We start from the raw sequence: 230,686 nt of genomic DNA, 5'->3' as shown, positions 1-230,686 counted from the left end.
TACCAGAGCTTCCACAGTGCGCCATCCCTCGTTGCCTCAACAAGATCGTCATGATGTCTCTGATCAAGCAGTTCCAGTCGGACACCAGGGCCGTTAAGAGTCATCGGTTCTAACCAGGTCATAAGATGGGCTTTCATTATTACGAGGCAAAGGAGGCATACAACAGGAGATTGAACAGACCAGCATACTGGCTTACTCGAATCTTCTGACATCGCTAAGAGTCGCGAGGTTCGGGTTAACATCAACAACTCATTCTTAATCACAGCATTTGATTATAACCATCTGTTGACAGCCCACCTGAGTTTGATACGATTTTTAGAACTTGCAGGGCATGAAATTCCCCTTATGTTATGATAGGATCCAGCATCATGACGAATGAAACACCACCTCATCTCGACGAAGCCCTCGTTCAAAGGCTTGCAGAACTCGCCAATGAGTTAGATGGGGCAGACGAGCATGACGCAAAGCCGTTACTAGAGGAATTTAATGAACTCGCGGGTACTTCCATTCCATTTGCAGAGTTTCAGGGAATCTATGGTGCTGAGGATCATATCGATTACGTACGCCGCGTGCTCACTGACAAATTGACAAACGCTGATTCTTCACTCACACGAGACGACTTAACAGAGATGTTCAAGCGAGTATGTGAAAACCCCACGGATGATGCGTACCTTCAATTTATGTTTTCCACCATCAAGAAAACATTTGGCGATCACCAAATATCAGATCTTGTGTTCTGGCCGGGAGAATATTTTGGTGATGGGGACAACTCACGTGAACAAACTCCAGAGGAGATGGCTGAAGCCGTGCTAGAACGTTATCGACAAAAGCAGGCTTAACATTGCTCATTGCTATCCAGACTAAGAGATAATTCTTTTTCTTTCATTCCCAAGGAATTAACTTATGAGCGCGCAGGGTCAGTGGGCGAGCGAAAAACTGAAACTTCTTGAATCCAGTCGGGAACGTCTGGCAGGTGTTATTAATCGTTTAGGAACTGAAGGCCTTGACCGACGTATCCGTGATGGCTGGACTGTGAAGGAGATGTTGGCTCATCTTGCGTTCTGGGAAGAAACAAGCCTGCCTGTCATTCAAGGTCTGTTTCGTGGCGGTCCGGAAATCCCTGTGGAAGAGTGGTATGGGGGCACCGATCTTGAGATCGCACCAGACGCCCCGTGGCCCGATGCTGATACGCATAATGAACGCGAAGCAAGATGGGCACGCAGCCATACACACACTGAGGTCCTGGATCGATTGCATCACGCCAGACAACTGTTAATGAATGTCACTGGTTCTGTGACTGATGAAGAAGGCGACGGTCAGATTGGTCAACACCTCACAGAAATGTTTCACCATACCGACAGCCATCTTGCTGAGCTGGAGTCGATTGCCGTTTCCTAATGATAGCCACCAGGAAGCATTGAAGATCAGGAAGCATTGAAGATTCAGTCTTTTTCTCAATAGCAATCCAACGGCACCTGAAGAGAACGGGATCATCGTTTCTCAAGACTTTTCGAATTCCGGACCTCAGAATGGAGGTAAATCTCTTATGGAATTCAAAGGAACTAAACCCTCTCTTTTTCCGAGCAAATGCAGATGATTACCTCCCCACACGGACATCGATTGTGTTCTATAGTTTGATACCCAGTGTCTGAACATACGGAAATCGTGAGTTGATACGCTCAACAGATGGAAAATTTCATTTGTATCGGAAGAAAGGCCATACCTCGTCATGAACGATCAAGACAAATCCACAGATCAGGAAAATCAACTCGAATGCCGAGTTCTACTAGCGGAAGATATGCCCGATAACCAAAGGCTGGTCTCATATTACTTGAAACAGGCAGGCGCTGAAGTGTTCATCGCGGAAGACGGGCAGATTGCGTACGATCTTGCTCTGGAAGCGCGGGACCACGGATTCCCCTTTGATGTCATTCTCATGGATATTCAGATGCCGTCAATCGATGGAAATGAAGCCACAAAAAAACTACGTGATGCAGGTTATACCAGTCCGATTATTGCCATCACCTCTCATACGGATCGCCATGATCGAGATACCTGTGTGGCGGCTGGCTGTGACAATTACACAACCAAACCGGTTGATCGAGATAAACTCATCGAGTTAGTGGCTCATTATGCCTCGCTACAAAAAAAGAAAAAATGTATTGACGAACAGGCCATAATTTAAGACCACCAAGCGTGGCACGAGTGAAGTGTTCGGGCGACTCAGGTTACCCGAACACTTTTCATTTCAACTCTTCGAGTCTTCTTCGAGCAATGTGACTTCGCTGGTGTACATGTCATAAACGCCGCCGACAATTTTGATCTCATATTTCGCTTCCATGTCGAGTAATACCTCGCTCTTTTTTCAAATGACCTCTGTTGTGCCGTGAACTCCGGTTATAATTCCAGGAGTAAGAAAGAAGCCGAAGTATCGCGTAATTAAAATTAGACCTGATTCATTATTAATTCGAATAGGCGTCTAATTTAATCACTAAAAAGTATTGCATATTTTAATAACATGTGGACATCATAAACTACTACGTAGAAGTGAACTATAAGTCATTCCTCAAAGAGATCTCTTCAAATGGGCTATCGTGTTCTCCTCATTGCTGTCACTGGAAAGGACGAAGAAACGATTCATTCAGAATATCGTGTCACCCCCACGGGACAATATGAAGAGATTGCGGAATCCCCTGTTACGGGCGCGTTTCTTCCGAATGGCGCGTATCTCTTGTATGTCAACGATGATATTACTCCAAATGAAAAAGTATTCGCTCGTTTGTCAGAAAATGCAGCGCTGCTCGCCTGCTACGCGAACGAGACCATAATGGACTGCTATGTTTCATCGTGGTTCAATGGTACAGAGCAATGGTCCGTCTGGCATGATGCCCAGCAGGGGCTTACTCATCTTGAAACGACGGGAGCAGTTCCCGATCAACTCACCGCAATACGCGATCGCCTGTTTGCGGAACAGAATGGCGTGACAGACACAGATTACATTTTTGATATTCCCATCGAATTGTTCGTTACACTGGGAGGGGTTCGCTATAATGAAGACATTCCAGATACTGTCCCTGAACCCTGGCAAGTTCTTAACCGCATCGGTCCAAAGCGATCCTGGTGGCCATTCTCCCGAAAAAAAGAGATACCCGGCGCGTGAAACGATGCAGTGGATCGCGCGCGGTAATCGTAAGATACTTACTAGAGATCCGTCTCATTATTATCTTGTTAAACGAAGATTAAATCGTTCCCTTCAACAAGAAGAACTTTGACAAAAAAACTGGTCAGAGTTGCGTCTTTTTCGAATTTAGTACGTCTCTATGTGTGACGGGACGAATAACTGTCCCATTTTCACGAATTCGAAAAGGAGAAAAAATGACTGACCAAACGAATGAAGACAGTTCTAAGTGTGATGAAAACAGCGCGTGTTGTACAATCCACTGTTGCTGTATTTGTTGTTGTGCTGCACAATGTTGTTGCCCAAACAAAGTGCATTCTCAATCTGATCAATCGGGTTGCTGCTAGCAATGAAAGACCAGAGCTCCCACATCACAACCGAACAAATCTGGCGCGAGCTGAGTGATCGGCTGCGCCAGTTTGTCAGGTCACGCGTGAATTCAGCAACGGATGTGGATGACATTTTACAAACGGTGTTCCTCCGCATTCATCAAAAGATCGAGGACCTCCACCAAATCGAGCGGCTGGAAGCCTGGGTCTTTCAAATCACACGTAATGCCGTGATTGATCATTTTCGCAAAAAACGAGATGTGCCAAATGATGACCTCGCGCAGAACGTAGTTGCCGAAATGAAAAGCGTCGAGAATCTGAACACAGAAGTTGCCGGTTGCCTGACCGCTTTGATTGACCATTTACCTGAAGATCAAAAGCGGGCCGTCTCGATGTATGAACTGGAAGGCATTTCACAAAAAGAGATCGCCGAGCGCGAATCGATTTCCCTTTCCGGCGCAAAATCCCGAATTCAACGTGGCCGTAAATCTCTTGAAACGATGCTGAAAGAGTGCTGTCAGTTCCAGTTCGACAAACAGGGAAACATTCTCAAATGCAAAGCAGAAGGTAACCCATCTTGTGATACCGGCGATTGCTGATATGGGGGAGACGCATTATGGAACCCAAAAGAGACCTGGTCCATTATGATCTACTCTATCATCTAGGATACTAGTCGTCGGCTGTCTTCGGCAGGAATTGTAAACGAACGGTATCAATCGATTCTAAAGGTTTGTTCAACGAAGCTACGTTAACCACACCCCAAGCTCCGCTACAGTTATAGGAACTGCGTCCGCCCTTCTTTGCTGTGCCAGACTTGAAAGTGAAGTCCAACTGGTGATTCATTTTAATGTTAGCCCAGTAATTCCACATCACTGTTGATTTGGTTTCTGGAGAGCGTTCCTCTTCCGGACGCTCTCTCAGCTCAAAGCCTCTCATTCTGCTACCACAACCAGAGAAGACATTTCCTCGCTGACTTTCGAAATTCACGAGCAACGGGCTAAACAGATCTGATGTCATGTTGCGAGCGGTGCCTCCGATGGGAAACTCGATTACAGGCAATTGTTGTTCCAAAGGGGTTTTACGAGCAGGCAACTGGATCTTTTCAAAGTAGATCGACACTGGCTTGACGTAAGGCAGCAGTTCAAAGTGGTCGATTTCATGCAGTGGCATCATGATACGAATTGGTGAGCTGCCAACACTGATAGAGAACCAACCTTCCTTTAGATTCTGCCTGCGTCCGTCCTTCGACACAACCCATAGCGAAAAACGCGACTGCTTGCTTCCCGTGATGTCAACGATCATCTCAGATGTGCTACTGAGACTCTGCGCTTCTCCATAAAACCCATCTCTTGAACTCCAGCCGCTATGGTTTCCCGCGGTCAGATGTGTGATTTTGAATGAAGCTCCTGCATGTTGCGCGGTTGCGCCGACTTTTGGCTGAATTTTGTAGCGGAAGATATTTTCGTCATAGTTATAGACTTTCAGAACAAGGTCGACAATATTGGGCAACGTATCCCAGATTGAGAATAAGTGAATGTTCGATTTGTCTGTCCAGGTAAAGCCTGCGCCGCTCTGAAACGATTGCAGAGGAATCTTTGTCTGTGAATCAAGAAATTGCACCTCTGCAATCTCAAAACGTGATGGCGCCGGTTCTGAAAGATTGACCAAGGCGTGATCCATAAATTTCGCATTTTTGATATCTGGTAATTCTGTCTGGAGCGAAGGCAGGCTTTTTCCTTTTCCGTTTTCAATTGTGAATGTGCCGTCAGCCTGACTGCGTGCGATTCCTCCCAGCTTGTACGAATTAGGCCCTGATGTGAGTTCGCGTGTGTCTGTTCCTCTCGCGTTGTTAAGCCACTTAGACTCGGCGGCCGTGCCTGTGAAATTTCGGGGTTGTGACCAGGGCCGCCAGACCATGACATCTGGTAATTCGCCATTCAGTGAGTTCGACTTAAACCAGCCGAGATTTTTGAATTCTGCATAATAACCTTCGGGATATGACTGAGTGCTGATGCGATATACGGTGTCGTAGACTGGCAGGTGGACCATGCCTTTTGAATCAGTGATCAAGCCCACAAACTTCAAATTCAGACTGGGATCCAAAGAGTGATTCTGAACTCGATTGCACTCAATTTCTATCTCAGAAATTTCGACTCCTCGAATTGGCTTACCATTGCCGAGTCTATATCTTTGTGAAAGAACAACCGGAGCATTGGCTAGCGACTCATTCAAAAGTTGGGTCGAAAGTTCGAGATCGCCGTTCAGACGGTACCAGGTTCCAAGCAGATACTGTGCGTAAAAACATTTCGGGTGCTCATCCAAAATTGCCTCTAATCTCACACGTGTTTCCAATTGAGAGAATATTCTTTTGTAACTACTCATGCTGAAGTATGTCTGGGCTATCTTTCGGCATTCGTTAATGGTCGCTTCTTCGCTGGCATCGATCTGAAACGAAAGATTCGTCCAACCGAATAGTCCTTCCAGTGTTGTTTTAGTTACAGACTGACGCTCGGGCCGCATACCGGGTAGCATGATGAGAGCCAAAAGTAGAGTCAGGATGATGGCTGGAAAACGCAAGCGATCTGCTCTGAAGAGAGAACCATCCATCAGGCGGCGAATCCGTCGGGCGATGGGATGTTCTCGGTGTACAAACCCTAGAACCAGCGGTTCCGCCAATTTGGTTGATTGTCGGCTTGCGGCATCGATCAACGTTTCACAGTAGCGATCTGGGTTGGCAAGTTGATTGGCTAGCAGGATATCATCACAGCAATCTTCGCGGGTCTCTCGCAGAGATTTTCTGAGCCACCACATCGCTGGATGAAACCACCAGAGAATATTCACCAGAGTTTCGAACCAGCCAATTAATAGATCACGCCGATGGATATGAGCCAGTTCATGTGCCATCACAATGGTAAGTTGATCCGGTTGCAATTCTTCTGCAATGAGACGCGGCATGACAATGACCGGTCGGAACGCTCCCATCGCGAATGGCGCGTCTGTTTTGTCTGAGATGCGCAATTCCGGAAGCGATTTCATTTTTAATTGTTTCGAGATTCTTTTTAGTTCAGACCACAAAACTCCGTCGCTCTGGATGTCACTTTCTCGCATAATTTGTCGTACTAATCGATAGCGATGAATTAGTAATGCTACAAAGACTGCTGTACCGAACAAGTAGATGGACATCAACAGAGTTGACCATGGGAATTCTGTCTTTGGCTTTGAGACTTCAAGCATAGTTGAACGATTTGAACCAGGTTCGGTGATTGTGATATCAGGCTTCACTGCGACCAGGGGGAATTTATTTTCGGTGTGATTGCTGTGTTGTGAAGTTGCTGAAGCATTCGTCGTTGCTGAGTCAACCAAATAGATCGTTTCAGAGCTGACTACTGTGGAACGAATGGGCGAGTAGTGCGAGATGACACCGGTGGGGAGATCCAAGAATGGTGGTGTCACGAATTTTACCAGGACTACGAGCAAAAGTGCATATCGAAGTTGTGAGCTCATGATCCGACGTGTCAAAATTAATAAAACGAACACGAATCCTGCGATGAGCGCTGCCTGCCAACTGGCGTGCAGGATGATATGGCTCAATTCATTGGCAGTTTTATTGAGAACGTTCATCACTGGTTCCCCTTCTTTTTCGACTTTTGCTTTTTGGTCCGAACATCGTCAAGGAGTTGATGCAGCTGTTCGATTTCTTCTTCTGTCGGCTTACGTGTTTCGAAGAACGAAGCCATAAACGAGAGCGTATCACCACCAAAAACGCCTTGAAACAAGTCGTTCATCAGATGCCTGTATGCTTGAGTTGACTCTGGAGTCGAGCGGAAGAGAAACGCCTTGCCTTTATCAGCCTTGCGTTTAGTGACGAGTTTTCTGGACTCCAACCGTTTCAATAACGTCATGACGGAAGAGGGTTCCATCTTCCGAACTGTCCTCAGCGCTTCACAGATCTCTTTGACAGTGGCTTCTTTCAACTGATTGAGACAGACTAGAACATCGCGTTCGGCATCCGGAATTTTTTCTTTTTGATGATTCATTCTTCCATTAATAACGACAAATGTCTTTATGTCAACACTAAAAACGACAAATGTCGTATTATCAGCTTATTGATCGAACAACAACGACAGCCGAGACACTGTCTGCATCCGTGTCGTGTAAACAAAACCCCAAAAGAGACCTGGTTCATTATTATTTTTGCTTTGCGACACCGTTCATTTTGCATCGGGATCGTCTTGGAACTCCACAAAGTAGTGGCTGGTGGTTGTAGAGACAGGAGCGACTCCTATTCCGTCAGATAATTCGTCACCGGTATTTTCGACCATTCCGCGGCGTGCCTGGGTGGCATACCAGCGTCCCTTGGGAGATTTCTTCAGTTTGTCGATCACTGTCGTATGTATCCATCCATTCTGTTCCTTGTTTGCGGTATCTTCCTGTTCTGAGCGAATGACCGTGTGACCTCGCGTCCGGTCGATCCAGTAGGCATATTCTACAGGCGTTTCATAATTTGTTTGAACTCGTACCGTAACCAAATCAGACCCATTAGTGACCGAGACTTTCCGATTCGCATTTGGTTCTCCTCCCATAGCAGGATAGCCAGCGAATTCGGGTAATATGTACTTATAAGACGCAACCAACGATTCTAAGGTTGAATCAGATGTTGGGACATCAGAAAAAGTCAGATTTGCCACCTGCTCTTTCCACCACAAGGTCAAATCGACGTCGTCGGGTGGATCGATATGTTTGGTGGAATAGACTTTCATTTGGAATGCAAGCAGTTCCTCGGGATCAACCTGCTTAATCTCAAGGTCCAATCCATTTCTAAGAACTCGATAGGCATTAACAAGTTGTCTCTGACCATTATTTCGCGTGATTGATTGCAAGACGACAGCAGAATAAGACTCCATCGGCCTCCGACGCATTTCCTCAACATTTGTGAGAATTTTGACCAGGTTCCCCGATGGTAGACGATCTACCAGTTTGGCTGTTCTGGGTACGCCCAGTGCATAGATGTCGGCAGGGCCAGTATTGGGATAATCAAATTCGATCTTCCGTATCCTGTTTTTTCCTTCGACAAAAAACTCCTCTTCCATGGAACGCGGGAGACTCGATTTCGCATCAACACGAAATGTGACGCGATATTCATTGGGAGTACGAGCAGGGTCATTGATTTCAAACCTATAATCGATCCAGCGATGGTTCCCCTCCTGAACTTCCTGCTGTGATTGTTTGACAATCTTTATCTGAGATTTGGGTTGCACAATCTGTTGATTCAAATGCGAAAATGCCTGAAACAAGGTGTTCTGAAAAGCCAAACGTTCGCGATCGTCTTTCCGGGTGCCGACAAGATAGATGAGGTTCTCTTTCGGTTTGTACTCATAGGTATGCTGTTTTCGTAAATCAGCATACCGGGCGGTCTGCCCGGATTTTAATGCGACAACATCACTGTTTGGGGAGAACCAGAGTTCGACTCGCTTCTGCCCTTGGGAATCTTTGATGATACCCCGCATCCAGGGCTTAGCTTGCACAGCTTTGACGACCTGTGCCCAGGCATCTTTATTACCCAGCGTGAAGAACAGAGAAACAATCAACAGTGAAGCGACTACGATTCCACTCACCAGAACTGGCAGACGAGACCAATTTGCAGGAATGACAGAGGGAGAAGTTACATCAGGCTGGGAACTCAATCGGCGACGAAGGACATCAAACTGTGGCCGAAGCCGAGATTCCACATGAGCCGGTACGGGGTCGTTCGATATTTGGTCAAGGATTGAATTGAGGGGGGTCGGTCTGCCATTGTCAGATGTCATGAGACTCTCCGATTCATATTTCAGTGAAATTGGGATTGAGGTGACTAAGAATTTCAGCGAGTTTCTTCTTTCCGCGAGCCACATGTTTGCGGGCGGTTGCCTCTTCACACTCAAGGGCCATAGCGATGTTCTCGTACGGTTCTACCTGGACAAATCGCATGACGAATGCGGTTGCCTGGTTTTCTGAGAGCTGAGCGACAGCCCCCATGATCTCTTTCAACGTCTCTTGTCCGATCGCTTCGTCCTGCGGAGGGATATGTGGCGATGGCAACAGATGAGATAACTCAGAGACGGATTCTCTGTTTTTAAGACGAATCTGTTTCCGAAGTTGGTCGATGGCAGCATTGGCACAAATTTTTAAGATGAAAGCACGCGGATTAGGATGTCGTTCGATTTTCGACCATTTTTGCCAGACTGTCGTGAGCACATCCTGGAGCGTATCTTCAGCATCTTGAGTCGAGCGAAGTACACGCCAAACCGTTGCCAGCATCTTGTCTTCGATAGGACGAATTAAGTTGTCGTAGCTTGTTGGTCGATCCACATGAACCTCACAGCATAATCAGACAGAGATCGAACTCTCTTTAATATAACAGCCGCTCTACTCATGAAATTTGTGGACATCCATTTTCAACTTTCAGAAGAATATATCAGAATTTTCTGATACAGTTGAGTCACAGTTTTCGATTTGGACTTTACGGAGAAACATTGAGGGGGGCCTCCCTCTTTTTACTCTCCTGGATATTGATGTTTTCTCGGTTTCAGTCTTTTAGATACCAACTGGCTAAATAAGTTAAGTGAAATTTGATGTTCAGGATGAGTTTTTCAGACACATGAGATTCAAATTCAGGTATAAAATAGGACTGAGGCAAGATCTTTGTAAATCGAAGAGTCATTTCTTTAAAATTCGCCTCTTTTTTGTCCTGTTTGTGTCTCAGCAGTCGTTCGGATCAAAGGGACCCAGATATGTTCGTACGCTTTGTCATGGTAATTGCTTTTGTCGTACTCAACCCGCTCGTTGAACGGTCATTCGCTCAACAGGAAGTTGCCGTGGATCATGCTGTGGCTCCAGGGAACAGGCAAACTGTGAAACCCGTTAAAAGTGATGTGTTCCTGAAGATTAAACATATTCGCCAAAAAGAGAAGCTTTGCGCAACGGCTTCCGCATCGATGGCATTATCACACTATGGCGTTGAGATGGATCAAGTGTTGATTAAGCAACTGGCGGCGTCTGTGAGCAAGAATCCACAATTTGTCGGGACGTATTACGTCGATTTGGTTAACGGGTTGGCAAAGAAAGGGATTCACTGGAAACGGAATCCACATCCGACAACCTCGAAGGGATTTCGAACGGGATTAAAAACGATTCGTGAAAGCTTGTTTGCAGGTTGCCCCGTCCTCATTGACACAAATCTGGCGCCGAATGGGCATACAATGCTTGTCAACGGAATCGATCCACGACGACGACTGATTTCGGTGATCGATCCGAACCGACCTGCGCCAGGGCAGCGAAAATACACATACAATCAGTTTGAGAAGATCTGGCGGTCAAAGACAGTCAATGTTCGGGGGAGTATTCTGACGTTTCCGCCAGAGAAGAAAAGTGGCCAAAACGAGAATAAGAAGTCGAGCTAGAGATGGCGAGCGATTGGAAGCACACGGAACGACAGTGGTGCGTGACTTTATTAAATCAACGTCAACTCTCGCTGCCCAATGATCCCGATCGTCAGTCTTTGCTAACTTGTCGCCCTGTCATGTCAACTTAGCTGTATTTCTGGATTCAGAAAATATGAGCGTTGTAAGATCTGCTCCCTCAATATTTTCTTGACAATCCAATCTTGATTAAACAAAATTCCACTAACCCTACTCTTACTGGGTTGTAAGAAATCATTCAGTCTCATTCAAGTTGGGCCACTAAAGATGACCATTTCTGTGCAAGACATTTTGTCCCCTCTTGATCCTTATTGGGATCGCATCATTCGTCAACCGATGTCAAGCGAAGCGGTTGACGACTTGGAACAGCAGGTTGGTCACCCGATGCCGGCCCCATTGAGAGACTACTTGATGGCGGTCGGACTCTTTCAGGATTTGACCAATTGGAATACTTCGTCCATTGAGGTCTATGACCGACCTTCGCAATTCATTAACACCTACCAGTACCTCTGCAAGATTCTTCCGCCCGAGAAACAGGATTTCTTTCCTTTCGGTGACGACGGCGCAGGAAACGTGTTTTGCCTGCCGACGGCCGCGGATGTTCCATGCCGGATCCACTTCCTGGATCACGAAACCCGCAAGCTCTCGAAACGCAAGGACTTTGGCGACTGGCTTCAATCGGTTGTCGTCAAGGTGAAGCGGGGCATCCGGCGACGTATCCCGAACGAACACAAAGTATGGTCGGTTCAGTTCTCTTTCAATGGAATTTCTTATGACGAGTTGACGCAACTGCTGGCATCGTTGGGGCAGTTTAGAGAGATCGATTCGGACTGGATGAATCCTGAGACGAGCGACGTCGGTGTGAAATCAGCAAATCGACAGGTCGAACTCAACGAAGATCGTTTCAAGATAGGGAGACTGGAGTACGAGAAATGGGACGGCCCTTCTTTCTCCTTCAACATGATGGAACCGATTGCAGACGGTTTCGAGCACTCCCGTATTCGCAAGTTCGATCGCTCGTTCAAAGAAAAGTGGCCTGGATACCGACTCGTTGACTACGGGCCACTTGATTCGCGAGAACTTGAAAAGGATTAGCAAGAGGGTACTCAAAGCTGTTCGTCACCGCGCAAATGTGGCCCAACAGGTCCATAGAGCGGAGTGGCGAATCACTAACGTCAAAAAATCAGCCAAGCCATATTTACAGAACGAATAGGCCCTGAAACATGTTCTGGTTTTCCCATCTCGGTCACTTTTGTAATTTTATCAATTCAGACGCGCCTCAGTTCAATTTAAGGGAGGCTGTCCCTTATTTCTCTTCGGAACAAAATCCCAAGTCCAACGCGGCCGCAAAACTCTTGAAACGATGCCGAAAGAGTGCTGCCAGTTCCTGTTCGACAGACAGGGAAACATACTCAAGTGCAAGGCAGAAGGCAACCCATCTTGTGATACCGGCGATTGCTGATATCGGGCCACTAATCAAAGTTCTACAAAAAACTTTGTCTCTTATTATTTCATAATTATTCTGCAGTAATTGGTGAGGATAAAGATACCTTGTAACTCGAAGTCGTTCATTTAAAAGGGCGCTACAGTTGTCAATTGACGTTGTAAATTGATGCCTCTAAAATGAGTTCTCTCTTTGCGCGTTCTGAGTAGAAGGCATGAAAATCAGTACGCCGCCAAAATCTTTACAGAGTTGGTTTTGTTTTCCCTTTCGTACAGGAGCACGACATGCCTGACACAGCGAGATTCAACAGTGCCGCGCCATGCCTGTTAGTCCGAGACATACTTCGCTCGCTTGAATTCTACAAATGTGTTCTGGGCTGTGAACCTGGCTACCTGGAAGCCGATCCCCCTGTGTATGCAACGCTTCATCGAGACGATGTCACCATCCACCTCGCTCTTGATCGTGATGGCGATAAGGCGGGGTCGAATAGATGTTGTGTATTTGTCACCAATGTGGACGCTCTGTACGAGGCCTGTATTGCTGCGAGTGCGAAGATTACACGAAAGATCGAAGACTCACCATATGGTCTGCGGGACTTTAATCTCTCTGATCCCGACGGCAACGAGATTCTATTCGGTGAACCCTTCCGAAAGTAGCCCCAATAGTGGTTCGATGCTTTGCGGATACCTAAAAGAGACCTGATCCAATAATTTTTTCTGAATTAAAGAATCCTGGTTTCTTTTTTCCATCTTAACAATAAAGAAATTGTTTTTAGGAAAAAGAGAATCGAAGTCAAGTTCTTACTTGAGGTTTCACACTTCGTTTTCTACGCTCTCGTTGACGTGTTCTACGCAACTTTATCATTCTCAGGCAGGTGCAGAATGAACGATGCCTGATTGTGTCGATCAATTATTCTTTTAGGTTCTCTAAAAAATCCCCGAGATGAAAACCATCAAGTTGCCATTGAAATCCGCACAGCGTTTGATGGTGGCTAGTCAGAAGCTGACAGGACCCGCTTTAGATCCCGTGCAAATCATTGAGCATCTGGGGTACGTTCAGATTGATACCATCTCTGTCGTGGAACGTGCTCATCACCATGTGTTCTGGAGTCGAAACCCAAAATACAGTCCAACCGACCTGGACAATCTCATTGAATCACGAGATGCGTTTGAGTATTGGAGTCATGCCGCCTCTTACCTGCCGATGAAAGACTACCGGTATTCTTTACCACTGAAGAAAGAATTTCAAAAACGCGAGGCTTCCTGGTACCCCAAAGACCTGAAAATGATGAAACAGGTTTTAACCAGGATCCGCAAAGAAGGTCCGCTGCGATCCAAAGACTTTGAGATGACAAAGAAAGGCAAATCGGGATGGTGGGATTGGAAACCAGCCAAAAAAGCGTTAGAGAGACTGTTTCTTGAAGGCAAGCTGGAAATTACCCGCCGAGAAGGGTTTCAGAAAGTATACGATCTCCCCGAGAATGTGATTCCCGGTTCTGTAGACACGACACTACCCAGCGAAACCGACTATGCCCGATTTCTGATTCAAAGAACGCTGCAGCATCATGGATTAGCCTCTGTAAGCGAAATTGCCTACATGCGCAAAGCGCAAACCAAGAAAACCGTTTTGACGACCCTCAACGAAATGGTGGCCGCGGGAGAGATATCACAAGTCGCCGTAGAAGGAGTTGACGAGCCTTATTTTGCTCTCAGACAAGCATTAGAGAACATCCCCAGAGTCGGCCCTAAAATTCACATTCTATCCCCGTTTGACAATTTGATCATTCAAAGAAATAAGCTGATCACCTTGTTTGATTTTGATTATAAGATTGAATGCTACGTTCCTGCACCCAAAAGAAAGTATGGCTATTTTTCGCTACCGGTCCTCCAGGGCAGCCGCTTTGTTGCCCGGATCGATTGCAAAGCAGATCGAAGCAAGCACAAGCTGATCGTTCAATCCATTCACTACGAAAAAAATGTAGATCAGAGTTTATTACAGAAAAAAATGAAATCAAAATTATTGGCATTCGCCAAATTCAATGGATGCAACGCAGTGGAATTCAACGTGAAATGAGATATGGAATACCAAAAAGAGACCTGGTCTATTATTAATTTGTTTTTGGTGGCATAAATAAAGCTACAGGCACAGAAACCTCAGCCCCCCCCTCGAGCATAAATACGACAGTTTGATTTACGGGAGCAGTACCAGCAACAATGTCGGAGGTCTGCGCCGTAATTACATACTTTTTGTTTGCAGATTCCGATTCATCTTCCGGCCTAACCTTCAATGAGTTCTTGCCATCCGACCACATTTTTACGACTCGAATTTCCTGTTTCGAATAGCTATGCAATTGAATAGATACGCTACCAGTACCTTCTGGATCAAGTGTAATCAATGCTACGCGCGGGACTGGGCGTACATCTTGCACAACTACACCTTCTACAAACACTTTATGTGTTTTGAGGACGCCATTAACTTCGAGAGTTATATAGACCACTCCTTGATAAGCACCTAATGGACACATCTTATTCGCTTCAAACGAAACCTGTACCTCATAATCATCAGATTTAGTATGGAATCCAGCGAGTGATGCAACACGGCCGGTGTCCTTTCCTATCAACTCGTAGGAAATCGAACAGTTCAAATGTTCTCCTACATTTGAATCAGGGTTAGGCACAAAACGAGTATCAAGTATCTTAGCACCGTTGAATCCAGGATCGGCTACGTAAAACTTTTTGGATGTATTATTTCCCCGAGGTAAATCCTCAAAACTAATTGCATCACTGGAGATTACACGGGCTCTTGGTATCCCTCCTGCCATCGTCAGCATAGATATCGGATTTCTCAATTCGTTTGTCTTTACAGTCACATATTGCTCTACATATCCTTCTTTATTCTTAGTGTCTAGTCTCACTTCGATGTGGGCAGACTCACCAGGACTAAGCTGCTTTTTACTTAGGTTATAGTCTAGGCAGCCACAACTCGTTTGAACTTCATAAACAATGAGGTCTTTATTGCCAATATTACAAAATGAAAACCGATAATTAACAACAGGAGTATCTTTTACGATTCCTTGGTCAAGAAAACACTTGTCCCAATCGATTAATGATCCTAAAGGAATCTCGTGGTCAGGAATTATTTGGGAAGAAATTACTAAAGTCTCCCCATCCCATACTCCTTCCAATTTTTCACGTGACCACCACTGTGCCGGGCGTTTAGGTTCATAAACCCGCAACCCAACACTCTTAATAATGTCGTACCGTTTCTCACGCGGGTCCACTGTTATAAAATGGTCCCCCTTTACAAATAATACTGCTACGCCGTCTAATAGGCTCAATTCATCCCAGTTAAGTCGTTGGATCCTGGCCCTAACCCGACTGTCACTATTAGCAATGCTTTCTAGCTCTGCAAAAGTTACACCTCGGTGCGTCACTTTGCATTTAGAGGCAATATCCGACTGAGAGCTACTAATACCAAGAAGTCCCAAAGCAACAAACAGGCTCACGGGACCACACATCACATCCTGATATTTGGGGTCAGATGGATTAAGCTGAGATGTTAGTTCTGTGTGTGGTAAATCTGTAACGGTAGTAAATAGTCTCAATATAATGCCAGAAGAAACACCAATGAAAACACACGCACACACGATTACCCAAAGGTGTAAGTGTTTCATATTAAGGATCCTTAATATTTGTTTGCTGACGTTTCCACAATATGTAGTAGACTAGCATGGCACCAAACACAACCAAATTCACAATAATTAGCCACCACATTCTATTAGATTTCTTTAAGGTAATTGGTGTCTGTTTGGATGGCCGGAATGGCTGAGTGACTATTGGCGGTGAAACACGATAATCATGGACTGTTAATGTTGAGATTTGGTTACCTACAACAGCTTGCTGAGTATCAGAATATAACTGCTCGTCGAAACTTTCGACCACTGGCTCAAATGTGAAATACTCTGTCTCAACATTCCCAATTGGGCCCCAATGATTAATAGTAGCTGTTTTAGGAATGCAGTAGGCTCCACTCCACACAGTTCCTTCATTTTTCATCTCTACATTGATGCGGTCGGGATATCGATCTCGATAAAACCGCGCTTTCCTAATCATCCAAGATGCGTTAGGCTCAATCTCAAACTCCCACCGGCCAACTTGCAGTTCATTTTTCTTTCCCAGTGCTGATACACGAATAAGGCCGTCTGCAGAATGTTCGACTTGAGTAACTTTATCAATATGTTTTGAAAAGAAACGGCCCAAAGACCACAAAACAGCTCGTCTCGGAGCAAGTGGTCCCTCACCTCTAGGTGCAAATAAGGATGAATTGTGCATTTTTCCCGTATCAGTCACTTTGCCGCTGGGAGTTACTGTAATAACTGTATCTTCATAGTGATTTCCTGAGAGATCATGTCCCCAATATCCCCATTGCTTGGTTCTCAGTGGAATTCGTAAAACTTCATCAGAATTCGATAGTTTCTTAGGGCGTTTAGGTCTGGATTTAGGATTTTGGTACTTTGGTTTCTCGTAATCGATCACCTCCATTAAATATCCAACACGATCACCACCAAAGGTCAGTCTCCAGCTGCGACTCACTTCAAACACTGAACGACTACGACGGTGCCGGTCTTTGCTTTGTCGAGTTCCCGAAACAGTAAAACCAGACATATAAATTGAGTCATAATTTTTAAGATTCTCCAACGTATTAGATTCATCTATTTCATATGCGTTTAACGGGACTAAAAAGAAATTTAGAATACATACACACAAGAAAAAAGATCTCATTTATAGTAACCTTAAACTCTAGAAAAATTTTGACCGACCAAATGAGTAGCAATTTCTCTAAAACAATTCCATTATGATTAACTAGTAACTACGAGGTCCCATTGGGATTTTCTTTTGAATAATAAGAGCATCATTATTGATTGCATGCTTCTAAGGGATGGGTGTCCCAGGAGTACCGCAAATAGGACGATCTAACTCCCACGCTTGATCTGCAATAAGAGTTCCTGTACAAGAACTAGTCGTACATGGAGTGTATGCAGCAGAATATGGCGATCCCTCACACACTCCAAACGTATCTGTATTCGGACCACCATCTGTGCAATCATCTTCTCTCTCTATAATCCATCGTTGCCAATCTAATGGGTCTTCTCCCCACTGACAAGCTTGGTTTCCTGAACCTGCCGGTCCTGGTGGTGGCGTACACTTTAGCAATCGTACGGTGTTTAAAAAACACTTATCTAATTCGCATTGACCGACTTCACCTTTGTAGTCTGCACACTCAATGACACTAGTTAAACCAGTATCACTGCATGGTTCTTTACAATTTTCTGCTGCTGTCAAACCAGCTCCATATAATGTCCTAATATCCAAAACACCCAAGCTCCAATAAACAGTGACTGCTATAAAGCTTGTTAACAGTAAACAAAAACCACCTATTTTAAATGTATACATAATTAAAATACCCTTTCTCTGATTTTGGTTATCAAATGCCTCAGAAAATGATCTTATGTACTTATTCAGTACAGTTATTTCAATTCCATTATGTACAAAATTCACATTATCACGAAACATTAATATACAATTAATTTAAAGTTAACTTTAGGAGGCCTGATCTATTCGTATTGGGTTTAAAGAGTGCTTTTGAAGTTGCAAATCTCAGGCGCAGGTTTCAAGGAATTGTCAAATTTATTTCCCTTATAAAAGATGAGTTAGTGTAACCACGAAATACACGAACCTCACGAAAACGAATTCTGGATCTCAATGCTTTGGGAACACTTTTGGGTCTGACCCCTTTTCTCCACCCCTCTCGTTTTTCTTCGATATCAACTGGCTTATTTTGCTCATCGAGTATTTCAGCTTCGGAATCGCCTTCTGGCTTCTCGCGGGGACACCGAACAAGCGGATGGAGAACAATGGCTGACCCCGCCCCAAACGAAAGTATGGCTATTTTTCGCTGCCTGTCCTCCAGGGCAGCCGATTTGTCGTCCGGATCGATTGCAAAGCAGATCGAAGCAATCATAGGCTGATGATTCTATCCATTCACTACGAAAAAAATGTGGACCCGAGCTTATTACAGAAAAAAATGAAATCAAAATTGTTGGCATTCGCCAAATTCAATGGGTGTAATGCGTTGGATTTCAATATGAAATGAGATATGGAATACCAAAAAAACCTAGTCTATTATTGTTTCTGTTAAAAGACTTCATTATCTAAGGATTCTTGTTTAGGCTATATGATTCATGGGCATGTTCGATTATTACATTCCTGATCCACCTCTTCATTGCCCTGCCTGCAATTCAGTTCTCGAAGGTTGGCAAGGTAAAGATGGACCTTGCATGCTTTTAATATGGCAGCAAGGGGATAAAGTTCCAGTCGCGCATAAGTTGCCAGAGGAGGATATTGACAATAATAAAGTCTTTCTTGAGTCCTTCGTTTTACCTTCTCATTTTGAGATTTACACAGATGGGTGCAAGTGTGAGAGAATGATCGATGCATATGGATTTTGTGAAAATGAAGTCTGGTGTCGTTCCGAAGTTGTGACACATTTAAACTTTCGCCCTGGATATACCACTAGCGTAAAAGACGAACACAAGATCAGAAAATATCTTAAGCAGTGGATTGAAAATGAAATCGAATGATCTTAGTTTGCAAATCGGAGCGTCAAAAAGAGACCTGGTCCATTATTGTTTTGGCATCAATTACCAAACTTTTTAATTGAGTAAGCTGGCCAATTGATTCTGGAAGCAATTCTAAATCATTTAAAGAAAGGTCTAACTCTGTTAATTGAGTAAGTTCTCCTAATGATTCAGGCAACGATGTAAGTATATTTCCACCAAGATCTAAATCTGTTAGCTGAGAAAGTTGTCCTATCGATTCTGGGAGTTCATCAATGTCCATCCCATGCAGTGAAAGAAAATCTTCCTTGTTTCCAATGGCTCCTTGAATTATCAACTCAGCTAGTTTATACGCTTTGTTTTTTGTCATATTAATTATACTTTAGCAATGTAAGAACAATTAAGGTTTATTGATTTTACAACTTAGATATTTTTTCTATTGTTTGATTATTTAAAAAATGAAATGATTTTACAACAATGCTAAAAGTGTCTGGGAAACGATGTATACCCAAACAAGTGACCGGGTAACACGTATTACCCAGACATTGTTGATCCTCTGACAACCAACTCCCTAACAAACTATTGCTCACTGATCTATGGAGCGCCATTGAATTCCGGCGTTATATATTTGAGATGAATGATAAACGGAAAGAAATGAATCAAGTCCTGAAGGAACTTGTGATTCCGAAGTTGAGAGGTATAGGATTTCGTGGGAGCATGCCACATTTTCGCCGCCTGAGAGACGAGCAAACTGACCTTCTGACGTTTCAGTTCAGTACTTCCGGTGGTAAATTCGTTGTGGAGGTTGCTTTTGCCTCCGCAGGTCCGTTCGAAACATCTTGGGGCAAAATCATTGAACGCAAGAAACTAACTGCCCACGACCTCAATAACCGACTTCGCCTTGGTCCCAAGGTCGATGGTGAGAACGATTTCTGGTTTATTTACGAGGGAGCCAATGCAAGACCAATGCATGAACTTGCTGAGCTTCTCAACACTCACATACAGACCGAAGCAGAAACATACTGGAATAGAGAGAACTGATGCGCAACTGGCAGAGAAGATCTGATAGAATGTCTGGGTAGTGCATGTTACCCAGACATCGCAGAAATTATGTCCGGGAAATTATTGTTACCCGGTCACTTTTAAACAATAAGTAGTTTGAGCATGTTTTGAATGCCTCGTAGATATCATATACAACGACATGCAGGTGAATAACAAGTTCGGGGACAATTGTGAAAGTGCTTAACCCGATATCGGTGAATGATGCGATTGATCGTTTGGCAGAACTTGCAGGGCAAGATGTGAGTCTGGTCGGCGTTCTATCATTAGACTTTGAAGGAACATCTATAAACCACATCCCAAAATCCGAATGCCGTTCTAATGTGGTAGGCACATATCAATCCAGCATTTGGGTGAACTTTGATTTCGTGGCGATCAATCAATGCGAGCAATGGTTGGATCAATTCGACGGACGCCATGTACAGGTCGACGGTATACTGGCTGCGCCAGAAAAAAGTTTTAATGGTTGTGGCCATTTTTCGCTTTGGCCCGCCGAATTGACTGTTACTGCAATCGCAAAAAAGACTGTGATGCCGACTGGCAATTGATAGTCTATCCTGAATAATTAGTCCGAAGAACAAACGCAGGCACTGCGGAACCGTAGCAATAAATGTCCGGTTAATAGGTATTTACCGGACACTTTAAACGTTAACAAGCTTATCCAAAAGAGCAGAGTCCAAGTGACAGCTATTACCCGGTCATTAGTTATCAATGCCTAAATCGAACAATGTCTTGGTAACGTGCGTTACCAGGTCACTTATTTTAAAGAGTGTCTTTTAAAAACAGTGGGTTTTTGCAATTCCAGAATAGGTATGAGTTGATGCGACCTAAGATCGGCTAACGCTTTAGCTAACCGGGCGGCGGCTAGCGACTTTGACTTCAGATTCCGCACCCAACCGCCGCTCCGGTTGAGCGATTTGTTAGCTGCACTACGGTTTTGGCGGTGGAACCTTTAGTTTCTTGCGGAACAGTGTATCGCCTTCAAGCTCATCCACGAGCGGAGGGTACAAATCGCGATCTTCTCCGACGTAGTTCTTTGGGATTTGAGCAAAACACCGACCTTTAATCATCCCGTCAGGAAATCGCCCGGGATGTTGTTTCTTTACTGCATCAATAGCCGCATATAGTTCGCTTGCGGGAACCCACGCCAACTGCTTGACCTCGTCGCGTTCGTCCGGAAAGTCACCGATCTTCTTGTATGGGACTTCTACCAGATAGATGTAGCTCTTGTGACGTGGGTGCTTTATCCGAAGTTCTGGGTTGAGTTGCCCCGGTTTTAAGAGAAAGCCCCTGCCATAGGCACCTTTACCAGTTTTGGCGTCAACCCCAGTTTCTTGGTCAAACTCACGTGAGGCAGTCTCGACTGTAGTTTCATTGCCATCACGTGTGCCGCCAATCCCTTTCCATTTCAATCCGGGGCAGAACTTGAGTTCACGCCTCCCGCGGTGTTCCTTTCCGAGCAAAACAACTAACTGCCGTGTGTCTGGGTCAACGGAGTATGCAATCACGCCAGCGTACTTGAACTCCTTCGGCTCTTCAGCGGTCACAACGTGCCGAGGAAGACTAACGAGAACCATGCAGGCCAAGGCGGCGATAAGCGATATGTTTCTCATTTGATGCTCCTATGTAATTCTGCAGCTAACTTGTTATTAACCTGCACGGCCTTGTTCTGATATGACGCTGATATGAAACAAATACGCGCAAAATAAACGGTTTTTGTTTTAATATGACGCCCCAGGGGCTTCATATCACACATAGATGCTGGATATGAAGCCAACATGCTGTATATGATACCTCAGGGAATTCGCTTTACAAGTTATAAATTCATTTACATTAGACAGTTATAGTCAGTAGCTGCTGATATGAAAAAACAGAAACGCAACAAGGTACGAAAATAACTTGAATCTCATTGAGCAACTAAAACAGATAACGTTCGATTTTCGAAAAGCTTACACCTACTCTAATTTTTACTCGAACTTGGGACTAATGTGTCTGATAAACTTATCTCGAAAATCAAAATTAGCTTAACTTATATATTCAGTCGTTTTTAATATGATTGAGATGAGTAAATGAAGAATATAAATGTCGGGGTAATAAGAGTTACCCGGTCACTAGTTTAGACGGTGTTTTTTACAAAGTGGTTTAATAAACCATTCACGAATTAATTTAAGGTGTCCGGAACCTTTTCGCAGGTGAAACGATCTTATTGGCGTTGAAAGAGCTAATAATCCGATGACAAAGCACCATTTCTTCACAACAGAAAACAAAATAGTTTTTTCGGTTCCATGTAACTCTTCCTCCCTACTCTTTTCAGTTTCATTCCCTTTATAAAAGATGAGTTAGTGCAACCACGAAATACACGAAAACGAATTCTGGAAGTCATGACTTTAACATGCTGCTCTTATAACACCTGCTTTATTTTCACGTACGATGAGTTCGTGTCTATTGGATAGAATCTGTTGGGCGGTCTTTGTGCTGCTTCAGTTGCTGTGCCTTTTTGCTGCTGCCTGGTGTGTTTGATTTGATTCCTTTCAAGGAGGATAGGCATGTCGTGTTTGGTTTTTCATTTGTTCCCTTTGCTTTTTTGTTGGTGGAAGATTCGTTGTTTGAGCTTCGACTATCATCGCGAATGGCGGGGGGTGGTCAAGTTTGATATTTGCGCAGTTTTGTCTGAGAGTTGGTTAATTCGTGACGAGTGGAAACACGATTTGGGCTCATCCAGGGTGCAAATCAGTACTCAAAGTAGTGAAGTCCGGGAACCGGTTTTGCTGGCGATTTTTGAAAGCTTGCTCAAACGAGGAGGTTTTATAGTGATAGCATCCACAGGAGCAGAAGTCTTCAGCATTCCGAATTTTTTCCCTCGCGCGCGCGAGACATAAATCAGGAGTTTCACTCTCTGCTCGACGGCGTCAAGTTCAAAATGAGCACTGAAAATCAGGAGGGTATTGACGCGGTTGTTTTTTCTGAGATCCAATCTTTCAAATGCAACTGCACATTTTCGAAACCGCGAAATTTATTGATGCTGGGAGCGAAGCTGATAGAGAACGGACCGCCGTCTTCCTGCATCTGGCTGGCCCATTCGCCTTTGCCAAAGGCGATCGCGCGGATCTTGGTTTTGTGCTGCTGGAAAACCAATGAGAGATGCCGCCCCCCTTCTCCCATCGTGCGCGGCGGCTCTGCGAGATCGACGCGGGTGGCTACAAATTGGGGCCGTGGGTTTTCCTGGCCGAATGGTCCAAGGCGGTCCAGCTCCTGCACTGACTGTTTTGTGATTTCGTTTAAACAGACTTCGGCGTCGATCCGCATCTGTAACTCTTCATCAGAGGGCTGGGGCGCAGAGGCGGCAAATTCAGCAAACGCGAGACGGAAGTCTTCGATTTTGTCTTCCGCGATTTTGAGTCCGGCGGCGGCCTGATGACCACCGTAGCGGATCAGGTGTTCGGAACAGCCGGTGAATCCGGCATGCAAATCAAATCCTGCGAACGACCGCGCCGAACCCTGGCCGGTTTGTGAATTCGCATCGAGGGCAATCATGACGGTTGGCTTTTCATAATGCTCGGCGACTCGATTGGCGACGATGCCGATCACGCCGGGATGCCAGTCTGCATGCGCTAAAACCAGTGTCGCATGGTCGGCCCAATCTTCATTCTCATCCACCATTTCTTTGGCCTGTTTGAGAATCCGCCGTTCCACGGTTCTGCGATTTTTATTCAACTCGTCGAGGTAAGCCGCTAACTGAATCGCACGATCCTGATTTGTGGTGGTTAAGAGTTCGACAGCCAGCCTTGCCTGCCCCAGTCGACCTGCGGCATTCAAGCGCGGCGCGATGGCAAAGCCGATATCTTCGGTATCGAGTTTCTGGTCGGGCTTGATTTCCGCGACTTTCAAGAGTTCCAGCAAACCTAACGGCGCTCTTTCTGTGAAGGCGCTCAATCCGTATTTGACGAGGACTCGGTTTTCCCCGAGTAGGGGAACGACGTCCGCGACGGTTCCAATCGCTGCGAGCCCGACTGCGCATTTAAGATACTCGCGCATGTGAGGCGATGCTTTCTGGCCATCGCCCAGCTTTTGACATACGGCCCAGGCTAACTTTAAAGCAACCCCTGCCCCGCAGAGATGAGGAAATGCATATGTACTGCCGGGCAAACGGGGATGAACCAGACACGCCGCCTCGGGAAGTTCATCGCTCATTTGGTGATGATCGGTGATGATCAGCTCCAGCCCCAGTTCTTTGGCGAGCGCCGCCTCTTTCACACTGGTGATTCCACAATCGACAGTAATGACGAGCCGCTGAGGATCTTCCTCGTGCAATGTTTGAATCGAGTCACAGCTTAATCCATATCCATCTTCCAGACGGTTGGGAATGTAATAGTCGCACTCTCCGTTTGCTAATGTTAAGCACTGGAGCAGAATGCTGGTGGAGGTCATGCCATCCACATCGTAGTCGCCATAAATGGTGATGCGACGTTTGTCATTTAGCGCGGCAATGATTCGCTCGGCTGCGTCTTCGATGCCCGGCATGGAACTGGGTTCCAGCAGGTCGTTCATTTTGGCGTCAATGAAGCTCCGCGCCGAAGCTGCGTCGTGAAGTCCTCTTGCAATTAAGACCTGGGCAAGAAGTGGAGAGATCCGCATTTCCCCACTGAGACGGCGGACCTGAGATTCATCGTGAGGAGCAAATCGCCAGTTTTGAGTCATCCGTGCTCTCGATCAGATATAGGAGAAAAAATCAGCGGTAAACTGATTGACCATTAAAACAGAGTCGCATTCGACTGTCAAAACCATGGTATTGGCTGAATGTACAAAATGAAAGACTCCTCCCGCCGGGAAGTCAAAACGAACCCATTTCGGCTTTCCCCTGTCCAGTCCACTGGTGAGAGAGGCACATAATCGGTCTAACCCGCCTGATCCTCAACCGAGTGCACTGAGATATCAACGTCGGGACTTGCTCGTGCTCTGGGACAAGACTAAACTAAACGCTTCGGTGATTTTCACGTTACCCCTGTTTTTGATTGAATTACACATTAAGGTTTTGGGATGAAACACGTTCTTTCTGCATTAGTCATGAACCAACCGGGTGTCTTGGCCCATATTTCAGGCATGCTCGCTTCGCGTGCGTTTAACATCGAGAGCCTGGCTGTCGGTGAAACGGAAGAACCCGAATTTTCCCGAATTACCTTTGTCGTAGGGGATTACAACAAACTGGATCAGGTCCGTAAGCAACTGGAAAAGCTGGTAACCGTAGTCAAAGTGGTCGATTTTTCCGGCCAGGACTATGTAGAGCGTGACCTGATGCTGATGAAAGTCTCGACCTCGGGAACGTCACGATCAGAAATTCGTGAATTAGTCGACATTTTCCGTGCGAAAATCGTTGACGTGAGCTCTGAAAACGTGATGATCGAAATCTCAGGTCAGGAATCCAAGATCAATGCATTCATCGATGTGATGAGGCCTTTTGGAATTCTGGAGATCGTGCGTACAGGACGAATCGCACTGTTACGTTCCGAAACAGTCAAAGCAGACTCTGGTTCAAAGGCAGTGGAAACTGTTTAATCATTCCACCAGACAAACAGCAGACTAACTATTCACGGCTGTTTTGTCCCACAACGCAGAGCGTTGCCTAAAAGAATGTTTGATGGCAGCGATTTGACTAAAGAAGTTCTAATCGAAGTGGAACCGGTTCTGCTTCTTTCAGCATTACATCAATACAAGAGATCAGGATTATGGCAGTTACAATTTATTACGATGATGACGCAGACTTGTCGCTGCTCAAAGACAAGACGATCGCGATTCTCGGCTATGGAAGCCAGGGACATGCACAAGCTCAAAACCTTCGCGACAGTGGCTGCAATGTCATTATTGGACAACGCAAAGGGAGCGAAAATTACGATTTGGCTGTCAGCCATGGCTTTGATCCCGTGCCTCTTGCTGAAGCCACCAAAGCGGGTGACTTAGTCAATATCCTCTTGCCTGATGAAGTTCAGGGCGATCTCTACAAAAGCGAAATTCTTCCTAATCTGAGCAAAGGAAATCTGCTGCTCTGCTCGCATGGGTTTAATATCCACTTTAACCAGGTCGTGCCACCTACCGGTGTTGATGCTGCTCTGGTCGCTCCGAAAGGTCCGGGGCATCTGGTTCGTAGCGAATATGTTCAAGGCGGTGGCGTTCCCTCATTGATTGCTTTGGTTGAAGGTGCCTCTGATAGTGCCCGCCAACTGGCTCTGGCTTACGCGAAGGGAATCGGCGGAACTCGTGGTGGTGTGATCGAGACCAGTTTTGCTGAAGAAACAGAAACCGACCTGTTTGGCGAGCAAGTTGTCCTCTGTGGCGGTGTCAGTGAATTGGTCAAAGCCGGTTATGACACACTGGTTGAAGCAGGCTATCAGCCTGAAATGGCATACTTTGAGTGCATGCATGAATTGAAGCTGATCGTTGACCTGTTCTACCAGGGTGGTTTGAACTACATGCGATACAGCGTTTCCAATACAGCCGAGTATGGCGACTATTCCAGTGGTCCCCGCATCGTCACTGAGGAAACCCGCAAAGAAATGAAGCAAATCCTGGCTGAGATCCAAAATGGTGAATTCGCCAAGAACTGGTTGCTGGAAAACAAAGCGAACCAGGCTTCATTCAAAGCGATTCGACGCTTGAATCGACAGCATCCCATCGAAGCGGTCGGTAAAGAGCTTCGCCGCATGATGAGCTGGATTGATTCGAAAGAAGTCTAATCCGATCTGCGATACAAATTGAAAATTTAAATGCGGTAGCGACTTAGCATGGTCGTTACCGCATTTTTTATGGTAAATTGCAGTAATATGTACAGATTGTTTGCCTCGGGTGATAACTAATCAAGTTCCACTTGTCTTTCTGAGATATCAGTCATATAAAAAGAGTAAGTCGACTACCTCGTTCTGGAAATTGAACTATGCCGTCATCATCACTTCCCCTGCATTCGCAGCATCAACGAACTTATCACGAGAATAAGTTTGTCTACCCGGTTTTATCCCGGCGGAGTAAGGGAATTTCGATCGGCGTTAATCTCAACCCCGACAAAATCTGTAATTTTGACTGTATTTACTGTCAAGTTGATCGCAGAGAAGAGTCGGAAACCCGCTTTGTCGGTTTCGAACAGCTGCTGACAGAGCTTGATCACATGCTGAAGTTCGTCATGAGTGGGGAAATTTATCAGGATCCGAAGTTTGCTACGGTGCCTGAAGCGCTGCGAAGGCTGAACGATATCGCATTTTCGGGCGATGGAGAGCCGACAACCTACAAAAACTTTGACAACATTGTCAAGGAAGTGGCCGACTTGAAAAAGAAGCATCAAGCGCATGATGTCAAAATGGTATTGATCACCAATGCGAGTATGTTCCATCGGGAAAGTACCCAAAACGCACTCAAACTATTAGATGAAAATCAAGGAGAGATCTGGGCCAAGCTTGACGCCGGCACGGAGAGCTACTTCAAAATCATCGATCGCACCAAAATTCGATTTCAACAGATTCTGGATAACATCGCACTCGTCGCGAAACAGCGACCGATTGTAATTCAGAGCTTGTTTATGCTGGTGAATCAGCAACCACCTGATGCAGCAGAAATCGCAGCGTTCTGTGATCGGCTCAACGAAGTCATTGAGTCAGGAGGCGAGATTAAGCTGGTTCAGGTTTATACGATTGCGCGTCGTACAACTGAAGATTATGTGACTTCGCTTAGTTCTGCGCAGGTTGATGAGATTGCGGAAAAGGTGAAGGAAAAAACGGGGCTCACCACTGAAGTCTATTACGGAAACGCCGACTGACAGAGAAGCGCTCTCTGTCAGTCATTTGGCGTTGCGAGCGCGATTTCCTTACTCGTCGAGCTGAACGGGCTCGAGATCTTTGGTATTGCGTTCAATCGCAAGCACAATCGTTTGTTGCTTACGTTTATTCGAAGAGGTATTAACGGCTGGGATCACCTGCCTACCATTGGGAAGGCTGAGACGCAGGGCAAACCGCCCTTCTTTGCTAACCGGGATTTTCTCTCCTAATAATGTGACCTCTGCTTGCGGGTCTGAGGTCCCATGAATGAGTAATTCTGTTTCCACATGGAACTCTCGCTTTGCTTTTTTGCTAAGGGATCCATTGGAACCACCATTCGAATCGAGCGTCAAAGGCAGTGCGAGTCTAGCGGCAGCGCTACCACCGTTCTCGTTCCGCGACGTATAACGTCTGGATCGAGTGGCTGAGTAATTACTGTCGAGTGCCCGTTTTGTTTTGCCTCCTTTTTCAGAGACTTCAGGCATCGGAGGAGTTAATTTATGAGAGTAAACTAAGCCGAAAAACTTATTTTGTGGCGTCACAAAACCAAGCTGTAGTTTATACGACCGAGCTGGTTGATCGATTTGCACGAACCATAAACCGGAGTCGATCTTGATTTCAACATCTTTGACATACGCTTTACTAGTGCGACTGTTTTCATTCGTGGTAATATCATAAATGCGAATGACGGGAACAGCTTGATACCAGTATGCCCCTAATGCTGCTTTGGCACGGTCTAAGCTTCCCTGAGTCACTGTCCATGTTGCCAGTAACCAATGGGAATCTTTCACTACCGCTGTCAGTTTGGTTTCAGAAGATTCTGAAGTCGGGAGGATTTTGTCATTATGCGAACTCTGCCCATTTGATTTGAGCAGTTTTTGTATTTTTGCCTGGTGCTCGGCAGGAGCTAAATGGCTTGAAGAAGATTGTGAGGGTAAAGCCGGTACCGCCGCAGGTTTAGGAGTAACAGAACGAGATGTTTTTTTGGTAACAGGAACGCTTTTACTTTTGGGTTTCGACTTTGATTTTGCAGTTTTGATTTTTGCGATTGCTTTCACCAACTCTTGTTTTCTCATGCCATGCCAGCCGGCAATTCCATGAGATTTAGCAGTTGCAGCAAGATCACGACGCGTTTGACACTCTAAAGCTTTTATGACTGCCGGGGACATTAGGAACGGACTCCCAAGTATCAACCAAGACACTGGTCGGTGTCTTAATATCGCCTTAGTCATCCATGACAATCAGGTTAAGTTTTAGCACATCTGCCCCGTTCCAATACATTCAGAATATCGCAGTAATATCGAATCCTTTATTTCATACGATCAGAATGTAATGAACAATATGTAAACGTCAAATCAAATTTCGACCAGGACGCTACTCTCCCCAGAACAGAAAGCCACTATTAAAAATTCTCATAATCAGGAACCGCTGTTCGCTAAAGTAAAGGCTACTAGGCTGACTCCCTTGATCAGAATTGCCACTTTAAGAGTTTTGATTCGCTCACCCAACAACCTGAAGTAGGCTAGTCAGAGGAACTTATTATCAATGACTTTTGTGTCTTCGCAAAGTTTGCGACACTCAAATCACTCTTAACAACATGAAAAACGTTTTTAACACGAAAGGTCATAAAAATCAACTATTCGACTATCCTGATTTGCATAACACAAGTCCGCTTTTAGTCATATCCCTTTACATCAATGGCACTTATAATTTTAGCCTTGTCAAAATTTCATAGAAACCTAATACAAGCAGATATCGTCCTCGCTGGTAAGCTCAATTGTAGCGACACTAAACAAATCGCTTCATCACAGGAATTTGAGATCTCTAAAAAACGAAACGCCTGAAAGCCTGTCAGAAGATTTTGAGGGTGTACCCGCACCTTGTTCCAAGACGATTGTTCTTGCTTTATAATCTATTCAGGACCTCAACATACGAAATTTCATTTTTGAGAAAATTTAGATTCAGCAATTTCGATAAGCCGATCACTTTGACTCAACAAGGCGATCTACTTAAAGTCACTCTCAAGTTTGCTTCGTATTTGATTTCGCAAGCTTAATATTGCTCTGCTTCAATATTGAAAGCATCTAAAAATGCCGCATCCTGACCCTACTCCTGATCGGCAAAAACGTTCGTCATTCGCCGAGGCCCATTTGTGGGTCAGTCGATTGACAACAATCAGTTTAGAAATGGCATTACCTGCTTTATTAGGCCATTGGCTCGATACAAAGTGGGAAACAAAACCTGTGATGACGGCCATTGGTGCCTTTTTGGGTTTTGGCTGTGGATTGACACATTTATTACGAATGACTAAAGAAGCAGAGCGTAAAGATCGAAAGAGTAAAAGTCCCTCATCGAATCAACCTGAGTCAAGCTCAGATGAAAAGATAGAAGTAGATTAACTGATCAATATATAAATAATTCGCAATTATAGAATCTCATTAAAAACGAATTTTTATCGACTAGATAGACAGCAAGAATCAACTTTAACATCATGCTCTCTTCAGCTCCTTCGCAAAGTAAAAACCCGATAAAACAGTGTGGCATTCTTGCGGGCGTTTTAATTGGCCTGTTTGTACTTCTCTGCTTACCTGCCTATTTGAGCATCGGAACAAAAGCAGTTGAAGGACTCACTTACGCTACGATACTCTGCCTGATACCCGGGATTATCGTATTACTCATCTCAGGATTGTTCTTCCGTGAAGCGGCTCCCGTTGCGGTAATGGCGATCTCGACTTTAGTTCGATTAATGATCGTTGGTATCGGAACTGTGTTGATATTGAACCTCAGATCTGATTTTGGTTTACCCGAATTTTTGATTTGGTTATTGATTTGTTACTTTGCGTCTCTATTGGTTGAAACCTTGTTGATCATTCGGTAATCTGCCGAAGTTAATTAGCCTAAACAACGTATTGAGTTAGATTTTTTTGGAATTGAGCTAAAAAAATGGCCGCCGGTCACACTGATCATTTTCATCATGTTCGCGATTTTCCGCACTTCGAGCTCCCTTGGGGAATTCACCTCGAATTGCCGAGCCTGTTTGGGTTCCAAATTACAAAGTTCATGCTGTTACAGTTAGTAGCCGTTACTTTTTTGTTCTTTGTGTTTCGTGGATTAGCCAAACAAGCTGCTGGTGGTCAAGTCGTAAGAGGTCGCTGGTGGAACTTCTGGGAATCGCTCGTCATCTATATGCGCGACGAAGTCGTTCGACCCACAATTGGCTCTGACCACCACCATGATGATGATCATGGGCACCATGAAGAACCAAAAGTTGGGCACTCTGCTGATAAATACTTGCCTTTTGTGCTCTCCTGTTTCTTTTATGTATTGATTTGTAATCTTCTGGGAGTTTTCCCATGGATGGGATCTGCTACAGGAGAATTAAATGTGACAATCGCACTGGCGTTTACGACGTTTTGTACGGTTATCATGTATGGAACGCGAGAACAGGGTTTTATTCAATTCTGGTTATCTTTAGCGCCCTCCATGGAACTGCCATTTTTCATGAAACTCACTTTATTACCCATGATCTGGGTCATTGAGTTAGCCGGCTTTTTGATTAAACATGCAGTATTGGCAATTCGTTTATTTGCCAACATTATGGCTGGTCATACTGTGATTGCAGTTTTTCTGGGATTCATCGCGATGACCGCGGATTCCGGATTATGGGCGATCGTGATGCCTTCCAGCATCATTGCCCAAATATTAGTTGGCTTGCTGGAACTCTTCGTTGCGTTCCTGCAGGCATATGTTTTTGCGTTTCTTGCAACTCTGTTTATTGGAGCCGCTGTACATCCTCACTAGAGGAGCAGAGAGCTTTATTACAGACTTGCTTAGTATATTTCGTTTGAGTGTTCCTCGTTGAGAAAGGTCAGGGGATAAAAACAATGATCCAGGCTTTACGGATTATGTACATGACATGTGTTGTTGTATTGGCCACAGCTGTTCCTGCAATGGCACAAGCAGGAGAAGGTGGTGGAATTTCACTAGGAGCCCTTGGTGCGGGAATTACCATTATCGGTGCTGGTTTCGGCATCGGTAGAATTGGTGGTTCCGCTGTAGAAGCAATTGCTCGACAACCAGAGGCTGTTGGTAAAATCCAGACAGCAATGATTATTTCTGCAGCGTTGATCGAAGGTGCAGCATTCTTCGCCCTCATCATCTGCATGATCTGATGAATTCCAATTTTTGTGTCCATGTTTTACTGAAGAAACCCGTGCTCAAGCATTTGAGAACGATTTCATAACCAATTCTTCTGATGACAATGCGAGAGTCTTTAATCATGTTGAAAAGTCTTTGTACAAGCCGTTGTTTCATTATGCTGATCATAATGGGCAGCATCATATTGGGCAGTGGACTCATTGATTCTTCAGCCTCATTATATGCGGCTGAAGATGCAGGACATGCGACAGGGGCTCCGCTGGGCTGGAAAACGGACTTGGCCATTTGGTCATTTATTGTTTTCGTCATCTTCATTTTTGTGCTCAAAAAGTTTGCCTGGGGACCGCTCATTCAAGCTTTAGATGACCGAGAATTAAGAGTTGTCAACGCAATTGATCAAGCAGAATCAAAGCAAAGAGAATCAGAAGAATTAGTTAAAGAACATGCACAAAAAATAGCAGCTGCTCAGGATGAGATTCAGGCAATGATGGTTGAAGCTCGTTCTGATGCAGATCGTATCAAACAGGACATCCTTGAACAGGCACGACAGGAAGCGGAGAAAATCAAGACTCATACACTTGATGAGATTGAGCGAGCTCGCGAACTGGCCTTGAAAGATCTGTTTGATCAATTAAATGGTCGAGTCATTGATGCAACCGAACAAGTCTTAGGACGAGCATTAAATGAATCCGATCGTGAACGGCTGATTGAAGAGGCTTTATCTCAGATTTCAGGAAGTTCTAATTAAGAGTTAAGAGACCCATTTTATTCAAATGAAGTGGGTGCAGATTGAATCAATATTCCTTTAACTGTGAGTTATGGTTCGCGTGAACGATCAGAAAGAAGTAAAAACTCATGTTCCAAGTGTAATGGAAGACCCGAGTGCTACATCGGTCGCGAAGGTTTATTCCAAAGCATTTCTTGGTTCGATTAAAGAATCGGAGAGAGATTCCGTAATCGAAGAGTTTACTGAAGTTATCGACCTCGCTATGACTCAGCAACCAGTGTTTGGAAGAATGTTGATGTCAAATGCACTCAACAAAGACGAGCGATTAAGCCTGGTGGATCGTGTCTTCGCTCCCCATGCTTCAGAACTTCTCACAAACTTCCTGAGAGTTCTGGCTCGTCATGAAAGACTGGAGCTGTTACCTCTGATCTTTACTCAAATCAAGACATTGCGCGATACAGAAGCCGGAAAAAAGGCAGTCTCTGTTCGGTCTGCATTTGAGTTATCAGAACAAAATCTGACAAACATTGAGAAATGTTTGAACGAAGCACTCGGTTTTTCCCCAGTAATAGAAACATCAATAGACCAATCTGTAATTGGTGGTCTTGTAATTCAAGTTGATGACACAGTCTATGACGGTTCACTGCGTACGCGGTTAAAACAATTACGCGGACGATTGAGCAATAGGAGCATACATGAAATTCAAAGCGGACGAGATCGCTTCAGTCATCCAGAAGGAAATTGAAGACTTTCGCGGCGAAATCGAGACGAGTGAGGTAGGACGAGTCCTTGAAGTGGGCGATGGTATCGCACGCGTTTACGGTCTTTCCTCTGCCATGTCTGGTGAAATGGTTGAGTTTTCCAATGGGGTTAGAGGACAGGTCTTCAACCTCGAAGAGAACTCTGTCGGAATTATTATCTTCGGCGACTATTTATCCATCGCTGAAGGTGATGAAGTCCGGAGTACGGGCAATCTACTTTCGATCCCTGTCGGTGACAGCTTACTGGGACGAGTTGTTGATCCTCTTGGTAATCCACTTGATGGAGAGGGCCCCATAGTCGCAACTGAATCCAGACCTTTGGAAGTGGCTGCCCCCGGTGTTGCAGCCCGACAGCCAGTGACACAACCGCTGGCAACTGGGATCAAAGCGATCGATGCCATGACCCCCGTTGGTCGAGGTCAACGTGAGTTGATTATTGGGGACCGTAAAACAGGAAAAACGGCGATTGCCATCGACACAATCCTCAACCAGAAAGGCAAAGACGTCATCTGTGTTTATGTGGGTTGTGGGCAAAGATCTGCGACCATTGCAGGTGTTGTCAATCAGCTTCAAGAACATGGTGCAATGGATTACACGGTTGTCGTCAGTGCTTCTGCCAGTGACCCTGCCCCGTTACAATATATTGCACCTTATGCTGGTGCCGCGATTGCCGAACATTATATGTACCAGGGGAAACATACTCTGGTTGTTTATGATGACCTTTCCAAACAGGCTCAAGCATATCGCCAGTTGTCATTATTGATGAGACGTCCTCCCGGACGTGAAGCTTACCCTGGGGACGTTTTTTACTGTCATAGTCGCCTTTTGGAACGTTCTGCTCGTTTGAGTGATGAACTTGGCGGCGGTTCCATGACTGCCCTACCAATCATTGAAACGCTTGAAGGTGAAGTTTCCGCATATATTCCGACGAATGTGATTTCGATTACCGACGGTCAGATTTATCTGGAACCGGACTTATTCTTTGCCGGAATTCGTCCTGCGATTAACGTAGGGATCAGTGTTTCACGTGTGGGTGGTAATGCTCAAACCAAAGCGACTAAAAGTGTATCGGGAAGTTTGCGATTAGACCTTGCCGCTTTCCGTGAATTGGAAGCCTTCGCTCAGATGGGTACCGAACTCGATAAAGCGACTCAGGCTCAGCTGGATCGTGGATATCGAATGGTTGAATTATTGAAGCAGCCACAGTTTCAGCCGATGCCGATGGCCGATCAGGTTGTGAGTTTGTATGCTGGAACCAATGGTTACTTTGATACAGTACCCATTTCCCAGGTTCAACAAGCAGAATCTGAGATGCTCCAGTTCATTCGTGATCAATACCCTGAAATTACAGATAAGATTACAGAGACAGGCAAACTGGAAGACGACACGATCGAACAGTTGAAATCAGTATTAACCACGTTCATCGAACAGTTTCAACGAAAAAATCCGTAAACCGACTCAGTGATTTAATCACTTGATATAGATCATCAAAAACAGGTTCAAAATCTAATGGCCAAAGCACGTGCCATCGTAAAACGTTTAAAAGCGGTTAAAAATATCCGTAAAATTACACGGACTATGGAATTGATCGCCACTGCGCGATTCAAGAAAGCTATGGACCGCGCTTCGGAAGCAGCCGCTTATACGCGAAAGATTTCTGAACTTGTCTCTGATTTGTCACAGGCTAATCTCGAGTTTCATCACCCCTTACTGGAAAAGCATGAAACTGAGAAAAATTCTGTGCTTTTGGTTCTCACCTCCAATCGTGGGCTTTGTGGTGGTTATAACTCAAGCGTTTTAAAAAGTGCCTTGAAACGCCATCAGGAACTGGAAGCCAAGGGTCAAAACGTCCGGCTGGAAGTCTCTGGAAAACGTGGGATCAGCTTTTTGAAATTCCAGGGAACCACTGCCTCTCATACTTATACACACTTCGAAGATCGCCCCACATTTGAAGAAGTGGATGAGCTGGCGAGCCGTTATATTACAGAATATATTGAAGGTAAGATTGACCGACTCGATGTTGCATACACCGAGTTTATTTCTTCATCCAAACAAGAGGCTGTCGTTCACTCAGTGCTTCCAATTGGTGCTTTGGAATCGTCAGACACCGAGTCTTCAGCATCGCAAAAATATGATTATGAGTTTCTCCCTTCCGCACAGGAAATACTAGAGGAAATCGTACCGACCGCATTTAAAGCACGCTTATTTAAGTGCTTCCTGGATGCAGCAGTGAGCGAGCAGATCGCACGTATGGTTGCGATGAAAGGTGCCACCGAAAACGCGAATGAAATGGTGGGAACTTTATCTGCTCAATATAATCGTGCGAGACAAACACAAATTACTTCGGAAATTCTTGAAATCATTGGCGGTGCCGCTGCCTTGGAGTAATTTCCGACCTGCCCTGAGAAGGCACTTTGTATTTTTACAAATTGATTAACATCAGAAAGTAGAGACAAATCAATGGCGACAACGGAAGCCAGTACAACAAAAACAGTTGGTAAAATCACACAGATCATTGGCTCAACATTCGATGCTGAGTTCCCCGAAGACCAATTGCCTGAAATCTACAATGCACTTATTGTAGATGAGACGATTAAAGGCGTGGAAATCAAAGTGGCTGGTGAAGTTCAACAGCACCTGGGTGGTAGCCGTGTCCGTTGTGTGGCCCTGGGGTCAACCGATGGTATGGTCCGGGGAATGAACGTCACCGACACCGGTGCACCTGTCTCAGTTCCTGTCGGTAAAGAAACATTAGGCCGCGTTTTTAACTTGCTTGGTGATCCCGTTGATGGTCGCGGTGAGGTGAAGACTGAGGAACGCTGGCCTATTCACCGTCATTCGCCTGAACTGGATAACCTGAGTGCTAAGACAGAACTGTTTGAAACTGGTATCAAGGTGGTTGACCTGCTCACTCCCTTTGTTCGTGGTGGAAAAGCGGGCTTGTTTGGTGGAGCCGGACTCGGCAAGACTGTGATTTTGACTGAGTTAATTGCTCGAATCGCCAGTGCTCACGGTGGTTATTCTGTATTCGCTGGTGTGGGGGAAAGAACCCGTGAAGGAAACGACCTCTGGTTGGAAATGCAGGAAACAAAAATTGGTCAGACAGATCGATCTGTGATTGAGCAAACCTGTATGGTCTTTGGTCAGATGAATGAGCCTCCCGGAGCACGTTTGCGAGTTGCTCTCTCTGCCTTGACTATGGCAGAATGGTTCCGTGATACCACGGGGACTGATACCCTACTGTTCGTTGACAATATCTTCCGATTTTCACAAGCAGGAAGTGAAGTATCGGCGCTGTTGGGACGTATGCCGAGTGCTGTGGGTTATCAGCCCACCCTGGGAACAGAACTGGGTGAACTCCAAGAGCGAATTACCTCAACAAAAAATGGAGCGATCACCAGTGTGCAGGCAGTTTATGTACCTGCTGACGACCCCACCGACCCTGCTCCTGCCACAGCGTTTTCTCACTTGGATGCGTTCATTTATCTGGAACGAAAGATCTCTGAAAAGGGTATTTATCCGGCGATCGATCCGCTCGCCTCTTCAAGTCGTATTCTGGACCCGCAATATGTGGGAGAACGTCACTATCAAGTGGCACGTGAAGTTCAGCAGACTCTGCAACGTTATCGTGAACTTCAAGACATCATCGCCATTTTAGGTGTTGATGAATTAAGTGAAGAAGATAAATTGGTCGTTCACCGCGCACGTCGTATCGAACGATTCTTATCACAACCCTTCCTGGTTGCTGAAGTGTTTACCGGTAAAGCAGGAAAAATTACTCCACTGGAAGATACGATTCGCAGCTTTGAAGAAATCTGCGCTGGTAAGTGGGACCATCTTCCTGAAGCCGCATTTATGTATGTTGGTTCTGTAGAAGAAGCTGAAGAACAAGCCAAGAAAATGGCAGAAGAATAAATAGACTTTAATTTAATATTGTGATCGGCCATTCCGACCACAAATTCAATTTGACGACCTGTTTCAAAATGTGGTTAGACCACCAATGGCACAAGAATTTCGATTTTTATTAGTGACTCCGGAAACAACTCTGTTGGATCTCTCGATTCAGAGCCTGCGTTGTACTTTGTTTGATGGACAAATCGGGATTCTACCAGGCCGCATGCCGATGGTCGGTCGACTCGGCCATGGTGAACTCGTCTACAAGTCTACGGAAGGAACAGAGAACAATTACTTTATTGATGGTGGCTTTTTACAAGTTCAAGGCAACGTCATTTCCGTTTTGACAGAACAAGCGCTTCCCATCAGCGAACTGGATGCTGCAGAAGCTGAGAAACTTCTGGAAGAAGCGCTAGCCAGACCGGCTATTGGCGACGATCAATGTGATGCTCGCGAACGAGATCAAGACCGTGCACGCGCCATGCTGACGCTGGCGAATCAAAAGTAGTCGGCCCTCATTTCGAATCAATGCCTCTTGATTTATTCAGCAAATTCTCGTAAATAATGTGAAACTCATTGGAGTGATTTCACTTTATTGAATTTGACTGGAGTTGATCATGACAGAGGAACGTGACTCGCATGCTCCCCAACGATCACATGTTGGTGTCCATTTCAAGTGCTGTAACGTCTATTCCCACATCTATATGAATCATGATAAGTCTGCTTATGCCGGTCATTGTCCTAAATGTGCTTCCCGGATCGAGATCCCTATTGTCAAAGAGGGTGGCTCCTCAGACAAATTCTTTACGGGTTCATAACACTCTGATTTACAATACTTTAAGGCAAGCATAAAACTCCAGTTCCTGCAAAACGGGCTTGTTTACAGCTGCCAGACTCATCTTGAGCTAAATCGTGTTATAGGCTAGTATTCGACCAAGATTATCAAACGAACCCATCATTTGGCTTAGAACGGCCTCACGAAGTTCGATTTCGGGTTTTTAGCTTCGAGTTTTTTAAATGGACTATCATTTAAAGCCATTAGGAAAATCGTGCTCGGCTACAGGAAAAGAATTTACTCCAGGTGAAACAGTCCATTCCGTGATTGTCGAGCAAAATGGACAACTAGTACGACTTGATTATTCACATGATGCGTGGGACGGACCTCCGGAAGGTGCAGTAGGTGAATGGAAGTTGCAAGTGCCGGAGCCAACATCACAAGGCCCTAAAAAAGTCGATGCCGACGCGTTAATGCAATACTTTGAACAACTATACGAAAACCCCAACCAGATTCAGGAAAAATTCCTCTACGTTCTTGCTCTATTTCTGGTGCAAAAACGCCGATTGAAATTAGATGGCTCACGAAATGAAGATCAGACATCTTATCTCCAATTATCAGGAACGCATGGAGAAGGAAACTTCGAGATTCGTGATCAGAGCCTGGAAGAATCTGAAATTGAACAACTGCAACAACAACTAAATACACAATTATTTGAAGACTGGGAATAAGGGGTTCATCCCCGATAACGGATCACGACTATGTTGAATGTTCAGGGAAGAACAGAAACAGCAACGCACCCGCAGCGGTATGCTCGACTTTTCAGTGTCGTGCACAGCACTGTCATGATCCTCTTCATTCTATTGCTTACATCCTGTTCCTCCGTAAGAACATTTCTTCCACAACAAGCCCCTGAGTGTGTCCTGCCACCCAATGCCAGCTACACACAAATCATCAACCACCTGAACTCGCAAACGAATGGCGTCTATGGTTGGCAAGCATCGAATGTCAAAATTCGTGCACGACAGCAAGGCGGCATTCCGATTAGTTTAAATGCCATGTTGGCTGTGGAACAACCAAAACGGTTCCGCTTACGTGCCAGCTCTCCCTTAGGAGCAGAAGTGGACTTTGGATCGAATAATGAACGGTTCTGGTTCTGGGTTAAGCGGAATGAACAAAAACGAGTCTTTACAATTCGGCATGACCAGTATCAATCAATGGGTTCACAATTAAATATTCCCTTTGAACCAAACTGGTTACTTGAAGCCCTGCGGGTGGTACCATTAAATGAAAAAGAACTTTCCATTCAAAAAGAAGGTCAGAACTCTCCAAACATCAAACTGATCTCAGACCGTCTGCTACCAAATGGCAAACTGGTTCAGAAAATCCTGGTTGTTAACCTTTGCACGGGAAATATTATTGAGCAATCGTTGTATGACAGTCGGGGACAACGCATCGCGACTGCGACGTTGGGTGAATACCGCGTTTGTAATAACTCAGGGGCAACACTACCGCATGTGATCAAACTGGACTGGCCCCAAGCTGGAATTGTTTTAACGATGACCATGGCGAACATTGATGTGAATCCCGTAGGTATTCCCAATGAAGTTTGGGGACTTCCACAAATTCCTGGATACCCGGTTTTAGATCTTGGATCGGGATTCCCCAATCAGCCACCCCAAAGAGAAGCCTCCCTCAGACGCCCCACACGTATTGAGTCCCGTGTTGCTGAACTCGAAGAACCAGACTGGTCGCAAGGCAATCCAGGCTTTGAACCAGAATGGAAGCCCACGCAAATCGGCTTTGAAGAACCAGAAACTATTCCAGTCAATGCTATTCAAGACCAACCATTAGAAAACCCATTTCGCTCTCCTGATTCATTCAGTGAACCAGAAGAAGCACCGGGACGCGTTCGACTTTAGCAGTCATCATATGGTGACCACATCAATCTTTTCAGTTCCCGGTGACTGAATCTTGAGTTGACTTAAGTTAGTAGTTGCTCTGATCATACCCACTCATTGTTCTCGGATGAGTATAAAATCCCATTTACATCAACACTAATTTCATGGGATTTTTACAGGGTTACCATCGTTGATCGTAAGCAAATTCCTCAATGTCTTTTGATCAATATTCTCTGAAAGAAATCTGACTGAACCATCACAGAACCCGGCAATAAAACCACCTTGATAAAAGCCACCAAAATTCGGTATTTTCTTACCATCGAATTTGATATCTTCCGGTTTTGTCCATGGAATATCTCGCTTCGCTTCGACAATGGCAATGGTGTTCGATGTACCATCGGTGATATCATAAAATCTCACTCCGCTTTTATTATTCACTCCTCTCTGGCGCCCGCCCCTTCCTGCGCCACCAAATAGGCCACCTGGACCTCCCGCACCGCCACCAGCCCCTCCTTTACCACCAACTCCTCCTGCACCGCCACCGGCTCCTGCTTTACCGCCAGCTCCTCCTTTACCACCGAATGCTCCAAAACCACCGGCAGCGCCGTCCCCTCCCGCTGCACCGAAACCAGCAACTTTCGAACTCTTTCCAAACGCTGTATTCTTACCTACGACAGCAAAATAGGCTGTATTATTTGCGTTGCCGTCTTCAGCAGGACTTCGATACACATCCGGCATTTTCGCGAGTACTTTGAGATTTTGCTCGCTGTCCCATGGTTGGTTCTTTTGATACTCATCGTACAATGCTTTTTGTCCCAGATACGGCAAGATTGCCACTCGCCAACTGTGGGGAGTTTTGCCATCCGGTCCTATGACAACTGCTGGAGGAAAGTGTTTATGAATTGCATAATAATTATGCAAACCCAGCATAATTTGTTTCAGGTTATTCATGGACTGGGTACGGCGGGCTGCTTCACGCGCCTGCAAAACTGCGGGTAAGAGGAAAGCAACCATCTGAATACCAGAATCGTCTGGCAGCGATATCGTGAAACTGACGTTTTCACCTTTTTGAGTCACCTTTGTTGACTTAACAACCTTTTCGGCAAGTTCCATCAAAGATATCAGTGACAATCGCTCTTGCACATTGTCACTACCGATATTCTGTTTCATTTGTTCAAGCATATTTGATGAAAGCGTGAGAATTGCTTCCAGAGTTTTTTTGATGCTCTCACCATTTTTTTCCTGATATAACATAGATGTCAGATCAATCTCTTTGTTTATAGTTAAGCCTAGCAATAAAACATCTGTATTTTCCCAGATCGGCGAGATAACACCTTGGATCATGGGATTGATGACGATTAGATTTGATTGTTTGTTCCAGACAATCTCACGAGCCAATCGAATGTTAAACAGTGCTGCCAGAGAATCATTTTCAACAGTCTTCCATTGCTTAGACCAGCGATTTGAACCACCATGCTGCATCGCCTGAACAATTTGTTGAAGCGATTTCTCTTTGTTGGCAATGATCACCGTTCGATCATTTACAAACAACAATGATTCACCATTGACAGCTCTGGTTTTGTGATATGATTTATCCAGGTAGATCGTTTCAACAAGTTGGCTCCGACTGAATTTCTCCATCATTTTTTTGCGATCGATTTTTTGCTTTGTTTGAATCACGGCAACTGACTCAGGTAATTTCTTATCAGCTTCTGGAGGTAGAAAAATGATTGTCGCAACGTTGATCTCTGCAAACTTCAGTCCTAACACACTAAAGTCGTTCTGCTTACGTTCTTCTGCATCAATCAAATTTCGAATTGGTTTCATCACTTCTTCTGAAAGAATCTCTGCCGGTCGTATTGCGATTACTCCCAGAGCATGATTGGGAACATAATCCATGCTCAATTTGCTCTCTTCAACCTTTTGTTTCGAAGAGATCCCCACTTTGGTAGCAGCGTCCTGTGCCTGAATAAATCGATCCCCCCGAATTCCAACAGCCACAATGCCAATTAACATAATAGATGTGATAGCTACAACACGAGTCGTGTGAGTGACGGTTCCTCTAAAAGGAGCTTTATCTCTAAGCATGTCAATTCGCCTTAAAAAAGTGGACTGTGTGGGTAAAAATGCGCGGGCAGGTCCCCGCACACTTCGATTGGATTGTGCCATTGCCATCTCAGCGAGAATCACTAAATACGAATCTGTGCCTCCTGACGAACGTGCAGCCTCCGCATCAGCGACAAGTTCCTGTTCCAGCCGTAGCCGTGCCGCCAGCCAATGCATTAATGGATGATAGAAATAGATCGACCGGCTAATCTCTGCACAAAGATTGGACAGGAAATCTCTCTGAAGAATGTGTGACAGTTCGTGTGTCAATACTGCAGTCTTTTGATCAGCAGACCATGTACGCCAAACATGGGGCAACAAGATCACCGGACGCCACCAGCCGACAACCGCTGCTGTCGCTAATCGTTGAGTCTCGCGCAAACGAATTGTTGACGAGTAATTGTGCTCCCTTAAAAGACCATCCAGGAGCTCCCGCACGTCGGTACCATCTAAATCAGTCGTATGCTTCAATTCTTGTTTTAAAAGGAAGTAGCCCACACAGAGACGAGTGAACCCCAGTGAAATCCCCCCCAGAAACAAGAACCCAATGATCGCAGGCCACGAGTACGGTTCCTCTAAATTTTCAACAGGATGTTTTCGTTCAAGACCTGCTACAAATCCACTCCAGGCGGAACCCCACACTGATTCTAACTTGACGGGCGCAACATTTGAATTATTCGAATCAGATTCAGCTACAACCGCGTTTTCTTTAGCAATTACCCTCTGATTCATTTGCGGGGCTTCACCTATCGACTGCTTTGTTCTTTCAATACTCCATTTGGGCCAGGGACTGAATGCCATCGACGCCAAAAACAGGGTTATTAACATCGATGAAGAAATCACGAGCGAACGTAACACCGGGCCTCGACTGCGCAGAATCAGATATAAGAAAGCTGAGGCAACAGCAACAATGGTGACTTGCAGACTCAACCAGACAACGCTTACACCAAGGTCATGCATTAGGACTTCTCCCGTAAAATTTCTTCCAGAGCCTTGAGTTCCTTTTTCGTCAGCCTTCGTTCCTCCATTAGCCGCACCAGTAATTTTTCGCGCGAGCCACCAAACACTTTCTGAATCATATCGCCCAGCATACTGCCGGAAACTTCATCAAATGAACGGACTGTACGGTACAGAAAAGGACGCTCCTCATTCGTCTGCTCCAGAAAATCCTTCTCCATCAGGATCCTGACCAAAGTTGCTACAGTGGTATAAGCTAAATCGCGTCCCTTCTTTTGCAGGGCGTCACGCACATCAGAGACGGTTAATTCCGTCTCGGTTTCTGACTGATTCCGATCCCAGAAAACATGCATGAGCTCTAATTCGCGTTCAGTTAGTTCTTTCGCTTTTGGTCTGGCCATAGGGCATCCTTGACTGATTTCTGATTGGTACAACAATATTTGGTTTATTAGATTTGGTTTTATAGTATTCGAAAATCTGCAACTTGTCAAACATAATTTTTATGAATTGTGTGGGTTATCACAGAAACTGAACCCAAGACCGCAGAAACTCAGCCTGCTAGAATCTTACAAATTGCGGCAACGAGTTTAATTCAACGACGGAAAAGAGTTTAAAAATCTTAAATTCAGAACCTATCCTTTAAGGTTACCAGTTATGATTTTAAGTCGTCACCATTCGTAATTTTTCATGGTTAAAAATAGAAACTACAAACACTTTGTTTGAGATATACGATACTTTCGCTTGGGATCGTTTAGAGGCTATTGATACTACTTCACTCTAATTTTAGATATATTTGCAAACCGGTCACAGTGTAGTATCGCGTTTTCTATCTCATCTGAACCTGTTGTGATATCGACGCGATGCTCGACCCCATTAACATCTTCGTACGTTAAATACTGACAAATAAGTACTAATCTGGATATTTTTTCAACCACTAATTCCTCTATTTCTTGTTCGGTATATTTTTTTTCAGAATCCCTTTTTCTAACAAGCACTGTTCCACTCTCATTACTTACATACCCTCTTACTTTAATATCTCTATTCTCGGAACATAATCGCTTAAAAAGAGTTTTATGTTTGTCTAGTTGTGCGAGATAGCTTCCATCATCGCCTGTACGTTCTTTATGATCTTCAGGGCCATAGTAAAATGTTTGAAATCTTACTTCCAGCTTTTCATTTTTTTCTTGATTTGAGAATAGAGAAATTACTTCAGCAGGTTGAATCGCTCTCGAAGTTTCATTTGGTGCGAGGCTATAGTAATACTCATGAGGTTTGAATTTTACAGAAACAGATTGCCCAGTATTTTCTCCGATTTGTTCAACCAAGTATTCAAATTTTTCTTCTTGATAATTAATTTCATTAACTTCATAGTGTTTCGGTAACAGATCCATCAAGTCTGGCGAGTAATATGTAAATCCTCCGACTGTCAACATAATTAATGCAAAATATCGCAATGCATCAGTGAGTTGACTTCCACCTAAAGCAAATTGACGAATTTTCATTTTATCTTTTCAACTAAGAATGTAGACCGATGTACTTTTTTACTGGTGACTAAAATGTGTTCAGAATACTAATATATCCTGCACCAATCTTACAACTAGCAAACCCACTTAGATGAGTAGTGACATCATTTAGAATAAGCCTACATTCGACTGACTTATGGAATTCGTCTAGCCTGACGAAAAGATTATTGTTTTGCCATTTCATGCAAGAGCGACATACCTCGTCTTGCACTTAGAATCGTAAATGCATTGATTTGCTTAGCTGCAAATTCAGAAGCACGTGAGCGAGAATATCACTGTTTTGATCAACTCTCCTTCATCGCTCCAGACTTGTGAGTGCATCATATTCTACTTTGAAAATGATCGTTGATGCAAAATCCGTTGCGTTACTACCACGAACTGCACGAAAGTTAAATACAAGCCGAAATGCTTTTCGTAGTTTAAAAACAAAAAGTACTGACGCTTAGCTTGAAAGATTCAATGCTTCTTCTTCACATGATTCATCTTCCGCAGGCGTGAATTCCAGTTGAACTAGCTCACGATCCCCTACAGTATAATGTGGGGCCGGTATATTATCAGTCGAGTAGTCTTGAATTGCTTTGTTGGAATCTTTCGCTCCAAATAACGTAAGCGAAACTACTTTCAAAAAGCCATTCCATGAGGAAAAGGTTTGATCCACTGCCGTAGGTTCATGTCCACAATGCACCATACAATCACGGCACTTCGAGTTCCCACTTTTGCGACCATACTGCTCCCACCGAGTTGAACTCATCAACTCTTCAAAGGTATCTGCATAGCCTTCCTCCAACAGATAGCAGGGTTTTTGCCAACCAAAAATGTTATAGGTCGGATTACCCCACGGCGTACATTCTAACTCCCAATTCCCTTTTAAGAACTCCAAAAATAATGGCGAATGATTAAATTTCCACTGTTTTTTCGGAACTGCCAGAATCTCTCGAAATTTTTGAATCGTCTGATTACGTTTTAAGAAATGCTCCTGGTCAGGCGCTTTCTCATATTGGTACCCGGGAGAGAGCATCATGCTTTCAATCCCTAATTCTGCTAACTCATCAAACATTTGTCGTACACGCTCTGGATCTGCATTATCGAAGAGCGTCGAGTTAGTCGTCACACGGTGCCCTGCTTTAACGGCAGCTTTGATGGCACTGATCGCTTTATCGTAGATGCCATCTCGACAAACAGCAGCATCGTGGTCTTCTCGAATCCCATCCAGATGAATCGAAAACGTAAGATACTTCGAAGGCGGATAGTTCGCTAAATGTTTTTCGAGTAAGATTGCGTTTGTACAAAGATAAACGAATTTTTTTCTCTCAATGAGCCCAGCAACTATTTCTGGCATTTGAGGATGTAATAATGGCTCGCCACCAGGAATTGAGACAATCGGAGCACCACATTCGTCAACGGCTTGAAAACATTGCTCAGGACTCAAATGCTGCTTCAAAATATGCGAGGGAAATTGAATCTTACCACAACCGGCACAAGCGAGATTGCAACGAAACAGTGGCTCCAGCATCAATACCAACGGATAACGCTTTACACCTTTTATGCGTTGTGTCAAAACATACTTTGCTACGGTCCACATTTGGGAAAGGGGAACGCCCACGATCGCCTCCATCTTGCGAAAACATCCAAATCCATTCAGAATAGGAGAGTCATAGCACTTTTACGAAACCATGTCACCCCCAATATTTCACGTATGTCTCAATAAGATATAGAGTTAAAGAAGGTCCTAAAACAAAGACTATGAGAATTGCCAAACTTTCGGCATATCAGGTACGAATCCCATTACGTCGAAAAATCAAGCACGCATCATTCAGTCGCTCGGAATCGGACTCGATTATCATTCGCTGCCAATTAGAAGATGGGACGGTCGGCTGGGGTGAGTCTGTTCCACGCGAATATGTAACGGGAGAGACTGTCGATTCTGTTTTTTCTCACTATGAAAACACCGATTTTCATTCATTATTGGGTGATGATTGGAATTCATCGGATGAATTGGTCGAGATCTGCCAGCAGATCACATTACCGAAGTTAGCAGGTGCCGATCCTGAATACACAAGAAGAGGCTGCTTTGGAAACGCTGCACGTTGTGCTCTGGAAATCAGTCTGATTGATGCAGCGACTCGAGCAAGTGGCGAATCCTTTTCGTCAATTTTCAAACATCTGCAACAGCGTCAAAACCTGTTTCAATCCGATCAGCCTGTTCGTTATAGTGCTGTGCTCACTTCCATGCGGCCTGCGAAACAATATTTACTATCAATCATGTATCGTTTCACTGGATTCAAACATTGCAAAGTGAAAGTAGGAATTCCAGAGATTGATGATCGAACGTTATTGAAACACTGTCGATTATTTCTTGGCAGCAAGATGGATTTGCGAGTCGATGCAAATGAAGCATGGACCAGAGCAATACTCGAACAAAAAGCCAAAGACTTCACATCATTTCAGATTAGCTCTCTAGAGCAACCTGTACCACATTGTGAAATCTCATCTCTGAAAAATATCGTAAATGAGATCTCGATCCCAGTCATGCTCGATGAGTCATTATGTAGCATGTCTGATGCAGAAACGGCTATTTCGAATGGCTATTGTGATTCTTTTAATCTCCGTATCTCAAAGCTGGGAGGCATCATTCCGACTCTGGATATAGCACATCTGGCTCAGCAGTCAGGACGGCAATATCAACTCGGGTGTCAGGTTGGTGAAACGGGAATTCTTTCGGCAGTTGGTCGACATTTCGCATCAGCCGTCAAAGGAATTACGTTTTTGGAGGGGAGCTATGATCGTTATCTATTAGCCGAAAACGTGATTAATGAAGATATTTCGTTTAAATGGGGAGGGTTTGCTCCCCCATTAACAGGCCCCGGACTGGGCATCACGGTCAACGAAGATCGGCTCAAGAAACTCACGTGTCGAGAACAGCATTGGAAGTTCAGTTAACGATCCAACTAAGGAATCAGGAACACCAGACCTGTGACAGTCAGACTCTCAAATAATGCTCCACGGGGACTGAAAGGAAGTTTTTCAACCTGATATGGAGGACAGTCTCCTGGACGAGCATAACCCAGAGGATATCTGCGTTCGTGTATGGGATAGGCACCGATCATATAAGGTAGAGCAGGAATTCGTCCAAAGAAGCGACCTGCTGAAATAAATGGCTGAAGTGCGCCGTAATTATATCCATATCTTTCTAGATAAGGCTCTTCAAAATAAAGCGGATTATAAACAAGCCCGGGTGCTTCCCACTCTTTTGTTGTGACCGCCCAATTTCGTGATTCTCCCATCACAACTTGACGCGCTGGAATCTTATCTAAATGTTCTGCAGCGGTATTTTGGGGCAAGTCTCCTGCCGGTTGTTTTATATTGGTCGTTAATTGAGAAAGTGGTGTCAGACCAAGCTCAACCAGTTGAGGCGATTTCGATTTCGGTAACTCTGTCTTTTTTTCTTCGGTCTCATATTTGATGTTTGTATTAAAAGTCACTTCGCTTTCACTGAGGATTTCGGGCGTCTCAGTCGGCTTGAGATCAGATAGTACAGGCTTCTGCGCTACAAGCGGAATTTCCAGTTCCATTTGAGATTCAGTTTGCGGATTGAATTCCCGTTCCGCTAATTCGATGGAATGAAAATCTTCAAACTCATCAAATTCAAGAATGGGCTCCGTTTTTTCTGAAACGTTCTGATGTCTTTGACGATTTTCTGCTTGTTTATTGAAGCCGGTAACCCTGAAATGGTCAGCTTTTGCGACATCAGACGTCTTATTTTTATGGGATTGATTTCTCAGACTGGCAGATTTGGAAATGGCTTCGATTTTGCGTTGATCTAGTTCGGGAGGGATAGAAAAATGCGCACCTTGTTTTACAGAACAACCACTTATGAAAAGGCAGCTCAGGTATGTAACGACCCATAAATGAATTGTCAGCCACCTCATCAATTTAGGTGCTCCGGTAATTTATTTTAGCTTTATAGCTGGAATCGAATGTATATGAGTACTCACTGTCCTTTATCGGCACAGTTCTACTCTGCGGGATATTTATGACACTCTAAGCAGTAAGGTCTTTGTATCATTCCCATCTATCCTCGACAAACCTGATGGATATCACACAGAACCGAAAGTATACATAACGTCACTTTTTAATAAAAATCATTGTGTTTACGAGTTATTCTCACTTTAAAAATGAATAGACAATGGTCAAAGCTCTCAATTTATCGTTAATAGAGCGTATACCAGTTAAGAAATAGGAGTTCGTGATAAAGAATATCAATCTAATTGATTAGACCGAGTGTGACGTTTGTGTAACCATGAGCTTTACATTTTTTGTAGATGGTTAAGCTGCGTTAATAATGATTGACATACCTTTTAGTGAGTAAAGATAATGGGGGGCGAGAAAGATATCAAAACCTTAAGCATATCCTTTAGTACACTTCTGGGTAACGATCAGCCAGCGCAGAAGACCTTCAGGCCAGCTTGAACTTAGATTTCTCCTTTTCTCAATCTCCTCCAAAGCTTTGCTACAAAAAGTAGTTACAAGTTTTGTGCTGTCAAAAGATAAAGCTTTCAAAGAACTCGAAGGAGAGTCTCAGAGTGGGATTATTAAAGTGGCTAAACCGATACCTCAGCAAGACCGAGGTAACACCCAATTTACGATTTGATAGCTTTCGAGAAGACAGCAATGCGAACTTGGAATTGATTCGCCTGGAAGATCGAATCGTGCTCAGTGTGAGTGCAGGTGTCACTGGCGACGTACTCGAATTGAATCTGGATACAGCCAATGATGAAGCGACGGTTTCGGTAGTCGACAGTGGGGCAACGATTCAAGTTGACGATGGACTTGGACTCCCTGACAGTATTTTGCAATTTGATGCGAGTCAGATTTCTTCAATCCTCGTGACTGGAACAGATTCATCACAAATCGTCAATTTCCTTGGTCAGGAAGATTTGGTTCTCTCTGGAACAGTTGACACTACCAGTTTTACTGGTGATGTGAATATCGGTATCGAACTTCTTGTCGGTCCTGGTGAATCCCCACAGTTCAACTCAGCCTCCACGGTAACCTATTTGGGACAGTTTGACCTCTCGGTTGACCAGCTCAATGTCATTCTGCCGAACGTATTAAATGCCGATGACGCGTTTGTTATTCAGATCAATGGTCCCAACCTGGAAATTCTTGATCCTGATCTTGCTAATCCCCTGCTCTTTTCCACTCCTGCAGGCTCTTTGAGTTCGATCAATGTCTTTGGAACTGATTTAGAAACTGATTTTCTAACTCTTGATTATAGCTCATCAGGTTTAACTGATATCACCATCTCTTTTGATGGTGGAACAGGCGGAAACGATGCGCTCGAATTTTCTAATGGTGTATTCGATACAATCACCCATAATCTGACAGGACCAGGCGCAGGATCGGTTGATTTCAGTGGGAATGGAATCACGGAAATCACTTATTCTAGCTTAGAACCGGTATTTGGTGGAACCAGCACCGCAAACGATATTGTAATCAATCTACCCAATGCCACACTGGATGCCGTTCTGGAAAATTCATTAGTTTCGGGTGAAATGCAAATCCGCAGCCTGAGTGCGGCTTTCGAATTCACCACCTTTGCTTCGCCCACAGATTCGCTCACAATCAATACAGCCGGTGGTAGCTCCGTCGTAACCTTGAATTCGTTTGATACCACCTTTGCTCCCAATGAATTGATCATATCGGGACAGTCAGGTGATACCTACCAATTGACTGGTAGTGACCTGCTGGCTGATACAGTAACGCTGACGCTTTCAGGTGGAGCAACTCTAGACTTGGGCGCGTTCGACGAAACTGTTGATGGTTTTGTGCTGGAAGAAGGAACCATCATCGCCACCAGCGGCATCCTGTCTGCCCAATCCGATCTGGATCTTCGGTCTGGAACAGTCCAGGCACAATTGAATGGAACGAATCTCATCAAAAATAGTATGGGTACCGTCGTTCTCTCTGGAACAAGTTCTGCTACAGGTTCCACAAGCGTACAAGGTGGTTTACTCAGAATCGAAGGATCGTTAACTACTTCGGAAGTCATTGTTTCAACGGGTGCAGTGCTGGGAGGAAATGGCACGGTAGACGCGCCCGTCACCGTCAACAACGGTGGTGTATTGACTCCCGGTTCCAGCCCCGGAATCATCAGTACTGGAGATTTAACACTCAGTGCTGGATCCACTTTAGACATTGAAATCGATGGCACAACGGCAGGAACAGACTATGATCAAATTCAGGTGACCGGCACCGTCGATCTCACAGGAGCAACACTTAACCTCATCAGTGCGTTTACCGCAGCAGCGGGGAATGAATTCCTGTTGATTGAGAATGACGGCGCTGATGCCATCACAGGAACCTTTGCTGGGCTGGCGGAAGGAACTCTGCTTTCCTTCAATGGAAACCAGGTTTACATCACCTATCAAGGAGGTGATGGCAATGATGTTGCCCTGACCGTGAATACTCCGCCTGTTGTCAACAATCAATTGTTTGACATTGATGAAAACACGAGCAACTCAACATCTTTGGGAACCATCGTTTCCACTGATCCGGATGTACCTCCCGACAGTCTGGAATTCAGCGTTACTGGAGGTACAGGCCAGACAGCATTTAACGTCAGTACGTCCGGTGAAATCACTGTTGCTGACGAGAGTCAACTCGACTTCGAAACCACGACCTCCTTTGATCTTGAAATCCTGGTCACCGACAGTGCTGGAGCAACCGATACCGCAACGATTACGATCGATCTCAACCCACTGAATGATAATGCTCCTGTAGTTGCTAATCAGATACGCAGTGTCGATGAAAACGCGATCAACGGCACCAACGTGGGAGCTGTCATCGTTGCCACGGACGATGATCTCCCGGGAGACACATTGACGTTTAGTGAAACCGGAGGCACGGGTGCTACGGCATTTGACATCACCTCAGATGGACAGATCATCGTTGCCGACCAGAGCCTGCTCGATTTCGAGACCAATCCCACGTTCACTCTCGACATCCTGGTCGACGACAATGCCGGTTTAACAACCCCTGCTACAATTACGATCGACCTTAATCCATTGAACGATAATGCTCCTGTTGTCGCCAATCAGATACGCAGTGTCGATGAAAATGCCATCAATGGCACCAACGTGGGAGCTGTCATCGTTGCCACGGACGATGATCTCCCGGGAGACACATTGACGTTTAGCGAAACCGGAGGTACGGGTGCTGCGGCATTTGACATTACCTCAGATGGACAGATCGTCGTTGCCGACCAGAGCTTACTCGATTTCGAAACCAATCCTACGTTCACTCTTGATATACTCGTTGACGACAACGCTGGTTTAACAACCCCTGCTACAATTACGATCGACCTTAATCCATTGAACGATAATGCTCCCGTTGTCGCCAATCAGATACGCAGTGTCGATGAAAATGCCATCAACGGGACGAATGTGGGAGCTGTCATCGTTGCCACTGACGATGATCTCCCGGGAGACACATTGACGTTTAGTGAAACCGGAGGCACGGGTGCTGCGGCATTTGACATTACCTCAGATGGACAGATCGTCGTTGCCGACCAGAGCTTACTCGATTTCGAGACCAATCCCACGTTCACTCTCGACATCCTGGTCGACGACAACGCCGGTCTAACTACCCCTGCCACGATTACGATCAATCTGAACGACCTCGTTGAAACTCTGGTCGTTGATTCTGCTGACTGGTCTGTTAACGATATCACTCTTGTAAGGGATGGCAGTCAACTGCGTGTTCTGGAAACGGGTACACTCAACGAAATCGTCCCTTCACACAATTTCACCAACGTTTCCAGTGTAGTCATTATCGGAAATGGACTCGACAATACGGTTCGACTCGATGCAAGCGGAGGTCACATCATTCCTGTAGGGGGAATCAGTTTTGATGGTAGTATCGGATCCGACACACTAGTGGCTTCAAAGCAGGTGAATGACTGGGATATTGATGGAGTCAACACCGGTAGCCTGTTGTCTGACTCAGTCACATTTATGAGTGTGGAAAATTTAACCGGCAATGACGATTCAGATACTTTCGTGATGCGGGCGGGAGGCCAAATTGATGGAACCATCAATGGTGGAGCTGGCATAGATCACATCGACCTGTCGAACGAAACAACAGATCTTTCAGTTATCTTAACGAGTCTGGGAAGTACAGATGGTTTTGATGGCAACGAATCGGCAACATCCACCACGTTCCAGAATATCGATCAAATCACCGGCAGCACCGGCACCAACTCTCTGACTGGAATCGACAGTGCTGCCAACTGGACGATCAACGGAACCAACTCCTATCAAAGCACCAACACACTCGAATTCAGTAACTTTATCAATCTCATAGGGGGTAGTGATTCCGACAGTTTCAATGTCATCCCTGACACCGAAGCGTTTAACATTGTCGGCGGCGATCCCACCAGCAATCCGCTCGGCGATCAACTCAATGTAGATACTTCTGCTGCTGGTACTGCTCTGGTTACCTCCAATAGTGATGGTTCTGGTTCCGTATCTGGCACGTTTCCCACAATTACTTATATTGAGATTGAAGACTTCGCGATTTCGGGAATCGTAGACGTTCAAATTGATGGAACAACAAACAACGATACAATTGAAATCCTGGTCGTCGGAACAGACATTGAATACCGCCTTGGTGGAATACTGATTGGCACCAGTTCTTTAACTCAAACGAACAGCATCACAGTCAATGCCGGCGACGGAGATGACAGTCTGACTGTAGATAGTGCCCTGGCAGCACAAGGCATTACCGTTGACTACGATGGTGAAGGCCAAACCTCTACAAATCCGGGAGATGTCCTGAATTTGCTGGGAACGGCGACCTCGGTGGAATACTTCTTCGCCGATATCACATCTGGCAGTATCCGCATTGATGGCGCATTGACGGACTTCATTACTTACACTGGCCTGGAGCCAATCACATCAACCATTAATGCTGCGAACGTCACACTGAATTACAGTGATGTCACTGAAACGATTACCATTTCCGATGCAGGCGGTAGTCAAACTACTGTGACTTCCACGGCCGGAGAAATGCTGACCTTTTCTGACCCCACGAATTCACTGACAATCAACACTGGTGATGGCGATGACATTATTGACATCAACTCGTTAACCGCTAGTTTCACGGCGTCACTCATCATCAACGGCAATGATGGCGCGGACACGCTCAATGCGAATGCCAGCGTGTCACTCGATACCGGCAATCATATTGAATTCAACGTTGAAACGATTAATGTGGCCAATGGTATCGCACTCACAGCAGCCGGAATTGCCTTTAACGCAAACGAAGTCAATCTGGATGGCGACCTCGTTTCCACGAACGTTTCCGGCGATGCTACAACTGTCAATGTATTGGGATCGACCGGAGGCGCCGACATGCAAGACGCCGTCGATGTAGCAGGCAATGGTGGAACCATTAATGTTGCTTCGGGCGTTTATATAACAGCTGACACACTCGATATTGACGAATCGGTCTCGATTTTGGGCGCAGGCAGTGATGTCGTTGAAATTCGAAAAGCGGGTGACCCTACAAATAATTTTGACGTTGCCGTCAACATCACAGCAGATAATGTCACGATCTCAGGGGCTCAGCTTGGTTGGGAAACGCATACGTCAGCGACTGACTACCAAGGTTATGTCGTTCTCACAACGGCCGATAATACCACACTCAACAGCCTGTTATTTGGGGACAACTACCGAAGCGCCGTCGTATTTGTAGGCGCTGATAATCTGGAAGTCTCCGATTCCATTTTCGAAGGAAAATTCGGACGTGCGGCGATTCGTGATGGAAGCGGTGGCAGCGGCGAGAACTTCCTGATCACGCGCAATGAATTTCGGGCAGACCATTTCCGTTGGGGACCGATTGCTATTGGGCCTCAGGGAACGTTTGGTAATCCTAATAACTTTGCTTTCAGTGGTGTGATCTCATTTAATTACTTCGGCAACGGCCTCGAAGCTGGTGCTTTCCAGGAAGCGGGCGATCAAAACTATACTGTCACCATCACCAATGGTGGTATGACCGCTGACGGAATTGACATTATCCATAACACCTTTGACTGGCAGGACTCCGCGACGACAAACGCCAACGGCATTTTCGCACAACCGGGTGGAATTTTCTTTGATCCTTCCCTCTCCGTCCCCGTGGGAACGGTCAATATTACGGATAACATTTTCAACGGATTCACATATTTGGGACCACAACCCACTACCGAGCCTTTATGGAATCCCACCGGTGGTGTCTTCGGCGGTGCATTGGAATTTGATGGCGTTGATGACTTTGGACTGTTCCAGGACGCTGCCTTCGATGTTGGGGAATCGGGAACACTCAGTTTCTGGGTGAATATGGATGACCAGGGGCGCCGCAATCAGTTCTTTGAAGGCTTAAATAGTGCTGGCTTTGAATTCCAGTTTCGTACCAACAGTGGTGGGCAGTTCTTTGGTAGCCCCGGCCGTGCTGGCAATGGTGGCAGTAATTTTGTCATTCAAGACGGTAGCGCTGGTGGTACAGAAGGTGTCTGGCAGAATCTCCAATACACGTGGGACTTCAATGGCGGTGTGAATCCTGAAATGCACATCTACATTGATGGTGTAGAAGTCGGGTACCTCAATACAACTTTCGATTCAGATCTCACTCAGTGGGTCGCAACCGTTAATACGGTGAATGAATTAATTACTGTCGGCCGCGATGCCAGCGGTGACAGATACTTCGATGGACTAATGGATGATGTCGGCTGGTTTGACGAAGCCCTGGATCAAACTGATCGCGACAACATCAGAAATAATGGTGTTGCTGCTCTCGCTGCGGATGCGAGACTCGTCGCTCATTGGGATTTTGATCAGGCATCAGGGGAGATCGCCCTCGATAACAAAAACGGCATTCAGATGCTGATTGCCACCAATGGCATCGTTCCTTTTGGACCTGAATTCCAGACTGCTGCAGGTCAGTTTGGTGGCGCGTTACAATTCGACGGAATCGACGATTTTGCCACGTTCCAGGATGCCAGTTTTGATGTTGGCAGACAAGGCACATTAAACTTCTGGGTCAATATGGACGATACTGGACGCCGCAACCAGTTCTTTGAAGGTCCCGATAATGGCGGCTTGGAGTTTCAGTATCGCTCTAACGGTGGCGGTCAGTTCTTCGGCCGAACACAAGACGGTGCCGACTTCACAATTCAGCAAGGTGGTCAGTCAGGCGTTCAAGGTGTCTGGACCAACGTCCAATACACGTGGGATGCCGACACCGGCGAGATGCATATTTACTTGAATGGTTCTGAAGAGCCGTATCTCTCCTCTTTTGATGAAAATCTGGCTGGATTCGACAGCACACATTTCACCGACACGATCAACGGTCTAATGAATGTCGGTCGTGATCCGGGTGACGGTGGACGTTTCTTTGAAGGACTCATGGATGACATCGGCTGGTTCAATGACGTTTTAGACCAAACAGACCGGGATGCAATCAGATTAAACGGCGTCGCAGACCTCGCGGGAGATTCACGTCTGGTCGCTCACTGGAACCTGGACGATGCCCCCGGCACGACGATTGTTTCCGGAAACAGCGGAACCAACATTGACCTTTATATTCAGGCCGAACCACCTTTACCACCGATTGAAGGCTTTGGAGTCATCGCGCCTCTCAACTCCAACGTCACTTTCAATGCATTTAACGACAACGACCTCGATTCCAATGTGACGTTAGATAACACTAATGTTTTTGGTGACCCTCTATTTGCTTACGAAAGTAATCCACAATTTTTACCAACTGACCCTGATTCCCTTGAAGAGCAATTCACAATCGGCTTTGGCTCTTCAGCTGCCTACACCTCTTCAGAATTTGCCAGTGACACGAACACGACAACACCTCACATTGGCGCGTTTCAAAATCCACCGACCCTCTTTCCCGGAGTCTTTGGCTCTGGCGATATCGTCATTTTCGGTACAGATGAAGATGATCTGCTGGAGCTGACATTCACAAGTGAAAACACAGCCACATTCGTGTTAACGCGAGATGCGGGAGGTCTCAACGAAACCGTTTTAGATCCGGTCATACTGATTGACATTACATCCATCACCTTTAACGGACTGGGCGGTGACGATGTCATGATTATCAATCAACCCGATAATCAGTTTGCTAATCCAACAGGTGGGATACTCTTCAATGGAGGATCTCAGAATAATAATGGTAATGCTCTGGGAACGGTCGGATTAGATGGTGATACACTTGTCATCAATCACAATACGCCTGTTGAAGCCGACTCCGTTTCATATGTCTTCACACCGGATGCTGTACCAGCCGAGGGAGAAGATGGAATCATCACAATCACTGATGCCAGTATGAGCGATGGTTCCACAACGATCACCTTCACGGGACTTGAGCCGATTATTGACCACCTGCTTGTTGCAGACCGTGATTTCGACTTCACCGATGCCACTGAAACGATTTCGCTCTCTGATGACGGTGTTGCCGGGGATAATTACTCTTTCATTGATTCCACACTCAGTGAATCAGTTCTCTTTTTGAATCCGACTAACTCCCTCACTGTTAGAACTGACAGCGTGGGCACACCAGTCGGAGTCGATACCGTTCAGGTTGACAGTCTCGACAGTCTCTTTGATGCCAGCCTGACGATTTTCGCCGGAAGTGATGACCCGGTTACTTTCCAGACAGCAGTCGATCTGGGCACGGGGGATTTATTCGTCACTGCAGAAAGCGTTGACATTCTGGCAGACATCAACGCAGCCTCAACCGACATCAGCTCTTCAGGTGTCACCAGCACAACCTTCAATGGCGGGACTGTCACGACAACGGGTTCTCAGCTTTACAACAACGCCGTCAATTTCGTCACTCATTCCACGCTCACCAGTACCGGTGGAAGCACTATTGAATTCAGTTCAACCGTCGACGGAAGTATCGATTTAAATATCGACACGACAGGTAATACAATTTTCAATGGAGCCATTGGAAGTAACACTGGCCTGACCAGTTTGACCACCAATGTTGGTGGTACCACAAACATCAACGGAGGCAGCGTCAACACTACCGGTAACCAGACCTTTAACGATGCCGTTGTTCTGGGTGCCAACACGATTCTCATCAGCACCGCAACCGAAGATATCACATTCAATTCCACTCTGAATGGGGCGTTCACACTCGACATCAACACGGATGGCAACACCACGTTCAACGACACGGTTGGGAACAATGCCGCGTTAACCAGTCTCACCACCGATGCCAACGGAACCACTAACATCAATGGTGGCAGTATTAATACGACTGGCAATCAAACTTTCAATGATGCGGTTCTGCTGGGAGCCGGTACTGTTCTCACCAGTACGGCAACGGGAAATATTATATTCGAGTCCACACTCAACGGCGCCTTCACACTCGACGTCAATACCAACGGTAACACCACGTTCAATGACACCGTTGGAAATAGCAATGCACTTACCAGTCTCACCACTGATGCCAATGGCACGACGAATATCAATGGTGGCAGCATCAATACCACCGGCAACCAGACGTTTCACGATGCGGTTGTCCTGGGAGCCAACACGATTCTGACCAGTACCGTGGCCGGAGATATCACTTTCAATTCGACACTGAATGGTGCTTTCACACTCGAAATCAATACCGACGGCAACACCACGTTCAACGATACGGTTGGGAACAGTGCCGCGTTAACCAGTCTCACGACTGACGTGAACGGAACGACCAATATCAATGGCGGGAGTATCAATACGACAGGCAATCAAATCTTTAATGATGCGGTTGTCCTGGGAGCCAACACGATTCTGACCAGTTCCGTGGCCGGAGATATCACTTTCAATTCGACACTGAATGGTGCCTTCACACTCGACATCAATACCGATGGGAACACCACCTTCAACGACACGGTCGGAAACAATGCTGCATTAACCAATCTCACCACCAACGCCAACGGCACCACCAACATCAACGGCGGTAGCGTGAACACGACCGGCAATCAAATCTTTAACGATGCGGTTCTGCTGGGAGCCAACACCGTTCTCACCAGTACCGCCACGGGAGACATTACATTCGAGTCCACACTCAATGGCGCCTTCACACTCGGCATCAACACGGATGGCAACACCACCTTCAACGACACGGTCGGGAACAATGCTGAGTTAGCCAGCCTCACGACCAACGTGAACGGAACGACAAACATCAATGGCGGCAGTGTCAATACGACTGGCAACCAGGTCTTTAACGATGCCGTTGTCCTGGGTGCCAACACAATTCTGACCAGTACCGCGGCCGGAGACATCATGTTCAATTCGACGCTGAATGGGGCCTTTTCACTCGATATCAATACGGATGGTAACACCACCTTCAACGACACCGTTGGCAACAGTGCTGCGTTAACCAGTCTTACGACCAACGTGAACGGAACGACGAATATCAATGGTGGGAGTGTGAATACGACCGACAATCAAATCTTTAATGATGCGGTTGTCTTAGGCGCCAACACGATTCTCACCAGCACCGCAACCGGAGACATCATATTCAATTCGACGCTGAATGGGGCCTTTTCACTCGATATCAATACGGATGGTAACACCACCTTCAACGACACCGTTGGCAACAGTGCTGCGTTAACCAGTCTTACGACCAACGTGAACGGAACGACGAATATCAATGGCGGGAGTGTGAATACGACCGACAATCAAATCTTTAATGATGCCGTTGTCCTGGGAGCCAACACGATTCTGACCAGTACGTCAACGGGAAACATTATATTCGAGTCCACACTGAATGGAGCATTCACACTCGGCATCAATACCGATGGGAACACCACCTTCAACGACACGGTCGGAAACAATGCTGCATTAACCAATCTCATCACCAACGCCAATGGCACCACCAACATCAACGGCGGCAGCGTGAATACGACCGGCAATCAAATCTTTAATGATGCGGTTGTGCTGGGAGCCAACACGGTCCTCACCAGTACCGCAACCGGCGATATCACATTCAACTCGACGCTGAATGGGGCGTTCACTCTCGACGTCAATACCGACGGCAACACGACCTTCAACGACATAGTCGGCAACAGTGCCGCGTTAACCAGCCTCACGACTGATGCCAATGGAACGACGAATATCAACGGGGGCAGTGTCAACACAACCGGCAACCAAGTCTTTAATGATGCGGTTCTGCTGGGTGCCAATACGATTCTCACCAGTACCGCAACTGGAGACATTACATTCAATTCAACGCTGAATGGCGCCTTCACTCTCGACATCAATACCGACGGTAACACCACCTTCAACGACACGGTTGGCAACAGTGCCGCGTTAACCAGCCTCACGACTGATGCCAATGGAACGACGAATATCAATGGTGGGAGTATCAATTCGACCGGCAATCAAATCTTTAATGATGCGGTTGTCCTGGGAGCCAACACCGTGCTCACCAGTACCGCCACTGGAGACATTACATTCAATTCGACGCTGAATGGGGCCTTCACACTCGACGTCAATACCGACGGTAACACCACCTTCAATGACACGGTCGGGAACAGTGCCGCGTTAACCAGCCTCACGACCAACGTGAACGGAACGACCAATTTCAACGGGGGCAGTGTCAACACAACCGGCAATCAAACTTTCAATGATGCGGTTCTGCTAGGAGCCAACACGGTCCTCACCAGCACCGCAACCGGAAACATCATATTCAATTCGACGCTGAATGGGACCTTTACACTCGACATCAATACCGACGGTAACACCACCTTCAATGACACAGTCGGGAACAGTGCCGCGTTAACCAGCCTCACGACCAACGTGAACGGAACGACGAATATCAACGGCGGCAGTATTATCACAACTGGCGCGCAAACCTATCATGATGACGTCTTACTGGGAATGTCTACGAACTTTACTTCGACGACCACCGGTGACATCACATTTAATTCCTCGGTGACTGGGGGAATCGGGATTTCCGTCGATATCAGTTCGACCGGCGATATCATTCTGAACGATTCTTTCACAACTGATGGCAATGTTACAGCAACTGCTGATTCAGACACATCAGGGACTGGTGACTTTACCATGCAGGTCGGCTCAAACCTGGATGCTGGTTCGGGAATGATTGATATTGATGGTGCCAACGTCGTCACACGCTCATTGACAACGACCAACACTTCCGCCACCTCGATCACAATAGATGCCAACAACGGAAACGTCACGACCAGAGATACTGGTGTCAATTCTCTTGGTGACATCTCAATCAATGCCACCGGCATGGTCACTCTCGAAGACGATGGAGTGAATACTGGTGAGGGAGGTGGTGTCACAATCCAGGCACAAGGTGATATCACCTCTACTGGTGCAGGTATCGATACAACCGTCGGCACATTTTCAGGAGGCTCTATTGCAGTCACTTCCAATGCGGGAATGGTCGATTTCTCAAACGGCACAGTTCTGACGGGGAATGGTGGCATCATTGACATTGATGCCAGCACCGGTTTCACAGCGCTAAATAGCAGCTTTACTACCACAGCTGGAACAGGTGGTGGTAGTGTTGACGTCAATGTTTCTGCCGGTAATATTTCGATTACCAATGGTGGGATCACCGTTAATGGTTCTGGTACCATTTTGCTGGGTGCTCAGGGAGCAACAGCCGATATTCTTATCGCATCAGAACTGTCCAGCGTGGACGGAAACATCTCTGTTCTGGCAGATAATGATATCACTCTCAGCTCGAACGCAAGAATTGTCAGTCAGGCGAGTGGCTCGATCACCTTGACGGCCGACAATGATGGCTCTAATGCGGGTAGTATTACTATGGATTCCGGTAGTACCGTGGAATCTCAGGGAGGCCTGGTTCAGCTCTCGGCCTACGATAATATCGCTGTCTCTGTGATTACTACCACAGGTGGTCGCGTTGATATCACTTCAACCAATGGGAATATCACAGACAATGATGGCACGACCGCCAAAAATGTTACCGCCAATCAACTGGTCCTGAACTCCAATACGGGCATTGGTCAATTAGCAGATGCGATTGACACGGCTATTTCGTTTCTGGAAGCAGATGCTGGTACAGGCGGCCTTTTCCTGGATAACATGGGCAACTTGACTATCGGTAACATTTCGGCACAGGTTGGGTTAGACGCCGATTCAGATATTCTGGTCAATGTCATGGGCACACTCGACATTACCGAAAATGTTCAATCCACCACAGGCTCCGTTGAATTGAACGCCACAGATACACTTACAGTTGACGTCGCAACTACCATAGCCACGTTTGGAACCGGGGCATTGTTACTCACCTCCACACGCAACATTAAACTCAACAGTGGTAGTAACCTGAGAACTGTCAACGGCGGGATCACATTACTGGCCAATGATGGGGGAGTCACTGCCGGTGATTTCAGTGGTATAGAAGCAGAAAATGCCACAATTCAAACGACCGGCGAGGGAAATATTTTACTCACCGGATTTGGTGGAGTTGGTGCTCTGACAAGTGACCATTATGGCGTTCATCTACATTCAGGAACGTCTGTAACGTCAACCGATACAGGTGCCTTAGCCGGAACGATTACTATCAACGGGACGGGCGGTACAGGAATTGACAACAACAGAGGCGTGTTCATTGAAGGGGCATCGACCAACATAACCAGTGTCGACGGAAATATTCAGATTGTTGCCAACAGCAGCAATGGCGATGGGTTTCTGCTAGCCGATCAGGCAGCAGTTGTTTCCACCGGTACGGGTGCTAACGCAGCGACCATTACCATTAATGGTACCACGACCTCTGATAATGCTGGTGTGACGCTTACCAGTAATGTGCAATCTTTGGATGGGGACATCGCAATTACAGGTAGTTCAACTGGTGGAGGAACTGCCTCGGAAGGTGTATTAATCCAAACGGTTGCGGGCCAGGTCAATTCCACCAATGGCAATATTACCATCGACGGAACATCGAATGGTGATGATGGAATTGAAATCTCAAACAGTTCCAGCATTTCCATTACTGGTACGGGGAACCTTCATTTACTGGGTGAATCAACGGGAACAGGCAGCGGTATTGAATTTAACGCAGCTGTGAACAGTAATTCGGGAACGGTTACCTTTACTTCTGAAGACGATGTGATCCTAGGCAGTGTGGCGCTGATTGATTCGACATCCGGTACTGTGACTGTCACGGCCGACAATGCCGCTGGTAATAATGGCAACCCCATTTCCATGGCCAATGGTACTCTGATCGATGCCGGCTCGGGAGACATTAACCTCACCACAGATGGCAACATTCTTTTGGGAGGTCTGCTGACTACCGGTACGGTGAACGCGGAATCATTGTCAGCAGCCATCATTGATAACGGTGACACCCACACAGATATCATCGCATCCACGGCCGTGTTGAACGCAGTCACTGGTATTGGTGATGGCAATCCACTGGAAACGTCAATCGGTATACTCTCTGCAACAGTGTCGGACATTGGTGGTCTCTTTATCGACAACAGCATTGCAGTCGAACTGCTGGACGTTTCGACTTTCGATGGAGAAATCGTAGTCAATGCGACAGACACAATTACCGCTACATCTGTGGTTTCCAATAATAATTCGGGCAGTGACAGTCACGATATCTCACTCACAGCCACAGGTACCAACAGTGATATCCTGGTGACAACAATTACCGCCATTGGTAATGCAGATGTTACCCTGACAGCCGATGACGGCATTCTCGACACCAACGGTGCCGATACAAACCGGATTACAGCCGATAATTTGATGATGACCTCCACCAGTGCTGGCGGTACACAAGATGGGATTGACGTCGACACGTCTGTGAATAGTGTCACCGCTGCTGTTAATACTAATGCCGGTGGCATCCGCATTGATGAAGTTGATGACATTATCTTAACGCAGCTTACAACAGCCGATGGCCCCATCACCGTCAATGCGGGAGGCACGATCCAAGTATTAAACGTAGTCTCTGAAAACAATTCCGCTTCCGATACGAACAACGGTATCATGCTCACTGCAACGGGAGCAACAAGTGATATCATCATCACAACATTGACTGCTCAGAATACGGCAGACATCACACTCAATTCAGACCGTGACATTCTTGACTCTGACAGTTCTGACCTCAACATTACATCAGGCGATCAATTGACAGCGGTTGCCGGTCGCAATATTGGTGGAATCACAAGTATCTTTACAGAAACGGATTTTGATCCGCTGCAAACCTCAGTAGATCATCTCGATTTGACCAGTGGCAATATTATTGCCATTCACAATACAGGTACAACACCTGAATTAATCAATCTGGATGCTGGCACAGGCACTGCCGGAACGACTTTTATCAGAGCAACCGGCGGCGCCTTGGACGCTTCTTTAACAACAGGCATCAGCAATACACAGGATCATATCGGCTTTGTGTCTGACACTTCCATCACAGTACCAACCGGATTACAGACCTCGAATCTACGTTTGGACGCTCCTGATATTATCGATGCTGGTGGTGGAAATATTGACATCAATGCGGTCAATGCTATTTTGTTTCACTCCAGTTCGGCAGAAACGGTCGAAATTACCGCTCAACAATTTGATGGCACGGCCACAGGCAGTGATTTCATTATCATCAACGACTCCCCTGCCCTGGAGCTCATTGACCTGGACTCCGATGCGACTGCCCTCACAGGTGGCGCTGACACAAATATCTCACTGACGTCAGCAGGCGGCATCACAGTTACAAATCTGATTCAGGTACTCGGGGCAGGTACTCTGAACCTGGAAACCACAAACACAGACGCCGATTTGGTCCTCAATCAGAACATTCAAAGTGGCACAGGCGGTGTGACGATTTCGACTGCCAATAACATCATCTTCAATGGTGTCACAAATCTGACGAGTACATCAGGCAGTGTGCTGTTGACCGCTGATGCAGATAGTGGTGCTGGTGGCTTATTCGGTGGCATCACGATGGCAGATGGTTCGTTCATCAACGCCGGTGATGGAATCGTCAATCTCACTGCCACTGATGACATTACGATTGGTCATATAGTAACAACCAATGCAACGGACCTTGCGATTCATCTTGAGACAGACGGAAGCCTGATTGACGCTGGTGACAGTACGGGAGAAGACCTGGTCGCGAACGAAGTGGGGGCTCGCGTTACGATCATCGCCGCTTTGGGTGCCGGTAAATTAGCAGACATCAATGGGGAAATTGAAACACAAATCGATCAAGTCAATATTACCAACCAGACGTCGGGTGAAATTCGGCTTATTGAAACAGATGCCGTCATCATACATGACATCCTGCAGACTACCGCTGGTAACATCAGCGTTGTTGCCGGTGGAAACATTCTGCTTTCCGGTTTGATTGAAACGACGACAGGTGACGTGCTGCTTGATACGCAGGGTACAATTATCGACCAAAACGACGGCTTACCAGATCCCTTAAATATCCATGCCGTCAATCTGGACCTGAACGCAATCACGGGAATTGGCGTAGGCGACACACTGGAACTCAGCGTGGATACTTTCTCGGCTGATACAACCAACGGTGACATCCTGCTTCACAACACGGCGACAAATTCTGCTACCGCTTCCAGTATTTCAACAGGTACTGGAAATATTGAGCTGGAACAAATCGGGAATGAATCACTGACGATTGATTTTGCTTCTACCCTCGATGGAAACATTACTATCTCGAATGAGGGTGATGCTCAGACGGACATTCTGACTTTAACTTCAATCACTGCCGGTGGAACGACACCAGAAATCAATATTTCCACCATTGGTTTTGGAAATATCCTGCTGGGCAGTGTCACCGGTCTGGATGGTATGATTTCGGTCATTTCCGCGGGAGAAATCAATGATGCCGTCAATGATCAAGCTGCACCTGAAATCGATCTGAATGCCGATTCCGGCTCCATTACATTACAGGCAATCAATGGCATCGGGAATAACGAACGGATTGAACTTTCAGGTAGAACGCTTTCCATCAATACAACAACAGAGAATATTGATGTATCCAACACATCCTCTCTCTCAACAGGTCCCGTTGGCGTCTCGCGTTTAACCACCGGCAATGGAACAATTGACTATCTGCAAACGGGTGGACAAGACACGACATTCGAGGAAATTACCACTACTGGTTCTGATATAACAATCGAAAACGATGGTTCGATTCTCTTTGAGAATCCGGGCGTGTTGACAGATGTCGTTTCAACGGATGGAGCAGGCACAGTTCAAGTCATTGCGACGGGTGTGAACTCTTCCATCGAGATCAATGATGGATTCCGTACGGCTGGTGGCACCATCGACCTGACCGCGCAAAACAGCCTGACCTTCGGTAGCGAAGGAGATATCAACTCCTCCAATGGAACTATCACATTACTCGCAGATTCGGCGTCACTGGGAGCCGGGGGAGGTGGCATTTCCATGTCCGATGGCACCATCTTCAATGCGGGAACCGGGACTGTTGACCTGCAGGCAGGCGATGATATCGCAATCGGTCAATTGATTACCACAACCTTGACTCGCCTTACCAGTACGGCAGGAGGCGTTGTGGATGCAGGTGACACGGGTGGCAGAGACATCATTGCAGAGGAAGTCGTCCTCCGAACCGCTACCGGCGCTGGCTCAGCAGATCCACTGGAAACAGCCGTTTCGACTCTTGCCGCTTTGAATACTGATACAGGCCATATTCAAATCCACAATGACCTGGGTGGCGCCTTATTAACTATCAGCACAGTTGATGGATTGGCAGGTGTCACAAATTCGGCGAATACACCTGGTGACATTTTCATTTCAAACGCAAGCCCACTCACTGTGAATGCTCCAGTTATAAATAGCTCCGGTGGGAATATTGGCTTGGAATCAACGGGCCCCGGAGACTTAACTTTAAACGCCTCTGTGCGAGCATTTGGCGGTAATGGCAATATTAATGTGAATGCCGATGACGGATTTTTAGCCATCAATGATACAGGAGCTGCTTCGGATCATAGTGTTGCGGGAACCGGAGTCTTTTCTGGTCATGGTACGAGTGGTGTGATCATTGATAATAACACCACTCTGAATTCGGAAACAGGCGCCATTGCAGGAGTCCCTCCTGTGTTAACAAACCTGGGAACTCCTCAAATACTGGCAACAGGAGATGCAACTGTAACAGGAGACTTTGGTCGTTTCACAGAACAAAACTTTTTCATCACCATTGACTGGGGTGATGGCACAGTCGAAACCTTCAATTTTTCTGACCCAGGTTCGTTTGTATTTAATCATACTTACACATTAAATCCCAATGTTCAAAACCCAGCCGCCGATATCCCCATTTTGGTGACCATGCAGGGAGACATGCAGTTTACGTTTACAGATGGTAATGGAAGCCTCGACTTTACCAGTGAAGCAGGTCTTCTGGAAACACCTGGGGAAGGACTGGCAAACATCGCCATCGACACGACCCCTCAGGTTCCTCAACTGCTATTTCCGCAAGCTGAAGTGATTCTAGATTCAACTTCCAATCAGCAAAGTTTATTTATTATCCAGGACACATTGACGATTGAAGGCGCACTTCAGGAAGCCAATAAAAATGCCGAGCGTCTTGTTTTCTTAAGAATTTTGGCGCCGAATGGCAATCTGATTGAAGATGTCCCCCTTCAAGAAACAGATCTTGATAATCTGCCAAAATTATTCAATTCACTGCCTGATGGACGGTACCAAATCTACTTAAAAGAGGCCGGTGAAGAACGTATCCGTCTTCTGATGGACGTAGACATTCGGGGTGGAAAAGCGACAGATGTTACGGAAGATCAACCCAATCAGCCCTCCTCAACTGGTAATCAAAATTCAGCAGAAGCTGACAGTACAACGCAAAATGAGACCATGAAGTCAACCGTTGCTTCTTCTTCAGAAAATGTTCCATTAGACATTTTTGAGGGAGTCACAACTGTCATTAACACAATCTCGGAACGAACCGAGTTCCCAAATACATTTGAGCCTACAGATGCCTATACAACCGAAGCTCTGCAAGAGACTTACGCTCCTGTAGATATTCCAGAACCTAACTCTCACTCAAACAACACACAGACGAATGCCGTAGAAAAAGCATGGAGTAGCTCTGCTCTGCTCTCAGGCTATTTCCACGGGCGTTCGGTTTTCAAAAAACCGACGAAACCGGAAGAATATGAATCTGCGATGGAAAAATATGGCCAACGTTTAATGAGTCGTCACTACAACATTTTCAGAAGAAATTAACAATCCAAGACCTTAAATGATATCATCTTTGGTATAACTTAATCATTGAGAATCGGGTCAAAACAACTTACATTATATCTCAAAGAGACTGTCGTTTTTTCTTACACAAACGAAACGGCAACATGCGGGTAACCTTATGAACGACACTCCGGACAAAAAAGAACAGAATGAGGAATCGCCGGACGAACTGAACACACACAATGCGCAGTCTGAAAGCGAATCACAATCTGATTCAGAGAATTCTGGTGAAGAAAACGACCAGACCATCATCTCGGATCAATGGGCTTCAGAGGAGTTCTCCAGCGCAGGACAGGAAACGGTCGAAGAAGTCGCTTCAGGAGATCAATATCAGACACATGATGAATCGCTTTCAGACTCAGACACTGTGGATGATCTCTCGGCGAATCAGCAAACGGTTGCCGAAATCAATCCATCAGATGATATTTACGCAACGGTCATTGATCCCGAGCTTGCCAATGCCGATGAATCGCACGTAGAAGGAAGTCAACCTAAAGGATCGGAAACAGAAACAGTCAGTGAATTTCCAACAAAGAACACAAATGCTGAGAACGATCAAACACTGGTGCTCGACGAACCAGTAGAAAATTCGGACATCAATGCCACATTAATCGAAGATGGGAATCAACCGCTCGACATCGATGCCACTCTTGTCTCTGATGATGTTCCGCCAGAACTCATGGCAACCATGAATTCTGCCTGGGGACCAGAAATGGCGACTATGGCTGAAGGTCCTGAAATGACCATCAAAGCTCAAGAATTCATTGATGAAGACCTTACCAATCAAACTTCTTTGGTCATCAAAAAACGAAATTTCAGTGATACCACAGCGGCTGAATTTTCTGAGGATGCTGAATATGAACTGATTGAAGTCCTTGGCCAGGGTGGGATGGGTGTTGTTTATACGGCACGACAAACATCAATTGACCGTCAGGTCGCTGTCAAAATGCTGAAAAGCAAAACAGCAAAAAACCAGGATCAACGACACAAATTTCTTGCGGAAGCAGTGGTTACCGGTGAACTGGACCATCCAAATATCGTTCCCATTTATGACGTCGGAAGTAACAACAGTGGTGCCCTGTTCTACTCCATGAAAAAAGTCGAAGGTCGCCCCTGGTTAAAGAGTATTCGTAAAAACTCGCTTGCAGAAAATCTGAACATCTTGATGAAAGTCGCTGATGCGGTTGCTTTTGCTCATTCAAGAAGTGTGGTGCATCGTGACTTGAAGCCCGAAAATGTGATGCTTGGTGAATTTGGCGAAGTACTGGTCATGGATTGGGGGCTGGCACAATCTACGACCGGATTTCGGAAGTCCAACAGTATTATTACAACGTCGAGTATGGGTGGAACTCCCGCTTATATGGCTCCTGAAATGGCAACAGGGCCTGTAGACAGAATTTCGCCACTATCTGATATTTACTTGTTAGGAGCCATTCTCTACGAAATCCTCACAGGACGCCCGCCACATACAGGCAAAACCGCGATGAAATGTCTGATGGCAGCCGCAAAGAATAGTATTGTACCAACTGAAAAAAAAGGAGAACTGGTTGACATCGCCATGAAAGCGATGGCAACACAACCCCAGGACCGCTATCCCAGCGTGCAGGCTTTTCAACAAGCCATCATGGAGTATCAATCACACTCCGAAAGTATTTCTTTAACAACACGAGCTGAAGAAGATTTGAATTCCGCAATCAATACGGAAAATTACGAATCGTTTTCAAGGGCATTATTTGGATTTCAGGAAGCTCTCTCACTCTGGCCTGAAAATTCATCAGCGAGAGCAGGAATTCAGAATTCCACATTAAGCTATGCCAGTACCGCATATGGAAAAGGAGATTACGATCTCGGGCTCTCACTCTTAAGTGAAGAGGACACATCACATGTGGAATTGATCACAAAGATTCGTTCGGCTCAAACAGAACGTGATGCGCGCCAGCAACGTCTCCGTGCAGCAAAGCGGGTTTTTGTCGGTATGCTGGCAACCTTCCTGTTTGTCGTCACTGGTGCCTTCTTCTGGATTCGAGCAGAAGCAAATCGTGCCCTTGAAGCAGAAAAAGTTGCTGAGAGTGAACGCGATACTGCAGTACTAGAACGTAAAAAAGCGGATGATGCACGTGCTCTGGAAGAAATTGCACGTAAAAAAGCAGAAGATGCAAAAGAACAAGAAGCGATTGCTTTAACACAGGCAAAAATTGATCGAGACAAGGCAGTTATCTCTGAAAAGAAGGCCATTTCTGAAAAAGAAAGAGCAGAAGAAGCAAAAAAGTCTGAAGAGTATGAAGCCTATATTGCCCGTATTGGTCTGGCTGCTGCGAAGATTGAAGAAAACGCGTTTGAAAGTGCCATTGAACTATTAAATGAATGCCCTGAACAATTAAGAAACTGGGAATGGGGACGCTTAATGCACCTCTGCTCTCAAAGCAGCCGTGACTTTAACGCCAAAGCACCAATCGATGCATTAGCAATTTCTAAAGACGGTTCGCAATTTGTAACCGGTGGAAAAGATGGCTTCGCTCGTCTCTGGGATCGGGTGAGCGGGAAAGTCATTGGTGAATTCGACCATAATAAACACCCTGTACTGGCAGTCGCGCTCAGCCCAGATGGAAAGTTATTGGCAACAGGGAGTGAAGACCCAAAAGGTTTTATCAAAATATGGGATCTGAATTCGCAAACACAAATCCCTAGAACATTTCAAAACTCAGAGGGGAAAAAACCGTTTGATAAAGGCCACACCGAAGGTGTGTTAAGTCTCTCATTTTCCAAAGATGGAACGCGACTGCTTTCCAGTTCGTATGATAAAACGGCACGGCTTTGGGAAGTTGAAACCGGTAAACAGCTACAACGCTTCTGGGGACATAACTGGTGGGTTTGGGATGCTAATTTTTCAACAGATGAACGCCGGATTGTCACAGCGAGTCAGGATGGAACTGCTATTATCTGGTCTGTAGAAACAGGAAAACAGGGGGCTCCCTTCACCGGCCATCAGGGCCCCGTCTATTCTGCCCACTTCTCACCTGATCCTGAAAGCAGGCATGTCACCAGCAGTGGCTATGATCGGCGTGTTTTGTTATGGAAACCGGAAGACCTCGTTCCTTATGACTATTCAAAAATCGTAGCAGGTAAGAAAAATGAACCTCCTCCATTTACCGCATTTGAGGGTCATCAGGAAAGTGTTCAATCTGCCGAATTTACAAATGATGGCACAATGATCATCAGCGCCAGCCATGACAATACTGTCAAACTCTGGGACATTGCCACCACAAAAGCATTGAAGACATTACGTGGCCATGACAGTTGGGTCCAGGCGGCTACACTATTGAGAGATGGCAAGTGGATTCTCTCTGCAAGTCACGATGCCCATCTTAAGCTCTGGAATATTGCGGGCTATGAAGAAATCCGAACTTTGAAGGGACGCGTCCTTGCCCATCACGTCGATGCGATTCTCGATGTTTCCTTCTCCAAAGATGGAAAACAACTGGTTACAGCCAGTCGTGATAAAACTGCCATTTCCTGGAATGTCTCTACAGGAAAGGTCCGAAAAGAATTTACCGAAGGTCACTCCTTCCTGGCATCAAATGCGATCTTCCTCCCTGACCGAAAACGTCTGGCAACGGCAGCCGTTGATAATTCGGTACGGATTTGGAACATTCAATCAGGAACGGAACACAAACGCTTCGAGCACACGGGACGCAGCGCTGCCATTGATGTTTCTGCTGATTCGCATTTTTTGATCACTGGTAGTGACAAAAAAACCGTTCGTATTTGGAATATCGATACTGGCGAGATGGTTAAAGAATTAAAGGGCCACAAGTCTGAGGTGTGTGCTGTCGCGTTTTCACCCGATATGCATTTTTGTGCCAGTGGAGATGTCCGAGGCCGTTGCATGCTCTGGAATGTTAAGACAGGAGAGTTAATACACAAGTTAGATGGCCACACACGTAAAATTGCCGCCCTCAAGTTCTTAAGCAACGGCAAATCACTGCTTAGTGCCAGTGGTGACAACACAGTAGGACATTGGGACATCACAACAGGTAAAGAAAATCAAAGTTTAATTCTCAAGCATCCAGATTCTGTTCTTTCAATGTCAGTCTTTAATAATGAGACACAAGCCGTCACGAGTTGTGCCGATGGATTGGTGAGAGTCTGGGATATTGTCACTCCTAAAATCATTCGAACCATTCAACCCGCAAACGGTTTGATCAACTCGGTAAGCGTTTCGCATGATAACAAACGTTTGCTCACCGCAAATGTGCAACAGAGAGTGATTCAGGTCTGGGCCTTGGATACAGGAAAAGAGCTACTCAGTCCCGGTAGTAATGGTCAACTGAATGCGTTTCTGGATTTTAGAACAAAAGGCGGTATGTTGTGGACGGCCATCTTCTCGCCTTATCATGATTCAATTTTGACTGTAGGAGGTCGTGACGCACGACTCTGGAACGGAATGACGGCAAAACAGGAAATGGCCTTTCATCCTCATGGCGTCGTTGCATCAGCCTCGTTTTCACCGGATGGCAAGTGGCTCGTGACTGGTAGTTGGGATAACTCTGCCAAGATCTGGAATACTCAAACGGGACATGCGGAAAAGAAACTGGAACAGAAACATCAGGGTTTCGTGAATACTGCTCGATATTCTCCGAATGGTAAACTGATTTTGACATCGAGCGATGACGGAACTGCAAAAGTCTGGGACGCGGTGACTGGCGATATCGTTCTTACCCTGGATCACCATGGTTCTCATGTCAAAAGTGCCATATTCTCTCCCGATGGTTCACAAATCGTTACGGCTTCAGACGACAAAACATTAGTGATGTGGGATTCAAAATCTGGCAAAAAACTGTCGACTTTTAAAGGTCATGCATGGCCAATTCGAAAAGTGGCTTATTCACATGATGGCAAACGACTGATCTCGGGCTCCGAAGACAACACCGCTATTATCTGGGACATCGTAACACAGAAAAAAAAGATCCTTGCAGGACATACAGCTCCCGTTGCCTCAGTCGTCTTCTCTCCCGATGACAGCCGTGCTTTTACCGCCAGCGATGATGGAACAGCAAAGCTCTGGGATGCAGAATCGGGGAAAGAAATTCTAACTCTCAGCAATCACTCCCAGGGAGTGACTTCCGTAGACTTCTCTCCCAATGGACGCTATGTCGCAACCGGCAGTCAGGATGGTCAGGCAATATTATGGCTTACCGTTGACTGGAAAAAGAAGGATTCAGACTCAAATCAGGTAGCAACTACATCGAGTCCTCAAAAATGAAAGTGGCCATGAATTCCTGTTCGAGGCCTGAATCGAGGCCTTGGGCGTGGAGTCACATAGACGACAGACGGTGATGTTACGACGGTCGCTGGTCTCTGTTTCACAATGACCGGCTCAGTTCCGGCAACATAATTATGTTTTTGCATAAATTCAATCAACTGATCACTAATTCCCTGTTGTTTCAGTGAGATGATTGTTTGAGGACTTAGATCGAAGGCACCTCCCCGACTCTGAATGGCGCCAATAATAACAGAATCGCTCACACCGTTGTGAGACATGTGAATCACATCGCTATTTTTTATTGCCGACCGCGCCATACGCTCATGGTTTGCCTGCGCAATGGCAACATCACGTTCTTCTCTTGCATCCTCTGCATTTCCAATCAAACTACCCGCGAGTCCACCAGTAGCTGCGCCAATTAAGGCACCAGCGCCTCCATTACCAGAATGACTGCCAATAATCGCTCCAGTCACCGCACCGATCCCTGCTCCGTTTGCTGCACCTGCCTGAGTATGATTCATGGAACTGCAGCCCACTTGCACTAAACAGAGCAACAAAAGCGAAAACATTTTCTTATATGTCAAGTAGTCCATTTGTGTGAATCCTTTCACCCAACCTTTGCACTTTTTACAATCCCGGTTGTTAGATCAGAGAAGCAGTGATTAAACAAGCACCGCCTGTAAAAGTATCGGGAAAGTGGCGATTCATTATCAGATAATTTCATTGTTGTATAGATGAAATTTCAAACCGAATTATCTCAATGATCTGAAAACAAAATAAGCGACGCTCGTAAGATTAGTAAGTGTTTTATTTTACAACGACACTCTTTTGAAATCTGCCATTTGTAATATAATGAGCCGGTAATATGAGTACATTTATATTAAAAATTTCCACTCTTCAAATTTTGTGCTGATTTTAATATTTCGAAGCACTTGAACTACTTCAGAAAGTATTCACTGTATGAATTCCATCAATACAGATCCCATCACCATGGTTGTGACAGCCCATCCTGCTGCAGGAAATGAAAAAGAATGGGAACAGACCTTAACCAGCACAATCCAGGCATCGTTAAAATTTCCAGGTCACATGGGAACGACTGTTCTCAAACAGGAATCTCGTCTGAAACCAACATATCAAATTGTGATTCGATTTGATCAATTAGAAAATTTGGAGGCATGGAAAAGCTCACCCGAACGAGAACATTGGGTCTCACGCTTACATGCACTCGAACATGTCCCGCCAGCGATTGAACATAATGCCGGTTTGGAAACATGGTTTGAATTCACTCATCATGATGAGCAACATCTTTCTCAGCATCCCCCCAAATACAAAATGGCAATTATCGTTTGGATTGCCGTATATATGACCGTGATTCCTATCGTCAATCTAATACGCCCTGTCACCAGCGAGTTGCATTTTCTCATTGGTAGTGCCATCACGACAACAATTACCGTTCCTCTCATGACCTGGGTAATGATTCCCGTATTAAGTTGGTTATTGAAAAGTTGGCTCTATCCGACAAAACCCATTGAGACCTGAATGAATCAGTTATCCCAATCAAAGATAAGCTATCTCTGAATTATATTCAGATTCAGAAAAGCAACTACTTCGGAGTGTATCGGGATGATTTCGAGTTTAAGCTGTGTATTGTTTGTTTGATTTGGCTGTCCCGCATTTGACGAGATATGCGAACAGAATAGAGGCTCCAATTCATCTTAACGCTCCAGTAACACTCACTATGTATGCTTCAGGCCAACTGCCTTTTGTTCAGCCTCTCAAATCCAGCTCACTGCTTCAAGAGCACTCAAACGGCAGGCTATGCCCAAAAGAGATCCTTCAGTGGCCTGATCGCAATTTTAACCGCCCTTACTTGCAATTAAATTGCATTTGACTTATAATTGCATTAAAAACAGACGGGGAAGGTGCTGAGCGATTGCCAGCCGATGGCGATTCAACCGAAACCCATTTCGGAATTGCTCATTTCTCAGAAGGCCCTTCTCCCGTCACGAACCGAGCGTTGGAGTTACCTATGCAGAAGAAAGAATCGCCACGATCCCACTTACCAGTTACCGTGCTGAGCGGTTTCCTCGGCGCTGGCAAGACGACACTACTGAATCACATTCTGGCGAACCGCGAAAAAATGCGTATCGCCGTGATCGTCAATGACATGAGCGAGGTCAACATCGACGCAGCCTTGGTACGCGATGGCGGTGCGGATCTCTCTCGAACGGAAGAACAACTTGTCGAGATGACAAACGGTTGTATCTGCTGCACTTTGCGAGAAGATCTGCTGCTCGAAGTGAGTCGGTTGGCCAGTGAGGGGAGGTTCGACTACCTGCTGATCGAATCGACTGGAATCAGCGAACCAATGCCGGTCGCCGAAACATTCACGTTTGAGGACGTAGAGGGAAACAGTTTGTCTCAGCTCGCCGAACTGGACACGATGGTGACCGTTGTTGATGCTGGAAGCTTCATGAAGGATTTCGGCTCCTGGGATGATCTGACGGATCGTCGTATCGGCCTGAGTGAAGAAGATGATCGCAATATCGTTGATTTATTGGTCGATCAGGTTGAATTCGCCAATGTGATCATCATTAACAAAACCGATCTCGTCTCGCCGTATGAACTGGAGCAACTGGACCAGATTATCCGGCGACTCAATCCGAACTCTGAGATTCTGCACACCACAGAAAGCCGTGTTCCTCTGTCTGCAATTCTGGGCACAGGCCGTTTTCAGTTGTCGGAAGCAGAAGAAATGCCGGAGTGGCTGGCAGTGCCACGGGGAGAGGAGCAAACCGAGACAGAAGAGTACGGGATATCCAGCTTTGTTTACCATCGTGACCGGCCCTTTCATCCCAAGCGATTAAACGACGTCCTCGATGACAATCTCGATGATGGCTTGTTCGACGGTATTCTGCGGAGTAAGGGGTTGATGTGGATCGCATCGCGCCATGACTGGGCCTACGACTGGTCACAGGCGGGTTGTTCAATTCGCCTGAATCCGATTGGATTCTGGTGGGCATCCGCTCCCGAGGAGGAATGGCCGAGCGACGAAGAAGAAATTGCGGAGATTCACTCGAGGTTTCTCGGTGAATATGGAGACCGACATCAGAAACTGGTGTTTATCGGGCAAGGACTGGATCAGGAACGTATCGAAAGGATCCTTGATCGGTGTTTGCTGACAGATACTGAATTCGAACTGGGTCCCGATGCCTGGTCCGACCTGGAAGATCCTTTACCTCAAATCGAACTCGAAATCGAGGAGGTCGACTGATGACAACTTCAGTTAAGGTAAAACTTTACGATGTCGTTGTCGTTGGAGGTGGTGCTGCGGGTGTGGGAGTGGCGATAGCCCTGATGCATGCGGGCACTGAGAATTTCGTGGTACTCGAGCGACACAGGGTTGGAGCGTCGTTTGCCTCATGGCCGGACGAGACTCGATTCATCACCCCCTCTTTTCCGAGCAATTCGATTGGCATGCTCGATCTGAACTCGATCGCGATTGGTGTTTCGCCCGCGTTCAGCATGGAGGTTGAGCATCCTACGGGTCGCGAATACGCGTCGCATTTACGAGGAGTTGCTAAGTTTTTCGAGGTACCGATCCAAGAGAAAACCGAGGTCAAGCGGATCAGGAAAGCCGGTGAAGACTTTCACATTGAGACAGCTGACGAAACCTTGCGGGCCAAGCATGTGATTTGGGCCGCGGGCGAATACCAATATCCACGCTTGAATGGGTTCGTTGGCAGTGAACTCTGTCAACACACTGCGACAATTGCCAGCTATGAAGATCTTGAGGGAGACGACTTCATCATTATCGGTGGTTATGAGAGTGGCGTTGATGCAGCTTATCACCTGGCGTTTTATGACAAACGAGTTCGTTTGTTCGACAAAGACTGTCCGTGGAAAGACGAACGTTCCGATCCCAGTGTTGCGCTCTCTACATATTCGCGCGAACGAATGCGAGAAGAATGGTTTGAAGACTACGTGGAGTTGTTTCCACAAACGCCGATCAAATCGGTGACTCGTGTGGGTAAACAGTATGAAGTCACAGCGCAGGATGGAAGTCGGTTTCAAACAAGTGTTCCGCCGCTTTTGGCAGGTGGGTTTGCAGGAAGTCACAAGCTGGTCGCGGACTTGTTCGAGCGACGCGACGATGGATATCCATTGCTGAGTGAGCAGGATGAGTCGACTGTCGTACCGGGGATGTTCCTCTGCGGCCCCGCTGTTCGACATGACAATCACGTCTTTTGCTTTATCTACAAGTATCGCCAGCGTTTCGCTGTCGTTGCCAAAGCAATCGCCAGCTCGCTGGGACTACCGGCGGAAGAGTTAGAAAAGTATCGCCAATGGGGGATGTATTTAGATGATCTCTCATGTTGTGGGGAGGAGTGCGAGGTATGTTGACAGGTTATGACGAAGGGGCCACCGTACGGGCTCCCGCCGCGCCTCCGAGTGGGGCGAACACGATGAATGGAACCAACAGCAGGGAGATCGCGTCTGGCGCGGGGAAAAGCCGACTGGCACGAGCGCTACGAATTGAGTGGCTCGGGCAAACGGTTGCCAGCCTTTGTTGGATTGCCAGTGTGCTGACTTACGGAATCAGCTCTAATGGGGATTGGTTGCAGTTGGCTGCTGCGTCTGCCTGGTTATTAGCAAACATCGCAGCGATTACCACTGCCGAGGCTGATTGAGATGTCGGTTGCACGTCAAGTGAATCATCACAAACGAAGTGAAGCAGAATTCATTAAACATGCAGTGGGTCTGCTGAGCCAGCAGGTCTGGTGCTGGGGACGCGACGTTCTTCGTGCCGAGGGCAATTGGCTACTCGAGGTGGGCTTTACTCGCATTGAGCCACCCGCCCATCGCAAAAAATGTTCCAGCGTGTATACCCTGGAACTGCCGCAAGGTCGACGTGTTGTTTTACGTGGGTTTGGAGTGTTCTATGGAGATTCTCAGCGAGGCGGTGTCTTCCTGCCTCGTTTCAAGTTTCGGCCAAAATTCACAACAGACGCGAGACTAGAATGCCCACCCTGGTCCAGTGAGGACTTGCCGAAGTTAAGCGTACCTACGGAGTCTCAGCGAAATTGCTGTGTGTCCTTGACCTTGGATTTGATCGATTGGATACGAACTTACGAATCAAACATTGTAGAGCTTTTGGGAATCGAGTATCGCCGATCGACGTTGGCCGAGTGGGACAATGTCAAGCAACCAGTCATACCGGTAGAGGAGATGGCTCCCGCGTGGCAATTGCTCGGCGTCGAGATCTCTGAGGATTTCCAGATGTTATTTCCAAGATGAGGCCCCCTGGGAGTCTAGCTAATGACTAATTCCGCACCAGCGAGACATCGCCGCCCAGCACTAGCGCGCACGCGCCAAGGATGGTGCATGCCTCAGCCGGTACGCAGATTTGGCGGAAAGCTGATGGAACAACAGCTCTGGTGTTGGGGAAGGGATATAGAGCACCCCGATGAAAATCTACTGATGGGGTTTGGTTTTGAACGCCATCGAGATCGCAGCACCGACGATCGGTCCACGTGTTATCGACTCGATCAGGATCAGTTGCACGTCTCATTATGGGGCTTCGGCATGTTCTTCGGACAACGTGAACTGGGAGGCCTCTATCTCAACCGTTTCGACTTTTGTCCTCAATGGGCTCCTGTCGAGTCACTCTCACTGGCAATTCACTGGCCCGACGAACTACCGGTCTTTACTAGGCCACGAGGCAGACCGCAGTGGCAGCGTGCTCGCGAACTCTGGAAATCATGTTTACTCTGGATTGCCAACTATGAAACCCGGGTGCGCTCCACCGTTGGCCTCGCTTATCGGAGGGAATGCGTGGATGATTGGCTACGGCCGTTCGTCCGTGCCGAGAAGATGGCGGCCGCATGGCGCTTTCTCGGCCGTCAAGGTTGGGAGCATCAAAACCAACCGTTATCATTAGCACTCAAGCCATTCACAATTTCAACTGAGAAGTAATGAAAAAACGATCCGTCACCGTGCACTTCAAAATTGAATCCGCCAACAAACGCAGGACGGAGTGAGACTCATGAAAGAGAAAGCGTCAATCGACCCAACGATGAAGGTTCCGGTTCTCATTATCAATGGATTCCTTGGTTCAGGTAAAACAACCCTTTTGACAAGCCTGCTTGTTCAGTCTTTCAAGAGAAATCTTTCTGTTGGGGTCGTGGTCAATGACATGAGTGAGTTGGATGTCGATGGCCTGCTTGTCGCTCAGCGGGAATTTTTCGAAAAGGATGCCTGCAATTTTGAATCCATTCATTCTCATGTTCTAAGTAGCAATCAAGGGATCAACAAGCTTCGTCATGCACTGGAGCGAATGGTATCAAATAGCCCCTTGGAATTGCTGATCATTGAGACATCGGGAAGCTGTCACCCGATGCCGCTTATCGAGTTTTTTAGTACACAGCCACAGTTCAAGCTTATAGGCGTACTGACACTGGTCGACAGCGCGATGATTGATCAGGACTACGACTGCGGACAAGAGCTTGTTCCTATCATGCAACGCAATCTAAAGAATCAGCAGAGGGATACGACGAATTTACTGGTGGAACAAATTATGTTCTGCAGTCACCTGATGCTGACCAAGGTCGACCGAATTGCTGAAAGTAAAATAAACACCATCGCCAGGACCATTCACGAACTGAACCCTTTGGTGCCTGTCGTTTCTGTACCTTGGGGTAACCTTCCCCTTGATGAAGTACTGGCGATGACTGAGTACGACTATCATCGAGTGGCACAGTTAATCAAAGAGCTGAAACCAGCCCTCGAATTAGAGTGCCAGGACGATCGGCCCTATAATCTGGTAACCAGAGCCATTAAAGATGATCGTCCGTTTCATCCTCAGCGTTTGTGGGATGTTTGCAATCAACATCTCGGCCAAAACATCTACCGAAGCAAGGGATTTTTTTATCTCGCGAGCCGTGACAACTTGTCGCTACTCTGGAACCAGGCGGCCGGTGGGATCAATCTGGAATTAATTGGATACTGGCGTGCGGCAGTCCTTGAAGAAGAAGATCATCGTTTTGATGAAATGGAACTTGAGGCGCTGAGGAAGAGACTGGCAAAGGAGACAGGACGTTTTGGTGATCGTCACTGCCACCTGACTGTCATTGGTGACAAAGCTCAGGTTGATTGGTTTGCTGAGTCGCTTAAGCGCTGCTTTCTGGATGAAGACGAAATCGAACATTGGAGATCTGGTGGATCATTTCCTGATCCTTGGCCTGAAAACTACGCCAGATTAGAGCATTGAGGGTTATGCTTAGCTCCGATGGCGGCCCCCTACCCATTCGTGATTCAGGAAAGGCAGGCGCTGTCGGACCTCGCGGCTTCAGACACAATGGTCACCGTGGTCGATGCAGCAAACTTCCTGAAAGACCTTCGAATCGGCAAGGATTTGCAGAGTATCGAGAAGAAAAAAGGGGTCAGGTCCATTTATTGTTGCTCGACGACTTGGCTAGAGGGTATTTGCTGACTCAGATATTTGGTGATGGCACCGTTTCCACATCCGATATCGAGTACCCGTTTGTACAAACTAACGTCAATACGCTCTCGAGCTTCTAAGGTCTGTCGATACTGCATCGATGAATTCTGTGCATATTCCGATCCATCCCAAAGGTCTTCCACGTGTGACATGGCAAACTCCCGCTTCCGGATATGCATTTCTATCTGCAGAATTCACTAACAACGTACAAATATTTCGACCAAGTACAACTGTTACAACGAAATAGAGGAATACATTCCGCTACCAAGGTGAGTCTGGGAAATAGTTCGTTTGCGTTTACTGTACGACAAATGACGAGTTTCGTAAACAGATTATAGAATTTGATGATTCAATATGCTTAAACACCGAATCATAGATTCGTTCGTGATAGAATCAGCCCTCCAAAATCTTCATTTCGTTATTCATTTGAAACGAGGTGATTGCGGTCATCACGATATGCATATCGATATTCTCTTCTCACGAAGACTATACTACTTTTATCACTTTGTATTCAGAGAGTATTAGAGAATTCTGCATTCCGATATATAACTTGATATCGAAAATATGAAATAGATCATGAAGTAAGTCTACAAGCCAAAAGATTCAGTAGCGGTCGACAGGCATCAAAGCGATGGAAGAAACTGAGCAAACTTGTAGTGTATTTCAAAATCATCGTGATTTATGTATTCTTTATAAATATAATGAGCAAACTATTAACGTTCGTTTTCTATTTGCGTCGGTTATATAGAAATGGAGGTTTGTTGTCTGATGCGACTCATTTTGAATCTGTCGCCGTTCTATTCACGAGGCTGGATCGCTCTCTTCAGATCTGAATAAGCCATAAACCTATTTATTTTTGACAGTTACGGCTTCAGATGGCTCCATCTCTACAGCCTTGTGTTCATAATGATTTAGCTAGTGTCTCGCCCAAAATTAGCAAAACAGGATAATAATAGGACAATCATAATGGTTCAAAATAAGACAAGTAGGTCGCCCAGGAAGCAATTAGAGCCAATAAGCGAAACAGTCACATCCGGCACACCAATTATTCAACCCGAAGACTTGAAGGTAACATTAATCAGTTTGCATGGTTTGATTCGTGCACAAAATCCGGAGTTAGGACGTGATTCAGACACGGGGGGACAAGTTAAATATGTTTTAGAGCTGGCACGTGAGTTGGCAGCACACACGCACGTTCGCGAAGTGGAAATCTTAACCCGACAAATCATCGATCCCAAAATCGACGATGATTACGCTCAAGTGGAAGAGCCGATTTCTGAAAATGCCAAGATCGTCAGGATCCCATTCGGGCCGAAGCGTTACTTGCGGAAAGAAGCATTGTGGCCTTATCTTGAGTTATTCGTTGACCAGACGCTGCAACACTTCAAACGAACTGGTTTACCTGACATTATCCATGGTCATTATGCGGATGCCGGCGCCGCAGGCGCACAACTGGCACGATTACTTCATATCCCTTATGTCTTTACCGGGCACTCTCTCGGTCGCGTTAAACGACAACGTCTCTCTCTCGGAAAAACAGATCCTGCTGCACTGGAGAAGAAATACAAATTTACGACACGCATTGAGGCGGAAGAACTTGCTCTGGAAACGGCTTCTATGGTAGTGACCAGTACCAGTCAGGAAGTGCAACAACAATACGAATTGTACGATCATTACCAACCGTCTCGTATGGAGGTCATTCCACCTGGAGTGGATTTAACCTCGTTTTCACCGGTAGATAAGGACTGGCAGACACCTCTGATTGCCGATAATCTGGCTCAGTTCCTGCGTAATCCAGATAAGCCCATGATTCTGACGATGGCACGGCCTGATGAACGAAAAAATCTGGAAATGCTCGTCCGCGTTTACGGTGAAAGCGAACAGCTGCAAGAGCTTGCTAACCTTGTGATGGTAATGGGCACTCGAGAAGATCTTCGTGAATTACCCAAGGCGCAACAGTCAATAATTAATAACGTGCTGCACCTGATTGACCGCTACGATCTTTATGGAAAAGTAGCCTACCCCAAATCTCATCAGCCCAATGATGTCCCCGAGTTATATCGGCTTGCGGCCATGGCCAAAGGAGTGTTTATCAATCCCGCCCTGACAGAACCCTTCGGACTGACACTTTTGGAAGCGGGTGCTACGGGGCTGCCAATTGTAGCAACCAACGATGGAGGACCGCGGGATATCATTGCCAACTGCCAAAATGGACTACTTGTTGACCCAATGGATCAGACTGCCATTGAACACGCGCTACTTCGGGTACTCACAGAGCCTGAAGAATGGACGATCTGGTCTCAGAATGGAATCAAAGGCACTCGTGAGCACTATTCCTGGAATAATCATGCTAATCGTTACTTACGTGATTTACACGACATCCTCGAACACTCCCCAGTTCCAGTTTTGAAAGACAAGTCAACGCCACGTCGATTGCCTGAGTTCGACCGGTTGATTATCACCGATCTGGACAACACTCTGACCGGCGATCCGGAAGCATTGCAAGAGTTTATTGAGCTGATCCGAAAGAATGAACATATCGGCTTTGGGATTGCGACTGGTCGGCGACTAGACAGTGCCATGGAGTTGATCAATGAATTAGGACTTCCCCAACCAGACCTGATTGATACCGATGCCGGAACACAACTACACTACGGCGAAAACCTGATGCCAGACAACAGTTGGCGGAAATCAATCGGTTATGCCTGGAAGCCGGAGGAAATTCGAAATGTCCTGGACGAATTGCCTGGTTTTTTTCCTCAGGAAGAAGACCACCAATCGGAATTTAAAATCAGCTACGAAGTTGATACCAGCTTGAGCCCCAGTCTCAGTTCGATTAAAAAAACGCTACGAGAAGCCGGTTTACGTGCTAAAGTTATTATGTCCCTCGGCATGTATCTTGACGTCATACCAGTACGGGGTGGAAGCGATTTTACAATGCGACACGTTCTCTGGAAATGGGGCTTTGCCCCTGAACATGTTCTCGTTTCCGGCGATTCTGGTAATGATGCAGGTATGCTCTTAGGACGTTCGCTGGGCGTGGTTGTGGGTAATCACAGTGAAGAATTGGAGCGGCTGCGTAATCGTCCCCGCATCTATTTCGCCAAGGCTTCACATGCGGCCGGCATTCTCGAAGGAATTAAGTATTACAACTTTTTGGACAAGATCACCATTCCCAACGATCGGATCGAATGAGCACGGCCCAAGATGAGATTGACTTCAAAGCCGACCTGACCCTGCAACGTTTGCAACCTCAGCTTGAAGCAGTCTGGCAAACCAGCCAAATCAGCGAAGTCAAACGACACGAATTTGAACTACGACTAAGCGAACATTGGCGTCCTCTTTTTGGATTGCTATTTCGACTTTATCGCTCCCGGTACGATTTCTTTTTCCATGTCGAACAGATATTACTGACTGCGGCCCGGGGATGGGTGGAGCGTCCTGATCGTCTCTGTGAATTAGATCGTCACCGTATCAATGAGCCCAACTGGTTTCTATCAGAAAAGATCAGTGGTGGTGCGTTATATGTGGACCTGTTTGGGGAAAACCTGACCAAGCTGCGTGAAAACGTCAGCTACTTTAAAGAACTCGGCCTGAAGTATTTGCACTTCATGCCACTGTTTGCCGTCAGGCCCGGCAATAATGACGGCGGATACGCGATCAGCACTTATCGCTCGGTTGACCCTCGTCTGGGTACGATTGACGACTTGCGTCTACTGGCAGCCGACTTGCGCGAAGCCGGTATTTCGTTGGTGTTGGATTTCGTCTTCAATCATACATCCGACGATCACGAGTGGGCTCAACTCGCTCAGGCTGGCAATCGTGAATTTCAGGAATACTATTACATCTTCCCCGACCGGACCGAACCGGAAAAATATGAACGCACACTACGTGAGATCTTTCCCACCATACGCCGTGGAAACTTCACCTGGCATGATGGAATGCAGCAATGGGTCTGGACCACATTCAATAGCTTTCAGTGGGATTTGAATTACACCAATCCCGCCGTGTTTCGTGCGATGTTAGAAGAGATGCTATTCATCACAAATACGGGCGTCGACATCCTGCGGCTGGATGCGGTGGCCTTTATCTGGAAACAGATGGGGACTAACTGCGAAAATTTACCAGAGGCCCACTTGCTGATTCAGGCATTCAACCGTCTGGCACGCATTGCGACACCCGGCTTGTTATTCAAGTCAGAGGCCATTGTGCATCCTGACGATGTGGTCAAATACATTAACGAAGATGAGTGCCAGATTTCGTACAATCCAACACTGATGGCGTTGCTCTGGGAATCTTTGGCAACGCGCAAAGTGAATCTGCTGGTTCAAACACTCAAACATCGTCATCGTTTACCCCCTAATACATCCTGGGTGAATTATCTTCGCTGTCATGATGATATTGGGTGGACGTTCGACAATGCGGATGCAGAGGCAATCGGCATCAACGCTTATGACCACAGAAATTTCTTGAACGACTTCTATACCGGTCAGTTTCCCGGATCGTTCGCGCGGGGAGTTCCGTTTCAGGAAAATCATGAAACAGGCGATATGCGCATTTCGGGAACGATGGCATCATTGGCGGGGTTGGAGCAAGCCATCGAGGAAGATGACGACGAAAAGAAAGAACTGGCGATCCGTCGCATGCTGTTACTTCATGGAGTTTCGCTGAGCATCGGTGGGATACCGCTCCTGTATCTGGGGGAGGAGTGGGGCATGCTCAATGATTATGACTTCGTCACAGACCCTGCCAAAGCCGGTGATTCACGTTGGATTCATCGTCCTAAAATGAAATGGGAATTCCTGGAAGTACTGGACGACCGCATTGGCACAGAAAATGGATCGATTCGCAAACAGATTTTCAGATCCACACAAAGATTGATTGCTTTACGAAAATCGTTACCGGCGCTGGCAGGCCAGGAAATGGACTTGATTGCCACTTCAAATGAACACATTCTTGGTTATGTACGATTCAACAATGGCAATCGATTAATCGTGTTAGCAAACTTTTCTGAAGAACCACAGGAAATCGAAGGCAACAAACTTCGCACCGCCGGCCTGGGTCGGTTCTTTCAAAATGTAATCGACGACAAAACGTATGCGACCTCAGAGCGTCTAGTACTCGCACCCTACCAGATACTTTGGCTGAATCGCGTCTAACCCGACGGAACGAACTGATGCCCCCGACACAACAATCGAAAAGACCAGCCGTAGCCTCTCGAGGTCATATTCTGGCTACGGACCTGGACGGCACATTCATCCCCCTTGATAACAACGCGCAAAACTGCTCCGATCTACGGATTCTGACAAGCCAATTTGAGGCACACGGGAACTCACTCATTTTTGTTACCGGGCGTCACTTTGAATCTGTTACACAAGCGATACAGGAGTTCCAGCTACCACAACCTGACTGGATTATCTGTGATGTTGGTACTTCGATCTTTCAACGTCAGGACTCGGGAACCTTCACTCCCGTCACCGCCTATCAGGATTATCAGGACCAGATTATCACTTCCCTGCCCCTTGCAGCATTGCGTGAGCGACTACAAAACATCTCTGGCTTGCAACTGCAGGAACCAGAAAAACAAGGGCGCTTCAAACTCAGTTTCTATGCAGACGCATCGCAACTGGACGAACTGGTTGACCTGATCCAACAGATCCTCGACGAATCCGATGCCCCCTATTCCATTATTCACAGCATCGATCCTTTTAATGGAGATGGCCTGATAGATTTGTTGCCGGCAACCGTATCCAAGGCACACGCGCTGGAGTGGTGGTCAGAAACGTTTGAACTGAATCCGCAAGACATCGTTTTTGCCGGTGATTCGGGAAACGACTTGACCGCGCTCACTGCCGGCTATCGGACTATCCTTGTTGGCAACGCCGACCGCAGTCTCGCGCAGCGTGTCCATAATTTACATAGGGAGTCGGGCTGGAACAACCGTCTTTACCTCGCACACGGCACCGCCACCAGCGGCGTACTGGAAGGGTGCCGCTGGTTTGGATTAGCTGATCCGACCGACACACGAATCGAACGACTCGGAGCGACGCCGGTTACATTCAATGAAACATACTTTCGCGTCTGGGCTCCACGACAAAAAACGATTGCTGTAGAAATTCACGACCAAGACACAACCAGCCAATTTGAATTGACGCGCGACGCGCAAGGTTACTTTGCCGGTACCATCTCAAATGTACGTCCCGGCGCGCTGTATCAATACTGTCTGGACCATGATGTCAGGCGTCCCGATCCCGCTTCGCGATACCAGCCCGAAGGAGTGCATGGCGTTTCTCAAGTCATTAATGCTGATCAATTCCCCTGGACAGACCAAGATTGGCAGGGCATCAAGAAAGAGAGCCTGATCATCTACGAACTGCATCTTGGCAGTTTCACAGAAGCCGGCACCTTTCGCGCCACCATCAAAAGTATTCCTGAATTAATTGAGTTAGGTATTACAGCTATCGAAATCATGCCTGTGGCCCAGTCGCCAGGTAAATGGAACTGGGGTTACGATGGCGTCGATCTATTTGCAGTCCGAAATACGTATGGCACCGTTGAAGATTTCAAAGCGTTCGTCGACGCATGTCACGCTGCAGGCTTAGCAGTGATTCTGGATGTCGTCTCTAACCACGTGGGGCCGGAAGGCAATTACCTCTCAGAGTTTGGTCCCTATTTTTCAGAAAAGCATCATACCGCCTGGGGCGAAGCCTTTAATTTTGATGGCCCCGATTCCCAACACGTCAGGCAGTTCATCATTGACAATTCGTTCTATTGGCTGGAAGCGTTTCATCTCGACGGTCTAAGATTGGATGCCGTACATTGCATGTATGATGACAGCCAGCCAACGATTCTTGACGAAATCCGACAAGCTGCGAGCGGATACGCCGATTCTGTAAACTGGCCTATTCACTTGATTGCGGAAACCAATGTCTATAATCACGACTTACTAACCCAGAAAGGAGACAGAGCGGCCTACGATGGAATCTGGTGCGACTGCCTGATGTACTCAATCTATTCGTATGCATTGCCTGACGTGCGTCTCACGCATCGTGAATATCATGGTGCACAAGATCTTGCCGACACACTGCAATATGGATATGTCTATTCTGGTGCCGAATTGATGCGAGTTTCCGAATCACAGCGCGCGATCGTTCATTCGGGAAGAGACCAACAAAGTCATATCAACTCATTAATCGTGGCGCTGCAAACACACGATTCTGTTGGCAATCATCCACACGGCAGTCGTATTCACCATCTGACTTCAAAGCAATTTCAAAAGGCAGCAGCAGGACTGGTCATTCTTTATCCCAGCATCCCCTTAATTTTTATGGGAGAAGAATTCGCCGTTGACTCCCCATTTCCGTTCTTTGCAGACTTCGAAGACAACGCACTTCGAAAAAACGTGGATCAAGGTCGCATAGAAAACCATCATCCAGAGATTGAGAGCGAGATTCTGTTACCCTCAAGCGACGAAGCGTTCTACCAGGCCAAATTTCATGATACGAACCGACGCGATCGCGAAATGTTTGACTGGTATCGAGAACTGCTTTTACTTCGAAAACAGGGCATCGCTGAAGAGTGGCTTTCTGTAAGATATATGAGTTCTGAATATAACCATGACCAACACATCTTCACACTAAGATATACCCAAATAGATGGTGGTATTGCGATTCAGTCCCGGTTGATACCCAAAGATTCCACTGAAGCCACTCCAGTAAAAATCGCTTCTCTCGGTACAGTTCTACTTTCATCCGAACCTCTGTTAGAAATTGTAGAAAATTGTATAATCCTCCAACCGAATCATGTAGTGGTCAGTTCATTCTGAGACTGCGGAGTAGAATAAATATTGATGTCAACAACAACGTAGGGTGATGTAGAGAATGGGTGGAATGTTGACAACGCAATACCACAGTAAGCACGCTGCTGCTGCAACGTGAGAAACGACCGACGTGATTGTTTTGAAGCACTATCAATTCAAAGATACAATAAATACAATTGAAAATCTGCGACAACAGAATCGAACAGGTCTACTTTCAAGGCCAAGATAACATATTCACCTTGGCTGCGGTTTACACTCTCTGCCGAAGAAAAAAGGTGTCAGGTCTGCTCTGTAGAAAACCTACTTCCGATTGCTATACCTGTAATAAACGAGTGAAGTTAGCAGCCGTCGATGGAACAGGTTTCGAGTTGCGTCACATTAGTGCCAACTTTGTAAAACGCCGAAAAAGAGCCTGTATAACCGGGTATGAAACGACAACATACACACGGTATCCGTCTGCAGGAATCATCTGTGACTGTGCCAGTCATCTGATACTCGCAGTGGTGCCCGGTCGTGGTCCGGAACCAGATGACAAGCACTACAGGCAGGCAGTGGCACAAGCAGCAAAGCGGGCGAGAGTCGAAACCATTCTCGCAGACGCCGGCTATGACAGCGAAGGAGCTCACTTGTTTGCGTCCCAGGAATACGGCATGCGAACAATCATTCCTGCGACATGAGGACGTCCCACAAAGAAGTTACCCAAAGGATATTGGAGGCGACGAATGACAACACAGTTTAATACAGAGCAGGTCAGGTCCTTTTATTGTTGCTGAGTCACTCGGACGAATCGCTCACTTAGGCTCCGAACGAAGACGCCATACCAAACCGCTGTTCTAGCAATACATTCATCCGATAGCATTCCCGATATGACTAAGAACCTGAATGATCTTTCCGTAACGATGCAACACTATCCGACCGTAAGAATCATCGGTTTTTGCTCGTGGCCAAAGCAGAATAAAGGGCGTCGATAAGATAAGCAAAATTGGCATAAGGACTAGCCCAAAGAACAATAAGAGTATGCGGCACAGGTCGATCATTGATATCGCCCCTTTGAGAGCACATTCTCCCACCATAGTGTTATCGACCAGCAGAACATCTCGTAATCCTTGTCGCTCCAGTAACTGTCGTATCGTCACTCGTCCTTGTTATGACGACCTCCATAAGAATGATTCCGCCTCACCAATCCTAAGCGAATTAGCCAATGGAATTGGGAATGACACTTTCCCACACTCCCTTATATTCTATTCGCGGAGGCAGCCATAGTATTGGATGAATTTCGTCCTTTATCTTGAGAATCGGAGAAATCCTTCGTTAGCAATTACTGTCTTGGAAATAACGAGTTTCGCGAATAATTTTAACAATAATTTCATGCAGCCAACTTGAGTTTCACTTCGTGGTCAATCGGCATGGGAATACAGTAAAGGGGTCAGACACCTATACTGTTTTCGATATTGGTCACAGTGTCGAGAGATCGTTCTCAGAATCATCACGCATAATATCATGATCCTGTAGCGAAACATGACCTTTTCTACAGAGCAGGTCAGGAACCTTTTTCTGTATTCTTTACGGTTAAGTTCACTGTCAATGAACTATGATGCCGTGCGATGTCATGCTCTTTTCCTTCAAAAGTACCGCTGCGCTCTGGTTCATCGACGCTGGTTCTCATCGAATGAAAACCACTGGCTAACGGCTTGAACCTCACGCGGCCTTCTTCGTCGGTTGTGAGATTCTTATTCAACCCGCCGACGCCCCGTAATTTAAACGGACGTCCGGCAGCTGGTTTGCCTTTCCAGAGAACTTGAATTTCTACGCCGTCATCTGAAAACGTCGGTACGATATCCAATTCCAATTGCTTGGCCCGCGCCAGTGAGTTTTTGTCTTTTAACGAATCCGCTTCAATGTGCTTGCCGTAATAGTGCAACAGCACTTCGGTTTTGCCATAGCTGTAAACGCCCCATTTGCAGAAACTTTCGATGCTTCGCGGGGCAGAAACTTGCAACTCGTTTGCTAACCAGCGTTTGCCAGGTTTTTTGACGACCGACATTTTCAACGGCATGGGTTGATTGCTTTTAACCGTGTGAATCCAGGTGGTACCTCGTTCGATGAAAGGATCTAAATATTTACCATCGCCGGGCCTGGGCCCCTCTTCGAAATACAAGTTGGTTGTTCCTCGATCGCCAGATTTTGTATCGACATTGATCCAAAGATAATGGGCCGACGCCGATGAGAATAATATGGCGAGATTGATCGCACAGGCTAATGAGATTTTTCTAAGCATGGCAGGGTCTCCATAATTGAAAAATGATTCAACCAGATATTTCCTATTTGGGTTGAAGTGAATTGAGCCTGGAACCACTCCACGCCGGAATTGCTTTCCATCATAATGTCGCGCCCTGCCGTGTCAATCACGCAGTCATTTTTTCCTTTTTCTTGTTCGTCTTGTGCTAAAAACCGGCGACGGACGCTAGACGAGCCGTTTTCCCTCGGCGAAATGATGCCCTGCGCAGACTTTCTCTATAGGCGACCCTTGTTGTCGACCATTTCGCTCACTGTACTTTCAACACCACTACTGGATTTTTATCTCTGCGTTGTTGGGTGATATCGGGTAGAATCTTTTTCGCTCAGGATTTGTTTTGTCTGTAAGAAGATGGTTCGTTCTGTTCGCACATTGATTTTTTTTGATTGTCCGGGAAAGGAGTTCGGGGATGTGGTGTTTGGTGTTCATGTTGTTGCGTTTGTGTTCTCGTTGGTGGATGGTTTGTTGGTTGAGTTTCGGCAACTGTTACAAATGGGGTGGAATAGGTAAATTTGATTTATGCGCCTTAATGTCTCAAGGTTGGTCAATTCGTGACCAATTGTGGTCTGATTTTGTCACTAATCAGGTCAATTTGGGTACAAAAAACAGTGAAGATCGGGAAGTTGTTTTTGCGCTGCCAATAGAAATCCTGCTGAAACCAGTAGGTTTTATAGTACTCAGATTCGCAGGCGCAGAAAAATTCAGTATCGAGAAAAACGGTTTTCACTTACTGCTGGCGTCCTAAAGAGGTTGAGGCAATCTTGAAAGACTGTGAAGCAACAAAATTAATTTGTTTACGATCAGTGGTACTCGCGCTATCGACAACAGGGCTCGGCATCAGCGAGTTGGCTGACCTCCACTGGTCTGACATTGATCTCAACAGAGGCATGATCGCTTTGAGTGATGAAAGCACAAGCCGTCCACAAAGTTCGCGCGAGCGGCGTTCTGCCAAGTCTGGTTATAGCCGATTATTTCTGAGTCATGCCGATCTGAGGAATGTGCTTGAAACATTAACACACACGACCGATGGTCGGCGGCACTCACTTAGATATTACTTTTGCTCTGTCTGTGCCAATGCTGGAATCCCAGAACGTATCCTTAGAAGTGGCTTAGACACTGGAGAGAAGCTAGTGCATCGTTATTACCATCTGCATGACGGAGAATCACAACGACAAATGGCCCGCATTACTCAACCAGGAAGCAGCAGTTTCAACTCATATAGAGTGTGGGAAATTTTTTACTAAAACTGGAGACATCAACCCCAGCAATGCTAAGAAAAGTGACTAAAGTTCTTCTCACTAAAAATTTGATTGCCATAGTTCAACTATGCTAATCAGGTTCGCAGACGCAAATTATTTCACAACACTTATTTAAAGTAAAAAACATGTGTAAAAGTAAACGGAGAGGGGGGGATTCGAACCCCCGGTACCTTGCGGCACGCCGGTTTTCAAGACCGGTGCATTCGGCCACTCTGCCACCTCTCCAAAAGCCAGAAACTCCATAAGAATCAGGGCTTCGGACGAAAGTATATAGACTCTTTCCAGGCTTGTAAAGTCTCATATTGATCTCGACTTTGAATGAAAACAGCTGTCTTTACCTATAGTTTCCTTGAAAATTCAAACCAAAAGAAATTTTTTGACAATTGATCAAAGATCGAAAAAATAATTCCCTCTTTTTTTAGATGATCTCTACTATCATTTGAAATATGGGGTACTCATTCGAGTTCAAGCAGTATTCTTATTACGATTCACTCAGCCGGTGAACTCAAAAAAATAATTGAGGATGTAGATAATGTCAGAACGAGGCAAAGTTCATTTGAATATGATCGTAACAAAAACTGGTGATCAGGGGGAAGCCTATTTAAACGATAGTTCTCGCGTATCCAAAGCTTCTACTCGAATCAAAGCTCTGGCACTGATTGAGACTATATCTGTAAAGCTAGGTTTTTTCATTCATGAATGTAGACAAGACCAATTAAAGCTGCCTCTTCCAGAAGAAGGAGTCTGTGTACTCAATCTGGAACAGCTTGCCAATTCATTTCAACAGGAGATGTATGACCTCGGTTCGGACTTGAGCACTCCTATCAAACCAGAAGAGACCATTTTACGCTTCCCCGTTGAAAAAGCAGAAGAAATCACGAAACTTATCTCAAAACTCACTCCGACTCTGGAACCGCTGGATTCTTTCATTTTACCTCAAGGCAGCTTGCGCGTTTTACTGGCTCACGATATTCGAACGACGATCAGACAAGCTGAGACTCTGGTATGGGACATTGAAGAAGCGATCAATCCCGCGGTAACGCTCTACCTGAATCGACTTTCCGATTTCTGGTTTGTGCTGGGCAGAATACTTCAATCTGAAGACCAGCTAACTACTAATGAAATCACAAAAAAATGGGAACCCAATCAGGAACATGAAAGAGGCATTCAGATACAGGAAACAAAATAACAAACTTATAATTATTTATCATCCATGAGCACAGGACGTAACCAGCGAGTCATCTCTTCGATGTTCATACCTTTGCGTTCTGCCAATGACGTCAATTGATCTTCGTCAATTTTGCCCGTATGGAAATAACGCGAATCGGGATGAGAAAAATACCAGCCAGAGACCGCTGCTGCCGGGTACATAGCAAAGTGTTCTGTTAGTTTAACTCCGATTTCCTCTTCGGTATTCAACAACTTAAACAACGTATCCTTCTCAGTATGGTCCGGACAGGCTGGATAACCTGGTGCAGGACGGATTCCCCGATACTCTTCTCTGATCAAATCCTGATTTTCCAGGGACTCATCCGGATGATAACCCCAGAACTCTTTTCGAACTCGTTCGTGCAAATGCTCAGCAAACGCTTCTGCCAACCGATCTGCCAAGGCTTTGACCATGATACTACTATAATCATCGTGTTCCTGTTCGTACGATTTTGCCAACTCCTCAGCCCCGATACCAGCAGTCACAACAAATCCACCAACATAGTCTGTCTTTTTACTCTCTTTAGGAGCAATAAAATCGGCCAGTGACATAAGGGGTTTCTCTTCCTGCCCCCTTTTTCGAACTTGCTGACGAATATGATGCAACCGAGCAATCACTTGACTGTGATTCTGGTTCTCATAGAGTTCAATGTCATCCCCATTAACCCGGTTAGCTGGCCAGAAACCAATCACCGCACGTGCCGTCAGCAGTTTCTCATCAATGATTTTCTTCAACATTGTCTGTGCGTTCGCATAGAGTTCGCGTGCCGCTTCACCTACAACTTCATCATCAAGAATCTTCGGATATTTCCCTACAAGATCCCAACTGATAAAAAATGGCGTCCAGTCAATATAATCCACCAATTTTTCTAACGGATAATTGTCAAGTACTTTCGTCCCTGTAAACGTGGGAGCCGGAGGTGTGTAATTCTCCCAATCAATTTGAAAGCCTTGTTTCATCGCTTCGTGATAAGAAACCGGTGCTCCCTGAGGCTTGCGGTTGGCCACCCGTTCTCGAACTGTCACGTACTCGTCCTGAATCTGCTTCACATAATTATCGTGCAATTCATCTGACATCAACGAAGCCGCAACGCCAACGGCACGAGATGCATCGGGGACGTACACAACCTGATTCCGATGATATTGAGGATCGATTTTAACAGCCGTATGTGCCTTGGATGTTGTTGCTCCCCCAATTAATAATGGCAAATTCATCTCTTGCCTCTCGAGCTCGCTGGCCACCGTCACCATTTCATCCAGCGAGGGAGTGATCAGCCCTGAAAGTCCAATAATATCGCATTCCTTTTCACGTGCGGTTTGTAAAATCGTCTCACAAGGAACCATAACACCCAAATCGATGACTTCAAAGTTATTACATTGCAGAACAACACCCACGATATTTTTACCGATATCGTGAACATCCCCTTTGACCGTTGCCATTAATATCCGCCCATTTGATTGCCCCTCTCCGTCTTTTTTCTCTTCTTCAATGAAAGGTTGTAAGTAGGCAACAGCCTGTTTCATCACCCGGGCCGATTTCACAACTTGAGGCAAAAACATTTTTCCAGATCCAAACAAATCGCCCACCACGTTCATGCCATCCATCAACGGGCCTTCAATGACATCGAGAGGTCGATTCAACTCCTGGCGTGCTTCCTCAGCATCTTCAACAATATATGTAGAGATCCCCCTAACAAGAGCATGTTCGATCCGTTTTTGAACTGGCAACTCGCGCCATGACAGATCTTCTGTTTTGGTAGAACCAGCCGAACCATCTCCACGAAAACGTTCTGCAATATCCAGCAGCGCTTCGGTTCCCTCGGGTGTGCGATTCAGAATAACATCTTCGACTTTATCTCTCAGTTCGTTCGGAAGATTATCATAAACAGCCAACTGACTGGCATTGACAATCCCCATATTCATACCAGCACAGATGGCATGATAAAGAAAAACCGAATGAATGGCCTCACGAACGGGATTATTACCACGGAATGAAAACGATACATTAGAAACACCACCTGACACACTTGCATATGGCAGGTTTTTTCGAATCCAATCCGTAGCCTCAATAAAATCAACGGCATAGTTATTATGTTCTTCAATACCCGTCGCAACAGCAAAAATATTCGGATCAAAAATAATGTCCTGTGGAGCAAATCCTATTTCTTCAACTAGCAGTCGATAAGATCGTTCACAGATTTCAATCTTTCTTTGTGTGGTATCAGCCTGTCCTTCTTCGTCAAAAGCCATGACCACCACAGCTGCTCCATAAAGTTGACACTGCCGTGCCCTCTCAAAGAATTCTGTTTCTCCTTCTTTAAGACTAATGGAATTTACAATTGGCTTGCCCTGAATGCATTTTAATCCAGCTTCAATGACGTCCCATTTAGACGAGTCTACCATTACAGGAACACGAGCAATTTCCGGTTCCGTTGCAACCAGATTCAGAAAAGATGTCATGGCAGCGACCGCATCCAGCATGCCCTCATCCATGTTGACATCCATCACATCTGCACCGTTTTGTACTTGCTGTAAAGCTACTTCCAGTGCCGTGTCGTAATCCTCTTCTTTAATCAAACGTTTGAAACGGGCTGAACCGGTTACATTACAACGTTCACCCACGTTCACAAACAAACTATCTTTTGTGACATTAAACGGTTCTAATCCCGAAAGACGTAAAGCAGGTTCAATCTCTGGTACTTTACGAGGAGGGTGATTTGCCATCGATTCTGCAATCGCTTTGATGTGTGCTGGAGTCGTTCCACAACATCCTCCCAAAATATTGACAAACCCGCTGCTGGCGAATTCATCTACGATGCTTGCCATTTCGGAAGCCGTTTGATCATATTCACCAAATTCATTGGGTAAGCCAGCATTAGGATGAGCGGAGACATAGGTATCAGCGACACGAGATAGTTCTTTAACATATTGTCGTAGCTCTTGAGCCCCCAAAGCACAGTTGAGTCCAATAGAAAACGGCTTGGCATGTGCCAGAGAGTTCGAGAAGGCTTCTGTGGTCTGTCCCGACAACGTGCGACCGGATGCATCCGTAATCGTACCGGAGATCATTATTGGTAACTCGACTTGTTCGCGCTGAAAATAAGTGCGCACCGCATAGACTGCAGCCTTGGCGTTCAGAGTATCGAATATCGTCTCGATCAGAAGTAAATCTGCTCCACCTTTGACAAGTCCATCTATGGATTCTAAATAGTTTTCGACAAGTTCGTCATAGGTAACGTTGCGAGCTCCCGGATCATTGACATCAGGTGAAATTGAACAGGTACGACTGGTGGGACCCAGAACACCAGCAACCCAGCGTGGTTTGTCTGGTGTTTTCGCGGTCATTTCATCTGCAGCGGTGCGCGCCAGTTGTGCTGATGCCAGATTTAGTTCATGAACCAGTGACTCCATTTCATAATCGCTTTGCGATAATCGAGTCCCGTTAAACGTATTGGTTTCCAGAATATCAGCTCCCGCTTCCAGGTATTCGCGGTGAATGTCCTGGATAATCTGTGGCTGAGTCAACGAGAGCAAGTCGTTATTGCCTGCAATATCCATATGATAATCTGCGAAGCGTTTTCCTCTGTAATCCTCTTCTTTCAGTTTATAATTCTGAATCATCGTCCCCATCGCCCCATCCAGAATCAGAATCCGTTCCTGGATCGCATTGTAGAGAGCTTCAATTCGAGCAGAGCGATTAGACATATATAAAACCTGTACTCTTTTAAAAATGGTATCTGTTTCGTCACATTTAAAGCTGTGAGACTCATATCGTCTTTATGAATCAATAGACTCGTACATGATCAGACAAGCTAACAGTGGCACGATATCAATCACAACGATGTACTATACATGCTTGTAATAATATCAAGGGCATTCTAGCAAATCATCTGAATAGAGAAACAGCATACAACATGCTTTTTATTCGGCAGAGCGATTCAAATCTTCCACTGGTTGGGCTCCAATCGTGCCAACCAGCTCATTCAAATATTCTGAATTTGAAGTATGCAAAAGCCGTTGTTCGACCCACTTTCGTCTTTCAGAAATGTGTAAACGCTCCACTTCTCTCTCATAGCCAGGATGCCTGGAAAACTGATCGAGGTAATCCATGTGACGTTTTAACAGTGAAACTTCACATTTCTGTCGTGCCACAAGTCGTGCTTGATACCAATCACTGTTGAGTAACGATTCGCGTGTGAACAATGTACGCACTTCAGAATCATGGATCGTATGCCCTTCCCATGTACCGTGGGCCATAATTGAGAGAATGGCCTGTAATGGAGGGCAGGCCTCTTCATAAGCATGATCCGCAATGTATTGTAATGCCACACGTTGATGAGCCTCGGCAATATACTGTATGCCATCTACAAAAGATTCAAGATCTTGCTTTTCTGGCTTTAAAATTGTCTCATCAAAAACTGAAGCCGGATTATCAAATACGCGGCCAAAGAATCGAGTCAGGAATTTCTCAGTAATTCGGTACCCTAATCGGCTCGCAGGAATGGATTCGCCATGGTATTCAAAGTCTAATATTGGTTCCAATAAGCCTTCACTGATCAGATACTTTGGATCACGTTCCTCTGGCTGCATTCGACACCAGATTTCAGGAATCAAAAGGCTGATATCATGATCTACACGCACATTGGGACCAATATGACCGGCGGCTGTCGAAAAGCCTGCATATCCTGTTAATATGAATCCAACCAGGGCACTATTCAGATCAGCAGCGGGACGTAGCGCATTGAATGGCCCTTTGGTCAAAGCACCTTCACTGCCTGCCCCGGTTGTCGAAGGGCTTTTCCCAGTCAACGAACAGATAAAATCCATAAATAACTCAGGTAGTTCCTGATAATGAATCGGTGAGTACACTGCAAGACTGCGAATACCTTTTTCTCGATCAGGTGGGTTGTTACGACGTCCTACCATAATCGCATTCACAGGATTGTGTACTGGCTCGTCTGCAGGAACAGCCCGGAACAGTCGCGTAGCCATCTTGGCCACATACGTGTGAAATGGCTTGACCAAGTCAGAACGTGTCTGAAGATATCGTGGATTTTTTGTAGGTTTCCCATCGATTTGACGTGGATTAGCAGAACAAACTACAAAACTGCTGTTTGACTCTTCTGCCGCCCGTAACATCTCCTGCATGGGAGGACTGAATGCGTCGAAGTCAACGACGTATTTACTCATTTCACGTACTTGTTGATTAGTCAGCGGCTCGAAATTGGAGATAAAATTTCCAGGCCGGGAGAGATCAGCTTCAGTCTGTTTATCAAGCCCCCTCACAATAGCATCATCTGGCCGCTGAAATAAACGATACTCACTGTTGATTACAAATTTACAACTAAACCCACTTTCGCCTTCTGCCAAATGATTGAGTGCACGTGTTGGTACGATAACGGATGCACTAATATCGTCTTCTGTTTGAATTTTCATGGAGGCAATAAAATCTTGTCGTACTTTGAAAGTTCGCCACCCCAGTAGAGAAAACAAACCAACTCGTAAATAGGTTCCCACAAGTTTTCTCTCGCGGTACTTTAATTCATGCCCATGCGTTCCGTTTACGATATCAACACCAAAGTGACCAGCCCAGTCGTCACCCCAACTGGACCAATAGATTCGTTTAATAATAAAGACCAATGCCCGAATATGATCAGGAATTGCATTTAACCAGTCGTTAAATTCTGATGTGTAGGCAGCAGAGGGAGTTAGCAACTTGATCACACTACCCAGCGAGCGATCCTGATCCAGCACCCGGCGACTGGGACGTAGGTCAGGATGCCCTTCCGGTAATGGTTCCAACCAACGATCGGAATAATCCTTCTCAATAATTTTTCGCACATATTCCATGTCTGTTTCATAATCGGATACAAACACGGGTCCATAAAGCATGTAATCTAAAAGCGACTTGCTGATTTCACTCTTACCACCACCTGAAACCGTACAAGGTTTGTGACAGAAGATTCCCTCACCCGTAGTACCCACAATCCTCCAGGAAGGTGCAGCGGGATGCTTCTCCATGCGCAAATGATAACCAGAAGGTGCCATATAAACGCGCCCCGGTAGAAGTGGAATCGAATGTTTCTCTCCTTCCCGTTCCCAGCGGATGCATTGCTCAGGAAGGCTAGCGTAAGCGTCCTCAGGAATATAAATTAACTCAGGGTAGCGCCGATCTACTCCATAGCCTGCCTCTTGCCCTTCGATATGCTCTCCATAATCGCGCATTACATCATCAAATGTTCGACCGTTATAGCGAACACTATTGACTTGAAATCCTTCGCCCAGGTTGTAACTGGGATATGCAAGTGTTCCACCGGCATGCTCTTCTTCAGCATTTCCAAATAAGTTGGCAGAATAACTGATTTGAGTCTTCACTTCTTTTTTACAATAACCAAAATAGTTATCGGCGATCAGAGTCACAACCACCCCCGCCTCCGTACGACAAGCCAATTTGAAAGCCTGACCATCGTTATAGAGTTCGTCTTTTTCCCTCCAGCACATGCCATCATCACGTTGACGTTCGGTAGCGTCGTCCCAACGCGGTAACCCTACTTCGTGTTTTTTAAGGGAAATCAGATGAGGTGCTAAAATGACCGCACCGGTATGCCCTGTCCAATGCATGACATCCAGACCTGCATCATTTTCCGGAACAAAAGGATCCCCTGCATTTCCAAAAATTGACTCAACAAAATCCAGATTGCTCACCAAAGTTCCCGGAGCGAAGAACCGTATTTCCATCCGCTTTTCCGGTGTCACCCCCATCACCTCAGGACAGACAACCGGTCTTAGCATCAATGAAGCCCAACCTAATGCTGGCTCTGGCAGCTTCGATGTAAATGGAAATAACATCATGTTCTCAGGAGGGTTCATGGCGTTGAGAAATAATTTTACGAATGTCTCACGCGGAACCGCGCGCTTATCTCCAGGAACAGGCAATCCGCCTTCGGCAATATGAAACGTCCCACTGGTTGTACGCCGGTCATGCTTCGGATTGTGCAACACTCCATTTTTGACGCGATAAGATTTCACCAATTCACTTGTGAATTCATCACAATCCATTGGAAGAGAAAGCTCGCGCGCCAGTCCGAATCGATCCAATACTAGAGACCGATTCGGTAACTTCAGATTTTCTGAACCTGCAACATCACTAAAGTGTGACTGCAAAAAGTTTTCAATCCGTTGATCAATGGGGCAGCGATGATTCGCTAACAATCGATTTTTTTGACGATGGTTATCTAAAAAACCCTTTGCAATATCGATAAATGTTCGATCAGCGTCTGTTAAGGCAGCTGGATATCCGTTGGCAATCAGTTGAAGATTCAAATATCGTAAAATTTCATCCCGATCTTCATTACAGGTTGCATTCCCATTTTCATCAAGCCCTAAAGCCTGTCGGAATTGTTCACTATAATGTGCGGAATTTGCTTTCAGGGACCTGGGAGGCGAAAGCCGAGGTGCTTCTCGATTGAGCATAATTACTAGTCTTTTGAAAAAATGAAATGAGACACTGCGCAAGATCTGTGGAAACACATGATTGCGTCTCGAGCGCACAAAGAATGGTTTTTTGACTGATGTCCTGGCGCGGGACAAACTGTTTCAGTAATGTCTGCAGTATATTCGAAATTACTGAGGCGTCAACGGTCGAATTAGATAGCTCCAGCGGTCAAGCACCAGAAGAGGTCACCCACAAATAACGTTAAATAAATCATTGCAAAGCCGATAAATTAGCTATTATGACTTCATCCTGATTTTGCCGCTTATAAACTATTTTCGTGATGTATGAGAAACGGAACCTTATAAGAAAAATATTTATTTATGCTTAGTCGCAGAAAAAATGAATCGACCTTAATTGTAAGAGTGCCCTATTCGATGTGGTTCTCTTTTATCTAAATTCACTGATAGCTTGCCAACAGAGCTCATGTTAATAGCAGGAACAACTTGACCATTGTATATTCCTCATAAAATAATTGCATTCTTTTAGCCTGATTTCTCTATTTATGTATGGAGGTTTTACTCACTAAGAGTTTTCATTTCTAATGTTGGTGCTTAAAATTTTTGAGTCATCAAAATACTGGAGAAAAGCTGGTTAAATCTCAGGATTAGATTTAATGATTCATGAAGAATATGTGGAACGACTTGTTAATTTGCTGGATCCTCAAGCAAATCTTCTCTTCAATATGACTTTTGAAGAGGCAACAGAGCGAGTGGGAACAGGTTCACCAGAGGCTGTAAGGGAAATCGAAGGTCAATTTGCTCTGATTCATAAAGAGGGTACTTGTATTCGGATGGCCCGGTCTATTGGTAGACCAATGAGATTTTTTCTGGCAAAACGCGCTGAGGGACCCTGCCTTGTCGTTGCTGAAAGAATTGACGAAATATATGAGTTTCTCAAAAGCGAAGGCCTCGATACACAGTTTCATCCTTCCTATACAAGAATGGTTCCTGCGCATTACATTCTTGAGCTACAATTAATTGGCTGCCCCGACCCCAATCCCAAGACAACTCGATTCTTTACTCCCACTCGAAACTCTCTTCCAAATCAGTTAGATGAAATTGGAAAACAGTATATCGGGACGGTCTCTGAGGAAATTCATAAGTGGCTAGATTCCATTCCTCCAGTTGAGCCTATCGGCGTGCTCTTTTCCGGTGGTGTTGATAGTGGCGCCCTGTTTCTGCTCATGTACCATGCACTGATCACTCGCAATGAATCGCCTTCCCGTCTCAAAGCGTTTTCCCTTTCCATAGATGGGGAAGGTAGTGATTGCCAACAAGCATATCAGTTTCTGGAACAGATGAATTTGAATCTGTTTCTCGAAGTGCTTGAAGTCCCTCGCAGAAGCCTGGATTTTGAAGAAACAGTGAAAGTTCTGGAAGACTATAAATCACTTGATGTTGAAGCTGCGACGATGACTTACGCTTTGTGCAAAAAAATCCGTACCCTTTATCCACGTTGGACTCATTTGGTCGACGGCGATGGAGGAGACGAGAATCTGAAAGACTACCCTATTGAAGCGAATCCTGAGCTTACTATACGCAGTGTGCTCAATAATTTGATGCTCTACCAGGAAGGCTGGGGAGTTGAAGCTGTTAAGCATTCGTTAACTTATTCAGGGGGCCAGAGCCGTGGACACGTTCGAACCTATGCACCTGCTCGAAGTCTTGGATTTCAAGGATTTAGCCCTTATGCATTACCCAATGTCATTGAAGTTGCAGAAGGAATCCCTTTTATCGAGTTGACAAATTGGGATCACAACAAACTATATGCCCTCAAAGGTGATATTGTATGTAGAGGAATCAAGCAGATTACTGGTCTAGCCATGCCAGTCTATCCAAAACGTCGTTTTCAAGAGGGAACTCTAAATCACGATTCTTTCGAATCGGTATTCTCTGATACAGAAAATGAATATCGTCAAACGTTTTTATCGCTTTACCAATAGAGAAACGAGGCTCAAAACACAACCTGGCATGGATCACATTCTTCCCTCATTTACGAATCAGCAAATTCAAGCGGCCCGCTCTGCTAAAAATCAGGTATCTCCCGAAATGCCTTATGCTTTCTTAAATGAAACAGAGTGCGATTCAGATGGAGCCCTGACTGAAATATCTACGATCTTTCTTACAAACCGTGAGTGTCCTTTTCGATGTCTGATGTGTGATCTCTGGCAAAACACATTGGACGAGACACTTACTCCAGGCATGATCACACATCAAATCGACTATGCCCTTAAGCAACTGCCACCGGCTCAACAAGTGAAACTGTATAACAGCGGTAACTTCTTTGATCGCAAAGCGATTCCAGAAAAAGACATTCCGCGTATTGCCTCTCAGGTTCAAAATTTTGAAAGAGTGATCGTTGAAAACCATCCGTTGTTGTGCAATCAGGACTGCCTGGACTTTCAACAAATGATAAGCGGACAACTGGAAATCGCATTAGGACTGGAAATCATCCACGAAAATGTCTTACAAGCTCTGAATAAGCAAATGACTCTAGAAGATTTCTCAAAAGCCGTCGAATTCTTGGCAAACCACTCCATTCAGATTAGGGCATTTATATTATTGAAGCCACCATTCATGAATGAGCAAGAGGGAATTGAGTGGGCCATACGTTCTGTTGAATATGCATTTTCTCTGGGAGTAAATTGCTGCTCTCTGATTCCGACACGTTCTGGAAACGGTATTCTCGAACAACTGGAACAGACAGGGCAGTTTTCTCATCCCCTTCTCTCCTCTGTTGAAGAAACATTGGAGGCCTGCTTGAATTTAAAGCAAGGAAGAGTTTTTATGGACCTTTGGGATCTGGATCGACTTTATCAAAATGAGATCAATCTGCATGATCGGTTGGAACGATTACAACAGATGAATCTACTCCAGAAAGTTTCGACAGCATGATCACTCTGCTGAAGCCCTAACCCTATTTATCCAACAGTTCTAAAAATTCAGATTCTGACAACACAGGAATATTCAGTTCCTGTGCTTTGCTTAATTTGCTGCCTGCCTTTTCACCAGCCAGCAAATAACTGGTTTTCGAAGAAACACTTCCGGACGCCTTACCACCGTGTTTTTGAATTAGTTCTTTGGCTTCATCTCTTGTGAATTGTGATAAGCTGCCTGTTACGACAACAGTTTTCCCATCGAGAACTCCCTTTGTTTTCTTAGTTTTTTCTACGGGACTCCCCATATTCAGTCCCAGTGTTTGCAACTCTTGAATGAGTTCCACACCAAACTCAGAGTGAAAGAAGGTATAGACTGACTCTGCAATCACAGGACCAATTTCGTCTACTGCCGCCAGATCTTCAACTCTTTGTTTGGAAATTTCACCAATCGTACCAAACTGCTTTTCAAGAATACGTGCATTACTAGTACCTACGTGTCGAATATTCAAACCCGTTAATAGCCGCCATAATGGTTGTTGTTTGGAGCGTTCGATCCCCTCCAGCAAATTTTCAATCGATTTTTCCCCCTGGCGCTCCAGGCTGATGAGCTGATCACGATGTTCATGAAGCCGATATACGTCCGCCAGTCCTTTAATGATCCCCTGATCGAGTAGTTGCTCAACCATTTTAATCCCCATGCCCTCAATATCCATTGCCTGACGGGATGCAAAGTAACGCAATGTTTCGCGTAACGAGGCAGGACAATTTGGATTAGGACAACGGATATAAACACCTCCCTCATCCTGTACGAGAGTCGCTTTACATTCGGGACAGCGTGTTGGAAACTCCAATTCTTGCTGTGTTCCATCCCGTAGATGCTCTTCCACACGAACAACATGAGGTATAATCTTCCCGGCCTTTTCAACTACGACCCAATCACCAATTTGGATTTCCAGGCGTTCCATTTCATCCCGATTATGTAAACTTGCCCTGGAAACCGTAGTACCAGCAATTTGAACTGGTTCTAAATTCGCAACGGGAGTAACAGTGCCTGTTTTACCAACCTGAAAATTAATAGAATCAACCTTAGTTACCGCTTCATACCGCTCCCATTTATAAGCGACAACCCACCGAGGACTCTTGGAAGTATTTCCCAGCAATTCACGTTGTTCAAATTGGTTCACCTTCAGCACGATACCATCGACTTCAAAGTCCAATGTATGTAAGTCATCCATCATTTTCTGGACATGTTCTAGTGTCGAATCCAAATTTGGAAATGCTTCTACATTGGGTGTTACAGGAACTCCCATTTTTTGAAGTGCAGCCAGGTAGTTGATGTGCGTTTGAAAATCGACTCCTTCAACGGCTCCAATTCCGTGCGCAAAAAATCGGATCTTACGCATTGCGCAAAGTTTGGGATCAAGCAGCTTTAATCCCCCGGCAGTCGTATTCCGTGGATTTGCAAACGGTTCTTTTCCCTGTTCTTGCGTTTCCACATTCAAAACTTGAAAATCTGAATTGGAAATAAACGCTTCTCCTCTGATTTCTAATAAATCAGGGGGACACTTTGTGTTTAACCGTAGTGGAACGCCACCAATGGTTCGCGCATTGTGCGTAATATCATCTCCTTGCTGACCATCACCACGTGTAACTCCCTGTATCAAATGCCCCTGCTCATAGATCAAAGACACTGCCACTCCATCGATTTTATACTCGGCTGTCAACTCAATCTGTTCTTCGCCAAGGAGCTTACGAATACGAGTTTCAAAGTCTTTGAGTCCTTCTTGCTCAAAAATATTATCAATTGATAACATTGGCAAACGATGCTCAACAGTCTGAAAACCCTCAATGGGAGCCCCCCCTACTTTTTTCGTGGGGCTGTCAGGTGAATCAAATTCCGGATGTTCGGCTTCTAACTTTTCTAGCCGTTTCATCAATTGATCAAAGTCACGATCAGATATTTCCGGCTTTGCCTGAATATAGTAGAGGCGGTTGTGATATTCGATTTTGTTACGAAGTTCTTCGATTTCTTTTCGAATTGACATGTTGATAATCCGCGTTGGAAGAAGAAAAGAAATGGAGATCTCAAGAATTTGCTTCGTTTAGTATTTTTTCCTGCTGGCTCAGTTTCATGTCTGCCTCGACCATTAAACGCGCTAATTCTTCAAATGTAACCTTAGGTTCCCAATTCAGCTTTTGACGTGCTTTCGTTGGATCAGCACAAAGCAATTCAACCTCTGCAGGTCGATAATATTGTGGATCGATCTCTACATATTTTTTCCAATCCAATTCGACGGCACCAAACGCAGCCTCCAAAAACTCTCTTACAGAGTGAGTCTCTCCCGTACCAATCACAAAATCATCTGGTTTTTCCTGTTGTAAGATGAGCCACATCGCCTCCACGTAATCTCCAGCAAAACCCCAATCTCTTTTTGCATCAATATTCCCAAGATACAACTTATCTTGCATTCCCAATTTAATACGCGAGACCGCTTTAGTAATTTTTCGAGTTACAAAAGCTTCTCCTCGTCGGGGAGATTCATGGTTAAAGAGAATCCCATTACACGCATACATACCATATGATTCTCGATAGTTAATTGTCTGCCAATAAGAAAAGACCTTTGCACAAGCGTAAGGGCTTCGTGGATGAAAGGGAGTTGTTTCGCTCTGTGGAGACTCAACAACTTTACCAAACATTTCGCTGGAAGAAGCCTGATAAAAACGAATCTTTTTTTGACTTCTCTTTTCATAATGCCGTAATGCTTCCAGCAATCTGAGGGTTCCCACCCCTGTTACCTCTGCAGTGTAAACGGGAATATCAAATGAAAGGCGGACATGACTTTGAGCTGCTAAATGATAAACTTCATCAGGCTGAACTTGATCCAGGATCTCATTGAGGTTCGATCCTTCCGCAAAATCGCAATAATATTGATTTTGTGGAGGCTCCCCAATTCCAGGTTTACTGCACGAGGTGATTCCATGAACTTTATAATTTTTATTTTTCAGCAACTTGGAAAGGTAATAACCATCCTGACCATTAATCCCTGAGATTAAAGCAACTCGATTCACCGCAAAAGATCCTGTATCGAAGTGTGAGAAATTCTAATATTAGAACTGTGATTATACTACTTTATTCAGTTTAGAAGTTTTCTGCTGATTCGCAAGAGTCTGCCTGTATCTATCCCATGTCACCTACTGTGTTAAGTTCAGTGACCTTGCTTCGTTTCGATACCTTGCGCTGATCGATGTCCTTTAATGTAATACTTCAATATCTCCCAGCGTCTAATCACACCTAACATCCGATGTGGTTGCTCGCGTGAAACTACCGGTAGACAATCGTAAGAGCCTTCACGGAATTTACTCCAGACAAGCGCTAAAGAGTCATCAGGATAAACGACTGTTTCGAGATTATTTGCCAAGTCCGCCGCTCTCACTAATGAACCTATTTTGGGATCAAATAATGTGTTACTCAAGTCCTGATAGCGAATTACGCCTACCACTTCTTCGTTGGAACCAATCACCGGAAACGTATTATCGTGACTGTGCTCAATAAACGAAATGACTTCATTAAATGTAGCAGTCTGTAATATTCCTTTGACGTTTTTCCGATAGAGTTGTTCGACATTAATTTCGTCATGTGGTTGATCATTCTCTGAAAGCAATCCAAAAGATACCAGAAAACGTCGAATCATTGCTTGAAATTCACTGATCGGATCACCGGCTGTATGATGAATGGCATGAATCAAAGGAACTTCACCCGCCCGCAATACAGATTGACGAATCATTATTGGCCCGACAATTTCAAAAAACACAACGGACCCCAGAATAATTGTCTGTAAATGGCCGCCCAGTACAGGGTCTCGACTGACTGCAATAGCTGAAAGCGTAATGGCTGCACCTGCCTGTGCAAAAAGAGCCGTTCCCAGCCATTGAGAAACTTCTGGCTCTTCCTTTCGTACCTTAGCAGAAATAAAGACACCAAAATATTTACCCAATAATCGAAGTACGATATAGCCGCCTCCAATCAAGCCCGCATGTATAAATCGTTCGGGCTCTAGTTCAGCACCATGGATAATGAAAAACAGCACACATAAAAAACCTGTCAGTGGGTTTAATTCCATTTCTACTTTCGGAACATCTTCTTCAACCAGAGAGTTGGCTACCGTAAAACCCATTGCAAGAAAAGTCAGCATATAAGGCAGGCCTGTTGTCCGACACAGTCCCAACGCTAATGCAATTAACGCGATGAGCATAATAATCCGACGACTACCTTTGATGACTGCGTTTCCATAACTAATCATCAAACCACCAAAGACACCGATAAAAATGGAGCCAAAGATGTCCAGACTCAGATGTCCAAGTTGAGTGAATGCAGAAGCTACCTGACTATCACTTTGAAAAAAGTAAACGGCAACAAAAATAATCTCAAATGCGATAATGGAGACTAAGTTATTGATTGCAACCATGATGCCCGTATATTCGGAAATAGGGCCTTCTGATTCCATTTCTTTAAGAACCAGAATTGTTGTTGCCGGGGCTGTGGCTATTGCCATAGTACCAAGCAAAATGGCAGCACTTCCTGATTCGCCAATGAGCATTAGTCCTACATAAACCGCAAAAAAAGTAGCAAGTATTTCACTCAAAGATATCGGAAGCACACGATGAAACAGGCGTTTGAGACGCGACAGTGTGAAGTGACATCCTAAGTTAAATAACACCAAGGCCATTGCCAAGTCGGCAAGCGGGCTTAACTCTTCAAGGTGTTCGCGTGGAATAACACCAAAGACTGCTGGCCCAAGAATGACACCTACTAATAAATAGGCAGTCACTTTGGGAAGACGAAATAATTCTCCCAATGTGCCCGATAGCAATCCAGCAGCCAGAAAGATTCCCAATGTAAATATGATATGCCATGAGCCCATTTGAACTTCCTGTTCGCTGTGTTCTGAATACAATTGCGGGCGATTATAGCAAAGAATGCTTGCTGGTCGATGCTTACAATAAAAATGGGCTCATAAAATATTCATACTAAACTACTACGATACAATAAGTTCGAACGCTTCACCTTTTCTGCCTCAGTTCATACAGCGATTTACTCTATTGGACCGCTTAATCCAAACTCATTGTTACTGTTTTTAGTTCAGTATAATTTTCCAGACCGGCTGCACCTAATTCACGACCGATTCCACTTTGTTTAAATCCCCCAAAGGGAGCCGCTGCATCAAATACATCGTAACAGTTCACCCAAACTGTCCCCGCTTTGATGCGGTTAGCCAAATGGTGCGCTTTTTTGACATCACTGGTCCAGATTGCCGCAGCTAATCCAAAATGAGTATTGTTTGCCCGGTTCACGACTTCATCGATACTTTTGAAAGGCAATATACTGAGCACCGGACCGAAAATTTCATCAGTTGCAATGGGCATATCATCGGTTACATAATCAAAAATCGTCGGCTCGACAAAATATCCCTTGTCACCAAATCGTGTCCCCCCTGTGACACAATGTGCGCCTGCCGCGTTCCCTTTTTGGATGTAATTTAGAATTTTCTCCATCTGAGCGTGATCAACCTGTGGACCTTGAGTCGTTTCCGGATTTAATGGATCACCTAACTTGCGAGACGCTGCTCTCTCAACAAGCTTGGCAACAAATTCCTTATGGACTGATTCCTCCACGAACAGTCGGCTTCCCGCACAGCAACATTGCCCTTGATTAAAGAACAAACCAAATTCCGCTCCTGCAACCGCAGCGTCGAGATCACTGTCTGCAAAGACAATATTCGGACTTTTGCCACCCAGCTCGAATGTGAGTCGTTTCAAAGTCGCCGCTGCATCAGCCATAATAATTCTTGCGGTTGCATCTTCTCCGGTGAAAGCAATTTTATCTACATCAGGATGTTTCACCAGAGATGCACCTGCTGTAGGGCCATAGCCTGGAATGACATTAATTACACCAGGTGGAATCCCCGCTTCCATCGCCAATTCCGCCATCCTCAGGCATGATAGTGGTGTCTGCTCAGCTGGTTTCATCACGATCGTACAACCCGCGGTTAATGCAGGTGCCCACTTCCAGGCCACCATCAATAGCGGAAAATTCCAGGGAATGATTTGCCCCGCAACACCCAGTGGCTCTCGACGGGTATAACAAAAATGATTGCCACGAATTGGAATCGTGGTCCCTTCTATTTTATCTGACCAGCCAGCGTAGTAGCGCAGGCAATCAATTACGAGTGGTAAATCTGCAGCAAGACTATCTCGAATTGGCTTTCCATTGTCTAATGACTCTAATGCCGCTAGTTCTTCGATATTTTTTTCAACTAAATCAGCCAGACGATAAATTAACTGACCTCGGTCACGTGCATCCATTTTTGACCATGGACCAGATTCAAATGCGTTTCGAGCGGCTTTGACCGCTAGATCGATATCAGCAGCATCTCCCTCTGCAACATTCGCAATCACTTCTTCCGTAGCAGGATTTACGGTCTCAAAGGTTTTACCACTAACCGCGTCTCGCCACTCTCCGTCAATGAGTAGCTGAGTCTGTCGAATGCGAGGAGCAACTGCTACGGTATCAAGAATGTCTGTCGCCATGACTCAATCTCCTGAGAAAATGAAGAGCGGGATCAATTTCAAAGGACGAAATGCTTCATAAAAGTAGAGCTACTACTGCTCGTCCCCCTATCAATATTCTGATAGGTTTCATTCATGTTCTCAAGAGGGAAGACAAGAAGCGCACAAAAAAACGCTAAAACAAAAAAAGTTCTAGCGTTTGGCTAAGATGCTTAAACTTAAATCGCTCGCAGAATTGCTGCGGCACTTTGACCGAATGAAGTTCGACTGACAGTCATAGCGGTCGGAATCGTGAGCGGACGAATTTCCCCATGTACCACATCGAGATTACATAATGGATCTGGTGTTTCATAATTGAGTGTGGCAGGTGTTGCGTTATGACGGATGGAAAGAATACTTGCAGCCAATTCAACGGCACCGGACCCCGCATCAAAATGACCAAAGTAACTCTTGAGTGCAGTTATTGGGATTTTCGCAGCATCATCACCAAACAAACGATGATAGGCTCTTGCTTCGACCTGATCGTCAATTTTTGTACTTTTACCATGTGCATTGATGTGACCAAGCTCACTTGGCTTTAAATCAGCTTGACGCATTGCTGATTCAATAGCTCGAACTAAACCTGTATCATTTTGCTGATTGCTGTTGGAAACGGAATGCCCGTCACACCCTGCACCAAGCCCAATGACTTCCGCATAGATTTCCGCACCGCGACGAACAGCATGATCATAATTTTCAACGACAAATGCCGCAGCACCTTCACCCAGAATCGTGCCGTTTCGATCACGGTCAAATGGCCTGCAAGCGCGCCTGGGGTCTTCGTCTCGTGACAAGAGATCCATCAAATTCTTACGAGAGAGATCAATGGGATTGATGTTCGAAGTACAGGCTCCTACCACCATACAATCAACAGCACCACGTTTTATCCAACGCATAGCCTCAGACAAAGCCAGCAGTGCTGAGGAGTCCTGACTGGTAATCGTATTATTCGGGCCTTGTGCGTTGTGTTCGATCGAGATATGGCAAGCTGGCATGTTGGGAAGTTGTCGGAGCATCCATAAGGGAGTGATCTGCCCCATTGTGTCTTCGCCCCAGCGTGTCAATTCGAAAGAATTATCTTCGCCACAGCGTTTGACTGCCTCGACAAGTTCATCCGGACTCGTCGGAATATGTCCGGCTCCGAATGAAACACCAAAGCGTTCTGGATCGACGACACCACTCGAAATTCCCGCATCATGGACTGCATCTGAAGCCGCAGAAACCCCAAGCTGGATATCACGCGACATAAACTTCAGGAACTTTTTGTTGTAAAGGTGCGCTTCAGGTTGAAAGTCTTTTACTTCCGCAGCCAACTTGGAAGGCAAATTCTCGGTAGGAACTGCTTTGAGTCGATCAATCCCCGAGTCACCTGAACGCATGCTTCCCCAAAAAGCATCGATACCGATACCTATTGGAGAGACCACTCCAATACCGGAAATAACAACACGTGTTTGATTTGACCCAGCCATCTTAGCTTGACCCTAAATCTTCTACAGGAAAAACAATGCAAATCCTTTAACATCATTGCTTTAAAACTGTAGTTGTAAGACTGTTGGAATCCTCAGACTAACACAAAATCTGTTATCACTCTGAGAGTAACTTCTTATTTGAGTTCCTTCTCTTAGTTTATTATCGGAAAACAACAACCAGAAATCTGAGAGTGATCTCAAACCCACACTATTTAATCCTTAAACGAGCAAAAACAAACAGGTTATAACACTGCCGCTGTTTTTGATCACGCTATTGCAAAGACAAAGCTTCGCACAGAATGAGCCAGAATTAAAGGAAGGTGCTTTAAAAAGCAAAGGTGTGATAGAGAGCTAAACTCCCAAATTAGTAGGTTGGAAATCCTTTTCGTAGGTTCGAGTGAAATCAAATCAAGCCAATAAATATAATTGAGGTCCCCATCAACCATATCTCGCACCTAATTGATACCAATCGATAATCATTACACACTTTGTAATCCATTTTGTCAAGCTAATTCTCAGAAAAGCCTGAGACTCACATTATTACCGTAAATCACCTCAAAGATGTGATATTTTGAACACATTTTATTCACAAAGACACTTATGCATCGACGATTTCAAAAATAGCTTCAATCTCAACTGCGACTCCAGTCGGTAAAGCGGCAAAACCAAGTGCACTGCGTGCATGATACCCATCACTGGTTTTACCAAACAACTCATGAAACAAATCAGATGCTCCATTAATCACAAGATGCTGATCAGTAAAATCGGGAGTTGAATTCACACAGCCAAGCAACTTGATGACTTTCAAGCCATTAAGACTTCCATGCTCATGCCGAACTGATCGTAAAATCTTGACTGCACAATCACGAGCAGCTGCCTGTCCTTCTTCTACACTAACGTTTTCACCCAAACGTCCTTTCTGGTCACTGACATGACCAGAAGTCATCAACAAGTTTCCTGTTTTAATGCAGAGATTCAAATAACCAGGTTCAATCGGTTCAAAAGTAAGGCCTAACTCAGCAGCTTTCTGTTCAACAGACATACTCGTTTCCTTCAAATACGAAGTTTTGTTACGAAATTTTTTGTTAATGTAAACCAAAGCAAACAGACTTACAATTTATAATCCAGTCCTGTTAAGTAAAGAACTGAAACTTACCTGAAGGAGCAAATGCATTTTGAAAATGCTGTATTTCGGGTTTTGCTGAATTTGCACGTGCACGAGGCCATAGAATAGAAATGACATCAAACCGAGCGGGCTGTTGAAGTAGCTTGTGTTTTTTTAGGAAGGAACTGGCCAGTCGAGTGAGCTGGCTCTGTTTTTGTGGCGTGATTGCTTCAAACGGCTTTCCCTTAGAATCACTCCGCCGTGTTTTCACTTCGACAAATACGACTGTCTGCCCATCTAAGGCAATCACATCAATCTCACCCTGCCCCGTGCGATACTGTTTCGCGAGAATCGAGTAACCGGCTTGCTTTAGAAATTTGATGGCAGCGCGTTCGCCCTGATCTCCCAACAACTTGCTGAGCCATTTACCAGCCATGAGTGACTACTCATAAACGGAAGTTGTGATGTAAACGAAACAGATTCCTGACAGCCTGATGCAGAAGCACTGAACTGATCTTAGTACTTCTGCAATGCTGAGATAGAATGACTTACTCTTCGCCTTTTTTCGCTCGTCGCTCTGTAAGACGTGTTGATTTTCCAACCCGATCACGCAAGTAGTAAAGTTTTGCCCTGCGAACACGACCATGTCGCTTAATTTCTAGCTTGGCGATTTTGGGGGAATTGACTGGAAAAATTCGCTCAACACCTTCACCAGCGACAATACGTCGAACTGTGAAATTTTCACGCGTTCCACTTCCGCGTCGTGCAATGATGACACCGCTGAAAATCTGAATGCGCTCTTTGTCACCTTCCTGAATTCGGGTATGTACATCTACTGTATCACCGATTTCAAATTGAAGTGGCTCTTCGCGAAGACTGGATTCCTCTACTTTTTTCATTAATTCCTGCATGACTCAAAATCCTCTTTGCACGTTTCTCTGCCCTCGGAAATGAAGACTCAAAACGTACTTGATTACATTAAGTTTAGTTCAAGTTGAATTTGATTCCGACTCAGTTAAAAGGTCTCCACGTCGTTCACGAGTTCGAATTAAACTCTGTTCGTGCCGCCAACGTGAAATCTCCTGATGATTCCCACTTAATAACACATCCGGAACTTCCATTCCACGAAAGTTTTGAGGCCGCGTGTATTGTGGGTACTCCAACAACCCCGATTCTGAAAAAGAATCATATTTGGCACTGCTTTCATCACCTAATACTCCCGGAATTAACCGGATCACAGTCTCAATAATCAACATCGCAGGCACTTCCCCTCCATTGGTAATGAAGTCACCTGCTGAAACTTCCATTGGTTTTAGTCCAATGCGGATTCGTTCGTCGAATCCTTCATATCTTCCACATAATAATGTCAGTTGTTGTTCTTTTGATAATTCCAAGGCCAGTTTTTGATCCAATGTTTTCCCTTGCGGGGTTAACATGATCAACTTACCAGTCTCAGGAATCACCTCTTGAACATGTTCTACGCACTTAAAAACTGTCTCGCAGCCAATCAACATTCCCGGGCCCCCACCATAAGGGCGGTCATCAACTGAGGAATGTTTGTCTGTTGCCCAGTCTCTATAATTCCAACGCTGAATCTCTACTAATTGATTTTGGATCGCCCTTTTGAGCAAACCCTGCTCAAGATAGCTATCAAACAGTTCGGGAAACAGTGTCAGGATATCAAATCGCATTGTGCTCTCTCAGGGAGCGAACTTTTCTCTAAATCACTCAGAAGCCTCTTCCGAAGGAGCTTCTTCAGCTGTAGCACTTTCGTCAGTTGTTGCTTCTGCACTCTCTTCCTGAGCTTCTGGTTCTGGCTCGGGAGCAGGTTCTTTAGGAGCAATCAACGGAGCGGGTGCTGCTGCTGTTCCAAACTTGTTTTGTTTCACTTTTTTGATCAGTGTTGCCACGTTATCAGAAGGTTTCGCTCCGACTGACATCCAGTAATCAACACGTTCCATGTTAATCGCCACGCGCTTTGATTTATCCGCAACAGAGGTATCGTAAGTACCGATTTCCTCAATTGCTTCTCCATCACGTTGTTTGCGTGAATCCATTACACAAATCCGATAGAAGGGTCGATGCTTACGCCCCATTCTTTTCATACGAATACGAACTGCCACTAAATTCTCCTTATTGGATACTAACTCTCATCTTATGGAAGATACAATATTTACGTTATTTACTTTTAAACAACTTCAGATTCATATCACGTCAGTTTCACTAACGATTTTTCTTACGTTGCTTCTTTTTTGCTTTTCTCTCTTTTTTCTTTTTCTCACGCAACTTGACTGGGTCACCACCACGCTTGCTACGTGCTTTCTGCTTTGTAAGCCCTCCCATGGGATCCATCATTCCTCCGGAAGACAACTCTTTCATGGCTTTCATTTTGTCACGCATCCCCATACCAGCCATTTTTTGCATAACACCGGCCATATTATTAAAATCTTTTACGAGACGACTGATTTCGGAAGGATCAGTACCACTCCCCATCGCAATTCGGCGACGGCGACTATGATCAATGAGATCAGGATTTTCTCGTTCGGCTGGAGTCATCGAACTAATGATCGCATCAATGCGTTTCATTTCTGATCCCGGATCAACGTCCGGATTTGTATCCAGGAGTCCTCCCATACCGGGTATCATCTTCATAATTTCCCGCATCGGCCCCATTTTTCGGATGGTTGCCATCTGCTTTTGGAAGTCACTCAGACTGAATTTTCCTGAAGCCATCCGGTTTTGAAGATCAGCAGCTTGTTCTTCATCAAACTGCTGCTGTGCTTTCTCGACCAGAGAGACCACGTCTCCCATACCCAGGATACGACCAGCCATCCGATCAGGGTGAAATGGCTCCAATCGATCCAGAGCTTCTCCGACACCGATAAACTTGATCGGAACGCCGGTTACTTCTTTGACACTCAAAGCCGCCCCGCCTCGAGTATCACCGTCTAGTTTTGTTAAAATGACGCCATCTAGTTCCAGAGCTTCGTTAAAGGCTTTCGCACTGTTAACGGCATCCTGCCCGGTCATGGCATCACAGGCAAAAATCACTTGATCAGGCTGAAGCTTGCGTTCAATCTGCTCCAATTCCTGCATCAACTGTTCGTCAACGTGCAAACGACCTGCCGTGTCGAGGATGACGGTATCAACATTCCCAAGTTTTTTTGCCTGGCTCAGCCCGTTTTGGCAAACCTTAACCGCGTTGTTTCCTTCGGGGGCTTCTGTATGCGCAGGAACTCCAACTTGCCCGGCAATCACCTTCAATTGTTCAATGGCTGCAGGACGTTGCAAATCCGCCGCCACTAACATTGGCTTTCGTCCCTGCTCTTTGAGCAGGCGTGCCAGCTTACCACAGGTAGTAGTCTTTCCACTTCCCTGAAGCCCACACATCATCAGGATCGTGATTCCGGAAGGTTTGAAAGCCAAATCAGGTTCGACTGGCCCCATCAGGTTGATCAATTCCTGATGGACAATCCCGACAATCTGCTCATCAGGTCGAATTGACTTAAGGACTTTTTCTCCAACGGACTGCTCTGTAACCCGTTCGATGAATTTAGTGGCAACTTCATAATTAACATCAGCTTCCAGCAGCGCCTGTCGGACTTCGCGCAGACCATCCTTGATATTGCCTTCGGTTAGTTTCCCACCACGGGCAAGACCGCTGAGCGCATTTTTCAGATTGCCTGTTAATCCTTCAAACACCTGTGATATCCAAATCGCTAATCATGAAAACAACTGAACACAAAACAAAAAACTACGGAAGTACTACCTCTGGTAGGGTATCTGACGATAGAATGCGAGCGCAAAACTCACACATAACCTATGCACTGAAAGAGAGTTAAAACGTCAAAGCGATTCTCTCGATGATGCTGGTATTCGCAAAGTTATGATGAGGTAATAACTTGTATCAAACTGTGGAGTTTAAAAGGTGACCGAATAATACACAACGGTTGCAGCACTTCTTTTTAAAATTCTTATCCCATTTGCTCATCAAAATTCCTACAATGTTATAAGAGTTATAAGAATTCTTCAGAAAAACGCACTCAGACATAGTAAGCCCACCTATAATCTTTTAGTTATACTGAATATTTGAATTTTACGGAGCAAATGCTTTTGATTTTCAGATTTGTCAGGTCTGCAAACCTTATATTCAGGCCTCAAATCGTGTATGGTTCTTGATCACGCATTTTCACCGGGAAAACGATCTCTCTTGATGAGATACAGGAACCGTTCTACTGGTTACGGTGTCCAACCGAAAACAATCCTGCCAAAACTGAATCTGTCATTGTGTAATTGATACTTCAATTCATCTGTCCATTAAATATTTTGAGTTAAAAACCAAGATGAGTAACACGAAAAACCTGTTCGACAAAGTTTGGGACTTACACTTCATTAAAACTCTTGAATCGGGACAGGACCAACTCCTGATCGGCTTACACCTGATTCATGAAGTGACCAGTCCGCAAGCATTTGAAATGCTCCGTGAACGTGGTTTGAAAGTCTTGTTTCCCGAACGAACAATTGCAACTGTTGATCATATTGTTCCCACAAAGAATCAGGCACGGCCATTTGCAGACAATCTCGCTGAACAAATGATGACAGCCATCGAAAAAAACTGTCTTGAATTTGGAGTCACTCTGTTAGATGTAGATGATATTCGCCAGGGAATCGTCCATGTTGTCGGTCCAGAGCAAGGACTAACCCAACCTGGTATGACGATAGTTTGTGGTGACAGCCATACCAGTACACATGGTGCATTCGGCTCAATTGCACTCGGTATTGGAACAAGTCAAGTCGCACATGTATTAGCGACACAGACGATGGCGCTGGAGCGTCCTAAAGTACGTCAAATTTTAATCAATGGTGAGCTTGGTCCTGGCGTAACAGCAAAAGATGTAACCCTGCATGTGATCCGAAAACTAGGTGTTCAAGGAGGCGTTGGCTATGCTTATGAATATGCGGGAGAAGTCTTTGAGCGCATGTCGATGGAAGAACGCATGACCGTTTGCAATATGAGCATCGAAGGGGGCGCCCGCTGTGGCTATATCAACCCCGATCAAACTACGATCGACTACCTGAAGGACCGCCCTTGTTCTCCTCAAGGAGATGCTTTTGACAAAGCCTCTGAGTGGTGGTTGAGCCTGGCATCTGGGCCTGATGCGAAGTTTGATCATGTTGTTGAGTTGGATGCAGCCGAAATCGAGCCTACTGTCACTTGGGGTATCACTCCAGCACAATCAGTCGGTGTCTCAGAAACATTGCCACCCATTTCAAGCTATCCGGAACATGAGCAAACGCTGATTACAGAGGCGTTTCGCTATATGGAACTGGAAGAAAATCAGCCCATTAAGGGACAAAAAATCGATGTTGCCTTTATTGGCTCTTGCACGAATTCAAGGATTTCTGACTTGCGAGAAGCAGCGAAAGTTGTTGAAGGACGTCATGTTGCAGAACATGTAAAAGCACTTGTAGTTCCTGGCTCACAACTGGTTCGTAAACAAGCCATTGAAGAGGGGCTCGACAAAATCTTTTCTGACGCGGGCTTTGAATGGAGAGAAGCTGGTTGCTCCATGTGTCTGGCAATGAATCCCGATAAGCTGGTCGGTAATGAACTTTGTGCATCGTCCAGCAATCGAAACTTCAAAGGTAGACAGGGTAGCCCCACAGGCCGCACCCTGCTGATGAGCCCGACAATGGTTGCCGCCGCCGCCGTTAACGGCTGTGTGACTGATGTGCGAGAAGTAATCAGCCCAGTCACAGTTTAATTTACTAAAAATTCGCTCCTTCAATCACATATAAAAGAATAAAGAACGACAAATGAAAAAAGTTGAAAGCATCACCGGGACTGGAATCCCATTGTTATTAGATGATATTGATACCGATCGGATTATCCCGGCCCGTTTTTTGCGTTGTGTCACTTTTGAAGGTTTGGGGGAACATGCTTTTGAAGATGACCGCATCCAAGACCCAAACCACCCTTTTGACGACCCAAGCTATAAGGATGCATCCATTTTAGTGGGAGGACGTAACTTTGGCTGCGGCTCTTCTCGTGAACATGCACCTCAATCATTGATACGCTGGGGAATTAAAGCGATCATTGCCGAATCTTATGCCGAAATCTTTTTCGGTAACTGTACTTCACTGGGAGTTCCGGCTGTCTGCGCCAGCCAGGAAACACTCGAAACTTTGGATCAAGCGATTAAGAATCAACCAGATCAGGAAATCACCGTTGACCTGCTCACGATGAAAATCAGTTGTGGTGATCAAGAATTTGACTGCACTTTACCAGACAATGCACGCACTGCTCTGACTTCGGGATCCTATGACTTTCTGGCACAATTACTCAAAAGCAAAGAGGAAATAAAAGAACGCGCAACAACTGTGCCTTACTTTACATCTTTTGCTTGAATTTCCTACGAAAAGCAGAAATCCGACCCACCTTTTCTAATGTGATTTTTATGCCTGAAAAGAAATCGGAAAGTAATCGGCGCGACTTTCTAACTGGACGTGTTATAAAACAAGCCGCTGAGCAAGCCGGAGAGAATCTGGCTGATTACTTGAGTAATGCGACCGAAGAAATAACAGTACCATCGGGTGGTTCGACCATTAGATTGAGTACACGTGCTATGGCAACGGAATTTGCTGTGGTCATGAATCCCGGCCGTAGTCAACAGGTAATCCAAGCCTCTGATGCCTTGGACATGCTTCATGAACTGGAGCAGTTAATGACGGTCTACAGAAGCAACAGCGAGATGTCGCGAGTCAATGCAGAAGCTGCTGCAGGTCCCGTTTCAATTGATTCTCGTCTGTTTGAAGTACTCGACCAGTCTCGTCAAATCTGTTTAGATACAGAAGGCGGTTTCGACCCTTCTTCCGGCCCTCTCATTGCACTTTGGCAAGATCGCAGAAGACTGGGACGTATTCCAACCCAAACAGAAATCGATTCGTGCCTCGCTCATACAGGCATCGATCAATTTGAATTTGACCACACAAATCAGACTATACATTATCGATTTCCCGAGAATGAATTGAACCTTGGTGGAATTGGTAAAGGATATGCATTAGATGTCGCAGGACAGTTTTTAAAAGAACAAAAGTTAGAAAACTGGCTTTTTTATGGGGGATTTAGCAGTATTCTTGCCAGAGGTTCTCATAATCAGCTCCAAGGTTGGCCGGTAGGGATCAAAAATCCACTTTTTACCAGTCAACGATTGGGAACAATCTTATTGAAGAATTATGCAATGTCGACCAGTGGATCCTCAGTGCAACACTTCCGACATGAAGGAAAACGTTATGGGCATATCCTCGATCCTCGAACCGGATGGCCTGTTTCGGAATTGCTGTCTGTAACGGTTATTGCTCCCTCTGCAGCTCTGGCTGATGCACTTTCGACTGCTTTTTATGTAATCGGGATCGAAAAAGCTCTGGAGTATTGCGAAAATCATAGTGAAGTCGGTACGATTTTAATTCCAGCCCCCACCCAAGGCCGAAAACTTTCACCGGTGATTCGTGGAATTCCGAATGAGTTTCTGTTCCTGGATCGCGACCAATTGTTGTCATAATGATTAGTCGTTATAAATGAAATAATAAAAGACAGGCTCGTTGTGAGATAGAATTCACGTTCGCTTTATATAAAGTGTTCAAGCCAGCTTGCCAGAACCCTGTACTTTTTGACGAAAGTAAAGGATGTTCTCTTTAAGAAATCCCCCTTAAAAATAAAGGGTTTACTTGTGAAAGATTTAAAAAAAATCTCAGGTATTGCCATCCTACTAATCGTGTTGCTACGACTTTCGATTGGCTGGCAGCTGCTTTATGAAGGCCTTTGGAAAATTGATACTTTAAGTTCCAACAGACCATGGACTGCTGCAGGATATCTAAAAAACGCTAAGGGACCATTTCGGGACCATTTCCGTAATATGACGGGCGATCCCAATGATATGAACTGGCTGGATGCAGATAAGGTCAAAGCAAAGTGGTCTGGCTGGGAACAACGGTTCCTGAACCATTTCCCCAATATCACAGACGCCCAAAAATCGAAATTGCATCAAATGGTGAGTGGCAGTGATTCATTTGCGGCAGAACTGAGTGCCCTACCTCCGGGAGTCGAAATAAGAGGTAGTCTAGGTAAAGCAATTCAGTTTGACCCTAAGCGAAAACGGTTGATTGTCAAAGGCGATCAACATTTAACACCTGCTGAAAAATATCGACTGCAATCAATGGTCCCAGTGACAAAAGAAGCAAATGGGAAACTGTCTGGCGGTACAAAGCTGGATCAGGATTTTTATACAGCCGTTGAAAAAGTTTATGCACGCTCTGCGCGACTGAGTTATATCGAGAAAATGCAGGCTTCCCTGCGTGGAAATCCTGAAGTAGCCGGCCATGTTGACAAAAAACAAGAAGGTACCATTGATGGCAAGCGCATCGGTGAACTTGAACAATATCAAATTGCCTTAGAGAGATATGAAAAGAAGCTAAAGGAGGCAGATCAGGATTTTAAAAGAGATCATCTTGATAAAATCTGGGCTGAAATACAGGAAATGAGAGCCAGTTTGGTCAACCCCATTCGTGCGATGGAAGATGACATGAAAGCGGAAGCCTACAAGCTTCTGACACCAGAACAACTGGCTGCTGGCCCCGTTCCTCCAGAAAACACCGAAATGCATCGCATTAACATGATGACGATTGCTGCTCTGACAATACTGGGGATTTTACTTTTAATTGGATTGGGAACCCGAATTGCCGCCATTGCCGCCGCAGGAATGCTACTGTCGTTTTATCTTGTGATGCCCCCCTGGCCCGGAGTTCCTGCTGCACCGGGACCTGAACACAGTTTTATCGTCAATAAAAACCTGATTGAAGTGATTGCGTTACTAGCGATCGCCTGTCTGCCAACAGGAAGCTGGTTTGGCATCGATCGTATGTTTTATCGTTTTTTCAACAAAAACAAAAACTCATAAAACAAAACTAGTTTAAAAAGTCAAATATTCGTAGGAAACTCGGGTACATCTAACAAAAGACCTTTATTCCACATATAATACTGAAAAAGTCATTTAAACCGGTAAAAATACGCATTGCGTATTAGGAGCAAAAATATGAATTTAACTCCCGAACAAGAACAAATCGGAAAAGACAATTTTAACGAGGCAGTCTCTTTAACAAGACGTGATTTCATCACTGCTGCCGCTGCGACAACAACCGGTTTAGGTGCCGCCTATTTTGGGTATGAGAAGCTCAAGGGGAAACCTGTTAAAGTTGGCTTCATTGGGACTGGTGATGAAGGTAGCGTGCTTATCACTCAGCATCCGCCAGAATACATGGAAATTGTAGCGATTGCCGACCTGAGGCCTTCCAATAGAAAGAAGGCTATTCACGGGCATGGAAATGAACACCGTGTCGGTCTGATTAATAAACTGGGGCAAGAAAAAGCATCACAAATCCAACAATTCGAAGATCACAAACAACTCATTGCCGCAAAAGATCAGTTGGGACTGGAAGCTGTTGTGATCGCCGTACCGCTCAGTCAGCATGCACCGATTGCAATGGCCGCTTTAGATGCGGGATTGCATGTGCTTTCAGAAAAGTTGATGGCTCACAATATCACTGAATGTAAAGATCTGATAAAAAAAGCGGAAGAGAAAAAACTCCTCCTCGCCGTCGGTCATCAGCGTCATTATAGTGTGCTCTATGACAACGCAAACCAGCTTGTCAAAACGGGTCTGCTTGGTGATATCAGACATATTCGTGCCCAATGGCATCGCAATAACAGTTTTCCAGGCCGTGACAGTTGGCGTAAGAAAGTTCCTAAAGAAGATGCTCAAGCGCTAGCCGATAAAGTAAAAGAATTTGGCTATGACGACATGGATGAGCTGGTTAACTGGCGTCTCTATAACAAAACGGGAGGGGGCTTGATGGCTGAACTGGGAAGCCATCAATTAGACGCCTGTAGTATTTTTCTAGGAAAAGTCCATCCATTGGCTGTCCAGGGCTATGGCGGTAAAAACTTCTACGGTGTAGAAGGCATCGGTTCAAAAGACAAGCAGGAAGATGATCGAGAAATCGACGACCATGTCTATGTGACCTTTGAATTTCCCGGCCCCAATTATGATGCGGAAACGAATCCACGCGATGTCTGTATTGTGACGTATTCCTCAATCAACACGAATCGCTGGGAGCCTTATGGTGAAACCGTCTTGGGTAGTCGAGGCACACTGATCATGAAGACTGAAAAAGAAGCCTTGCTCTTCAAAGAATCCAGTCCATCTACCGGCGGCGGAGGCCCTGATCAACGACTATGGGTTATTAACTCAAACGATGGCAGTGGACCTGTGTTGGATGCATATGAAACCACGGCCCCTTCTGCAGGTGCTTCAGATACCTCACAAGCAATGGGTGACAAGATCAGTCGTGGTTACACTGAGGAAATGGAACATTTCTGCCATTGTATCCGTACGAATAATTTCAAAGGTCCCTTTGAAGGCGGTTTGAAATGTAACGGAACAGTTGCAATGGCGGATGCAATCATGGCATTGACCTCTAATCTTGCAATGAAGCATAAAATTCGCATTGAATTCAAGCCAGAATGGTTCGATCCTAACGATCCAGCGACTCCAGAAGCAGAGTTCTCAGATAAACTTGCGTAAAAGTTGTCTATTGAATTCAAACCAATTTTCTATAATGATTCAGCAATGTCGAGGAATTCTCTCCTCGGCATTGTTTCTTTTTAACCCAACTACTTAGTTCAAAGGGGAACCACGTGTCGAAAAGACGCAAGGCAGGCCTGTCACTCATTTTTGTGACTGTCTTTATCGATTTGCTCGGTTTTGGAATTGTCTTACCATTATTACCACGATACGGAGAACACTTTGAAGCAGATGGCGGTACGCTGGGCTTATTAATGGCATCGTTCTCTGCGATGCAATTTCTCTTCGCTCCTATCTGGGGTCGCATCTCAGACCGCATAGGACGTCGCCCCATCCTGATTCTTGGTTTATTAGGCTCAACAGTTTTTTATGGAATGTTCGGCTTTGCAACATCGCTGGGTAAAGAAGGTATCTTTCTTGGAATTGGAGCTTTGTCCTGGCTTTTCATCACACGCATCGGTGCAGGTATTGCGGGTGCAACGATTCCAACAGCTCAAGCTTATATAGCAGACATTACAGGCCCCAAGGAACGTGGAAAAGGAATGGCTCTCATTGGTGCTGCATTCGGAATTGGCTTCACTTTTGGCCCCTTAATCGGAGCCGCGTTCGTCTCCGCAGAGACGGGTGCCACCCCAAGTGCCGCCCCTGGATATGTCGCTTGCGTACTATCAGGAATTGCTGCCCTGCTCTCAATCTTCTTATTACCAGAATCACTTGATAAAGAAACCTCTGTCTCACTTTCAAAACGTCATCATTGGTTTGATGTCGCCAGTTTTCGTCACGCTCTTGCCCGACCAAAAATTGGGATCATTCTGCTGACCATCTTTTTGACCACATTCGCTTTTGCACAATTTGAATCCACGCTGTCCCTGCTAACACAGGAACTGGGATTCGCTGCCCGTAGTAACTTTTATATTTTTGCTTACATCGGATTGATTTTGACCCTAAGCCAGGGAATTCTCGTCAGAAGACTGATTCCCAAAATGGGAGAATACCGCATGGGACTGGCTGGTATTGTACTGATGGTGGTGGGTCTTTTATTGATCGGAGTTGCTGGGAAATCAGACTCTTACACATTGCTATATGCAGTGCTACCTATCTCTGTAATTGGTTTTTCAGCGACAACCCCTTCTCTACAGTCACTGTTATCTCTCAACACTTCAGAGGATGAGCAAGGAGGTATCCTGGGAGTCGGCCAGAGCATTTCTGCTCTGGCACGAATTCTAGGTCCACTAGCAGGTATCGTTCTTTTTAAAGGAACAAAAAACGGTTTTATACAAGGAAGTATTACATCCCCCTATTGGGTTGGTGCTGTCATCATGGTTCTTGGCCTTTTATTGTTGGGTTTTCTTAAGTCGCATGCCACTGACACAGCAATTGAAACTTGAACATTGTCCAGTAAGGCCAGTCTGCAAACCCGGTCTTGTCCTAACTTTTATGTTCTGTTAAAGATACGCTCAGTTTGGATTTCGAATTCTGAAATTGACATTTTGACAGGCAGGGATGCCGACATGCGTGATCAAATTTTACAATCAAAATGGACCAGACCTGTTCTGCTTGTTCTGGCAACATCACCATTTGTCATAGCCAGTTATGCATTCTGGGCTGGTTCACGCGTCCAAACGGCAATAGCTGGTGAAGCAAAACCAGCATTGGCCTTCGAAACTTACCTCGTTGACACCGGTCGCGTCAAAGAAACCACTCGCGTCGTATCAGCCCGTTTTCGTTTCAAAAATCTCAGCGATCAAACGGTGACAATTAAGGAATTAGTCCCAAGTTGTGGTTGCCTGAAACCGCGTCTGGAGAAAAAAGTATATCTCCCCAATGAAGTCGGCGAATTTCGGCTAAAAATGGAGACGGCAGGAGAGTCCCCCGGACAGAAAGAATACTTTGTTGATTTCAAATATGAAGACACAAAGGAGCGTTCGACTCGACTCACTTTCAAACTGGAACTCCCCATCCGTAGACTTGTTGTAAAACCCAAAGCGCTGGTTGTTTACCAGTTTACACCAGGACGTACGGTGCACCCCATCACAGTCTCTGATTACCGAGCAGGGAAAGAGTTTGAAATCACCAGTGTGGAAAGTACACTAAAATACGCGAAGGTGGAACTTAAAGAACTGGAAGTCAGCGATGGCCTCAGACAGCAAAAGTTAGATGTGATTGTGGAAAATGTAGTTCCACCGGGAAAACATAATGGGCTGGTCGTTATCAAAACAAATGATTCCGACTTCCCTGAACTTTATGTTCCGCTCATTGTTCAAGGTCCTGACCCACAGACCGCACAAAAACAAGAGCCAACCGCTCCCAAAGCCAACTAAGCCGCCGTAAATTGAGAGTGGTAACAAAGTTGGAAATCAGCTAATGGGCTATTTTCCTATATTTTCTTTTGAATTCTTCCATTTTTTTGTACGGAATTTGGCCTGCGCGGTCACTAATTACTGTAGAGACCGGTTTACATTTGAGTTCAGTACTCAATGAGAGTAAAGACTCAGATCGCCTTTTCTTCAACCTAACAACTATTGGTGACCTATGCGTTTGACCCTAAGAACTTTAATCGCCTATTTAGATGATGTTCTCGAACCAACTCAAATCAAAGAAATTGGCAAAAAGCTTGATGAAAGTGGCTACGCCTCTTCTCTTGTTGAGCGAATCAAAGATGTTTTACGCCGACGCCGACTCACCGCACCAGAAGTGGAAGGTCCTGGCTCTAATCCAGACCCTAATACGGTCGCCGAATACCTGGATAATACCCTCTCTCCAGAAAGCGTTGCGGACGTTGAAAAGATCTGCTTGAATTCCGATGTCAATCTTGTTGAAGTCGCTGCATCACACCAAATACTGACGCTGGTATTGGGAGAACCAGCCACTATTAATCCAGATACAAGAGAGCGGATTTATGCTCTGGGCCCCATTTCAACCGGGGATGAACTTGACGTTGCGATTTCCGAAACAGCATCTGAAACAGCACAAACCGATTCCCCGTCAGCAACAACACAAGCTGTATCACCAAGTCAAAAAAACAATGTACCCGCAAGTCAACAGACAGTTCCTGTGGATACCCCTGAACCATTTTCTTCTCGCATCCCCGACTACCTCAAAACAAAACCATTGTGGAAACGATTCACTCCCTATTTCTTGATTCTACTTGCAGGTATTGTTTGGGCGGGCCTGTTCTTTGGCGACCCCACTTTTTTCCCAGAACTTTTTTCTGGGGGCAATTCATCAACACAATTAGCAAATAATATGGCTGAAAATCCGGAACTTAAAATTCCAATACCCGGAGAAAATCAACCAGCCGAAACAGCTCCTGCCAAAAACGAAGCTGATTCTAAAACAGTGGATAAGTCGAATACTCCAGTAAACGAGGCGCAACAGCCTACCCCTGCAATTAAAGAAAAACCGCCTGCATTCGATCCTCCACCACCAGCTGATGCAGAGAGTGAAACAGTGACCAAGGTTGTCCCTGCTACTCCTCCAGTTGATACGAATCTTCCTCCTAAAACACCAGCGCCCCCCGCTACACCTCCCCCTCCAGCTAGTCAGGACAGCAAAACAGTCGCTATCAACAAAACTGATAACACAGCTAAAAAGGCTACCCCAAAAATTGAACTAGCTGATGTCCCCGCCAAGGCTCCCGCTGCGCAAATTGAATCAGAAGATGGCTTCTTTCTGGCGAGTGTCTCTAATATGCCTGACATTGCAGACAAGAATGATTGGGTCATTCATTCAAAAGTCAGCCCCATCCAAGCTGGCACCCCTGTGGCATCACCAGAACCATTCACAGCCAGGATCAATATTCCTGAAGCACATTGCAAAGTTGAACTTCTTCCAGGTACAGCTGTTACTTATGTTGGCAAAAACAAAGCAGCAGAAATGGGTTTTGAAATTCAAGAAGGCCGCCTCCGCATTGAAGCATCCCGTGGCTTGAATGACGCTAATGATGCGGCTGGTCCGATCTTATCCATCAAAGTGAATGGTGATCTGTGGAGAATTGAACTCGTCACCCGAGATAGTGTTTGTGGTATTGAAATCACTCCCGTTCAACCAAACAAACCCGGAGAAGTACTCGGTTCCAACGGTTACACAGGAGTTTTATATGCTTATTCTGGTATGATTCGTTTTTCAGATGGTAAAGGCGAGGTCAAGACTGTTGATGCAGGTCAATGGATGTCGCTGTCAGCAAAAGATCGAGCCGCTGGTGTGATCCATCCTTCTGATCGCCCGAAACCCTTACGTGTCCCGCGTTGGGTTGAACCTGAGTTTAAAGACAACTCTTACCTCTCTCGCCGATCTATCGCAGCATTTGTCAAAGAATTAGATGATGATCAACTCATTTCCCTAACGATGCCCGCCATTACCAAAGACTTAAAGCCTAATATTTCTGATTTGGCAACCAAGTCTCTAGCATTAACTAACCGCTATGAGGCGCTGGTTAAAGTTCTTGGTGAGGTTGACCACCATGAATCTCGTATTGCGGCAATAAATGGAATCCGAAATTGGTTACCTCGTAGTCCTGAGAATGGTGAACACCTCAAAAAAGCATTGAATACACAATTTTCACCTGAAATGGCAGAAATCATGGAACGCCTACTCTGGGGATTCCAAAAAAGTGATGCTCAGGATCGATTTATATCAGGTAGACTGGTGGAATGGCTCGAACATGACAACGCAACCGTGCGAGAACTTGCCTTCAATGCAATCCATCAATTGACAGGCAGGCCCATAGACTACTCAGCAATCGCCACACCCGCTCAAAGACGTTCGACTGCCCGCAGATGGTTTTCGCATCTTGAAAAACATGGATCACTAGTTGCACCGGATGAAGAGGGGAAACCCGCTTCTGCAACTAGTCCCGAAAGCACAGAAAAATAAGATATCCCTGCTGAAGATCACTGTTAATGCCTACCAGGTGATAAGACCCTATCTTCTATTTAAATAAGAATTTAGGGTCTTCGATTCTTTTTTTATCTGGATCGTGAATCCAACGAAAATTGTTCAAATTCCTCTTGCCGTAATTTCAAGGGATTGATATCTTTCTCGCACTTCTCTCATAGTCATATCATCACACACAGCTGAAATCGCAAATATCAAGCCCCTATCCAAAACGTTTTCCCGACAGAATGAAACTGGAATCAGCCATTGATTCTTGTTCATACTTACAAACGATGGAGATGTGCACGATGCACTCAACCCGGATAAAATTTCTATTTATTAGTAACTTGGTCATTTCGTTCTCATTGGGAACGTTAACACTTTCCGGATGCAACTCTATGCACGGAGTCGCCAGTAACGAAATGGGAAATGGCTATTATCAACGTGGCGACTATGCAAATGCGCGAGCTGCTTTCAGTCGTGCGATCGCAGACAATCCGGGGAATCCGGATTATGTCCATAATCTCGCTGTCACCATGCAAAAAGAAGGCGATCTGGCAGGAGCAGAACAAACCTATAAAAATGCGTTAATGATAGATCCTTCCCATCAACCTTCGCATCACGGGTTAGCAGAATTAATGATCAGCCAGGGACGTCAGCAAGAGGCAATACAGCATGTTACCTCCTGGAGAGACACCCAACCCTATATTGCTGAATCCCACTTGGAAATGGCATGGTTGCAACAGCAGTCCGGTGACTTAAGCGGTGCAGAACAATCATTAAAGGCTGCGTCAAATGCCGATCCAAACCATCCCAAAGTACTTGCACATCTAGGTCAGCTTTATCAACAGACAGGACGCTCTGAAGAGGCCCTGGCAATGTACCAACAATCAATGCACTCCGAATGGTATCAACCACAGGTGCAGGCACGTATCGCTTCGATCAAAAAACCGTATTCAACATCAACCGGAACCAATCGCATTGCAGCCAAAGGTTGGTCACATGGCCCCCTTGGCAATGGCAGTAGATTTCGTTATCAATCTCGTACTGCTCAAGCAAGTAATGCTTACCCCCTGCCCACCTATAGCAGCATGACTTCGGGAACAGTCGCCATGACGAGCCCTTCACACATGAGCCAGGCGCAGGCACTACCCGGTGAAACAATGGCATTACAACCGGTGCTGGTTGCCCCTGGTATTGCAGGTCAACCAGTTCAGCTAGGACCGCCCACTGTTGCAAATTCACCCGAACCAGTTAATGTCGATCCAGCACACTTTCCCACCGCACCATCAACGGCTGGAACACCACCGGTTGTACAACCTTATTAGGTTTCTACTGAGAGATCTGACACTCTGAATTACAACCAATGCGTTGACCCGACATCCCCCCCTGATAGAATAGAACCTCAACGGGATGTAGCTCAGCCTGGTAGAGTGCTGCGTTCGGGACGCAGAGGTCGCAAGTTCAAATCTTGTCATCCCGACCTTTAAGCCGTTTAAGAACGGCCCCTTCCGATAGCTGAGGTGAAATTCCTCACCAGGCCCATGGTCAACATTTTTGCCGCTAGGATTTTCTGGGGCCACCAAGAACTGGATAACCGCGCAAGATATCATTCTGATGAGAACGAGCTTAAGAACAAAGTTTTTAACACCTTTAATCCTAGGAAACTTCGGCCTGCCGTTATGCATCTGTATTCTTTAATCCCGCATCCACTCAAAAAACCTCTCCCAGACCTAATGAAGACTTAATAATTCATTCGAATCAATGATGCTTAACAGGCCTTTTCCAACCCCCAAAACCCGGAAAAAGTAAAGCCATTGCTGGATTCGACGGACAAGATGAGGCCAATATCGACACCTGAGCAAATTTCTTTGCTAAATACCTAAAAACCTGTTGCTTTATTTTGTGTAATTCAATACTAAATGCTTATGATCAGTACGTTTATCAAGATTGGTCACCATTTGAGCCGAGTCAAAATACGAGTCTTAAATCAAAATAAGTTTAAGAGAAGCTGGTGAAGCGTTTGCGCAAATTGGTAGTACTCTCACTCAAGGTATTCTAGGGAAGATGATGTCAAGAAAAGGTATTATTTTGGCGGGAGGGTCTGGTACTCGACTCCATCCTGTTACAAAGGTAATTTCAAAACAGTTACTCCCCATTTATGACAAACCAATGATTTTTTATCCTCTTTCATCTCTGATGTTAGCAGGAATTAAAGAGACACTAATCATTTCCACACCTCATGATCTACCCATGTTTCAAGATCTCTTAGAAGATGGAGCGCAGTGGGGCATGCAGTTTAAATATGCTGCTCAGCCTTCACCAGATGGTCTCGCACAAGCTTTACTGATTGGAGAAGAGTTCATTGGCAGTGATCCAGTTTGCCTCATTTTAGGTGACAACATATTCTATGGCCATGGATTAACCGACAGTTTACTGACGGCCTCTAAACGTGACTCTGGGGCGACTGTATTTGGTTACCAAGTGCATGATCCGGAGCGTTTTGGAGTCGTCGAGTTTGATAGCCAAAAACGTGCGATTTCCATCGAAGAGAAACCTAAAGTTCCAAAGTCGAATTATGCCGTCACAGGGCTCTATTTTTATGATAATGATGTCGTTGAAATCGCGAAGAATGTGAAACCCTCTGCTCGCGGTGAACTGGAAATTACGTCGGTGAATAATGCCTATTTACAGCGGGGAAACTTAAATGTCGAACTATTAGGGCGAGGGCATGCCTGGTTTGATACCGGGACACATGAAAGCTTACAAGATGCGAGTCACTTTTTCCAAACGATTGAAAAACGCCAGGGACTGAAAATTGCCTGTTTAGAAGAAATCGCCTATCAGGCAGGATGGATCACAAAGGCACAGATGGCACAACAAGCTGAACTACTCAGCAAAACGAATTATGGCCAATACTTGCTCAAGGTAATGGAGGGACTTTCTTATGAATAGCGTTCGGCCCTCATTCGAGATTACTAATTTGAAGAGTAAATAACGATAGTAATAGCACACTACTGCTTTAAAGAACACATTCTGTTTACTATCTTTTTCAGAATAAACAAGTCCCAAGACAAACAAGGCTGACGCACAGGAGTGCCATACCAGCCTCGATCATGCAATTAGGACATTACAAGGAGGGGATGTCATCAATCCAAATTCCTTATTATCAATGAACCCCATAGAAATGGTTCATAGTTTAATAAAGAACCGTCAACTGATCTGGCAAATGACCAAGCGCGATGTCATTGGAAGATATAAAGGTTCCACCTTGGGACTGACCTGGTCTTTCTTTAACCCTTTAATCATGCTGGCTGTTTACACATTCGTATTCAGTATCGCGTTTAAAGCACGCTGGCAAACTGGTTCTGACAGTAAATCTGAATTTGCCCTGGCACTCTTCATTGGCATGATTGTACATGGCTTACTGGCAGAGAGCGTAAATCGAGCCCCCAGCCTGATACTTAACAACGTCAACTATGTGAAAAAAGTAGTGTTTCCTCTGGAAATTTTACCCTGGGTCGCCATGGGGGCGACTTTGTTTCATACATTAGTCAGTCTGTTCGTATGGGGACTGTTCTTTATTGCAGTCAATCAAACATTCCAATGGACTGCCCTGTTTCTGCCGTTCATTTTTGCACCTCTTATTTTTTTCACGCTGGGGCTCACCTGGTTTTTGGCTGCTTTAGGAGTTTACCTGAGAGACGTGGGACAAGTTACAAGTGTCTTTACCACCGTTTTATTATTCATGTCCCCTGTTTTCTACCCCATCTCAAATATCCCAGAACGTTTTCAGCCGTATCTTTATGCCAATCCCCTTACATTCATCATTGAACAGTCAAGGGCCGTCTTGATGTGGGGGCAAGTACCCAACTGGGAGGGATTGCTCCTCTCCCTCATCATCAGCTTGTTTGTCGCTTGGTTGGGCTTTTCATCATTCCAAAAAACGCGCAGGGGATTTGCTGATGTCCTCTGATGGGAATTCACTTAAAAACGATATTGCGATTAAGCTGGAAGGAGTCTGTAAATATTTCCAGATCTATGAAAAACCTCATCACCGGCTGATGCAAGGACTGTTTCGTGGTAAAAAACAATTTTATAAAGAGTTTAAAGCATTAGAAGACATCTCGCTGGAAATAAAGAAAGGAGAGACCGTTGGAATTATTGGCCGTAACGGTGCCGGTAAATCAACTCTGCTCCAAATCATTTGTGGAACCATGAGTCCCACTTTCGGAACCGTGAACATCAATGGTCGAATCGCGGCCTTGCTAGAACTTGGTTCTGGATTTAACCCTGAATTTACCGGTCGTGAAAACGTATTTATGAACGGGGCGATTCTGGGATTAACAAAAGCAGAAATTGAAGATCGTTTTGATAAAATCGCAGCCTTTGCAGAAATTGGCGATTTCATTGACCAGCCAGTCAAAACCTACTCCAGTGGGATGTATGTCAGGTTGGCCTTTGCTGTAATTGCTCATGTTGATGCAGATATTTTAATCATTGATGAAGCGCTATCAGTCGGCGATGCGTTCTTTACCCAGAAATGTATGCGGTTTTTGCGTACATTTATGAAACACGGAACACTACTGTTTGTCAGCCATGACAATTCTGCTATCACAAACCTGTGTGAACGCGCTGTCTGGTTGGACACAGGAAAAGTAAGAATTGCCGCTGACGCCAAAACCGTATGCGAAAAGTATTTTGAAGGACTATATGCAGCTCAACAGAACGTACAAAATAACCCCAGTCTCAGTTCTATGAATACTGAAATGAAATTAAAAAAAGACAGTAGTCAAGAATTTGTTGACGGTCGGCTCGCATTTATCAATTCGACACAATATCGCAATGATATCAAACTTTTTCAATTTGACCCGGACGCGGAAAGCTTTGGTGCAGGGGGGGTAGAGATTACTGATATTTCTCTCTGCAACGAGTCGGGAGAAAAATTATCCTGGGTTGTCGGAGGGGAAGTGGCAAGTTTACTTGTCACAGCAAAGGCTAAAGAAAATCTGGGATCACTAATCGTAGGTTTTTTTGTTAAAGACCGTCTAGGCCAAACCATTTTTGGTGACAACACCTATTTTACTAAAGCCCTTTCTGTCACCACTGATGATCAATTTTTTACGAAATTTATATTTCGTTTCCCTTTATTACCTGTAGGGGACTATTCGATCTCAGTCGCAATGGCAGATGGAACTCACACAGATCATATCCAACATGTTTGGATTCATGACGCGATCATATTCAAATCTGAAGCAAGCAGCATAGTGCATGGGCTTTTAGGAATTCCTATGCTCGACATCCAGCTTAATAATATAAACAAAAAATAGGATCTATCATGCACGCCAGCTCACTAGCAAATATGCAATCTTTTCACGATGAATTTTTAGCATCGAAGCGAGATCAAACACTTCAAGTCCTAGATATTGGTTCCATGGATGTCAATGGAACTTACAGGAGCATCTTAGATTCCCCCAACTGGAACTATATTGGAACAGATATGGAACCGGGAAATGGAGTCGATCTTGTATTCAAAAAACCGTATTCGTGGAGGGAGGTCAAAAGTAACTCTGTCGATGTATTAGTTTCTGGACAGGCATTTGAACATATTGAATATTTCTGGATCACTATACTTGAAGTATTTCGAGTATTAAAACCAGGTGGAATTTGCTGTATCATCGCGCCCGCGGGAGGGTATGAACACAAATATCCGGTGGACTGCTGGAGATTCTATCCTGATGGATTCACAGCCATGGCCAAGTTTGCACAGTTGGAGGTCTTGAAAGTCGAGACACATTGGGAATCACAGGGATACGATGATGGAAGCGAACTTTGGATGGACAGCGTCCTGGTTGCACGTAAACCCGTTTTTAGTACCTGGATTAAATTGAAAAGCGAAATCAAATGTTACTTGCAACACAAATTAATGAGCCTCAGTATTAATTAGCCACTGAAAACGAAAAGCAATTTGCAAGACATTTTAACAGTAATAAGAAATCACAGGGGCGATGATATGGAGAAGTTAGACGATCGCTTGTCTCAAACTCAGACTGATATAATTCGTTGGATTAAAAAAGAACGCTACTGGTTGAGCTATCTTTTAATTCTCTGTTTCACGTCATTTGCTTATGAGTTGTTTAATTTTACATTGACGGTAGATGAAGAATTTTATGCTGAGCGATCGGGCCCCATATTGAATAATGAATGGGTAAGGCAGGGGCGTTGGTCAATGTATTTACTCAGCTATTTATACCCAATTAATCCGATCGTCCCCTTCGCTCCTCTTTTCTTCACGCTGGTCTGTTCAGCGTTGGCTTTTTCAATAGTTGTACGATTATTTTCTTCCAACAGGACAATCAATGATTTTTGGGCTGCCCCTCTGTTTATAGCTTGCCCAACATTATATTACGTTTACAGCTTCAATACATTGAACTTCGGGATTGGGATTGGGTTCTTAGCGGGCGCTCTGGCGATTTATTTATTTACCTTTCGCCGAGGAATGAGCAGATGGTTTGTTCCAGCGATATTAATCGCATTTTCGATAGGAATCTATCAGGCCTTTCTCCCCTGGATCTTAGTTCTATTTTGCTTTTCAGCACTTCGATTGATTTTCGAATCAAAAGTCACATTCAAAGAAATACTAAAGACATTCATTTCATTTATCGGGTTATTGGTTTCTGGTCTGGTATTCTATTATTTGATTTCGAAAGGTTTTCGTCTCGCACTTAAATTGAACTCGAATGATTACATTGATGGATTCGTCAAATATAATTTGAGTCTGGATTATTTGTTACAGACTTTCAAACAGACACTTTATTCAATGAAGAATCACTATCTGGGAAAAAATGATATTTACGATCAAAATATACTATCTCTCCTTTTGCTGTTTTTTACCACTTTATTATCACTGATATTTCAAGTTCTTAAAACAAAGCAACCTCTATCCACTAAATTATTGGGACTCCTGATAGTGCTATTAATTTTGGCGACTCCTTTTTCCCTAAATCTTATCAGTGCTGGAGTTATGCCAACCAGAGCCTTGCTGGCAGTTCCCTTGGTATTAAGTGGGTTCGTTTTTCTTTCACTCTCCGCCTCCTCAATTGTTCTGAGATTTTTAATTATTCTGCTTGTCTGTGCAACAACATTTCAATTTATAACAATCAATAATCGATTTGCTTTCGCTGATTATATTTCATGGCAGGCAGACCGTGCGCTAAGCATGCGAATTTTAAATCGGTTGGATGAACTTGATTACGGGCAGGAAAATAAAACCAATAGTAAACGTGTTTATGCATTAGTGGGAAACATATCCCGCCCCAAGTATTCATTGATTGTAGAGAGACAAACCATAGGCGCCTCATTTTATAATTGGGATCAAGGCAACGTTCATAGAGTATTGTCACTGATGCGATCGATGGGAATTGACGAATACGAACCAGCGACTTTAGAGCAACAAAGATCAATTATGCAGTTTGCTGATACGATGCCCATCTGGCCACAAGCCGGTTCAGTTGCTCTCAAGAATGGAGTGTCGATTGTGAAGCTCGGCAACTACACCAATTCGCAACTGGTTCCTCTTTGTGCCGGTACCCTCCCCTGTGCACTTTGTCGAATTATATACAATCCAGGTAAAGGTGGAATTAGAATTCTTGACGAAGACTCTTGGGTTGATAAGGACAAGAGAGAGCGTGTATTCCAGTTGAACGATAATTTGAGTGAAGCACAGTTTCTCAATGCAACATACAAAATCGAAGGTGATCAGATCGTTCTCAATGCATCAACGCCTGGCACACAAATCATATTGCCGCAAATCAAACCATTAAACGTGGATCGTGTGCTGATGCGCATCGTTCTTGATGCGCCCCAGGACACTACGATGTTTTTGTTTTATCGCTATCCTGGTGAAACCGATTACACAGGTTCCAACCAGATTCAAGTTAAGCTATATAAGGGTGTTAATAATCTTCTGTTTTCTGTTCCAGTTCAGCTTCTGGAAGAGTCTTTAAGATTTGATCCCGGAAATATACCCGGAATCTATCAGATCATAAAATTAGAGATGTATAAACCAAATGAAAATTCTCTTTAATCAACCTAAGAGAGAAAACGATGAGCTTTCTCTTGAAATCGACGCTGCCATCAAAAATGTGCTCAAAAGTGGTATTTATATCCTGGGAAATAATGTCACCACTTTTGAAGAGGAGTTTGCTGAGTACTGTAACACTAAATACTGTTACACCGTCGGCAATGGGACGGATGCACTGGTAATCGCACTCCGTGCCTTAGGTATTGTCAAGAACGACGAAGTCATCACAGTGGCAAATGCAGGAGGTTATTCCACAACCGCGTGTAATCTGGTAGGGGCAACGCCAGTTTACATTGATGTCGATAAACATCGTCTCTTATTGAACGTTGACCTGGTTCCATCAGCTATTTCGCCTAAAACAAAATGTGTGATTGCCACACATCTCTATGGGCAAGTTGTCGACATAAAAAAACTAAGAGCATTATTAGATGCCGCCGGGCATACAGAGGTTAAAATTCTTGAAGATTGTGCACAGGCACATGGTGCGACTTCCGAGGGGGAAAAGGTTGGTTCACTGGGTGATATTGCCACTTTCAGTTTTTATCCCACCAAGAACTTAGGTGCGCTTGGGGATGGGGGAGCGATCACGACATCTTGTGAAAAATTAGCTGAGCGATGTCAAAGTTTACGACAGTATGGGTGGATTTCAAAATATTGCAGTACAGTCTCCGATGGTCAAAATAGTCGTCTTGATGAAATTCACGCTGCCATTCTTCGTGTCAAGTTAAAGCAACTTGACGCCTATAATCAAAAACGGCGTTCTATATGCACTCATCTCCACGAAACATGCCGAGGAATTGTTGATGTTGTTACAACTCCTAATGACGATCATGTCAGCCACCTGTTTGTGGTCCGGCACAAAAATCGTGAGGAAATATGCAAGACACTTAATGAGAACGGAATTGCCACGGATATTCACTATCCAATCCTGGACATAGATCAAATATCGATGAATGCAAAATCATATCGTTCGCTTGAACTAAAACATTCGAATCAAGCCACTAAAGAAATCTTTTCTTTACCCTGCTATACCGGAATCACTCGTGCAGAGCTGGACTTCATCAGGCAGATTTTCCAGACGAAAATTTCAGTAATCACAAAGGAATAATAAATTGGCAAATCCCACATACTCTCTCATCATTCCCGTATATAAAAATGAGAGTAATATTCCGGATCTGTTAGCTGCATTGGCTTCTCTGCACAAGAACATGCCACATGATCTCGAAGTGGTTTTTGTGATTGATGGCAGTCCAGATCGTTGTTATGAAATACTTTTGAAAGAACTTAAAAGTTATCAATTTTCTTCTCAATTGATTTTGTTATCACGCAATTTCGGTTCATTCTCTGCCATACGTGCTGGTCTGCAAGCGGGAATCGGCGAGTATTTTGCAGTCATGGCGGCGGATCTCCAAGAACCACCAGAACTGGTTTTGCAGATGTGGTCTGAATTAGCTAAGAATACTTTCGATGTTGTCATTGCCGTCCGTGAGGCGCGTAACGATCCTTTTTTAACAAAATTGCCTTCCAGCATTTTCTGGGGCTTATATCGACGTTTTGTAGTGCCGGAAGTCCCTCCAGGTGGCGTTGATATATTCGGATGCAATCAGCAATTTCGAGATCAACTCCTACAACTGGAGGAGAGGCACAGTTCTTTAATCGCTCAAATGTTCTGGGTCGGGTTTCGCCGCAAGTTCATCAGCTACAAACGCCAGGAGAGAAAACACGGAAAGTCTGCATGGACGCTAAGTAAAAAGATTCATTACTTAATGGACAGTACATTTGCGTTTACTGATCTACCGATTAGGTTACTAATTCAAGTAGGTGGGGTAACTTCTGGCTTATCCGCTTTATTTGGACTGTTAGTGATCCTATTTCGAATGATGAATTGGATTGAAGTTCCAGGTTACACCGCCACTATTATTGCGATTATTTTTTTTGGTGCATTCAATATATTCGCTCTAGGTATTGTTGGCTCTTATGCTTGGCGCACCTATGAAAATACAAAGTCGAGACCTTTGCATATCGTAATGCAGCAACATGAATTCAATCATTCCAGGAGAGAATTATGAATTCGAAGCTCACGCCGTTTCCGCAGCGTGCATTTTATTACTCTCCTTTGAGTTTTTTGCGTGGCCATGAAACGGAGATTACCGATTCCGTTTTAAACCAACATGCTCATTCAAAATCAAATGGTGATTTGCAATGTTTTGGTGACGGCGTGCAACTTTGGTTTAAAAAACTGGAATGGGATAGTCGTTATTTTAATTGCTCTACATTCAGGCTAGATTATATTGATTGGGATACAAATATTGAGAATCCCGAAATACAAATTGCTGAAACAATTCTAGCTTTTCAATCAGAGTTATACGAAAAATATCAGTCCTACTATTTGTTTTCAGAAGTACCTTCTGAAGATACTATTGTACTTCAGGCGTTCGGATTGGCAAAAATGCGACTGATTGAAACGCGGATCACCTATTTTTATAATTATTCGGAAAAAATTAATCTTGTTCAGAATCATCCTGTGAGAATGGCATCAGAAATAGATATTCCAAATCTTCGACAGGTGGCCATCCATGCAAGAAATGACTTTGATCGATTTCACGCCGATCCTTTTTTCTCGACAGATACGGCAGATCAATTTATAGCCGAATATGTAGAGCAATGTGTGAAAGGACTCACTGACATTGTGTTAGTTCCTGCAGTTGATGAAGCACTACCGGGTGCATTTGTTTGCGGCGCTGTAAACGTAGATTCTCTGCAAGAAATTCGCGTGGGAAGACTGGTTTTAGTAGCAGTGAGCGAAGCACGTAGAGGTTGGTATCGGTGGTTGAATAGTGCATTAATGCTTTGGATGCAGGAACAGGGAATGTCATGTATCGTCAATACAACACAATCAACTAACCGTGCCGTGATTCATGTTTGCGAATCTATGGGTTACCAATATGGTCGATCAGCCCATTTGTTTGCCACTTATCAGAAAACGCCGTACTGAGAAGTAACATGCGAGCAATCCAAAGCGTATCCATACGCCGAGAACGACAAACCACATTATAATACCAGGATATTGATGTCGAAAATGCTTCTGATAAAAGCGCATCATCCCTTTATGTTTGTACCATTCTACAAACACACGCCGAGAACGACTACAGGCACCTTGAAAGTGTGATATTTTCGCAGCAGGTACAAACTTCACCTTCCAGCCCTTCTTCCGAAAACTCATACACCAATCCAAGTCTTCGCAATGTAGAAAGTATCCTTCATCCAGCCCACCGACATCTTCATAGGCCGTCCGCGAAACCATCATGCATGCACCAGAGATGGCTTCCACTTCAATGGGATGGTTGGGCAACGGTTGAAGATGTAGATTGAAGTCTGAAAACAGGCGTGGATAGCGATTTGAGAGAAAAGAAAGATGAAATACGCGTACTAATGAGCGCCAGGGAGTGGGAACAGCACGTCGGCCACCAATCTGTTCCGAACCATCGCTATTCAGTAAATGCCCTCCCGCCATACCAATCTTGGAGTCATTTGCGAGGCAGTTTAGCAATTTCGATATGGCTTCTTTATGAATCTTACAATCAGGATTTAAATATAAGAGGTAGTCGCCTCGTGCAAGTCGGGCTCCCATATTGCAGGCTACAGCAAAACCAAGATTCTCTTGGTTTTGTATGAGTTGAACTCTCGAGTCATTAGAAATAGTAGAGTTCAATTTAGCGAGACTTTGGTCAGTCGATGCATTATCAACGATAACAATATGTAATTCAGACTCCACGCTCAAGAGTGATTCTACACAGAGCAGAAGCTTGTTACCCGAATTATAGTTAACAATGATCACTCCAACAGCTGGATCATTATTTTTAACTAGTAAGTTCATGTATGGGTCTCTGTGATAACCACTTTTTAATTTTTCTCTGGAAACGGATCGGAATCATTTGACTCAGTGCGCGGCCAGCCATTGTCCCCCTAAAATTGAACATTTTTACTAATATTTTTTCAGATTGTGACAGATCATTTTCTCCTGTTTTAGGAGCCAAAAATGAGTCGATCCATTCGTTACTTATGTAATAGGCAGCGGGTTTTACATTGGTAACAACTTCTGGCAAATAGTAATTTCGATAAAAAGATTTATCGAAATTATCTGATAACTTGTTGCTGGTTTGTTCATATACCTGAGAGATCCCCTCTCTCTTCAGCATAGAAAATAATTCCACCATTTTTTCTGGTGATGACTTCCAGGGATAAACCTGAGCCCAAGGCCTACCAGCAATTCGCTCTGGAAAAGCACCAATATCTGGTACTATGACTGGAACTCCTGAAAACAAGGATTCACTTAAAGTGTAGCTGTAAGTCTCAGGCCATAAAGCGGGTAACCAGATCAGATCGGGATTTATATTAGCCAGCTTTTCTGCCAGATTCTCAGAGTGGTAGGGCCCATAAACGGAAACACTGTCATGTAACGGGCGATAGGCGTAACCGAGTAAGTGAAAATGAATTGAGAGGTTATTCTCTTCAGCAAGTTTTGCTGTCTGCTCTAACAAGTCGGCTCCTTTTTCCCGGCTAATCGCTCCCAGCGTTAGAATATTCAATTCTTTTTTGTTTGGCTTCCATCCTGTGGGTTCAGGAAAATTTCCCATTTCTGAATCAGGGTGATATGCCACAGTGACATCATATTCTGGAAAGTACGTTTTGAAGATTTCCGCTGCACTACGAGAAGGAAAAATAATACGATTGCACCGATTTAAAAACTCCCTGGTTGCGTCTCGCCAGCCCTCGGGGCTCAAGCCACTAGGTAAAGGGTAAACTTCGGAGCATAATTGATCTCGCGTTTCTATATCAGAACAAAAGAAACCCTCTTTATCCGTTAATGTAGGACTGCTATTGATGAAATAAAAATCGTGTACTGTACAGTCCATCAAAATGCTAAGGTCTTGGGCCAACCTCCAAAGAATCGGATGCAATCCCATAATATGGTGAAAGTGGACTCTCGATAATCCAATGATGTTTAAGAGATAAATCAGCTCATCATATTGATTCGGAATTTCAAAATGAAATTCTTCTTCTATCTGTCCAAGCGATAAAACGTAAGTCTGGTCTTCTTTACATTTAAGCACTAAAAAGTTCGCCAGATCATCGTAGATTTGAATCAATTCTTGAACATGAGTCTCAACACCACCACCCAGGTTATGACTGACTAATAAAATGTTGGGAACAGTTGATTGATGAAACATATCGAGGTAAGCACGAATTCGGAATAATCTTGCTGGGTCTTTTCTAATATGTGATTCGACTCGCTGATGGTAACCGGGATGTAATTCTTCTATCTTGACCATCGCCTTATCAACTAAAGGCTTTTTATCGGATGAAAAACTCACACTCCCGACATGAGCAACAAAAGTATCGAGACAGTAAATGTTTTCCCAGCCGATTTCTACCGCACGGCGACAAAAATCATTTTCTTCCCCATACCCTCTACCAAATGCTTCTTCATTAAACAATCCAATTTCATTCAGGCAGTCTCGTTTGATAAGCATACAGAAACCGACTCCTGTCGGGATTTCAACACTACATCCGTAATTTACGGAAGAAAATATGTTATCAAGTTTGGAAACACCTATTTTCGGAATCACGTTTTCCTGACAGAACTTAGGAAAACTACAAATCGTGGCATTGTTAGAAACGGGTGTCACTGTACCCGCTCTAGGATTAGAGTAGGCACAATCGATCAGTCGATCGATCCAATCATTGACAACAACAGTATCACTGTTGAGTAGGATCACATCTCTGCTTCTACTTAAGCCCATTCCTTTATTCACTGTGGCCACGAATCCGAGATTTGTTTCATTTTCAATAAGCTGGAATTGATTCAGTGCACTATAAGATCTTAGCCACTCAGTAAGGTCCTGATTTGGACTTTTATCATTAATGACAATTACGTTACAACGGATGTCATTCAGTTTTAGCGACTCACTTAAGGATATTAAGCAATTCTGGGTATCTCTCAGACCATCATAAACGGGAATGATAATATCTATTAATTCCATTTAATATTGAGCCTTTATCGTTACTTGGAAAACTGCGAGGTTAGTTCTAAAATTTGGCACTCTCGCTCAGTAGCAATTTGTTGAGCACCAGTGTATTGTTTTCCGATCTGTTCCAGCTGGCTATTGAGATCAGCCAATCGTTGATCTCTTCTCTTAACAATCATCTGCGCAAAAGCGAGAGCTTTTGTGGCTTGTTCCAGCTTCTCGTTCAAATCATTTAACTGTTTATCTTTATTCTCCAATTGTCTATCTCTGTTCTCACCCAGCTCTTTTAATTGCTGATCTTTTTCTTCATTTAAGTCTCTTAATTGCTCATCCCTTTGTTCAAATAGATTTTTGAAGTAGTGAATTTGTCTCTTAAATGAGTGACTTAAAACAGAATTTCCAAAATATTCAAATTTATTTTTCCATAAATCAAATTGTGTTTTATCGAGGGAGCATATGTCGCCAATCCATTCAGGCGTCTCTTTGCCGACGGCTAATACACCCAGCCCATAAGAGTGGGAGAATCCAAATCCTGGATAGTGTTCCAGTAATTCATCCCATAACTTCCAGACTCCAAAATTGCCATAATTTACAATGGTATCATGAAATAAGATGACCCCCCTATTTGACAGTTTTGGCAACCAGGTTTCAAAATCGTGCTTTACTGCCTCATAAGTGTGCAAGCCATCGATGTGCAACAAATCAATGCTACCATCCTCAAAGCTGGAGAGTGCATCATCAAACTTCATTTTCATAAGAGTTGAAAATGTGTGATATTTTTCATCATGATAAGCTGCCAGTGTCTCATAGATATTTTCGCCATACAGCTCAGGCGCTTCGCCGGCATGTTCATCACCCTGCCATGTATCGACTGAAAAACACTCCGTTTCAGTTTGGTAGTGATTGACCGCCTGACAAAAAGCTAGATAAGAATCCCCTTTATGTGTTCCTAACTCTACGAAACGTTTAGGTTTCAAATTTTTGATTAATTCAAATGCAAATGGAATATGTCCATGCCAAGAATCAATATCACTCAAAAATTCAGGGGTCAGGATGTTTTCTATTGTGATGTTATTGTTCTGCATAATGGATCGTGTCTTTAGTAATAGTAATTCAAAGGTTATTGCTTCAACCAGTTATGGATTCATAAATTGCTAGACTGAGAGAGGTGTTTTTTTGCTTGCCAGTATGTGTTTACTTCAAAAGAAATCCACATAAATCCCCAGTTCAATGAGGTCATTTCTGACCTGGGACAAGTGCGTATCTTAAGCAGCACGCCGCTTCACTAAGTCTAAAAATTTTGAATAGTCTCGAATATAATCTTCTGCATCGTAAAACTCAGACGCAAAAACAAGTAAAACAGCATCTGTTGAGTAGTTGTATTGAATACCCCATGTCATGGGGGGGAGGTACACTCCCATTTGAGGCCGATTAAGTAAAATTTCATCACGCAGATTACCGTCGTCTACCACGACGCTCACACTCCCTTTTACAGCAATCAGGAATTGTCCACACTCAAGGTGGGCATGTTCTCCGCGTACTTCTGCTGTGGGAACATCGTATACGAGAAAATAACGTTTGGGGACGAAAGGAATCTCATGCTCAAATTCACCTACCGAAAGGCTGCCTCGGAGATCAGGAACCTTATGAAAATGGTGAACGGTGACACCCCGTACGCGAGTCTGGCGAAAACCCAAGGGGGTTGAATCGACGTTATTGATGCTAATTGTCTGGTTTTCAGATTCGTGGGTTTCGACATACCCGATAATTTTGGCTGGATTCCCCTCAACAATGGCAAGGGGAGGGACGGAACGTGTCACTACAGAGCCAGGAGAGACGCGGGCACGAAATCCCACGGTGACACCTGAAAGAATTGTTGCATTCGCGCCGATCTCTGCCTCTTCCTTAATGACAGCAGCCTGATTTCCGTTTTCGTCATGACCAAGAATGACAGCATTGGGACCAATTTTTGCGGACTTATCGATACTGACTCCCTGCCCATAATAAACTCCAGGAGCATCGACTCGCGAATCTTCCACCAAGGGACTGCTATCTGAGAGCAACACTCTCAGTTCGTCAGAAGTATCTACCACTCTGTACTCCTTCACAGATACACTTAGCTTACTTGCTAAGGGGTTTGCTCTAGATAGACCTTGTCATATAAGAATCAACAAAACTACCCAATATAACTTATTTAAATCCAAATACGCATAACAGGATACCCTAGTTTTGATGCTGTATATTTGAATAAAAAATAGAAGTATTCCCTGCCTTCAAGGGATGTATATCAAATTGTTCTTGATAGTGCAATTGAAATTGTTTCCTGTATTAACAGCATAAACTGCCTCATCTTGCATCGATTCAGCCATTGTCACACCAAATCCGTAAGTCTCGTTCTTTATAACGACAGAAACCCGCCTTGTGAAAAGGGGGGGAACTGATATATATACACTCTGATTGCAAGAATAGTACAACGGGATTACTCATTTGGTGGCAGGCCTCTGCAAACAAAGACAGACTCAAAATGATGAGGCGTTTCACCTCAACCCCTGCCCCACTAACACTAAGTTTTTTAGATGGACATCGAGTGCCAGAGCCTGAATTAGTAGTTGGAGTTCTGGGAGCCACGAGCTTCGTTGGCAACCGGCTCTTTGCGCGAGAATTCACGCAAATCTCTGATCGAGATTACTCCTGGATTGCATTCAGTCGAAATTTACAGAAATTGACGGATGAAGAGACCGGCAGGGTCCACTGGTGTATGCTAAATGATAATCCTCTGGCAGCTGACAAACAGAAGATAGAATACTGGATTTGCCTAGCACCAATTTGGGTCTTACCTGAATATTTTCCCTTGTTAAAATCACGTGGTGCACGCCGCATTGTTGCACTCAGTTCAACCAGCCGTTTTACAAAAGAACATTCCATCGATCTTACAGAACAAAAACTCGCAAATCGCTTAGCAGATGGTGAGCACCAATTAATCAGCTGGGCAGAGCAACATCAAATCGAATGGATTATAGTTCGAACCACTATGATCTATGGCTGGGGACGTGACCAAAACATTACAATGATTTCTCGATTTATTCAACGCTTTGGTTTTGTTCCACTTTTAGGCAAGGCCGAAGGCTTAAGACAACCTATCCATGTCGATGATGTTGCACAGTTTTGCCACCTGGCACTCTTCAAAAAAAACATTACCAACAAAGCATACAATATTTCAGGTGGAGAATCGTTGTCATACAAAAAAATGGTCGAAAGGATATTTACCACTTTGGGCATAAAACCATTTTTTTTTCACTTACCTCTGATGTTTTTTCGCATTATCATAACATTCTTGCATATCTTTCCACGCTTTAAAAAAGTGTCAGTCGGAATGGCTAAAAGAATGAACCAGGACCTTACTTTCTCAAATAAGGATGTTAAGCGTGATTTTGAATTTGAGCCAAGAGGATTTGAATTAAGTAAGGATGATGTTGGTAAATGACAAAAGAGGATTTAACTCTACTTGGGATTCTATATTTTTTAGCATTTATTGCATCGATGGGATGTACGAAATTAATTATCAGGAATGCTTCTAGAGTCGGTTTAATTTGTGAGCCTACAGAGCGATGTGCTCACGTCACTCCAACTCCCAAAGGAGGTGGCTTGGCTTTTGTAGCTAGTTTTTTAGTTTTCGTAATTCTTTTGTTCTCATGGAACTATATTACAGCGAATATTGCCCTCAGCATTGGCATTGGCAGTTTTTTGATCTCGGTGCTTGGCCTTCTCGACGATGCTCTTAACCTGTCAGTAAAATCACGCCTCATCACTCAAATATTGATCATATCAACGACTCTCCTTGCCTTTTCCCCTTTACCACCGATTGAATTGCCAGGCCTTGTGTTAAATGTTCCTTATTTTTCATGGATTTTCACCACTTTACTTTTAGTTTGGTGGCTCAATTTATTTAACTTCATGGATGGAATTGATGGCCTCGCATCAACCGAGTCCATTTGCGTCCTCCTGTCAGCAATTACACTAATTGGTGGACGCAATCTTCTTTCTGATGAAGGGATACTCATTTTTTTACTAATCGTCAGTTTGCTCGGCTTTATAGCCTTTAACTGGGCTCCGGCGCAAATATTTATGGGTGATGTGGGAAGTACATTTTTGGGATATATTTTAGGAATGATAGCGGTGTCCACAATTATTAATAACTCATTAAATATTTGGACATGGTTGATTCTTTCAGGCGTTTTCTCTGTTGATGCAACAACCACCCTTTTAAGACGAATGTTAAATGGAGAACGCTGGTACCAGGCACACAAAAGTCATGCGTATCAAAAAGTATCACGCTGGCTGGAATTGCTTGATGGCACGCATAAAGGCCGTGTTGTGGCTCATCGAAAAGTATCTCTTTATGTTGTTCTGATTAATATTTTTTGGCTCTTTCCATTAGCTGGAAGCACTTTGGTCTGGACAACATGGGGACCTTGGATCCTGGTAATCGCCTGGGCTCCTCTTGTATTCCTTGCGTTTTATTTTGGAGCAGGAACTCAGAAAGAACTGGCCCCCAATGGACGCTCGTATGGTTAGCTTTTCAAGATTTACAAATCCGGCAAATTAACACTCCAAGCTGTATCGTGTTGGGTTTTTGACCTTCTAAAAACGCTGATTTATTCAACTCAAGCCATCGACTCACTTTCAAAAATCCAATCACAGTTTTAGGGTCAAAACGGATTCAACACTTTAGTTAGTCGAAGATATTTTGTTAGTCAGATTGAAGGCACATCACTTCTACTTCTCTGCGTGTCAGCTCTGGTAACCACCTGTTAGGAAATCCTGAAAGCTGAACGAAAACGTAGAATTTCCAAGCTTTCGCTGAGTAAATTCTTTTTTCTTAAAAAGTGTTTTCTGTTTGTATAAGATACTAACAGAGGTAATCATTTTGACTCCGCTAAAAGAAATTGAAGTATCTCGGCAGTATGGCTTCGCCAGCAGATCCAATCGCTCCCATCGTTAACTACCCGCGCTTGTATATTGTGACCTGACTTTGAAAGCTGCTTACTGATGCGGTCCGATGTTTTCGCCATATCCCAATTTTCTTCGGGGTTGGTGACCTCGAATTTTCCCCACTGCATCAAAATATCGCTTTTAGGCCCCGCGGTTGCCAGAGCGCCATCAATCATTGGCTGATGAAGCTCGAATGCATGAACAGATTGTATTGCGAGACGACCAATTTGATCTCGATTCGACATCGCAGAGGTAAGAGCAATCAGACCAGCGAAACCACCTCCTAACGAACTATGATCGTTACGTTTTTTCGAAATTTGATACTTTTGCTCGATCATCGGTATCAGCTCAGTCCCAAACATCTGCTCGTAACCGAATGCCCCCAGCATAGGATTAAATGGCCTGTGAATGAAAACAACAACCACCTCTGGAATGGTCTTAGACTGAATCAGTTTTTCAACAATATGTGGCAGTTTTCCCAATTTGATCGCTGCTTCTCCATCATGGACGAAGACTACGGGATAGGACTTACCTGACTGGGGATAATGAGGTGGGGTATAAACCGTAAGCGGAATCTTCTCGCCTTTCATATTTTTACTGACGAGATGAGTTGTAGACAACTGACCTATAAGAGCTTGACTACTGTCGGGCTCAATTGACTTTGGCCGCCCAGGCATATCAAACCATGACATCGTTAGTGTTTCGCCGCCAACCAAATGCACGATCTCAATATCCTCCACAAACAATGAACTCTTATTTTTTCGAGGATTCAAAGGATCAGGGATCGTCTTATAGTCAGCGATAAAAACGTAGCTTACTCGTGTGTCATTCGGGATTTTTGCTGCGAAGTAGAATAAATCAGTTCCTTTTACGGGTTGCATCCGGCGCTCTTGTCGCGCTCCAAAAAGATCGCTGGCGACCGCAGTATCTTGATAATTTCCTCTTAACAGGAAGTGCACAATACCGTTCTCGATATAAGGTGTTGATGAAATTTTAGCGAAAAATTGATCGACTTCCTTATTTTTGTCAGCTGCTTTCGCGTTCTCAACACGGGCAAGGAATGCCTGGAATTTCTCACCAACAGGTTCACTTTTGACAAGCCGCTGTGGAGATGTTTTTCCAGGAACGATATTAACACGCGCAATCTCGCCTATACTTCGTACAAAAATAGAGTTCTTATGTATGGCGGGAAGCGACCAAGTCACATCATCAAAGATTTTTTCCTGTGTGATCTCTTCATAACCGCTCACGCTGGCACGCGCAATGTGCATCGTGCCGGCTTTGGTCAACAGAATCAGATGATTATCAACTGCTGAAATAAACCCATCCCCCGGCTTTCGTGAACGCCATAATAATTTTCCCTTATCATCGACACATGTAAGAATGCGTGAGCTGAACGCAAAAATATTTTCCCCCACCGCAACCGGAACATTGTAGGAGTTACGTATCGATCGCTCTTCCCAAACCTCTTCCACATCAATCGGCTGTGTTTGATTTCCAGTTTTAAGCGCAATCAGTTTGGAACGAGTGTCATCATGCGCAAGAAACACCCGATTGCCAGGCATCGGAACTGGAATCAGGCTCCAGGCACCACGGGCTCCCTGGCCCTGATGTGTAAATTCAAATAATGCTTTTCCGCTTTGTGTATCTACGCCGGCAATCTGTGTATTTCCGGCAGACAACAAAACCGTTTTTCCATTAAAAACAATCGGTACAGGATTCTGATAACCGACAGAATCAGTTCCTTGAGACCAGACCACTTCCCCGTCCGTCGGATTCAGCGCACACAGCGTTCCCGTCGGTGGTCCCAGTTGAATAAAAAGATGCTTGCCATGAATAATGGGGGAAGCACCAAACCCATAAAAAATAGGCTTGATCCCTAATTTTTCTGCAACATTTAATTTCCAGTCTAATTCCCCGCTCTTCGAATTCACTGCGAAGAGATCGCCCGCAGGAGTGATCATAAAAACGCGACCAAAACCGACCGCAGGAGTTGCAATCGGACCATCAAATGATCCATTAGAACCTTTCCATCTGGGCCCGGTATGATGCTTCCAAAGTTCACGACCATCTTCTGCAGAGAAACAAACAAGATATCCCTCTTTGTCGTCACAGTAACCTGTCACAATACGGTCTCCTACGACGACCACACTCGAATAACCACTTCCAAGTGCTTTTTTCCAACCTATTTTTAATTGCACATCCGATGTGCGAGAGAGGATACTTGATTCCTTGGCATGGCCATCACAATTCTCACCTCGTAATTGAGGCCAGTCTGCAAATGAAGCAGCACAAAAAACAATGCTCAGGTTGAGAAGACAAACAGCTGTTAAAAACGTCATTCCCATAATTTTTAGAAATGAACTAGCAGGTTGAATGGATTGCATGGACGGAGTTCTCCCCTGGCATATTGTTATACGAACTGAAGTTTTATCATAGTAAGAATTAAATCAGATGACCGCGTTGTGAGATTCTTAATCCCGCTTTGAACCCAGAATTCAATTCTTGTAGATATGACAGACTCACTCTTTTCGAACGGCTTTTACTTTTTTAGTAGCAAGCCTGTCATTCTGTCAACACTCCTGACTGGTATGCCCTGAGAGCTCTCCAAAAATTCACATCAAAACATTTTTGCGCGTCACAATTTATTCAGCCTATTTTAGATTCAAATATCTGCATTGAATTGTTCGATTCATTTTTTGACTCTTGTCACTTTTTTCACTTATTACTGACTGGACATTATAAAGAGTCAAAAAACATCGTTCCCTCTACTTCAAAATAGACAGCTTGACACGTCGCTGACGCAACATAAAATCCTGAATTCTGCGTCGCGCGCGTAACAAAGCTTTATTTTTGTATTATCTCCAGTTGATCGCATTAGTTATCTCGAAATGCCCCACGCCACATTGATTACGCTTAATTTGAATGACCTGTACCAAAGAAAGCCTTGTAACTTCTTGTACTCAAAGAGTATAGTCATGTTCGCCACACGAAAAAGTTCACTCTGTTCATCGCGACAAAAACGACGTCATCAACGTCTTTCAACGCCATTTCAATTGATACGAAATGGCGTTCATACTGAGATCAAAGCGTATCACTTGCGTGAAAATAAGTGATCATCGAAGCGTACACAAGTCATTAACCTGAAAGATATTCTAGTTATTTTCAGGGCTGACCGGCCGGTTTGGGGTGAATCAAGTGGAGAAATGGTTGGGCCTCAGGCCAGGATTGAACTTCAGACAGCTTCTCAGCAGGGACTTCAATCGAAGTAAAAAAGTCACTCGAAACCTGACCGTCAAATTTGCCTTCCAGATAACCAAACGGTACATTTTCGGCATCCTGTTGTGGCGTTCCATTCTTCAGGCGAGGAGGAATAAACAGGCTCCAGAATTTTTGTGAATTTTTCTCTGACAACATTTCTGCAAAACGCTGCTTGACTTTTTTACTGGCGAGAGAATCGTCCAAGTTACGATGCACGAGGATTGCCTGATAGGCAAGCGCCTTGTTCCAGGATTTTTCAGTGACGACATAATGCGAAAAATGCAAACGGTCATCAAAACCCAGGTTGAGTGGATTATAAGGTGACTTTGGTAAGGTTTTCCCGGCCGCCAACATATCTTGCATTTTGCGGGCGTTCTTATGACGAATCGCATACATGAAATGCATGCCACTAAACGGAGTGGCCCAACCGTTTTCCCGAACTGAATCTTTGAGGCGGATAATCACATCGCCATAACGTGGTGAACCATGGGGAGGTCCAACACTCGCAAACACGACATCAAAAGCACCATAGAGCAAATTTTCGACAGCAGGAGTCGTATGGGCCAATTGATCATGCGCAGATTCTTCTTCTACGCGTAAAGAAACGAGTGCTTTCTGTTTTAGAACATGTCGTAGATTCTGAAATTTCAGTCGGTTCACAATTGGAGCTGGCTTGCTTTCAATGACTTTCAACAACTCTTTTTCTTGAGCAGAAAGCGGAGACAAAAACAATTCAAATTCAGACATCGTACACTGCGAGCTGATCTCCAGCCATTTTTTGATTTTACTGGCATCCAGCTGGCGTTGAAACGGTAGCACATTAATCGCTTTGCGACGCGTTTCTGCCAGAGGCGCTCCTCCCAGTTGCGCTGGCTTTACTCCCGGCTTCTCAACCACTGATTGCGCATAAGCAGCTGAAAAGTAAGAACTGAAAATACAAAGTAAGATGCAGTAGCGTTGTCTCATATTATTGACTCATCTTAATCAAAAAAATGTCGTTACTTCCGCGGCTCTTCAGTTGATGACTCTGATATTGAGTTGCCGGAGAAAACGCCCCCGAAATGAAACAATGATTATTACCATCCACGGCGATCGCATAACTCAAGTCACTATGCTTTCCCCCCATCATTTCCAACCAATCAAGTTTGCCTTCTGGAGAAAACCGAGTGATAAACAGATCTCGCCCTCCAAGATGCGTCAGATGTTTTCCCATAAACATCACATCATTGGTGAATTCTCCGGTCACATAGCAGTTCCCCGCGCGATCGATTGCTATCCCCAGCCCATAATCAATTTTTTCTCCGCCACCGGAATAAGCCCAGGCAGGAGTACCATCTGCATTGATGCGGGCCACAAAAATATCATACTCTCCAGCACTTTCGAGTGTTGCTTTTCCAAATACGGCCTTATTTTTAAACATTCCTGTCAGATAACAATTCCCCCGCTGGTCGACGGCGACTCCAGTGCTCAAACCATTCGCCTGACCACCGGAATTCGCCGACCAGACAAGTTTCCCATCCGGTGTTAATTTGGCGAGAAAGATATCCTGTTGTCTGGTATCAGATCCGACTTGTTTCCCAGCGAACTCGACAATGCCTGTAATAAAACCACAAACATAACAGCTCCCTTTCGCATCAACGGCAATTTGATGACCACTTTGACTGCGTCCATTTCCCGCCAATTGACTCCAAAGTAACTTTCCATCGGTGTCATATTTGGCAACAAACAACGAACGACCCTTTTTGTTTTTCGATTGAGAGTTTCCAAATGTAATCTCTCCCGCAAATGAACCAGCTACGTAACATTCTCCCTGTGGTGTCACTGCAATTCCGTGTCCGTAATCATAACCGGCCCCCCCTGCACTTTGGGTCCACAACAGTTTGCCTGACGGGTCATATTTCGCAATGAAATAATCATAGTCCCCGTGGTTTCTTAAAGTTTTGTCCCCGATTTGAAATGTAGGGCTCTGAAAATGACCGGTCACATACGAGTTTCCTACTTGATCGACGGCCACACTGTAACCTCGGTCGATATCGGTCCCACCTGCTGTCTGCAACCAAAGTAATTTTCCTGCGGGACTATATTTGGCAAGCACAAAATCCATACTGCCGCGGCTGGTCACCGTTTTATCAGCAAATTGGGCCTCTTCAGTAAATTCCCCGGTGACGTAACAATTACCGGCTCCGTCCACAACCATGCCGCGAATTTTATCATGCTTGTGACCTCCTTCTTGTTGAATCCAGATAATTGAACGGGTAGATGCGGCTGCTTTCCCTTTGTTCTCTCCCGCCAAAATCGGTTTGGAAAACAGAAGAACCAATGCCATACAACACAGGAAGAAAATGAATTCATAAGTAGTAGACTGATGGCATGGTGTTTTCATGGCGGGCTTTCATGTCTCAAATCAAGGTAGGATTAACGAGGTACTCTGTACTCTGTCTGTTGTTTCTTCCCAGTCTACACAATGAGAGAGGAATCCTGGTACAGAGTGAACTGATTTTTTCAAGAGCATACGACACAACGGCTACTGATATCGCTCATCAGCACAACTTGTTTTGTTGTTGATACGGTGTCGAATGTGAATAAACCTCAGCAACAATTTCTTAGCATATTTAAAAATCAACTGTAATTTTGCTTGACGAATGCATTCAATGTGTTTATTGTGAATAATAAACACTAAATTGCCGATAAGGAAAATCCTCATAGAAAACCAGAATGTATTGCGTTAGACCATCGTCCCCCCCTACGTTCGCTTTCACTCCTGAACACGATCTAATGAAAGATTAAAACATGGCTAGAATGATTCATCGTACATTATTAGTCGTCGCTGGTTTTCTTGTGTTGGCTGATGTCAAGTGGTTAAGCGGAGCCGAACTCGAAATCGTGTCCCCCAAAGATCAAGCGACTTTAGCAGCAGAAAGCATCCATCAGATCGTCTGGAGCAAGACAAACATCGCTCCTGAAAAAATGCTCAATCTTGCCTGCTCAAGCGATAACGGAATAAGCTGGCAACAAATTGCATCGGTCCCCATAAAACAAGGGAGTTGTTTGTGGAATGTTCCCAATACACTAACGGCATCCTGTTTACTGCGCCTGCAAGCTGTTGGTAATCAGGTCTCATCAACAATCAATGTCGCAATTAGTGCATCTCGTAAAGTTCCCAGCTACACCTGGAAAAACATCACGATGAAAGCCCCCTTTGCCGTACGCGATGGTGCTGGCGCACTGGTGTACCAGAATAAACTCTGGCTACTGGGAGGTTGGAATCCCGGCGATAAAAAGCATTTCCCACGTATCTGTAACAACGAAGTCTGGAATTCATCCGATGGCCTGCATTGGAATCTGATCAAACAGAATACCTTTATAGACAAACAGTTCGACCCGTTCAAAGACTGGGAAGGAAGACATACCGCTGGTTATGTCGTCTTTCAAGATAAAATGTGGATCGTGGGGGGGGATGTCAATCAGGGGCACTACCAAAACGATGTCTGGAACTCATCAGATGGAAAAACCTGGCACAGGCTGAGTCCCAAAGATGTTCCCTGGGCTCCGCGTGCCTTGCATTACACGCTGGCATTTAAAGATAAAATCTGGGTTATCGGCGGCCAGACGATGCCGGCATTTGGTCCTTCCAAAGAAATATTCTATCGCGACATTTGGAATTCGAAAGATGGCATCCATTGGAACAAGATTGAACCCCAAGAACCCTATTGGTCTGCACGAGGAATGATTGGCGGCAACGTCGTTTTCAAAGATCGAATGTGGATTCTGGGAGGCGGTACTTATGACACGCCAACCACTCCCACACGGAACTTCTATAATGATGTCTGGAGTTCAGCTGACGGCGTCCACTGGAAACAACACACCAAAGCGGCTCCCTGGTATCCTCGCCAATATCATGATGTGGCCGTCTTCGATGGCCGGATGTGGGTCATGGAAGGCTATAACAGAAAAGGCGGAAATCGAAATGATGTCTGGTATTCTGATGATGGAGTGAACTGGTACGAATTACCCGATACACCATGGAAACCCAGACACGCCGCCAGTGTGTTTGTTTTTGACAATGGCTTATGGATGGTGACTGGCAATAACTTTGAATCAGATGTCTGGAAACTGGTGCGTAAAGAAACGAACTAAGTGCTATCGATTCAGATCGTATTTGAATGAGTTTTATATTTAAGGAAACCTTATTACTGATTTGGGAAATCAAAGGCTTCCCTATTGACGATCCTGGTAATTAAATGTACGTTGTGAATAAAAGACACTCACTCGCTACAACCTGATCATAAAATGATGAGGAGTTGTCCTATGAAGTGGCAATTTGCCAAAACGATGGTTGGATGGATTTCACTGACGGGCCTTCCGCTTTACGCACAAACAGCGCCTCCCGTTGTTGATTATAAAGCACAAATCAAGCCATTACTGCAAGCACATTGCTTCGCATGTCATGGAACTCTGAAACAAGAATCAAACCTGAGGCTGGATTCCGGAAATCACATGCTGAAAGGGGGAGAGATTGGCCCTGCTCTCGTCGCCGGTAATTCGAAAGAAAGCCTGCTGTATCAAGTTCTCACCGATGATGCTGACTTCGAAATGCCCCCCAAAGGTCAGGGGCGAAAATTAAAACCAGACGAAGTGAACTTAATCAAACGCTGGATAGAACAAGGTGCAAAATTTCCTGATAACGATCGGCCAGAAGCAGACCCCGCTGATCATTGGGCTTTTCAACAGATCAAACGCCCCTCCATTCCCACAGTGCAGACAAAAGTAATTAATCCCATTGACGCATTTGTTGCTTATCAACAGGAACACGCGGGATTAATTCCCCAACCCGAGACAGACAAAGCGACACTTCTAAGAAGAGTCTATCTCGATTTAATCGGCCTGCCTCCCACTCCTGAGGAACTGCACGCGTTTTTGAACGACTCCAGTCCAAATGCTTTCCAGAGAGTCGTAGAAGACTTACTCAAACGCCCGCAGTATGGTGAACGTTGGGGGCGACATTGGATGGATGTCTGGCGGTATAGCGACTGGTATGGACGCCGAGGTGCGAAAGATATGACCAACAGTTATTCGCTGACCTGGCGTTGGCGCGATTGGATAATCCGTTCTCTCAATGAGGACAAAGGCTACGATCGCATGGTTATGGAAATGCTTGCCGCTGATGAGATTGCTCCCAACGATTTGGAAAATCTAGTCGCCACTGGTTTTATCGTTCGGAATTTCTATCGCTGGAATTACCACACATGGCTTAAAGACAATGTAGAACATACCAGCAAAGCGTTTCTCGGTCTCACCATGAATTGCTGTGAATGTCACGACCATAAATATGACCCCATCGGTCAGGAAGAATATTTCTCGTTCCGTTCATTTTTCGAACCGATTGACCTCAGACATGATCGCGTTCCCGGTGAAGCCGATCCTGGCGAATTTCCTGAATATAAATTAGGTGTCAGAAATGGGCCTGTCCGAACCGGAATGGTCCGCATCTATGACAAAAAGCTGGATGCAAAAGCGAAATTTTACACCGGAGGTCTCGAACAGAATCTCGTCAAAGACAAACCTCCTGCTGAAGCTGCGGCGATCAAGTTTTTAAAGGGTGACCAACTTCAGTTTGGTAAGGTTGATCTTCCTGTCACTGCCTGGTACCCCGGTCTGAAACCCTTTGTAATCAAAGAAGAGACTCAAAAGAGAGAATCAGACTATCAAGCCGCACTGAAAGCCTGGGAACAACAGAAATCCCATTTGGAGCAATCGCTAAAAAAACAGGAAGCATTACTGGCAAAAACGATTTTAAATCTGACAGTAAAACAGAAAGCTGAAATTTCACAAGCCAATTCAAAACAACCTCGTTTAATCAATCGCCAGGCACTCCGACTGAAAGCGACTCAGGGGCGTCGTACGCTCTCACACGAAATGTCGGGTTGGAAATCATTTGACACAGAAACACTGGTTCGATTTCAACTCAAAATTCTGTCAGACAGTTTAGTGAATTTCCAATTGTCGAATGATTTGTCCGCAGGCAGAACAAACTTGTATGTTGCCTTTCACGCCGGCAAGATTATCACGTTTGCACCAGGAACAACCAGCAAAGCAGAAATCGGTTCTTACAAAACGGATTCAGGTAAATTACATTTTCAAATCAATATTCTCCTGCAACCTGAAAAAGACATTGCCGAGCTAACAATCACTCAAATCGCTGATTCCAAAGTCATCGTCGATCATAAACCTATTGCTTTGAATGGTTGGAATCCCATTGGTGCAAAAAACCGAGGAATTTTCCTGGATGCCCACCCTGGAAGTGTTGCCGAATTTGACGACATTGTCTTTATGCAAAATGGCTCTGAAGAGATCCAGCGCTTTGACTTTGAGTTTCCCAATTATCGCCAGGGTGAAGACATTCCTGGAATTGAAAACTGGCAGGCGACTCGGTTCAGTAGTGCCCCGGCAACTTCGCAGGTCGTGTTACACAAACCATTAACAGAAGCAGAGCAAAAGTTACAACAAGAGATCAAAGCCGCTACTGAGAAACGTGATCTGGCAAAATTGAAACGGGACGTGATCCAATTCAAAATGAAGGCAGCCCGTGATGCCAAACAGGAATACGCTGCACGCGTTCAAGCCGCGAAAGCACGCTATATCGATCAAACAAAGAATTTTGAATCGCTGGAACAGGCCGCCAGTCAGGCTGAACGTCAAGCAAACCTGAGTCGATCTGAATCTAAGCTGAAATCAGCTAAGCTTGCTCTGCTGGAAGCAAAACAGCTACCATCAGAAGACAAAGCACGTGCCAAGAAAATTCAAGCCGCTGAAAAACAGCTTTCACAATCTCAAGGAGAACTGAAAACTGCCCAAAAAGCTGTTAAGGAAACAACGACAACCTATTCAAAGTTAAGTCCGCAGTATCCCAAACAAAGCACTGGAAAACGAACAGCACTCGCGCAGTGGATTGTCGATCGCAATAATCCATTAACTGCAAGAGTTGCCGTGAATCACATCTGGATGCGGCACTTTGGACAACCGATTGTCAAATCAGTGTATAATTTTGGCCGAAGTGGAGCTAAACCAACACATCCGGCACTCCTTGATTGGCTCGCAGTGGAATTGATGGACCACCAATGGAGTATGAAACATCTTCACCGTCAGATCGTCCTCAGCAAAACCTATCAGCGTAGTTCGCGAGGCGTTGATCCACAACATGTGAATCATAGTAAAGACCGTGATAATCAACTACTCTGGAAATTCCCCACGAACCGTATGGAAGCGGAAGTAATTCGCGATAGTCTTTTTTATCTCGCCAAAGACTTAGACCCGAAAATGTTTGGGCAGGAGCTTGAACAAGATCAAGGATTAATTACTAACCGAAGAAGTATTTACTACTCTCATCATGGCGAGGCAAAAATGGAATTCCTGGAACTGTTTGATGCAGCCAGCGCCACCGACTGCTATGAACGCAAAAGCAGTATCATGCCACAACAGGCACTTGCCTTAACAAACAGTCAACTTTCTGTTCAAAAAGGACGACAGATAGCAAACCAGTTATGGTCACAGGTTGTTGGCCTGAACAAAACTCGTGAGCAAAAGAACCAGGCCTTTATACAAAGCGCATTTGAGCTGATCCTCACTCGACCTGCCAGCGATAAAGAGCAAATCGCAGCAACAAAATTCCTCTCTGGTCAAGAACGACTCTTCTCACAAGCGAAAACGAAACCAGCTCCTCAAACGAAAAAACAAATAAAGAACGATTTTAATCAACCAGCCACAGAACCAGAAGTTCGAGCAAGAGAAAGTTTCGTCCAGGCATTATTCAGCCATAATGATTTTGTCACCATCCGATAATAGATTTAGAATTCATCTGCGTTCAAATATAGCAGGATAGATCTCATGAAATATCGCCCTACCACGAATTTCCCTCAATGTAATCAGATTCATCGCCGTAGTTTTTTAGCAGATCTTGGCTTCGGCGCAACAGGTATGGCACTGAGCACACTCTTAGGCCAGGAGAATCTAACACAAGCTGCCGGTACGCAAAGTAGTGACCCAACAAAAGGCCCTCATTTTACACCAAAGGCAAAATCAGTCATTTGGGTCTTTCTCTCCGGTGGCTATAGTCAGATGGAAACATTTGACCCCAAACCGGAATTGAATAAGTACGGAGGAAAAACGTTTTCCGATACCATTTATCCCGATCCTTTCAAAGACCCTCGTTATAGGGAACGGGCACGGTCTGTGGTTATGGTCAAACGCGAACATTCCAAGATCATGCCCATGCAAGTGGGTTTTAAAAAGCATGGCGAGTCGGGAATTGAAATCACCGACTGGTGGCCACACCTCGCGACCTGCGTTGACGATATCTCGTTTGTACGATCGATGTACACAACAGACAACGATCATGCCGCCGAATTCCAGATTCATCATGGTCGACATAAACTTGATCAAAAACAACCGGTAGTGGGCTCCTGGCTAAGCTACGGCTTAGGTAGTCTCAATAAAAATCTACCTGAATATGTGTTTTTGGGTTCTTATACTGACTCTCGAGTGAAAGAAAACTTCAATCCGAACTACCTCGGTCCGAAATACATGGGCGTGGAACTTTCATTGGATCCTAAAAATCCGCTCCCATTTGGTGCGAGGCCGAAAACAATTTTAGAGCAGGAACAGGCAAATCAATACGCGTTTATCAATGAACTCAATCAGCTTTCTGCGGTGGAATATCCCAGCGATGAAAAATTGCGTGCCCGTATTAATTCCTATGAATTAGCATACCGCATGCAATCTTCCGTTCCTGAAGTTCTCGATATGACAGAAGAAACCAAAGAGACTCAAAGTCTGTATGGCATTGATGATAAAGAAACGGCAGTTTACGGGCGTCGCCTGCTGGCTGCACGTCGCTTGGCAGAACGCGGTGTACGTTACACCCAGGTCTATTTAAGTGGATATGGTGAATGGGACTCCCATCAAAAGTTGAAAGAGAATCATACCCGTTCCTGTAAACGCGTCGATAAACCAATCGCCGGACTATTGAAAGATTTGAAACGTCGTGGAATGTGGGATGATACTGTTGTTGTCTTCTGTACCGAATTTGGTCGTACTCCTGCAGTCGAAGTACGTGGTAGCAGTACGAAGATGCCCAGTGGTCGCGATCACCACCCGCATGGTTTCACAGTCTGGTTCGCTGGTGCAGGAATTAAGCAGGGACACGTACACGGCGCGACAGATGAATTAGGTTTTCATGCCGTCGAATCGCCACATTATGTGACAGACATCCATGCAACTCTCTATCGTTTACTGGGACTCGATCAACATAGGTTAGATATCCCCGGTCGCAAACGACTGGAAATCGATTATGGAAAACCAATTCTGGATATTATCACGTAACCATTACTGTCAATGAATATGGTTATTTAACGCACATCATTTCAATTCGTCTCTTTGATTGAGTTTCATTCTGAGGCTAAATATTGTTCCGATCATCTTAGGCAGGAATCATCGTAGATGAATCCGCTTTCTGAAAACCAGAATACTTCGAAATCAGCCTCAACTCACACGCGTTATGTGGTCCTGGCTGCATTAAGTTTAGGGTTTGTTCTCGCATACTTGCCTAGAGCCGGCCTTGCCCCACTTGCCAGTACTATTAAAAAAGATTTGTCCTTTGACGATCTGCAAATGGGCCGTATTTTAGCAGTCTTTTTTGCAGGTTACTTTTTGTTTCAAATTCCAGGCGGATTGTTAGGACAAAAACTGGGAAACCGTATAGCGCTCCCGCTCTTGCACCTGCTTGCCGCATTTGCAAATCTCTTGACTGCAGTTGCGTATTCGTTTGGCTTAATCTGGATCTCAAGACTCATTCTGGGTCTTGCTCAGGCAGGCATGGTCCCCTGTACTGCTCAAGTGATCAAAAACTGGATACCAGAATCCCAACGTGGCATCGCCAGCTCTCTCATGGGAAGCTTCATGTCAGTTGGCAGTATTATTGCTACGGGATTAACCGCTTCTCTCGTAGTCCCCTTTGGCTGGAGATTTCCATTAATTCTCTTCAGCATATTTTCACTCTGCTGGGTGATTCTTTTTTTTCTGTTCTTTCGAGACCAGCCTGAAGATCACCCATATACCAATTCTGAAGAAGTCAATTTAATCGGAAATCAAAACAAAGATAAAAAGAATGATACCAAGCAAGAAGCACAGATTAATAAAAGCTCTCTGACTTATCAGATGATTTCTAATCGAAATATCTGGCTGTTTTGTTTGCAATTGGCTTTTCGTGGTTTTGGTTATGCTTTTTTTATTACCTGGTTTCCTTCCTATTTGCAAAATTCCAGTGGGGCCTCTGTTCAGGAAGCAGGCTTGCTTGCCATGTTGCCATTAATAGGAGTGGTCCTGGGCACTTTGACAGGAGGAAAATTAATTGACCTGATCTATAGTCGGACTGGTAACAAATATTTTAGTCGATCACTTGTCGGTGTTTTCTCGCATCTGATATGCGCCATCTGCATTCTGGGAGCAGCCTGGGCAGAACCGTTTTCCGCCGTTTATCTAATTTCGTGTGGCACGTTTCTTTCCGGAGTAGGTAATCCTTCTACATGGGTTACTGCAATGGATCTGGGAGGCAAGCATACTTCAGTAGTAATCGCGGTCGGGAACATGCTGGGCAGTGTGGGGACTTATGTGTCACCAATCGTCGTCGCTAATCTCTTCACATACATTAAAGAAATGAATACTCCTAACTGGAATCTGACTCTTTATTTATTTGCAGGAATCTACCTGGCAGCAACCCTCTGCTGGGCTTTCATTAATCCGAATCAAAGTGTATCAGATTAAATGACTTTTTTGCAATCAGAGGTCAATTTGTCTGAACAACCACTTTCAACGGGTCACCAGAAAGTAAAAAAGAATAGAGACTGGAAAACCATATAATAACAGTTGACACAACAAGTGTTTTTTATAAACTAAATACACTAAATCTATTTTAATAAAACTAATTTTCAACTACTTTTTAATATCCCTATGATTCATCCCATTGTTCAATGGCATAAAAACACAACAACCTCATCTCAATCTAAAATAAGATACAATTACATGATCCGCCTCAAACTATCTGACTGGACCGACAGAAAGCAGGAACCAGAGACCGAAGAATCCGAGGACTTATTGAATCCGGATCGTGGGCCGTTAACAACTCGCGTCTACAACTATTTGTTCTCTCAGCTTCTTCACGATCAAATTGCCATCGGTGACACTCTTGTTCCATTTAAGATTGCACGTGAGTTGAATATTTCACGCACCACCGTGCGGCAGGCGATCAATCTTCTCGCTGAAGAGGGCTGGGTCACAACAAGTGACAATGGTCGTATCACAGCTGTTAAACAACCGAAAACGAAACATCCGGAAAATGTATCCGCGTCAGACTTTAATCGAGAAACAGAAACAGAAGCCACTTACCGCAGGATCTTTGAAAAGCTATTGAATGGTGAATTCCTTTTAGGACAAAACGTAAGTGCGCAAGAAATTTCCAATGATCTCAACGCCAGCCTTGGAACAGTTCGTCAGGCACTGGACTGGCTTTGTGCACGGGGCCTTTTTATTCGCGTTCCCAGACGAGGCTGGCAAGTTGTTGATGCGACTCCCGAGGAAATCGTCGATATTTATCGGCTTCGTCTCTTACTTGAATCAGAGGTCATCGATCGAGTGGTTATCAAAGCCAACGATCTTGAACTTGAAAATCTGGTCAAGGACTGTAAACGCATCATTGAACAATTTGACGATCTCAACGATTCAGATCGAAGGCAGATCGATTACACCTTTCATCGGACCCTGCTGGAACTTTCTGAAAGTTCTGTTCTTCTGGAAACGATTGATCCCTTAATCATGAAGATGGCGTTATTTGGCGTCTACCAGGAATTGCCCCCAAAAACATCTTTAAAAGGAATGAAAGAACATCTGGCAATTGCCCGAGTGTTGCAAAATCGAGATGTGGAATTAGCCCGCGAACGAATGCGGGCACATCTACTTCGCGCCAAAACACAATATGAAACGGAATAAGCCTCACAATTAAAGTCGAAATCTTTAGTTTCTTGTTATTGAAAATACAGTTTCTGCTTGGATGAAATACGCATGCTAATTGATACACATACCAATTTAATGTGGTACCCAGATCATCTGTCTGATGAATTCGTTGAATTTGCCTGGGCGGCCAAAAAAGCAAAAATGAAGAATTCGGCCGATGTCTATTTTGCCGGTTCTGAAACTGATCAGCAGAATGCCTTTGATTCAACACCGGATGCGTTACTTGAAGCGACCCAAAATTGTACGAAAGTCATCGTGTTTGGAATCAAAGCCCCCTTTTGTGGCATCAACTGCGATCAGGAATTGATTGCTCAGTTTGCAAAAGAGCATTCCGACCGCTTTGTCGCTTGGTGTTCTGTTGACCCGAATGACGCCGACTGTGTTGATCAGCTGACGCACTACGTCCAGAATTTGGGCATGAAAGGTCTGAAAGTCTCTCCCATTTATCAGAACTGGAACCCACAAGATCCCAAGCATCTGCCTTTATTCAAAAAAGCGGAAGAACTGAATATACCAATTAATATTCATCAGGGGACTTCGTTCGTTCGTCCCGGGCCTTTAAAGTATTCAAACCCGATTCAATTAGAAGACATCGCCGTCGCCTGCCCGGATCTCAGGATGATCATTTCGCATATGGGACATCCCTGGGAAACTGAATGTGTCGTCCTGATCCGCAAACATCCCAACCTATACTCGAATGTGTCGGCGCTTCACTATCGACCGCTCAGACACTACCAGGCCTTTATGACTGCGCTCGAATATGGTGTCGAAGACAAATTGATTTACGGCTCTGATTTCCCTTCTGCGACTCCCGAACAGGTGATCTCCGGATTAAACAAAGTCAATCAAGTGGTGGAAGGAACTGCATTTCCCAAGTTCCCCCAGGAAGTGATTGACCGCATTATTTATGAAAACTGGAAACAGGTTCTCTCTCCACAAGAGTTGGGACTGAAAACAGCGACGACTTGAAGAGCCTACTATGAAAATCACCAGGATCCAAGCCATTCCGATCAAAGTGCCTTTAAAGCCTTTTCTAACAACTAAAACGGCACATGGAGAACACGCCGATTCTCCCTATGTCATCGTTCGCGTTTTCACGGATGAAGGGTTGATTGGGCTAGGGGAAGCAACACTCGCACCACGCTGGAGTGGGGAGACCAGTGAAAGCTGTCTGGCAGCGATAAACCAACTCATTGCTCCTGCCTTAATAGGTGAAGATCCACTCAATCTCAATGTTGCAGTTCAAAAAATGGATCATACCATTAAGCTTAACCCGTTTACAAAAGCTGCGATCGAAATGGCACTGTGGGATCTGTTAGGTAAGGCAGCCGGTCAGCCCATCTATCAACTCCTTGGAGGCAAAGTACGCAATTCGATACCCGTCAAAACCGTGATCGGTGCCTTTTCACCTGAAAAGGTAATCAAGTTAACCCAGTATTTTCTAGATCAGGGATTTACGAGTTTAAAAGTCAAGGTTGGCCTTGATCTAGAAAATGATCTGGAACGTCTCGACACCGTCCGAAAAACCATTGGGCCTGCGATAAGTATGGGTATCGATGCCAACTGTGGCTGGGATTTCAACACTGCCTGCACAGCATTATCAAGAATGGAACCGTTTCAGTTATCGTTTTGCGAACAACCAATTCAGATAGGTCAGCATGACGCATGGAACGAATTGAGAAAGTTGACCGCGATTCCTTTGATGGCTGACGAAAGTGTATTTACTGTTACAGATGCCTGGGAAATTTGTCGCCAACGTTCTGCTGATATTCTCAGTGTTTACCCTGGAAAAAACGGAGGAATTTCTCGAACCGTCGCGATTTGTCATCTGGCTGAGGCAGCCGGGCTCACCTGCTCGATTGGTAGTAATCTGGAATTGGGGATTGGCAGCGCAGCCATGTTACAAGTCGCTGCCTCGATGAAAGTGATCGATAGCGAGCGATTTCCCGCTGACTGCCTGGGACCTTTATTCCATGAAGCAGATCTAATTCAACAACCTCTGTCTCTCGGACCAGTTACTGCGGAATTGCCTACCGCCCCCGGTCTGGGAGTTGAGTTAGATGAAGACCAGTTACAGCAGTGGCGCACCGATAGCTAACTCCTCTTTGAAACAATAAAGGTAATCTCATGTCGCAGTTGATTTCTGGCTCTGATTTAAGAACCGTTCACGCAGTCCCACTCACACCCTATGATCAATCAGATAAGATCAATTTCGATCTTTATGAGCACCATATTAATAAAATGTATGCAGCTGGTATTCGCGTTTTTTTGCCCGCAGCCGGTACTAGTGAATTTCACAGTCTCTCTCATTCAGAAATCGTGGACATCGTGGAAGCCACCTGTCGTGCAACAGGCCCAGACGCGTTCATCCTGGCCCCCATCAGTGGCGCCATCGGAGATGCAATTCAACTAGCAAAAGAGGCTATGAAACGTGGTGCTGCCGGTCTTATGGTGATGCCTTTACCGCATCCGTACCTGTGTGACGAAGGAGCCTCCGACTACTACCTGCGTCTCATCGACTCAACACGTGCTGCTACTGTGATCTACAAAACGCGAGAGATTCCCAGTGATAAGCTACTATTGAAATTGGCCGTTAACCCCTACATTTGCGGAGTGAAATATGCGGTGAATCACATGGATCAGTTTCAATCTATTGTGGAGCGGAGTTCTGGTGACTGTGAATGGCTCTGTGGTTCTGCAGAACGATTTGCCCCCTATTATATGTTGGCTGGCGCGACAGGTTTCACTTCCGGTGCCGTCAATCTCTGCCCTCGTTTAGTACTCGCTTTATATACCGCACTAGCCGGTCAGAATTTTGAAGAAGCAATGACACTGCAACGGATCATTCTGCCGATTGAACAATATCGAGCGCGCAATGGTGAGAGTTTTAGTATCAGCATGTTAAAATATGCAATGCACATCGCCGGAAAAGACTTTGGCCCTGCTCGTGCTCCTCAACGTCAATTAACAAATCTGGAATGCAAAGAGATTGGCAATCTCGTGCGACCGATCCTGGACCGTGAAGAATCAATGATGGTCGTCTGATTGTTCTCAAGGCAGAATTTTTTTAGGAACGAGTACACGCATCGAATAAGGCCCAGCAAGTGACTGTCCCGGCTTAACATCGCTGGCTATGCTCAGAAATTCACGGGCTTCGCTTTTGGTCCATCCCTGCCGTTCTTCGAGCCAGGAAATCATCTCTCGAATAGCCAACCACTGCGCAGATTCCAAAGGGCGATCACAGGCAATGGTGAGTAGTTCCTCATCTGTCTCCGCACGCAACCATTGTTGTTGCTTGGTCCAATTCTTAAGCACTTGCACTGACAATTTCACCTCGGAACGCATCTCAACCGCGCACAGTTCACCATCGCCTTGCCGCGCATGACAGTCTCCTAACGATAATAACGCACCTTCGACTGCCACAGGCAGATAGATTGTACAGCCGGGTCCGATCTCAGGTACATCGAGGTTCCCTCCATGTGTTCCTGTATGATAGGTATAAACCACTTCCTCCTGCGGGGCTGTTCCTATCGTTCCGATGACAGGTGCGACAGGAAGGACCAACTCATGCGTTTTTCCGCCAGCCTGAAATGAGTATTTCACTTTGTCATCAACAATCTTGACCAGACGTGTTACTGGCTCTTCAATCAGATCCTGTAGATGTTGCTCGAACGGCCAATAGCCGTAGTATCCCTGTGTATCACAGGCCATCTCTTGAATCTGAACGGCTAGAGTATCCCCAGGCTCTGCCCCATCCACAAACACAGGCCCGACGACGGGATTACCAGCATACCCCTCTTGGCGCATCTTATGTAACGCATCGGGAGTACATTGTTCGGGTTTCCTGGTTCGACCGCCGCGCGAGTCTTCAGTTTCAATCATAAAGGTTTCGCCGGGACTCACTGATAACACAGGTTCAGCCTGAGCGGAAAAAACAGCCGTTGTATGTTCTCGAAGAATGCGTTTCATGAGTTTCTTCAACTATTAGATTTATGATTCGATAAAATGATCAATCACATTACGTGAGACCTTCGATACATTTTCGTCGACTAGCATTGATGTAATCCAGCAAATCGAGCCGACAGAAAAGACTTCCCCCCCAGAGGGAGTTTGAAAATGGACCATATCAGCGCCACCTTGATCGGGGTTCATTCCTTGCGCCACAAGATGCACATTCGCTGGTGAACTGGGAGATATTTTATCCGTCTCGTGTCCGGAAGCACCTCCCGGAATTCGCATGTGCTGACTTTCCGTCCCAAATAGATCGTTTTGTTTTAAGTTTGTCCCTTGAAAACACCAGTGCTGATCATCGACTACTTTATATGGGGCTCCCGTCATAATGCCGGCAAAGGAGAAAACAACTCCCAACAGGTTGGCTTCAGACTCCTGACGCGCGTGATAGCGACTTTCATACCTGGACTCTGACTCCGGAATCGGTGGATCCATCGCCACTCCGCACCACTTTGTGCAATCGGTATCGTGATGCACGATCCGATGATCATCCAGAAACTCCACTTCACAGTTCAGTCCATTCCCCCCCAGGTAAATCAAACCCCCTCCCGATTCAAAGACCCAGGACTTGAGCCGATCATACATTTGCTTTGACCAGTATTCAGGATGCGATCCCAAAATCAACACCTTATATTGATCGAGCGGAACCTGGTCAAAGTGAAACTGGGTCTCACTATAATAGTCGTAAGCGATCTCTTGTTCTTCCATCCAGCCTAATAAACGCCACTCTGAATGCAGCATCCCACACCCCATGCGGCTGTGAATCGGGTCGCGTAATTGTTCTTCCAGATCAATGTGTAAATACGGCTGCGGACGCTCTAAAGAAAGTGGTGCATACTCATCAAAACAATAGACCCCAAACGAAGGCTGAAGGTAACGTCGTAACTCCTGACGGCTATTCACAACAGGAGTTTGAGGCAGACCTTCCGGATTCAGGTAGTTACTCCGGCCCCCAAAATTATTGTAAGCGTTCCAGGTTAAATCACTGGCAAGAATCGCAACATCTGCTTGTGGTGTTTCGGGAGAAACCACCCAGGGAAACGTAAATACTTTTCCTTCTTGATTACTGAGATGAAACATATACAAGCCCGTTCGATCCGGTGCGGTTACCCTTTGTTTCTGTGTGACCGTTTTATAACCAACGTGATTCCAGTCGACACCGTTCTGGGTATAATCACCATCTGGAGTGATCTGCAGATTTGCTAAAGGAGCATGATCATCAAAAGTACCGATCCGACGGACGTATTCCTTCTTTTTCCCATAACGCCAAAGTTCTAAATAATATTCGGATGTAGAGTGGACTCGAAATTCGGAAGACTCTCCAACACTGACACATCGTGGCCAGGCATAGCCATAGAGTTTTGTAGATAGAAGTCGGAACTGATGCACCTGACCTTCTTGTACCTGAAGCTGGACTCGTTTTGAACAAAAATCATGATGCTGCAAAATCACTTCATAAGTTCCCTCAGACAGATCTGCAATCACAGCCCCGGATGCAGTGGAACGAGTACTGAAATGCTGACCATCCGCCTGAAACTCCACAGCGACATCAAATAAGGCACGGTAATTTTCATCACTGACATATCCAATTAACATTGATTTGATCCTGGCTTCTGGAGTGAACTCGAGGTGTGCGACAATACGGTATAAGAATGGTGGCGAGCAAAAGGAAGGATTTACATTCAAAATCAAATCATAAACAAATCAGCTCTTAATAGAAATCAATATCAACTTCTCATAAGAAAATGTTTGTGAACTGCATCAATCGAAACTTCACATTTATTGAGAACAGACAACTTATAGCCTATGAAAAAAGGATGACTCACTTAGCCATCCTCATCATTTCAAATAGAATTTGATCAAATCTATTTCAGATCAAAATCATGTTTATTTTCTTTACCGGCATTGATTTCGGCATGCAATGTTGACCGTTTATTATACTTGTTCGGAATGATCTGTTTGGTTTCCTTTGCCTTTTTTCCACCAGCACCCACTGTATACTCCTTACCAGTTTCCTCATATGCCAGGATTTTCACCTGGCACTTGCCAACAGGCACACCTCCTTTTGAGTCAATACGATAGTTCCCATCTTTAATCGGTCCCATCGCAGTCGGCCCCTGCTTAGGTATGAAACTAATCTGCCCTTGGGTAATCGGATTTCCGGAAAACGAAACAATGCCAGATGTAATTGCTCTCTCGGGTGCATCATCTACTGAAGAAGCACTACACCCCACTAAGTATGCACTTAATGTCAACAGCATACTGAAAACAACTGACGCTTTCATCAAAGTAGTCACGCTCATACCTCCCTTGATCGACTATGATGATTTGACTTAAAACGATGCGAGTGTCTGGATTGCAAACTAAATTAAAACTCGCCTACTACCTCGCCATCTGCCCGTTGTGACAGGTAATCCAAAGTCAATTGATCAATATTTTCAGATAGAAATCTGACCGCACCATCTGCCAGGAGCACATGGCAGCCCCCAACGTGAATACTTTGTAATGCCGCAGGACGTGCACCACCACAACTACTGCCACTTGTCGTATTCGGACCACGGCATTGTCCCGGGGAACCAGCAAATTGTTCCCAATCGAAATTGATGCCTGCTGTTGATGAGAATCCAAGTTGTGTCCCTACGCCAACCGCCCAGGCTGGTTTTCCGCCTTCGCCATTACTGGGGGCATTATTGGCATGATCAACCCATAGAACTTCTCCCATCGCAATTGTGTTAGACGTACCATCGGTCACATCACGTATTTTTTTCTTTCCATTTTCCAGAAAGATTCCTCCGAGATCTGGTGCGTTTCCCGCTGATCCCAAATAAGTCCAACCAGTCCCTGTTCCTGTGCAAAATACATAATTTGTACCTCCATTATGTTGAGCTGCCTGCCAGGGGCTGGCAAATTTGTAACAGGCTCCTGTAATTTGGACGACTGAATTGGAATCAGTGGGGCAGACCAACGAGGGAATATCCGTATTCATAGCAGCGACATTCACGGAAGGATCAGTTTGTCCAATATCAAAATCATAGAGGTTATAAACATTAGCCTGGTCCATATAAGGCAGTAACATCGTAAGACCGCTGATCGCGGGAACTCCCCAGCCAGAACAACCATTGGGACTACCGGCACCTCTGTTTATTGAAGAAGGTGGGTAAACACTATGTGCCTCATGATAATTATGAATTGCTAATCCTAATTGCTTAAGATTGTTTTTGCAGGTACTACGACGGGCTGCTTCCCTGGCCTGCTGAACAGCCGGTAGAAGTAAAGCAATCAGAATGGCAATGATCGCAATCACGACCAATAATTCAATTAAAGTAAAAGCAGAACGGGGATTTTTTTGAGTTCGCATGGCTGATGTACTCCCAATAACCTGGAAAAGAAAAATAAACGAGCACAGTAGAACAGCTATTTACTGTAGAAGAGTATTAAGATCATAATCGTTTAAAATAATGACTTTTTTATGAATAACATTATTAATAAATCATAGAGACGTACATGTCAATGACTTTTTTATTAATAATATCATTTTGTCATTTTATATTTTCCATAGGTTTCGTTCCACTAAATGCTCTCTATAATTGCAGCAGACAAAATCACTTCGAACAAATGTGTTTCTATGCAGAAGTCAGGTTTGTCTTCCATTCGATTTTGATTTCAAGAGGCGCCAATTCATGTCATCAAATTCTCAACCAACTCTGGTCTCTCGTGTGCATCAGCACTTACTTGCGAAATTAGCCTCAGATGAGCTTTCAAAAGGTACACACTTAAATGCAACCACTCTGGCACGGGAACTGGGTACAAGTCGCACGACCATCAGAAAAGCAATCGACCAGCTTATTCAGGATAAGTGGGTCGAAATTGATGAACGCCGTCACCCTGTTGTGGTCAAAATACCTACAAATGGCGCAGTTCCGACTGATGAGACATTCGAATTTAAAAACCAGACAGAACGCACTTATCGAGAGATTCAGGAAAAGGTACTGCGCGGCGAATACCTTCCGGGTCAGACAGTACGTGCGCAAGATCTCGTCAAAAAATTCAGTGTCAGCTTAATTACGGTTCGACAAGCACTGGACTGGCTCTGCAAAGACGGCATGTTTGTACGCATTCCACGTCGCGGCTGGCAAATTGTTTCACTCACGGTCTCTGAAATTACTGATTTATATCATTGTCGACTATTACTTGAACCGGTCGCTTTAAAAGAGGCCATGAAACATATCACTGATGAAACGATCGATCGATTAGAGGCAGAATGTGATGCTGTGATTGCTGCTAATGGAAATATTTCGCGCTATGAACGTCTTGATAACGACATGCGTTTCCATCGCACGCTGGTCGAAAGTACGGGTAGTCAGACGCTCCTGGAAGTGATTGCACCTCTGATTCGGAAACGGTTTGCCTTTAAAGGTCAATTCAGTTCACAACATCAGCCCCACACTTATGCGATAGAGCACAAATCCATCCTGCAGGCGATTCGAAAACGTGATCTTAAGCTGGCAACCAAATGTTTGACCGCACACATCTCAAGAGCATTAAATACGCATATCGAAACTTACGAAAATGTCCCAAATCAGGAAAATTCGAACTAATGATTTTCAAGCGTAATTGATATCGATGCAGAGAGATTGAAGTCAAAGCAAGCTGCTGTTTTTTTTAGAAACAGAGCAAATCAAGCACGACTCAATCCAGTTGAGATTGCAACCATTGCAACAAAATCGTTTCTGCTTCTGTTTCCTGATCAGGTTTACGATCGACTAGCGTCAAATCCTGCCCGCGGACCAATTGGCGTATTAGCTTGTCAAAGTCAGGATCTGCGTTCTGAGGATCAAAGACGTTCGGATGAAAAACGACACAATCCCAGCCCCCTTTTCCAAAATTCAGGGAATAGTTCATCGTCCAGATATAACTATGTATGAATTTTTCCTTCGAATCTGAAGCTGCTGTGCGCGGAATCGCCAATAAAACCAAATCTGGCTTCTGCGGACGAATCATTGTTTTGGCATCTGCTTCAATTTGCTTGATTGTTTTACTATCTGTCTTCCAGACAGTCATTTGTAATTGAGTCTGAGGCGCAACTTGCTTAACGACTTTCTGGATCATCTCATCCAAGGGAGGCATTGCGACAACACGAATCGGCTGATTTGTTTTCAGTAACGACTTCGTGCGCGGAATCGCGAGTACAGGTGGTTCGACTTCGGTCAGTGAAATCTCTTTCCCCGTAATTGCTTCAGAAATGAATTCCGCTATTTTCTTGTGCCCTGCCATTGTGGGATGAATTTCGTCGCTCATCAGTAATCGCCATGCGAATGGATTTTGATCGCGCAATTGATTCAGTTTTTGATAGCAGTCGCACACAGGTACATTCATTTCATTGCCAACTGCTCTCACAACATCACAATACTCAACCAATTTCTCTGCAGGGCGACTTTGAGTTGTAATTACAGTATTCGGTGTGCAAAGTAGAACTTCTGCTCCTTCAGCACGACACTTGTTAATAATTGATTGTAAATTTTTCCGGTATTGTTCCAATGGAACATGTCTTTTACCACCACTCATGTCATTTAAACCAAACATCACCGTGACGAGGTCAGGTTGATGTTGAAGCACGTCCCGATCAATTCGTGATAAAGCATTGACGGTGGTATGCCCACTGATACCGGCGTTAATCATATGAAGGTTCGCCTCAGGAATCGTTTTTTCTAATGCGATGCCTAACATATCTGTATAAGCACGCCGGCTCCCCGTGTGATAGTAAACCCCGGTGACACTATCTCCAAAACAAACGATTTTTGTCGGTTTTCCGGACTTTAGTTTTTCAATAGTCTTTGGTAGACCCCGTTTCAGAGAGGCGCCACTCTCTTCCTTTTTGAACCAGTCCCTCGGAATGTCAAGCGTCCAGACCTCACTATTGAGAGGTTGTGCATGCCCTCCTGCAATCCAGATTTTATCTTTGAAAACAAACGCGGAAAGCTCGTGGCGTTCTTTCCAGACTTTATTCGTTTTGAGTTTATTCCAATGCTTTCCATCTTTTGAATACCAAGCATCATTTTTATTTTTTGCGGGATGATTAGACCAACCACCAATAACCCACATTCGATCTCGGTAGACCACCGAAGAAAACCACAGCCTTTCGTGCCAGGGAGCCTGCGCTGTTTCCTGTTTCCAATGGATTCCATCTTCAGAACTCCATACATCATTCGTTGCATGATATTTGGGTGTATAATTGCCACCTCCAAATACATAGATCTTCCCATTCAATACAGCAGCCTGATGGTACGCGCGAGGTGACCACCCTGCATCAGCAGTTGCCAGTTTCCAATCTTTGCCATTTGAAGAATACCAAACATCATTTTTTAGACTTTTATCATCACCAAAATAATAATTTTCAATGCCCCCCAGTAACCACATCTTCCCCTTGAATTCCACAATCGCTGCAGCCAGGCGCGGGGTCCATTTAGCTTGCTCGGTCACGAGATCCCAATCTTTGCCATTCACCGATGACCAGACTTGATTTCCTGCAGAATGCCCTTTGAGTCTGCCGTTATACCACCCCCCCATCATCCACATTTTGTCATCAAAGACGATTGACATTGGCAAGTCACTATGAATCCAGGGTGCCTGTTTGGTAACAAGATTCCACTTCTTTCCGTCAGATGAGTTCCATACATCACGAGGTGGTGCTTCATAAGAATTGAACCAGCCACCAAAAATCCACAATTGATCTTTATAGACTAACTCGCCCTGTGAATCACGTGGTTGCCAACCTGCTTTCTCAGTGACTTGAACCCAGTCTAGAGTTTTCTCTTCTGCAAAAACAGAAATTGTCATCGAAAAAATGACACCCGCTATCAACATCGTAAGTCGCATCATGTTGACTCCAAATCTCGCTTTTTTTTGTTCAAGCAACATCAAGAAACGGCTAGCACATTGTTATCATCAACGAAAAAGAATTATGATCTTAAGATACTATATGTTCTTAAGAAACTGCAATAGCCTGCAGCAAAATGAAAAGAGCAAAAGCGATTTATTACTCTAGAGTGAAGTGCCACATTTCATACTGTGAGTACAACAAGCGTTATTTAATGCATGAAAAGCAAGATGCGACCTGAATTTCAGAACAAAACAAGAATTGTTCTGAAAATGAAAACCAATTGTGCCTATCAGAATTGATGACCGGGTTGAGGCCCTTCTTTCGTTAAAGTCAAGATTTCAGGACCATCTTCAGTCATTAGAATTGTGTGTTCAAACTGCGCTGATAATTTATTATCTTTCGTGCGGACGGTCCATCCATCACTACGGTCTTCTACGGTTTTCCAGGTGCCGGCATTTAGCATCGGCTCGATCGTAAAGCACATCCCAGGAAGCAGGATATCTCGCTCTGATGCCGAGGTGGGATAATGTGGAATCCCGGGATCAGTATGAAATTCTCGACCGATCCCATGACCTTGATATTGACGTACGACACCATAACCCAACCCTGTCGCATAGCCATAGATCGCTTCCCCAATTTCAACGACACTGGATGAAGGTCGAATGGTATTAATGGCCAGAAACAGTGAGTCAAACGTCACTTGTACCAGCTTTCGCGCATCTTCGGAGACCTCTCCTACCAGAAATGTCTCCGATTGATCACCATACCAACCACCGACAATACTAGTGATATCGACGTTAACAATATCACCTTCTTTCAGAACAGTCTCATCTGGAATGCCATGGCAGACGACTTCATTAATACTGATACAGCAGCTTTTGGGATACCCCATATATCCCAGTGTTGCCGGAACATGACCATGAGACACTGTATATTCATGAACGACTTCATTAATTTCATCAGTGGTAACACCCGGCTTGACAAAAGGGCGTAAATGGTCCATCAATTTCGCGTTAAATTGGGATGCGATTCTGAGTCGTTCCCACTCGTATGGTTTATATATAATTGGATTTCCAGACAAAATAACCGCCTCTGTATTATTTTCAGTAAAAAACTGCTAGTAACTTATTATAGCATAACGAGGGTTACTTGATTCGATAATATGAAATTGCGATCTTCAACAAGGATCGATTTTCCTCTCGAAAGCATTATAAAATTGATTTTCAGAATTTGATAAGTCACCAGTTGCCTTCATAGAATAGTCAAAACGAAATAGAATTCCTATGGTCGGAAAGCAATCTAGATCAAAGAAAAAAAAGCCCCTTCTCGGAAACCATCAAAAGTGTTGGATTTGGGGTCGGAACGCCGTCATGGAAACATTATCCGCGGGTTTCTGGCCAATGTGGGAACTGCATCTGTCAGACCAGTTGGAATCAGACGTGATTGCTCAGGCAGAACATCTTGCGAATCGATTATCAGTTCCTGTCTCGATCACTTCGACCGATGCAATCACACAAAAATGCCGGACTAGTGATCATCAGGGAATGATTGCAAAGATGTCACCTTTTCCGTACGCCTCTACTCAGGATCTGTTCCAGAAACAAACCAAATCCCCCTTATATTTAGTTCTGGATCGAATTCAAGATCCCTATAATTTTGGTGCGATGATTAGATCAGCCGAAGTTTTAGGAACACACGGCATTTTTGTAGGAACCGATGAACAATGTGAAGTCACCAGTCTCGTCTGCCGTACTTCGGTCGGTGCCCTGAACCGCATCCCGATTGCTCAAACTCCCGACCTGGTTCAATTATGTCATGACTTGAAAAATAAAGGAGTTTGTGTAGTGGGCACAACAATGCACGCTCAACAATCGCTTTCAGAATATGATTTTCAGCAGCCGACCGCTGTCATTGTGGGAAACGAAGGTACCGGAATTCAGGCTGCACTTCTGGAAAAATGTTCCCACCTCGTGCGCATTCCACAACAGGGAAAAACGGAGTCGCTCAATGTAGCGGTCTCTGCTGGAATACTGCTTTACGAGGCTAATCGACAGCGCCACTTCAGTTGATGTATCGTACTTTTTTGTTTGATAATTCAAGTTGAAGGTGCAGGAGAATTATCTGTCCCTTCTTCATGTACTTGCTGCCTGCCACCAATCCATTCGCTGATTTTCTGAACAATCACGTACATCACAGGAACCATAAACACACCGAAGAATGTTGCAGCCGTTAATCCTGCTACGACGGCTGTGCCCAAAGCCTGTCGACTCGCTGCTCCAGCACCAGAGGCAATCGCCAATGGTACAGCACCCAGAATCGCACTAATGGCTGTCATCAGAATAGGACGGAAACGTAGAAAACAGGCTTCAATTGCCGCATCAGTGATTGATTTCCCCGACTCACGTTGGAGCTTTGCAAATTCCACAATCAGAATCGCATTTTTACTAGCCAATGCAATCAACAAAACAAATCCAACTTGTGTATAAATATTATTGTCGAATCCACGTAGCATCGTGGCAAAAATGGCACCAAAGATTCCGAGAGGTACGGACAGAATCACCGAAAGGGGAATTGACCAGCTTTCGTATTGAGCACATAAGAATAAATAGACAAATACCAGCGCCATCGCAAAAATGAAGGGCGCCATATTTCCCGCTTCAATCTGCTGATAAGAGATTCCCGTCCATTCATATCCAAATCCCTGCGGTAAAACCTCATCTGAAAGTTGTTCCATTCGAGTAATGGCTTGCCCAGAACTGTATCCGGGCGCTGAGTTCCCGGTGATAGAAGCTGTCGGATACAGGTTGTAGTGGCTCACATTTTGAGGACCGGCTGAATTATTGACTTTCACCAGCGTGTGAAGGGGCACCATGCTCCCTCTACGGTCTCGTACTTTTAAACGGGTAATGTCTTCCACCTTGCTTCGGAAATTCTCATCAGCCTGAACCATCACCTTAAACACGCGATTAAAGATATTGAAATCATTGACGTACATAGACCCCAGTTCTGCCTGCAAGGTGTCAAAGATCGAATCAAGGGGCACTCCCATCTTGATGGCTTTCTCGCGATCAATATCGAGATAGATTTGCGGAACTGTGGCGCTAAAACTGGTGTTCAATCCCGATAAAACGGGATCAGAATTTCCACGATCCATTAGATCCATCGTCGCCATTTGTAAGACATCAGATCCAGCCGAACCACGATCCTGAATCTGTATCTGGAATCCCCCTGCATTACCAAGCCCCTGAATCGCGGGAGGAATGAAAGGAAAGGAAATCGATTCCTGGATTTGTGATAAAGAAACATGTAGTCTGCGCACCAATGCAAACACACTCAGACCAGGCTCTTGCCGCTGGTCCCAATTCTCCAGGGCAACAATGGTCGTGGAATAATTAGAGGCATTAGAATTGTTCAACATTGAAAAGCCTCCCATTGTAATCACATTGGTTACAGCAGGCAGGTCAGCAGCAATCTTGTTAATTCGATTCTGAACAGCACGTGTTCGATTTAAAGAGGCACCGTCTGGCAATTGTGTATTTATAAAAATGTACCCCTGGTCCTCATCTGGCAAAAAGCCACCAGGAACTGAAAGAAATCCGACTCCCGTCGCCGCAAAAATCGCTCCTAATGGGATAATCATAAAAAATGCGCGCCGGACAAATACCTTAACGAATTTCATATAGACGTTCAAAGATCGGTCAAAACACCAGTTAAATGCACGAAAGAAGAAACCACGTCTTTCCTGAGTAGGTCGCAACATGATACCGCACATCGCTGGACTCAACGTTAAAGCACAGACAGAAGAAAAGAGAGTCGCGATTGAAATAGTTAACGCAAACTGACGATATAAACGCCCGGTAATTCCCGGCAGAACCATCGTAGGGACGAATACGGCCAGTAACACAAGAGTGGTCGCAACCACAGGGCCAGTGATTTCGATCATGGCAAGTTCAGTGGCTTTTTTGGGAGAACACTTTTCCGTGTCTAATATACGAGTAACGTTCTCTACAACGACGATGGCATCATCGACCACGATCCCGATCACAAGCACAATTCCAAACAATGACAGAGTATTGATCGTATATCCCATCGCCAGCATGACCGCCATTGTTCCTAACAGAGAAACCGGGATCGTCACTGCGGGGATCAGAGTCGCTCTGAAGTCTTGTAAAAAGACAAAGATCGTGACAAACACAAGACCGAGTGCAATGAATAATGTTTCAACTACTTCCGTAATAGAAGCAGTCACAAATTCGGTTGAATCATAGGGTACAGAATAATCGAGACCTTTCGGAAAATCTGCTTTGAGTTTTTCCAACAGTTTTTTTGACTTTTCCGCAACTTCGAGAGCATTTGCCCCAGGCAACTGATAGATGGCAATCAGAGCGGCTGGCTTCCCATCTAATTGAGAGTAACCGTCATAGCTTTGCGCGCCTAATTGTACCGTAGCCACATCTTTAATTTGAGTAATTTGGCCATCTTCGCCGGTTTTGATAATAATGTTGGCGAACTCTTTGGGATCTGATAACCGTCCTAGAGTCGTAATGGTTAATTGAAAGTCCTGATTATCTGGATTTGGCTCCTGGCCGATCTGCCCTGCAGCCACTTGCACATTCTGTTCACGAAGCGCATTGACTACGTCCGTTGTTGTAATGTTTCGTGTATCGAGCTGATTCGGGTTCAGCCAGATACGCATGCCAAAGTCTTTGGCATTGATCACAGTCACATCGCTGACACCATCAATTCGTTTCAATTCATCATTGATGTTAATCGAGGCGTAATTGCTCAAATAAAGTTCATCAAACGTTTCATCGGGTGAGTTCAAGGCGACCACCAATGTCATATTCGTTGACTTTTTCTTTGTGGTCACCCCTTCTCGTTTCACATCTTCAGGTAGTTGAGGATTCGCAATCGCAACCCGGTTCTGGACCAGCACGTTTGCCATGTCCAGATCTGTACCAACATCAAACGTCACAGTTAACGTCATGTTGCCGTCACTGGTACTACTCGACGACATATAAAGCATGTCTTCTACACCATTCACCTGCTGTTCAATGGGAGTGGCCACAGTATCGGCAACCACTTGAGCATCAGCTCCCCGATATGTCGCGGTAACGGCAACGGTCGGTGGTGTGATATCTGGAAATAATTCCACTGGTAACAATGGGAGAGCCAGTGCACCGACAATGGCAATTACAATCGAGATGACACTGGCAAAGATAGGATGATAGATAAAAAACCGGGAAAACATCGTAATCCGTTTCGTTCTTGAATTTTCAGATCAGTGAATTTCAGTTAATGAATGTAAAATAGATCGATCAATTAAATCCCTCTTCACTTTGAGGCGGGAACCGGTTTTGGCTTATTATTGCTGGTTTGTGTTTTTGGCTGTGGTTGTTTTTGAGAACTCGTCTGCTTTGGTGGTTCATTCTTAATGGTCACAGGACGACCTGGACGGGCGCGCTGAATCCCTTCATAAATATATTTCTCTCCGGGTTTGACTCCCTTCAAAATTACCCGCATATTGTTTTCTAGCTGCCCCAACTCAACCTGCCGTTTTTCGACAATGTTATCTTTACCAACAATGAGGAGATATTTTCCCGCGAGATCGGTTCCAATGGCAACATCGTGGACTAATACTGCATTAGGGACAGGATTCCCCGGAACTCGTACGCGTACATAGACCCCGGGATAGAGCAATCCTTTTTTGTTTTCAAATATCGCTCTCAATTGGATAGTTCCAGTACCTGGATCGACTGTGTTACTTGCATAATCGAGAACTCCCTTATGGGGAAAACCTTCCTCATTTGATAAGCCTACAAATACTTTTAGTGGATTTTTTTCATGGGGAGTCTGTTTCTTTTTTAAAGCTTCCAGGAGTAAACGTTCGCTGGCATCAAAGTAAACATAAATCGGATCCATCGTCACAATGGTTGTCAATAACGTATTTTCTCCTGAGCCGACCAGGTTACCGGCATCGACTAACGTCCGTCCAATTTCACCAGTGATGGGGGCATAAATACGTGTGTAATTCAAATTGATGGTTGCCTGTTCCACATCCGCCTTGGCTCCCATCACACTGGCTTTGGCTTTATCGCGCTCTGCCGTCGCATCGTTTAAATCCTGAGGGGTGACAGCTTTCTTTTTAAACAGAATTTCATTCCGTTCTAATGTTGCCTGAGAGTCAATTAACTGCGCATTACTCGCTGCCAGCACAGAATTGGCTTTATCTAAGGCAGCCTGATATTGATCTCGTTCAATCTGAAACAGTAAATCACCTTTCTTCACCAGCGTTGATTGTTCAAAATCGACTTTTTCAAGAATGCCATCAACACGCGCTCGTATATCGACAGTGGCAACTGAAGCAAGCGTTCCAGTGAAATCCTCATTAAAGATCACAGTTTTTTGCAGTGGTTCTGCGACTGTGACAGTGGGAGGTTTCATCGGAGCCGGAGGTGGTGGTGCATTGCAACCGGAACAAATTATAAGAGGGCAAAGCCAGCCAAGTATTTTCAGAGAAAGTAATCTTTTGGGTAGTTCGTTCACAGCTCTCCCTTTGATATCATACAAGACAGATTTGTCTTGAGAATTGATGAGTCCTGAATGCTTTCAATTCCCTTTGAATGGTTTAACAGGCATACTACAAATAAAAACACTTGAATTGCAATTCCCATATCCTTGAAAAAGAGATTGGATAGAAAGATGCATGAATCTTCCCTCCTGCCGGCAACCTGGAATGTGCCTGAGGAATTTCCCGATCGACTTGGTAAACGAGCAGGTCGCCAACGTACTATGGTGGCAGAAGGACACCTGCTCATAATTTTACATGCTGCTCCCAATCCGGACGACATGAATCGCAAAGGACGATTTTTCTGGAGAGAACCAGACGCGATCTGGCATGATACTGAATTTCAGGGGGGACCCGATGCCTTGAATCGTCATCTCCAGGAATATGAAGAAATACTGGAAGACTTTGACGAAAAAATAGACCAGGCAACCAGTTCGGTGGAATACCTTGAAGTCTTAAATCATCTGGGACCGGTGCATCGCTCCCTGTGCCATGCAACTCAGGCGTTGCAGATGGCACGCGAAGCCGTTCCCAAAGATAAAATTCTCATTGATTATCGTGATAATTCTTATCGTCTGGAACGAACAGCAGAATTACTGATCGAAGATGCAAAAAACTCGTTGGAATATCTCATCGCAAAACGAGCAGAAGAACAGGCAGAAGTTTCTGCTCGAATTGAGCTGTCTTCACATCGTTTAAACTTACTGATCGCGTACTTTTTCCCGATAGCTACTTTGAGTACCATCTTTGGTTCAAATTTTCGTCACGGGTACGAACAATACATGACTCCAATTCCTTTCTGGGCCATGGTGGCAGCGGGTTTGGCTCTGGGATTCTTAATCCATCTATCTTTTAAAAAGGGACTTAATCAAAAAGCGAAGTAGGCACATCATTCTACTATTTTTCACCAATCTGACTCTTTAACCAACCCGTTTTAAATCCACAAAGTGTCTTTAACATTTGTTCGCGTAAAATTGGAATCTGAGACATCACAGGCAAAGTGATATCACGGCCCCAGCCTTTTACAAACCCATCTGATTGAAAAAAAGGAGTTAACCAACTTGTAATCTGTTGGTAAAAACGGATCTTATTTTTCCTGAGTGACTCATAGTGTAAGCAAGCAGCACTAAAATTCGTTTCCTGTTTCAAGCATTCCGAAAACACCCACGCATCTTCAAGCGCAAAATTGGCGCCCTGCCCTAAATGCGGGCTTGTCGGATGCGCGGCATCTCCCAGAAAGATGATACGATCTGCAGACCAGGATCGCATTGAAACACTACGATAGGTCGTAAACGTCAATTCTTCGAAGGAATTGATTCGAGTCACTAATTCCTCTCCTTGAGGACAAAGTTTCAAGACTTCATCTTTCCAGACATCAAGGCCACTTTGCTTAAAACTCTCTAGCTGAGCCGCCGTCAATCCCCAGAAGAAACTGCACTCCTGATTGCCAATCGGTAAGATTCCCACCAGTCTTTTTGTTCCTTCCACTACCTGAAACAATCTATCTTCAATTGAAGAACAAGTGCCCGTTGCCCAGAGAGCACCATAGGCATATTCAATAGTGTGATGACGAATTCCTGAAGCGATCCGTAGCGCTGAGCGTGCTCCGTCTGTGGCAATCATGAAATCGAATGATTCTGTGTGCCCATTTGAATCCAATTTTAATGAAACTCCTGAATCAGAAAGATGGTAAGCCGCGATGCGCGCATCTTCACGAACCACGACTCCGCCCTGTTTTGCCAATTCCAGCAATGATTTAAATAACAGACCACGGTGGACACCTAAACCATAGAGCCCCGTTCGAAGTCGTTGATACTCTAAACGAATCAACCGTTTTCCAGAATGTTTGAGGGCTTCAATACAATTTAATTGTGCAGACCGCTGATAAATCTCATCATATATTCCTAGTGATTTCAAAACTGCCTGTCCAATTGGTTGGACGAGAATCCCTGCACCAATAGGCCCACAGCGCTGTGCCTGCTCAAAAATAGTCACCTCATGCCCTTGTTGAGCCAGAAGATAACCAGCCGCAGTTCCCGCAATGCCGCATCCTGCAATCGCAATTTTCATAACGCTGGCTCAATCAGGAGAAATTAGGTTTGATGAAGACTCAAATGTCACTGAAATCGTTTTCATAGCGAATATACCCTTTCTTTAGAAGATGAAATTCTATTGCAAAGTCTTGCTTTCTTTTCAAACATAGATCGTCTATCTTAATAATCACTGTACTGATCTGTGAATCACAACGCTCAATTGCATTATATCCATCCAGGAATAACAACCATGAGAATTGCGGCCGGTGGTGTGCTACATGAAACAAGTACCTATTCTTCTCTTCCGACTACGCTTGATGACTTCATTAACGACCGTGGCTTATATCGCGGGCAGGAAATTATGGAGACGTTCCCTGGCTCGAATGTTTGTATCGGTGGTTTCATTGATGGGGCAAAAAAACATGGCTTTGAGTTAGTTCCGCTCCTGTGGACATTTGCCTTTCCCAGTGGATTGATCGAACGAAAGACATACGATGCTTTATTGGAAGAATTTCTGCAACGTCTCAAAGAAGCAGAACAGGCAGGTCCCCTTGATGGTGTTCTGTTAGATCTTCACGGGGCGATGGTGATTGAAGGTATTGAAGATGGAGACGGGCACTTCATTTCAAAAGTTCGAGAGTACATCGGTCCAGATCGTCCCATTCTAGTCACGCCCGATTTACATGGCAATCACACTCCACTACGCGTCCAGGAAGCAACTGCGATTTTAGGGTACGACACGTATCCTCATATTGACATGAATGAACGTGGCCAGGAAGCAGCCGATCTCATCGTCCGTATTATTCAAGACGATGTAAAACCAGTCATGTCTTTATACCAACTTCCCTTCTTTTGGAGCACTGCCTGTCAGGTCACTGTGCATCAACCTATGAAGGAAGTCATGGACTACGCGCACGAAATCGAATCTCGCCCCGGGATTCTGAGTGTGACAGTCTCCACTGGGTTTCCCTGGGCAGATGTGCCTGATGTTGGTCCCTCCATTATCGTCGTCGCTGACAATGACCAAAGTTTGGCAGATAAAACGGCTGAGGAATTCGGTTCCTGGATCTGGGAACGACGTCGAAGATGGTACCAACTTCCCTTTTCTGTGAAAGATGCCATCAAGCAAGGACAGGATATGGGAAAATATCCCATTATTCTTGCCGACCATGCAGACAACACCGGTGGCGGAACAGCCGGTGATTCCACAGAAATCCTGCAAACGTTTCTCGATCAAAAACTGGATAAGGCCTTAATTTTGTATATTGTCGATCCTGAAGTTGTTGCGCTGGCACAGAAAGCGGGCGTTGGTGGGGTCATCGAAACTGAAGTGGGAGGTAAATCTCATCCCACACAAGGCCCACCAGTCAAAATGAAGGCAGAAGTCAAAGCACTTTCAGAGGGAAAGTTTAAATATGATGGGCCGATGTATGCAGGACTAGCCGGTAATATGGGTCCCTCAGCCTGGATTCAACAGGATGGTGTCTCAGTCGTTGTGGTCACGGCACGAGAGCAACCCTTCGGTCCCGCATTCTCCAAAACGCTGGGAATCGACTGTGAATCGATGAATTATATCTCAGTCAAATCCTCGGCTCATTTCCGAGCCAGCTTTGAACCATTTGCTGGCTCGATTTTCAATGTCGAAGCCAAAGCGATTCATACACATGATTTTGCCAAGCTTAATCATCAACATAGAAAACAGGATTTTTATCCCGTTGAAATCCCCTACGATAGTGCGCCAGATATTTAGACCAGGGTTTAGTTACCCTTTCACTTGAAATCCCATTGCTTTCAAAACCTCACGAACGCGGTCCAGTTGATCGCCTTGAATTTCGAGCTCTTCCTCCTTTAAAGCACCACCGGCTCCGCATTGGGACTTTAGTTGTTTCAACAACTCGGGAAGATCGTTACCCTCTTCAGGTAACCCACGTACTACGGTCACACGTTTTCCCTTCTTCCGTTTTTCAATGGCCAGTCTGGCAGTCTGTTGTTCAGGCGGAATACGAAAGGGAGGCTCTGGCGGACAAATACATTCCTCTTCTAATTGATCACACTTTTCACAACGTGGGGGGCGATCAAAGGGAGTGCCTTGAAATAAACGCATTATCGACTCCTTCTCGTTATGATCGTGCGTCTAACTCTTCCCAACGCTCAAGGAGAGACTCCAATTCCTGCTGCACTGTTTCAACGCGTGCAGAAGCTTCCGCAATAACCTCATTTGACTGTTTAAAAAATTCGGGTGACGCCATCGCTGTGTGTAACTCTGCCTGCTCCTGTTCTAACTCTTCGATACGTTGGGGAATCTGTTCTAACTCACGCTGTTCTTTGAAACTTAACTTGGCTGCCTTTTTTGTCTGTACATTGGGTGGTTCTATTCTTGCTTTTGAGACAGTGTCACTTTTTTGTGTGTCATCATTACTTCCTGACTGTAACAAATAATCATCATAGCCACCGGCGTACTCTTTGACCCGTCCTTTTTCTTCAAAGACCAACGTCGCAGAGACGACATTATTGAGAAAGGCCCGATCGTGACTGACAAGCAATAATGTTCCCGAATGATTACCGATTAATTCTTCGAGCAACTCCAATGTTTCCGCATCCAGATCATTCGTCGGTTCATCAAATATCATAAGATTCGTAGGGCGTTTGAACAATTTTGCCAACAACAGCCGATTCCGTTCACCTCCGGATAGGTAGCGGGCGGGCCTGCGCGCCCGTTCCGGAGTGAAGAGAAAGTCCTGCAAATATCCATAAATGTTTTTGGGCTTCCCGTTGATGACAAGTGTCTCTTGTCCCTCACCTACGTTTTCAACAACCGTTTTCTCCTCATCAAGCTGCTCTCTCAGTTGATCAAAATAGAGAATTTCCAGATTGGTTCCCAGGCGAATTGTACCAGTGTCAGGCTTGAGCTCTCCCAAAAGCAGTTTCAGTAATGTTGTTTTACCGGCACCATTTCTGCCAATGATGCCGATCTTATCGCCTCGTGTAATTAAAGTCGAAAAGTCTTGAATCACGGGATTGTTGTCATAAGAAAATGCAACGTCTTTGGCCTCAATGACTAATTGCCCTGAACGCTCTGCGTTGGCTACCTGCATGTTAACATTACCAACCTGACTGCGTCGTTGTCTCCGTTCCTCACGCATTTTTTTCAACGCGCGAACACGACCTTCATTTCGCGTTCGACGTGCTTTGATCCCCTTTCGAATCCAGACTTCTTCTTCAGCCAGCTTTTTATCAAATAACGCATTCTGTTTCTCTTCTGCCTCCAGAAATGCCTCTTTACGTTTGAGAAATGTGTCGTAATCGCAAGTCCAATCATATAAATGACCACGGTCGATTTCGACAATCCGCATCGCCAGGGTCTGTAAAAACATTCGGTCATGAGTCACAAATAACAACGTACTGGAATACGACTGTAGAAACTGTTCTAGCCATCTGATGGAGGGTATATCCAGATGATTTGTTGGTTCATCCAACAGTAAGATATCGGGAGACTGCACAATGGATCGCGCTAATAAAACACGCCGCTTCATCCCTGAAGATAAAGAATCAAAGGGAGCATCACCTTGCAAGCTCATGCGTGACAGAATTTTCTCAACCGCGTGTTCGGCTTCCCACTCATGTTCATAAAAAGGGGCCGCCTCCTCTGCAACGTAATCGTGAACGCGTTGTGCGCAACCTGAAGGAACTTCCTGGACCAGCCTGGCAATTCGCAAATCCTTCTCTGGTTTTATTTCACCATCATCCGGATCAATTTCGCCGGCGATCAATTTCATCAGTGTCGACTTCCCGGCTCCGTTTCTTCCTAACAGACCAATTCGCTCACCAGGATTAATCTCCAGATTGATTTTGTCTAACAGGGGAGCCCCCCCCCAGGTAAAAGAGACCTGATTCATACTCAACAGAGACATACAGCAGTACTTCCAGCCACACATTAATAAAAAAACCCGACTCAAGAAGTCGGGAGTCATTCGGACGCAGCCATAGTATGTGAAAGGAATCAGAATTCTGCAATGCCCTCACTCATGGATTGATTGAGAGCTCTATGAATTCACAATATCAATCAAATTTCAACGTCGAGATCGACCTGTCAACAAGCCAAGAATGGCTACAAAAATCGATGCTCCAATGATTGACCAGACTATGGGATAATCACTCCCACCAAACGAAATGGAAAAAATTTCTGGTAACCCCAACATTATCGCTATTTTACTTCCCAATAATGCCCCAATGAAGCCTAAAGCAATCGAAACCAGACACCCGCCTCGCGAACCACCTGCGAGTGCCCGCGCGATGCTTCCGCAAATCCCGGCAACGATCAGTAAGATGATCAATTCTGCTATTGTCATTATGAGCCTCGTATTTCTATCTAGTCTCAAGCGATATTGAAATAAGATTGCGAGTGATCGGCGTTCAGTCTGAAAGGTTCCCTATATAATCCATGCATAAATACTTTATGTCAGTAAAGACTGTCTGTCCAGCCGCACTTAGAGATCTCTGTTATTCCACTCAGCATTTCAATTCTGCCTTCAAAGGTAAGCCGCACTTATTTTCATACTTTCGCTAAGATGCTCGCCTCACAGCCTCGGTTTTGTTAGTATTAATGATAACGAACGACCTTCTTTATATTAGCAATCATCAAATAAAATTAACGATATTTTTTCAGGACTCACATCGTGCGAATCGCTTCTCTGCTTTTATCAATTCTCACTTTATCAACACTGCTGACAAATTTCTCGAAAATGAGTTTCGCGCAAGAAACCCAAAAAACAGATGATCCTGCACTTGTCGCCCCTCCGATCAATACACATCCGGGAAAAGAGTATGCAGACAGGACTCGTCTTTTCCAGGGTATTCCGGGAATCGAGCGCGCGGCCAATGGACGTCTCTGGGCACTCTGGTATGCAGGAGGAACTGGCGAAGGCGAACTGAATTATGTCGTGCTGGTCACCAGTGATGATGATGGAAAAACCTGGTCCGCTCCGAAACTGGTCATCGATCCCCCCGGCCCTGTTCGCGCTTATGATCCAGCCATCTGGCATGACCCCAGTGGACGTCTCTGGTTGTTCTGGGCTCAGTCTTACCGCTGGTGGGATGGTCGAAGTGGTGTCTGGGCCATTACAACCAGGGAATCCGATAAGGAAAATCCCAAGTGGAGTCATCCGCGACGTATCTGCAATGGCATTATGATGAATAAACCGACGGTGCTTTCCAACGGTGACTGGTTGCTACCGGTGGCTATCTGGGATCAGAAAGCAAAGGACTCGATTGAACATCGTTTTGATTTACCAAAAGAACGAGGCGGAAATATATTCATCTCGAAAGATAATGGAGATTCTTTTCAACTGCTGGGTCAAACCAAAGTCCCCCAAAGAACATTCGACGAACACATGATTGTAGAACGCAAAGACAAAAGCCTGTGGACGTTGGTCAGAACGAAATATGGGATCGGAGAGACATTCTCTGAAGATGGTGGTAAAACCTGGTCAAAAGGAAGTGCTTCTTCAATCCCGCATATTAACGCTCGCTTTTTTATTCGTAGATTGAAGTCGGGAAACCTGTTACTGGTGCGACACAACCCCGAAAATCGTAAAACACGTCGAGACTTGACTGCATACCTCTCAACTGATGATGGAAAGACCTGGCAGGGTGGCTTACTACTCGATGAGCGACCAGGTGTCTCCTATCCTGATGGAGTCCAAAGTAAAGACGGCACGATTTATCTGATTTACGATTACTCTCGAACAGGCGATAAAAAGATTCTAATGGCAACGTTTAAAGAAGAAGACATTCTCGCCGGTAAACCAGTCTCGGGAAAAGTCCGCAAACGGATCCTCGTCAATCAGGCCACTGGCCAGAAAAAGTAGAAGCAACCTGACAGTCAATCATCTAATAAAAGCTTAGGAAATTGCAATGAGACCTTTCTCTTATCTCACCGTCATAATAACTTTGGTGCTAGGGCCACCATCCCTGTTATCGGCGGAACAGCGAAATGTGCTCATCCTGTTTTCCGACAATCAGAACTGGGATGATTGCGGTTGTTATGGAAATTCGGTTGTTAAAACACCAAACATTGATCAACTGGCACGAGAGGGCACGCGTTACCAGCATGCGTTCGCCACCACTGCTTCATGTGGGCCTTGTCGTGGTGTGTTTTACACGGGTCTTCATGTGCACGCCAACGGTCAATACGGGCACCCACATGGCGATCATAATTTCCGTTTAAAACCAAAGGTGAAAACTATCTTTTCTTTGCTTGCGAAAAACAATTATCGCACGGGAATGATCGGCAAGTATCATCTTTATCCAGAAGACACAACGATTGACTTTCAGCCGAAAATCAATGGTCATCGCGCAAAAGGTATGGCTGATCTGGCTTCTGAATTTGTCAATCAAAAAAGTGACCAACCATTTTTTCTGGTAATGGGTTTTCACGATCCACATCCTACTTCTCGCACACAACCGGAATGGGGAGTTAAAGTAAAAGAACCAGGAATGTCTCTAGAAACCTATGATCTAGAAAAAATCAAAGTCCCCCGTTACTTACCTGACCGCCCCGAAGTGAGACAAGGTCTGGCTGGTTATTACCAGCAAATCAGTTACTTGGATCAAGCCATCGGTCAAATTTTGAAAGCTCTGGAAGATTCAGGTCAAGCAGATAACACTCTGGTTATTTTCACTAGTGACCATGGTAGTTCGGAACCGGGCGCGATGGCCAATCATTATGAACCGGGAGTGCGCGTACCATTTATTGTCCGAAACCCTAAACAGAAAAAGGAGACAGAGGGTGTCGTCTCGGATTCCATGGTCTCCCTACTGGATGTCACACCAACGGTCCTTGAGTGGACGAATACCAAAGGCCCGAATTATCCGCTACACGGTCGCAGTATTCTACCAACAATTGGAAAAACGACTACTTCAGGTTGGGATGAAGCTTATTTGAGTCACGTATTCCATGAAGTAACCATGTATTATCCGATGCGTACGATTCGGACACGCAATTATAAATTAATCTGGAATCTGGAATGGCGTTCGAAATATCCGCTGCCCATCGATACCTTATCCCGTGCCACCTGGAACGAAACACTTCGTTTAGAGGAACCACTCCTCGGACAGCGGACTGTGAAGAAATTTCTCTATCGTGATGAAGTCGAATTATACGATCTCAAGAATGATCCGGATGAAGTGATCAATTTAGCTTATCAACCTGAATACCAGAATGTTCGCAGAGAGCTCTCTGAAAAATTGCTACAACATCTACAAGATACTGATGATTTATGGTTGAAGCAGTACACACTTCCGATTTCCTGTGACAGCAAAGCTGCAAAAAAACAAGCGGAATATACTCCTTTGTTCAACGGTCGCGACTTAACCGGCTGGACGTTAAAACGCGCCGACCGCCAAGGGTATCATGTTGATGCAGGGAAACTGATCTGCCCAGCCGATGGAGGCGGTTTTTTATTCACAGAAAAGGAATATGGCGATTTCATTCTCAAGTTCGATTTTAAATTGTCCAAAGGAGCCAATAATGGCATTGCCATTCGCTGTCCTCTCGTTGATCGACGTCCTGCTTATGAAGGTATGGAAATTCAAGTACTGGATAACAAAGGTTACTCGAAAAAACTCAAACCGACACAATACCATGGGTCAGTTTATGATGTGATCCCCGCCAAAAAAGGAGCTCTGAAACCTGCCGGCGAATGGAATCACGAAGAAATCATTTGCCGCGGCTCACAGATTACAGTTATTGTAAATGATATTGCTGTTTTAAACACCGATCTCTCTAAAATCAAAGATGCAAATGTGCTCGAAAAACATCCGGGTTTACAGAATCAACGAGGACATATCGGGCTCTTGGGGCATGGAAGCCATGTCGAATATAAAAACATCCTGATTAGAGAATTTTAATTCATTCGGTTTAGAAATTTACTCTTGGGGGAAACATGAATCAAAGCAAAGAAAGCCGCCGTACTTTTCTTAAAAAATCCGCGATAGCTTCTGTCGCAGCTAGTCAGTTTTCGGCAGTTGCCCCCTCAAATGCTTATCAAGCCAATGAACGAATCAGGATCGGTATCATAGGCCCTGGAAGACGCGGCTTCGGTTCTCATGTCAAGTCACTCGTCAAATTACGTAATGAAAAAGGAGTCAATCTCGATATCACTGCCATTAACGATGTCTATTCGGTCCACCGGGACCAGGCCGTTGACTATATCAAAAAACAAACAAAGCAGGCACCTAAAACTTATGCTGATTACCGCGATCTACTGAATGACAAAGAAATCGATGCTGTGTGTATTGCAACACCCGATCATTGGCATGCTAAGCAAGTATTAGATTCCCTTAAAGCGGGGAAGCACATATATTGTGAAAAACCAATGACCCATCATATTTCGGAGGCAATGGATGTCGTTGATGCCTGGAAGAAGTCCGGACTGGTTGTTCAAGTCGGTGTCCAATCAACGAGTATGCCGATCTGGAATGAGGTGCGAGCCCTGGTCAACGAAGGGAAACTGGGAAAAATCGTCCAGTTTCAGGCGGAAAGTTTTCGTAATTCTCTCGGGGGAATGTCTCGTCATAATGTCATCACAAAAGAGATGACTCCGAAAACCGTTGACTGGAAACGCTGGCTGGGTGTCGAAGAAGGACTCGCCCCAGATTTACCATTCGACCGCGCCACATTTGGTCAATGGCGCTGCTACTGGCCCTTTGGCTACGGTATGTACTCAGACCTTTTCGTACACCGCGTTACAGCAATGCTCAAGGCCACTGGCTTGATGTACCCGGGACGTGTTGTGGGAGGCGGGGGTATTTTTCTGGAATACGATGACCGCGAAGTCACTGATGTGGCTTCCATCATTGCTGATTTTCACGAGGGTGTTCAAGGACTCGTTTCCAGTACTATGATTTCCAGCGCGGTCCCCATTCGACACTTGATTCGAGGTCACCATGGTACGATTGTGTTTGATAAAGACGTATTCGGTAAGAAACAAGCGTATGAATTTATTCCGGAACGTCCCCAGGTGACGTTAAACAGTAAACTGAAAAAAGAAGAAGTAATCTCGCAACGTGTACCCGATCAGACTTTGCTTCACTTTGAGAATTTCATTGATGCAATCAAAGCTGGTGACCCCGCGATGGTTAATAATTCTCCAGAACTGGGTGCAGCGGCAGTAATGCTGGTGAATCTGGCAGTACTCAGTTATCGTAACGGAAAAGTCTTTCAAGTAGATGAAAAGACAAAACAAATCCAGGATGGAGATCAGAGTTGGGCCGCCAATTGGGAAAAGATGTCCAAAGAACGCAGCAAACCGCGACACGTTGCCGGTTGGAAAGCAGGAGACAAAGGCAGTATTCTCATACCACCCAAATATCAAAAACTGGCCGGCCCCTGGATCGACGGAAAACCGCCTGAGAACACTTAAAACAAGCCTTTTTATTGTTCTAATATCTCATAAAGTTCCATCCAACGGGATTCCAGTTCCGCAATTTCTTCAATAAGCGGCTGCATTTCTGCATGGTGTTCTTGTGCTTCCTGGGAACTGGTCGCCTTCAAAAATTGTTCGTTAATTTTGTTCTTTTTCTCATCAAGCTGCGCGATTTTTCGTTCGATGGCTGAAAGTTCCTTTCGCGCATTTTTGATTTTACCCCCTATCCCTTTCTCACGCTTTTTAGAGCTTTTCTGTTCCTGCCTAGCCACAGACTCCTGATGTTGTTCACGGTGCCCATCAGCGACTTCCTTTTTCACGCGATAAAGATAAGATTCGTAATCGCCTTCATAGGCTTTGACACTTCCATTGACGACTTCAATCACATCTGTCGCCACTTTGCCCATAAAATGACGATCGTGACTGGTGAAGATCACTGTTCCCTGAAATTTCACCAGTGCGTCTCCCAAGGCTTCCACTGTTTCGACATCGAGATGGTTCCCTGGTTCGTCCAAAATCAAAATTGAGTAATTTCCCAACAAAATTCCAGCCAGGCATAAACGTGCTCGTTCTCCCCCACTCAACACTTTGATAGGTTTATCTAATGCCTGCTCTTTAAACAGAAAGCTACCTGCGACGTTCAGAATTTGCTGATTTGTGGTTCCAGGAGCCGACTCCATTTCCAGGTAGTCTCGAATCGTCTGGTCATCTGGTAAAGAGGTATAAACATGCTGCGCATAACAGGCGATTTTACAGTGATAACCCCATTTGAGATCTCCCTCTAACGCTTTCAACGATCCCGCAATGGTGCGTAGAAAGGTTGTTTTTCCCTGTCCATTGTCCCCAACAATGGCAGCCCTTGATCCATGCTCAATTTCGAGCGTAATTTTTTCAGCAACGCGTAAATCCGGATATCCAATTGCCAAATCATCACAGGTCAGAGCGGTTCCCTGTCGTTTCTCCGTCTGGGGAATCACAATATTGACTGTGGACTCCGCTCCTTCAATCTCCGTCAGCGTCAGGCGTGCCAGCTGTTTCTCTTTACTTCTGGCTTGCGAAGCCGTATTGGCTCCCGCTTTATTCTTAGCGATAAACGTTTCTAACTGTCGACGTTTTGCCATGACGGTGGCATTGGTTCGTGCATCACGTTCCTTTAGAATTTCCTGATTTTCGAGATACTGATCTACATTTCCATTAAATAGTGTCAGCTTTCCCCGCTTTAATTCGAGCGTTTGTGTGCAAATAGCTTTGAGGAACGAACGATCGTGAGATACAACAAGACAGGCCCCACGATAGTGCTTTAAAAAATCTTCCAGCAGCAATTGTGTTCTTAAGTCAAGGAAGTTCGTTGGTTCGTCCAGCATGAGAAAATTTGGTTCATGCAGCAACAAAGACGCCAGTTTGACACGTGTCTGCCAGCCACCAGACAGTTCTTTAACCGGACCATTCAGAAACCGGCCTTTCAATTCGAACTCTCCAGCAACTTCTCCACATTTCCACTCAGGCTGACCACTATCACGCATCAGAAATTCGAGCGCGCTTTCACCCGGCTCAAAAGGATCGTGCTGACGCAGATATCCAATCATGAGATTGGGATGACGAATTACCTGGCCGCTATCGACTGTCTCCTCCTCAAGCAAAATACGCAATAATGTCGATTTACCAGCACCATTACGCCCAATAAATCCAATTTTTTGCTCATCGCCGAGTGCAATGGATGCTTCTTTCAATAATTCCTGTGCGCCATAACTCTTTGTCACATTTGATATTTCAATCAGGGTCGCCATCACTCTTCTCAACATTTGAAACAGGAAATCGTTAATTCGCCCGTATACACGAGGACAGAGAAGATAACGTGATGCGGGAAATGATTCAATTGATCATGCGTGCCGGAATTGCGCTAAGAGGCAATCTTAATTTCGGTTCTAAATGAATCATGCCGGTTGAATCGATTATTACCAGCCGGAATGCCTGGGAAACCTTTAATTCACCACACATGCCGCCCGTTCCTGTTCTATCTTTTAAAAAACTGTACCCATTTAAACTATTTCGGGGGATTACCGGCATTAAGTGCGGTCCATCTCAACGATTTGCGTAGAACAACCGTTTTACTGGCATAAATCATTAATGGTGAATGAATCCAATTCAACTCATTCCTCTGTTTGTGAAGTCGATCATCCTCAATCGACTGCGCCGAGTCAGACTGCGCGCCCATCAGTCCCAAAGACGGCTCGTTCAAAAAAGCGACTTTCACAGTATCCCCTCTCAATTATGGGAGGCACTTCAGCACCAGATTACGCCTACTACCTGTTCTTGATGGTTAATATTACGTTATTCCTGAGACCAGCAGAACTGATTCCGAGCTTAGCAAATTTACCGATCTATGAAGTGCTCATTATATCATCGTTCCTCTTTTCACTCGATCAGATAAAAAGAACGCTTCAAGTCCCCATGCTTAAACGACAGCCAATCACATTTTGTGTGATTGGCTTATTGGCGGCAGTGGCACTTTCACATGCATCTCATATGTATTTTTATGGAATTCATACATCAACCTTCGCGTTCCTGAAGACATTAATTTATTACCTCTTGCTCGTTTCAATTATCGACTCTCCTCAACGCCTGAAAGGACTATTAAAGACAGTCGCCATCGCGGCATCGATCATGATTCTGTTTTGCGTCGTCGACTACTCGGGTGTTTTTGATTTTGAATTTATCAAGCATGTCAGTGACCGTGATGGCGTTTCTGATGCAGGTGAAGATCTACGTGTCTTCCGGATGCGTGGTACCGGAATTTTTCAGGATCCTAACGACTTGTCTGTCTTGATTGTCACAACGGGAATTCTCTGTTTGTACTTTTTCAACGATCCCACAGCCGGCTCATTACGTTTTTTCTGGATCGTCAGCTTAATCGTGCTGGGAGTTGGATTACTCTATACACGATCTCGGGGAGGATTGTTAACTCTCGGCATCGCCAGCATGGCTTTTGTATTACCGAAATATGGAAAAAAAGCAGCCATTACCTGCGCACTTGTCGGTCTCGCAGGACTGACTGTACTTGCCGGACGGCAAGGAAATATCGATTTAAATTCCGGAACTGGACATGATCGAATTCTGCTGTGGAGAGAAGGATTGAGTGCCTTGAAATCTCCCGACTTATTTTTCGGAATTGGCCAGGGATTGTATTCCGATCTGGCAGGTTTGGCCGCCCATAACTCATTCGTACATGCATTTACTGAACTCGGCATCTTTGGCGGTACCTTGTTCATAGGTTGTTTTTTCTTTGCCGGTCTGGGGCTGTATCGCTTGGCACGTTTCCAGAATTCCTGCCAGGGTAAACCCATTTTCCGAAATCAGGAACTGGAGCGTTATCTGCCATACGCAGGTGCCGTGCTTGCTGCCTGGTGTGGTGGAATGATGTCGTTGTCTCGATGTTATGTCGTTCCCACTTACATGATTGTTGGAGTTTCAGCAGTTTATTTAAATCTGGCCGGGGCCAGCTTGGCTAAACCAACCCCTGTGATTTATTGGAACAAACAGCATCTAGTACGTCTGATAGGTGTCAGCTTCGCGCTGTTAATCGCATTCTTCATTTTTGTACGGATTTTTGCACATTAAATCATATTGAGAGAGCTCCACTCTGAAAGTTTCATAATGAATCAACGTCGATCAGTAAAATTGAATCTGTTTGCTAACTGGCTCACTCACGGAGTGAGCTTGTTAATCGGCGTGTTTCTAATGCCTTACGTATTGCACATCCTGGGAGATGCGCAATACGGAAGCTGGATTTTTATTAATGCAATCGCAGGCTATTCAGGGTTACTCTATCTCGGTTTCGGGCAGACCATTAGTCGCTACGTGTCGCATTACCATGCCAAACAAGAATGGGTGAAACTCAACAGCGTCTCGAACGTGATTTTTGCCATTTACCTGGGTATGGGATTACTGGCATTGTTTGCAGCGGGAATTATCGCCTGGCTGGCACCCCACTTGAGTGACTGGGGAACCATTTCACTTTTTGAAATCCGAATGGTCATTCTCATACTTGGCTTGAATGTCTTTGTCGGTCTCGCAGGAAGTGTGTTTGGCGGAGTTTTAATGGGAATCCAACGCTTCGACATCGAACGGGGCGTCAATTTGACGGGAGCCATTCTGCGTTTAATCTTAACCGTTGCATTCCTGAAAGCCGAATGGGGCCTACTGACGATTGCCATTATCTTTTTTACAGTCACCCTGGTTGAAAATCTGGGACATTTATTTTTTGCATTTCGTCAGGTCAAAACACTCCGAATTGGCCGTCAGTTTATGGACTGGTCTATTCTTAAAGAATGTGGGTCATTTAGTGGTTATGCTTTTATAGACGCGATTGCCTGGACGCTGATTGAAGCCACCGACTCAATTGTTATTGGAATCTTCTACAGCCCCGCAGCGATTGTCCCTTATTATATCGCATTGCGCGTGACACAGTTCATCAATATGCCGATATCACAAATTGGTAAAGTATTCATGCCGCGTGCTGGCGAATTACATGCCAACAACGAACTTCATGCTCTGCGAAAATTAGTTCTAAATGGAGTCTCTCTCTCATTTTTATTAGTCGCTGGTTTTTTTATCGGTGTTTACTTCTTTGGAAACACCCTGATTACGACCTGGATCGGCCCTGACTACCCTCAAAGTCATTTGCTGTTATTAATATTACTGGGAGCCCGTATTGTAGCCTTACCTGTTGCCACATTTCGATCCGTCCTCTATGGCATGGGAAATGTAAAAGTTCCTTCATTAATCTATATGAGTGAGGCAGTCGCCAACTTGGTTCTGTCATTAATACTGATTCATTCACTAGGGCTCATTGGCGTCGCTTTAGGAACCGCGATTCCCATTTTAGTCGCTGAACTCGGCATCATCTTGCCGTACGCTATGAAAAAATTAGACATCTCTATAAGCCAATTATTACGGTCGGCCATAGGACCAACTGTTGCACCGCTATTGGCACTGTTGGCGTATTCCTATTTCTTACCCCAATTCATTGAAGTTAATAATACCTGGTTCACATTAATTGGAGTGGCTGCAGGAGGTGGTGTATTTCTTATTGGTACCTGGTTCGTTTGTGAAAAAGGAACCATGATTTTACATCGTTCCCTTTCAAAATCTCTGAACACGTAATTTTTATTGATCCATATCCATGAGTAATTCGATGACGACAATTCAATACCAAGATCAACGAGCTGCAAATCAGTCTGATATTAATTCAGATCAAAGTACAACGCAGGTACTGAAAATCAAAATTCACGACAGCAAACAAAAAGACGATTGCCTCAAGTTGTGGAAAACCCTGGAAGCACAATTTGAATATGTCCCCTTGATGTGCTCATCTGTCTGGACGTCTACCTGGATTGAACACTACCAGGATCTAGTCCCCTACTCCTTCGTTGTCGCATCAAAAAACGATGTCCCCTGTGGAATCTGTTTACTCGCCGAAGGCGTGGACCAACACGATGGCCCTCTGTCTCTCAAAACTCGACACCTGGGCACAGCAGGAGAACCAGCGGCTGACAGTGTCTGTGTCGAATACAATTCGTTGCTCGTTCAACCCGAAGACCAACCCAGCTTTATCAATGAGCTGTTAAACGAGCTTTCGAAAAACGATGTATGGGATTCATTCCAATTTGATGGTTTTGCCAGCGAGGAGTTGGAATCATGGAATCTCCCACAACAGGAAACATCGATTCGAAAAGTGGAAAGTCACTATTTCGATTTAAAACAGATTCGTGATGAGGAACGGGAAGTCATTTCCGGTTTTGGATATTCCACTCGCAAAAACTTGCGGAAGAACATGAAATCCTATGGCAACCTCACAACAGAGTGGGCTGAGGATATAGAACAAGCCAACTCTATTTTCACTGACCTCGTCACACTCCATCAGGCTCGTTGGCAGAAAGAGGGGCAACCAGGTTCTTATGCCAGTGAACGCTTCACAAATTTTCACAAAGCGCTCATTCAAAGATTGATTCCATCAGGCCAAATGGGACTCTTCCGAGTCAAAATTGAAGGAGAAGTGATTGGCTGTGTTCAAGTACTCATCGATCGGAATCGTGTACTCTGTTATCAGGGTGGTTCCGCGGAATATAAAGGCAAACTCAGTCCGGGAGTGATCGCCGACTATCTCTGTATCGAAGAATGCTTCAACCGAGGCTTTGATGCTTATGACTTTCTGGCAGGAAACAGTCACCATAAGCAGAAAATGAGCACAACGCATAGCTATCTCACCTGGGCTCAAATCAAACGGCCACGGTGGAAATTCATAGCTTTAAATGCCTTAAGAAGAATTAAACAATCGCTGAAACTAATTAATAAAGAGAATCATCACTCAGAAAAATGAGATGCTGGAAATTGAACAAATAGAAAAGAGTTTTTTGGATTAGTTGATATGAGCACAATCGAAGCGACTGACATTCGAGGCACTTCCGACCAGATTCTGGCCGGTGGCAGACGATTGCGCATCTGCCACCTGAGCCTTACATTATGCACGGGAGGTTTAGAACGATTGCTGGTTGATTTTGCACGCTATCATAATCCAGACCAATTCGAGTTGGAATTTATTGCATTGGGAGAAACGGGACAGCCTGCAAAAGAGATTCAAAATTGGGGTTGTCCGGTTATTGAATATCCGTTGACGGCCCCTGGTAAACTGGCTCGAATCAATCAACTGGCAAATTTTTTGAAAGTTAGAAATTTCGATCTATTACACACTCATAATGCCTACCCTCATTTCTATGGTAGTCTGGCAGCATATCGGGCAAAGATCCCAGCAATCATTCATACCCGGCACGGAAGACGTTTTGGAAACACCTTGAATGAACGTATCCAATTCGCCATAGCCAGCCGAATTGCAGACCGTGTAGTCCCTGTTTCGGATGATACCGGAAAACGCTGTAAAAAAATTGGCTGGTTACCTGATAGTAAAATCACCCGTATTTGGAACGGAATTGACGTCGATCGCTTCGTTTTCACGGGTCCGACTGATGACTTGACGGCAGTTACCGTTTCACGGTTATCACCTGAAAAGGACCTGCTGACTATGTTGGAGGCAGTCAGAATTGTTGTGAACTCGATTCCCACCTTTCAACTACATATCGTGGGAGATGGACCAGAACGAACTGTGCTGGAACAGAAAACGGCTGCACTTCAGCTCGAATCGAATGTGCAATTCCTGGGCGAACGAAACGACGTGCCTTCCCTACTCAGTCAGTCAGGTTTCTATGTTTCGTCTTCGCTCACAGAAGGAATCTCGCTGACTCTACTGGAAGCGATGTCGGTAGGACTTCCAATTGTAGCAACTTCCGTAGGGGGAAATCCGGAAATTGTTCAGCAACCAGAAACGGGAATACTTGTACCTTCTGCTGATGCTGCAAAATTAGCAGAAGCCGTGCTCCAAATGTGCCACCAAAAAGAATGCTGGCAACAAATGGGTCAAGCAGCCCGAGATCGAGTCGAACAGCACTTTAACATTCAATCCATGATCAAAGAGTACGAAAACCTTTATCTTGAAACTTTAGCTTCATCACTCAAAGTAAGTAACCATGAAAACTAAATTAAATCCAGAACAACAAGACATCGTGAACACCCAGGATGTTGAACCATCTAATAGTCATGAACTATCAGATGGAATCCAGTTTCAATTCCATGCCTTGGATTGCGCACAACTACAACCTATTTCAGAATTGTATCAGACGTGGATGCAACTCTATAAAAATGATATCGACTCGGATCTTTATCAACACCCGGATTACATTATTCCTTTGCTCCCAATCCTTGAGAAAGCACATCCCCAATACCCGGGATACTTGATGCAATGCTATAGGCAAGGAACCCTAATCGCAGCAGGAATTTTACTACCCAAAAATATGAGCACAAAAGTTCTCAAGGGGCTGGGACCTGCCCGTCTGCTTCCAGGCTACTATCTCTCTGGTAACCGATTTCTGGTGCAGCCGGAATTCCAGCAAGACGAAACGCTTTTGAAGTCGCTTCTGGAGTCAGCAACTACGTTTTGTCATCAACAAAAATCAGTATTTCTATTATTGGATGATTTACTCGTAAATGACCCTCTTAACAAAATTGCTCAAGACTCAGAAACTCGTTTTTTAAAGTTTTCACATACCGGTTTTCAAGACCGTAGTTTGATTCATTTTCCAAAGAACCCAATCGATTACTGGAAACAATTTCGTTCAAAATCAAGGGGTAAACAAAGAAGACTCTTACGACAAAACAGTGAGATGACTTTCATCCGCGTAACAGAACCTGACCAGGTAGCAGATTTTCTGGAAGCAGCACATCAGATATCCCTCAATACCTGGCAAACTCAGCGTCTGGGACTCCGCATCAAAAATGATGACATGGAACTCGAAGAACTTGTCTTCCTGGCATCGAACGGTTTTTTACGTTGCTACATGCTAAAGAAAGATGATCAACCTGTCGCATTTAAAATCGGACACCAGCACAAAGGAATCTTCCGTGATGTTGAAGTTGGATTTGATTTGGATTATGCCAGCAAGTCTCCAGGAGAAGCCCTCTTGTTGATGACATTAGATGATCTCATACAACATGATCCCCCTCACACATTTGATTTTGGTGAAGGAGATGCGGAATACAAACAGCGTTATAGTTCCGAAATTACACAAAGTGGATCAGTGCTACTGCTCGCCCCCACGATCAAAAACAAACTCTTATTGTTTTATTTAAAATCATCACGTGTTGTAGATCGTAACATTAGAAAAATATTAAAAGCCACCGGAACTTACACAGCCGTTCGGCAATTACTGCGTTATGGAAAATTAGGAAGCAGATAATCCACCATAAAGAACAGTTCAGTTTCACTACTCACGATCAGCAGGCCTGCTATGAAAATTTTATTCATTTCCAGTGTATTTCCAAATTCGCTGCAACCTGGAAAAGGCACATTTAATTATTCAATGATTCAAGCATTGTCCGAGCTGCATCAAACACATGTTGTCTCTCCGGTATCTTGGATGGATGAGTTTTCACACTACTTCAAAGATAAAACGCGTCTGAACCGTGAATGGCTACCGACAGATATCACTGACTCACTCAGCATAGAGTATCCGCGCTTTTATTATTTACCGAAACTATTCCATCAGTTTTATGGACAATTTCTACATTGGTCGATCAATCGAAGACTTCATGAAACCATTTCACAATTTCAACCTGACATAATCTTGTCATATTGGCTCCATCCAGATGGAGAAGTCGCTGTGAAGGCAGCACGCGAACACGGGATACCCGTTGTTGTAATGACCGGTGGCAGTGACATTTTGCTACTAACCAAAAATCATAGTCGAAAACGTGCGATTAAATCAGTACTGCAACAGGCGGATGGAGTGATCACAGTCAGTAATGATATTAAACAAGCTGTGAAAAACCTGGACATTCACTCAGAAAAAATAAACACAGTCTATCGAGGAGTGGACCAGAATTTATTCACTACTGGTAATCAACAGGAAGCGCGTCAGAGACTGGGACTACCTCATAACAGAAAAATCATAGTCAGTGTTGGGCGTTTGGAACCAGTCAAAGGGCATTCCGTTCTTCTCGATGCCTGCCACAAAATAAGTAAACAGGGCACTCCTTTTACGTGCTATGTTTTAGGAGACGGTTCATTAAAAACCGTATTAAACCAAAAAATAAAACAATATGGATTAGGAGAGTTTTTCCAGTTAACCGGATCACAACAGCAGTCTCGACTGGCTGACTGGTATCGAGCCGCTGACTTCATCGTTTTGCCCAGTCTTTCAGAGGGTATTCCCAATGTACTTCTAGAGGCCATTTCCTGTGGTAGGAGTTTTGTAGCTAGCAATGTGGGTGGCATACCGGAAATAGCAGATCCCCGCTGTGACCAGTTAGTGCCTCCTGACAATCCTGAGAGATTGGCGGAGGCGATCTCTGACATGCTTGATTTTCCTGATCAAAATGAAAAACGAATTTTTAAACCTAATTCCTGGAAAGAATCTGCAATGCAACTCAGTCAAATTCTCTCTGACTGTAGCGTTCAATTTACATCAGGATTAACGATTAAACAGAAATCCAGTTCAGTAGATCAACACAAAAAAAGAAAAATAGAACAGTAAACCTGAAATTCACAATCATGAATCCGATTCGTCAACTCATCAAAAAAACGATTTCAACAGCGATCCCTCAAAAACTGTTTCTGGTTCATGGTGCGCCTCAGCAAAAGGCGAATCGATCTGCGATTAACATCTCTTTTACATTCGATGATGGTCCTCATCCTGAATATACGCCTCGAGTACTTGATCTCCTAAATCAATATCAACAACGAGGTACATTTTTTGTGATTGGTGAAAAGGCCCATCAATATCCAGAACTCATTGAGCGGATCATCAATGAAGGACATGAAATCGGGAATCACACATTCACTCATCAAGAACCTTCCCAGTCATCGACACGTTGCTTTCTGGATGAAATCAAACAAACCGATCAAATACTGAAACAGATCACCGGAAATGAGACAAACCTCGTTCGCCCTCCGAAGGGCAAATTGACTCTCGGAAAAATGCTGGGACTCTGGCTCCAGCGTCGTACTGTTGTCCTCTGGGATACTGACCCACGCGATTATTTAATGTCAGATCTTGCTGAAATGAAGAACTGGTGTCAGCACTATCATCCAGTAGAAGGAAACTTCTGCTTACTACACGACAACCATCCCTATGCAATCGAAGCGGTCAAGCAACTTTCAGAGCATCAAGAGTTCCAAATCCAATCTCATATTGTCAGTCATTGGCTAGCCCCCAAAAGTGATCAAGCCATCTTGACCCAACAAGCGTCTGCCTGATTATACATATTCGAGGAATACTTATTCATGTCCACAATGATTTCGCAATCGATTGAATCACAAGACTCAAGTGCGAATGAGTACGCGAGTAGAAATAGAAAACGCCTGTTATTAATCAGCTATCATTTTCCTCCTGTCGGAGGCGCTGGAGTTCAGCGGCCCGTCAAATTCGTGAAGTATCTACGACGTTTTGGCTGGGATGTGAGTGTATTGATGGCGGCTAACCCTTCAGTTCCCGTATTTGACAACAGTCTACTTGTCGACATTCCTGAAGACACACTCCTGGAACGAGCCCGAACATGGGAACCAGATTATGCCCTTAAAAAGAATGTGGCAGCTCAAAAATCAAGCGGACAGCGAACCGGCTTGCTGACGCCCGTTAAATCAGCCTGCCGCAAAGCGATTAAAGCGGGTGCTGGATTACTCCTACAGCCAGATGCACAAATCTTATGGTACCCTAATGCGTTAAAAGCAGGAAAAAAACTACTGAGGAGTTTGCCTCATGATGCGATTATGGCCACTGCCCCTCCCTACTCGAACTTAATCCTCGCCAAAAAACTAAAACAAATCTTTCAAATCCCCTTCATTGCTGACTTTCGAGATGAATGGGATCTAAGTAGTAAATATCTGGAAAATCATCAACAAGATCGCATTTCAAATCTAATTCAAACGCACTTACAAAAATCGGTTATGAAAGCCTCTGATGCCATTGTTGCCACAACCCAGGCCAGTACAGAACGTCTTTTGAGCCGCGCACATCAGTTTGGAACAGATGCGATTGGAAAATGCATTTATAACGGATTCGATCAGGACGATTTCGACCTTCTGGAAGAATTGGATCTACCCCAGAGATCTTCGGATACACCAAAACGATTTCGTATCATTTATACGGGGACACTTTGGAATTTGACCACTGTGGAACCTTTGGTCAAAGCCGTTGAATCAATTCATCAAGTGAACCCCGAACTTCTAAACAAGCTGGAATTCCAGTTTATCGGCAGAAAAACTCCAGAACAATTGACGCTACTCGAACGAATTCATCAAACAGACTGTACTCTGGTCACTGAAGAATATTGTGCTCATCAAGAAGCATTGAAAAAAATGGGAACAGCAGATGCACTCTGTTTGTTACTAAGCGATGTTGAAGGAGCAAATCGTGTTGCACCGGCAAAATTATTTGAGTACCTAGCTACCAAGCGTGAAATCTTATCAATCACACCGGCTGGTGAGACAGCTCATATTTTAAACGGATTCTGGCCAGCAGGAAATTTCAGAGCCGATGATACTGAGGAAATCGCACTTTGGTTAACAGAACGTCTAAATAGTCAGACCGCTTCTTCGATCTCGAACCCTGAAAAGATCGACCAATTTAACAGGGAGTCTCAGGCGGGGGAATTGGCAGAGTTACTGGGTGAGCTCGTTCAGAATCACACCTAATTTCCTGATCAGATAGCATGAAGTCAGGTCAATCTGTGAACAGTAAAGTGAGAATCATATGAAATTCTGGGAAGATCTCAAAGCAAAATCAGAGTGGTGTTATGGAAATGTTTCCATGCGCACTGTTCTGAAAACGTGCCTCACCGATGGCACGATGGCTATGCTCTGGTATCGCCTGATGCAGTGGGCCAGTCATTGGAAACTATTTCCTTTAGCTATGATTTTCAATAAATGTAACGCTATTTTCTGCCAATGCATTATCGGACGGGGTGCAGAATTTGGGCATCGTCTTGTCATTATTCACAGCCAGGGAATTGTGATTAATAGCTCAGTCACTGCCGGGGATGACATCAAACTGGAACATCAGGTGACGATTGGAGCAGAGCATAATGTTTCTCCAACTCTCGGTTCAGATATTTTTATCGGTGCCGGTGCAAAGATTATCGGCCCGGTTAATGTTGGATCGAACTCAAAAATTGGAGCCAATGCCGTCGTTGTCAAAAACGTGGCACCACATACTACGGTTGGAGGAATTCCAGCTCGGGTCCTGAAAGTTCACTCTGAGAACCTACGAATCAAGCAGGAAAACGACATACGATCAGAGGAAGATCCTACACATACTCAGTATCAGAAAGGATCGGTACTATGATGATCTTCTTTATGGAATTCCTGTTTTGGACATCCCTCTCTCTCATCGTGTATTCTTATGTAGGCTATCCGTTGATCGTCTGGTTTTTATCTCGTCGACGAAGACAAAATAATCTCAATCAGTCCATTGAAGAGAAAAAAACAATCGATGCGAATTCCCTGCCATCTGTAACGGTAATAATTGCCGCTTATCGTGAAGAATCTGTTATTTTGGAGCGGCTTAATAATCTGGCGAAAATTGATTATCCTAGCGACAAATTTGAAGTCTTGATTGGCTGTGATGGCAACTTAGACCTGACGGGGGAACTTGTCAGTACGTATGATGATGACCGCATCCGGCTGATCCAGTTTGAAAAACGCCGTGGCAAAGCATCAGTTCTCAATGATTGTGTTCCTGAAGCAAAAGGAGAAATTATTGTCTTTTCCGATGCAAACACAAAAATGGACCCACAATGTATTAAACAGCTGGTGAAACATTTTCAGGATGAGGACACGGGATGCGTCTGCGGTCAACTCATCCTGGAAGATGCAGTCGCGGGTAATAATGTCGATGGAATCTACTGGAAATATGAGAACTTCCTGAAACAGTGCGAAACCCAACTTGGTGCTGTTTTGGGAGTGAATGGTGCCCTGTACGCACTCCGAAAAGAACTCTATAGGCCAATCCCACCAGAATTAATCAATGATGACTTTCTCATTGGAATGCGGGTCCATCTGGCTGGCCAACGTGTCATTTATGAGAAATCAGCCTTTGCAACTGAAGAAACCGCACCTTCGGTTCAGGCAGAATTTCAACGTCGAGTCAGAATCGGCACGGGAGGTTTTCAATGCTTGAAACACCTCAAAGGGCTCCTGCATCCGAGATATGGATACGTTGCTTTTGCTTTTTGGTCGCATAAAGTGCTGCGTTGGTTTTGTCCGGTCTTTATGCTGATCGCTTTGCTCACCAACATTTATTTATTCAATTATGAATTCTATCAGTCGACTTTGATTTTACAGGAGCTATTTTATCTATCAGCACTGATCGGTATCCATTTTGTGATTCGCGGGCGGCATTCTAAAATTTTTCGAATTCCGGGTATGTTCGTACAAATGAATTTTGCTCTGGCAATCGGCCTGTTTCGTTGCCTCTTCATACGGCAAAACGGCACATGGGAGCGAACTGAGCGAGAGCAATCCACACCATTACCAATTGAAGAATTAAATCAGAGAGAAGCAGGCCTTGATCCCATTGAGACCGAATCTTCTCATACAGCCTTAATTCAAACTACGAAAAGCTGATCCGATATGTCATCACTTCTGTTATCCGTTATTACAATTTGCTTACTCATATTCGTAAGTAGTGTTTGTGTTTTTTTTCTCATTATTCGCTCGCGCAATATGCAATATTGGCTTCCCAGTTATTATCGGCTGAAAAGAAGAAAAGAGTCAGTAACTTTTACTTCAGAAGAGCCACGACATATTTTCATCGCTGTCTGTGATCATTTCGAACCGGAATGGGGAAATCCTGTTAAATCTGAAGCATTGGCCCGCGTTGATCGCTGGTGCCAGGAATACCCTGCCCGCTTTTCGAAATTCAGCGATTCTCGCGGCCAGGTACCGCAGCATACTTTTTTCTTTCCACAAGATCAGTACTCTCCTGAATATTTAGATCGTCTAGCTGAACTCTGCAAACAAGGCTATGGTGATGTTGATGTGCATTTACACCATGATCAGGATACAGCGGAAGGTCTCCGTCAAAAGATGAACGAGTTCCGAGAGACTCTTTATCACCGACATGGACTCTTAAGAAAAGATCCACTGACAGGAGAGATCGTTTATGGATTCATCCATGGGAACTGGGCTTTGTGCAACTCCCGCCCAGATGGGCGATGGTGTGGTGTTGATAACGAGATTGAAATCCTACTGGAAACAGGTTGTTATGCCGACCTGACAATGCCCTCTGCCCCCAGTGATACTCAGACTCAAATTATCAACAGTATTTATTACGCAAAACACCGACCAAACGAACGAAAATCTCATGATCAGGGTACTCTGGCTCGTGTAGGCAAATCACCCGAAGATAACAGCCTGCTAATGATTCAAGGTCCCTTATGCCTTGACTGGAATCAACGCAAATGGGGTTGTTTACCACGCATTGAAAATTCCGATCTTCACGGTGGTCGTCCTGCCTCACTGAAACGATTTCAACACTGGCTTTCAGCCGACGTACACGTCGCTGGTCGTCCTGATTGGACATTCATCAAACTTCATACCCATGGTGCCAAACCGGGGAATATTGATACGTTGCTCGGACCGGAAACGGAGGCGTTCCACTCTGCATTACACCAAGAGGCAGCACATCACCCGGAATGGAAATATTACTATGTCACTGCCTGGGAAATGGCTGCACTCATCCATCAGGCAGAACAAGGAATCTCTGTTCCAGATTTCGAATCGATCCTTACTGATACATTTCGAGAGTCCAAAGTGCTAACCTAAGACAAATACAAACTGTCCTCGAACATTAATCGAGAACACCACAAACCATTTGTCCACACCTTGCTATTAAAGATCATTTAATCCAGTTAGGCTATAAAGACTGCATTCAAGACTATTTTGCTGACAATCGCTAAGTCGACCTCCAATCAACTCAGATTCGCATTGACCAATTTTTTGAGATTTGTCAAGATCACGATGAAGGAGTGAAGCACACTATTTTCTCCATCATTTTCCAATTACTTATATCTGGGCAGCTTTAAATGATTTTCTGTCCTAGTACTGGTTCCTTTCTCTGTTGTCTGTATCGAGATCTGTCAATACTTCAATGAATCCACTTTCACCTCTCAATCGCTGAAAAACAGCGTACAACTACTGATGAAGACGCAGTTAGTAGTAATTCAACAGGATTGAATTCAGGCTCATCATCGTTTCAAGGAGGAAACAAAATGAGTGTCACATTAGTGCATACCGGCATATCACATACTCGTACTGAGTATTGTATTTGGGAGGCACTGAATCAGGCTTGGCCCAAGGCATCGACTATCGCCCGATTTGGCACCGGTTTCTCTTCTGAACAATCGCCTGATTTCACACAGTCAAACTTAATCATCAGTACGAGCCTGGAAGCTGCTGCATCTGTTCAATGCAATGCAGACCAATTACATCTGTGCTATCTGGAACCACGTTCCAGCAACCAGTCTCCTATCAATCAGCAATTGGTAAACTCTTTAACCGAAGTCGAATTTGTTGTTCCAACCAAGACAATTCAGAACTTGAATCGTGATCGATTTACTTCATTCGTAAAACCTCCAGTCGATACCGATTTTTTTTGCTCCGGCTCTGAAAAACGAAGCTCATTCTATCTCCTGATTGTAGATGGAGAATGGTCTGCAGAAGATCAGCTGGCAGTAGATGCCTGCAAAGAATTAAAGCTGAGCTTATCGATTATTGGCATTGCTGAAGAGCAGTTGCCTGCGAACTTACAAAAAGAACCACATGTTGAAATTATCGGCCCTGTCGACGACCAGATGCTACGAGAACAATATCGACTCTGCTCAGGAGTAATCTGTCCACGCGATGTTGACTTCGACCTTTCTGCCATTGAAGCACAAAGCTGTGGTACACCCGTCGTCATTTATGCCAACTGTGAGGCAGCCAAATCTGTTGTCTGCTTTGAACAACATGGATTGGGTAGTGGAATCTACTTTGAAGAGAAAAGTGTATTATCAATTGTCTCTGCCCTACAGGAATTAGAGCTACGCCCTCAACGTTGTCAGGCGGTGATCGGTTGGTGTTGTGCCGCGCAATACTCTTATCAGCAATTCCAGATTTCTTTTAATAAAGCAATTACAAAAGAAATCACCTACCGACTCAAGACGGTAAAGCAGCCAGTTCAAGTACAAGATCAGCAGGACGAAGGACCTCCAGAACAACGATCCGCTGCCTGAAGTCGTTACTTTAATGTTTTCTGATATTTGAGCCCAGTTGTTTTTACAGCGATACTCATCGTGTGCTTCAACCTATCAGTAAATGCAACCACTTCACCTGCTTTACCATCACTATTCTGATCTGAGAAGTCCAGAACAGGATCACTACCAGATCGACAATATCCTTCATGTGTAAAATGCGTTTTGCTCTCAATCGCTCAAGCCCGCTCACATTCATCTAAATCAATGGCCGCAGGTGTGATAATTTAGACATTTTACACAAAGAGTTCTATTTGGCCTGTGAATCGAATGAATAAGAAAAACCATTCCGCTGATTCGTTTTTTGCGCCTGCAATAGCAATAGTCTTTCAGAAAAAGTTAACAGTAAAAGTAAAATAACCTCAAACGCTTGCGCATTAGAAATCCTCTCAAACTCACTTATAGATAGAGAGTTACAATCAGTTAAGCATGCACTGATATAAATAGAAAAAGTGAAACTGATTGAAATGCATAGCGAGTTGCAAAAGCTTAATTGCATTATGAAAGCAACTTGACATCACCAACAAGATCCTATTTATCCTATTTTTACAATTCTCTCTATTCAACATAAGTAGATCGCGCTTACTAATTATCATGATGCAATCATTCCGACTTATGGCACACTCTGGATTCCAGAATAGAAGAGGCCGATATCTAAATAACAGTGAGTGAAAGCACTTGTCATATTTGCTTAAAGAGACGAGCCATCTTGGGCTACGACTTAAAAAAGTAATTTGATTGTCATACAAGGATGTGGGCACGTTTATGTCAAACCAAACAATCGAATCGATGGAAAAACGAATTCAAGAGTTGGAAACACAAGTTGAAGACTATCAAAAACAATTAATTCACGCCCAAAAAATGAGTTCTGTGGGCGCACTAGCATCTTCAATTACTCATGAGTTCAATAATATTCTCACCACTGTCATCAACTATGCAAAATTAGGACTACGACACAAAGAAGAAGAGCGCCGAGAAAAAGCCTTCACTAAAATACTATCTGCAGGTCAACGTGCTGCCAAAATTACAACTGGCATGCTTTCTTACGCTCGTGGAAGTGAAAGTCGCCAGGAACCGGCTGATCTCCTCCTGCTGGTAAAAAGTGTCATTGCGCTAGTTGAAAAAGACCTTCAGATGAATCGAGTCAATTTGCATACACATTTTGAAGCGAATCCGGAAGTCGTATTAAATCCGAACCAGATTCAACAGGTCCTTGTCAACTTAATCGTGAATGCACGACAAGCAATGCCTTCTGGTGGTAGACTTGATTTAGCTGTTCGACTTAATGAAGAATCCAATATGGCAGAAGTCATTGTCCGTGACAGCGGAGACGGGATTGCTTCCGAACAATTGCATCAGATTTTCAATCAGTTTTATACGACAAAAGAAGCTGATGAAAACGGTCAGGGTGGAACTGGACTGGGACTCTCACTAGCGAAAGAAGTGATGGAAGCACACAATGGCAGAATCCGAGTGGAAAGTGCTGTTGGAAAAGGGACTGCATTTACTTTGAAATTTCCACTCTCTCCCGCTGCAATTGAAGCCGCTTAGTCTCATTTAAGTCAATCTCTAGTATAAATACAGTAGAGGTGACGCGCATTGAAAGATTTTTCCGTGTTTCCATTGAATTCCATAAAGCGTTAGACTATATACTTTTATTCCACAAGCCGGAGTGGCGGAATCGGCAGACGCGCTGGATTCAAAATCCAGTGGGGGTAAACCCCGTGTGGGTTCGAGTCCCACCTCCGGTACTATATTATGAAAGGACTTACGTTAATTGGGCGTGAGTCCTTTTTTGATGCGCAGCAATTCACCGCGGACAAATCGCGGACACAATTGCATTGATATTAAGATTACGTTGGAAATACTGTTCCAACATTGCTCATCCAAACACATTTGTAATCGCGGCCCTCTTCACATCTGGAAAGAGATGAAGATAACGACGACGCATCTCTTCGGTAGTGTGGCCCACAAATTCGTCGATAAGTCGCTGATCGACGGAATGTGATGCAAGGTTGCTGATGAAGGAATGTCGTAGACAATGCCAGCCTCGAATAACATCCCATTTACTGTCTTTAAGAACGCCCTTGAAGTGGTAGTGAGCATCGTCACGTGAAAGCGATCGGCCTGAACCAGATCGTTGTTGGCCTGTTGAATCCTCGATGACAAACATTTGTTGTCCTCCTGGATGCTCACTTTTCCATTGATTGAGTGTTTCTTTCAATAATCCAGACATCGGGACTCTGCGTGTTGATTCTTGTCCACGACGACGCTTTTTCTCACGTATGATTAACACATCACCACGAAGGTCGGATAGTTGCGATCGCATGAGTTCACTACGCCGTGCACCAGTGTGAGCTGCCGCGACAACCATTGGATAAAGAAAAGTGCGGGATGATTTCTTACGCACATGTTGAATCAATTCATCAATCTCATCTGTTCCCAGATACAGGCACTCCCAGAGATCGTCTTGCTGTTCCTGAGTCAGATTATCCTGATTAATCTGCAATGTGATTTCATCATAAGTCTGAAAGACGGGTCGTTCGGTCGATTTTGGAAGGTGCACGTCTCGGATTTCAGGCAATTCAGATGTGAGTTTGCCACGTTTCTTCCCCCACAGCCAAACACGTCGCAAAGTAACAAGCTCTTTCTTGATTGTGCTCGCGCTGACTTTTCTGTTCCGGCGACCTTTGTCCTTACGCCGTTTTTGACAGTAAGAATCAAGCATATTTAAATCGATGTTGTCAGTGATTGTTTCGCTCCCTAAAACACGCAATAGGTTATTTTGATGCGTCTTCATTTGTGAGATCGTTGATAACTCCAAAGAATTGTCTGGCAAAGAAGTAAAAAAAGATTCGAAAAGATCATGTAGAGAAAGTTGAATTTCAGAAATGGAATCGCTACTACTGACATGGGGAGTTGTGAGTTTTCCATCAGAGAGCAAGAACGTCGGTATATCGGCATCAGCTGGCAAAAAAATCCGGCCACTCTTGACGTCTCGAACCGTCTGTTCAAGATTCGCCAGTAATCGATTGGCTTCCTTCTCGTCATCGGTATGTAGAGACCGCGTATACTTCTTGCCGCCGAATCGAAACACGACGTTGAAATAGCCAGTGCGGTTCTCAAGTGAAGCCATGAGAGGTAAACTCACTTTGCAGGAAAAACATTGTGAAGTCCAGATTTGTCGTATTGATGGTATAGCTTTCAATTTCGAGGAAGGAGAGGTCTTGGACCATGATTCAGAATGCGTTGGACTTCCTCATAACTAACGCGCCATTCATGTTTCCGTCCATGGGATTCCTTTTCTGCTGTGACCCGACCGAGGCGGCACCATTCGCGGACTGTAAATTCGGCACGGCCTGTGAGTTCAGATAGTTCCGCTGTGCTATACCATTCCTTCTGAGTCTTTTGTTGGATCAGTTCAGAGAGAAGCGTTTCGATCTTTTCAAGTCGGTTCTCAATATCCGGCATATTCATCTTCACACCTTTCAAGTTTTGTAAACTGAAGAAAAACAGGGGACGGTGATCGAAGTTTCAATCACCGTCCGAAAACGAATCTGTTCGAGTGTTAGTCCAGAATCATTTCCACTTCAGCCCGTTCGACGTAACCTTGGGCCAGTTGCAGAGCGCGAACTGCTTGCGGCAATTCCGCCAGGTTAAAGGACGAGGTGTATTTCACATCATCCCCATCCTTGTAACGTTTCTGCACATTGACGCTCCGAATAGTGATCGGGCCTTCGTCGGTTTCGATTTCGTGAGCGAAGACCGAAGCCGATACAAAACCGATCCGAAAGACTTTTTCTGGTTTCTTGACGCCCTCAGATTTCTTACTGCTGTTCTTAGCCATGGGAATAACCTTTCTGTGTAAGGAACAGTTGTGGAATGCTTCTCGGAATGAGACTGCAATCCGTCAGATTCGTGTTCCTGTCTGCACTGGTAAAAACAAATCGTGCAGACAGAGAACGACAATGCCACGAGTCCGCAAACTGCGCAAGGTAATCGTGACATTTTCCAAAAGAAGGCCTGGAGGTTCCGAGAAAGGGAATCCAGAACAGAAAGGGATTCAATGAATGAATCGTTAAAACGGCCAGTGATCACTGATTGGTCAGCCGCAAAGGACAGACTCCATCTGCTTTCGCCTGGCGTCCCTCAAAAGAGGGGAGTGAGCGTTGATTATTTGTCGGAGACCTTTAACCCATTACCAACTGATTCTTGAGTTTCTTTACGACTCTGAACCTTGATTGCTTTCTGCAGGCAACTCCAGCACATGGCGGCTTTGCCAATGAAAGCGTCATGGAAATCGGCGGTCACGCACTCTTTGGTGTTCTCACACCACGTGCAGGTTTCTGACGTGTGATGTTCCGAAATATTGACGTTCATGGTTCGGACCTTTCCCGAAAAAATGTTTAGATTCAGATTGAAAAGATTGAGAGCAGTACAGGAAAGGTCTGCCTGTCTCGGAAATTATCCCATTTCAGCCAGTGATTGCTGATTGGTCAGCCTCGAAGGGGGGACTCGATCAGTTACGCCTGGCCTCGCTTCCCAAACGGGAAGGGTTGAAACGGGTGATCAGGGTCACCCGTTTCAACTATTATTTACTTTTCCTCCTTCTGACCGTTGGCTTCGGTATTGAGAATGAATTCCCAGGCCTGCTTGGTGAGCAAACTGACTATCGGGAGATCATCGCGACCGAAGCTATTGGTTGATTTCCAGTCATCGTCCTGCTTGTAAGAGCGCTGGAGCGTGACCTTAAAGAAGGTCGATTTTCCATCTTCGGAACTGTTTTCAAAGACAGAAGCAGTGATGCCGCGCAGTCGGAACGACTTTACGGGCTTGTTGGAATCAGTCTGATCTGACATAGTAAAAGGGGGAACAAAACTAAATGAAGACAACTCTACCATGGAAGTAGCGTTGTCACAAAACTCCACACGCTGTTGCTGTGACTTCATCTGTCCCTGAACAGAGTCGTCAGATACAACAGTGATTTGGTGTGGCTGCTTAATAACTGGTGTTAACATGGGATCTCTTTTTGTGTTTCAATGGGTTTGACGAGCGCTGCCCGTTCACCTTGGTAATTGAGTGTGATAGGCCCGTATAAAAACGATTCGGGTGTCAATTCATGTTGGTCAATGCAGAGCCATAAATCGGGGCGTGGCCTGGTCCTGATTCGCTCTGCCGTCGTTTGAGAGCGGTACGCTGTAGTCGTGATGAAGAGAATGGTGAAGGTATCCAGCGTGGTTTCCGGAAAATGTTTGCGATGCAGCTTTCTGTTTGCCAGTTCTGCGTACCCTTTGGTTTTACGGGCCGCAATTTGTTTGGGCGAACTGGTCCCCAAATCCTGCTCCAGATAAAAGACTTTTTTGTGCCCCCGCAAAGACATCACAAACCCGGCATCCGGAGAACAGGAGAGTGGGGGATTCTCGCTCAATTTGGTTTGCAAATAGAACTGTTCTTTTTCATGGGCGGATTTGTTAACCGTTTCCCACTCGTTGATCCAACGCTCAAGTCCTACCTCTGACTGCGAGGCGATTGCCTGCTCGATCGTCCAGCGCGTTTCATTGAGGGCCACCCAATGATTCAATCGGTCGACACGGGGTTGGCGGGTTGGTAAACCCAGATAGGTCCCATCATTGAAATGATCAGCCAGGACTTCCGTACCATTTTTTGTCAGGTAATAAACGGGGGCAGCGCCATTCTTACCTGGTAAAGCGACCGGAATACGATGTTTTCTGATCAATTCGGCCAAGCTCATTTTCAGCAATCGTCTGCGCACAGAACGCCCAGAACTGATCGGAGCCGCTGAGAACCGCTGAATCTGTTCCCGAGTCAGCACATAATACTGAGCCAGTACTTCCAGTATTTGAAGATCGGTGTCTGTTATGACCATCGTCAACTCCAGGGATCGTCCGGCATGTGCCGGTTTGTGTCCGCGATGAACGAAAAATGAGTTTCTATGTTCTCATCCGCGAGACAGATCGTTTTTTTAGTTATCTGGTATTCGCCAGTCTGTTTCTGTGAAGAGAATCTTCATACAGAAAAAAGTACCGAGCGAAACTCCGAAAAGGGGAGTGCTCGGTAAAACGATCCCGAAGGACAAAAATTACAACCAGGCAAAATCTCTTCACAGCCGGATGGCCGGAACGGAGAAACTGTCAACTGGAGGCAACCTCGAAAGGTCGATAATCTATTTGTATCCAGCTGACAGAAATTGTCAAGAACATTTTGAAAGACCTGACAGGATTTTTCGAATTGCCAGCAGTTCCATTCTAAAGAAATTCGGGAGGTTCCCAGCGACAAGAGGGAGGAGCCGTTTAGACTCGGAAAGCCGACAGGCGCGCCGAGATCGCACCCGGCGATCAGCATGAAAATCAGTAAACACTCAACCCTGCCGTGAATCGACACTCAAATGTTTCGTCGTGCGATGGGTCGCCAGGGTGCGAACCCTGGCATTATAGACGGAATCGTGGTGTGGAACGACCGACCATGGGTGGGCTACGCCAGTGCGAGAAAACGAGCACTGGCATCCACCTCCTACGCATCTATAATGCCAGGGTTTGATGAGGTACGAAATCATAACCCTGGCGACCCCGAAACGGCTGGGTGGGAATGTGTTAGAACACCAGCAGGGTGTCCGGCGCAATGACCCGCCCCGGATACACTCCCGGACCGGCGTTCGCCGGTCGGTGCCTGCGGCAGCAGAAACGATTATGCCGAGCGAAAATTCGACCAGTCCGACCGGGACCTGCGGCTTGTGAAATGGTCACACAGAATTGATGGAATGAACAGCCAGCGAACAGACGAAAATTCATCATGAATTTTCTGAGCTATCAACAGACCCTCTCACCACCGGTCAGCCAGGCCCGATCTGCGGCGGCGGATTCAGTTGTTTTCAGAGAGGTTTTTCAACACAGAAAAATGGTCAAGAAACAAAGCGTTTTAACAGCATGCGCCTTGTGGCTGACCTGCCTCCCCCGCCTGACTGTTAAATCGTGACGAAATCTACACACCTCACACAAGCCATGGTGGCCACACCACATTTACTGACAACGTGCAAGTGACAAAACAAACGATTTCACCATAAACTGTCACCATGCGCAACACTTCTGCTCACAGGCCGCTCGACAGCTATGCCAAAACACTATTTGAGCAACACTCAGCGCACTCTGGCTGTGGCATCGCCCTCCGGCGGGGTGATGCCCGCCTGCGATTAAACGAAATTTTGCAAGCAGAATTGGCAGTCAAACAACAGGAAATGATCAATGAGCAAATCACCGACAACATCGCCCGGCAACAGGCGGAACATGAGCTCAACATGCAGTACCTGATGCAGTTCGGAGTCAGGGCAGACGAACGACAACAATTCCAGCAGCTGCTCGAACAGGTTGCCAAACAGGGCCATCTCTCACTCCGCGAAATCGCGAATCGCACACATGTCCTCGCTCAACGAAACGGATCGGAGGATTTGTCTGCTTCCACCACCGTTCCCTCCGAACCGAGGGAGTAGTCACCTTGCGGCAACAAAAACGGCGAGCCTTGCAACAGTTGTTGACGGTAACGTTCTGTTTCCCGATCCGCTTCAGCAGCAGAGATAAAGAATTCGGACTGAAAATTCTGTTCGATCAAGGCGTCCACGGCATCCCGTAATTGCGGGGACTCATACATCGGCAAATGATCGACGTTCACAAAATGCACGTTGGGGTCACCGGCAAACATCCCAAACGCTTCCCCTGTTTGCAGCTGACGAATCTGTTTGCCCCACTCGAGCGCCTGCTCCTCAAAACTTTCGTAGGTGATGCGGCTGATCTCTTCGAACGTATCGTGAATCGGCACATTCGCTTGACTGCGGCCTGTTGTGGTCCCGGAACTCTCTGCATGCGTCTGGCCGCGTGAGCTGGAAGAGACGTTTCCCTCTCCTTTCGAAGTGGTCGGACGATACGTGTCGGGTGGAAGCGACTCACCACGAGACTGATTAAAACCGGTCGCATCCTGTTCCATCTGGGCATGCGAATGGGTGCTGGTGTGGGACTCACTTTCCAGCCACTCTTTGCGGTAGCCCACAATCAACTGTTTTTTGCTCTTGAGAACTTCTTTGATTTTCCGGGCCTCATAGGTCAGTTTGGCCAGCTCATCCGCGATGATGTCCGCATCCCGGGCATTGTTGGCAAACATCAGACGGCTGCGGGCCTGCCAGATCATTTGCGTCAAATCGACGTCTTCCCGTTCCAGTTGCGAGAAGGATTGATGTGCCAGAATCAGCCGCAATCCCATTTGTCTGACGGTCGGCAGTGCATCCTCAATATCAACGGAGACATATTTCTGAAATTCATCCATCACCACATACGTCGGATCCACGGCCTGTTTTCCAGCGTTGGTTGAAAGTCGGCTGGCGGTCTCCACAATTTCATTGAGTGCCAGAGCCCCGATGGTATCGGCCACGAAGCCGGGAACTTTTCCATGCTTGCCCAGATTGAGGACCACGATCTTACGTTCTTGAATAAACCGCTCACAATCAAACAGACTCTGTGTGGAACCGAACATGCGCCTGAGATTAATTGATTCAAAAAAAGGATCGAGACGATTCCGTGTCGATTCCAGAATCCGCACCGCTTCATTGCCCCGAGCCCGTAAGATCTCTTCCCAATGCGCGCGAATATCACCCGGAATATGAGAAAGAATGGCGGCATGCTCCTGCGTACCCGGATGCAACAGATATTTGCACATCGCAATCGGTAGCCCCATCATCGCGGCCGCACAAAAGGCTTTATACGTCCATTGCAACAAACGGGGCTGCTGTGCCACATCTTGCGCGGCCCAGGCGCGGAGCACAATATCGACCGAACGCATCGTCTGGTAATACCGGTTTGCTTCGGACGTATGTGAGAGGGGATTAAAGGGCATGATGATATCTTCTCGCGCCGGTTCAATGTAAACCAGCCGGTCCCGTACATGTTGCGGACAGAGCCGTTCACTGGCCATCCAACCGAGTAAATCTCGCGAGAGATTTCCTATGGGATCAATCAAAAACAGGGCACACATTTCCGACCGCGTCTGCATCAAGAGCGGCCGCAGTAACGTCTGGATGGCCGTTGACTTGCCTGAACCGGTGGCACCAATCAGATGAAAGTGCGTGCGAAACTGATCCGGATCGAGGTGGATGTTCTGGCCCGTTTTTTGGTCGGTTCCCAGTAAGAGTGGCATCATGTTGACAGAAACTCCCTGATCGCACGGTCCTCCTGGACATTGAGAGAACTGAGAAACGATTGCCTGGTCTGAGCATCATAGTTGAGGGACTCGATCTCCTGTTTCTGTTCCTGAAAATATTCCGCGATCTCATTCAGGCTGGAAAATTTCTGTTTGTTGCCTGTCGTCTGTTCCAGTGAAGCCACCAGCGTCTCTTTGAGCAGTGCGGCCCGTGTTTCCACGAGGTTCGGGGGAAACGCATCCGTCAGATATTGCGCGAAGTAGTCTGCCAGGCGTTCGCGGGGAAAACGTGCCTGTAATGCCGGAGCATGCTGGTCATACAACAGCTGACAACTTAAACGGATTTCTTCGCGCTGGCGTTGATCGGCCTGCCGTTGTGCTTCTGCCTGTTGCTGAGCTCTTTGTTGCTGCTCGCGTTCGGGAGCCATGCGGTTCCATTCATCCTGTTCACGCTGCCTGTGTTCTTTTTCCGTACGCTCCCTTTGTTTCTGGGCTTTGTTGTGTTGCCTTTGCCTGACAGTGGCTTGCCATGATCGATTCCACCGACCCAACGGAGCAAACAGGAAATCAAGTGCGGACAGTAAAATCCAACTCATACCCAGTGCCAACCCGGCCAGAATCAGACCACGCAGCACAATGGCCAACAATGCTGTGGCATCGTCAATTCCATTCCGGGAGGCTTCAAAGAGCACATAAGCTGTCAATGTCAGGAGCGAAATTCGGAGGCCCCATTTTTTGAGCTGCCCGTTGTGGGCAACCGCTAATTGGCCCACATAATACAACACAGCAATGATGAACAGCAGCGTCAGCGTTTCACCTTGTTCCACGAGTTCCATGAGAGACGACATGCTTCCCCCTCATTCATTCTCAGCAAACATCCGTTGAAAAAACACTCAGACTAGGGTTCCCGAATCGGCTTCTTTTCATAGAATCGCACTAAATTCTGTAAGAGTTGTGGTTTTAATGTTTCGGAAGCCAGTTCGACTGCTTGTTTCTGCCACTTGACAGCAGATTGGAAATCACCGGTCTCCGCATAGGCGGCCGCCAATGTATCCAGGATATAGGCCTCTTGGTATTTAGTCAGTTCGCAGGCTTTCTTGGCCAATGTCACTGCCTCAGAACCGTTGCGTGATGTAGCCACCGGACAAGTGGCCCGCAGCCAGGCCAGTGCGTTGTAGGCAGGTGCGTAACTCGGAGAGCGTTTAATGACCTCCGCATACCCTGCGGCCGCTTTTGCATATTCTTTGTTGTCATCGTAGTTTTGAGCCTGGTCCCAATGATAGGTGGCAGAATCTTTGTTGACAGTCGTCGTCTTCCCGGTAACGGGAATCTTGGCGGTGGTCCGCTTTATAATGGCAGGCCGAAACCGAAATCCGGGAGGCGGCGCGTTTTTCAAATAATCCCGATAACGTTGCTCTAACGCTTTCAACTCACCCGGCCCCGCATAGAGTTGACCGTAACGCAAACTGTAGGTATCCGCGGCACTATGATTTCCGAGAGACATGGGATACGTCCGCTGGGGTAAACTGAATAATCCATTAGACGCGTATTTGGCAACCTGCTTCCCTGACGCATCTACATAATCCAAAGATTCCACATACATCGTGATGAGTGCGGGGACATGGTGGTCCTCAAGCGGGATTTCCAGATTCAGGGCCGTCCGTTCCAGATTCGTATCAAGCCGCCATTGGATGCGACTTCCGGACAGCGCGCCCCGGTAAACGCGGCTGCCCACCAGACAGAGCATCTGCACGTCCTGCTCCCGGTATTTATTATTATAAAGATTATACTTGCCCTTCACGGCCCGAAAGCGGGCGACACCTTTGGAGTCTTCCAAAACGGACAACAACCAAGCGGTTCCCTCAAACCAATTAGTGCTCGCTTGAAATGAGAGCACACAGTATTTGGGACGATTGGGAACCCGATCTCCGGAATCATAGCCCCAGCCATAAAAGTCGCCTTGGAAGTAATGAGAATTAATAACGGCAGTGGGGGAATAACCGGCCGTCTGTTTCCAGCGCTCGCGCGAGACAAAGCCGGGGGGACGGACTCTGAGCATATTTTGAAGTATCGTTGAATGATTTCCTGAGCGTTGCATATCAAGTATGCGTCCCACCGAAAGATGGACCGACGCACTTTGCAGTGCATCCCGGTCTCCTCTGACGACGTTTCCTTCCCCATTAATCCAGGTGCTCGAAATTGCGGTCGCCACAAAACCGTCCGGGGTTTGATCCAGTTCCAGATCGAGTGCATATAAAACCTCATCATCAGCCGGATCATCACGATAGGAAAAATCACGCGACCACCACATGGTCCGCGCAGGTCCGACCATCGGTTGAAAAGAGCGTGTAAAACAGACCCGAAGTCGATCCGATCCGGATTGGACGTACTTCCCGGAAAATGCCAATGGTTCAAGTTGACCGGAGGTACGATGCGTCCGGAAATACCAGACCACGCCCTGGGTTTTGGAAGCCATGGGACGAAATGCCAGAAAGTGCTTGCCATCCATGGAGGTCCAGTCACTTTGTGTCAGGTCCGGAGCGGCCAGAAGTGACGAAATCAGTAATACTGCTTGCATGAGAACACTTCCTTTCTGGAACTAAGCGAGATCATTAAGTCGTGTATTGACAGACTCTTGGATAATCAGCTAGATCCGGTCTCATTGGGTTCGAGACCGGGGAATTCGTTCACAATCATTAATGTTCATAACAGCACGTATTGTCTTTGTTTAGTATTGAGTCGTCATTTCAGAAATTCAAGCCCGGTTCAGTCAAATGCAGTGAATTGTGGAAAAACGATTCTGGCACCATAAGACTTATTGAAGCCCGTATTTTGCTTTCAAATCTAATTCGATCTGAGAACGGTGTTCGGGAATTTCTTCGATCTTGATGCAAGTCACGCAGCCTGCCGCGGATGGTAGCGGCGATGCACTTGCTTCAACTGTGGATTCGTGACGTGCGTGTAAATCTGCGTTGTGGAGAGATCTTTGTGGCCCAGCATTTCCTGCACGGACCGCAGGTCAGCTCCGTTGTGCAGCAACTCCGTAGCAAAGGCATGCCGGAGGGTGTGTGGGGAGGCACCTCTCACAATGCCGGCTTGCGCCGCGTACTTCTGCACGATGTTCCGAATCGAGACGACAGACAGCCGGAACGTTTCACCCGGCGGGAGGACGTTACCGGCCCGTTCCAGGTTCCGGATGAAGAGGGTACTCAGGTGATCGCTGCGGGACGCAAGGTATTCCCGCAAAGCCATCTCTGCCTGATCGGTGAGGAAAACGACACGGACCTTGCCCCGTTTTCCGCGAACCGGAATTTCGCGCGTTTTGAAATTCAGATCATCCCGATTGAGGGACCGCAGTTCAGATAACCGCAGCCCGGTGGAGAAGAACAATTCCAGTATCGCCCTGTCACGTTTGCCGATCCGGGTGGTGGTGTCCGGACTCGACAGCAGTGAGGCGAGTTGCGCGGTGGAGAGTACCTTCACTTTGCGCGGGTCTTGCTTGAGACGCCGGATATGATCCGGGGGATACACGTCGATTTCTTCTTCCTGCAACAGATACCGCAGGAACGCCCTCAGAATCGTGAGGTGGTGATTCTTGGTGCCGACAGTCAGTTCACGGTCCTGGCGCGTGCGATAGGCGTGAAGCCGTTGTTTGAGCAGCCGCACGGTGTCCTTGTTGATGGCGCGGGGATCATCCACGTTGAGGAGTGAGTTGGTGAATCGCAATGACCGGCCATAACTGGTAATCGTCAGTGGCGATTTGTTTTCCTCGGACTGCAAATACGACAGATATCGGTCAATCGCCTGCATAAAGTCCGATGGCATTCTGGTCGTCATCGGGAGTGAGCATAACACAGGTTGCGATTATTCGCATAATGGAAAGTGCGTTAGACCACTCCCCTTGTGAGCAGAAAAAAAGCCCCGTGAGGGGCTTAGTTGCCTTCAGCCTTCGCAATCGTCTCTCTGGCCGCTTCCGCATAGCGTTCAAGAGCATTTACGGCCCATGCAAGCTCTTGACCATTCTCCCAGTTTCCAACGACCGAATCTGTCAGTGCAATCATTTGCTTCAGGTCATCCAGAAGATCAGGAGCGGCGGTAAAGAGGCGTGCGTTTGCCATTGCTTCCTTGGCCGTTTCTGGGTCCGCAGTCCACGGTTCAACCCATGCTATGATTGGATCACAAGGTCCTACGGCAATGAGGTCTTCGCAGCGGCAATCTGTGACTTCTTGTATTGCCCATGATCCGGGCGTGTGGGCCGATGATGTGTCTTTAGCGTTAGCCATTTTGAAAAAAGGAAAGAAATAGAAAAACCGACGTTGGCTCGCCGACACGTTCCTTCCACGGCCCAACAGTCAAGGAGGAGTACCCGGAGGGGAAGCTCCTTGCGTGGGGCGTACACTGCAAAGACGGCGAGCACGTCGTCAACTGGTGGTCATTTCTGGTCGGAGTATTTGCCGGTTGCCTTCTTCCAATTGACCTATGCGTGTCTCGTGGTCTTCCAACCGATCATTAATTTTATTGAAGTTGTTCGCGAGATTGTTAACGATGGCAAGCATGTCCTTGTTCAAGACATCAAGGCGTTCATTTACTACTGCAAACCCGTCCGTCATTTGCCCCGTCCATCGTTCTTCCAATTGGGAAAGCGCGTCCTTCGTCGCCAGCGTGTCGAGCTTCGACAGAACTGCTTCAATGTCGGCCTTTGTCGCAGGTGTGGTGTCATTGCTGGTCATGGGTCAATAGCATGCCGGAGATTCGATCGGGCCGCAAGCGATGTGACATTTATTGTTTACAGAATGGAAGGTGCAGCAGCCTCTCGGATTCTGAAATGGAACAAAGGGAAGCCGCGGTGTGTTCGATGTCAATCGACATCTCTGCGTAACCGTCGTGCAATGGCGATGATCTTCGCCACCTCTGCTCGGTTGACCGGAGCATCGGGGCGCACCGTACCAAGCGGGTTGCCCTCCACATCCGTATCACCGGCAATAAGCCCCAGCGTCACGGCGGTGAGAATGTCGTTGCGGTAGCGGTGATCTGCGGGAAGATCCGTGAAGGGACTCGCACCCCCTTCTGCAAGGGACACATCCAGTAGTGCCAGGAGGGTATGAATCACCTCTCCGCGTGTCGCAGACTGGTGGAGATCTCTGTCGCTGGAGACCAGTGAGAGTCCGAGGGTCTCTGCGGTGGCAACATAGGGAGCAGCCCAGGTATCCCTGGCGGTTGTGTTGTGGGGTATGCCGTCCTGAAGCACGCTTCCCGCCGTCTGCAGCGCCATCCGCAGCAACTCCGCGTAGGTGACAGGATTTGCGACGCCAAATTCGCCTGTCAGGTTCCCGTCTGCATCGGCATATCCCGTTGCGATCTCGTCACTGATCACCGTGGCGACAAATGGTGCAAACCACGCATTTGCCGGCACATCGTGGTACACAACCTGCCGCGAACCGACGGTTGCCAGAAGAAGGCCGCTTCGATCCGGAACGGGCGGTGCGGAGAATCGCAGGGCTGTTTCCTGTTCCCGTTGTCCACTCAGGGCATCCAGGACTTTCTCGACCTGACGGGAGACGGCCTCCCCTTCGTTCGAACGCAGGGAGGGGTCGTAGATACCACCGATGGGGGACGTATTGGGGACGATGTGGTCTGCAATCCCGACATCGGACAGGGCCGGTGCTGCGGTGTGCGAGCGCGAGCCACCACCGCCACCACCCGACCCGCTTCGCCGCTGGCGGGCGTGACGAGCGCCGCCACCACCAACGCTGTCGGAACCGGACGACGCTGAAGTAGTTGTGAAGTTCCAAGTCGTCGTATCACTGATCCCGGGGTAGCTGTTGCCCACTGCATCATCGAAAGCGTCCCCGCCAATCTGAACGTAATACGACGTATTTTCAGCCAGTGTCACACTGGGGTTGACGGTAATCTGCGCAGTGCCTGAGCCCGTAACTTGGTTGGAAAGCGCGTCGATGGTTTACACGGTGGAATTGTCGCTGGATTGTTTGATCACAATATCGTTATTCACTCCCGATTGCGGAAGGACGGATTCGTTAAAACTGATGACGAGGTTGGCTGTAGTAGCGACGCCAGTGGCGTTGTCTGCCGGGGAGAGCGAGAAGGTATCTGGGGGAGCAACATCACCGCTCACGGTGGTGAAGTTCCAGGTCGTCGTATCACTGATCCCCGGGTAGCTGTTGCCCGCTGCATCATCGAACGCCGTAGAGGCAATCTGAACATAGTAGGCAGTGGAATTTTCCAGGGTGACGCCTGGGTTGACCGTGAGGGAATCCGTGCCGCCCCCCGTCACCTGTCCCGAGGTAACGTCGATCGTCTCCACGATCGAGTTGTCGCTGGATTGTTTGATCGTGAGATTCCCGCTCTCCGCATCGACGGGTTCGCTAAAGTGGATGACGAGGTTGGCCGTGGTGGCGACACCGGTGGCGTTATCTACCGGCGAAAAACTCGACACGGTAGGATTCGTACTGTCGGTGGTTGTAAAATTCCAGCTGACGGTGTCGTTAATCCCGGCAAAGCTGGTTCCTTCCGTGTCGTCGAAAGCATCTCCGCCAATCTGAACGTAATACGACGTATTCTCAGCCAGTGTCACGCTGGGATTGACGGTAATCTGCGCAGTGCCTGAGCCCGTGACTTGATTGGAAAGCGCGTCAATGGTTTCCACGGTGGAATTGTCGCTGGATTGCTTGATGACAATATCGTTATTCACTCCCGATTGTGGAAGGACGGATTCGTTAAAACTGATGACGAGGTTGGCCGTGGTCGCAACGCCAGTGGCATTGTCTGCGGGGGAGAGTGTGGAAACCGTGGGAGCACCGGTCTCCAGCGTAGTAAAGTTCCAGGTCGTCGTATCGCTGATCCCGGCGAAGCTGTTACCGCCCAGGTTCGGGAATGCGTTGGGGTGAATCTGAACGTAGTATGCGGTGCCGGGGTCGAGGTTGGCGGTCGGGTTGATCGTGATCTGCGTCGTTCCCGTACCGGTGACCGGACCGCTGGCGACGTTGATGGTTTCCACCGTGGAATCATCGGCTGCCTTTTTGATGGTCACTGTTCCCGTTCCCGTAGCGCCAATCGTATCGTTGAACGTGATGACGAGATTCGCCGTGGTGGTGATGCCGGCTGTGTTGTCTGCGGGGGAGAGAGAAGAAATCTCCACAGCACGCCGTTGGATCTGATAGACGTGAATCAGCGGCCTGGATTCCGTTGCCGTGTCCGCACCCATCTGGGCCACGAAAATCCGCTCCGTTTCGGGGTCGTAGGCGACCCCGCCCAAGACAGGATTGCTTACCGAAATCGGCACCTCAGGTCTCCACACGGCATACGGCTCCAGATCCCAGGGATTGAGTTCCCCATTCTTCACCGCCAAGAGATCGACGGCATCATATGCCCAAACTTGCAAGACGTAGTTGCTACCGACGTCATGGTTTCCTTTCCCTCCGCGAACCGTATCGTTGCAATCTTCCGGATCTCCATAACACCACTCACCCGTTGCATGCCCGCCGAAGAACAGCACCGATCGCGACTGCGGGGAAAACACCAGGCCACCCACTGATGAGTTATAGTTAAAGAGGTCATTCTTCGTTTGCATTCCCCTGAGAGGATTTTGCGACGTGTAATAGAGGAACGATGTGTCAGGCACGGGTTCCAACACACCCAAATCATCGGGATCGAATCCGAACGCCGCAGGACCGGCCGAGGTGCGCGTGATGATATTCAGGTTCGACTGTCCGGTGAGAACGGGAACGCCGAAATCGGACTGCCAGTAGGCAGGGACCGGCGTCATATATCCGGCGTAATAGCCGGGATTGAGTGTGCTGCCGACGCGGAACATGCCCTCGGCATCTGTTGTATCCGACAACGTAAACGAGGACGTTCCATGCGATACATTGACTGCGGCATTCGCATCATAGCCGCTGTAGGCCGTCCAAATGAGTCTGTTTCCATATGTGAACACGCCACCGACATCACTGTCCGTGCCGACATCAACTTGACTAATCTTACCATCAGTAATGTCGGCAAAGTTCTGAATGACTGTCGCGGTATTCAGGTCACCCAGCGTACTGCTGATGACGGGCGTAGGAATAGAGATTTCAGCGACCTGGTCATGCTGGGCATGTCCTGAAACCAACAGCGTATCATCAGTCGAATCGCCGGTGGTATTCGGCCGGAACGCGACTGCTCTGCCACCAAAACCGAATCGACTACCACCAAATGTTCCATCGGGAACGCGAAACGCCCCCCCATACTGCAAATCCGACTCCATGAGCAATGACGGGGCTAAGCCGGAGACGACTTGGGAAACCGTGCTTGAGGTGCTTCCGGAGAGGGTCGCATTTCCTCCATAAACGGCGGTCAGCGTGTTAGCGCCGGCGGCGAGATCGGGAATTCTGAGCGAACCGCTGCCTTGGCCGACGGTGGCCGTGCCCAGCAGCGTCGCGCCGCTCTGGAAGGTAACCGTTCCTGATGCGGAGGAGGGGGAAACCGTTGCGGTGAGGGTGATGAACTGGCCGAAGGTCGATGTGAGGTCAGAAGAAGCGAGTGTGGTTGTGGTAACAATTTTGTCGACCACTTGCGAGAGGGCCGCGGATGTGCTTTCTTCATAGTTGGCGTCTCCCCCGTAGGTCGCGGTCAGGCTGTAGGCGCCGATCCCAAAATCCGATACGGTGAGCGAACCGCTGCCTTGGCCAATGGTGGCCGTGCCGAGCACCGTCGCGCCGCTCTGGAAGGTAACCGTTCCCGTCGCATCCGAGGGCGTAATGGTGGCTGTGAGCACGATATTCTCGCCGAAGGTGGCGGGATTGTTGTTGGAGGTCAGCGCGGTTGAGGTCGACGATTTGCCGGAGAAGGTCCAGTTGGTGTTATTGCCCCCGTCCGTGCAAATACTGCTTGAGCAGTCAATGGCAGTGGCATTGATATTATTGGAATCGCTGACGGAAATCTGATTGATGCTATGCGTCCCCTGAGGATCGAACTTCCACTGCGTGCCCCCCTGGGACGACTGCAGTGTCAGGAGATTTCCTGCCGCCCCTTCCAGTGTCAGGGCGTTGGTAATGGTCTGAGTTGTTGTGGCAGCGAACGTCAGTGTCTGCGGAGAAGACGTTGTCTTGGCCAGGTTGTAGAAGGTCGTGGAACCGGAGAGTGTTTGAATGCCGCCGTTGAGCGTCACCGTTCCCGTGCCGGCGGAAAATGCGCCACCATCGGTCAGCCACGAGCCCGAAAGCGTGATTGTCTGTGCTGCTGTTACCGCCAGCGTGCCACCACTCAAAGTAAGGTCACCATTGATATCGAGCGTGGCCGTTGGTAGATGGTACACGGCAGACCCGCTCGAGCCGATGATGAGGCTGCCGTAGCTGATGTCCTTTAAAGCTGTGGTTTCGCCGGCTCTGTCGTAATAGACAAGCCCCGTTTTTGCGATGCTGTCCGGCCCTCCCGAGAGGCTCTCATTGCCGTGCAACCGCAACGTTCCCGTTCCCGTGATGGTGAACTGGTCGGCGACACTCAGATCGTAGCCGCCTAAGTCGAGCGTGCCACCTGTCAGGGCCAGATCCTGTCCGGTGGCGTTCCAGTCCGCACTGGAGGCCAGCACGACAGCACCACCCGTCTTTGCAATCGTGATATTTCCATCCGGTTCGTCACCGCCGTTGTCGGTATAGGTTTGATTTCCGTTTCCGCTGAATGTGAGTGTGGCACTTCCTCCGTTCATTGCCGCTTCGATCGTGACATCCCCCCGGGCTTCCCAGGACCCGTTGACCTTTTCATCGCCAAACGTCAGATTGCCGGCGGCGATGATCGTATCGCCTGCAGCTGTCGTGAGTATAGGTCGCTGACAGTTTTGTGTCGCTGCGGCGATGACATGATTGAGTGTCAACGTTGTGTCGACATCGATCGTAAATGTCAAACCGCTACACGTTAGGTTGTCCGGCATAAAACTGACCGTACCATTGTTGTGCGTCAACGTCGTGCCGTTGGCGACGGCGAGCACTGTCTCTGATGAGGTTGCACAAGGTGCAATCGTGAGGGTACCCGTTGGTGCTGTGAAATTGCCAGCTGTGAGTGTGAGGCCATTGACGTTGAGATTCGTCATTCCGACGGCCGGTGTAACGGTTCCGGTTGCCTTATCAATCTCTATGCGCGGGCCGTTCCCCGAGGAATATGTGTATTCCTGGTTTCCAGAGCCGTTGACAGTCAGCGTTCCCGTTGCATCATCATCGCCGCCACTGATGACGATATTCCCCTGCGCCTCCCACGTACCGCTGCCTAGTCGAATGCGTCCTCCGCCACTGGAATCCGAATAGGTAAATGTCCCCGCTGTCGTGACCGTGTCCCCTGCTCCGGTGTTGTACGTTGCACTACTGCAGACATTGCTGGTATCGAGTTCAAGATGATGGAATGTAATTGAAGAGTCGACATCAATGGTCATTGTAAAGTGCCCGCAGCTGCTACTGCTGTCGAACTTGACCGAACCGCCGTTGTGATTGAATGTGCCGCCCGATTGCTGAAAGAGCGTCACGGAGGTATTGCCGCTGTTGATCTCCAGCATGCCGGTGGTGGAGGTAAACACGCTGCTGCCGCTTAAGGTGAAAGTACCGTTGATGTCGATGGTCGAATCCCCGCCGCTAAACGTGCCTCCCTCCTGATTCCAGTTGCTGGAGCCGACGGTGATCGTCATGCTGCTGTTTTGGGTGATGGTTCCGGAGTAACCCGGCTGGATGTCGAGACCGGCAACAGAAATGTTGGCGTCGATGCTGGCGTTTTTCGTTGACGTGGCATTGAACGTTGCCACATCCGCTACGCCAGGACAACTGTCGCCGCTCCAGTTCTGGCAAGTACTCCAATTGGTGTCGGCTCCGCCACCGTCCCAGGTGACAGTGGCCGCATATACCGGCTCCGTCTGGCTAAAGAATGCGGCGGTCAGGAGCAGTATGCATGCAAAGAGTGAATCACGGAGACGGAGGATGCTCATTGGACAGAATCATAGCACTAAGTTGTATCCGTAATCAAAGGCGGACCATAAACGGTTCTCACTGTAAGGTAAGAAATCCCCTAGTCCATGTCGTCCCTCATCGCCTGGGCATAGAAGCTGCATTGAACTACCGTTTTGAAGTTGTGTCGACTGTTTGATCGGCAAATACGGAGGCGGTCGAACAAGCGGCAAGGAAATCATTGGTAATTGTGAGCCGTGCTGCAGTTTTATTTCTGTGAGCAAAAAAAGCCCCGTGAGGGGCTTAGTAGCCTTCTGCTTTCGCGATTGCAGAAAGATAGTATTGCTTTCGTGCTTGTCTTTGTTTTACTGACAGCTGCATGTCTGTGTCAATGACAGCGCTTTCCAGAGCGTTCACGAGCTCATGAATAATATCGATCAGCGGATCAGCTTGCATCACGTACAATTGATCGACCAGACGGTAGTCATTTGGCAATTCGAAATATCCCTCTTGCTCGTACTCTTTCACGCATCGCGCAACATCCCTTTGTTCCTCTTCGTCGCTGGGATCAAGCAGCCAGTTGTAGAGGACTGCTTCGACCAGTTCTTGCGCCGTCTTGGGCTCCCGTGGAAGTCTGGCAGTCACACAATCCCCATATTCGTATTCTCCATCACGAATACAGTAATGAATCCGGAATATTCTGAGTGTTTGTTCTGTTGCCGATGATGTGTTGTTGTCGATTGCCATGATAAATGGTTGGAAGAAAACAAAACGCCGACATTTGCTCGCCGACACGTTCCTTCCACGGCCCAACAGTCAAGGAGGAGCACCCGCAGGGGAAGCTCCTTGCGTGGGGCGTACAATGCAAAGAAGGCGAACACGTAACCCCCACCTCTTGGTAGGATTCTCACCATAAAAAGATCCATTTGAATCCAACCTGCATTCTCAAAAAAGGGACGGTAAACAAAATTGGTTTACCGCCCTGCACCTGCTTCCCTTAGTTTTCTTCTGAAGTTCACTTTTGAGAAGAATTATCCCCTTTGTTAGCCGTTGATGATGTGGGTTTTTCCTGTTTTTCCTCTTCTGGACTCTTTGAACCACCGTTTGTCATGGCTTTCTCCTTCACTTTCTGAACTGATTAATATAGTCCATTTTGGACTATTCCAATACGGACTATACGATTCGCCTTTCTTTTTTTCAAGAGGCGATATGGAAAAGTCGATTTTTACCCGAGAATATTCAATCATGCTTCGCTTGCTGAAAGAGACTCGAAAGAACTTGAAAGTCTCACAAGTCGAGTTAGCTGAACGGCTTGGGCAAAGCCAGTCATTTGTGAGTAAGTGTGAACGGGGTGAACGCCGTATGGATATCATTCAGTTACGCACGGTATGCCACGCATTGGGAACGACTCTGCCAGACTTCGTCAAAGCGTTAGAAACGCGATTAAAAAAAAGTGGTCATAAGAAATCAAGACGTTAATACATCTGCAGAATCGAGATCAGGACTATCTTCGGTCTGAACTTCTTCTACATCCATCTCTAGCAATTGGGTGGTCCGTTTATAGTATTTTCGAAGCGTATCACGCGAACCAGCAAAAAAAATTAACAAAAATATTCCAACTAAGAGTTCCATCCATCCCAAGGGAGTGGACCACAAACCAAGTGAGATTCGCCGAATACTATAAACAATTATCACGGCAATAATCGAATTGGCATAAAACTGGTAATAGTGATAATGAATTTCGATCAAGCGATCAAAGGCATTGATATTTTTTTGCAGCTTTGAAAAATCCCAACCCGGATCAGAAATCCCTGTCCAATGGTGAATGGTATCAATGACTATCCAACGAATCGTGCTGACTGTGAGCCCCACTGCGACCGAACCGATGGTGATATACAAAAAACCTCCGACTGTCGGCGATTCACTGGGAAGGAT

General features: G+C 45.6%; 170 protein-coding genes and 3 tRNA genes (2 of these 173 running past the window's edge). 101 read left to right on the top strand and 72 right to left on the bottom strand.

Going from position 1 to position 230,686, the window contains the following annotated elements:
* A protein-coding gene (locus V202x_RS21545; RefSeq protein WP_145180723.1) for a GNAT family N-acetyltransferase crosses the window boundary here: on the bottom strand, positions 1–122 show its start. It extends 472 nt beyond the left edge of the window; 122 of the gene's 594 nt are visible here — the first part of the coding sequence; its start codon is at positions 120–122; its stop codon lies off the left edge, out of view.
* 246 nt (positions 123–368) lie between these two features.
* Between V202x_RS21545 and V202x_RS21540 the strand changes: the two genes are divergently transcribed.
* The 5 genes from V202x_RS21540 (at position 369) to sigZ (ending at position 4,106) form a co-directional block, all read left to right on the top strand.
* Entirely contained in the window at positions 369–839 is a 471-nt protein-coding gene (locus V202x_RS21540; protein ID WP_145178908.1) for a hypothetical protein, read from the top strand.
* 64 nt (positions 840–903) lie between these two features.
* The gene (locus V202x_RS21535; protein WP_145178907.1) at positions 904–1,398 is read left to right on the top strand and encodes a DinB family protein; all 495 of its coding nucleotides are present in this window, start codon (positions 904–906) and stop codon (positions 1,396–1,398) included.
* A 331-nt stretch (positions 1,399–1,729) separates the two neighbouring features.
* On the top strand, positions 1,730–2,185 hold the full coding sequence (locus V202x_RS21530; RefSeq protein WP_145178906.1) for a response regulator: 456 nt from the start codon (positions 1,730–1,732) through the stop codon (positions 2,183–2,185).
* A gap of 399 nt (positions 2,186–2,584) precedes the next feature.
* Positions 2,585–3,160 carry a hypothetical protein gene (locus tag V202x_RS21525; RefSeq protein WP_145178905.1) on the top strand — a complete coding sequence of 192 codons (576 nt, stop codon included), beginning with the start codon at positions 2,585–2,587 and terminating at the stop codon, positions 3,158–3,160.
* 367 nt (positions 3,161–3,527) lie between these two features.
* On the top strand, positions 3,528–4,106 hold the full coding sequence (sigZ, locus tag V202x_RS21520; protein WP_145178904.1) for an RNA polymerase sigma factor SigZ: 579 nt from the start codon (positions 3,528–3,530) through the stop codon (positions 4,104–4,106).
* A gap of 70 nt (positions 4,107–4,176) precedes the next feature.
* Here sigZ and V202x_RS21515 read toward each other — a convergent pair whose 3' ends face one another.
* The 4 genes from V202x_RS21515 to V202x_RS21500 all read right to left on the bottom strand — a co-directional run bounded on the left by V202x_RS21515 (position 4,177) and on the right by V202x_RS21500 (position 9,855).
* A complete protein-coding gene (locus tag V202x_RS21515) occupies positions 4,177–7,128 on the bottom strand; it encodes a M56 family metallopeptidase (protein WP_145178903.1) in 2,952 nt (983 codons plus the stop codon).
* Complete coding sequence (locus tag V202x_RS21510; protein WP_145178902.1) at positions 7,128–7,544, bottom strand: BlaI/MecI/CopY family transcriptional regulator; 417 nt, start codon at positions 7,542–7,544, stop codon at positions 7,128–7,130. Before V202x_RS21510 ends, V202x_RS21515 begins: the two co-directional genes overlap by 1 nt.
* 174 nt (positions 7,545–7,718) lie before the next feature.
* Complete coding sequence (locus V202x_RS21505; protein WP_145178901.1) at positions 7,719–9,314, bottom strand: hypothetical protein; 1,596 nt, start codon at positions 9,312–9,314, stop codon at positions 7,719–7,721.
* Positions 9,315–9,327: 13 nt separating this feature from the next.
* Positions 9,328–9,855, bottom strand: a complete 528-nt coding sequence (locus V202x_RS21500) for an RNA polymerase sigma factor (RefSeq protein ID WP_145178900.1) — start codon at positions 9,853–9,855, stop codon at positions 9,328–9,330.
* 422 nt (positions 9,856–10,277) lie between these two features.
* Here V202x_RS21500 and V202x_RS21495 point away from each other — a divergent pair, with 422 nt between their 5' ends.
* From V202x_RS21495 to V202x_RS21480, 4 genes are all read left to right on the top strand, one after another.
* The gene (locus V202x_RS21495) at positions 10,278–10,946 is read left to right on the top strand and encodes a C39 family peptidase (protein ID WP_145178899.1); all 669 of its coding nucleotides are present in this window, start codon (positions 10,278–10,280) and stop codon (positions 10,944–10,946) included.
* A gap of 285 nt (positions 10,947–11,231) precedes the next feature.
* Positions 11,232–12,059, top strand: coding sequence for an SMI1/KNR4 family protein (locus V202x_RS21490; protein WP_145178898.1), 828 nt, complete (start codon positions 11,232–11,234; stop codon positions 12,057–12,059).
* A 633-nt stretch (positions 12,060–12,692) separates the two neighbouring features.
* Positions 12,693–13,064, top strand: coding sequence for a glyoxalase superfamily protein (locus tag V202x_RS21485; protein WP_145178897.1), 372 nt, complete (start codon positions 12,693–12,695; stop codon positions 13,062–13,064).
* Positions 13,065–13,350: 286 nt separating this feature from the next.
* A complete protein-coding gene (locus V202x_RS21480; protein ID WP_145178896.1) occupies positions 13,351–14,481 on the top strand; it encodes a winged helix-turn-helix domain-containing protein in 1,131 nt (376 codons plus the stop codon).
* 34 nt (positions 14,482–14,515) lie between these two features.
* Here the strand turns inward: V202x_RS21480 and V202x_RS21475 are convergent, their stop codons facing one another.
* The 4 genes from V202x_RS21475 to V202x_RS21460 all read right to left on the bottom strand — a co-directional run bounded on the left by V202x_RS21475 (position 14,516) and on the right by V202x_RS21460 (position 18,429).
* Positions 14,516–16,081 (bottom strand): DUF1573 domain-containing protein, encoded by a 1,566-nt coding sequence (locus V202x_RS21475; RefSeq protein WP_145178895.1) that lies wholly within the window; start codon positions 16,079–16,081, stop codon positions 14,516–14,518.
* A gap of 1 nt (position 16,082) precedes the next feature.
* Complete coding sequence (locus V202x_RS21470; RefSeq protein WP_145178894.1) at positions 16,083–17,072, bottom strand: hypothetical protein; 990 nt, start codon at positions 17,070–17,072, stop codon at positions 16,083–16,085.
* A 267-nt stretch (positions 17,073–17,339) separates the two neighbouring features.
* Positions 17,340–17,981 carry a hypothetical protein gene (locus V202x_RS21465; RefSeq protein ID WP_145178893.1) on the bottom strand — a complete coding sequence of 214 codons (642 nt, stop codon included), beginning with the start codon at positions 17,979–17,981 and terminating at the stop codon, positions 17,340–17,342.
* Positions 17,982–18,078: 97 nt separating this feature from the next.
* The gene (locus V202x_RS21460) at positions 18,079–18,429 is read right to left on the bottom strand and encodes a hypothetical protein (protein ID WP_145178892.1); all 351 of its coding nucleotides are present in this window, start codon (positions 18,427–18,429) and stop codon (positions 18,079–18,081) included.
* 220 nt (positions 18,430–18,649) lie between these two features.
* Between V202x_RS21460 and V202x_RS21455 the strand changes: the two genes are divergently transcribed.
* The gene (locus tag V202x_RS21455; RefSeq protein WP_145178891.1) at positions 18,650–19,048 is read left to right on the top strand and encodes a hypothetical protein; all 399 of its coding nucleotides are present in this window, start codon (positions 18,650–18,652) and stop codon (positions 19,046–19,048) included.
* Between the two features lie 22 nt (positions 19,049–19,070).
* Here V202x_RS21455 and V202x_RS21450 read toward each other — a convergent pair whose 3' ends face one another.
* Positions 19,071–19,394, bottom strand: coding sequence for a hypothetical protein (locus tag V202x_RS21450; RefSeq protein ID WP_145178890.1), 324 nt, complete (start codon positions 19,392–19,394; stop codon positions 19,071–19,073).
* 284 nt (positions 19,395–19,678) lie between these two features.
* Here V202x_RS21450 and V202x_RS21445 point away from each other — a divergent pair, with 284 nt between their 5' ends.
* Together V202x_RS21445 and V202x_RS21440 are read left to right on the top strand one after the other, a co-directional pair.
* Positions 19,679–20,065 carry a DUF4304 domain-containing protein gene (locus tag V202x_RS21445; protein WP_197993027.1) on the top strand — a complete coding sequence of 129 codons (387 nt, stop codon included), beginning with the start codon at positions 19,679–19,681 and terminating at the stop codon, positions 20,063–20,065.
* A gap of 197 nt (positions 20,066–20,262) precedes the next feature.
* On the top strand, positions 20,263–20,631 hold the full coding sequence (locus V202x_RS21440) for a hypothetical protein (protein WP_197993026.1): 369 nt from the start codon (positions 20,263–20,265) through the stop codon (positions 20,629–20,631).
* A gap of 381 nt (positions 20,632–21,012) precedes the next feature.
* Here V202x_RS21440 and V202x_RS21435 read toward each other — a convergent pair whose 3' ends face one another.
* Positions 21,013–21,696 carry an NUDIX hydrolase gene (locus V202x_RS21435; RefSeq protein WP_145178887.1) on the bottom strand — a complete coding sequence of 228 codons (684 nt, stop codon included), beginning with the start codon at positions 21,694–21,696 and terminating at the stop codon, positions 21,013–21,015.
* Between the two features lie 933 nt (positions 21,697–22,629).
* Here V202x_RS21435 and V202x_RS21430 point away from each other — a divergent pair.
* Positions 22,630–22,962 carry a hypothetical protein gene (locus tag V202x_RS21430; RefSeq protein WP_145178886.1) on the top strand — a complete coding sequence of 111 codons (333 nt, stop codon included), beginning with the start codon at positions 22,630–22,632 and terminating at the stop codon, positions 22,960–22,962.
* Between the two features lie 55 nt (positions 22,963–23,017).
* On the opposite strand, the gene recJ is transcribed toward V202x_RS21430, so the two are convergent.
* Positions 23,018–24,718: a single-stranded-DNA-specific exonuclease RecJ gene (recJ, locus tag V202x_RS21425; protein WP_409996688.1), complete on the bottom strand. Its 1,701-nt coding sequence runs from the start codon at positions 24,716–24,718 to the stop codon at positions 23,018–23,020.
* Between the two features lie 402 nt (positions 24,719–25,120).
* Here recJ and ilvN point away from each other — a divergent pair, with 402 nt between their 5' ends.
* The 3 genes from ilvN to V202x_RS21410 all read left to right on the top strand — a co-directional run bounded on the left by ilvN (position 25,121) and on the right by V202x_RS21410 (position 27,881).
* Positions 25,121–25,636, top strand: a complete 516-nt coding sequence (ilvN, locus tag V202x_RS21420) for an acetolactate synthase small subunit (protein ID WP_145178884.1) — start codon at positions 25,121–25,123, stop codon at positions 25,634–25,636.
* A gap of 170 nt (positions 25,637–25,806) precedes the next feature.
* Positions 25,807–26,811, top strand: coding sequence for a ketol-acid reductoisomerase (gene ilvC / locus V202x_RS21415; protein WP_145178883.1), 1,005 nt, complete (start codon positions 25,807–25,809; stop codon positions 26,809–26,811).
* A 197-nt stretch (positions 26,812–27,008) separates the two neighbouring features.
* A complete protein-coding gene (locus V202x_RS21410) occupies positions 27,009–27,881 on the top strand; it encodes a radical SAM protein (RefSeq protein ID WP_145178882.1) in 873 nt (290 codons plus the stop codon).
* 48 nt (positions 27,882–27,929) lie between these two features.
* Here the strand turns inward: V202x_RS21410 and V202x_RS21405 are convergent, their stop codons facing one another.
* Positions 27,930–29,048, bottom strand: coding sequence for a DUF4912 domain-containing protein (locus V202x_RS21405; protein WP_197993025.1), 1,119 nt, complete (start codon positions 29,046–29,048; stop codon positions 27,930–27,932).
* A 921-nt stretch (positions 29,049–29,969) separates the two neighbouring features.
* Here V202x_RS21405 and V202x_RS21400 point away from each other — a divergent pair.
* The 13 genes from V202x_RS21400 (at position 29,970) to V202x_RS21340 (ending at position 40,116) form a co-directional block, all read left to right on the top strand.
* Complete coding sequence (locus V202x_RS21400; RefSeq protein WP_145178880.1) at positions 29,970–30,278, top strand: AtpZ/AtpI family protein; 309 nt, start codon at positions 29,970–29,972, stop codon at positions 30,276–30,278.
* Between the two features lie 92 nt (positions 30,279–30,370).
* Positions 30,371–30,757 carry a hypothetical protein gene (locus tag V202x_RS21395; RefSeq protein WP_145178879.1) on the top strand — a complete coding sequence of 129 codons (387 nt, stop codon included), beginning with the start codon at positions 30,371–30,373 and terminating at the stop codon, positions 30,755–30,757.
* A gap of 65 nt (positions 30,758–30,822) precedes the next feature.
* Complete coding sequence (gene atpB / locus V202x_RS21390; RefSeq protein WP_145178878.1) at positions 30,823–31,680, top strand: F0F1 ATP synthase subunit A; 858 nt, start codon at positions 30,823–30,825, stop codon at positions 31,678–31,680.
* An 83-nt stretch (positions 31,681–31,763) separates the two neighbouring features.
* A complete protein-coding gene (atpE, locus tag V202x_RS21385; protein WP_232098621.1) occupies positions 31,764–32,051 on the top strand; it encodes an ATP synthase F0 subunit C in 288 nt (95 codons plus the stop codon).
* A 107-nt stretch (positions 32,052–32,158) separates the two neighbouring features.
* A complete protein-coding gene (gene atpF, locus V202x_RS21380) occupies positions 32,159–32,785 on the top strand; it encodes a F0F1 ATP synthase subunit B (RefSeq protein WP_197993024.1) in 627 nt (208 codons plus the stop codon).
* Between the two features lie 79 nt (positions 32,786–32,864).
* On the top strand, positions 32,865–33,509 hold the full coding sequence (atpH, locus tag V202x_RS21375; protein ID WP_197993023.1) for an ATP synthase F1 subunit delta: 645 nt from the start codon (positions 32,865–32,867) through the stop codon (positions 33,507–33,509).
* Entirely contained in the window at positions 33,460–34,977 is a 1,518-nt protein-coding gene (atpA, locus tag V202x_RS21370; RefSeq protein WP_145178876.1) for a F0F1 ATP synthase subunit alpha, read from the top strand. The genes atpH and atpA overlap by 50 nt, the downstream gene beginning before the upstream one ends.
* 57 nt (positions 34,978–35,034) lie before the next feature.
* Positions 35,035–35,913 carry an ATP synthase F1 subunit gamma gene (atpG, locus tag V202x_RS21365; protein WP_145178875.1) on the top strand — a complete coding sequence of 293 codons (879 nt, stop codon included), beginning with the start codon at positions 35,035–35,037 and terminating at the stop codon, positions 35,911–35,913.
* 72 nt (positions 35,914–35,985) lie between these two features.
* Positions 35,986–37,440, top strand: a complete 1,455-nt coding sequence (atpD, locus tag V202x_RS21360; protein ID WP_145178874.1) for a F0F1 ATP synthase subunit beta — start codon at positions 35,986–35,988, stop codon at positions 37,438–37,440.
* An 85-nt stretch (positions 37,441–37,525) separates the two neighbouring features.
* Complete coding sequence (locus V202x_RS21355; RefSeq protein ID WP_145178873.1) at positions 37,526–37,927, top strand: FoF1 ATP synthase subunit delta/epsilon; 402 nt, start codon at positions 37,526–37,528, stop codon at positions 37,925–37,927.
* Between the two features lie 109 nt (positions 37,928–38,036).
* On the top strand, positions 38,037–38,237 hold the full coding sequence (locus V202x_RS21350; protein ID WP_145178872.1) for a hypothetical protein: 201 nt from the start codon (positions 38,037–38,039) through the stop codon (positions 38,235–38,237).
* Between the two features lie 199 nt (positions 38,238–38,436).
* The gene (locus tag V202x_RS21345) at positions 38,437–38,925 is read left to right on the top strand and encodes a hypothetical protein (RefSeq protein WP_144985742.1); all 489 of its coding nucleotides are present in this window, start codon (positions 38,437–38,439) and stop codon (positions 38,923–38,925) included.
* 30 nt (positions 38,926–38,955) lie between these two features.
* Positions 38,956–40,116: a hypothetical protein gene (locus tag V202x_RS21340; protein ID WP_145178871.1), complete on the top strand. Its 1,161-nt coding sequence runs from the start codon at positions 38,956–38,958 to the stop codon at positions 40,114–40,116.
* 141 nt (positions 40,117–40,257) lie between these two features.
* Here the strand turns inward: V202x_RS21340 and V202x_RS21335 are convergent, their stop codons facing one another.
* From V202x_RS21335 to hpnH, 4 genes are all read right to left on the bottom strand, one after another.
* Positions 40,258–43,161: a DUF1559 domain-containing protein gene (locus V202x_RS21335; protein ID WP_145178870.1), complete on the bottom strand. Its 2,904-nt coding sequence runs from the start codon at positions 43,159–43,161 to the stop codon at positions 40,258–40,260.
* Positions 43,161–43,559 carry a BlaI/MecI/CopY family transcriptional regulator gene (locus tag V202x_RS21330; protein ID WP_145178869.1) on the bottom strand — a complete coding sequence of 133 codons (399 nt, stop codon included), beginning with the start codon at positions 43,557–43,559 and terminating at the stop codon, positions 43,161–43,163. Before V202x_RS21330 ends, V202x_RS21335 begins: the two co-directional genes overlap by 1 nt.
* A 366-nt stretch (positions 43,560–43,925) precedes the next feature.
* Positions 43,926–44,660, bottom strand: coding sequence for a hypothetical protein (locus V202x_RS21325; protein ID WP_145178868.1), 735 nt, complete (start codon positions 44,658–44,660; stop codon positions 43,926–43,928).
* Between the two features lie 463 nt (positions 44,661–45,123).
* Positions 45,124–46,284 carry an adenosyl-hopene transferase HpnH gene (gene hpnH / locus V202x_RS21320; protein WP_232098618.1) on the bottom strand — a complete coding sequence of 387 codons (1,161 nt, stop codon included), beginning with the start codon at positions 46,282–46,284 and terminating at the stop codon, positions 45,124–45,126.
* A gap of 140 nt (positions 46,285–46,424) precedes the next feature.
* Between hpnH and V202x_RS21315 the strand changes: the two genes are divergently transcribed.
* Positions 46,425–47,621, top strand: coding sequence for a mandelate racemase/muconate lactonizing enzyme family protein (locus V202x_RS21315; protein WP_145178866.1), 1,197 nt, complete (start codon positions 46,425–46,427; stop codon positions 47,619–47,621).
* A gap of 8 nt (positions 47,622–47,629) precedes the next feature.
* Here the strand turns inward: V202x_RS21315 and V202x_RS21310 are convergent, their stop codons facing one another.
* Positions 47,630–48,610, bottom strand: a complete 981-nt coding sequence (locus tag V202x_RS21310; RefSeq protein ID WP_145178865.1) for a hypothetical protein — start codon at positions 48,608–48,610, stop codon at positions 47,630–47,632.
* 654 nt (positions 48,611–49,264) lie between these two features.
* Here V202x_RS21310 and V202x_RS21305 point away from each other — a divergent pair.
* Positions 49,265–67,954 (top strand): cadherin domain-containing protein, encoded by an 18,690-nt coding sequence (locus V202x_RS21305; RefSeq protein WP_145178864.1) that lies wholly within the window; start codon positions 49,265–49,267, stop codon positions 67,952–67,954.
* A 136-nt stretch (positions 67,955–68,090) separates the two neighbouring features.
* Entirely contained in the window at positions 68,091–73,235 is a 5,145-nt protein-coding gene (locus V202x_RS21300) for a protein kinase domain-containing protein (protein ID WP_145178863.1), read from the top strand.
* On the opposite strand, the gene V202x_RS21295 is transcribed toward V202x_RS21300, so the two are convergent.
* Complete coding sequence (locus V202x_RS21295; protein WP_197993022.1) at positions 73,226–73,828, bottom strand: glycine zipper domain-containing protein; 603 nt, start codon at positions 73,826–73,828, stop codon at positions 73,226–73,228. The genes V202x_RS21300 and V202x_RS21295 overlap by 10 nt on opposite strands.
* 367 nt (positions 73,829–74,195) lie before the next feature.
* On the opposite strand from V202x_RS21295, the gene V202x_RS21290 reads away from it, so the two are divergent.
* From V202x_RS21290 to V202x_RS21260, 7 genes are all read left to right on the top strand, one after another.
* Entirely contained in the window at positions 74,196–74,774 is a 579-nt protein-coding gene (locus tag V202x_RS21290) for an antibiotic biosynthesis monooxygenase (RefSeq protein ID WP_145178862.1), read from the top strand.
* Positions 74,775–75,264: 490 nt separating this feature from the next.
* Positions 75,265–76,509 (top strand): GTP-binding protein, encoded by a 1,245-nt coding sequence (locus V202x_RS21285; protein WP_145180719.1) that lies wholly within the window; start codon positions 75,265–75,267, stop codon positions 76,507–76,509.
* Positions 76,509–77,639, top strand: a complete 1,131-nt coding sequence (locus V202x_RS21280; RefSeq protein ID WP_145178861.1) for an NAD(P)/FAD-dependent oxidoreductase — start codon at positions 76,509–76,511, stop codon at positions 77,637–77,639. Before V202x_RS21285 ends, V202x_RS21280 begins: the two co-directional genes overlap by 1 nt.
* Positions 77,633–77,926: a hypothetical protein gene (locus V202x_RS21275; RefSeq protein ID WP_197993021.1), complete on the top strand. Its 294-nt coding sequence runs from the start codon at positions 77,633–77,635 to the stop codon at positions 77,924–77,926. The genes V202x_RS21280 and V202x_RS21275 overlap by 7 nt, the downstream gene beginning before the upstream one ends.
* Position 77,927: 1 nt before the next feature.
* A complete protein-coding gene (locus V202x_RS21270) occupies positions 77,928–78,533 on the top strand; it encodes a hypothetical protein (RefSeq protein ID WP_145178860.1) in 606 nt (201 codons plus the stop codon).
* Positions 78,534–78,554: 21 nt separating this feature from the next.
* On the top strand, positions 78,555–79,211 hold the full coding sequence (locus V202x_RS21265) for a hypothetical protein (RefSeq protein ID WP_145178859.1): 657 nt from the start codon (positions 78,555–78,557) through the stop codon (positions 79,209–79,211).
* Between the two features lie 70 nt (positions 79,212–79,281).
* Positions 79,282–80,505 (top strand): CobW family GTP-binding protein, encoded by a 1,224-nt coding sequence (locus V202x_RS21260; RefSeq protein WP_197993020.1) that lies wholly within the window; start codon positions 79,282–79,284, stop codon positions 80,503–80,505.
* A 182-nt stretch (positions 80,506–80,687) separates the two neighbouring features.
* Here V202x_RS21260 and V202x_RS21255 read toward each other — a convergent pair whose 3' ends face one another.
* Complete coding sequence (locus V202x_RS21255) at positions 80,688–80,888, bottom strand: hypothetical protein (protein ID WP_145178858.1); 201 nt, start codon at positions 80,886–80,888, stop codon at positions 80,688–80,690.
* 814 nt (positions 80,889–81,702) lie between these two features.
* Between V202x_RS21255 and V202x_RS21250 the strand changes: the two genes are divergently transcribed.
* The 4 genes from V202x_RS21250 to V202x_RS21235 all read left to right on the top strand — a co-directional run bounded on the left by V202x_RS21250 (position 81,703) and on the right by V202x_RS21235 (position 89,232).
* Positions 81,703–83,931, top strand: coding sequence for an HAD-IIB family hydrolase (locus V202x_RS21250; protein WP_145178857.1), 2,229 nt, complete (start codon positions 81,703–81,705; stop codon positions 83,929–83,931).
* Entirely contained in the window at positions 83,928–85,895 is a 1,968-nt protein-coding gene (locus V202x_RS21245) for an amylosucrase (protein WP_145178856.1), read from the top strand. Before V202x_RS21250 ends, V202x_RS21245 begins: the two co-directional genes overlap by 4 nt.
* Before the next feature lie 17 nt (positions 85,896–85,912).
* Positions 85,913–88,561, top strand: coding sequence for a malto-oligosyltrehalose trehalohydrolase (gene treZ, locus V202x_RS21240; protein WP_145178855.1), 2,649 nt, complete (start codon positions 85,913–85,915; stop codon positions 88,559–88,561).
* A 269-nt stretch (positions 88,562–88,830) separates the two neighbouring features.
* Positions 88,831–89,232, top strand: coding sequence for a transposase (locus tag V202x_RS21235; RefSeq protein ID WP_197993019.1), 402 nt, complete (start codon positions 88,831–88,833; stop codon positions 89,230–89,232).
* A 168-nt stretch (positions 89,233–89,400) separates the two neighbouring features.
* Here the strand turns inward: V202x_RS21235 and V202x_RS21230 are convergent, their stop codons facing one another.
* Positions 89,401–89,691, bottom strand: coding sequence for a hypothetical protein (locus tag V202x_RS21230; RefSeq protein ID WP_145178853.1), 291 nt, complete (start codon positions 89,689–89,691; stop codon positions 89,401–89,403).
* A 404-nt stretch (positions 89,692–90,095) separates the two neighbouring features.
* A complete protein-coding gene (locus V202x_RS21225) occupies positions 90,096–90,833 on the bottom strand; it encodes a DUF4198 domain-containing protein (RefSeq protein WP_145178852.1) in 738 nt (245 codons plus the stop codon).
* A 427-nt stretch (positions 90,834–91,260) separates the two neighbouring features.
* Here V202x_RS21225 and V202x_RS21220 point away from each other — a divergent pair, with 427 nt between their 5' ends.
* A complete protein-coding gene (locus V202x_RS21220; RefSeq protein WP_145178851.1) occupies positions 91,261–91,596 on the top strand; it encodes a hypothetical protein in 336 nt (111 codons plus the stop codon).
* A gap of 16 nt (positions 91,597–91,612) precedes the next feature.
* A complete protein-coding gene (locus V202x_RS21215; RefSeq protein ID WP_197993018.1) occupies positions 91,613–92,095 on the top strand; it encodes a hypothetical protein in 483 nt (160 codons plus the stop codon).
* 155 nt (positions 92,096–92,250) lie between these two features.
* On the opposite strand, the gene V202x_RS21210 is transcribed toward V202x_RS21215, so the two are convergent.
* Positions 92,251–92,335 (bottom strand) — tRNA-Ser (locus V202x_RS21210).
* Between the two features lie 307 nt (positions 92,336–92,642).
* On the opposite strand from V202x_RS21210, the gene V202x_RS21205 reads away from it, so the two are divergent.
* Entirely contained in the window at positions 92,643–93,299 is a 657-nt protein-coding gene (locus V202x_RS21205; protein ID WP_145178849.1) for an ATP:cob(I)alamin adenosyltransferase, read from the top strand.
* Positions 93,300–93,310: 11 nt separating this feature from the next.
* Here the strand turns inward: V202x_RS21205 and metH are convergent, their stop codons facing one another.
* Positions 93,311–97,024: a methionine synthase gene (metH, locus tag V202x_RS21200; protein WP_145178848.1), complete on the bottom strand. Its 3,714-nt coding sequence runs from the start codon at positions 97,022–97,024 to the stop codon at positions 93,311–93,313.
* A gap of 216 nt (positions 97,025–97,240) precedes the next feature.
* A complete protein-coding gene (locus V202x_RS21195; RefSeq protein ID WP_145178847.1) occupies positions 97,241–100,792 on the bottom strand; it encodes a hypothetical protein in 3,552 nt (1,183 codons plus the stop codon).
* 635 nt (positions 100,793–101,427) lie between these two features.
* On the opposite strand from V202x_RS21195, the gene V202x_RS21190 reads away from it, so the two are divergent.
* The gene (locus V202x_RS21190) at positions 101,428–102,756 is read left to right on the top strand and encodes an asparagine synthase-related protein (protein ID WP_145178846.1); all 1,329 of its coding nucleotides are present in this window, start codon (positions 101,428–101,430) and stop codon (positions 102,754–102,756) included.
* Entirely contained in the window at positions 102,719–103,708 is a 990-nt protein-coding gene (locus V202x_RS21185; protein ID WP_232098615.1) for a radical SAM protein, read from the top strand. Before V202x_RS21190 ends, V202x_RS21185 begins: the two co-directional genes overlap by 38 nt.
* 22 nt (positions 103,709–103,730) lie before the next feature.
* Here V202x_RS21185 and ligA read toward each other — a convergent pair whose 3' ends face one another.
* The 11 genes from ligA to ffh form a co-directional block, all read right to left on the bottom strand.
* Entirely contained in the window at positions 103,731–105,737 is a 2,007-nt protein-coding gene (gene ligA, locus V202x_RS21180) for an NAD-dependent DNA ligase LigA (RefSeq protein WP_145178845.1), read from the bottom strand.
* A gap of 40 nt (positions 105,738–105,777) precedes the next feature.
* Positions 105,778–106,761 (bottom strand): GDP-mannose 4,6-dehydratase, encoded by a 984-nt coding sequence (gmd, locus tag V202x_RS21175; RefSeq protein ID WP_145178844.1) that lies wholly within the window; start codon positions 106,759–106,761, stop codon positions 105,778–105,780.
* A 137-nt stretch (positions 106,762–106,898) separates the two neighbouring features.
* On the bottom strand, positions 106,899–108,614 hold the full coding sequence (locus tag V202x_RS21170) for a cation:proton antiporter (RefSeq protein ID WP_145178843.1): 1,716 nt from the start codon (positions 108,612–108,614) through the stop codon (positions 106,899–106,901).
* Between the two features lie 187 nt (positions 108,615–108,801).
* On the bottom strand, positions 108,802–110,280 hold the full coding sequence (locus V202x_RS21165) for an aldehyde dehydrogenase family protein (RefSeq protein ID WP_145178842.1): 1,479 nt from the start codon (positions 110,278–110,280) through the stop codon (positions 108,802–108,804).
* 197 nt (positions 110,281–110,477) lie between these two features.
* Positions 110,478–111,767 (bottom strand): beta-ketoacyl-[acyl-carrier-protein] synthase family protein, encoded by a 1,290-nt coding sequence (locus V202x_RS21160; protein WP_145178841.1) that lies wholly within the window; start codon positions 111,765–111,767, stop codon positions 110,478–110,480.
* A gap of 598 nt (positions 111,768–112,365) precedes the next feature.
* The gene (locus V202x_RS21155) at positions 112,366–112,809 is read right to left on the bottom strand and encodes a RidA family protein (RefSeq protein ID WP_145178840.1); all 444 of its coding nucleotides are present in this window, start codon (positions 112,807–112,809) and stop codon (positions 112,366–112,368) included.
* 91 nt (positions 112,810–112,900) lie between these two features.
* A complete protein-coding gene (locus V202x_RS21150; protein ID WP_145178839.1) occupies positions 112,901–113,308 on the bottom strand; it encodes a YraN family protein in 408 nt (135 codons plus the stop codon).
* 112 nt (positions 113,309–113,420) lie between these two features.
* Positions 113,421–113,783 carry a 50S ribosomal protein L19 gene (gene rplS / locus V202x_RS21145; protein WP_144985712.1) on the bottom strand — a complete coding sequence of 121 codons (363 nt, stop codon included), beginning with the start codon at positions 113,781–113,783 and terminating at the stop codon, positions 113,421–113,423.
* Positions 113,784–113,861: 78 nt separating this feature from the next.
* Entirely contained in the window at positions 113,862–114,563 is a 702-nt protein-coding gene (trmD, locus tag V202x_RS21140) for a tRNA (guanosine(37)-N1)-methyltransferase TrmD (protein ID WP_145178838.1), read from the bottom strand.
* Positions 114,564–114,596: 33 nt separating this feature from the next.
* Positions 114,597–114,995 (bottom strand): 30S ribosomal protein S16, encoded by a 399-nt coding sequence (gene rpsP, locus V202x_RS21135; protein WP_145178837.1) that lies wholly within the window; start codon positions 114,993–114,995, stop codon positions 114,597–114,599.
* A gap of 100 nt (positions 114,996–115,095) precedes the next feature.
* Positions 115,096–116,574, bottom strand: a complete 1,479-nt coding sequence (gene ffh / locus V202x_RS21130; RefSeq protein WP_145178836.1) for a signal recognition particle protein — start codon at positions 116,572–116,574, stop codon at positions 115,096–115,098.
* 641 nt (positions 116,575–117,215) lie between these two features.
* Between ffh and leuC the strand changes: the two genes are divergently transcribed.
* The 18 genes from leuC (at position 117,216) to V202x_RS21040 (ending at position 139,465) form a co-directional block, all read left to right on the top strand.
* Positions 117,216–118,637 (top strand): 3-isopropylmalate dehydratase large subunit, encoded by a 1,422-nt coding sequence (leuC, locus tag V202x_RS21125; RefSeq protein ID WP_145178835.1) that lies wholly within the window; start codon positions 117,216–117,218, stop codon positions 118,635–118,637.
* 52 nt (positions 118,638–118,689) lie between these two features.
* Positions 118,690–119,280 (top strand): 3-isopropylmalate dehydratase small subunit, encoded by a 591-nt coding sequence (gene leuD, locus V202x_RS21120; protein ID WP_145178834.1) that lies wholly within the window; start codon positions 118,690–118,692, stop codon positions 119,278–119,280.
* 50 nt (positions 119,281–119,330) lie between these two features.
* Complete coding sequence (locus tag V202x_RS21115) at positions 119,331–120,434, top strand: FAD:protein FMN transferase (protein ID WP_145178833.1); 1,104 nt, start codon at positions 119,331–119,333, stop codon at positions 120,432–120,434.
* A gap of 168 nt (positions 120,435–120,602) precedes the next feature.
* Entirely contained in the window at positions 120,603–121,829 is a 1,227-nt protein-coding gene (locus V202x_RS21110; RefSeq protein ID WP_145178832.1) for a DoxX family membrane protein, read from the top strand.
* Positions 121,830–121,964: 135 nt separating this feature from the next.
* Positions 121,965–123,512: a Gfo/Idh/MocA family protein gene (locus tag V202x_RS21105; RefSeq protein ID WP_145178831.1), complete on the top strand. Its 1,548-nt coding sequence runs from the start codon at positions 121,965–121,967 to the stop codon at positions 123,510–123,512.
* A 113-nt stretch (positions 123,513–123,625) separates the two neighbouring features.
* The gene (locus V202x_RS21100) at positions 123,626–124,900 is read left to right on the top strand and encodes an MFS transporter (protein ID WP_145178830.1); all 1,275 of its coding nucleotides are present in this window, start codon (positions 123,626–123,628) and stop codon (positions 124,898–124,900) included.
* A 123-nt stretch (positions 124,901–125,023) separates the two neighbouring features.
* Positions 125,024–125,833, top strand: a complete 810-nt coding sequence (locus V202x_RS21095) for a DUF1573 domain-containing protein (RefSeq protein ID WP_145178829.1) — start codon at positions 125,024–125,026, stop codon at positions 125,831–125,833.
* Positions 125,834–126,044: 211 nt separating this feature from the next.
* Positions 126,045–128,387 (top strand): hypothetical protein, encoded by a 2,343-nt coding sequence (locus V202x_RS21090; protein ID WP_145178828.1) that lies wholly within the window; start codon positions 126,045–126,047, stop codon positions 128,385–128,387.
* Between the two features lie 308 nt (positions 128,388–128,695).
* Positions 128,696–129,715: a tetratricopeptide repeat protein gene (locus tag V202x_RS21085; protein ID WP_197993017.1), complete on the top strand. Its 1,020-nt coding sequence runs from the start codon at positions 128,696–128,698 to the stop codon at positions 129,713–129,715.
* A gap of 81 nt (positions 129,716–129,796) precedes the next feature.
* Positions 129,797–129,870, top strand: a tRNA-Pro gene (locus V202x_RS21080).
* Between the two features lie 587 nt (positions 129,871–130,457).
* Complete coding sequence (rfbA, locus tag V202x_RS21075) at positions 130,458–131,342, top strand: glucose-1-phosphate thymidylyltransferase RfbA (protein WP_145180711.1); 885 nt, start codon at positions 130,458–130,460, stop codon at positions 131,340–131,342.
* 232 nt (positions 131,343–131,574) lie between these two features.
* On the top strand, positions 131,575–132,363 hold the full coding sequence (locus tag V202x_RS21070; RefSeq protein ID WP_145178826.1) for an ABC transporter permease: 789 nt from the start codon (positions 131,575–131,577) through the stop codon (positions 132,361–132,363).
* Positions 132,353–133,717 (top strand): ABC transporter ATP-binding protein, encoded by a 1,365-nt coding sequence (locus tag V202x_RS21065; RefSeq protein ID WP_145178825.1) that lies wholly within the window; start codon positions 132,353–132,355, stop codon positions 133,715–133,717. Before V202x_RS21070 ends, V202x_RS21065 begins: the two co-directional genes overlap by 11 nt.
* An 8-nt stretch (positions 133,718–133,725) precedes the next feature.
* Positions 133,726–134,334 (top strand): methyltransferase domain-containing protein, encoded by a 609-nt coding sequence (locus V202x_RS21060; RefSeq protein WP_145178824.1) that lies wholly within the window; start codon positions 133,726–133,728, stop codon positions 134,332–134,334.
* A gap of 66 nt (positions 134,335–134,400) precedes the next feature.
* Positions 134,401–136,473 carry a glucosyltransferase domain-containing protein gene (locus tag V202x_RS28015; protein WP_145178823.1) on the top strand — a complete coding sequence of 691 codons (2,073 nt, stop codon included), beginning with the start codon at positions 134,401–134,403 and terminating at the stop codon, positions 136,471–136,473.
* The gene (locus V202x_RS21050; RefSeq protein WP_145178822.1) at positions 136,457–137,578 is read left to right on the top strand and encodes a DegT/DnrJ/EryC1/StrS family aminotransferase; all 1,122 of its coding nucleotides are present in this window, start codon (positions 136,457–136,459) and stop codon (positions 137,576–137,578) included. The genes V202x_RS28015 and V202x_RS21050 overlap by 17 nt, the downstream gene beginning before the upstream one ends.
* Positions 137,579–137,582: 4 nt before the next feature.
* Positions 137,583–138,539, top strand: coding sequence for a glycosyltransferase family 2 protein (locus tag V202x_RS21045; RefSeq protein ID WP_145178821.1), 957 nt, complete (start codon positions 137,583–137,585; stop codon positions 138,537–138,539).
* Positions 138,536–139,465, top strand: a complete 930-nt coding sequence (locus V202x_RS21040) for a hypothetical protein (protein WP_145178820.1) — start codon at positions 138,536–138,538, stop codon at positions 139,463–139,465. The genes V202x_RS21045 and V202x_RS21040 overlap by 4 nt, the downstream gene beginning before the upstream one ends.
* On the opposite strand, the gene V202x_RS21035 is transcribed toward V202x_RS21040, so the two are convergent.
* From V202x_RS21035 to V202x_RS21020, 4 genes are all read right to left on the bottom strand, one after another.
* Entirely contained in the window at positions 139,424–140,347 is a 924-nt protein-coding gene (locus V202x_RS21035) for a glycosyltransferase family 2 protein (protein ID WP_145178819.1), read from the bottom strand. The genes V202x_RS21040 and V202x_RS21035 overlap by 42 nt on opposite strands.
* Entirely contained in the window at positions 140,331–142,514 is a 2,184-nt protein-coding gene (locus V202x_RS21030) for a glycosyltransferase (RefSeq protein WP_145178818.1), read from the bottom strand. The genes V202x_RS21035 and V202x_RS21030 overlap by 17 nt, the downstream gene beginning before the upstream one ends.
* Positions 142,515–142,534: 20 nt before the next feature.
* Positions 142,535–143,584, bottom strand: coding sequence for a class I SAM-dependent methyltransferase (locus V202x_RS21025; protein ID WP_145178817.1), 1,050 nt, complete (start codon positions 143,582–143,584; stop codon positions 142,535–142,537).
* Between the two features lie 180 nt (positions 143,585–143,764).
* The gene (locus tag V202x_RS21020; RefSeq protein ID WP_197993016.1) at positions 143,765–144,592 is read right to left on the bottom strand and encodes a WxcM-like domain-containing protein; all 828 of its coding nucleotides are present in this window, start codon (positions 144,590–144,592) and stop codon (positions 143,765–143,767) included.
* Between the two features lie 665 nt (positions 144,593–145,257).
* Here V202x_RS21020 and V202x_RS21015 point away from each other — a divergent pair.
* Both V202x_RS21015 and V202x_RS21010 read left to right on the top strand, forming a co-directional pair.
* On the top strand, positions 145,258–145,983 hold the full coding sequence (locus V202x_RS21015) for an NAD-dependent epimerase/dehydratase family protein (protein ID WP_197993015.1): 726 nt from the start codon (positions 145,258–145,260) through the stop codon (positions 145,981–145,983).
* The gene (locus V202x_RS21010; protein ID WP_145178815.1) at positions 145,980–147,074 is read left to right on the top strand and encodes an MraY family glycosyltransferase; all 1,095 of its coding nucleotides are present in this window, start codon (positions 145,980–145,982) and stop codon (positions 147,072–147,074) included. Before V202x_RS21015 ends, V202x_RS21010 begins: the two co-directional genes overlap by 4 nt.
* 347 nt (positions 147,075–147,421) lie before the next feature.
* Here the strand turns inward: V202x_RS21010 and V202x_RS21005 are convergent, their stop codons facing one another.
* The 3 genes from V202x_RS21005 to V202x_RS20995 form a co-directional block, all read right to left on the bottom strand.
* Positions 147,422–149,878 carry a PQQ-binding-like beta-propeller repeat protein gene (locus V202x_RS21005; protein WP_145178814.1) on the bottom strand — a complete coding sequence of 819 codons (2,457 nt, stop codon included), beginning with the start codon at positions 149,876–149,878 and terminating at the stop codon, positions 147,422–147,424.
* A gap of 778 nt (positions 149,879–150,656) precedes the next feature.
* On the bottom strand, positions 150,657–151,718 hold the full coding sequence (locus tag V202x_RS21000; protein WP_145178813.1) for a hypothetical protein: 1,062 nt from the start codon (positions 151,716–151,718) through the stop codon (positions 150,657–150,659).
* A 1-nt stretch (position 151,719) separates the two neighbouring features.
* Complete coding sequence (locus V202x_RS20995; RefSeq protein WP_145178812.1) at positions 151,720–153,135, bottom strand: SBBP repeat-containing protein; 1,416 nt, start codon at positions 153,133–153,135, stop codon at positions 151,720–151,722.
* A 407-nt stretch (positions 153,136–153,542) separates the two neighbouring features.
* On the opposite strand from V202x_RS20995, the gene V202x_RS20990 reads away from it, so the two are divergent.
* The 8 genes from V202x_RS20990 (at position 153,543) to V202x_RS20955 (ending at position 165,860) form a co-directional block, all read left to right on the top strand.
* Positions 153,543–154,889 (top strand): hypothetical protein, encoded by a 1,347-nt coding sequence (locus tag V202x_RS20990; protein WP_145178811.1) that lies wholly within the window; start codon positions 153,543–153,545, stop codon positions 154,887–154,889.
* A gap of 171 nt (positions 154,890–155,060) precedes the next feature.
* Complete coding sequence (locus V202x_RS20985) at positions 155,061–158,591, top strand: PSD1 and planctomycete cytochrome C domain-containing protein (protein WP_197993014.1); 3,531 nt, start codon at positions 155,061–155,063, stop codon at positions 158,589–158,591.
* 45 nt (positions 158,592–158,636) lie between these two features.
* Positions 158,637–160,130, top strand: a complete 1,494-nt coding sequence (locus V202x_RS20980) for a DUF1501 domain-containing protein (protein WP_145178809.1) — start codon at positions 158,637–158,639, stop codon at positions 160,128–160,130.
* Between the two features lie 117 nt (positions 160,131–160,247).
* The gene (locus tag V202x_RS20975; RefSeq protein WP_145178808.1) at positions 160,248–161,570 is read left to right on the top strand and encodes an MFS transporter; all 1,323 of its coding nucleotides are present in this window, start codon (positions 160,248–160,250) and stop codon (positions 161,568–161,570) included.
* 258 nt (positions 161,571–161,828) lie between these two features.
* Positions 161,829–162,791: a GntR family transcriptional regulator gene (locus V202x_RS20970; RefSeq protein WP_197993013.1), complete on the top strand. Its 963-nt coding sequence runs from the start codon at positions 161,829–161,831 to the stop codon at positions 162,789–162,791.
* A gap of 72 nt (positions 162,792–162,863) precedes the next feature.
* Positions 162,864–163,784, top strand: coding sequence for an amidohydrolase family protein (locus V202x_RS20965; protein ID WP_145178806.1), 921 nt, complete (start codon positions 162,864–162,866; stop codon positions 163,782–163,784).
* A gap of 10 nt (positions 163,785–163,794) precedes the next feature.
* Positions 163,795–164,913: a mandelate racemase/muconate lactonizing enzyme family protein gene (locus V202x_RS20960; protein ID WP_145178805.1), complete on the top strand. Its 1,119-nt coding sequence runs from the start codon at positions 163,795–163,797 to the stop codon at positions 164,911–164,913.
* A gap of 29 nt (positions 164,914–164,942) precedes the next feature.
* Complete coding sequence (locus V202x_RS20955) at positions 164,943–165,860, top strand: dihydrodipicolinate synthase family protein (RefSeq protein WP_145178804.1); 918 nt, start codon at positions 164,943–164,945, stop codon at positions 165,858–165,860.
* A gap of 6 nt (positions 165,861–165,866) precedes the next feature.
* On the opposite strand, the gene V202x_RS20950 is transcribed toward V202x_RS20955, so the two are convergent.
* From V202x_RS20950 to V202x_RS20935, 4 genes are all read right to left on the bottom strand, one after another.
* Entirely contained in the window at positions 165,867–166,784 is a 918-nt protein-coding gene (locus tag V202x_RS20950) for an acetamidase/formamidase family protein (RefSeq protein ID WP_145178803.1), read from the bottom strand.
* Between the two features lie 21 nt (positions 166,785–166,805).
* Complete coding sequence (locus tag V202x_RS20945) at positions 166,806–168,422, bottom strand: N,N-dimethylformamidase beta subunit family domain-containing protein (RefSeq protein WP_145178802.1); 1,617 nt, start codon at positions 168,420–168,422, stop codon at positions 166,806–166,808.
* A gap of 269 nt (positions 168,423–168,691) precedes the next feature.
* Positions 168,692–169,123, bottom strand: coding sequence for a hypothetical protein (locus V202x_RS20940; protein ID WP_145178801.1), 432 nt, complete (start codon positions 169,121–169,123; stop codon positions 168,692–168,694).
* Positions 169,124–169,194: 71 nt separating this feature from the next.
* Complete coding sequence (locus V202x_RS20935; protein ID WP_144985684.1) at positions 169,195–170,184, bottom strand: DUF1559 domain-containing protein; 990 nt, start codon at positions 170,182–170,184, stop codon at positions 169,195–169,197.
* Positions 170,185–170,506: 322 nt separating this feature from the next.
* Here V202x_RS20935 and V202x_RS20930 point away from each other — a divergent pair, with 322 nt between their 5' ends.
* The gene (locus tag V202x_RS20930) at positions 170,507–171,424 is read left to right on the top strand and encodes a GntR family transcriptional regulator (RefSeq protein WP_145178800.1); all 918 of its coding nucleotides are present in this window, start codon (positions 170,507–170,509) and stop codon (positions 171,422–171,424) included.
* Positions 171,425–171,515: 91 nt separating this feature from the next.
* Here the strand turns inward: V202x_RS20930 and V202x_RS27605 are convergent, their stop codons facing one another.
* Together V202x_RS27605 and map are read right to left on the bottom strand one after the other, a co-directional pair.
* Positions 171,516–173,705 (bottom strand): GDSL-type esterase/lipase family protein, encoded by a 2,190-nt coding sequence (locus V202x_RS27605; protein WP_197993012.1) that lies wholly within the window; start codon positions 173,703–173,705, stop codon positions 171,516–171,518.
* 290 nt (positions 173,706–173,995) lie between these two features.
* Positions 173,996–174,787 (bottom strand): type I methionyl aminopeptidase, encoded by a 792-nt coding sequence (gene map / locus V202x_RS20920; RefSeq protein ID WP_144985682.1) that lies wholly within the window; start codon positions 174,785–174,787, stop codon positions 173,996–173,998.
* A gap of 202 nt (positions 174,788–174,989) precedes the next feature.
* Between map and rlmB the strand changes: the two genes are divergently transcribed.
* Positions 174,990–175,775 carry a 23S rRNA (guanosine(2251)-2'-O)-methyltransferase RlmB gene (rlmB, locus tag V202x_RS20915; protein WP_145178799.1) on the top strand — a complete coding sequence of 262 codons (786 nt, stop codon included), beginning with the start codon at positions 174,990–174,992 and terminating at the stop codon, positions 175,773–175,775.
* A 26-nt stretch (positions 175,776–175,801) separates the two neighbouring features.
* Here rlmB and V202x_RS20910 read toward each other — a convergent pair whose 3' ends face one another.
* The gene (locus V202x_RS20910; protein WP_145178798.1) at positions 175,802–178,957 is read right to left on the bottom strand and encodes an efflux RND transporter permease subunit; all 3,156 of its coding nucleotides are present in this window, start codon (positions 178,955–178,957) and stop codon (positions 175,802–175,804) included.
* A gap of 83 nt (positions 178,958–179,040) precedes the next feature.
* Positions 179,041–180,252, bottom strand: coding sequence for an efflux RND transporter periplasmic adaptor subunit (locus tag V202x_RS20905; protein WP_145178797.1), 1,212 nt, complete (start codon positions 180,250–180,252; stop codon positions 179,041–179,043).
* Positions 180,253–180,408: 156 nt separating this feature from the next.
* Here V202x_RS20905 and V202x_RS20900 point away from each other — a divergent pair, with 156 nt between their 5' ends.
* Positions 180,409–181,158 (top strand): hypothetical protein, encoded by a 750-nt coding sequence (locus V202x_RS20900; RefSeq protein ID WP_145178796.1) that lies wholly within the window; start codon positions 180,409–180,411, stop codon positions 181,156–181,158.
* 13 nt (positions 181,159–181,171) lie between these two features.
* Here the strand turns inward: V202x_RS20900 and V202x_RS20895 are convergent, their stop codons facing one another.
* Positions 181,172–182,344, bottom strand: coding sequence for an FAD-dependent oxidoreductase (locus tag V202x_RS20895; RefSeq protein WP_145178795.1), 1,173 nt, complete (start codon positions 182,342–182,344; stop codon positions 181,172–181,174).
* A gap of 213 nt (positions 182,345–182,557) precedes the next feature.
* Here V202x_RS20895 and V202x_RS20890 point away from each other — a divergent pair, with 213 nt between their 5' ends.
* Entirely contained in the window at positions 182,558–184,057 is a 1,500-nt protein-coding gene (locus tag V202x_RS20890; RefSeq protein ID WP_145178794.1) for a M81 family metallopeptidase, read from the top strand.
* Positions 184,058–184,069: 12 nt separating this feature from the next.
* Here the strand turns inward: V202x_RS20890 and V202x_RS20885 are convergent, their stop codons facing one another.
* The 3 genes from V202x_RS20885 to V202x_RS20875 form a co-directional block, all read right to left on the bottom strand.
* A complete protein-coding gene (locus tag V202x_RS20885; protein ID WP_197993010.1) occupies positions 184,070–184,411 on the bottom strand; it encodes a translation initiation factor in 342 nt (113 codons plus the stop codon).
* A gap of 16 nt (positions 184,412–184,427) precedes the next feature.
* Complete coding sequence (locus tag V202x_RS20880; protein WP_145178792.1) at positions 184,428–186,218, bottom strand: ATP-binding cassette domain-containing protein; 1,791 nt, start codon at positions 186,216–186,218, stop codon at positions 184,428–184,430.
* A 159-nt stretch (positions 186,219–186,377) separates the two neighbouring features.
* Positions 186,378–186,656, bottom strand: coding sequence for a hypothetical protein (locus V202x_RS20875; RefSeq protein WP_145178791.1), 279 nt, complete (start codon positions 186,654–186,656; stop codon positions 186,378–186,380).
* 327 nt (positions 186,657–186,983) lie between these two features.
* Here V202x_RS20875 and V202x_RS20870 point away from each other — a divergent pair, with 327 nt between their 5' ends.
* The 3 genes from V202x_RS20870 to V202x_RS20860 are packed head-to-tail and all read left to right on the top strand — an operon-like array spanning position 186,984 to position 191,729.
* Complete coding sequence (locus V202x_RS20870) at positions 186,984–188,174, top strand: sialidase family protein (protein WP_197993009.1); 1,191 nt, start codon at positions 186,984–186,986, stop codon at positions 188,172–188,174.
* 46 nt (positions 188,175–188,220) lie between these two features.
* Positions 188,221–190,215 carry a sulfatase-like hydrolase/transferase gene (locus V202x_RS20865; protein ID WP_145178790.1) on the top strand — a complete coding sequence of 665 codons (1,995 nt, stop codon included), beginning with the start codon at positions 188,221–188,223 and terminating at the stop codon, positions 190,213–190,215.
* 35 nt (positions 190,216–190,250) lie between these two features.
* Entirely contained in the window at positions 190,251–191,729 is a 1,479-nt protein-coding gene (locus V202x_RS20860) for a Gfo/Idh/MocA family protein (RefSeq protein ID WP_145178789.1), read from the top strand.
* A gap of 11 nt (positions 191,730–191,740) precedes the next feature.
* Here the strand turns inward: V202x_RS20860 and V202x_RS20855 are convergent, their stop codons facing one another.
* Positions 191,741–193,519, bottom strand: a complete 1,779-nt coding sequence (locus tag V202x_RS20855; protein WP_145178788.1) for an ABC-F family ATP-binding cassette domain-containing protein — start codon at positions 193,517–193,519, stop codon at positions 191,741–191,743.
* A 283-nt stretch (positions 193,520–193,802) separates the two neighbouring features.
* Here V202x_RS20855 and V202x_RS20850 point away from each other — a divergent pair, with 283 nt between their 5' ends.
* From V202x_RS20850 to V202x_RS20785, 14 genes are all read left to right on the top strand, one after another.
* Positions 193,803–195,350, top strand: a complete 1,548-nt coding sequence (locus V202x_RS20850; protein WP_232098608.1) for an O-antigen ligase family protein — start codon at positions 193,803–193,805, stop codon at positions 195,348–195,350.
* Positions 195,351–195,386: 36 nt separating this feature from the next.
* Positions 195,387–196,895 (top strand): oligosaccharide flippase family protein, encoded by a 1,509-nt coding sequence (locus V202x_RS20845; protein WP_145178787.1) that lies wholly within the window; start codon positions 195,387–195,389, stop codon positions 196,893–196,895.
* A 31-nt stretch (positions 196,896–196,926) separates the two neighbouring features.
* Positions 196,927–198,111, top strand: a complete 1,185-nt coding sequence (locus V202x_RS20840) for a GNAT family N-acetyltransferase (RefSeq protein WP_197993008.1) — start codon at positions 196,927–196,929, stop codon at positions 198,109–198,111.
* A gap of 48 nt (positions 198,112–198,159) precedes the next feature.
* On the top strand, positions 198,160–199,323 hold the full coding sequence (locus V202x_RS20835) for a glycosyltransferase (protein WP_145178785.1): 1,164 nt from the start codon (positions 198,160–198,162) through the stop codon (positions 199,321–199,323).
* A complete protein-coding gene (locus V202x_RS20830; RefSeq protein ID WP_145178784.1) occupies positions 199,313–200,578 on the top strand; it encodes a GNAT family N-acetyltransferase in 1,266 nt (421 codons plus the stop codon). Before V202x_RS20835 ends, V202x_RS20830 begins: the two co-directional genes overlap by 11 nt.
* Before the next feature lie 51 nt (positions 200,579–200,629).
* Entirely contained in the window at positions 200,630–201,874 is a 1,245-nt protein-coding gene (locus V202x_RS20825) for a glycosyltransferase (RefSeq protein WP_145178783.1), read from the top strand.
* A 17-nt stretch (positions 201,875–201,891) separates the two neighbouring features.
* Positions 201,892–202,596: a polysaccharide deacetylase family protein gene (locus V202x_RS20820; RefSeq protein WP_145178782.1), complete on the top strand. Its 705-nt coding sequence runs from the start codon at positions 201,892–201,894 to the stop codon at positions 202,594–202,596.
* 27 nt (positions 202,597–202,623) lie between these two features.
* Positions 202,624–204,033 (top strand): glycosyltransferase family 4 protein, encoded by a 1,410-nt coding sequence (locus V202x_RS20815; protein WP_145178781.1) that lies wholly within the window; start codon positions 202,624–202,626, stop codon positions 204,031–204,033.
* 58 nt (positions 204,034–204,091) lie between these two features.
* Positions 204,092–204,682: a serine O-acetyltransferase gene (locus tag V202x_RS20810; RefSeq protein WP_145178780.1), complete on the top strand. Its 591-nt coding sequence runs from the start codon at positions 204,092–204,094 to the stop codon at positions 204,680–204,682.
* Positions 204,679–205,962 (top strand): glycosyltransferase family 2 protein, encoded by a 1,284-nt coding sequence (locus tag V202x_RS20805; RefSeq protein ID WP_145178779.1) that lies wholly within the window; start codon positions 204,679–204,681, stop codon positions 205,960–205,962. Before V202x_RS20810 ends, V202x_RS20805 begins: the two co-directional genes overlap by 4 nt.
* A gap of 99 nt (positions 205,963–206,061) precedes the next feature.
* Entirely contained in the window at positions 206,062–207,162 is a 1,101-nt protein-coding gene (locus tag V202x_RS20800) for a hypothetical protein (protein WP_232098606.1), read from the top strand.
* Positions 207,163–207,608: 446 nt separating this feature from the next.
* Positions 207,609–208,610, top strand: coding sequence for a glycosyltransferase (locus tag V202x_RS20795; protein ID WP_145178777.1), 1,002 nt, complete (start codon positions 207,609–207,611; stop codon positions 208,608–208,610).
* A 783-nt stretch (positions 208,611–209,393) separates the two neighbouring features.
* On the top strand, positions 209,394–210,179 hold the full coding sequence (locus V202x_RS20790; RefSeq protein ID WP_145178776.1) for a sensor histidine kinase: 786 nt from the start codon (positions 209,394–209,396) through the stop codon (positions 210,177–210,179).
* A 115-nt stretch (positions 210,180–210,294) separates the two neighbouring features.
* Positions 210,295–210,379: transfer RNA gene (locus tag V202x_RS20785), tRNA-Leu, on the top strand.
* Between the two features lie 131 nt (positions 210,380–210,510).
* Here the strand turns inward: V202x_RS20785 and V202x_RS20780 are convergent.
* From V202x_RS20780 to V202x_RS20755, 6 genes are all read right to left on the bottom strand, one after another.
* Positions 210,511–211,764, bottom strand: a complete 1,254-nt coding sequence (locus V202x_RS20780; RefSeq protein WP_145178775.1) for a tyrosine-type recombinase/integrase — start codon at positions 211,762–211,764, stop codon at positions 210,511–210,513.
* Positions 211,765–211,832: 68 nt separating this feature from the next.
* Positions 211,833–212,105, bottom strand: coding sequence for a helix-turn-helix domain-containing protein (locus V202x_RS20775; RefSeq protein ID WP_197993007.1), 273 nt, complete (start codon positions 212,103–212,105; stop codon positions 211,833–211,835).
* Positions 212,106–212,196: 91 nt separating this feature from the next.
* Entirely contained in the window at positions 212,197–212,475 is a 279-nt protein-coding gene (locus tag V202x_RS20770) for a hypothetical protein (protein WP_145178774.1), read from the bottom strand.
* Positions 212,476–212,801: 326 nt separating this feature from the next.
* Positions 212,802–213,008, bottom strand: coding sequence for a hypothetical protein (locus V202x_RS20765; protein WP_145178773.1), 207 nt, complete (start codon positions 213,006–213,008; stop codon positions 212,802–212,804).
* 215 nt (positions 213,009–213,223) lie between these two features.
* On the bottom strand, positions 213,224–213,646 hold the full coding sequence (locus tag V202x_RS27600; protein WP_197993006.1) for a hypothetical protein: 423 nt from the start codon (positions 213,644–213,646) through the stop codon (positions 213,224–213,226).
* Complete coding sequence (locus tag V202x_RS20755) at positions 213,640–214,515, bottom strand: replication-relaxation family protein (RefSeq protein ID WP_145178772.1); 876 nt, start codon at positions 214,513–214,515, stop codon at positions 213,640–213,642. Before V202x_RS20755 ends, V202x_RS27600 begins: the two co-directional genes overlap by 7 nt.
* Before the next feature lie 519 nt (positions 214,516–215,034).
* On the opposite strand from V202x_RS20755, the gene V202x_RS20750 reads away from it, so the two are divergent.
* The 3 genes from V202x_RS20750 to V202x_RS20745 all read left to right on the top strand — a co-directional run bounded on the left by V202x_RS20750 (position 215,035) and on the right by V202x_RS20745 (position 216,132).
* Complete coding sequence (locus tag V202x_RS20750) at positions 215,035–215,271, top strand: hypothetical protein (protein ID WP_145178771.1); 237 nt, start codon at positions 215,035–215,037, stop codon at positions 215,269–215,271.
* Positions 215,268–215,402 (top strand): hypothetical protein, encoded by a 135-nt coding sequence (locus V202x_RS28010; RefSeq protein WP_261343730.1) that lies wholly within the window; start codon positions 215,268–215,270, stop codon positions 215,400–215,402. The genes V202x_RS20750 and V202x_RS28010 overlap by 4 nt, the downstream gene beginning before the upstream one ends.
* Positions 215,403–215,718: 316 nt before the next feature.
* Complete coding sequence (locus V202x_RS20745; RefSeq protein ID WP_145178770.1) at positions 215,719–216,132, top strand: hypothetical protein; 414 nt, start codon at positions 215,719–215,721, stop codon at positions 216,130–216,132.
* Here V202x_RS20745 and V202x_RS20740 read toward each other — a convergent pair.
* The 9 genes from V202x_RS20740 to V202x_RS20700 form a co-directional block, all read right to left on the bottom strand.
* Complete coding sequence (locus tag V202x_RS20740; RefSeq protein ID WP_145178769.1) at positions 216,069–217,829, bottom strand: type IV secretory system conjugative DNA transfer family protein; 1,761 nt, start codon at positions 217,827–217,829, stop codon at positions 216,069–216,071. The two genes, V202x_RS20745 and V202x_RS20740, sit on opposite strands and share 64 nt — an antisense overlap.
* Positions 217,826–218,677, bottom strand: a complete 852-nt coding sequence (locus V202x_RS20735; protein WP_145178768.1) for a hypothetical protein — start codon at positions 218,675–218,677, stop codon at positions 217,826–217,828. Before V202x_RS20735 ends, V202x_RS20740 begins: the two co-directional genes overlap by 4 nt.
* A gap of 50 nt (positions 218,678–218,727) precedes the next feature.
* A complete protein-coding gene (locus V202x_RS20730) occupies positions 218,728–220,407 on the bottom strand; it encodes a hypothetical protein (protein ID WP_145178767.1) in 1,680 nt (559 codons plus the stop codon).
* 317 nt (positions 220,408–220,724) lie between these two features.
* Positions 220,725–221,654, bottom strand: a complete 930-nt coding sequence (locus V202x_RS20725) for a tyrosine-type recombinase/integrase (RefSeq protein WP_197993005.1) — start codon at positions 221,652–221,654, stop codon at positions 220,725–220,727.
* 107 nt (positions 221,655–221,761) lie between these two features.
* Positions 221,762–222,160 (bottom strand): hypothetical protein, encoded by a 399-nt coding sequence (locus tag V202x_RS20720; RefSeq protein ID WP_145178765.1) that lies wholly within the window; start codon positions 222,158–222,160, stop codon positions 221,762–221,764.
* Positions 222,161–222,250: 90 nt separating this feature from the next.
* Complete coding sequence (locus V202x_RS20715) at positions 222,251–222,559, bottom strand: hypothetical protein (RefSeq protein WP_145178764.1); 309 nt, start codon at positions 222,557–222,559, stop codon at positions 222,251–222,253.
* A 128-nt stretch (positions 222,560–222,687) separates the two neighbouring features.
* The gene (locus V202x_RS28165) at positions 222,688–223,785 is read right to left on the bottom strand and encodes an S-layer homology domain-containing protein (protein ID WP_409996687.1); all 1,098 of its coding nucleotides are present in this window, start codon (positions 223,783–223,785) and stop codon (positions 222,688–222,690) included.
* Between the two features lie 3 nt (positions 223,786–223,788).
* Positions 223,789–228,792: an Ig-like domain-containing protein gene (locus tag V202x_RS20705; RefSeq protein ID WP_145178762.1), complete on the bottom strand. Its 5,004-nt coding sequence runs from the start codon at positions 228,790–228,792 to the stop codon at positions 223,789–223,791.
* Positions 228,793–229,054: 262 nt separating this feature from the next.
* Positions 229,055–229,546, bottom strand: a complete 492-nt coding sequence (locus V202x_RS20700; RefSeq protein WP_145178761.1) for a hypothetical protein — start codon at positions 229,544–229,546, stop codon at positions 229,055–229,057.
* Between the two features lie 414 nt (positions 229,547–229,960).
* On the opposite strand from V202x_RS20700, the gene V202x_RS20695 reads away from it, so the two are divergent.
* The gene (locus V202x_RS20695) at positions 229,961–230,230 is read left to right on the top strand and encodes a helix-turn-helix domain-containing protein (protein ID WP_145178760.1); all 270 of its coding nucleotides are present in this window, start codon (positions 229,961–229,963) and stop codon (positions 230,228–230,230) included.
* Here V202x_RS20695 and V202x_RS20690 read toward each other — a convergent pair.
* On the bottom strand, positions 230,219–230,686 hold the 3' portion of the coding sequence (locus V202x_RS20690) for a hypothetical protein (RefSeq protein WP_145178759.1). Its footprint extends 114 nt past the window's final position; only the last 468 of its 582 coding nucleotides appear in the window; its start codon lies off the right edge, out of view; it ends in the stop codon at positions 230,219–230,221. The two genes, V202x_RS20695 and V202x_RS20690, sit on opposite strands and share 12 nt — an antisense overlap.

This window comes from Gimesia aquarii, assembly GCF_007748175.1.
Taxonomy (GTDB): Bacteria; Planctomycetota; Planctomycetia; order Planctomycetales; family Planctomycetaceae; genus Gimesia; species Gimesia aquarii_A.
Note: the sequence above shows the minus strand (reverse complement) of the source record. Positions and strands in the feature narration are given on the sequence as shown.

Coding starts and splice junctions, on each gene's coding strand:
- V202x_RS21540 (WP_145178908.1), top strand. CDS start 369: ATGACGAATGAAACACCACCTCATCTCGACGAAGCCCTCGTTCAAAGG.
- V202x_RS21535 (WP_145178907.1), top strand. CDS start 904: ATGAGCGCGCAGGGTCAGTGGGCGAGCGAAAAACTGAAACTTCTTGAA.
- V202x_RS21530 (WP_145178906.1), top strand. CDS start 1,730: ATGAACGATCAAGACAAATCCACAGATCAGGAAAATCAACTCGAATGC.
- V202x_RS21525 (WP_145178905.1), top strand. CDS start 2,585: ATGGGCTATCGTGTTCTCCTCATTGCTGTCACTGGAAAGGACGAAGAA.
- sigZ (WP_145178904.1), top strand. CDS start 3,528: ATGAAAGACCAGAGCTCCCACATCACAACCGAACAAATCTGGCGCGAG.
- V202x_RS21515 (WP_145178903.1), bottom strand. CDS start 7,128: ATGAACGTTCTCAATAAAACTGCCAATGAATTGAGCCATATCATCCTG.
- V202x_RS21510 (WP_145178902.1), bottom strand. CDS start 7,544: ATGAATCATCAAAAAGAAAAAATTCCGGATGCCGAACGCGATGTTCTA.
- V202x_RS21505 (WP_145178901.1), bottom strand. CDS start 9,314: ATGACATCTGACAATGGCAGACCGACCCCCCTCAATTCAATCCTTGAC.
- V202x_RS21495 (WP_145178899.1), top strand. CDS start 10,278: ATGTTCGTACGCTTTGTCATGGTAATTGCTTTTGTCGTACTCAACCCG.
- V202x_RS21490 (WP_145178898.1), top strand. CDS start 11,232: ATGACCATTTCTGTGCAAGACATTTTGTCCCCTCTTGATCCTTATTGG.
- V202x_RS21485 (WP_145178897.1), top strand. CDS start 12,693: ATGCCTGACACAGCGAGATTCAACAGTGCCGCGCCATGCCTGTTAGTC.
- V202x_RS21480 (WP_145178896.1), top strand. CDS start 13,351: ATGAAAACCATCAAGTTGCCATTGAAATCCGCACAGCGTTTGATGGTG.
- V202x_RS21475 (WP_145178895.1), bottom strand. CDS start 16,081: ATGAAACACTTACACCTTTGGGTAATCGTGTGTGCGTGTGTTTTCATT.
- V202x_RS21470 (WP_145178894.1), bottom strand. CDS start 17,072: ATGTCTGGTTTTACTGTTTCGGGAACTCGACAAAGCAAAGACCGGCAC.
- V202x_RS21465 (WP_145178893.1), bottom strand. CDS start 17,981: ATGTTTCGTGATAATGTGAATTTTGTACATAATGGAATTGAAATAACT.
- V202x_RS21460 (WP_145178892.1), bottom strand. CDS start 18,429: ATGATTGCTTCGATCTGCTTTGCAATCGATCCGGACGACAAATCGGCT.
- V202x_RS21455 (WP_145178891.1), top strand. CDS start 18,650: ATGGGCATGTTCGATTATTACATTCCTGATCCACCTCTTCATTGCCCT.
- V202x_RS21450 (WP_145178890.1), bottom strand. CDS start 19,394: ATGACAAAAAACAAAGCGTATAAACTAGCTGAGTTGATAATTCAAGGA.
- V202x_RS21445 (WP_197993027.1), top strand. CDS start 19,679: ATGAATCAAGTCCTGAAGGAACTTGTGATTCCGAAGTTGAGAGGTATA.
- V202x_RS21435 (WP_145178887.1), bottom strand. CDS start 21,696: ATGAGAAACATATCGCTTATCGCCGCCTTGGCCTGCATGGTTCTCGTT.
- V202x_RS21430 (WP_145178886.1), top strand. CDS start 22,630: ATGTCGTGTTTGGTTTTTCATTTGTTCCCTTTGCTTTTTTGTTGGTGG.
- recJ (WP_409996688.1), bottom strand. CDS start 24,718: ATGCGGATCTCTCCACTTCTTGCCCAGGTCTTAATTGCAAGAGGACTT.
- ilvN (WP_145178884.1), top strand. CDS start 25,121: ATGAAACACGTTCTTTCTGCATTAGTCATGAACCAACCGGGTGTCTTG.
- ilvC (WP_145178883.1), top strand. CDS start 25,807: ATGGCAGTTACAATTTATTACGATGATGACGCAGACTTGTCGCTGCTC.
- V202x_RS21410 (WP_145178882.1), top strand. CDS start 27,009: ATGCCGTCATCATCACTTCCCCTGCATTCGCAGCATCAACGAACTTAT.
- V202x_RS21405 (WP_197993025.1), bottom strand. CDS start 29,048: ATGTCCCCGGCAGTCATAAAAGCTTTAGAGTGTCAAACGCGTCGTGAT.
- V202x_RS21400 (WP_145178880.1), top strand. CDS start 29,970: ATGCCGCATCCTGACCCTACTCCTGATCGGCAAAAACGTTCGTCATTC.
- V202x_RS21395 (WP_145178879.1), top strand. CDS start 30,371: ATGCTCTCTTCAGCTCCTTCGCAAAGTAAAAACCCGATAAAACAGTGT.
- atpB (WP_145178878.1), top strand. CDS start 30,823: ATGGCCGCCGGTCACACTGATCATTTTCATCATGTTCGCGATTTTCCG.
- atpE (WP_232098621.1), top strand. CDS start 31,764: ATGATCCAGGCTTTACGGATTATGTACATGACATGTGTTGTTGTATTG.
- atpF (WP_197993024.1), top strand. CDS start 32,159: ATGTTGAAAAGTCTTTGTACAAGCCGTTGTTTCATTATGCTGATCATA.
- atpA (WP_145178876.1), top strand. CDS start 33,460: ATGAAATTCAAAGCGGACGAGATCGCTTCAGTCATCCAGAAGGAAATT.
- atpG (WP_145178875.1), top strand. CDS start 35,035: ATGGCCAAAGCACGTGCCATCGTAAAACGTTTAAAAGCGGTTAAAAAT.
- atpD (WP_145178874.1), top strand. CDS start 35,986: ATGGCGACAACGGAAGCCAGTACAACAAAAACAGTTGGTAAAATCACA.
- V202x_RS21355 (WP_145178873.1), top strand. CDS start 37,526: ATGGCACAAGAATTTCGATTTTTATTAGTGACTCCGGAAACAACTCTG.
- V202x_RS21350 (WP_145178872.1), top strand. CDS start 38,037: ATGACAGAGGAACGTGACTCGCATGCTCCCCAACGATCACATGTTGGT.
- V202x_RS21345 (WP_144985742.1), top strand. CDS start 38,437: ATGGACTATCATTTAAAGCCATTAGGAAAATCGTGCTCGGCTACAGGA.
- V202x_RS21340 (WP_145178871.1), top strand. CDS start 38,956: ATGTTGAATGTTCAGGGAAGAACAGAAACAGCAACGCACCCGCAGCGG.
- V202x_RS21335 (WP_145178870.1), bottom strand. CDS start 43,161: ATGCATGACCTTGGTGTAAGCGTTGTCTGGTTGAGTCTGCAAGTCACC.
- V202x_RS21330 (WP_145178869.1), bottom strand. CDS start 43,559: ATGGCCAGACCAAAAGCGAAAGAACTAACTGAACGCGAATTAGAGCTC.
- V202x_RS21325 (WP_145178868.1), bottom strand. CDS start 44,660: ATGAAAATTCGTCAATTTGCTTTAGGTGGAAGTCAACTCACTGATGCA.
- V202x_RS21315 (WP_145178866.1), top strand. CDS start 46,425: ATGAGAATTGCCAAACTTTCGGCATATCAGGTACGAATCCCATTACGT.
- V202x_RS21310 (WP_145178865.1), bottom strand. CDS start 48,610: ATGAGGTGGCTGACAATTCATTTATGGGTCGTTACATACCTGAGCTGC.
- V202x_RS21300 (WP_145178863.1), top strand. CDS start 68,091: ATGAACGACACTCCGGACAAAAAAGAACAGAATGAGGAATCGCCGGAC.
- V202x_RS21295 (WP_197993022.1), bottom strand. CDS start 73,828: ATGGACTACTTGACATATAAGAAAATGTTTTCGCTTTTGTTGCTCTGT.
- V202x_RS21290 (WP_145178862.1), top strand. CDS start 74,196: ATGAATTCCATCAATACAGATCCCATCACCATGGTTGTGACAGCCCAT.
- V202x_RS21285 (WP_145180719.1), top strand. CDS start 75,265: ATGCAGAAGAAAGAATCGCCACGATCCCACTTACCAGTTACCGTGCTG.
- V202x_RS21280 (WP_145178861.1), top strand. CDS start 76,509: ATGACAACTTCAGTTAAGGTAAAACTTTACGATGTCGTTGTCGTTGGA.
- V202x_RS21275 (WP_197993021.1), top strand. CDS start 77,633: ATGTTGACAGGTTATGACGAAGGGGCCACCGTACGGGCTCCCGCCGCG.
- V202x_RS21270 (WP_145178860.1), top strand. CDS start 77,928: ATGTCGGTTGCACGTCAAGTGAATCATCACAAACGAAGTGAAGCAGAA.
- V202x_RS21265 (WP_145178859.1), top strand. CDS start 78,555: ATGACTAATTCCGCACCAGCGAGACATCGCCGCCCAGCACTAGCGCGC.
- V202x_RS21260 (WP_197993020.1), top strand. CDS start 79,282: ATGAAAGAGAAAGCGTCAATCGACCCAACGATGAAGGTTCCGGTTCTC.
- V202x_RS21255 (WP_145178858.1), bottom strand. CDS start 80,888: ATGTCACACGTGGAAGACCTTTGGGATGGATCGGAATATGCACAGAAT.
- V202x_RS21250 (WP_145178857.1), top strand. CDS start 81,703: ATGGTTCAAAATAAGACAAGTAGGTCGCCCAGGAAGCAATTAGAGCCA.
- V202x_RS21245 (WP_145178856.1), top strand. CDS start 83,928: ATGAGCACGGCCCAAGATGAGATTGACTTCAAAGCCGACCTGACCCTG.
- treZ (WP_145178855.1), top strand. CDS start 85,913: ATGCCCCCGACACAACAATCGAAAAGACCAGCCGTAGCCTCTCGAGGT.
- V202x_RS21225 (WP_145178852.1), bottom strand. CDS start 90,833: ATGCTTAGAAAAATCTCATTAGCCTGTGCGATCAATCTCGCCATATTA.
- V202x_RS21220 (WP_145178851.1), top strand. CDS start 91,261: ATGTGGTGTTTGGTGTTCATGTTGTTGCGTTTGTGTTCTCGTTGGTGG.
- V202x_RS21205 (WP_145178849.1), top strand. CDS start 92,643: ATGTCAGAACGAGGCAAAGTTCATTTGAATATGATCGTAACAAAAACT.
- metH (WP_145178848.1), bottom strand. CDS start 97,024: ATGTCTAATCGCTCTGCTCGAATTGAAGCTCTCTACAATGCGATCCAG.
- V202x_RS21195 (WP_145178847.1), bottom strand. CDS start 100,792: ATGCTCAATCGAGAAGCACCTCGGCTTTCGCCTCCCAGGTCCCTGAAA.
- V202x_RS21190 (WP_145178846.1), top strand. CDS start 101,428: ATGATTCATGAAGAATATGTGGAACGACTTGTTAATTTGCTGGATCCT.
- V202x_RS21185 (WP_232098615.1), top strand. CDS start 102,719: ATGAATATCGTCAAACGTTTTTATCGCTTTACCAATAGAGAAACGAGG.
- ligA (WP_145178845.1), bottom strand. CDS start 105,737: ATGTCAATTCGAAAAGAAATCGAAGAACTTCGTAACAAAATCGAATAT.
- V202x_RS21170 (WP_145178843.1), bottom strand. CDS start 108,614: ATGGGCTCATGGCATATCATATTTACATTGGGAATCTTTCTGGCTGCT.
- V202x_RS21165 (WP_145178842.1), bottom strand. CDS start 110,280: ATGGCGACAGACATTCTTGATACCGTAGCAGTTGCTCCTCGCATTCGA.
- V202x_RS21160 (WP_145178841.1), bottom strand. CDS start 111,767: ATGGCTGGGTCAAATCAAACACGTGTTGTTATTTCCGGTATTGGAGTG.
- V202x_RS21155 (WP_145178840.1), bottom strand. CDS start 112,809: ATGTCTGTTGAACAGAAAGCTGCTGAGTTAGGCCTTACTTTTGAACCG.
- V202x_RS21150 (WP_145178839.1), bottom strand. CDS start 113,308: ATGGCTGGTAAATGGCTCAGCAAGTTGTTGGGAGATCAGGGCGAACGC.
- rplS (WP_144985712.1), bottom strand. CDS start 113,783: ATGCAGGAATTAATGAAAAAAGTAGAGGAATCCAGTCTTCGCGAAGAG.
- trmD (WP_145178838.1), bottom strand. CDS start 114,563: ATGCGATTTGATATCCTGACACTGTTTCCCGAACTGTTTGATAGCTAT.
- leuC (WP_145178835.1), top strand. CDS start 117,216: ATGAGTAACACGAAAAACCTGTTCGACAAAGTTTGGGACTTACACTTC.
- leuD (WP_145178834.1), top strand. CDS start 118,690: ATGAAAAAAGTTGAAAGCATCACCGGGACTGGAATCCCATTGTTATTA.
- V202x_RS21115 (WP_145178833.1), top strand. CDS start 119,331: ATGCCTGAAAAGAAATCGGAAAGTAATCGGCGCGACTTTCTAACTGGA.
- V202x_RS21105 (WP_145178831.1), top strand. CDS start 121,965: ATGAATTTAACTCCCGAACAAGAACAAATCGGAAAAGACAATTTTAAC.
- V202x_RS21095 (WP_145178829.1), top strand. CDS start 125,024: ATGCGTGATCAAATTTTACAATCAAAATGGACCAGACCTGTTCTGCTT.
- V202x_RS21090 (WP_145178828.1), top strand. CDS start 126,045: ATGCGTTTGACCCTAAGAACTTTAATCGCCTATTTAGATGATGTTCTC.
- V202x_RS21085 (WP_197993017.1), top strand. CDS start 128,696: ATGCACTCAACCCGGATAAAATTTCTATTTATTAGTAACTTGGTCATT.
- rfbA (WP_145180711.1), top strand. CDS start 130,458: ATGTCAAGAAAAGGTATTATTTTGGCGGGAGGGTCTGGTACTCGACTC.
- V202x_RS21070 (WP_145178826.1), top strand. CDS start 131,575: ATGGTTCATAGTTTAATAAAGAACCGTCAACTGATCTGGCAAATGACC.
- V202x_RS21065 (WP_145178825.1), top strand. CDS start 132,353: ATGTCCTCTGATGGGAATTCACTTAAAAACGATATTGCGATTAAGCTG.
- V202x_RS21060 (WP_145178824.1), top strand. CDS start 133,726: ATGCACGCCAGCTCACTAGCAAATATGCAATCTTTTCACGATGAATTT.
- V202x_RS28015 (WP_145178823.1), top strand. CDS start 134,401: ATGGAGAAGTTAGACGATCGCTTGTCTCAAACTCAGACTGATATAATT.
- V202x_RS21050 (WP_145178822.1), top strand. CDS start 136,457: ATGAAAATTCTCTTTAATCAACCTAAGAGAGAAAACGATGAGCTTTCT.
- V202x_RS21040 (WP_145178820.1), top strand. CDS start 138,536: ATGAATTCGAAGCTCACGCCGTTTCCGCAGCGTGCATTTTATTACTCT.
- V202x_RS21035 (WP_145178819.1), bottom strand. CDS start 140,347: ATGAACTTACTAGTTAAAAATAATGATCCAGCTGTTGGAGTGATCATT.
- V202x_RS21030 (WP_145178818.1), bottom strand. CDS start 142,514: ATGGAATTAATAGATATTATCATTCCCGTTTATGATGGTCTGAGAGAT.
- V202x_RS21025 (WP_145178817.1), bottom strand. CDS start 143,584: ATGCAGAACAATAACATCACAATAGAAAACATCCTGACCCCTGAATTT.
- V202x_RS21015 (WP_197993015.1), top strand. CDS start 145,258: ATGCTAAATGATAATCCTCTGGCAGCTGACAAACAGAAGATAGAATAC.
- V202x_RS21010 (WP_145178815.1), top strand. CDS start 145,980: ATGACAAAAGAGGATTTAACTCTACTTGGGATTCTATATTTTTTAGCA.
- V202x_RS21005 (WP_145178814.1), bottom strand. CDS start 149,878: ATGCAATCCATTCAACCTGCTAGTTCATTTCTAAAAATTATGGGAATG.
- V202x_RS21000 (WP_145178813.1), bottom strand. CDS start 151,718: ATGAGACAACGCTACTGCATCTTACTTTGTATTTTCAGTTCTTACTTT.
- V202x_RS20995 (WP_145178812.1), bottom strand. CDS start 153,135: ATGAAAACACCATGCCATCAGTCTACTACTTATGAATTCATTTTCTTC.
- V202x_RS20990 (WP_145178811.1), top strand. CDS start 153,543: ATGGCTAGAATGATTCATCGTACATTATTAGTCGTCGCTGGTTTTCTT.
- V202x_RS20985 (WP_197993014.1), top strand. CDS start 155,061: ATGAAGTGGCAATTTGCCAAAACGATGGTTGGATGGATTTCACTGACG.
- V202x_RS20980 (WP_145178809.1), top strand. CDS start 158,637: ATGAAATATCGCCCTACCACGAATTTCCCTCAATGTAATCAGATTCAT.
- V202x_RS20975 (WP_145178808.1), top strand. CDS start 160,248: ATGAATCCGCTTTCTGAAAACCAGAATACTTCGAAATCAGCCTCAACT.
- V202x_RS20970 (WP_197993013.1), top strand. CDS start 161,829: ATGATCCGCCTCAAACTATCTGACTGGACCGACAGAAAGCAGGAACCA.
- V202x_RS20965 (WP_145178806.1), top strand. CDS start 162,864: ATGCTAATTGATACACATACCAATTTAATGTGGTACCCAGATCATCTG.
- V202x_RS20960 (WP_145178805.1), top strand. CDS start 163,795: ATGAAAATCACCAGGATCCAAGCCATTCCGATCAAAGTGCCTTTAAAG.
- V202x_RS20955 (WP_145178804.1), top strand. CDS start 164,943: ATGTCGCAGTTGATTTCTGGCTCTGATTTAAGAACCGTTCACGCAGTC.
- V202x_RS20950 (WP_145178803.1), bottom strand. CDS start 166,784: ATGAAACGCATTCTTCGAGAACATACAACGGCTGTTTTTTCCGCTCAG.
- V202x_RS20945 (WP_145178802.1), bottom strand. CDS start 168,422: ATGTTAATTGGATATGTCAGTGATGAAAATTACCGTGCCTTATTTGAT.
- V202x_RS20935 (WP_144985684.1), bottom strand. CDS start 170,184: ATGCGAACTCAAAAAAATCCCCGTTCTGCTTTTACTTTAATTGAATTA.
- V202x_RS20930 (WP_145178800.1), top strand. CDS start 170,507: ATGTCATCAAATTCTCAACCAACTCTGGTCTCTCGTGTGCATCAGCAC.
- V202x_RS27605 (WP_197993012.1), bottom strand. CDS start 173,705: ATGATGCGACTTACGATGTTGATAGCGGGTGTCATTTTTTCGATGACA.
- rlmB (WP_145178799.1), top strand. CDS start 174,990: ATGGTCGGAAAGCAATCTAGATCAAAGAAAAAAAAGCCCCTTCTCGGA.
- V202x_RS20910 (WP_145178798.1), bottom strand. CDS start 178,957: ATGTTTTCCCGGTTTTTTATCTATCATCCTATCTTTGCCAGTGTCATC.
- V202x_RS20900 (WP_145178796.1), top strand. CDS start 180,409: ATGCATGAATCTTCCCTCCTGCCGGCAACCTGGAATGTGCCTGAGGAA.
- V202x_RS20895 (WP_145178795.1), bottom strand. CDS start 182,344: ATGAAAATTGCGATTGCAGGATGCGGCATTGCGGGAACTGCGGCTGGT.
- V202x_RS20890 (WP_145178794.1), top strand. CDS start 182,558: ATGAGAATTGCGGCCGGTGGTGTGCTACATGAAACAAGTACCTATTCT.
- V202x_RS20885 (WP_197993010.1), bottom strand. CDS start 184,411: ATGCGTTTATTTCAAGGCACTCCCTTTGATCGCCCCCCACGTTGTGAA.
- V202x_RS20880 (WP_145178792.1), bottom strand. CDS start 186,218: ATGTCTCTGTTGAGTATGAATCAGGTCTCTTTTACCTGGGGGGGGGCT.
- V202x_RS20875 (WP_145178791.1), bottom strand. CDS start 186,656: ATGACAATAGCAGAATTGATCATCTTACTGATCGTTGCCGGGATTTGC.
- V202x_RS20865 (WP_145178790.1), top strand. CDS start 188,221: ATGAGACCTTTCTCTTATCTCACCGTCATAATAACTTTGGTGCTAGGG.
- V202x_RS20860 (WP_145178789.1), top strand. CDS start 190,251: ATGAATCAAAGCAAAGAAAGCCGCCGTACTTTTCTTAAAAAATCCGCG.
- V202x_RS20855 (WP_145178788.1), bottom strand. CDS start 193,519: ATGGCGACCCTGATTGAAATATCAAATGTGACAAAGAGTTATGGCGCA.
- V202x_RS20845 (WP_145178787.1), top strand. CDS start 195,387: ATGAATCAACGTCGATCAGTAAAATTGAATCTGTTTGCTAACTGGCTC.
- V202x_RS20840 (WP_197993008.1), top strand. CDS start 196,927: ATGACGACAATTCAATACCAAGATCAACGAGCTGCAAATCAGTCTGAT.
- V202x_RS20835 (WP_145178785.1), top strand. CDS start 198,160: ATGAGCACAATCGAAGCGACTGACATTCGAGGCACTTCCGACCAGATT.
- V202x_RS20830 (WP_145178784.1), top strand. CDS start 199,313: ATGAAAACTAAATTAAATCCAGAACAACAAGACATCGTGAACACCCAG.
- V202x_RS20825 (WP_145178783.1), top strand. CDS start 200,630: ATGAAAATTTTATTCATTTCCAGTGTATTTCCAAATTCGCTGCAACCT.
- V202x_RS20820 (WP_145178782.1), top strand. CDS start 201,892: ATGAATCCGATTCGTCAACTCATCAAAAAAACGATTTCAACAGCGATC.
- V202x_RS20815 (WP_145178781.1), top strand. CDS start 202,624: ATGTCCACAATGATTTCGCAATCGATTGAATCACAAGACTCAAGTGCG.
- V202x_RS20810 (WP_145178780.1), top strand. CDS start 204,092: ATGAAATTCTGGGAAGATCTCAAAGCAAAATCAGAGTGGTGTTATGGA.
- V202x_RS20805 (WP_145178779.1), top strand. CDS start 204,679: ATGATGATCTTCTTTATGGAATTCCTGTTTTGGACATCCCTCTCTCTC.
- V202x_RS20800 (WP_232098606.1), top strand. CDS start 206,062: ATGCAATATTGGCTTCCCAGTTATTATCGGCTGAAAAGAAGAAAAGAG.
- V202x_RS20795 (WP_145178777.1), top strand. CDS start 207,609: ATGAGTGTCACATTAGTGCATACCGGCATATCACATACTCGTACTGAG.
- V202x_RS20790 (WP_145178776.1), top strand. CDS start 209,394: ATGTCAAACCAAACAATCGAATCGATGGAAAAACGAATTCAAGAGTTG.
- V202x_RS20780 (WP_145178775.1), bottom strand. CDS start 211,764: ATGGCTTCACTTGAGAACCGCACTGGCTATTTCAACGTCGTGTTTCGA.
- V202x_RS20775 (WP_197993007.1), bottom strand. CDS start 212,105: ATGAATATGCCGGATATTGAGAACCGACTTGAAAAGATCGAAACGCTT.
- V202x_RS20770 (WP_145178774.1), bottom strand. CDS start 212,475: ATGGCTAAGAACAGCAGTAAGAAATCTGAGGGCGTCAAGAAACCAGAA.
- V202x_RS20765 (WP_145178773.1), bottom strand. CDS start 213,008: ATGAACGTCAATATTTCGGAACATCACACGTCAGAAACCTGCACGTGG.
- V202x_RS27600 (WP_197993006.1), bottom strand. CDS start 213,646: ATGTTAACACCAGTTATTAAGCAGCCACACCAAATCACTGTTGTATCT.
- V202x_RS20755 (WP_145178772.1), bottom strand. CDS start 214,515: ATGGTCATAACAGACACCGATCTTCAAATACTGGAAGTACTGGCTCAG.
- V202x_RS20750 (WP_145178771.1), top strand. CDS start 215,035: ATGTTTCGTCGTGCGATGGGTCGCCAGGGTGCGAACCCTGGCATTATA.
- V202x_RS28010 (WP_261343730.1), top strand. CDS start 215,268: ATGACCCGCCCCGGATACACTCCCGGACCGGCGTTCGCCGGTCGGTGC.
- V202x_RS20745 (WP_145178770.1), top strand. CDS start 215,719: ATGCGCAACACTTCTGCTCACAGGCCGCTCGACAGCTATGCCAAAACA.
- V202x_RS20740 (WP_145178769.1), bottom strand. CDS start 217,829: ATGATGCCACTCTTACTGGGAACCGACCAAAAAACGGGCCAGAACATC.
- V202x_RS20735 (WP_145178768.1), bottom strand. CDS start 218,677: ATGTCGTCTCTCATGGAACTCGTGGAACAAGGTGAAACGCTGACGCTG.
- V202x_RS20730 (WP_145178767.1), bottom strand. CDS start 220,407: ATGCAAGCAGTATTACTGATTTCGTCACTTCTGGCCGCTCCGGACCTG.
- V202x_RS20725 (WP_197993005.1), bottom strand. CDS start 221,654: ATGCCATCGGACTTTATGCAGGCGATTGACCGATATCTGTCGTATTTG.
- V202x_RS20715 (WP_145178764.1), bottom strand. CDS start 222,559: ATGACCAGCAATGACACCACACCTGCGACAAAGGCCGACATTGAAGCA.
- V202x_RS20705 (WP_145178762.1), bottom strand. CDS start 228,792: ATGAGCATCCTCCGTCTCCGTGATTCACTCTTTGCATGCATACTGCTC.
- V202x_RS20695 (WP_145178760.1), top strand. CDS start 229,961: ATGGAAAAGTCGATTTTTACCCGAGAATATTCAATCATGCTTCGCTTG.